The organism is Hymenobacter sp. B81, from assembly GCF_044628455.1.
In the GTDB taxonomy this organism is placed as follows: domain Bacteria; phylum Bacteroidota; class Bacteroidia; order Cytophagales; family Hymenobacteraceae; genus Solirubrum.
The window spans coordinates 907,805-1,135,349 of sequence record NZ_JBIYZW010000001.1 but is presented as its reverse complement, the minus strand read 5'-3'; the positions used below and the strand labels follow the sequence as shown (position 1 = coordinate 1,135,349).

The following is a 227,545-nucleotide window of genomic DNA, read 5'->3' as shown; positions in this document are numbered from 1 at the left end:
TGGTGGAAGAACGGCCGCGGGTAGCTGCCCCGAAAGATGTCGATGGCCAGCTGCAGGCGCCCGCCGAACTCCTGGTTGAGCAGCTCCATCAGGTGCAGCGACACCTGCTCGTGGTGCACGCCGTCGAAAATGGCGTGCTCGAGGGCGTGGGAGAGGGGGCCGTGGCCGATGTCGTGGAGCAGGATGGCAATCTGGGCCGCCTCGCCTTCCTGGGGCGAAATGCGCACGCCCTTATCCTTGAGCGTGCGCAAAGCCAGCGACATGAGGTGCATGGCACCCAGAGCGTGGTGAAAGCGGGTGTGCAGGGCACCGGGGTACACAAAATCCGTCAGGCCGAGCTGCTTGATGCGCCGCAGCCGCTGAAAGAAGCGGTGCTCGATCAGGTCGAAAATCAGCTCGGTGGGGACGCTCACAAACCCGTAGACCGGGTCGTTGAGGATTTTCTTTTTATTCATTCGGGGAGCTTAGGAGCTTTGGGGCTGGCGTATTCAAGGCGAACATGTTTGACAGAGACTACGCCTCGCTGGACTGCTTCTGCCGAAAGCGGGTAGTCATCAAGCTCGCTATCAATAATCAGGTGCATATGGTCTTTTTGACTCTTGATACTTTCCAGGTAGCTGATCAGCTCATCAATTCCTACTGCATCAACAACGATTTCGACTTGTTCAGGTGCCTGGCGGTAGGTGATGAATGAAAGCATTGGGCTTTTCGATTTGTGGGCACGTCATGTTGAGTCACTGAATATGACGTCTAGTAGAAATATGGGCTGAAAAGTAGCGCGAAACCTTGGTACGGAAACGAATGGGCTATGGACCGGACCCAAATGCCCGGTTCCGGGCCGGCTTCGGCGGGCACCGGGCGACTGTTGGGCCGGACCGGGTGCAACCCTGCACCAGCTTTTGGGGTTAGCTTTTGGCAACGCCTGCGCAGCGGCGTGTATCACAAAGCCGCCGCGAAGCGTTAGGTTGCACGCCGCAAACCGGCCGCTGCGCCGGGCCAGCCATTGCTGCAACGGGCCCTTGCCGGGGCCGCTCATGTCTCATCCGAAAACAAGCCAATGCAACGCTACAACATCCTCTGGGCCGACGACGAAATTGACCTCTTGAAGCCGCACATCCTCTTTCTCAAAGAGCGCGGCTACGACGTGACGGGCGTCAACTCCGGGGCCGATGCCGTGGAGGAAATCCAGGAGAAAATCTACGACCTAGTGTTTCTCGACGAGAACATGCCCGGCCTCACCGGCCTCGAAACCCTCACCGAAATCAAGGCCGTGCGTCCCACCGTGCCGGTCATCATGATTACCAAGAGCGAGGAAGAGCACATCATGGAGGAAGCCATCGGCTCCAAGATTGCCGACTACCTCATCAAGCCGGTGAACCCCAACCAGATTCTGCTCTCGGTCAAGAAGGTGCTCGACAACAAGCGCCTGGTGAGCGAGAAAACCAACAGCTCCTACCAGCGCGACTTCCGCCAGCTGGGCATGCAGCTCTCCGACCGCCTCACGCCCGCCGAGTGGGCCGACGTGTACAAGAAGCTGGTGTACTGGGAGCTGGAAATCAACGAAACCGAGGGCAAGAGCATGGCCGAGGTCTTCAACATGCAGAAGGACGAGGCCAACACCTACTTCGGGCGCTTCATCACCGAAAACTACGAGGACTGGCTCAACGACCCCGACGAGGACACTCCCCTTATGTCGCACCAGCTCTTCAAGGAGCGCGTGTTCCCCCTCATGAAGCAAACCGGCGAGCAGCCCGTGTACTTCCTGCTCATCGACAACCTGCGCTACGACCAGTGGAAGGTGCTCGAGCCCATCATTGCCGAGCTGTTCACCGTCGACCAGGAGGAAATGTACTACTCCATCCTGCCCACCACCACGGCCTACGCCCGCAACGCCATCTTCTCGGGCATGATGCCCGGCGAGATTCAAAAGAAGTACCCCAACCTGTGGGTGTGGGACGACGACGACGAGGGCAAGAACCTGAACGAGGCCGAGTTCATGGAAATCATGTTCCAGAAGGCCAACCAGAAGCAGAAGTTCAGCTACAACAAGGTCACCAACCTGCAGGCCGGCAAGGACTTGCTGGGTAAAATGCCCAACCTGCACAACAACCACAAGCTCAACGTCATCGTCTACAACTTCGTGGACATGCTCTCGCACGCGCGCACCGACATGGCCATGATCCGCGAGTTGGCCGCCGACGAGTCGGCCTACCGCTCCATCACCCGCTCGTGGTTTCTGCACTCGCCGCTGTATGAGATGCTCCAGCAGATTGCCGACAAGAAGGGCAAGCTCATCATCACCACCGACCACGGCACCATCCGCTGCAAGCGCCCCTACAAGATTGTGGGCGACCGGAACACCAACACCAACCTGCGCTACAAGCACGGCAAAAACCTGGGCTTCGACGACTCGCGCGACATCTACGTGGTGCGCAAGCCCGAGCGCGTGTTCCTGCCCCGCGAAAACGTCTCCACCGCCTACGTCTTCACCGTGGGCGACTACTTTTTCGCCTACCCCAACAATTACAACTACTACGTGAACTTCTACAAGGATACCTTCCAGCACGGCGGCATCTCCCTCGAAGAAGTCATCATTCCCTACATCACCCTCAGCCCCAAAGGCGCGTAACGAGCGGGGTTTTCGAGCTATGCAAAGCAGGCGGCGGGTTTCCAGCGGAAGCCCGCCGCTTGTGCGTTCTTTGGGGAATGAACCGCTACCTGCTACCGAGTCTATTGCTCCTGCTAAGTTGTCAATCCCAACATGCTGACACGGCGCAGCTGCCGGCGAAACAGGAGGTGTCTACAAATCCAGCGCCGCCCCCGCTGCCTCCTTCCTCCGTGTATGCCGTGCTGCCAAATTCCGCGCCTTTATCAGCCGCCGATGCCGAGGCTGTGGAGCGCTTGCTGCAAGTGTGTATAGCCGATTTCAACCGGATGCAGCGTGAAGAGCTGAACAACCGGGCGGTACCGATTCCCGCTTATGTGGATCAAAAGCAGTTCTTCATCGAGCTGCCCGAGTACAAGCGGCAATATTTTGCGTTCATCAATAGTCGGGGAGAAAAGGAGGTTCAGGTAAACTGCTTCTGTACAGAGGTGCCGAACTGGCGCAGGCAGCTTGTAGTCGTTAGCGACGGCGGCAACTGCTTTTTCCATGTGACCGTCAACCTCAGCAACAACACCTGGCACGACATGGCTGCCAATGGTAGCGCCTGAACCGACCCTCAAGTAGGTCAACCGTGCATCAAGGCACTCAACCGACTTCCAAGGAGGTCAACCGAGCGTCAAGGCACTCAACCGACTGTCAAGGCTCATGCACAACGCATCAAGGGCCGTGCGCGCCGCGTCAAGGCCCATGCGCGAAGCTTCAAGGCACGTGCGCGTCACGTCAAGGACCATGCGCGAAGCGTCAAGGGCCATGCGAACCGTTTCCCGGGCCGTACCCAACGCGTCGAGGACCGTGCGCGGCGTTTCCCGGCCTGTAACCGAGCTTTCCAGCCTGTAACCAACCTTCCCAGCCCGTACCTTTTTTTCAGCGGGCCGAAACCCAACCCCACCCAAAACCAAAGCGCCGCGTCGGAAGACGCGGCGCTTTGGTTTTGCGGCCCGAAGAACTCCAGGCGGGGTTAGCGGGCGTCGGCCAGCACGGCCACGGCTTCGCGCAGGGCCAGGTCCTTGCCCAGCGGCTTCACGAAGCGCTTGCCCCGCTGCACCAGCGTCGAGTCGGTGGTAGCGGCGGCCAGGGTAGGGGCCACTTCCAGGGCCGGGGCCAGCTGCTGGGCTTCCTTAAACCGCTCCGACACCGCCCGGGCCTGCTGCTGGTCGGCGCGGTAGGCGTCCAGGTTCAGCGACACCTGCGTGAGCTTCTGGCGCTTCACCAGCTCCTGCACCGACTCGCCGATGAGGCGGAAGCCCGCGTCGGTGGCCACGCGCCGGCGGCTGGCCTCGGCCAGCTGGCGCAGGCCCACCGGCGCCTGCCAGGTGCGGAAGGGGGCGGCCCCAATCTCGTCCCAGCCCAGCGGAAAGTCGGTTTGCTGCTCGCCGGTGCCCAGGGCGCTGTAGGCGTCGGGCAGCGTTACATCGGGCGTCACGCCCCGGAACTGGGTCGAGCCCCCGCCGATGCGGTAGTATTTCTGCAGGGTAATCTTGAGCGAGCCGAACGGCTTGAGGCTGTTGAACTGCGCCGGCAGCACCTCGTCGAGGTCGAACACGCGCTGCACCGTGCCCTTGCCGTAGGTGGTGTTGCCCATGATGATGCCGCGCTGGTGGTCCTGAATAGCGGCGGCCAGAATCTCGGAGGCCGAGGCGCTGTACTTGTTCACCAGCACCACCAGCGGCCCCTCGTACTGCACCCGCGTATCGGAGTCGTTGAGCACCTGGGCCGGGCGCTGGGCACTTTTCACCTGCACCATGGGCCCGCTGCTCACAAACAGGCCGGCCATGTCCACCGCGTCCTGCAGCGAGCCGCCGCCGTTGAAGCGCAGATCCAGCACCACGCCCTGCACGTTCTGCTGCTTGAGCTTGGCCAGCTCGGCCTTCACGTCCTCGGCCGAGCTGCGCCCGCCGTTGTTGTTGAAGTCGGCATAAAACGCGGGCAGGTGAATGTAGCCGTACTTCTTCCCGTCCTGCTGTACTGTGGCCGACTGCGCGTAGGTTTCTTCCAGCACCACCACGTCGCGGATGATGGGAATCACGCGCACCGTGCCGTCGGGCTTTTTCACCGTCAGGCGCACCTCGCTGCCCTTCTTGCCCCGAATCATCTGCACGATTTTGTCGAAGCGCATGCCGCCCACGGCCACCGGCTCGGCCGCGCCCTGGGCCACGCGCAGAATCTCGTCGCCGATTTTCAGCTCGCCTTGCCGGTACGAGGCCGAGCCCGGCACGATGTCGGTCACCACAATCTTGTTGTCCTGCTCGCCCAGCTGGGCCCCCGTGCCCTCGAAGCGGCCGGTCAGGGCAATGTCGAAGTTGTCCTTATCGCGCGGGGCGAAGTACTCGGTGTGCGGGTCGTACACGTTGGCCACGGTGTTGGCAAACTGCGCCAGCCGGTCTTGCGCATCGGTTTGCAGCAGGTTGGCGAAGGTGTCGTCGTAGTACTTCAGCACTTGCTTGCGGGCCTCCGCCTCCAGCTCACTCATCGGGCGCACCGGCTTCGACATGGTGGCCGGGGAAGGCTTCACCTTGGTCGAGGCCAGCGACTTGTCGGTGCCGTTTTGCTCGTCGAGCAGCTCTGAGAGGCGGGCCAGGGTCTGGTACTTCAGCAGCAGGCGCCACCGTTCGCGCTGCGCGGTCGGCGTGGCGGCGTAGTCGAGCTTCTCGGCATCAGTTTCAAAGGTTTCCTTGGCCGTGAAGTCGAAGGGCTTGGCCAGCAGCTCGCGGTACAAGAGCTGGGCTTCCTGCACCCGGGCGGTCATCAAAGCCGTGCTGCGCTGCAGAAACTCCTGGCTGCCGCGCTGAATCTCGTTGTCGATGTCGCGCTGGAAGGCCTGCAGCTCCTGCACGTCGGGCTGGCGCAGAAACTTCTTACCCGCGTCGAGGCGCTTGAGGTAGAGACCGAACACCCGGCGCGAAAACGCGTCGTCGAGCGCGGCCGGCTGGTAGTGCGCCCCGCTGAGGCCCTGCACAATGGTTTGCAGCAGGTAGGCGGCCTTACGGTCGGGATTGTCGGCCGGGCGCGGGGCCGTGGTTTCGGGCGCCAGGAAAAACAGGGCGGGCAGCAGGGCCGTGCAGGCCGCGGCGCCGAAGCGGAAAAGTGCCATGCGGAAAAGCGAAGTTGAGTGGAGCCGGAGCCCGGAAAAAACTGGTTGCTGCGAGCCGGGCCCTAGACGCTAAGACCCGCCCGCCCGGCGCTTTTCGTCCTCGGCCCCGCCACCGCGGCGCTTGGAGGGCGCCACTTTGTCGTTGCCGAAGCGGTAGCTGAACGCGAGCGTGGCCACGCGCGAGTCGTAGCGTTGGAAAAAGCGCTCCACGTAGGTGGCGTACGAGGACGTAGCGCGCACCGGGCTGGTGTAGAGAAGGTCGGTGAAGTTGAACTTGAGGTTGCCTTTGCGGTTCCAAAGACTTTTCTGCACGCCCACCGCTACCTGGCCCTGACGCTGCACGTCCAGAAACCCGTACACCTCGCGCGACTGGTACGAGCCGTTGAGCTCGGCGCTCCAGCCCTTGCCAATGGTGAAGGTGTGGTTGCTGCTCAGGTTGAAGGCGGCCCGGCCGCGGTTCAGCCCCGTGCCCGCCAGGTTGCCCACGAAGCGGCTGTAGTAGAACACCCCGTTGTTGTAGGCCGACCACCACTTGGCCAGCTCCAGCGGCGCGGTCAGCGTGAGGGCGTAGTAGTGCTGCTGGTCGAGGTTGGTGGTGGTGGAAATTACTTTCTGGTCGGCAGTGGGCTGCACCACCCCGATGAGTGGGTCACTGGTAAGGCCGTAGCTCAGGCCCAGGCTGTACTTCTGGCGCAGGGTGTGGGTCAGCTCGAAGTTGTAGCTGGTCTGCGGCTTCAGGAAGGGGTTGCCCTCGCCCGAGGTCGTCTTGTCGATGATGATGCTGAAGGGGTTGAGCTGCCCGTAGGAGGGCCGGTCGATGCGGCGGCTGAGCGAGAGACTGGTTTCGTGCTGCTCGGAAAACTTGCGCTTCACGGCCGCGCTCGGAAACAGCTGAAAGTAGTGGCGGTCGAAGTTCGGCTCGCGGCCCGGCTGCACCACGTCCTGCTTGCCCACGGCGTTGGTTTGCTCGCCGCGCAGACCGGCTTGCAGGGTGTAGCCCGGCTGGGTGAAGTTCAGGTTCACGTAGCCGGCGTTGATGTTTTCGTCGTAGCGGAAGCGGTTGGAGCGCGCGGGGTCGAAGGCGCCGTTGAGGAAAAACTTCAGGTCGTTGTCGGCCGTCACCAGGCTGGCTTTGGCGCCGGCCTCCAGGCGCAGGGCCTTGGTCAGCGGCTGCACGTAGTCAACCTTGGCCGACTGAATGGTCAGCTCGCCCAGCTGGTCGCTGGTGGCCAGCTCGCCCACCTGCTCGGCCCCGTTGAAGCGGGTGGCCAGGCGTTGGTCGCGGGTGGTGTGGTAGCGGGCGTAGTCCACGTCGGCGCTCAGCTCGCGCGGCCCCAGCGAATCCACGAACGTGTGGCGCAGGTTCAGGTTGCCGGTCACGTTGGGCACCACGGCGCGGCGGTAGTTGGTGGAGTTGTACAGCTCGGTGCTTCGCGTGAGCGGGTCGAATACCGTAGTTACGTTGGTGCCGTCCTGCTCCGAGCGGGCCGAGAGGCCACTGGCCACCGCGCCCAGGGTCGTGCGCTCGGCCAGGTTGTAGTCGAAGCCCGCCCGCCAGCTGTGCGAGCGGCCGTGGTTGGGGGCGCGGTTGTCCTGGTCGGTTACGCTCACCAGCTGCCGCTCGCCGCCCGCGGCCGCGCTGTAGAAGTCGCGGTGAATGGTGAGCTTGCCCACGCCCTCGCGGTTGCTGTAGTTGTACGAGCCGAACAGGTTGATTTTCTGGCGACGGTGGTTCAGGCTCAGGCCGTTGGTGAGCTTGTTGCCCGCGAAGCTGCGGCCGTAGCTGGCATTGTAGCTGCCGTTGGTGCCCAGCTTCTGGTCTTTGCGCAGGTTGATGGCGATGATACCGGCCCCGCCCTGGGCATCGTACTTGGCGGGCGGATTGGTGATGAGCTCGATGCTTTTGAGCTGCTCGGCGGGCAGGGCGCGCAGGTAGTCGGCCAGTTCGGTACCACTCATGGGCTGGCGCTTGCCGTCGATGAGCACCAGCAAACCCTGCCGGCCGCGCAACGCCAGGTTGTCGTTGGCATCTACCGTCACCCCGGGGGAGCGGCGCAGCACGTCGAGCGAGGTATTGCCGGCGGCCAGGGTCGAGCCTTCCACGTTCACGATGGTGCGATCGGCTTCGCGCTCAAACAATGGCTTCTGGCCCACCACCTGCACTTCCTTGAGGGTAGTAGCCGCACTGGCCGCCAATTGCAGAGCCGGCAGCTTCAGGTTTTCGCCAGCCAGCTCGAAGGGGCGCGACCAGCCGCGGCCAAATCCCACCTGCGAGGCCGACACCAGGTAGCGGCCCGCGGGCGTTTGCTCGAACAGAAAGCGGCCCTGCTCGTTGCTGAACTCGGTTTTGACCACCGCCGAGTCGGCGGCGCGGTGCAGCGTGACGGTGGCGTAGTCAACGGGCACATCGGCGGTGGTGCGCACGCTACCCTCGAGGGTGGCGTGGGTCTGGGCCAGTGCGGCCGAGGAGCCGGCCAGCCCGAGGGCCAGCAGCCAGCCGGTGCGGAATGGGGTAGAAGTTTTCATAGCGTCAGAAAGGCGGACGGGGGAGAAAGCGGAGCGGGGGCCGCGGCGGGACAATAGCCTGCCCGGCGCTTAGCGGGTAAGGGTAAGGGAAGATATACGAAATGTTTCGTATTTACAACTGACAGCTTTATTCACTTGGTCCGGGCTCCGGCGGCCGCGGCCGGGCGTGGGGGGAGCCGGGCGGGCTTGCGGCCTGGGGCGCAGTTGGCAGCAATGCGTTCGAGCAAACCTTGCAGCAGCGCTTGCTCGTCGTCGCTCAAACCCTGTAGCGCAAGTTGACGGTTGCTGAGCACGATGGGCTGCACGGCGGCCAGAATCTGGTAGCCGGCCTCGCTCACGCGCAGCTGGGTGCGGCGGCCGTCGTGGGGCAAGGGCTGGGCCGACACCAAGCCGCGCCGGGTGAGCATCGCCAGAATACGGGCCACCGAGGCCTGGTCCTTGAAGACCAGCTCGGCAATTTCCGCCTGCCGCAGATCCACGTTTTCCAGCAGCACGCGCAACACCAGCCACTGATCGATGGTGATGGGAATGCCGGCCCGGTCGATGTTGGCCTGGGCCAGGCGGCGGTAGCTGCGGATGGCCTTGTCGAGCGAGTAAAACAGGATGTTGGAGAGCATGGCAGTCGGAATTGGGGCAAAGACTATGACATGTCATGTAAGTTGCACGAGCCCGCTAATGGGCTGTGAGACACGCCGCAGCCCCGTGGGCACTGGGCCGACGGGGCTGGGCAACAGGTAAAGGGCAGGCTTAGTCGGCGCGGCGCTTTTCGTCTTCGGCCCCGCCGCTGCGGCGCTTGGCGGCGGCCACTTTGTCGTTGCCGAAGCGGTAGCTGAAGGACAGGGTCACGGCGCGGGTGTCCTGGGCCTGGTAGAATTTCTCGTGGTAGTTGTCGTAGATCGAGCGGGCATTTACCACGCCAGTGTAGAACAGGTCGGTGGCGTTGAGCTTCAGCGTGGCTTTCTTTTCCCAGAGGCTTTTCTGCACGCCCAGGGCCACCTGGCCGCGGGGGCGCAGGTCGAAGAAACCGTACTGCTCGCGCGACTGGTAGCGGGCGTTCAGCTCCACCGTCCAGCCCTGGCCGAAGGCGTAGGTGCCGTTGCTGCTCAGGCTGAAGGCGGCGCGGCCGTTGTTGAGGTAGGTGCCGGCCACGGTGCCGTAGAAGTGGCGGTAGTACACCACAACGTTGTTGTAGATATTCAGACCCTTGGCCAGCTCCAGCGGAGCCGTGAAGGTAAGGGCGTAGTACTGCAGGCTGCGCAGGTTCTGGGTGGTGGCCACCACGATGCGGCTGGTGTCCGACTCGGGCTGCACGGTGTTCACGATGGGGTCGGCGGTGTGGCTGTAGCTCAGGCCCAGGCTGTACTTCTGGCGGTAGGTGTGGGTCAGCTCCAGGTTGTAGCTGGTTTGGGCCAGCAGGTTGGGGTTGCCTTCCTGGTAGGTGGTGGCATCGGCGTAGCCCTTAAAGGGGTTCAGCTGGTTGTAGGAGGGCCGGTCGATGCGGCGGCTGAGCGAGAGGCTGGTTTCGTTGGTGGGCGAGAAGCTGTGCTTGGCCGAGGCGCTGGGAAACAGCTGGAAGTAGTTGCGGTCGAAGTCGGGCTTGCTGCCGGGCTGCACCACGGCCTGCTTGCCGTGGGCCACCGTCTGCTCGCCGCGCAGGCCAGCCTGCAGGCTCCACTTGGGCAGGGTCTGGCTCAGGCTCAGGTAGCCGGCGTAGATGTTCTCGTCGTAGCGGAAGCGGTTGGAGCGCTCGGAGTCGTAAAAGCGGCGCCCGTCGCGGGTCTGCTCAAACACCACGTCGTTGTCCGACTCCACGCGGCTGGCCTTGGCGCCGGCCTCGGCCCGCAGGGTTTTGCTGATGGGGTGCACGTAATCGGCCTTCACCGACTGGATGGTGAGCTGGCCGTTCTGGTCGCCGTCGAGGCGGAAGGGGGCGCGGTTGATGCCCAGGTAGCTGGTGCCCAGGCCCTGCAGGCGGCGCTGGTCGTAGCGGGCCACGTCCACGTCGGCGCTCAGCTCGCGGTTGCCGGCCTCGACGTTGGGGCGGGTGTGGCGCAGGTTCAGGTTGGCGCCGGCGTTGGGGCTCTTGGCGTTGAAGGTGCTCACCGTGGCAAACACGCTGTCGATGCCCTGGCTGGCGGGGTTGCGGAAGGTGGAGCGGTTGGTGCCGTCGAGGTCGAAGCCGGCGTGAATGCCGCTGACGACGGCGCCCAGCACGGTGTTCTGGCCCAGGTTGTAGTCGGCGCCCACTTTCCAGGTGTGAGAGTTGCCGTGGCTGAACTGGCGGTTTTCCAGCTCGGTGAGGCTCAGCAGCGTACGGCGCGCATCGCCGGGGCGGAAAAACTCCCGGTCGATGTCGAGACGCACGAAGGATTCCCGCTCGCCGTAGTTGTAGGTGCCGAACAGGTTGAGGTTTTTGCGGCGGTGGTTCAGGCTCAGGCCCGAGGTAAAGCGCCCGTAGCGGCCGCGGCCGTAGCTCAGGTTCACCGAGCCGTTGGTGCCCAGCTTCTGGTCTTTCTTGAGGTTGATGGCAATGATGCCCGCGCCCCCGGCCGCGTCGTACTTGGCGGGCGGGTTGGTGATGAGCTCGATGCTTTTGAGCTGCTCGGCGGGCAGGGCACGCAGGTAGTCGGCCAGCTCGGTGCCGCTCATGGGCACGCGGCGCCCGTCGATGAGCACCAGCAAACCCTGCTTGCCGCGCAGGGCGATGTTGTCGTTGCCGTCCACCGTCACGCCTGGCGAGCGGGTGAGCACGTCCAGCGAGGTATTGCCGGCGGCCAGGGTCGAGCCTTCCACGTTCACGATGGTGCGGTCGGCTTCGCGCTCGAACAGGGGGCGTGAGGCCGTTACCTTCACTTCCTGCAGGGTGGTGGCGGCGCTGGTGGGCAAGCTCAGGGCCGGCAGGGCCAGGCTTGCGCCGGCTACCTCGAAGGGCCGCGACCATTGCCGCACAAAGCCCAGCTGCGATGCCGACACCAGGTAGCGCCCGTTGGCGGCGGGCTCGAAGCGGAAGCCGCCCTGCTCGTCGCTGAACTCGGTTTTGACCACCGACGAGTCGGCGGCGCGGTGCAGCGTGACGGTGGCGTAGTCGATGGGGGCGCCGGCGGCCGAGCGGACCGCCCCGCTTACGCCCACCGGGCCCTGGGCCTGGGCGGCCAGGGTGGTGCCCAGGCCCAGCAGCAACAAGCTCAGGGGGCGGCAGACGGCGGGGTAAAAGCAAGTTTTCATAGCAGCGGAAAAAGAGGTTGGGAGAGAAGCAAGGGGGAGAAACTGGGGCGCCTGGGAGGTAGGGCGAGGCGAGTGACCGGTGGCGGGTGTCCGCTTTTGACTAGACTGGAGGTACATGACGCCTTACCTACCCAAGTGCAGTGCCAGTTTTGTAAATAATTGATTGTTAATAGTTAAAGGTGATTGGGCTTGATAATCACCAACTCAACCCTGTCCGGAACCGAACAGTATGTCCGAAAGCGGACCGGCCCCGGCGTCCGGAATCGAACCCCGGGGCGGCGCTTGCCCGAACTTGCCCGTACTTTGTCCTTACTTTCCCTGCTATGGCTGAATTGAATCCGCACGACGTGCGCGACGAATCCGGGCACCTCATCCGCGAGTTGCACGGCGTCACCCTGGCCCACATCCTCGACTACCTGGTGCAGCACTACGGCTGGCCGGAGCTCGACCGGCTCGTGCGCCTCAACTGCTTCGCCAACAACCCTACCATCAAGTCCAGCCTCAACTTCCTGCGGCGCATGCCCTGGGCGCGGGCTAAGGTGGAGGAGCTCTACGTGCAGACGCGCACCGACGAGGTGCTGCGCCAGCGCCGCCAGGCCGGCCGGTGAGCCGGGTAGGCCGAACAGCGGCTTTGATGCCCCGGCTGAAAACACCGCGGCCCGCCGATGCACAGTAGCATTGGCGGGCCGCGGGCAATAGATGAGCTGCGTACTTCCGGGCCGCGTCAGCCCGGGGCTAGGTTAGCGCAGGGCGTCGAGGGCGGCGCGCAGGCGGGGCAGGGCGGCTTCGATGGACTCCAAAGAAGCCCCGCCCACCGACATGCGGAACCAGGGCTCGGTATCGGCCGAGCCGAAGGCGCTGAAGGGCACCACGGCCAGGCGGGCTTCGCTGATGAGGTAGGAAGTCAGGTCCTTGGTGGTGGCCAGGCGCTGGCCGGCGGGCGTGGTTTTGCCCAGCACGTCAAGCTTGGCGGTGAGGTAGATAGCGCCCATCGGCACCACTGCGTCGACGGCGTAACCTTCCTGCTGCAGCTGCTTGAGACCGGTATAGAGGGCCACCAGGCTTTGCTGAATGTGCTGGCGGAACTGGTCCATGAACGCGTCCACGGCCGGCTGCTGGGGCAGGTAGTGAGCCACGGCTACCTGCTCGGCCTTGGGTGCCCAGGCCCCCACGTGGCCCAGAATGGCCTTCATCTTGTCGATAACGGCGCTGGGGCCGAAGGCGTAGCCCACGCGCACGCCCGTAGCCGCCAGGCACTTCGAGATGCCGTCGATGTACACCACGTACGGGCGCAGGGCGGGGCGCAGGTTCACCGGGTCGAAGTGCTGGGTGTCGCCGAAGGTCAGCAGCCAGTAAATCTGGTCGTAGAGGATGTAGAGCGGCTTTTCGTCGGGCCCGCGGCGCTGGTTTTCGGCCAGGACCAGGTCGCAGATGGCTTCCAGGTCGGCCTTGGCGAAGACGGTGCCGGTGGGATTGAGCGGCGAGCAGAGGGCCAGCAGCGTGGCGCCCGTCAGGTGCGGAGCCACGTCGGCGGCGGTGGGCATGAAGTTGTTTTCGGCCCGGGTGGCCACCATCACCGGCTCGGCGCCCGACAGGTGGCAGTAGTGGTTGTTGTTCCACGAGGGCACCGGAAACACCACCCGGTCGCCGGGGTCGACCAGGGCCCGGTAGGTGGCGTAGATGAGCGGGCGCGAGCCGCCGGCTACCAGCAGGTCGTTGGGGGAGTAGGTGAGCTGCAGGCGCTCCTGCAGAAACTGCGCGGCGGCCTGCCGCAGCTCGCCCATGCCGTTGGCGGGCGGGTAGTTGGTGTGCCCGGCCTCGTAGGCCCGGGTGATTTCGGCGCCCAGCTCGGCGGGAATCGGGAAGATAGCCGGGTCGAAGTCGCCGATGGTGAGGTTGCAGATTTGCTCCCCCTTGCGGATCATGTCGTTGACTTCGTTGCCGATTTTGATGATTTCGGAGCCGATCAGGCCGGCGGCCATGGTGGAAACTTGCATAGGCGTTGTGGTGGATTCGGCCGCCGGCACACCCCGGAGGCCGGGCGGCAAGTTACGCTTGCCTAAACTTGTGCGTCCAAACCCTTCTGCCATGATTGCCGCCGAAATCGACGTACCCGACCTGAGTGCCCTGCCCGCCGCCGCCGCCATGCTCCGCGCCGCCATCGGCCTGGAGGGCGCCACCATCGTGCTGCTGGAAGGCGAGATGGGCGCGGGCAAAACCACCCTCATCCGCGCCCTGTGCGCCGAGCTGGGCGTGACCGACGAAGTGAGCAGCCCCACCTTCGCCCTGGTCAACGAGTACCGCGATGGGCGCCGCCGCCCCGTGTACCACTTCGATTTCTACCGCATCGATTCGGTGGACGAGGCCCTGCGAATTGGTGCGCAGGAGTACTTCGATTCCGGCTATCTTTGCCTGATAGAGTGGCCGAGCCGCATCGCGCCGCTGCTACCCCCGCGCCGACTGCTCGTGACCCTGGAGGTGACGGGCCCGCAGGCGCGGCGAATTCAGTTGACAATGATCAACGAGCAATGAGCAATCAGCCCGTCCGGTACTGTTTCCGGCCCCGTTGCTCGGCGCGCAGGGCTCATGGTTGATTGATCATTGATTATTGCCCCCGAAGAAATGCCCGACCAGCTACCCCCCGGTTTTACTTCCCTCACGGCCCCGGCCCGCGCCTACGTGCCGCAGGAATCCATGCTGGCCGTGGAAACGCGGCGGCGCAAGCTGTTTATCGGGCTGCCGCGCGAAACCTCGCTGCAGGAAAACCGCCTGGGCCTCACGCCCGAGGCCGTGAAGCACCTGGTGAACGAGGGCCACGAAGTGGTGCTGGAAAGCGGGGCCGGGGAGCCCAGTAAGTACTCCGACCACGACTACTCCGAGGCCGGGGCCAGCATCGTGTACACGCCCAAGGAAGTGTACGAGGCCGACCTGGTGCTCAAGATTGCCCCGCCCACGGCCGAGGAAATGGAGCACCTGCGCGCCGGGCAGACGCTGATTTCGGCCCTGCAGTTTGGCTCCTTGTCGGTGGAGTACCTGATGGCCCTGCAGCGCAAGAAAATCAACGCCATCAGCTTCGAGCTCATCAAGGACCCCTCGGGCGCCAAGCCGGTGGTGCGGGCCATGAGCGAAATTGCCGGCTCGACGGTGATGCTGGTGGCGGCCGAGTACCTGGCCCGCTCCAACGAGGGCAAGGGCGTTATTCTGGGCGGCATCACGGGCGTGCCGCCCTCGCAGGTGGTTATTCTGGGCGCGGGCACCGTGGCCGAGTACGCCGCCCGCGCCGCCATCGGGCTGGGGGCCGAGGTAAAGGTGTTCGACAACCACCTCTACAAGCTGCGCCGCCTCAAGCAGAACCTCGGGGCCCAGCTTTACACCAGCACCCTCGACACGCACACCCTCAACCAGCAGATTCGCCGCGCCGACGTGGTTATCGGGGCGCTCAACGCCGAGGACGGGCGCATTCCCTTCCTGGTGTCAGAGGAGGCGGTGGCGTCGATGGCGCCGGGCTCGGTGATTATCGACGTGAGCATCGACCAGGGGGGCAGCTTCGAAACGAGCGACATCACCACCCACTCCAAGCCGGTGTTCCGCAAGTACGACGTGATTCACTACTGCGTGCCCAACATTGCCTCGCGGGTGCCGCGCACCGCCACCAATGCCCTGAGCAACATCTTCACGCCCATCCTGCAGGAAATCAGCCAGCACGGGGGCATCAACGAGGCCCTGTTTGCCGACGAGCACTTCCGCTCGGGCGTGTACCTCTACAAGGGCGCCCTGACCAACGCCGCCATTGCCAAGAAGTTTAACCTGCGCTACAAGGAGCTGGGGCTGATGATTGCCGTACGCAACTAGCAGCACGGATTCTGGCGTATTTCGGGGACGATTGCCCCGCCCGGTAGTGGTGCCTCGGCTTTGAGCCGGAGCACCACTTTCGTTTTGGGCAGGGTGAGCGGTATGCTAACGGAACGTCATGCTGAGCCCGGGCGAAGCATGACGGCCTTTTAGCTTCTGGTTGACTCCGGACGGGCGAAGGCGTATTCTTGGGTTTTGCTTTGACTCCGCCCCGGCCCTGGGCAGGAGCGGCGCGTACTTAACCGCCCGACCATGCCTTTCTCCCTCGACACCCTCACTTCCCGCACGGTGTTGCACTGCTCCGCCGCCGAGCAGGCCCAGGCCATGAACCGCTCGTTTGAGCAATACCTGGTGCCCATGCGCTTCGACGAGGCCAGCTTCCAGCGCCGCTTCCGGGGCGAAAACCTCGACGCCGAAGCCAGCCGCCTCTGGTACTGCCACGACGAGCTGGTGGGCGTGGTGTACATCGCCCGGCGGGGCTGGACCAGCCGCGTGGCGGCCATGGGCCTGGTGGTGGAGGCCCGCGGTCAGAGGCTGGGCCGACCTATGCTGCAAACGGCCATCGACGAGGCGCGGCGGCGCGGCGACCGGTTGCTGATCCTGGAAGTATTTGCCAGCAACGAGCCGGCCATTCGCCTCTACCAGCGGCTGGGCTTCCGCTCGACCCGCCGCCTGCTGGGCTTTCAGCGGCCCGCGGCGCCGGCAGCTCCCGCGGCTGATGAACTGACGCCGGCCGACCCGCTGGTGGTGGCCCGCACCGTGGGGCGCGAGGCCGACGAGGCCCAGCCCTGGATGCTGGCCGGCGAGACGCTGGCCGCCACCACTGCGCCCTTCGTGGAAGCCTGGACGCTGCAGGGCCAGGCATACGCGCTGCTGCGCCCCGATGCCGAGCGGGTGATGCTCATGAGCCTGGTGGTGCCGCGCACTGCGCGCCGGCAGGGCTGGGGCCGGCGCATGGTGCGCGCCCTCGAAGCCCGCTACGGCCAGCGCCTGCTGCTGGTGCACTCCCTGCCCGAGGGCAGCCCGGCCGTGGAGCTGATGCGCCACTGCGGCTGGCAGGTCTCGGCGCTGGACTTGTGGGAGATGGAGTGCCCGCTGTAGCTATCTTGAGCCGGTATTGCCTCGCGCCCAACACCGACGCTGCCCTGCCTATGCCTTGCTTTATTCGCCGCCCGCTAAACGGCCTGGTTGTGCTGGGCCTGACGGGGCTATGGGCCTGCGGCGGCCCCTCGGAAGCTCAGCTGGCGCAGATGGTGATAACCGAAGCCACGCTGAACACCTACAACGAGCGAGCAGCCAAGGAAAACGCTACCACGGTGCGCGCCATACAGGCCGAAGCGCAGCGCAACCGCTGGTATCGTAGCGACAGCGTGGTGTATGCCGAGTCGAAGAGTCTGCACACGCGTACCGACAGCCTGCGCAACTACCTGCACGACATCCGGCGCCGCCTGCTGCTGGCCACCGGTAACGAGTACGAATGGAAGAACCCGGACGAAGACGAGGCCGTGACGCAGTTGATGCTGCGCCAGCCAAACAGACCGAATCTGGCTGATTCGCTGCAGCAACAGCTCAAAAGCTACCACCAGTACCTACATCAGCAACTCTCGCCATCCACGGTTACGGTGGGAGCAGCCCCGGCTCAGGAGTTGCGGCTGCCCCGCGCGGTGCGCCTGCCGGTGGAGCCGCTTTCGTTCGGGGAGTTTTACTTCGCCGACGCGCCGGTGGCCGCCGCCGCCCTGCACCTGGCGCAGCTGGAGGCCCAGGTGCTGCAGCGCGAAACCGAGGCAATGGAGAACCTGCGCCGGAAGGTGGGCAGCCACCACCACCATGATTTTGTGCGCATAGGGGCGTACGCCATTCCGGAAAGCAACCAGGTGCCCGCCGGCGGCACCTACCGGGCCAGGCTGCTGCTGGTTAGCGCCCAAGGGAACATGCCGGGGCTGCGCATGACGGCCAACGGCCAACCGGTGCCGGTGCAATACCCATTGGAGCAAGGCCAGGTCAGCTTCCCGGTGCCCGCCTCGCAACCGCCCGGCCCGGCCGTGTGGGAAGGCACCATTAGCACCCGATACTACGGTCAGGATACCACCTTCCGCATTCGCGTGCCCTATACCGTAGTGCGGCCGTGAGCAAGTTGCTGACGCAGCGGCTTTACGCCTTCGGGGAAACAGCGGCCGTACTCGTGGCGTTGTGGTGGGCGCTGCTCATAGCCCCCGAATCCGGCAGCCGCTTCCGTTTCGTGGGCCTGGTTCCGGCCGGTGCCGATGGCTGGTCGTACAGCCTCTACCAGGAAAACGAGTTCGAGCCGGCCACCGGCGTGTATTGCGAGGTGTACTACCGCGGCCAGCGCCAGAGTGAGCTAGCGGCATTGTTTGGCTCCCACGATCAGGTAGAAGTCACCGACTTCCGGGCCGGCCAGTGTGGCCCCGTGCTCTACCTGCGCTACCTCACGGAGGATACCGCCATGCAGCTGCACGCCCTCTACGACACCCGCTGGCGCGCTGGCTATTACGATTCCCTGCGGGAGCAGGAATCGCACCGGCAGCAGGTGGAGCGGGAGCAGCAGTTGCGCCGCCGGGCTGTGGGCTGCTGGCCGTGAGTTGGGCGCTGGCTTTTTTCGCGGCCGAATGCTAGGTTAGCCGGTATATCCTCTGGCCCGGATTGGGCGGGATGTCACGCTATTCTTACCCCCAATCCTATGGCCCGAGTCAACGGCAACGCCCTCACGCAGGGCCTGAGCGGCAAAATCAGCAACCTGGTGTTTCGCCAGCTCGGGAAGGACACCGTTGTGTCGGCGGTGCGAAAGAACCGGGCCCGGGAGCTGGACTCACCCGAAAAGGAGGCCCATCACACCAAATTTGAGCAAGCCATTGCGTATGCCCGGAAGCAAATGAGTCAGCCCGGTGCCAAGGCCTTGTATGCTACGGGCATCGGTGGCACCCGCACCAACGCCTATCAGGTGGCCGTAGCGGATTTCATGCACGCTCCCCGGATTACGCATGTGGACTTGCGGGCGTACACAGGTCAGCCCGGCCAGCTGATTCGCATCTGGGTTACCGATGATTTTGCCGTCGAGGCCGTAGCGGTGCGCATTGAAGCGGCTGATGGCGCGCTGATAGAAGCAGGGCCGGCCCAGGCCCTGCCCGGTGGGCACGAGTGGGTTTTCCGCACGCAGTCGGCCTGCCGGGCGTTGGCCGGACTTACCGTAGCGGTAAGGGCCTCGGATAGACCCGGCAATCAAACCGAAGAGGTGTACGCGCTCTGAAGAGCACGGCATTGCTAGTCGCGGCTGGCACCCGCGGTGGGGTTTCGGTGCCAGCGCAGGGCAGCTTGTGTCCTGCTAGGGCCCAACCGGCCCACCTCTGAGGTGGAGGCGCCCTGCACCCACTTGCAATAATCCTACTACCGGTAAGCCAGTTAAATGCTGGCCGGAGTATGAAAAGTATAGGGACACCATAGGGACACTATAGCGACACCATAGGGAAAGGGTACCCGCGGTATATCGGCAGAATACAATCAGCAGCCAGGCAGCCCGGCAGAGGGTCGAGCCACATAAGGTACTTGAGGGCGGGTTTCAGTGGAAAAAGGCTGGCCTTCGGCCTGCCCGGCCGGGAGGGCCTAAAAAAGAGTGCCGCACCCAGGGGCGCGGCACCGGCAGGGGGCTCAGCACAACGGTTTAGCAGGGCGGGTCCGTGATACGAAGTAGCGTGAACTATGTAGTTGGCGCGCCGGAACGATGCTGCGAGAACGACCCCAAGGCGCGGGTTACGCGTATAGCGCGGCCTTCAATCCGCGTCCGCCAGAACAACGATAGCAGAATAACCTTGCGGCTCGGGGCACGCGAACTACATAGTTCGCGCTACATCGCGGGCCTTACTTACTCTCCGGCCAGCAGCAGCACTTTCCAGGCGTCGAGCAGGCGGCCTTCTTCCAGCAGGGTTTTGCCCAGCAGCATCAGGTGGTGGCGCTGCTCGGCGGGGCTTTCGCGGTACTTGTTGAGGGTGTAGGCGACCAGGGGCTCGTGGCGGACGGCCTCTACGTCTTCGGCGGTGGGCAGGGCGGCGGGCTCCAGGTTGGCCAGGCGGCCCAGGTTGTTGCCGGTCAGCACCTCGCTGTGGCGCAGGTGCTCGGGCAGCTGGTCGATGCCCATGCCCTTGTGGCGGTTGGGCTTGGGCACTTCAAACAAGCTTTCGGGCACCACGCGGGCGTACCAGTCGGCGCCGAGGCGGGCCACGGCGTCGAACTTGTGCGGGTCGACGCCGGGGCCGCTGGCGAGGAGGATGTCCTCGCGGAAGTGGGCCTGCACCACCCGGCACACCACCAGGTTGCCGCCGCCGTTGGAGTCGCCCACCGGAATGACCTGCTCGACCACGCACTCAAACGAGACGGGGCACTCGGCCACGCGGGGCGGGCGCACCTTGTCGGAGGCCAGCTCGGTGAGGCCGGCCTTGCGGAATTCGTTGACGCTGCGTTCGTACTCGGTAGAGGCCAGCGACATCTGCTCGACCAGCGGGTAGTCGCAGATGTTGATGACGCACTCGGGCACCTCGTCGCGCACGTTGTAGAGGGTGTGCTTCTGGGTGTTGTCGCGCACGCGGTTGGCGGGCGAGAAGATGAGCGTGGCGGGGTTGGAGCTGAACACGTTGAAAAACGAGAACGGGCTCAGGTTCACGTGGCCCTCGCGGTCGATGGTGCTGACGAAGGCAATGGGCCGCGGGGCTACGGCGCCGAGCATGAACTGGTGCCAGTCGGGGCCGGAGAGGGTGCCGGGGGTGATGGTGCGAAACGCGGCAGCGCTGGGGGAGGTGGGCATGTACGGGCAGGGGAATAGGCGCCCGAAGTTCCGGCTTTGCGGCGAATTAGTTGCGGGGCCTGCGCCGTAGCGCGGTGGTAGCGCGGTAGTAGCGCGAACTTTGTAGTTCGCGTGCCCCGCGCTACGTGCGGGCACTCCGTCAGCAGGGCCGCGGTAATTAGTCGTCGTACTGCCATTGCCGGGTGCGGCTGTTATAGGTGGCATTGACCATCCATTCCCAACGGTGGCTGGCAGGTAGTTGCGTCGGCAGCTGCGGGCAGTCAGTCAGCGCGCCATTGTCGGGTGTTGCTGTCGTACTCGGCAGTGACCCAGAGCCCGACGGAGTAGCTGAGCCAATAGGCATCAGTAGGCTCTTTATAGGGCTGGGTAAAGTCGGGTATCAAACGGTAGTTGTATTGGTCCCAGCCTGAGAGGCTTCGTGCTGTTGGGGGCACTATTGGCAAGTAGCGGGGCACTAACTGCGCAAGCGAATCGGGGTAGCGGCCGCGCTGCTTCTCGTACGCCTCCAGACTCTGGATGATTACCTCGGCCCGGCGGCGGGTGGCATCGTTTTGCCAGTCCCAGATGGGAATCATAAGCGGATAGCTCAGCACCCCGGCGGCCATCATGGCCCGGAGGATGCTCTTGGCGGTGGTCGGGAAAGACCTGAGAGAAAAGTGCCAACCCAGGTACACCCCACCTAAAACCAGCGCGCCGCCTAATGGAAATACCAGCAGCAGCGGCTCGCTGTATTCGGTGTGCAGCAGGAGCAGCAGCGCCAGCAGGGGCCAGAAGAACCAATGGAAAGTACGCTTCACGGGATACAGCGCGTTACTTGCGGCAAAATCAAGCGGTAATGATAAGTCGGAAGTCTGTTATTGGGTTGGGTCTGGTGGCGGGGTTGATGAGTAGTGCGCCCGCGGCCCAGGCCGCCCAGGCCGACACCCTGCGCCTGCGCCGCGACCTGCAGTACCTCACCACCACGCCCCAAGCCCGCAACCACCGCCACGTAGCGGTGCTCGACTCGGTAGCCTCCTACCTGGGGCGCGAACTGCGCCGGGCCGGGGGGCGGGTAGCCGAGCAGCCCTACCAGGCCGACGGGCAGACCTACCGCAACGTCATAGCCTCCTTCGGTCTCGAAACCGGCCCGCGCCTGGTCATCGGGGCGCACTACGACGTGTGCGACGAGCAACCGGGGGCCGACGACAACGGCACCGGCGTGGCGGCCCTGCTGGAGCTGGCGCGGCTGCTGGGCCGGCAGCAGAGCCTAAGGCAGCGCATCGAGCTGGTGGCCTACACCCTGGAAGAGCCACCTTACTTCCGCACCAAGTACATGGGCAGCTACGTGCACGCCAAAAGCCTGCACGACGCCCAGGCCCAGGTAACGGGCATGGTGGCGCTGGAAATGCTGGGCTACTACGACGACCGGAAGGGCAGTCAGCGCTACCCCTTCGGCCCGCTGAAGCTGCTCTACGGCTCGCGCGGCAACTACGTGACGGCCGTGCGCAAGCTGGGCGGGGGGCGCTTTGCCCGCCGCTTCAGCCGCCGCTACGACCAGGCCGCCGGGCTGCCGGTGAAGCGCTTCGTGGGCCCGGCCTGGCTGCCCGGCGTCGACTTTTCCGACCACCTCAACTACTGGCAGTTCGGCTACTCGGCCCTGATGCTCACCGACACGGCCTTCTACCGCAACCGCAACTACCACCACGCCACCGACTCGCTGGAGAAGTTGGATATGCGCCGCCTGGCCCTGGCCGTCGACGCCGTGCTGGCCGCGGTGCTGCGGGGGTAGCGGCAGCGCCGGAGGGGCTAGGCTGACTGCCTGATATCAGGTCTGGCTGAGCTGGTCGAACGGCCAGACAGGGCACGTTTGAACGTCATGCTTCGTCTGGCGTCCGCGCAGCCGAAGCATCTCGCGTGCTTTTCACCCGCTGGTGTTTACCCGCTACCCAGCCTGGTGTCCGTCCGCCGGTGCTGGCCGGGATACGGCCGGGGCGAAACCGACTCGGCTAGGTTTCGATTTGGGCAGGTAGGAGAGTACAGGCGGGTTTGGATTGGGCGGCGTGTACCTTGGGGCTACTCATTGCCCAACCAACGCCTCCGCCCTCCATGCCTTCCCCGCTCCCGCATCGCGCCCCGGCCACCGAAGCTCATCCCGGTGAAGCTGCCCCCGCCGCCGTGGCCCACGACAACAACGCCGTGGCGCCCGGCAGGATCTGGCAGGTCATCACCGCCTCCTCGGTGGGCACCGTCATCGAGTGGTACGACTTCTACATCTTCGGCTCGCTCACGCCCATCATCTCCACCTTGTTCTTTCCCGAAGACAACCCCGTGGCGGCGCTGCTGAGCACCCTGGCTTTGTTTGCCACCGGCTTCGTGGTGCGGCCCTTCGGGGCCATCGTGTTCGGCCGGCTGGGCGACCTGGTGGGGCGCAAGTACACCTTCCTGCTCACCCTGCTGCTGATGGGCGGCTCTACCTTCTGCATCGGCCTGGTGCCCACCTATGCCCAGATCGGGCTGGCCGCGCCGCTGATTTTGCTGGTGCTGCGGCTGGTGCAGGGGCTGGCTTTGGGCGGCGAGTACGGCGGGGCGGCAACCTACGTGGCCGAGCACGCCCCCGATAACCGCCGCGGCTACTACACCAGCTTTATCCAGACCACGGCCACGGTGGGCTTGTTCGTGAGCATCGCCGTGATTGTGGGCACCCGCATGGCGGTGGGCGAGGCGGCATTCGGCGACTGGGGCTGGCGCATTCCCTTCCTGGTGTCGTTCTTCCTCATCATCGCCTCCTACTACATCCGCCGGCGCCTGCACGAGTCGCCCTTGTTTGCCCAGATGAAGGCCCAGGGCAAAACCAGCGCCTCGCCGCTGCGCGACTCCTTCGTGCAGCCCGAAAACCGCCGACTGGTGCTGCTGGCCTTGTTCGGGGCTACCATGGGGCAGGGCGTGGTGTGGTACACCGGTCAGTTCTACGCCTACTTCTTTCTGCAGACGGTGCTCAGGATTGACCTGGTAGCGGCCAGCACCGTGCTCTGCGTGGCCCTGCTGCTGGGCACGCCCTTTTTCGTGTACTTCGGCCACTTGTCCGACCGCATCGGCCGTAAGCGCATCATCATGACGGGGCTGCTGTGCGCGGTGCTGTTCACCATACCGCTGTTCTATGGCCTGCACGCCTACGCCGGCCCCGTCACCCAGGTGACGCCCGCCACGGTGGATGCCGCCGGGCGCGCCGTGCCGGCGGTGCTGCGGGCCGCCGCGCCCAACCTGCCCATGCTTACCGTGCTGGTGTTCTGCCTGGTGCTGTTCGTGACGATGGTGTACGGCCCCATCGCGGCCTACCTGGTGGAGCTGTTTCCCACGAAAGTGCGCTACACCTCCCTGTCGTTGCCCTACCACGTGGGCAACGGCATCTTCGGCGGCCTGGTGCCGTTGATTGCCACCGCCCTAGTGGCCTGGGCCGCCGCCCAGCCCGGCGGCTTTCTGCGCGAGTACAGCATCTATTTCGGGCTGCTGTACCCGGTGGTAGTAGCCTTGGTTTGCCTGCTCATCGGCTCGGCCAAGATGAAGGATTTGCGCAACGTGCGGATCATGGATTGAACGGGGGCTACTGCGCTTTTCCCACCCACACCCGGCCGAGACGGATCAGGTAGAGCGGATTGCCGGCCGCATCCGCCACGGTGCGGTAGCGCACCCGCCGCAGAAACTGCGTTGCTTCGGCAGCATCATCGAACTCCCAATGACCCACGGGGACTTCGTGCTGGTAAGCCGTCCACCTCAGCTGCCCGGCTCCCGGCACTGCCTGGTACTCCGGCGGCAGGGGCGGGGCCGCGGGGTCGGGCAAGCCGAAAACGCCCGCGTAATACTCCCGACGACTGCCCACGCCGGCTACCACCTGCGACTCGCGGAAGACGGAATTCATCACCCAGACGGCTAAATAGTGGGGCTCGGCATAGTCTTGCAGTTGGCACTGCCACTGGGTATGGGTAGCCAGCAACGCCTTGAAAACCTCCTGACGGATGCGGGTGGGCGGGTTGCTGGCAAAGGACGAACCGTACCAGGGCGCGAGGCCCGGCCGGGCGTAATCGTACTGATCTTGGTGCAGTTGCCGCAGGGACCAAGGCACCGGTAGGTGGCTGCTCTGCGCGAAGCGCCGCAGCTGGCGGCGCCGGCCGCGAACTTTCTTCATGGGGGTGGAAGCAGGGGGCCGTTGCCTACCAACGGCCCCGGTTGCGACGATTCGGCCGCAAGATGCGAGGATTGTGCAGGTCCGCAGCCCCGACTTTTTTGTAAACTGCCCACCCTAACTCCATCCGACCCTTCATGGTAACCAACCACCCCCGCATCCGCACCTTCGACGACTACCAGGACGCCTACCGCCGCAGCGTGGAAGACCCCGACGCGTTCTGGGCCGAAGTGGCCGAACCCTTTACCTGGCGCCGCAAGTGGGACTCGGTGCGCGGCGGCGCGTTTTCGCCCGAGGGCCAGAGCACCTGGTTCGACGGCGCCCGGCTCAACATCACCGAGAACTGCCTGGACCGTCACCTAGCCAGGCGCGGCAACAAGCTGGCCCTCATCTGGGAGCCCAACGACCCCAAGACCCGCCACCTGCGCCTGACTTACCGCGAGCTGCACCAGGAGGTGTGCAAGTTTGCCAACGTGCTGCACAACCTGGGCGTGGAAAAGGGCGACCGGGTTTGCCTCTACCTGCCCATGATTCCTTCGCTGGCCATTGCCGTGCTGGCCTGCGCCCGCATCGGGGCCATTCACTCGGTCGTCTTCGCCGGCTTCTCGGCCACCGCCATTGCCGACCGCGTCAACGACGCCCAGGCCACGCTGGTGATTACCGCCGACGGGCTGAACCGCGGCCCCAAGCAGATTCCGGTGAAGCGCGTGGTCGACGAGGCCCTGGAGCACTGTACCACGGTGCGCAAGGTGCTGGTGGTGGAGCACCTGGGCTGGCCGGTGCACATGCACGAGGGCCGCGACGTGTGGTACCACGACGAAGCCCAGGACGTGGCCAAAACCTGCCCGGCCGAGGAAATGGCGGCCGAAGACCCGCTGTTCATCCTGTACACCTCGGGCAGCACCGGCAAGCCCAAGGGCGTGGTGCACAGCACCGCCGGCTACATGGTGTGGACCGACTACACCTTCCGCAACGTGTTTCAGGCCGAGGAAAACGACGTGTACTGGTGCACCGCCGACGTGGGCTGGGTCACGGGCCACTCGTACCTGCTCTACGGGCCGCTGCTGGCCGGGGCCACCTCGCTTATGTTCGAGGGCGTGCCCACTTACCCCGACGCCGGCCGCTTCTGGGAAGTTATCGACAAGCACTCGGTGAGCATCTTCTACACCGCGCCTACCGCCATCCGCAGCCTGATGGCCGCCCCGCTCGACAACGTGCTCAGCTACTCACTCGACTCGCTGCGGGTGCTAGGCTCGGTGGGGGAGCCCATCAACGAAGAAGCCTGGTACTGGTACTACCAGCACGTGGGCAAGGAGCGCTGCCCCGTGGTGGATACCTGGTGGCAGACCGAAACGGCGGGCATCATGCTCTCGGCTTTGGCGGGCATCACGCCCAGCAAGCCGGCCCACGCGGGGCTGCCGCTGCCGGGTGTGCAGCCGGTGCTGCTCACCCAGGAAGGCCAGGAAATCGAGGGCAACGAGCAGGAAGGTTACCTGGCCATTAAGGCCTCCTGGCCGGGCGTTATCCGCACCACCTGGGGTGACCATGAGCGCGCGCGTCAAACCTACTTTCAGCCCTATCCCGGCTACTACTTCACCGGCGACGGCGCCCGCCGCGACGCCGACGGCCTCTACCGCATCATCGGCCGCGTGGATGACGTCATCAACGTGTCGGGCCACCGCTTCGGCACGGCCGAAATCGAAAACGCCATCAACCAAAACCCCCACGTAGTAGAGTCGGCCGTGGTGGGCTTCCCGCACGACGTGAAGGGCCAGGGCATCTACGCCTACGTCATCTGCCAGGAGGGCGTGCCCGCCAAGGAAACCGACCGCGCCCACATCGAGGCCAGCGTGATTGAGACGGTGGTAGCCGAAATCGGCAAGATTGCCCGCCCCGACAAGATTCAGATCGTGTCGGGCCTGCCCAAGACGCGCTCGGGCAAGATCATGCGCCGCATTCTGCGCAAAGTAGCCGAGGGCGAAACCGGCAGTCTGGGCGACACCAGCACCCTGCTCGATCCGGCCGTAGTGGATGAAATCATCAGCGGCAAGAAGTAGTAGGGGCTGACGCTCACGTGTCTTGAACGTCATGCTGAGCCTCGGCTGTGCGGGGCATGACGTTGTAACGAAACCGAAAAGACCTCAGGAACCTGAATGCAAGAAGGCCCGGCGGTAGCAGTACCGCCGGGCCTTCTTGCATTCAGGCTTCAACGAAGCCTAGTAATCGTACTCGCTGCGGTAGTCGCCGCCGTCGCGCTTGCGCTTCTTCGACTTCTTGCCGCCGGAGCTGAGCAGGATGAGGGCGCCTGCGGCTACGGCGGCGACGGTGGACAGCTTCAGCACCAGGCTGGTGCGGTTGTGCTTCCACTCCACGGGGTAGCCCTTCTCGGCGTAGATGTTGGGAAACTTGCCGTGCACCAGGTCGCTGAGCACGCCTTCGACCACGTTCACGCGGTCGGCCAGAATCAGCGGCAGCCAGTGGGCGTACTCGTTTTCGCTGTAGTGGAACGCCGCCCGCCGGATCCAGCCGCTCAGGCCGCTAGGCGGCTCGGGCGTGCCAAACACGGCCGACACGTTGGGCCGCTCCACCGAGCGCAGCACTTCCACGTCCACCGGTTGCTTGGACTCGGGCCGGTGCTTGTAGTCGGGGTCTTGGGTGATGTTCATGCGGGCCCGCATGGGGTAGGTGGGGTCGTTCTTGGGGTCGGCGTCGATGCCCCAGCCCTTGATGTGGGCGGGGTCGATGGGCGTATTAATCACGTTCTTTTCCATGGTCGGGCGGCATTATTGGTTGGCGGTGGGAGGGAGCAGCACGGTTTTGATGCAGTTGTCCAGCTTGGCCGAGAACATGCGGTAGCCGTCGGCCACTTCTTCCAGGGGCAGGCGGTGGGTAATCATTCCCTTGGGGTTGAGCACGCCGTTCTGCACGTGCTCGATCAGACGCGGCAGCAGGCGCTTCACCGAGGCCTGGTTGGCCCGCACGGTGAGGCCCTTGTTGAGCACGTTGCCGATGGGTACCAGGTTATCGGTGGGGCCGTACACGCCCACGATGCTCACCACGCCGCCCTTCTTCACCGAGTTGATGGCCCAGTGCAGCGCGGTGGCCGAGCCGGCCTGCAGCAGCAGCTTGCGGCCGGTGATGGTTTGCATGGTGTTGCCGGCGGCTTCGGCCCCCACGGCGTCAATCACGCAGTCGGGCCCGAGCCAGTCGGTGATTTTCTTGAAGAATACCACCGGGTCGCCCATCTCATTGAAGTTGTAGGCCTCGCAGTAGGAGTAGTTGCGGGCAAACTCCAGGCGGTAGTCTTCCTGGTCCACAATCATGACGCGGCCGGCGCCGAACAGCCAGGCGCAGCGGGCGGCCATGATACCAATGGGACCGGCGCCGAACACCAGCACGGTGTCGCCCTTCTGAATGCCGGCCATTTCGGCGGCCTGGTAGCCGGTGGGCACCACGTCGGTGAGCAGCACGGCATCATCCAGGTCCATGCCCTCGGGAATGATAGTCGGGCCCACGTTGGCGTAGGGCACGCGGCAGTACTCGGCCTGCCCGCCGTTGAACCCGCCGGCGGTGTGCGAGTAGCCGTAGATGGCGCCCACGGCCGTAGCTTCGGTGTTCGACTCGTGGCAGTTGCCGAACATGCCCTGGCGGCAGAAGTGACACTCGCCGCAGGAGATGTTGAAGGGCACAATCACCCGGTCGCCTACCTTGACCTTGGTGACTTCGGCACCCACTTCCACCACCTCACCCACAAACTCGTGGCCGAAGGTGCTGCCCACGCGGGTATCGGGCACGTTGCCGTTGTAGAGGTGCAGGTCGGAACCGCAGATGCAGGTGCGCAGCACGCGCACGATGGCGTCCTGCGGGTGCTTGATTTCCGGCATGGGCTTCTGCACGGCACGGACCCTTTTCGGGCCCCGGTAATCCATGGCTAGCATAGGTATCTTGGTTTAGGGGGTGAGTGGGAAGCAGAGGGCCCGCCCCGGCCTGCTGCGGCCCCGGCGCGTAGCCGACGACCCGAGCAGCACCGTAACGGGATGCAACTAGTACTGACCTGTATTTTTAAGGTTGCAACAGCCCCGATACGGGCAGGGAAATAAGGGTTAATGCGGTTGCGACTCAGTATTTATACCTAGGATAGTGGCCCACGGTAGCGCAGCGCGGCCAGGGGTGAGTATAACGCAAACCGGCTCCCGGCGCAGAGGCCGGGAGCCGGAAAGGCAAAGCAGCTGACTGCCGAGTAGCTACGGGAGCCTGGCGCGCAGCAAAGGGCGCAGGCTGTCGGCCATGACGCGGGCGGCCAGGGCCTGACCGCGCGGGTTCCAGTGGGTATCGGTGGTGTAGTACAGCGCCTGAGTGGGCTGGGCCAGGGCCTGCCGGCGCAGGGGCGTCACCAGGTCGATGGTACGCACGCCGCGGCGGTGCAGGGCCGCGTATAGCCGCTCGGTAAAGCCCCCGCGGAAGGGCACCGCGGCCGGTAGCCGCTCCCGGTAGATGGTACTTTTGTCGGGGCCGGCGGCAAACACCAGCACCACGCCGCGCTGCCGCAGCGCCTGGCCGACCTGGGCAATGCGGTCGGCAATGGCTTCCAGGTCGGCGTCGGGTAGCGGGGTGGGGCGCAGGCCCTCCTCTTCGTTGGCCAGAAACTGCATGGGGGCCACGCCAGCGGGCAAATCGCGGCGGCCCAGCAGCACGGTGGTGTCGCGCCGGCCCAGGGTGCGCCAGGTCAGCTCGCTCATGGTGCGCTGCAGCGGCCGGCGCATGGGCGACGACTCGGTCAGGTACTTATCCAGGTTTTCGGGCCAGAGCACCGAGCCGCGCCAGTCCGCGTACAGCGCCTTGACGGGGTTGGCGGGCGGGCGCAGCTCACCCCGGCGCTGGTCAAACCAGCGAATAAACTCGTCGGTGTTGATGCCGCCCTCGGTACGCTCCCACACCACCACGCGGGCCGAGCGGAAGTCGGCGGCGGGCGCGTCGAGAAAGCGGGCCATGCTCAGGGTGCCGCGGCCGGCAATGGAGGCGTTGCCCACCGAGGCACCCAGGTAGCGGGCCAGGCTGTCGCCGATGACGGAAAAGGTAAAGAACGAGTCGCCGCAGAGCGCCACTTCATACGGGGGCTGGGAAGCGGTGCGCACGAAGCCCTCGGCGTCGGTGGCAATCCAGCGGCGGGTGGTGTCTTCGTGGGCCGCGTAGGGCGCCGAGAGCGAGGCCACGTTCAGGCGGTCGGCCATGATGGGCTGCAGCGGCACGTGCTGGCGGGGCAGGTTGGGGTGGGCGCCCAGAATGCGGGCCCCCTGCATGTGGCGCCAGCTTTTCAGGCCCGGGTTCTGCAGGCGGGCCACGCCGTCGCCCACCAGCAGGGCCAGCCAGCACAGGCCGGCCACGGTGGTCACGGCCCGGATGCCGCGGGCCGTGCCGCGGGGCGTCAGGGCATGATGGTCGGCGGGGTGGTAGGGCGGGCCAAAGAAGATGCGCGTGAGCCGGGTGCGAAGCGCAATAAGGTGCTGCTGCATGATCGGGAGTAGCTAGAAATAGAGCCGCTTAAAACTGGAAGTACAGGAAGGGGCTGTTCTGCTGCGTCATGATGAGCACCACGCTCACCACCAGCCCCAGGCCGTAGACCACCGCCGTGCGCCAGTTCAGGCGCACCGGCTGCTGCCACAGGTTGGGGTAGCTCATCGACACGATGGTGGCGAAGGTCAGGAAGGCCAGGCCCAGGGGCTGGGCCAGGTCGAGGGGCTGCACGGGCTGCCCGCCGTGGTAGCCCACCAGGTTGCCCAGCACGCGGAAGGCCGTGGGCAGGTCGGCGGCGCGGAAAAACACCCAGCCCACCAGCACCAGCAGGAAGGTGGCCAGGCGCTGGCCCCATACCGGCAGCTGCTTGAGCGGGTGCCGCTCGCCCAGGGCGCGCTCCAGGGCCTGCAGCACGCCGTGGTAGAGGCCCCACACCACAAACGTCCAGGCCGCGCCGTGCCAGAGGCCGCCGAGCAGCATCACCAGAATCAGGTTCAGGTAGGTGCGGTACTTGCCCTTGCGGTTGCCGCCCAGCGGCACGTAGAGGTAGTCGCGCAGCCACGAGGAGAGCGAGATGTGCCAGCGCCGCCAGAAGTCCTGCACGCTCACCGACTGGTAGGGCGAGTTGAAGTTCTGGATAATCTCAAACCCGATCATCAGCCCCAGGCCCACGGCCATGTCGGAGTAGGCCGAAAAGTCGAAGTAGATCTGCATGGTGTATGCCAGCGCCCCCAGCCAGGCGTCGCCCACGGTGGTGCCGGCCGGGGCATTGAACACGGCATCGGCCAGCGGGGCCACGTTGTCGGCGATGATGAGCTTCTTGAGCAGGCCCGTGACCAGGAACACGATGCCCACAGCAAACTTGCCCTCGGAATGGTCGCGCTGCTTGAGCTGCCGGTCCAGGTCGACGTAGCGCATGATGGGGCCGGCCACCAGGTGCGGAAACAGCGAGATAAAGCAGAAGAAGTCGACCAGGTTGTTGGCCGGCTTCACCTCGCGGCGGTAGATGTCGATGGTGTAGGACAGCGACTCGAAGGTGTAGAAGCTGATGCCCACCGGCAGAATCAGCCCGGTGATGATGGGCGCGTAGATGGGCAGGTCGAGCCAGGCGAAGGTACCGTTGAGGCTTTCGGCGAAGAAGTTGTAGTACTTGAAAAAGCCCAGCACCGAGAGGTTCACGATGATGGTCAGGGTCATCAGCAGCTTGCGCTTAGCCGGCGACTCGGTGCGGTACAGGTACTTGCCGATAACGTAGTCGGACGCCGTGGAGGCCATCATCAGCAGGCAGAAAACCGGGTTCCACCAGCCGTAGAACACGTAGCTCATGAGCGTGAGCCAGGCGTTGCGGGCCTTGATGGTTTTCAGCACGCCGTAGTAGACGATGAGCAGAATGGGCAGGTAAAAGAACAGAAAGATGTAGCTATTGAATAGCATAGCGGGCGGTCAGGCCAAAGGCGGTGGTGAACAAAAGGCGGGCGGGCCGGCATCCCGCCGGGGCGGGGTGCCGGCCCGCCGGCTGAAAAAGCGGATGAGGTTACTGGGCGGCGGGCAGCACCGTGCCGCGCACCTCGCCGAAGCCGATGCGCACCCCGTTTTTCTCGCAGTAGCCGCGCATGGTCACCGTGTCGCCGTCCTGCAGAAACTTGCGCTGCGAGCCGTCGGGCAAGGTCAGGGGCTTGGTGCCGCGCCAGTTCAGCTCCAGCATCGAGCCGTAGGAGTCGGGGCGCTGGCCGCTGATGGTGCCCGAGGCGTACAGGTCGCCCACTTCAATGGGGCAGCCGTTGGAGGCGTGGTGGGCCAGCTGCTGGGCCATGCTCCAGTACATGTACTTGAAGTTGGAGCGGCAGATGGTGGCTTCGGCGCCGCCCGGCGGGGTCAGGGTCACTTCCAGGTTCAGGTCGAGGTTGTGCTGGCCGGCCAGCTGCAGGTAGGGCAGGGGCTCGGGGTCCTGCGCGGGGCCGGCCACGCGGAAGGGCTCCAGCGCGTCCAGCGTCACCACCCAGGGTGAGATGCTGCTGCCGAAGTTCTTGGCCAGGAAGGGGCCCAGCGGCACGTACTCCCAGCTTTGCAGGTCGCGCGCGCTCCAGTCGTTAAACAAGGTCAGCCCGAAGATGTGCTCCTCGGCCTGCGCCACGGGCACGGTGTCGCCCAGCGCGGTGCCCTGGCCCACCACGAAGGCCACTTCCAGCTCGAAGTCGAGCTGCTGCGAGGGGCCGAAGGTGGGCACCGCCGCGTCGGGGGCCTTGCGCTGGCCGTTGGGCCGGCGAATGTCGGTGCCGCTGACCACGATGCTGCTGGTGCGGCCGTGGTAGCCGATGGGAATCCACTTCCAGTTGGGCAGCAGGGCATTGGCCGGGTCGCGGAACATGGTGCCCACGTTGGTGGCGTGCTCGATGCTGGAGTAGAAGTCGGTGTAGTTCTGGGGCTTTACGGGGCGCAGCATGCGCACCTCGCGCTGGCGCACGAGGCAGCTGCGCATGGCTTCCTCATTATCGCGCAGCTCGGGGTTGTCGTGGCGCAGCAGCTCCGACACGCGCTGGCGCACGGCCCGCCACACCGGGCGCCCCAGCGCGATAAAGCGGTTGAGGGAGCGGCGGCGGAACACCTTGGGCTCGGTGGGCAGGTCGAGGCCGCGGAAAAAGCCGAACTGGCTCACGGCGTACAGGTCGAGCACGTAGTCGCCAATGGCCACGCCCACGCGGGTGCCGCGCTCATCGGTTTCAAACACGCCGAAGGGCAGGTTCTGAATGGGAAAGTCGCTGCCGGGGGCAATGTCAATCCAGGAGCGCAGGGCGGGGTCGTTGAGGTTGGCCATAAGGGCAAAAGGGCGGATGATGGGCAAAGATAGAGGTGCCGCGCCAACGGCGGATACCGTGTAGCTGGACGGTCCCGCCCCCCCGCGCCCGGCATTCCCGGGGCCGCCAACCAGTCCCAAAGGGCTGGTCACGACTTTCTGAGTGCTCTGGGACAGTAGCTCGTAAGCCGCCCCGTGGCTCCCAACCGCGGAGCGGCGCCACGTCAATGGCCAACAACCTAGCAGGAATGTCCCGGAGGGCTGGTACAGTGCGCCGGAGTGCTTCCGTACTGTACCAGAGGCTTGGTACAGTGCGCCCCAATGCTCCGGGACAGTCCCAAAGCATTGAGACAGTGTGCACCAGTGCTCCGGGACAGTCCCAGAGCATTGAGACAGTGTGCACCAGTGCTCCGGGACAGTCCCAGAGCACTGGTACAGTGCGCAACAAGACTTTGGGACTGTCCCGGAGCACTGGTGCAGTGTGCAACAGCCCTTTGGGACAGTCTCAGGCCACAAAAAATCCCGAGCCCGGTGCCGCGAGCTTGAGAAAGCCTGGCAATGCCAGTACCTTACGCGGCCCCGCCGAGTGCCGGTTGTTGCTCGGGTTGCTGATGAGGCTTTAGTAGCATCCCGCCTACCGCTTTGGTGTGGTACCGCTATAGCAAGGGAATAGCGCCAACATAGGCTGAATTTGCGAATCAAATGATACTAATCGGATATTTTGACTGGGTGGTTATTGGGATTATCGTTTATTTAAATAAGAAATTTTGGAAGAAGAAAGCAGCCTCAACGATAAAGTTTACGCTTTTGGCTTCGTTGGTATTGTTGTTTGGATTGTTCCTGCCACTTATTTCTATGGTTGTAGAAATACACATCGTGAAAAATACTATTGGGATTATTGACAACTTTGAAGTATTGTACACCTTTTTTAGGTTTCCAACTTACTGGGTCTTAGGCGTTATTCAATTGATTATTATGTTGGTTCGATGGAAAAGAAATAAGGAAGCGTAATTGTCGTAGATTTTGTTTAATGATAATAATATAACCTCGCCCTCTTTCAGCTTTTGTAGCGCTTCTCGTTATGATGAATGACCAGCAGATCGAAGAATACCACAAAAAGGTAGACGACAACATCAACAAGTCCGGCTACCACATCACGTACGTATCGGGCGAGCCGGCTTTCTGCTACTCGACGGGTGTTTACCGGAGCTTTGGTATTCCGGAAATTTTCATTTCGGCGCTGCCTCCGAACTTGTCGGGCGAACTGGTAACAAACTATATCAACAAGTTCAAAGACGCCGACCAGGTGCCAGTCAACCAACTGCTCGACGACCTCTCGGACCGGTTTCCGGTGTATTTAATTGCTGTCGACCCGGCCGATCTGGAAGAATACGTGCTGTCGAGTCAACGATTCTACGGGAGCCAAAATTACACTTACGTGCAATTGATTTACCCCGACACGCAGGGCTATTTTCCCCACGAACAGGGGTACGAATATGACCAGGAAATACGCGGGAATTTTCCGGGTGTGTAAACGAATCTTTTGCTGCTGTCAGCGCCGATCATGAAAGCAATCCTGCAGGACCGGAGCTTCCAACTCTCCATCCTCCTGACCCTGGTTTTCCTCGGCACCGGAATTGCCTTCCTGTTGCTGGGCCTGGCCGATTATAGCTGGGTCTTGTTTATTCTTTTGCCCATAGCCCTGGGCGTGGCCATTGGGGCAATGCCCAACCGGAAATACATTCTGTGGGGCGCCCTTGGCACCACGGCACTCGTACTCGTGTGCCTGGTCATTCCCGGGCTGTCGGGGCTGCTGTGCATCGTCATGACTCTGCCGGTGGTGGTGCCGCTGATATTCCTGGGCTACGTCATCACGCACCTGGTCAGGCGCTACCGGCAGATCAGCGACACCAACCGGCTTTCCGTCTTGCTGCTGCCGCTGGGGGTATTTCTGGTGGCCGCCCCGGCCGAGCATTATCTGAAAAAGGAAAAACAGACCGTAATAGCCGTATCAACGGAGCAGGTTTTTAACTACTCCCCGAGCAGGTGTACGACGCCATTAAATCGGTTGATACCCTGGACGCCGCCAAGCCCTACCTGATGTACTTCGACCTGCCCATTCCCACCAAGTGCGTGTTGGAAAAAGAGACAGTAGGAGGCCTGCGAACCTGTTATTTCCATGCCGGCAAGTCAAGCACCCACGACTTCGGCAGCGGAACCATCGTAGAGCGAATCACCGCGCTGGAGCGCGGGAAAGTGCTGAAGATGGACGTGGTGGATTATCAGCTGGTGGGCCGCAACTGGCTGGGCTTCAAGGAAGCCATCTACTACTTCGATGCAGTAGGCCGCAACCGGTGCAAAATGACCCGGGTCACCACCTACACGTCGGTACTGACGCCCCGGTTTTACTGGGAGCCGCTGGAAAAGCTGGGCATCAGCCAGGAGCACGATTACGTGTTTGCCAACCTGGTAAAGGACTTGCGGCAGAAGCACGGCCGCTAGCAGAGAGTGAAAAAGTAAGATGGAAGCTATAACTACCTCCGTGTCGCTGCTTTTATTTGCCGGACTTGTGTTAAGCCCAGTTTTGATACTCCGAAGAGTAACAAGCTGCACAACCCAATACAGGCTTGTTACTTATCTGGCAGCAGGAGTGATGACAACGTTACTGATAACGGTGGTCTTTGCGTGGTGGTCAGATGCTTCGGACAGTATGCTGCTGGCTCACTACGGCTACGATAGCAACGGAATAAGCGAAAGTGAATTCTATAGAGGAGTCTCCCAGGACAATATGGCGCGGGTAAAGAGCCTCGAAAACCGGGCGGCGGGAATAGGATGGCCAGTCAAGGCTGCCCTTACTTACGTGTTGTATATGCCCTATTTGTTGGTGGTTTATGCAATTGCCGGCTTCGTTAAGAGTAGCAGAAAGAAAAGCTACTCGCGACGAGTAATATAAGCAAGCAGCGCTGACGAACCGGCAATGCCGAAGTTGAATGGATGGCATTAATTTCAAGTTTCTCAGCTCTGCATTGCCTCGCCCTCAATAGTGCCACTCATGGAATCGATCGACCAGACCGCGCCGCCGTTCTACCACGGCACCAAAGCCAGCCTGCAGCCCGGCGACCTGATTGCGCCGGGCTTCCAATCCAACTACGGCGCCCGGAAAAAAGCCGCCTACGTGTACCTGACTGCTACCCTGGATGCCGCCATCTGGGGCGCCGAGCTGGCCCTGGGCCCTGGTCCCGGCCGCATCTACCTGGTCGAGCCCACCGGCCCCATTGAAGACGACCCGAACCTGACTGATAAGAAGTTTCCGGGGAATCCTACCAGGTCCTACCGCACGCGGCACCCCTTGCGGGTAGTGGGCGAGGTGGCCGAGTGGCCGGGTCACGCCCCCGAGCAGCTGCGGGCCATGCAGGAGCACTTGGAGCGCCTCAAGCAGCAGGGCATTGAGGCTATTGAGGACTGAACGGTCGCTCTGATCAACGGCTGGAAAACCACCGCGCCTTGCTGCTGCCGGCTAAACCCACTGGGGGCGCGACGCAGCTTCCCCAAATCCAGGACCGAAAAACGAACCCTTACCGAACCGAAGCTGCGGCGACAGGGGGGCTGTTCAGCCAGCCCTGGGGTTAAGAGTAGTGCACCGGCGTCGCGGCCCGAGCCTCCCAGTCCGACGTGCTCGGCCGTGCCTGCTTGGTCTGCTGCGTACCCGCCGCTGCGCTTGCCCCGCCGTAACCTTTCGGCAAACCAAGCCCAACTCCGTGTTGCTGGCCGGGCGCAGGTGCGGCCTGACTCCAGGGCAAAGTGCTGAGCCGGCGCGCCCATCCCCGTGCCGCAATAGACGGGTCCACTCGCCCGCCACTGCCAGGCGCGTACTCAACGGCTCTATATCGTGTTCATATTTTACTGCCCGGATGCCTTTGGCTTGATGTTGACTATTAGGCTTTTATCCGCTGTTGCAACTTATATTTTTCATACCTGAGTTCGATAAATTTCAACCGGGAAAAGCGCCGGTTTTCTTTACTGAGCTACTCGTCCCGCGAGCAGGCCTCTACCTGGTTCACCCAGCCAACCAGCCTACCTGCAGGCCTTAACCGCCGGCTGCCGTTGACGAGGACAATACCTGCCGAATCAGCTGGAGCGGGTTTCTGCACCGGCCTCGTCATTACCGCGGGCACCGGATTCGGTGCCCACTTCAGGCCTGCAGCGGGTTGCCCAGGCGTTGAAACCGCCTGCGCAGTATGGCCCCGAGTAGCCTCGTTCCTGCTACGCGTTTCGATTGCCTGCACTTTTTCCCTTCCGCATGTTTTCATCTCTACTTCCTTCGGCCGCTTGGCGGCTACTCGGGCTGGGTGTCACCCTGCTGAGCCTGCACAGCCCCCTCTCGGCCCAGACCCGCGTGCTGTTTGTCGGCAACAGCTTCACGCACGGTCAGTTCACGCCCGCGCTGTACTACAACTCCGCCGCCATTACGGACGTCAATTTCGGCCTGCCCGCGGGGCACCCGCGGGCCCACGACCCTGGCATGCTGCCGGCATTCGGCGGCGTGCCGGGCATTTTCAAGAAGTTCACGACCCAGGCCGGGCTGAGCTATGACGTAACCATTGAAGCCGTCAGCGGCACCTCGCTGCAGTTCCACCACACCAATGCCTTGTCGGTGCTCACGCAGCCGGGCTGGGACCAGGTGGTCCTGCAGGAACAAAGCACGCGGCCGGTGCCCACGGCGCGCGGGGGCAACCCGGCCTTGTTCTACGACTATTCCTCCCGCCTCGAGCAGGCTATCCACGGCGCCAACCCGGCCGCCCGGGTCTACCTCTACGAAACCTGGGCCCGCCCTGACTTTACCTACCCGGCCGGCTCCCGCTACGCCGGTCTGCCCATCGACTCCATGGCCCAAGACCTGCACCGGGCCTACAGCCAGGCTTTCACCACGAACGGCCGCTACGCCGCCGTGGCCCACGTAGGCGACGCCTGGCTCCGGGCCATCACGACGGGAGTGGCCACGCGCAACCCCTACGCCCCCGACCCGAGCAAAATCAACCTGTGGGGCAGCGACCATATTCACGCCAGCAAATGGGGTAGCTACCTCAACGCCCTGGTGCTGTTTTACCAGCTGACCACGGTGGACCCGCGCACCCTCGGCGGCGGCGAATTGGCCGCCGCCGACCTGGGCATTACGCCGGCGCAGGCGGTGGCGCTGCAGCAAGTTGCCTACCAGCAGGTTGCGTCTCCCCATACGCCTACGGCCTTTACGCCCGGCAACGTAGCGGTGGTTCGGGTGGGCGACGGCTCGGCGCCGCTTACGACCGCCGCCACGCCCGAGTTTGTGGACGAGTACACACTCAATGGTGCCCTGGTGCAAACCCTTGCCTTGCCCACGGCCGACAACGGCACCGTCCGCGCTTTCACGAACAGCGGCACGGCGACGTCGGACGTGCTGACCCGCACGGCCGATGGGCGCTACCTGCTGCTGACCGGCTACCACGCCGTGCCCGGCACGACCGGTATCGTTACTTCCCCGGTGGCCACCAACAACCGCTTGGTGGCGCGCATCGCGGCCGATGGCAGCGTGGATACCAACACCCGCATCAGCGACGCCTTTTCCGGAACCAACGTCCGCGCGGCGGTGAGCACCGATGGCAACGCGTTTTACGTGTCCGGGGGCAACAGCGGCATCCGCTACGTGCCCTTTGGCAACCCGGGGCCGACCACGGCGCTGAGTGCCGGCCCGGTGGTGAACTTCCGCGTATTGGGCATTGCCGACGGCCAGCTCTACGCCACCTCAGCCACCAATGCCAACTATGGCCTGAACCAGATCGGTACCGGGTTGCCCACGGCGGCCGGCGCGGCCGTGGCGCTGCTGCCGGGCTTTCCCACGGCCAGCGGCCCGAGCGCCTACGGCTTCTACCTGGCCGATCTGAGCCCAGCCGTACCGGGCGTGGACGTGGCGTACATTGCCGACGACCGGGCCACGAGCGACGGCGGCATTCAGAAGTGGAGCCTGGTGGGCGGCAGCTGGACTCTCAACGGGACCATCGGCGGCTCCACGGCCGCCCTGTTGCGTGGTCTGACGGGTATGCGCACCGGCACGGCCGTGCAGCTAGTGGCCAGTGGCGGCGGAGGGCTCTACACCGTCGCCGACCAGGCCGGCTACAACGCTGCGCCCAGCACGGGTAGCCTGCCTGCGCCCTTCGTGACGCGGGCAGCCAACACCGCCTTCCGGGGCGTGGCCCTGACGCCGGTGGCCACGCCGCTGGCCACTACCGCGCCGGCCGAGGCCCCGCAAATAGCCGTGTTTCCGAATCCTGCCGCCAACCAGTTCACCGTGCACCTCGCTGGGACCAGCGGCACTGTGCGAGCCACCCTGTTCAACTTGCTGGGGCAGCCAGTGGCCGAGCGGCACGGCCGGGGCAATACCTTCACCTTCGAGCTGGGCGAGGTGGCCAACGGCGTGTATGTGCTGCGCGTGCAAACGGCAGCGGGCGTGAGCAGCCGCAGGGTAGAGGTGCGGCGGTAAGAGCCCGTGCGCGTTTAAAACAAGCCCTGGCCCTTGCCTGCCGACAGGACAAGGCCCAGGGCTTGTCGGCTTTCTTGGGGTGACGCAGTTGGCCACCACTATGCGCGCGCGGCTTCCTTTGAGAGCGAAACCCCCGCGGGGCTCGTCCACCACCCCCCGGCAAGGCAGCGAAGACAGGTAGTTTGTCCGGCCTGGTCTTTGGCAGCCAGGCTGATATCAAGACTTATAACTCAGCGCTGCTGTGGTCGTATCGTGGCCGTACGTGCCCGCTTGTTTTCAAAGGCAGAAGATGCGCCGTCCCGCAGATCGTTGCGCGGCTGAACCTGAGCGGGGCAAGCCGGTTATGGTTGCGATGTTCGGCGGCGGCTCCGACGGCCTTGGCTCCCCAAGCCGGCATGCCCGAACTCTTTCTTCTAAACCCAAATCAGGATGAAGTCTACCCTTGTTTTCGCGGCTGCGCTGACTGCGTTGGCGGTTCCGGCACTGGCCCAAACCGCTCCCCCGGTTGCCGCACCGCGCGTGGTCGCCGACCAGATTCCCACCAAGCAAGGCCCGCTCACGGTGCAGCCCATCACGCACGGCAGCGTGGTGCTGACGTGGAACGGCAAGACCATTTACGTGGACCCCTACGGCGGCGCCCCGGCCTATACCGGGCTGGCTACGCCCGACGTAGTTTTAATCACCGATATCCACGGCGACCATATGGACCCGAAAACCCTGGCGGGCCTCTCCCTGAGCAAGGCCGTGCTGGTGGTTCCCCAGGCGGTGGCCGAGCAGCTGCCGGCCGAATACAACAAACAGGTGCGCGTGCTGCGCAACGGCCAGCAGCTCGACACCCTGGGCCTGCGCGTGTCGGCCATACCCATGTACAACCTGCCCGAAGCACCCGACGCCATGCACCCCAAAGGCCGGGGCAACGGCTACGTGCTGACGATGGGCGGCAAAAACGTGTACCTGTCGGGCGACACCGAAGACATTGCCGAGATGCGCGCCCTGAAGAATATCGACGTGGCGTTTGTGTGCATGAATCTGCCCTACACCATGGACGTGCAGCAGGCCGCCCAAGGCGTACTGGCCTTCAAGCCCGGCATCGTTTATCCCTACCATTACCGGGGGCAAAACGGTCTGAGCGACGTGAACAGCTTCCGGAAAACAGTTAACGCGGTGAATAAGAGAATTGACGTGCGGCTGCGCAACTGGTATTCAGCGGCCCAGTAAGCTGGCTGATTAACGAAGAAGGCCCTGCCGAGTCAGCTGACTTGGCAGGGCGTTCTTGGCTTTTCAAGCGGCTCCCGAGGTTAGCGCTGGCGGCAGCGGCGGTTAAAGCCGCTTGCTGGAGCCAAAGCCGTTAATCGGTAGTCGAGAAGCATCTTCCCAGGACCTGCGCGGCTGCCTGAGACAGTCCGGAATGCCCGCAAGCGGCGGCCATTGCCCCGGCAGGAAGGAGCACTATTTGCGCGGGGCAATTTTCCACAGTTCGCCGCTGGCCTCATCCGTGACCACGTACAGCGCCCCGTCCAGGCCCTGGCGCACGTCGCGGATGCGTTGCTTGCGGTCGGAGAGCAGGCGCTCCTCGCCCGTCACGCGGCCGTTTTCAAGCTGCAGGCGCACCAGCTCCCGATCCTTGAGGGCGCCGACAAACAGATTGCCGCGCCAGGCCGGAAACGCGTCGCCGGAGTAAAACTGCGCGCCCGACGGCGCAATGACCGGGTCCCAGTAATATACGGGGTCCACGTAGCCGGTCTTGGTTGTCACGGCGTTGGGAACGGGTTCCCCCGAGTACTCCTCGCCGAAGGTCACCAGCGGCCAGCCGTAGTTTTTGCCCCCCTCGAGGCGGTTCAGCTCGTCGCCGCCCTGCGGGCCCATGTCCACCGACCAGAGCTGGCCCTGGGCGTCGAAAGCCAGTGATTGAACGTTGCGCTGGCCCACCGTCCAGATTTCCGGCAGCGCGCCGGCCTGCCGGGCGAAGGGGTTACCCGGGGCTGGCTGGCCGTCGGCGGTGAGGCGCAGGGTTTTGCCCATGTGGCTGTTCATCTGCTGGGCCTGGGGCCGGATTTCCAGGTCCGAACGTTCCCCCAGGCTCACGAACAGCAGCCCATCGGGCCCAAACGCGAGACGGGAGCCGTAGTGCTTGTCGCCGTCGTAGGCGGGTAGTGCCCGGAAAATCACCCGCACCTGGGTCAGGCTTCGCCGGTCGGCGGAAAGCACGCCTTTGGCCACGCTGGTGGCGTTGCCGGTGGTTCCCCGGGGCTCGGAAAACGACCAGTAGATCGTCTGATCCGCGGCGAAGTTCGGGCTCAGCGCCACGTCGAGCAGGCCCCCCTGGCCCTTGGCGTAGACCGCGGGCAACCCCTTGATGGGGGCGCCCAACTGGCCCGTGGCCGACACGACGCGCAACCTGCCCGGTTTTTCGGTAATCAGCAAGTCACCGTTGGGCAGCGGCTCCACGGCCCAGGGGTTCGAAAGCCCCTTGGCCAGCACCGTCACCGCGAAGGTGGTATCTGATTGAAGCTTAGCGGCCCGGGTTTGCTGGGGAAAGGTCGGTTGCTGCTCGGGCACGTTGGCGGGCCGGGTTTCGAGCGGGGCGCGGCCGTCAGGGGCAGTGGCCTGCACCGGGGTTTCCCCGTTGGTTTGGGCGCGCTGCTCCTGGCCGGAGCGGTTGCAGGCGGCACCGAGGCCAAGTAGCAGCAGGGCGGAGGCACTAAGTAGGCGGCGTTGGTTCATGGGATGGAATGTTGAAAGGTCGTGGCGGGCTGTTGCGTAGTACAGCCCCCGTTGGATACGCAACTGACCGGGTACTGTTCTTTTGCTCGGGAGCCCGACCTGATTTCGCCCAAAACTTGCCCGGGAAGCGCCTTGCTGGTGCGGGAAACAGTCGGGTGGTGCCCGAGTGGCTCGCAGAAAAACTATCCATGCTCTGGTAGCGCCGGGCCGCTTACCCGCCGCCGAACGCGGGCTATCCGGCCAGTCGTAGGGAACTGCCGCATGCTCAGGTTTTCGGCAGCGGCCCTATGTGTTGCCGCCACCAGGCCAGAAACCTTACGTCGGTGGGCCGGGCGGCCTGTGCTTTTTGCTGCAGAATGACCTCGGCGCGCAACAGCGGCAGCCCTTGGTGCCACTGGCAGCCGGCTGCGAAGTCCGGCCACGCCAGGTCGTCGTTTTCGTAGGCGCAATCGAGCACGGCCCCAGCCCGGCGGGCACGCAGGTAGTACCTGCCCACCAGGGCAGAGCCGTGCAGGGGCAGCGGCACCGGCTGCTCCCAGAGCGTGACGCGCCAGCCGGCGGCCTGCAGCAGCTGGGTCAGTTGGCTGAGCAAAACCGGATCGGGCGGCAGCTGCAAGTCGCAGTCGTGCACCAGCCGGCGCGGCACCCGCGGGTACCGCAATCGGAGCGCGAAGGTGCCCATCACTACCATCGGCAGGCCGGCAAGAGCGAGGGTTTGCAGGGTGCGCAGGTACCGCTGCTCCTAGGCGGCGGTCATGGCACGGGCACCGCCGTGGCCCGGCTGAGTACTTGGCTGTCGGGGTCCCAGTCGCCGGCCAGGGTGCCGTCCGAGTGCAAAATCAGCTTCTGCAGCACGCCGGTGGCGTTGGCCGCCTGCAGGGCGGGGTAGCTGCTGGTTTCAAAGATTACCTCGGTGCCCTGCCAGCGGTAATGCTCGTTGTAGTAATAGTAGCCGAAGGTGCTGCCCACGTACTGCCAGCCCGCCCGCGGCTGCTCCAGCGCGGGCACCACGGCCGCGAGCAAGGGTTCGATGGGCACCCGCTGCGCCTCAATCCAGGTGGTAAACACGTTCGGCAGGTAGCTGCCTTCCAGTCGGCTCAGCTCCCGAAACACCACCCGGCGCACGCCCAGCCCGGCCGCCCAGGCCAGGTAGCGCTCCACGTCGGGCAGGGTGGCAATGCCGGCGCGAGTGAGAATGCACGAATTCTTGACCACCACGTGCCGGTGCAGCCCGCGCACGGTGGCCGCGTAAACGGCGTTGTGACGGATGGCCTGGTTGCGGTTGAAGCGCATGATCTGCTGGTTCACGGCTTCGTCGTCGTGGCAGCGCGAGAGTTCCAGGCGGGTTAATCCGAAAGCCTGCAGGGCGGGAGCCAGGTCGGGACTGCGCACGAAGCCGCTGCCATTGGTGTAGAGCACCTTCTCGTCGAACACGCTGCCGGCCGCCTCCAGGGCGCCGAGGCAGGCCAGCAGCTCGCGCAGCCACTGCGGCTCGGCCGTGGCTTCCAGGCCCGAGAGACTCAGGCCCAGCGGGAACGTACGGAACGGTCGCAGCACCTCCCGCAGCCGGGCAAAGTAAGCCGGGTAGTCGTCGATGAGGCGCCGGGCCGTGAGCTGGTGCCCGTCGTAGCGCTGCAGCTCCTCGGAGCAGAAGGCGCAGTGGGCCGTGCAGCGCACCGCGTTGGCAAAGGGCGTGAAGGTGAGGCCCGGCCGCAGCCGCCAAAGCTGACCAAAGGCTTCCACGGCAACCGGCGCGGTGGGCTGATACAGGCGCCAGGCCTGGTGCCGGAAGTGCGTCAGCTCGGCAGAGGTGGCCGCTACGCGGAATTGGTTGCGCGGCGAAGTCATTCAGTAAGACTCTTAATAGCTGTTCGGGGGCTCGGCCGCTGGGCCGGCGCCCGGAACGCCATCGGCAAAGTAGTTGGATTCACTCAACGAGACGGCGCCGGTTGCGTTTGCCGCGCCAGCTCCTGGTACTGGTCTAGGCAACTCCCAGTTGCGCTTTGGCCCCGCTGATGTGGGCCGCATCCTGGGTTTCAACCGCGAAGAACCCGTAGGCCAGGGGAGCCGCGGCGGCCCGCTCAATGGTCTGGGCGAACAGCTGGTCCCAGGTGTGGCCACCCAGCCGGCGGTACTCGGCGATGAGTGCTTTCAGGCTGGCTTCGCCGAAAACGGTAACGTGGCCGGAAAAGTCCTGAGCAATATCACCCAAGTGGGCGGTCGACCAATCAATTATTCCGGAAACCGTGCCGTCGGGCGTGGTGAGCACGTGCCCTGCGTATAAATCACCGTGAATAAACCGGGTAAAGTCAGGCCAGAGCGCATCATTGTCGAGCCATTTGTTATACCGGATTTCTAGTGCGTGGCTGAGGCCTAACTCTGATTTTACGAGCTGGAGCCGGGCGGCAATTTCCGCCCGAAGCCCGACCGGCTCCACGATTTTTAAGTTGTTTTCACGGACTTCGGCCCGGGGCACGGCGTGCAGCTCCACCAGGGCCCGGGCCAGCGAGGGAACGTAGCGTGGACTGTGCTGGTCCATGTGCCAGCTCACGGCGTAGGTCTGCGCATCGAAAGTCAGCGCGGGCTGGTCGCGCAGCAGGGGGTAGGCTACCAGCTCGGAGGTGGCAATCTGCCAATCGGGCACCTGCACGGAAAGGTGCTTGCCGACCAGCTGCAGAATGCGCTGCTCCTGGAGAATCTGCTCGTCCAGCCCCGCGCGCCGGGGAATGCGCAGCACCCAGGGCCTGCCCTGCTGGTCGGTGGCGAAACCGACCCTGAAGTCGATGCCCATCTCGTTGAATTGCACCTCGCCGGCCAGCCGCAGGCCGTGGTTTTCGGCGAGCTGCCGCAGGTCGTTGAATCCCATGGTTCCGAGCGATTTGGTAACAGCCGCGGGGCGAAATGCCTCGCGCCCCGGGGCTACCGGTTAAACCAGCAGCCGCGGGGCGCGACGCAGCTTTCAAAAAACGAAAACCAAAAACGAAATCTACCGAACCTGGCCGGCGGGCTGCAGGGTGTTGGCAGCATTCACGGCCTCCACCGCCCGGATTTCGGGCACGGCGCGCTTCACCGACTCTTCCACGCCCGCCTTCAGGGTCATCGGCGACATGGGGCAGGTACCGCAGGCGCCCATCAGCTCCAGGCGCAGCACCAGGTCGTCGGTAATGTCGAGCACGCGCACATTGCCGCCGTCGGCTTCCAGGTAGGGGCGAATGTTATCGAGCGCCTGTTCGACGCGCGACAAGAGCGGATGATCGTTTAGGGTAGCTGCTGCCATACTCTCAAGACACTTGGACCGGCCACGAAGTTCGCACATTCGCGGCAACTCGGCCCGCTTACTTCACTTCGACTACCTGGGTGCGCGGGGCCACGGCGTTGCGGATGGATACCTGCCGGGCCACTTCCTCGGCCAGCTGGGCAAACAGCTCGGCCGTGGGCGTGCCCGGGTGCATAATGGCCGGAATGCCCGCGTCGCCGTTTTCGCGGATGCTCTGCACCAGCGGAATCTGGCCCAGCAAGGGCAGGTCGTGCTTCTCGGCCAGGGCACGGCCGCCGCCTTCCCCGAAGATGAAGTACTTGTTGTCGGGCAGCTCGGCGGGGGTAAACCAGGCCATGTTCTCCACCACGCCCAGCACCGGCACGTTGATCTGCGGCTGGCGGAACATCTGCAGGCCCTTCTGGGCGTCGGCCAGGGCCACTTTCTGCGGCGTGGTCACGATGACGGCCCCGGTTACGGGCACCGTTTGCACCAGCGTGAGGTGAATGTCGGAGGTGCCGGGGGGCAAATCGAGCAGCAGGTAGTCCAGCTCGCCCCAGTCGACTTCGGTAATGAACTGCTTGAGCGCCGACGAGGCCATGGGACCGCGCCACACAATCGCGCTTTCGGCCGGGGCCAGGAAGCCGATGCTCATGATTTTGATGCCGTACTGCTCGATGGGCTCGATCAGGTTGCGGCCGTCGGGGCCCTGAAACACGTGGGGACGCGATTCTTCCACGTTGAACATGGTGGGCATCGATGGGCCGCTGATGTCGGCATCGACCAGGCCCACTTTGGCACCGGTGCGGGCCAGGGCCACGGCCAGGTTGGCCGTGACGGTACTCTTGCCCACGCCGCCCTTGCCCGAGGCAATGGCAATGATGTTTTTGACGCCGGGCAGGATGTCGCGGTTCTGGCGCATGCTGGTCACCCGCGAGGTCATGTTCACCGTCACCTGGGCGTCTTTGTGCACCATGGTGGTGATGGCGCGCACGCAGGCGTTTCGGATCAGGTCTTTGAGGGGGCAGGCGGGCGTGGTCAGAATCACGGTGAACGAGACGTTCAGGCCGTCGATCTGCACGTCCTCAATCATGTTGAGCGTCACGAGGTCCTTGCCCAGATCGGGCTCTTCCACGTAGCTCAGCGCTTTCAGTACGTCTTCTTGGGTAATGCTCATAGCTGGGAAACCGGCCCGCCGCCTAGGCCGCCGGAGGGGCAAAGATAACCCGGAAACCGCCGCGAAAGTTGGCGCCGCCCAAACACCGGGGCCGGTGCTTGTTTGTACCTTCGTGGTCCTTTCCCGCTTTTTCCGCTGCCGTGGCCCTCATTCCCAAAGAAACCATCGACCAGGTCCTCCACTACGCCGACATCGTGGAGGTAGTGGGCGACTTCGTCACGCTCAAGAAAAAGGGCCAGAACCTGTGGGCCTGCTGCCCCTTCCACCACGAAAAGTCGCCCTCGTTCTCGGTGGCGCCGGCCAAGGGCATCTACAAGTGCTTCGGCTGCGGCAAGGCCGGCGACGTGGTGCGCTTCGTGATGGACATCGAGGGCGTGAGCTACCCCGAGTCGATTAAGTGGCTGGCCAAGAAGTACGGGGTCGAAATCAAGGAAGAAGAGCGCACGCCCGAGCAGCAGCTGGCTCAGAACGAGCGGGACTCGCAGTTCATCATCTCCGACTGGGCCAAAAACCGCTACCACCACCTGCTGCAGGAGTCGGAGGAAGGGGAGAGCATCGGCTGGGCCTACCTCAAGGAACGCGGCCTCAACCAGCAAACCATTCAGACCTTCGAGCTGGGCTACTCGCTGGATAAGTGGGACGACGTGCTCAACGAAGCCCAGAAAGCGGGCTTCGATTTGAAGTACCTGGAGAAAACCGGCCTGGTGATTCGGCGCGAGGAAGACGGCCGGCGCTACGACCGGTTCCGCGGCCGGGTGATGTTCCCGATTCACAACATCTCGGGCCGCGTGGTGGGCTTCGGGGCCCGCACCCTGCGCCGCGACGACAAGGCCGGGGCCAAGTACCTGAACTCGCCCGAGTCGGACATCTACCACAAGTCCGACGTGCTCTACGGCCTCTTTCAGGCCAAGCAGGCCATCCGGCAGGAGGAATTGTGTTACCTGGTGGAGGGCTACCTTGACGTCATCAGCCTCTACCAGGGCGGGGTCAAGAACGTGGTAGCCTCGTCGGGTACCTCGCTCACCGAGGGCCAGATTCGCCTCATTGCCCGCTACACCGACAACATCACGGTGCTCTACGACGGCGACGCGGCCGGCATCCGGGCGGCGCTGCGCGGCCTCGATTTGATTCTGGAAGGCGGCCTGAACGTGCGCGTGGTGCTGTTTCCCGACGGCGAAGACCCCGACAGCTACATCCGCAAGGTGGGCGACGCGCGCTTCCGCCGGTTCGTGGAGGAAAACAGCCAGGACTTCATCAGCTTCAAAACCCAGCTGGTGGCCCGCGAAGCCGCCCAGGACCCGGTAAAGAAGGCCGAGGCCATCCGGGAAGTGCTGCAGAGCATTGCCAAGGTGCCCGACCCGCTCAAGCGCCAGGTGTTTCTGCAGCAAACCAGCACCACCTTCCACATCGACGAGCAGGTGCTCATCGGCGAGTACAATAAGCTGGTGAAGCAGTCGGCACCCGGCCCCCGCGCCGCCGGCAGCCCCGCCACTGCCGACCGCCGCCCCGCGGGCAACCGCCCCAGCGCCGCCGACCGCCACGCGCCCTCGCAGACGGTTGTCACGCCCCAGGGCCTGAGCCAGCGCCCCGCCGACGGCTCCATGCCCGACGAGGCCTACGGCTTCGTGGAGGACGACGTGGCTGAGGACACCGATGTGCTGCCCGATGTGCAGATGAGCGTGGAGCGCGAAATCGTGCGGCTGGTGCTCAACTACCCCGCCCAGCAGCTGCACGAGGGCGTGACGGTGGCCGAGTACCTGCTGGGCCAGACCGACGAGACGCCCTTCCGCACGCCCATCTTCGCCGACTTGCTGCATCTGTGCCGCGAAACCCTGGCCGCCGGCAAGTTTCCCGACGCCCGCGAGCTGGTGCGCCACCCCCGGGCCGACATCCGCGCCGCCATCAGCGACCTGGTCACCGACCCCTGGGAGCTGAGCCCGAACTGGATTACGCACTCCATCTACGTGCCCCGCGAAATCGACTTGCTCCAGCAGGCCTGCGACAACGCCGTGCTGCGCTTGAACAAATGCAACGTGGAGCGCGAGCTGGCCGACTGCCTCGACGCCATGAACCAGCTCGACCCCGGCAACATCGACGAGTACCTGGCCCAGATGTCCATCTACAAGTCGCTCAAGCAGCTGGACATGCAGCTGGCCGGTTTGCTGGGCACGATTATCTCGCGGTAGCGGCGCATGCCCGGGTTCAAGGACGACATCCTGAAAGTGGCGCGGGGCCTCGGCATACCCACCGGGCAGTTCGATGCCGTGAGCATTCATGCGTGGCCGCCTATCATGAAGCGGATTGAAGCCAGTTTCATCATGAAAACCGACTCCAATACCAGGTTCAACTGGTGGTGGGAGTCCTTCAAGGGCAAGCGCGTCAGCATCTTCTTTGAAAACGGCAGAGCTTTCGAACAGCTAAGCCAGTTGATTGAAGCCGATGAAGTGGTGTGGTTTATCGGCTGTGATACGGCACGCGACCCAAGTAAATACTGGCTTTTTCAGGGCGCTGTAAAAGCTATTCAGCAAGTCATTGGCGAGTTTTACGCCTTTGAATATTATGTCGTTTCCAAAAAATACGACTGGCTGCTGTCTGTAACTGACCACGACGAGTTGATTGGGTTAGGCAGTATGACCGCGCGCATGGAAAGGCTGAACTGAATGGAACGGGTAGCTAGGCAGCTGGACGAGAGGAAGGTCAGTCAGGCTCAGCCTGACTGATAAGGCCTGGGTTACCTGCCGTTGGCCGGCCTGCTGGGCACGATTATCTCGCGGTAGAATGAAGCGTTGGTCAATGGCCCTCGGGGTTGAAGTTGATCCGCAGGCGCATGGTGTCGGGTTGAGCGGCGGGGGCAAACCTCAGGCTGCCCAGGGCGTGCTTGCCGGCCTGCTCCAGAGCTTGCAGCGTTTCGGGCGGGTAAGCACTTTCTGCCAAAGTCAGGCGCCGCTCAGCCAGAGTAATCGACTGCACCGACCCGTCGGCCGCAATAATGTAGCGGAAGAGCAGGGAGCCGGAAGGCGGACCGTTGCTGTTGGCCTTCATCAGCGCATCGGCGGGATAGGTTAAGCGCCGGAAAAGTTGACTGTACATGCGCCGGTATCCCAACGCCCATTGGGTAGAGTCTTTCGTCGTCCAGAACCGGGGTAGTATCACCGGCGCGCTTGGCGGGCGCGCCGGCACGTAGGGCGCCACGTTGCCCGACTGCAGCTTGAGCGGCTTGCCGGGCGCCGTGTGCAGGCTACCCGGGCGCGTTTGTGCCTGCGCAGGGCAGGAGGCCGCCCAACCCACGCTGCCCAGCAGCATACCAACGAGAACCTTCAGGCGCATGATAAAGCAGCTTAGCGAAGTGTGGCGGTAATTCGTCTGTCATCCTGAGCCTAGCGAAGGACCTTGTCACGTCAGAACAAGGCGTGCAGACGAGGTTAGGTCCTTTGCTGCGCTTAAGATGACAGGGCAACCTTCAGCCTGAATTGAATACAAAGGTTGAGAGCTGAACCAGCGCGCTGGCTGAAGATACACTGCTCCGGGCAGGCTGGTCCTACCCGTCCGATTTGCATCTTGCGCGGGTTCACCCACCCCCCGAACAGATGCACCTGCCCATCTTCTCCGATATCCTCGTCATCCTGCTATTGTCAGTGGGCGTTATCCTGCTGTTCAACCGCCTGAAGCTGCCCTCCATTATTGGCTTTCTGGTGACGGGCATGGTGGCCGGGCCGTTTGCCCTCGGGCTGGTGAAGGCCCAGGCCCAGGTCGACCAGCTGGCCGAACTGGGCGTGATGCTGCTCATGTTCACCATCGGCCTCGAATTCTCGCTCAAGAGCCTGGCACGCATCAAGCGGGCGGTGTTTCTGGGCGGGGCCCTGCAGGTGGGCCTCACCATCGGGGCGGTGTATCTGCTGGCCCGGGTGGGCGGCTTTGCCCCGGCTACGGCCGTGTTCTGGGGCTTTCTGTTTTCGCTCAGCTCCACGGCCATCGTGCTCAAGCTGCTGCAGGACCGCCTGGAAATGGAAGCCGTGCACGGGCAGGTAACCCTGGCCATCCTCATCTTCCAGGACCTTATCGTGGTGCCCATGATGCTGCTCACGCCCCTGCTCGCCGGCCAGGGCAGCGACAATCCCTGGCTCGACCTGGGACTGATGGCGGCCAAGATGGTGGGTTTGCTGGCGCTGGTGTTTGTGGGGGCGCGCTACCTCATGCCGCGGCTGCTGTTTGCCGTGGCCCGCACCCGCAGCCGCGAGCTGTTTCTGCTCACCATCATCGGCACTTGCCTGGGCGTGGCCTGGCTCACTTCCGAAGCCGGGCTGTCGATGGCCCTGGGCGCGTTCATGGCCGGGCTCATCATTGCCGAGTCGGAGTACAGCTACGAGGCAGTAAGCAACGTGCTGCCCTTCCGCGAGATTTTCGCCAGCTTTTTCTTCGTGTCCATCGGCATGCTGTTCGACGTGCGCTTTCTGCTGGCTCACCCCGTGCAGATTCTGCTGCTCACCGTGGGCGTGATGGCGCTCAAGCTGCTGCTCACGGTGGGGGCGGCGGCGGCCCTGCGCCTGCCGCTGCGCTCGGTGCTGCTGGTGGGTTTGGCCCTGTGCCAGGTGGGCGAGTTTGCCTTCATTCTTTCGCGGGTGGGCCTCGACGCGGGCGTGATTCAGCCGGCCGACTACCAGCTGTTCCTGGCCGTGTCGGTGCTCACGATGAGCCTCACGCCGGTGGTGCTGTTGTTTGCCGAGCCGCTGGTGTCGGCCGCGCTGCGCCTGCCGCTGCCGGCCGCCCTGCTGCGCCCCGCGGGCTCTGGGGTGGCTGCGGCCGCCGGCCTGGGCGAGCAGCCTGCTGCCGTGAGCGACCATCTGGTGGTGGTCGGCTACGGCCTGAACGGGCGCAACTTGGTGCACACGGCCAAGTTCGCCCACATTCCCTACGTCATCATCGAAACCAACCCCGTGACGGTGCGCCGCGAGCGGGAGCGGGGCGAGCCCATTCTCTACGGCGACGCCACCCAGGAGCACGTGCTCGAGCAGGCCCGCGTAACCCACGCCCGGGTGATGGTGGTGGCCATTTCCGACCCGGCCAGCAGCCGCCGCGTGGTGGTGGCCCTGCGCCGGCTCAACCCCCGCGCCTGCATCTTCGTGCGCACCCGCTACATCGCCGAAATCGAGGAGCTGCGCCGCCTGGGCGCCACCGAAGTCATTCCCGAGGAGCTGGAAACCTCCATCGAAATCTTCTCGCGGGTGCTGGCCAAATACCTGGTGCCCATGCACGAAATCGACCAGCTCATCCGCGAGCTGCGCGCCGACAGCTACCAGATGCTGCGCGGCCGCTCGCTCTCCTCATCCGACTGGTCGGCCATGCACCTGCATTTGTCCGATTCAGAGCTGGCCACTGTGCCGGTGGGGGCCGAGGCCGCCCTCACGGGCAAAACCTTGTCGGAGGCCGAGGTGCGGCAGCGGTTCGGGGTGAGCTTGCTGGCCATCCGGCGCGGGGGGCAGATGCTCGACCAGATCGACGCCGACACCGTCATTGAGCCCGGCGACACGCTCTACGTGTTCGGCAAGCAGGAACAGGTCAGCGGCTTTGCCCGCCACCTGGCCTGAGCCACAGCCCGGGTGGGGAAGCCTGCAAGTCGGGCTATATTTGTGGTTCGTTAGCTGCGCCCCCCGTGAATATCCTGCAAATCTGCCCGCGTGTCCCGTACCCTCCCCACGACGGCGGCGCCATTGCCATGTACGACGTGGCCGCCGGGCTGGTGCGCGCCGGCCACCGCGTAACGGTGCTGGCCGCCAACACGCCCAAGCACCGCCAGCCCGCCACGGCCCTCGACCACCTGGGGCCCAACTGCCGTCTGGTGACGGTGGAGGTCGACACCAGCCTCTCGCCCCTGAAAGCCCTGGGCAACCTGCTGCTGCGCTCGGCGCCCTACAACGTGGAGCGCTTCCTCTCGGCCGACTTTGCCGACCGGCTCGAAGCGCTGCTGCGCGAGCAGGCCTTCGACGCGGTGCAGATTGAGGGCACCTTCGTGGCCTGGTACGTGGACGTGGTGCGCCGCGTGGCCCCGCAGGTGCCGGTGGTGCTGCGGGCCCACAACGTGGAGCACGAAATCTGGGAGCAGCTGGCCCGCAACGAGCAGCAGCCCCTCAAGGCCACCTACCTGCGCCACCTGGCCCGCCGCCTGCGCCGCTTCGAGCAGCGCTACCTGCCGCGCTTCACGGCCGTGGCCGCCATCACCGAGCCCGACCGGCGGCGCCTGCTGCAGCTGGGCTGCCAGGAGCCGGTGGTGTTTATTCCGGCCGGCGTCGACCTCACGCGCTTTCAGCCCGACCCGGGCATCAAGGCCGCGCCGCATACCTTGTTTTTTCTTGGCTCGCTGAACTGGCGGCCCAACGTGGAAGGACTGGAGTGGTTTCTCGACAACGTGTGGCCCAAGGCCCGGCGGCGCTGGCCCAACCTGCAGCTGCACGTGGCCGGCAAGGACATGCCCGAGCACCTGGCCCGCCGCCACGAAGCCGGGGTGCACATGCGCGGCTTCGTCGACTCGGCCCCGCGCTTTATGCAGGAGCACGAGGTGATGATCGTGCCGCTGCTCTCGGGCGGGGGCATGCGCGTCAAAATCATCGAGGGCATGGCCATGGGCAAGTGCATCATCAGCACCAGCCTGGGCTCCGAGGGCATTGCCGTGCGCCACCTCGACGACATCATCGTGTGCGACGACGCCGGCGACTGGGTCGACTGCATCGGCCGCTACGTGCAGGGCGACTTCTGCCACGAGGGCGTGGGCCGCCAGGCCCGGCACACGGCCCAGACGCTCTACGACAACCAGCGCGTGGTCGAGCAATTCGTGGCCCTGTACCGGCAGGTGGGCGCCAAGGCGTAAGTTTGCGCCCCCATGAAGCTCCTGGTTCTGCTTTCCCGCTTTCCCTACCCGCTCGACAAGGGCGACAAGCTGCGCGCCTTTCACCAGCTGCGGCACCTGGCCCGGGAGCATACCGTGTGCTTGTTTGCCCTCACCGACGAGCCCGTGTCGGCCGAGGCCCGTGCCCAGGTGGCCCCGCTCTGCGCCGGCGGCCTGCACGTGCACCCGCTCAATAAGCCCGGTATCGGGCTGAACATGGGCCTGGGGCTGCTTAGGGGCTGGCCGTTTCAGGTGGGCTACTTCTACGACGCGGCCGCCGCCCGGCAGATCGAGGCCCTGGTCGGGAGCTTTGCGCCCGACGCGCTCTACTGCCAGCTGATTCGCATGGCCGAGTACGCCCGGCCCTTTGCCGCCCGCCTGCCGCTCACCATCGACTACATGGACGTGTTTTCGACCGGCATGGCGCGGCGCGCCGCCAAGGCCCCGCGCTGGCAGCGGCCGGTGTTCGAGCTGGAAGCCCACCGCCTGCGCCAGTACGAGGCCGCCTGCTTCGGGTGGTTTCGCCACCACACCATCATTTCCGACCAGGACCGCCAGCTCATCGACCACGAGGACCGGCAGCGCATTCAGGTGGTGGCCAACGGCATCGACACCGACTTTTTCCGCCCCGGCGCCGTGGCCGCCGACGAGCCCTACGATTTGGTCTTCTGCGGCAACATGGCCTACCACCCCAACGTGGAAGCGGCCGAGTGGCTGGCCCTGGAGATTCTGCCCGCCGTGCGCCGGCAGCACCCGCAGGCGCGGCTGCTGCTGGCCGGCACCACGCCCGCGGCCCGGGTGCTGGCGCTGCGCTCGGAGCAGGTGAGCGTGAGCGGCTGGATGCCCGACATTCGCACGGCCTACGCCTCGGCCCGGGTGTTTGTGGCGCCCATGCGCACCGGCACCGGCCTGCAAAACAAGCTGCTCGAGGCCATGGCCATGGGCCGCCCCTGCGTGACCACGCCGCTGGCCAACAACGCCCTGCACGCCACCCCCGGCCAGCACGTGCTCGTGGGCCAGAATACCGAGGAGCTGGCCCGCCACGTGAGTAGCCTGCTCGCCCAGCCCGCCGAAGCCGCCGGGTTGGGCGCCAGCGGCCGCGACTTCGTGCGGGAGCACTACAACTGGCAGGCCACCACCGAGCGGCTGGCTCGGCTGCTCAGTGCCTGAGGAAGGGGGTAGGGCAGAGCCGATAACTAGCCGATAACATAATGAGCGTGAATTATCTGGTTATCCTTTTCGGCCTTTTGCTGGTGGGCTGCCAACCTGAAGAGTCGCAAAAAAGCGGTACTGCTCAAGATAATAAACTGGGGCAAGCGCAGAAGCTAAAGCCCCTCGATTACATTAAAGCTAAATCCATAAAATCCTTGCCTGGATATGCAATGGATTCCATTGATCTGGGTATCCTAAACCGAATGGATTCTACGGACTATGTCAATTTATATTTCAAACAGGCTTCTTCTGATTCCTTACTACCCGAATTCGACGGTAATTCGTTTTTTTACTTCTTTGAGCAGTCAGAAACGAAAGAGTACTTCCTGTCAAGCATTATTCAGGATGATGATAACTGTTGTGTTTACTTGTATTACGTAACCTTTAATAAGCGCCTGAATAAAATAATTGATGCTAAATGCGTCGCAATGAGGGGGCATGACGGGCATTGGGGTGAAACTGCTCGGGGGAAGAAATATGCCGACGGAAGACTGGTCGTGACGGAGATTTCGCAGGAGCAAACAGACTATGAAATGCATTCTGACTTGCCGGCTACAGGTGGCTACAGAGTAACCAAGGATTCAATTGTGAGGCAATTCCAAATTCTGAAGAATGGGCAAATCGTGCAGTCGGTAATCGACAGCACGCAAACGATAATTGATTTTGATACCGACTAAGCCCGGCTTGCGACTGGCAGGCCGTCTTGAGGGTAAAGCCTGAGGTAGTTGATGTAAGCCAGCCAGCAGAAAACGCTTTCTGACTTGGCCGGCCCGGGTTGCCATGCGGTGTTGGACCAATGGCTGGCTCGTGGCCATTTCCGCCCGGGTTTTGCTAACTCGCGGCCTCAACTGCGAGCCATGAATCCACTCCGAGTTGCCATTGTGGGCTGCGGCCACATGGGCCTAGCCTTTGCCAAAGCGTTCCTGCACTACAACCTGGTTGAGCGTGCCCACCTGCTGCTCGTAGGCCGCGACGAGGCGCACTGCGCCCGCCTGCGGGCCGCGCACTCCGGCTGGCCGGCCGGTGCGCTGGGGCCGGCGGTGGCGGGCTACGACCTAGTACTGCTGGCCGTGAAGCCGCAGGACTTTGCGGCGGTGGCGCCCGGGTTGCGGGCGGTGCTGCAGCCCGCGCAGGTGGTGCTCTCCATCATGGCCGGCATTCCCATCGGCCGCCTGCAGCACGAGCTGGCGCACCGGCAGGTGCTGCGGGCCATGCCCAACACGCCGGCCCTGCTGGGCATGGGCATCACGGGCTTTTCGGCGGCCCCGGAGGTGGAGCGGCTGCGCCTGCACCAGGTCGAAAACCTGCTCAACGCCACCGGCCGCTCCTTGTTTCTGGAAGATGAAAGCCTGCTGGATGCCGTAACGGCCCTGAGCGGCAGCGGCCCGGCCTACTTCTACTACGTGGTGCAGGCCATGATTGCGGCCGGCCGGCAGCTGGGCTTTACCGACTCGGTGGCCTCGTTGCTGGTCAAGCAAACCATGCTGGGCGCCTACCACCTCATCAACAGCACCGACCAGAGCCTCGACGAGCTCATTGCCTCGGTGGCCTCCAAGGGTGGCACCACCGAAGCGGCTCTGCGCGAGTTCGAGGCCGGCCGGCTGGCCGACACCCTGGCCGCGGGCATCCGCGCCGCCCAGCGCCGCGCCACCGAGCTGGCCGGGCAGTAGGGGAGCCGGGGCCGAGGCAGCCTGCTGGCTACCTCGGCCGGGCTCCGGCGGGCTGGCCCGGCTGACCTGAGCAGTAACAATCAGCGAAAAAAAGAAGCCATTGTTACCGGAGTAGTAACAAACGATGTTATTTTTTGCTGATTGTTACTGCCCCGGTAACAATCAATTTTATTTTTCGGTCAATGTTACCGGCCGTGTTTCCGGCCGGCTCTTGTGTGCTCCAACCCGATATGCCCCGCCGTTCCGACCCTTCTTCGTCGCTGCCCGCCGTGGTGCGCGCCCACTTTGCCCTCACCCAGCAGGAGCTGGCCCGGTTCGTGGGCGTGGGCCGGGCCATGCTGGCGCGCGTGGAAGCAGGCCAGCGCCGGCTGCCCGAGGCTGCCGAGCACCGCCTCTGGGTGCTGGCCCGCCAGCTGCCCCCGCCGGATGGGCAGGGTCCCGCCGCGCCCGACTTCACCGCCGGGTCGGCTGCGCCTGCAGGGGCGGGATTAAGCGCTGCTGACGCCGAGCTGTTGCGCCGCCGCCGCCAGCGCCTGCGCTTTTACGTGGCCAAGCTGCGCTTCGAACTGGACCAGCGCGGCGCCGGGCAGCGGGGCCACGCCCGCCGCCGCTGGGCCCTGGCCGCGTTGCGCCCCCTGCTGGCCGCACCCGGGCAGCCCAGCGCCGATGGCCGCCTGCGCTGGCCCGGCGCCACCCCCGACGCGGCCCGCGACCTGCACTGGCTCGACGGGCTGACGCTGCGCACCACGGCCACGCCCGAGCCGCTGCGCCCCGCCGAGCGCGCCCTGCGCCGGGCCCGGCTGCGCGGCCTCGAAGCCGAGCTGGCCGAGCTGAATGAGCAGCTGGGCGAAACCGCAGCCACCGAATCCGGCCGGGCCGGCTAACTTTGCCCCGCCGCTGGCGGTTGTCAACGGAATGCCCTTCCCACCCAGCGGCTGGCCCTTCCGGCCGCGTATTCCCGCAAGCCCTGCATCTGCGCTATGCTTGATTCCATCGAAGACGCCATTGCCGACATCCGCGCCGGTAAAGTAGTAGTAGTGGTCGACGACGAAGACCGCGAAAACGAAGGTGACTTTATCTGCGCCGCCCGCTGCGCCACGCCCGAGGTCATCAACTTCATGGCCACCCACGGCCGCGGCCTGGTGTGTGCCCCCCTGCTCGAAGACCGCTGCGAGGAGCTGGGCCTAGAGCTGATGGTGGGCCGCAACACGGCCCTGCACGCCACGCCCTTCACCGTGTCGGTGGACCTGCTCAAGAACGGCGTTACCACCGGTATTTCGGCCTCCGACCGCTCCAAGACCATTCTGGCCCTGATCGACCCCGAAACCAAGCCCGAGGAGTTGGGCAAGCCCGGCCACATCTTCCCCCTCAAGGCCCGCAAGGAAGGCGTGCTGCGCCGCGCCGGCCACACCGAGGCGGCCGTGGACCTGGCTCGCCTGGCCGGCTTCGAGCCCGCCGGCGTGCTGGTGGAAATCCTCCGGGAAGACGGCGAAATGGCCCGCCTGCCCGAGCTGCGCGAGGTGGCTACCAAGTGGGGCCTCAAGCTGATTTCGGTGCAGGACCTGATCAAGTACCGCCTCGAAAAGGAAAGCCTTATCACCCGCGAAATTTCGGTGAAGATGCCCACCGAGTACGGCGACTTCGACCTGTACGCCTACACCCAAAGCTCCAACGGCGCCAAGCACCTGGCCCTGGTGAAGGGCGACATCCAGCCCGGCGAGCCGGTGCTGGTGCGGGTGCACTCCTCCTGCGTCACCGGCGACATCTTCGGCTCGTGCCGCTGCGACTGCGGCCCGCAGCTGCACCACGCCATGGAGCAGATCGAGCGCGAGGGCAAGGGCGTAGTGGTGTACATGAACCAGGAAGGCCGCGGCATCGGGCTGCTCAACAAGCTGCGCGCCTACAAGCTGCAGGAGCAGGGCCGTGATACGGTGGAAGCCAACCTGGAGCTGGGCTTCGGCATGGACGAGCGCGACTACGGCGTGGGCGCGCAGATTCTGCGCGATTTGGGCGTGACCAAGATGCGCCTGCTCACCAACAACCCCCGCAAGCGCACCGGCCTGATCGGCTACGGCCTCGAAATCGTGGATACAGTGGCCATCGAAGTGCTGCCCAACGCCCACAACGAGCGGTACCTGACCACCAAGCGCGACAAGCTGGGCCACACCATCCTCACCAAGGACCGCGGCCCACACCCGGCCCAGGCCGCCGCCGAAGCCTTGTCGGCCGAATAGGCTGCCGGCAGCGGGCGGCGGATTGAAAAATTCCTGTCATCCCCGAATCTGAACCCCGGCGTGGGGCGTTTCTGCGTATCTTATGGTACCATGAAAACGCCCCACGCCTGGTTTTCGCTGAGTTCGGTTTTGGTGCTGAGTCTGCTCGCGGCCCCCGCCGCCCGCGCCCAGCGCGCCCTGGTGCAGCAGTTTGCCGCCAGCACGGTGCTGCTCACCACCGGCGACACGCTCCACGGCCCGCTCACCCTGCATGCCGACCGCGACCTGCTGCTATTGACCATGCCCGACCAGACGGTGCGCACCGTGGCGGCCGTGGCCGTGCGGTTTTTTGCCGTGCAGGGTGAGCAAACCACCCGCAGCCAGCAGTACTATGACTACTACGATTTCTACGACGCCCGCCGGGGCTACTACGGCGGCAGCCCGCGCTGGCTGAACCCGCCGCCCCCGCGCCCCGAGCGCCCCGACACGGCCCTGGTGCGGGTGTTTCGCAGCCTGCGCTGGAACCGCGGCAACGACTACTCCGACTTCCGCATGCCGGCCTTCTTCGAGCAGCTCAGCCGCGGCCCGGTGCTGCTGCTGCGCCGCGAATCCCTGGTCGAGCGGCCCATCAACGCTCCCAGCTCGTACTACGCCGGGGGCTACGGCTATGGGCTACCGCGCGGCACCATGGGCTACTACACCGAGCTGCGGCCCGCGTTTTTCCTGGGCACGCCCGAGGGCGAGGTGGTGGAGCTGCGCAACCCCAAAAAGGATTTGCTGGCCTACTTCCAGCCCGAAGCCCGGCAGCTGGAGCAGTACGCCAAAGAGCACAAGCTCAACTTCTCCGACGCCCGCGAGCTGGCCTACCTCATCAACTACGCCAACTCCCTGCGCTACCCGGCGCCTTAGAAGTTCGTTTTTCGTTGTTGGTTTTTGGTTATTCGTTTTTCGTTGTCTGTCATCCTGAGGCGTAAGCCGAAGGACCTTATCACGCGTGAACGGTTCATGACCTCGTCATCCTGAGCCAAAGGCGAAGGACCTTACCACCGCTGAACGACGCCGTAACAACGACTCGTTTATGCGTGATAAGGTCCTTCGCCTTTGGCTCAGGATGACAGACGACTGAGCAACTACCCGCGCTGGCGGGCTTACTATAGGTCGCGGTAGCGCAGCAGTAGGTAGCTGAGGGCCCAGAACAGAGCGGCGTAGGCCAGGGCCAGGGGCAGGGCGTGGGCCACGGGCAGGTCGCCGCTGGCGCCCACCATGGTGGTCAGCATTTCCTGGCCGGGGGTGGGCGTGAGGGCGCCCAGCACCTTGGTGGGCATGTACTGGTCGAGCGCGTCGGGCAGCAGCAGGTAGCGCAGCAGCGGCTCGGCCACCCACACGTAGAGCAGAAACAGCAGGATGGCGGCCCCACTACGGCGCAGCAGCACGGCCAGCAGGGCGGCGAGGCCCAGGTAGGCCAGCGTCTGCACCGCGTAGAGGGCCACGGCGGGCAACTGGGCCACCATGCTGCCGGGCGCCGGGGCCGTGGCCCGCGTCAGCCCGAAGTACAGACCGGTGGCCAGCACCACCAGCACCCCGAACAAGGTCAGGCCCAGCGACACGGCGAACTTGCCACCCAGCAGCTCGCCCACCGAGCGGCCGTCGATGATCTGCTGGCGGAAGGTGCGGAACTGAAACTCGTCGGTGATGAGGATGATGAGCAGAATGCCCAGCAGCAGGGTAAAGTAGTGGGCCACGTAGGCCAGGCGCGGCCACAGCTCGGGAAAGGCGTACAGCTGGTTGCCCATCTGCTGGCCGTTGATGGTCACGGAGCTGCCCGCCGACACGAAGCCTACCAGCAGCACCACAAACAGAACGAGAATCACCCAGACCGTGCGGTAGGGCAGCAGCTTACGAAGCTCGGTAGCAAGCATATTGGTTGGGAGTTATTAATTAATAATTATGAATTATTAATTAAAGCGAGAAACTGGTCTTCGAGGCGGCGCTGGCGCATTTCGAGGTGGGCCAGCGCGAGGCCCTGGGCAAACAAGGCTTGGTTGAGCGAGGCGGGCGAATGGCCCAGGGCCAGCGCGCAGCTCACGCGCCCTTCGGCTTCGGGGCGCACGTCGTGCACAAAGCTCAGAATGCTGAGTGCGGCGCGCAGTACCTCGGTGGCAGTGCCGGGGGCCAGGCCCAGCACCACGCGGTCGGCGGTACTCAGAATGCCGGCTACCGGTCCCGAAGCGCGCAGCTGGCCCTGGTGCAGCACCGCCACGTGGGTGCAGACTTTCTCAATCTCGTCGAGCAGGTGGCTGGCCATGACGATGGTGCGGCCCTCGGCGCCCAGGCGACGTACCAGCTCGCGCACGTCGGCAATGCCCTGGGGGTCGAGGCCGTTGGTGGGTTCGTCGAGCACCAGCACTTCGGGCTGGCCCAGCAGGGCGGCACCGATGGCCAGGCGCTGCTTCATGCCCAGTGAAAAGCCACTGACGGGCTCCCGTTGCCGCTGCGCCAGGCCCACCGTTTCCAGGGCCGCGTCGATGCTGCGGGCGTCGGCCTGCTTCATGTCGGCGGCAATCTGCAGGTTCTGGCGGGCCGAGAGGTAGGGATAGAAGTTGGGCGTTTCGAGCAGAGCCCCCACCCGGCGGCGCGCGCGGGCCGAGGGCGGGGCGCCAAACCAGCGCACTGCGCCGCCGCTGGGCTGCAGCACGCCCAGAGCCAGGCCCAGCGTGGTGGTCTTGCCCGAGCCGTTGGGCCCCAGCAATCCGTACACGCTGCCCGCCGGAATGCTCAGCGTGAGCTCACGCAGGGCCGTGGTGCGGCCGTAGCGCTTGGAAAGGTTGTCGAAGTCGAGCACGGACATGGATTAATGTGCTGATGTGGATGAATGTGCTGAATGGGCCCGGCATCCGGTTACGTAACCCTTGGCGGCACGGCGGCACGGCTTTTCCGACCACGGCTTACTCCGCGCTCAGCGACAACTGCCCCAGCTCCTGCAGGCGCACCACGGGGTAGCGGCGGTAGCTGGGTTCCGAGTACTCGGAGCGGCGGAACACCCACTCCAGCTGGGCCGCGCCATCCTTGGCGAAGGCGGCGTCGGCTTTCTGGCGGGCTTCCAGCTCCTGGCGCAGGGCGGGCTGCTGGCGCAGCACCTCGGCGGCCAGGTCTTCGAACACGTAGGGCGAGTAGTGCTCCTTCTGCTGCAGGATGCTGTCGAAAAGGCCCCAGGCGAAAAACGAGTCGGGGCCCTGAGGCTCCAGAGTTTCCACTAGGTAGCGGGCGGCGGGCTGGTCGAGCACGGCCACGTAGTCGCCGGCGTGGAAAGTGAGCTGCTGGGACTGCGGGCGCAGCTTCACCTGGGAGTGCAGGTAGTGGCCCTCAAACGGGCGCGGGCTGGTCTGGAAATCCTCGATGTACTGGGCTTCCACGGTCAGCGTGGCGTCCTGGCGCAGGCGCTGCAGGCGCACCCCGTTCAGCTCCAGCCGCTCGATAACTTCCTGCCAGGCCTGGGGAATGAGGTAGGCCGCGGCCCGGCGCACTGTGAGCGTGGGCCGGTAGGTGTTGTAGTACTTCACCGGCCGGGTAAACGGGGCGTTGCGGTCGTAGTACTGCCGGGGCTGACCGCTGACCTCGCTGGGTCGGGTGCGGGCCTCGTAACCACGGAACTGCACCTCGTCCACTGCGTCCTTATAGAGCTGCCACTGCAGGGGAAACTCGGACTGGCTGAGCAGCTGCCGGTCGGCCTCGGCGCGGGCGGCTCCCAGCGCGTCGGCGTCGCGGTGCACGAAGCGGATGACCTCGTCGAGCAGGGCGTAGGTCGACTGCACCCGCGGCGGGTAGGCCTTAAGCATGTGGGTTTCGGGCATGAACCCGATGGTGTTGAACAACGCCGCGTAGCCGGTGGAGTAGCGCGGGGTTTCCAGAAAGCCCACCAGCCCGCTTTCGGGCGTGGGCCCGTCGAAGTCCACGTAGGGCACCATCGGCCACTGGCGCTTTTCCATGCCCTGGTAGAGGGCCGGCAGCAGGCGTTTTTGCAGATACTGGCTCAGGGCCGGGTGCAGCTTGTCTTTCTGCGTGGCAATGAGCGTCATGGTGTACTGGTAGTCGGCGCCGTTGCTGGTGTGGGTTTCCACGAACACCTCGGGCAGCCAGCGCTGAAACAGAGCGGCAAACGAGCGGGCGTTGCGCGAGTTCTGCTTGATATAGTCGCGGTTCAGGTCGTAGTTGCGGGCGTTGCCGCGGAAGCCGTACTCCAGCGGCCCGTTCTGGTTCACGCGGGTGGTGCGGTTGCGGTTGAGCATGCCGTCGACGTTGTACACGGGCACCACCACCAAGGTCACGTTTTCGAGCTGGCGGCGCAGCTCCTTTTTCTGCACGTAGTCGCGCACCAGCATCATCGAGGCGTCGATGCCCTCCGGCTCGCCGGGGTGAATACCGTTCTGGATAAACACCACCCGCCGGTTTTTGCGCCGCAGCGAGGCCGGGTCGGTGTCGCCGTCGAGCGACACCACCACTTCGTGCAAGGGCTGGCCGCTGTCGGTGGGCCCGGCTTCGCGCAGGCTGATTTCGGGGTAGGCCGCGTCGAGCTGCCGGTAGTAGGCCAGGCACTCGGCGTAGGTGGCGGTGGTGTTGCCGTCGCCGCGCTCAAAGGGCGTGCGCCAGTCGGGCTTGGCGGGGTCAATGGGGAGCAGGGCAGCGGCGAGCATAAGGGCAGCGAGCATGAAGGGAAATAGCCGTTTCGGACCGGCAATATGCTACCGAACGCCGGAAACCCACGCGGCCTGGCCCTTGAGCACTCATTCAGCAGCAAGCGAATAATAAAGCCCGTCAGGCTAAGCCCCGCGAAGCATGCCACGCGAAAGAATATCTGTACTGATGGGTGAGTTTTTCCCGATCCGCCGCGCTAGTACAAGCGGCGGCGGGGCGGAAACAGGGCCTGGTCGACGCTGTACTTGCCGGGGCCGATGAAGGCCAGGGCCAGAAACACAATGCCCGACTCTACGGCGTGGGAGTAACCGCCGAATCCTTCGCCCTGCGCGATGTGCGCTACGGCGGCCACAATCATGGTCAGCAGCAAAAACACGCAGGCCCCGCGAAACAGCAGGCCCAGGGCCAGCAGCTGCCCGCCCAGGGTTTCGGCCAGCGCGGCCAGAAAGCCCCACACCTTGGGCGCGAAGCTGATGCCCAGGTTTTCCATGGCCAGCCCCACGCCCAGCCATTTCTCCGGCCCGCCCATCAGCTTGGGGTAGCCGTGCAGCACAAACATGAGACCTAGCCCAATGCGCAGCAGCAGCAGGCCCAGGTCGACGGTGCGGTAGCGGTTTTCCAACAGGGGCATGGCGAAAACGGCGGGAAAGGAGGGTGTGAAACAAGGCGGCTGCGGCCAAAGTACACAACAAACCGCGGATTCGTGCGACTGAGCCGCGTCGGCTAGCGGAAAAGCAATATCCCCACGATGCGCGTGCCGGCCGGAATGTCGTCCTTGGAGAGCGGGCGGCCCACCGGGTCGGAAATGCCGCGGCCGTCGAGCACCCACGACATGTTCACGCTTTCCGACACGGCCACCAGGCCCGCGTCGGCGCGCTGCACGAACTGCACGCCGTAGGCGCGGCGGGCCTCGCCGTAGGTGCTGCCCACCCCGATGTTGCCGTTGCCGGTGCGGAAGCGCGGGTCGCGCACTTCCATGCGCCAGATGCGCAGCCCGGGGCGGCCAGCCAGGTCCTCGGCCAGCTCCAGTAGGGTGGGGGGCGCCGCGGGAAAGCGCGGGTGGCGCAGCTCGTAGGCCGGGTACTCGATGCCCTCCAGCTCGCGGGTGATGCGCTTGAGCTGAGCAGCCGGCACGACATCCCGTAACTGGGCCTCGCTCATGTTCAGGCGCACCAGATTGCGGCCCAGGCGGCCCTTGCTCAAGGTGAAAAAGTCGCGCTCGGCCGCGCTCAGGCCGGCGTGGGCGGGCTTGTCGGCCACCGAATCGGCCGGGGCCGCGGGCGCGGCGGGCGCCAGCGGGGGAGTAGCGGGGGCCGGGGCCGCGGTGGGCGCGGGAGCGGCCGGCTCCTGGGTTGGCTGCTGGCGGGGGTCGCAGGCGGGCAGCAGCAACAGCGTGAGCAGGGCGGCGGGGAGGGCGGGGCGCAGGAAGCGGAAAAGGCAGGAGCAGGGCAGCATGGCGCAAACCTACGCAGCCCGGGGCAGTAGGTTGGCCGGGGCCGCTGCGGATAAAACTGCGCCCGGGTCGATTAGAACCGCGCACTGGGCCGCTGTAAACCCGTGCTCCGGTCAATTAGAACCGCGCTCCGGAGCTGTAAAACCAAACTCCGGTGCTGTAAACCCGAAGTCCACAGCTGTTAAACCGTGCTCCGGTGCTGTAAATCCAAAGTCCGCAGCTGTTAAACCGTGCTCGGCAGATGTAACACCACGCTCCGGTCAATCAGAACCGCGCTCGGTAGCTGTAAAACCACGCTCGGCTCGATTAGGACCACGCTCTGGAGCTGTCCGAAGCGGTGCACAAAGCCCTTAGCCCGTCAGGTCGAGTAAATTTGAACGTCATGTCGAGCGCAGTCGAGACATCTCGCTCGGGTGGTAATCTTCTCGTTGAGCAAGTAGGTTACTATCAGCTATCAGCATGCGAGATGTCTCGACAAGCTCGACATGACAGTACTTAAACCGCTTCACCCTACCCAGGAGCTGGCAAACCACGCGTAAATGCCTCCTGGCGCATCGTTCAGGCGGGGCAAGGTCCTTCGGCTGCGCCGTACGCCAGATGAAGGCTGATGGGCTGGTTAGATGCTGCTGCGTCACTACGGCTGCCGGGTTACCGGAGTAGCCGTTACGGGCCTTCCCGCCGCTCCGCCGCGCAATGGCGGCGGGGCCGCTACCTTTGCCGCCGACCCCGTCAGCCACTTTTAGCTCCTCGTGCCGTGTCGAAACCCGCCGCCCCGCCCCTGATTCTGATTTCCAACGACGACAGCATCCACTCCGCCGGCATAGCCACCCTGGTGCGCGTGATGCAGCGCCTGGGCGAGGTGGTGGTGGTGGCGCCCAACGCCCCGCAGTCGGGCATGGGCCACGCCATCACGCTGGGTCACCCGCTGCGTCTCGACCGCAGCCTGCGCTTCGCGGGCGTGGAGGCCTACGAGTGCTCGGGCACGCCGGCCGACTGCGTGAAGGTGGCCAAAAACCACGTGCTCAAGGACCGCCGCCCCGATCTGGTGGTGTCGGGCGTCAACCACGGCTCCAACTCCTCGGTAAACGTGCTGTACTCGGGCACCATGTCGGCGGCCATCGAGGCGGCCATCGAGGGGCTGCCGGCCATCGGTTTTTCGCTCTGCGACTTCGCCGCCGACGCCGACTTCTCGCACGCCGAGCCCTGGATCGAGCACATTGCCCGCGAGGCCCTGGCCCACGGCATTCCGGCCGGCACGGCCCTGAACGTGAACATTCCCAAGCGCTCGGACGACCCCATCGTGGGCGCCCGCCTGTGCCGGCAGGCCCGCGCCAAGTGGCAGGAAGAGTTCGACCTGCGCCACGACCCCTACCAGCGCCCTTACTACTGGCTGCTGGGCAACTTCGTGAACGAGGACCACGGCGAAGACACCGACGAGTGGGCCCTGGCCCACAACTACATCAGCATCGTGCCCTGCCAGTTCGATCTGACCGCCTTCCACGGCCTGACCCAGATGAATGAAAGCTGGGAGCTGCAGCTGCCCGGCCGCCCGGCCCCGGCCCGGCCCGCCAAGGTCCACCCCGTGGAGCCCGAAAACTACGGCCCCGCCAACCCCAACGGCTAGCGCCCCGGCAGTGGGGGCGAGCGGGCTTTTTCCTGGCCGCCGTGCAGCCCTGGCGACCAATGACCGTCTTCCTTTCTCGTTCATCCGCTCACTTTTTGGCTATGCTGCTGCTGATTCGCTTCCTGCTTTTGAGCTTGGCCCTGCTCGCGGGGGCCTGCTCGGCTTCCAAGTCGGCCCCCGGCACGGGGCCGGCCACCACCGTGTACCTAGTGCGCCACGGCGAGAAGGATACCGCCGTCGACCCACGCAACCCGCCGCTCACGGCCGCCGGCGCGCAGCGCGCCCTGGCCCTGCGCGACTCCCTGCAGCGCCGCCCCATCGTGGCCGTGTATTCCACCGACACCCGCCGCACCCGCGAAACCGGCACGCCGCTGGCCACCGCCCGCAAGCTGGAAATTACTCCCTACGACTCTTCGCCCACGGGACAGGCCGCCCTGGCCGCCCGCATCCGCGAGCAGCACCGCGGCAAGTCGGTGCTGGTGGTGGGCCACTCCAATACCGTGCTCGAAACCATTGAAGCCCTGGGTGCCCCACGCCCCGTGCCCACCATCGGCGACGACGAGTTCGACTACCTCTTCGAGGTCACCATTCCCACCAACGGGGCACCCACCACGGCCCGGGCCCAGCGCTACGGCGCCGGCCGCTAGCTGCCGAGCCAGGCGCTGCCGCCCGCGAAATAGGCGCGGGCCTAACTGGCGCAATACCCGGGCGCCGCCTTACCTTGGCTCCCCTGCGCCGGCCGCTGCCGACCAGTCCTCCACCGCTGATTGTTTCTTTATGCGCTTTCTCTTTCGCCGGCTGCTGCTCGCGGGTGTGGGCGGCCTGCTGACGGCTTCCGCCGCCTCGGCCCAAACCCCGGCCGACTTCAAAACCGACTCCATCAACATCCGCCGCATCTACGACGAGGCCCTGCTGCGCGGGCAGAGCTACGAGCACCTGCGCTACCTCTGCACCCGCATCGGGGCCCGGCTCAGCGGCTCGCCCCAGGCCGAGCAGGCCGTGCAGTGGGGGAAGCAAACCATGGAAACGATGGGCTTCGACCGCGTGTACCTGCAGGAGGTAATGGTGCCGCATTGGGTGCGCGGCAAGGCCGAAAAAGCCGGCATCAAGTCGAAAAAGCTTAAGAACGTGCCCAAGATCAACCTCTGCGCCCTCGGCGGCTCGGTGGGCACCAGCGGCCGTCCGGTGCAGGCCGGCGTGGTGGAAGTGCGCAGCTGGGACGAGCTGGCCCGGCTCAGTGACGCGCAGGTGCGGGGCAAGTTCGTGTTCTTCAACCGTCCCTTCGACGACAAGCTCATCGAGCCCGGGGCGGCCTACGGCGGGGCCGTGGATCAGCGCGGGCGCGGCGCCATTGAGGCCGCCAAGCGCGGGGCCGTGGGCGCGTTGGTGCGCTCGATGACCAGCTCGCGCGACGACTTTCCGCACACCGGTGCCATGCGCTACGACGAGCAGGTGCCCAAAGTGCCCGCCGCGGCCCTGAGTACCAACGCGGCCGACTGGCTAAGCCAGGCCCTGAAAACCGACCCCGGGCTGGAGTTTTCGCTGGAAATGGACTGCCAGACCCTGCCCGAGGTGAAGTCCTACAACGTCATCGGTGAAATCAAGGGCTCCAAGCGGCCCGACGAAATCATCGTGGTGGGCGGCCACCTCGACTCCTGGGATTTGGGCCAGGGCGCCCACGACGACGGCACCGGCTGCGTGCAAAGCATGGAGGCGCTGCGCCTGCTGCTGGCCAGTGGCCTGCGCCCCGAGCGCACCGTGCGGGCCGTGCTGTTCATGAATGAGGAAAACGGCGTGCGCGGCGGGCAGAAGTACGCCGAGCTGGCCAAGGCCGCGGGCGAAAAGCACCTGGCTGCCATCGAGTCCGACGGCGGCGGCTTCACGCCCCGGGGCTTCGGCATCGAGGCCAAATCGGCTGCTACGGTGGCCCGCGTGCAGCAGTGGGCGCCGCTGCTGCGGCCCTATCACAGCGACAAAATCGGCCCCGGCCACGGCGGCACCGACATCGGCCCCCTGCGCGACCAGGCCACGGCCCTCATCGGCTACGACGGTGACTCGCAGCGCTACTTCGACTTGCACCACACGGCGGCCGACACCTTCGACAAGGTGCACCGCCGCGAGCTGGAGCTGGGCGGCGCCTCGATGGCGGCGCTGGTGTATTTGCTGAGCAAGTACGGGCTGTAGTAAACCGCCAGCCGAAATCGTTCAGGCGCCCGGCTGGAGTTATTCCGACCGGGCGCTTCCTTTGAGAAATATATCCGTTGAACTATGGGCACGAGTAAATCAGTCGTAGACTATTCCAACCTGTCGATGCAGGAACACCTGGATGCTTTTATGGGGGCATTTATCCGTAAGCGCTGCAAGCATAGATTCGTGGAGGCAGAATCCAACAAAGCAGCCAAACGGCGGCTGCGGGATGAAAAATTAGGCAGTAATCCAATGTTAGGAATGGATGGGTTGTGGCGGGAATTGGACGAGCGTTACTGCACCCAGTTACCCACCAGAGACCCGGGAAAAGAATTGGCCTTCATCAGGCAGGGCATAGCCAAATTCAACCTGCAGATGTGTTACGTGCTATCCGCTTATGAGCCATGGCATCAGCAGGCCATGACTGTAGAACAGGCGCTTTCTGATATTGTAGGCTCGACTAGCACCACCATTATTTCCTTCATCCCAGGCAAAGTGGCCTACTTTGAAGGACACTCCATTGGTGACCGGTGGCTGTGCATCCGGGAGGAAAATGCCGTAGATAACTGGCCATGAACCCCGCCGACCCCGAGCGCCTTCCGCCGTCGTTGTATTTGCTGGCCGTGCTGGCACCCGAGCCGGTGCGCGGGGCCGTGTGGGCACTCAAGCAGGAAGTGCACCAGCGCACCGGCAGCCGCAACGCCGTGCGCCTGCCCCCGCACATCACCCTGCTGCCCCCGTTTCGCCTGTTGCCCGCCGCGTTCGAGCCCCGGGCCCGGCCGTTGCTGGCCCGGTTCGCGGCCAGTCACCCGGCTTTCGAGGTGGGCCTGCGCGATTTTGCCTGGTTCGGGCAGCGCACCCTGTTCGTGCAGGTAACCGACTCGGCGCCGCTGCGGATCTTGCACGCCGCGCTCCAGGACTTGTGCCGCCGGCAGCTGCCCGAAGTGCCGCTGGAAAAGCGCCCCTTCACCCCGCACCTGACCCTGGCTACCCGCGACCTGCCGGGCCACCTGGTGCCCGCGCTACAGCGCGAGTTTGCCGGGCGTCGTTTCCAGGCTGCCTTCGAGGTTAGGCAGCTCACGCTCTTTCGCCACGACGGCCAGCGGTGGCAGGAAATCGAGCACTTTGCCCTGGGCGCTGGCGCTGCGGAGTGAGCTGGCGAAGCGCGGCCTACAGCACCCGCCGGATGCCCAGGAAGCGCCGTTCGTAGTCGGTGCCGTCGACCTGGCTGATTTTCACGCCCGGGTCGCGGCGCGACGAGGAGGAATGCACGAAGCGCAGCGGCTGGCCCGGCTCGGAGATGACGATGCCCGCGTGGCCGGGCGTGGTGCTGGTCTGGGCCGTGCCGGTAAAGATGATCAAATCACCCTTGCGGGCCTGGGGGCGCGGCACAGCCTCGCCCGTTTGGTACTGCAAGGCCGAGGAGTGGGGCACGGCCACGCCGAACTGCTGGTACACGTAGGTCAGGAAGCCCGAGCAGTCGAAGCCGCCCTCGGGCGTGGTGCCGGCGTAGCAGTAGGGCTTGCCAAGCTGGCGCAGGGCAAAGCGCACCACGCTGTCGGCGCGCGAAACGCCGGGGCCGGCAGCCGTGGCACGGTACACCACGGCCCGTACCCGGGGCAGGTCGCCGCTGGCGGGCACCGGGGCATCGGGGCGCAGCTGCTGCCAGGCCAATACGCCCAAGAGGGCAGTCGTCAGGAGTCCAAACATCAGCCAGACGTAACGCATAATCGTGCCAGGGGCGGAAGGGAATAGAAACTTTCCGCCCAGGTTTGCACCTTACTACGTCTGCCAAGCGCGCTTTGGCGGCTTTTCGGCCGTAATTTGCAGCGTGCCGGCTTGCTGCCCGGTGCGCTTCCTTATTCCGTTTTCCTTTTCCCTTGCCAATGCTTGAGGTTCCTTTTCGCCGCCTGGCGGCCCTTTCGGCCCTGACGCTGCTGGCCAGCGCCCCGGTGCTGGCCGCGCCCGGCCTGCGCTACGTGCTGGCCATGCCCGCCCCGCAAACCCACTACTTCGAGGTCGAAATGCAGCTCAGCGACTTCGGGGGCCGCAGCACCGACGTGAAAATGCCGGTGTGGGCGCCGGGCTCGTACCTGGTGCGCGAGTTTGCCAAGAACGTCGAAGCCGTGTCGGCCACCGCCGGCGGTAAAGCCCTTGGCGTCGAGAAAGTCAACAAGAACACCTGGCGCATCAGCCACGCGGGTCAGAAAAACTTCACGGTGCGCTACCGCGTGTACGCCAACGAGCTGAGCGTGCGCACCAGCTTCGTCGACGCCTCGCACGGCTACCTGAACGGCACCAGCGTGTTTATGTACCCCGAGGGCAAAAAGCAGCTGGGCAGCACCCTGGAAGTGCGCCCCGCCGCCGGCTGGAAAGAAGTTTCCACCAGCCTTAAGCCCGTGGGCAGCGGCCCGGCCTTCACCTTCCAGGCCAGCGACTACGACGAGCTGGCCGACTCGCCCATTGAAATCGGCAACCACCGGGTGCTCGAGTTCACGGCCAACAACACGCCGCACCGCATTGCCGTGTTTGGCCCGGCCAACTACAACCCCGAGCGCCTCACGGCCGACTTCAAGCGCATCTGCGAAACCTCGCTGCAGGTGGTGGGCCACAACCCGCTGGACCGCTACCTGTTCATCATTCACAACCTGGAGCGCGGCGGCGGCGGCCTGGAGCACCTGAACTCGACCACCCTGCAGGTGTCGCGCAACGCCTACGCCACCGAGGCCGGCTACCTGGGCTTGCTGGGCCTGGCCGCCCACGAGTACTTCCACCTCTGGAACGTGAAGCGCATCCGCCCCATCGCGCTCGGGCCCTTCGACTACGACCGCGAAAACTACACCAGCATGCTCTGGATGAGCGAGGGCGGCACCGAGTACTTCTCCAACCAGATCGTGCAGCGCGCCGGCTTCATCAAGCCCGAGAAATACCTCGACGACCTGGCCGCCGGCATCACCCGCGTCGAAAACCAGCCGGGCAACCGGGTGCAGTCGGCCGCCGAGGCCAGCTACGACGCCTGGATTAAGTACTACCGCCCCAACGAGAACTCCGTCAACTCGGGCATCAGCTACTACGACAAGGGCGAGGTCATCGGGGCGGTGCTCGATCTGATGATTGCCAACGCCACCGGCGGGCAGAAAAGCTACGACGACGTGCTGCGCCTGCTCTACCAGCAGTACTACCAGAAGCTGGGCCGCGGCTTCACCGACGCTGAGTTCCAGGACGCCGTGGCCAAGGTAGCCGGCCGCCGCTTCGACGAGTTTTTCCGCAACTCGGTGTACGGCACCACCCGCCTCGACTACGAAGGCGCTCTGGGCTACGCCGGTCTGAAGCTCACCAACACCCTCCAGCAGGCCGACGCCAGCCTGGGCGCCACGGTGTCGTTGACCTCGGGCAAGCCCGTGGTGAGCAGCGTGCTGCGCGACGGCAGCGCCTGGCAGGGTGGCCTGAACGTGGGCGACGAAATTCTGGCCCTTGACGGCCTGCGCACTACCGACGACGTGAACAAGCAATTGGCCGGCCGCCCCGCCGGCAGTACGGTGCGCCTGCTGGTGAACCGCGACGGGCAGGTGCGCGAGCTGAGCTTCCCGCTGCTGGCCGGCACGGCCGTGCGCTACCGCATCGAGCGCCTGGAAAACGCCACGCCGGCCCAACTGGCCGTGCGCCGCAAGTGGCTGCAGCTGAAAGACGGGGCCAGTCAGTCGCCCGCCAGCGACAAAGCCGCCGGGCAGTAAGCCTGCCGAAACTCCTTCAGCAAAGAAAATCCCGCCAGGCCAGGAGCCGGGCGGGGTTTTTCATGTGGGCAGTTGTTGGGTTGAGCGAATGGGTGACTGTCCCCTATTATCTAAAAGCTTCAAACTAGGGTACAGCCGTTGTACCCTAGTTTCTGAAAATGATTTGATAGGGTACAAGCCCGAAGGTTACTGCAGCAGCGGGGCACCCACGGCGCGGGCAAGGTTTACGCGGCCGTAGCCGAAGCTGCTGCTGCGGCTGCTGGCGTTTGACGAGGCCGCAATCAGCCGCTGCTTGATTTGCTCGCGGGTTTCGCCGGGGTAGCGGGCCCACACCACGGCGGCCATGCCGGCCATCGAAGCGGTGGATACCGACGAGCCGCCCACGGTGCTGGGGGCGTCGCCGCTCATGGCCAGCGAAAGGGGGCGCAGGTTGTTGCTGCTTTTCTGCATCACCACCGTAAACTCCACCTTGCTGCCCACGTGGCACTCGTCGCAGCGTGTGGTCAGGTTATCCTTCACGCCCGTCACGGCAATAGCTTCGCCCAGGCTGGCCGGGTAAATGACGCCCACCAGGCCCGCCGACCAGTCGAAGGAAGTGCCGGCGGCGCAGAAGATGAGCTTGCCGCGCTGGTAGGCGTAGCGAATGGCATCGGTCATCTGCGAGGAGCTGGTGAGCCGGCCCATGCTCATGGAAATGATGCGCACGTCGGCGCGGTTGGCGGCCAGGGTAAAGGCATCGGCCACGCCCTTGACTTCGCGGCTCTCGTCGAGAAACACGTCGGTGGCGGCGCGCACCGTTACCAGGTTGGCGTTGTAGGCAATGCCTACGGCTGCCCCGTCGGTGCCGCGCGGCGCGGCGGCGGCCCCGGCCATGCTGGTGCCGTGGCCGCAGCCGTCGTCGGGCGTTTCGGCGTCGCCGTAGGGAATGCCGAAGATGCTCTTGCGCGGCAAGGTCACCAGCCGCTCGATGGTGCGCCCGGTGCTCAGGCCCTGGTTGAAGGCGGCGCCCAGGTTTTCCTGCGCACCGGACGAGCCCGAGTCGATGATAAGCAGCTTGATGCCGCGCCCGGTGCTCTGCGCCCAGGCCGAGCGGATGCCGTGGTAGCCATCGGCCTGGTTCCACGAGGACTTGCTGCCGCCCGTCAGCACGGTGTAGTCGGCACCGGCCACCAGGTTGGGCGTGGCCGTGTTGGAGCCGCAGCCGCTGCTGCTGAGGGTGCGGTGGGCCACGGAGCCGGGGTGGTAGGGCTCGTAGCCCATGGGCTCGGCGTAGCGCACCAGCAACGAGCGGCGCAGCTGCTGCACGGTGCTTAGCTGGCGCACGCGTACGTTAAGCACGGGCAGCACCTGCTCAGTGAACACCTCCAGCTGCTCCAGCTTCAACTCGGGATTGGCCTTGCGCTCTTCGGCCAGAATCAGCTCGAGCACCTGCCGGCGGGCCTGCTGAAAGGCGGGGTCGGCGGCGGCGCGCGCGGGCAGGGGCTCGGCGGCGGTGCCGCAGCGGCTGCCGGCGGGCGCGTAACCCACGCTCAGCACCTGGTCCGACTGCTCCAGGGCGCTCCACACCATGTGGTCGGTGGCCTGGCGCCAGTCGTAGCTGCCGGTTTGGCGCAGCACCGCCCAGATTTTCTCGTCGAGCTGGCTTGTGCTCAGCGCGGGGCCGGTGGCGGCGGGCTCGGGCCGCACCAGCTCGTCGTCGGCGCGCTGACAGGCGCCCAGGGCCAGCAGCGCGGCCAGCCAGAAGGTAGATTTTTGCATACGGTGTTGGGGTTGTGGTTGAAAGGAAACGTGCGGTAAAACAAGCAGTATCCGGGGCAATAGCAAGGTAAATATTCGGCAAGCCGCCTAGTTGGGCCAAGGCCCAAAAACCGGCCAGCCCCGCCGGGTGGGCGGGGCTGGCGGGGCGGAAGCTTGGCAGCAACTGGGGCTAGATTGCGGCGCGTTCCAGCGCGGCCCGGTCCCAACCGGCCAGCTGGGCCGCGGCTTCGTAGCTGCTCTGCAGAAATTCGAGCAGCCGCGCATCGGGGTTGGCCGCCGAGCGCACGGCTTCGTAGGGCAGCAGAAACTCACCCATTTCGGTGCTGTAGTAGGCTTCGGCGGGCTGAATGCGGGCCTGAGCCAGCTCGGGTAAACCAGGGTAGGCGTAGCTGTAGAAGGCGGCTTCCTGGCCGTTGCCGCCGGGCCACCAGCCGGCCGAGCTCATCTCGGCGGAGTAAGACTCGCGCGTCACCCAATCGGCCAGGTTGGGCAGGCCGCCAGGATGGGGCGGGGCCGGCCGGCCCGAAAAGCGCGTAACGGCCAGGTCGAAGCTGCCCCAAAAGAAGTGAACCGGACTGCACTTGCCGGTAAAGCGGCTGCGAAACTCGTTCAGCACGTGGTCGGCCTGCAGCAGCACCTGCCAGAAACGCCCCACGGCGGCGGCGTCGTAGGCGCAGTGGTGCCGGTCTTCGGCAAAGGGCGTCGCGTCCTCCACTTCCACGGGCACCGGCCAGAGCCGGACATCAATGCCGGCCTCGCGCAGCAAGGACCGGTACTGCTGGTAGAAATCGGCTACCGAGCACGGCGTCAAGGCCAGCTGATGGGTGCCACCGGCGCTGGTGTGGAGGCGCAGCTGATGCTGCTGAAAGTCGAACACCACCTCGCAGCTGCCCGCGGCGTAGGGCATGGGGCCGGTCGAAAGCCCCCGGGGCGTGACGTAGAGCGGCACCTGCCACCAGTGGTTGAGCATGGGGCAGAGTGCCAGGCGGGTTTTGCCCACCACCTGCGTCCAGCGGTGCAGGGTCAGCCGGGTGTCGGTCCAGGAGTCGGCCGGCAGTGCCGGCCAGCGTTCAGCGGGCGTAGGAATGGGCATGACAGGGGCGGAAAGGGGCGCGGCACCGCCGGCCGGGTGGCGCCCCGCCGCGCCCGGGGCCGTCCCGGGGCAGCAAAAAGGGCTGACGGGTAAGATACCCATCAGCCCGCAACTTGCGTGCATTCCGGCGCTTAGTACACGCGCTTAAGGTCCACGCTGCGTACCGGGGTGATGACCAGCGGCACTTTCTCGATTTTCACCGAGGAGGTGTCGAGCCCGAAGTACTTGTCTTCGGAGGCAATGAACTGCTTGATGTAGAAGTAAGCCTGCATGACCACTTTTTCCACCATGGGCAGCTCGTTCTCTACCGAGAGGAACTTCTCCAGCACCACGAAGCGGAAGTCGCCCGTCACGTGCTGCTTGCTCAGCGACTCGTAGCGCGAGGTAATGTCCACCTCCTTGTTGCGCACCAAATCCTCGACCACCTTGCGAAAGTACAGGTTGATTTTCTGCTCGACGCGGAAGCCCAGGCGGAAGGTCACCCGGAAAGCGTCGTTGGAAGCCAGCTCGGTTACCTTGTACTCCATGGTGTAGGGCTCGTCGGTGGTGTCCACGTGCACAAACCAGTAGATGTCGGCCCGCTTGGGGCGCTTCTGGAAAATGCTGTAGATGATCTTCGACTCGATTTCGGTCTGCCGCTCGGCCGAGGACATGAACACCAGGTGGGTGGCGTATTTGGGCACGGTTTCGTCGTTGCTGAGCTCCTTGAGGGCGTCCATGTAGGGGTCGATGCGCACGAACTCGGTGAGGCGGCGCTTGATGTAGTAGGCCCGCAGCCACACGTACATCACCGCAATCAAGCACAGGCTGATGGCCACCGACACCCAGCCGCCGTGGGGAAACTTGATGAGGTTGGCCACCAGGAAGGAGCCCTCGATGAGGCCGTACACCAGCAGAAACAGCACCACCAGCGGGCGGGCAATGCGGCGCAGGCGCAGCCACTGGGCCAGCAGCATGGTGGTCATGAGCATGGTCACCGTAATGGCCAGGCCGTAGGCGGCTTCCATGTGCTCGGAGCGGCGGAAGTACAGCACCACGGCAATGCAGCCCAGCAGCAGCAGGCGGTTCATGCTCGGCACGTAGAGCTGGCCCTTCACGTCGGTGGGGTAGTTCAGGCGCACCTTGGGCCACATGTTCAGGCGGATGGCCTCAGCCACCAAGGTAAACGAGCCGGTGATGAGGGCCTGCGAGGCAATGACGGCCGCCACCGTGGCCACCCCGATGCCGATGAGCACAAACCACTCGGGCATCATGGCATAGAAGGGGTTGCGCCCCGCCAGCTGCTGGCCTTCCTGGGTGATCAGCCAGCCGCCCTGGCCGAAGTAGTTCAGCAGCAGGCAGGATTTGACGAACACCCAGCTGATGCGGATGTTGCCCTTGCCGCAGTGGCCCAGGTCGGAGTACAGGGCCTCGGCCCCGGTGGTACAGAGGAATACGGCGCCCAGCAGCCAGAAGCCGCCCGGGGTATTCACCAGCAGGTTGTAGGCGTAGTAGGGGTTGGCGGCGCGCAGAATTTCGGGGTGCTGCACGATGCCGTAGATGCCCAGCACGGCCAGCATCGAAAACCACAGAAACATGATGGGCCCGAAGGCCTTGCCCACAATCTGGGTGCCGAAGCTTTGGAGCAGAAACAGCCCGATGAGAATGGCAATGACGATGGGCACCGTATCCAGCCCCGGATACACCCGTTCCAGCCCTTCGATGGCCGATGACACGGAAATGGGCGGGGTGATGATGCCGTCGGCCAGCAGGGCCGCGCCGCCGATGATGACAATGGCCGACAGCCAGGCCCCGCGGCGGCGCACCAGGGCAAACAGCGAGAAGATGCCGCCCTCCCCGTTGTTGTCGGCGTTCAGGGTGAGCAGCACGTACTTGATGGTAGTCTGCAGGGTGAGCGTCCAGAGCACGCACGAGATGCCCCCGTACACCAGGTCGGTGGTAATCCGGCCCGGCACGATGGCCTTCATCACGTACAGCGGCGAGGTACCGATGTCGCCATAGATAATGCCCAGGGCAATGAGCAGCCCGGCCGTGGAAATAGCCGTGTGGCCGTGTTGGGCCGAGGTCGACTGGCCATCAGCCAGGTTTTTCGTGTCACTCATGGGTCGCGACAACAGGATAAGGAATGGGGCCCGGGAATTTGGGGCGCGCAAAGGTAGCAGCCGCCGGCCGAACGCGGTGGGCAGAGCGCCCGCGCCGGATTCAGTCAGGAGCGGAGGCTAAGCTGATGGGTAGTCGGCGGATTCCGCGTTGCCGGCGGCTTCGGCGCGGGCCCGAGCGGCTTCGGCCAGGACCAGGGCTTCGGCGGCGGCGCGCTGGTGGCGCTGGTGAATGCGCACGTTGGCCTCGGCCGCCAGCTTCTGCCACTGGCTTAGTTCGCCGGACAATGAGTAGTAGGCCGCCTCGCGTCCCAGGCGCGAGAGGCGCAGGCGGGTGGCCCCGCGGTTGCCCCAGGCCAGCAGCAGCGCCCCGATGGTCATGCCCAGCATGGCCGTGGGCGTACGAATCCAGTTCTGCAGGAAGGCCAGGGCAAAACCGCCGAGGGTCAGTGCGCCCAGCATGATCCACAGCAGCCAGCGCACCGCTTGCACCGACACGCGCTCCAGCTCCAGCAGCGAAAACGCGTTGCCTTCAATGGTGAGCTGCTCGTCGGTCAGCTCCACGCGGCCGTCGGGGCTGCGCAGGGGCGCCCGGGCCGGTGTTGCGTCAGGGGAAGGCGTAGACGGGATAGGGGGGTAGGTGGGCTCCATAGCGGCAGCAACCGGCAGCGCGGCCGTCGGTTCAGTTGCCGGTTCCGCGGGTGGGGCGGCGGGTAAGGAGGCGGTGGGCACGGGAGCCGACCAGCTCGCGCCGGCCGTGGCGCTGCGCACCCAGCGGGGAGCAGCCACCACGGCCTGCGCGGCCGGTGCCGTTCAGTTGTTTACTTTCAGCAGCTCCACGTCGAACACCAGGGCCGAGTCGGGGCCGATGTCGCGGCCGGCGCCGCGCTTGCCGTAGGCCAGGTCCGAGGGAATGTAGAGACGCCACTTCGAGCCCTCGGGCATCAGCTGCAGGGCTTCCGTCCACCCGGCAATAACTTGGTTAACGCCGAAGGTGGCCGGCTCACCGCGCTGGTAGCTGCTGTCGAATACTTTGCCGTCGATGAGCGTGCCGTGGTAGTGGGTGGTCACCGAGCTGCGGGGCGTGGGTTTGGGGCCGTTGCCTTCCTTCAGCACTTCGTACTGCAGGCCGCTGGGCAGGGTGTGCACGCCGGGCTTGCTCTTGTTCTCGGCCAGGAAGGCTTCGCCGGCGGCTTTGTTGTCGCTGCTGCCGCCTTGGGCATTTTCCTCTTGCGGGTTGGCAGCTTCCATCTGCTGCTGAAACTGCTGCATGGCCTGCTGCATTTGCTCGGGCGAGAGTTGGCTGGGCTGGCCACCGAGGGCCGCCTTAAGGCTGGCGCTCAGCACGTCGACGTCGAGGTCGAGGCCCTGCTGGGCGAAGTTGCGGGCCAGGTCGCGGCCGATGATGTAGCTGATTTGCTGCTTGAGCGATGTCAGTTCCATGAAGCGCAGTGTTGCGGGGTAAGTTGATTTCGCTGAAAGAAAACCGCCGGGCGCTCAGCGAAACCACGCGCCCGGTGTATCCGAAGCCTTACGCTTTCGGCGGGGCGAAGGTGCAGAAAAAATGCAGCCCGGCCTCAGCGCCCGGGCTTGAGCACCCGGTTCAGAAACGCCACGGTGTAGCGCAGGGTGGGCTCGAACCAGGGATTGAACAGCGGGAACGGGTGCGGGGCTTCGGGAAACTCCTGCACCTCGCTGTAGATGCCCAGGGCCGTAAGCCGCTGGCGCACATCGTCGCGGCCGGCGTGCATGCGCGCCACGCCGCTGTTGAGAAAGAGCATGGGCGGCGTCTGGGCCGAGATATAACTCAGGGCCGAGGCCTGCTGCCACAGAGCAGGGGCGGCATCCTTGCCCACGCCAAACCAGTGCGTCGCGGCCGAGGTGCTTTTGCGGTCGTCGCCCTCGCCCGATTCGGGGTGGATGAACGCCAGAATACCGTCGGCGTCGACGATGGCCTGCACGCGGGTGCTGCGGCTGCGGTAGCAGGAGCCGGCTTCAAAGCGCGGGTCGTCGGGAGTGGTGCCGACGAGGGCGGCCAGCTGCCCGCCGGCCGAAAACCCCCACACGGCCAGCCGGGTGGTGTCGATGGGCAGCTGCGCGGGGTTGGCACGCAGCCAGCGCAGGGCCGCTTTTAGGTCCTGCACGGCAGCCGGATAGGGCGCTTCAGTGGAAAGCCGGTATTCGGCCGTGACGGCCACGTAGCCTTGGGCGGCCAGCTGCTGGGCCAGCGGTACGTGCTGCGACCGGTCGCCGGAACGCCAGCCGCCGCCGTGGATGATGAGCACGGCCGGAAACTGCTGCCGGCGCCGGGCACGGGGATAGAACGCGTCGAGCTGCAGGGCGCGGCCGCCGGGCATAGTGCAGTAGGTGAGGCCCGCGGCCGTGCGCACGTTCCGGGGTACGGGCGGGCGGGCAATGCTGATGGCGGGGTGCTGCTTGCGGGCCTTGACGAAGGCACTGTGCACGGTGAAGGACGTGTCGCGCGGCAGCGGCTGCTGGGCCAGAGTGGGGCTGGCGAGGCCCAGCAAAGCCGGGAGCAGGCTCGTGCGGCAGGCCCGGGCGGATCGGGAGCGAATGAAGAAGGGGAGCGAAAACGGCACGGCGCGGGTGCAATCAGAGGAGGGAGTTGCCAGGGCTAAGCTACGCGCTGCGGTTGATTTGCCCCGCAAAAAAGCCGGCCCCGCAAAAGCGGAGCCGGCCGGGCAAACAAGTAAGTGCGCTGCCGCTTAGCAGCAGTAGTCGCTCAGGTCTTCGTCGAGGGATTCGAGGTGCAGGTTGAAGTGCAGCAGGCGGGCGGCCAGCAGACCCAGGGAGCCCAGCCCCCCAAGCACCAGCAGCGTAGAAACGGCAGTGGACTTTTTCATTGACTATGTTCTATGTGAGTGTAGTTCAGGTTCTTGGTGCAAAGATACGGCGCAAATGTTAATTCGTTGTTATGCATGCATCATTGTTTGATCACCTGCGCTGCGGGCACTGGCAGCCTTCGGGCTGAGGAAAATCAGCCGGTCGGCTGACGGTGGTCATCGGGCGCGGGGCGGGGGCAGAGGAGTTTTGCGGAGTAACTCAACCGTTTTTCCGGCCTGTCTCGCATGGATACCCTGCTCGTACTCACCAACCTTTCGCCGGCGGCCGAGTGTGCCCGCCGCTACGCCGCGCAACTGGCCGGGCCGCTGGGCGCCCGCGTGGTGCTGCTGCACGTATTTCAGGCGCCCGCCCTGGGGCCCGAGGCGGCGCTGCTGCCTGCCAGCACCATGCCCTACGACCGGGAGCAGGTGCAGTTCGCGCTCGAGCAGATTGCCGAGCAGATGCTGGTGCCGGCGGTGGCCGAGGTGGTCGACGGGGCATTTGGGCCGGCGCTGGTGGCGGCCGTGGCGCGCTTGCAGCCGCGGCTGCTGGTGCTGGGCCTCACATCCACCGAGGGCTACTTCGAGGCGCTGCTGGCCAACCGTATGCTGCCGCTGCTGCGCCAGGGTGCGGTGCCGGTGCTGCTGGTACCCACTGCCGAGGGACTGCGGGCACCGCGCCGGGTAGTAGTGGGCCTCGACGGCGAAGCATTTCGGGTGGGCAAAGCGGGCGCCGAGCTGTTTCAGGAGCTGCTTGCCACGTGGCAGGCGCGGCCAGTACTGGCCTGCACCACCACGCCGGGCAGCAGCCTGAGCCGCAAGGAAGTGCTGCGGGCCGTGCAGGGCAGCGGACTGCTGCGGCCCGATACAGAGCTAAGCTTTCAGCAGCCGCTGGCCCAGACGCCGGAAACGGGGCTGCTACAGGCCGCCACGGTGCACCAGGCCGATTTGCTGGTGCTGCTGGCGCGGCGCCGCAGCTACCTGGGGCAGCTGTTTCATCGCAGCGTGACGGCCCGGGTGCTGCGGCGCGCCACTCAGCCCGTGCTGCTGTTGCCCACGGCCGAGGCGGTAGCGGCGGAAGTGCCAGTGACTGAACCGGGGGGTGCTGTCTAGCGGAAAACCAGCCAGACAAGGCGCGAAGACGTTCGTTGCCAAGCGGGCAGCCGAGGCAGAAGAAAGGACCTGGGCACCGCTGAAAACCTAGGCCAGCCCGCTTCGAAGCTCGGAGCGGGCCGGGCTGCTTTGGGCCGACCGCTTGGCCCGCTACTCACCCCGGGCGCGGCGCTGAATGCGGGCCTCCCAGCGTTTGCGCTTGGGGGCAATGCTGCCGCGCAGGTACTTTTCCATCACCAGCACGGCGCAGGGGGCGGCGGCCGTGGCCCCGAAGCCGCCGTTTTCGAGGTACACCGCCACGGCTATCCGGGGATTGTCGGCCGGGGCAAAGCCGACGAAGGCGGCGTGGTCGTCGCCTTCGTCGTTTTCGACGGTGCCGGTTTTGCCGGCCACGGTGATGCCCACGTCGGCGAGACTGGAGGCGTCGGCGGTGCCGCCGCGCTGCATCACGGCTACCATGCCGGGCACGAGGGCGGCGAAGTGGGCGCTGTCGATGAGGGTGCGGTGCTTCTGGGTGAAGCGCGGCAGCGGGCCGCTGCTGCCCACGCGGCGCACCAGGTGCGGGGTGTAGTACCAGCCGCGGTTGGCAATGATGGCCGCCATATTGGCCATTTGCAGGCCGGTGAGGTTGATTTCACCCTGGCCGAGACTGAGCGAGTAGATGGAGCGGTAGGTCCAGCGGCGGGTACGGCGGGAGTGGTCGTAGAAGGCGGGAGTGGGCAGAAAGCCGGGGGCCTCGCGGGAGACGTCGGCGCCGAGGGCGGCATTGAGCCCAAACGACTGGGCGTAGCGGCGCCACTGAGCCAGGTTGGCGTGGCGGGCGGCCACGGTATCGGGGGCGAGCGAGTCGGGCACGCAGTCGATGAGGCTGCGCAGGGCCTGGTAGAAGTAGGGGTTGCAGCTGTACTTCAGGGCCTTGCTGAGGGTGGTGGCCGGGGGGTGGCGGTGCACGCAGTTGACCAGCGACTGGTCGCAGCGGAACGACGAGCGGGGGCTGATGGCGCCCAGCTGCAGGGCCACGGCGGCATTGACGAGCTTGAACACCGAGCCGGGCGGGTTGGCCAGCATGGCCGGCCGGTTGAGCAGGGGCATGTCTTCGTGCTCGAGCAACTCGGTGCGCACCCCGGCCTGGTCGGGGGCGGTGAGGGTGCTGGCCCCGTACACCGGGCCCGACACGTAGGCCAGGATTTCGCCGGTGCGCGGGTCGAGGGCCACCAGGTAGCCTTTGCGGTTGCCCAGCAGCTTTTCGGCGTAGGCTTGGAGCTTCACGTCGATGCTCAGCTGCACGTCCTGGCCCGGCTGAAAGAGCGTGTCTTTGGCCCAACTGCCGTGCTGGCGGCCCTGCGCATCGACCAGGGGATGGAGGTAGCCGCGGTGGCCGTTGAGCAGGCCGCTGTAGTAGGTTTCGACGCCGCCGTTGCGCAGGCGGTAGAAGCGGCCGCGCTGGTAGCGCTGGGCTTGGCGGTAAAAGCTCTGCGCCTCGGTGCCCAGGTAGCCCAGCACGGGGGCCGCGGCCTCGGTGGTGTACACGCGGCGGCGGCGCTGCACCAGGGCCAGCTGGGGCCAGGCGGCGCTGTCGGCCCGCCAGCGGGCTACTTCCCGGGCGCTGAGGCGCAGCTGCACCGGGGAGCCGGCCGAGGCCCGGCCGTAGGGCAGGGCCTCCCGGATGCGGCGGCGCACGGTGGTGGAGTCCCAGCCGAGCAGTTCGGCGAGCTTAAGCGTGTCGAGGGGGCCGCGGCGGGGCAATTTGAGCAGGTGCTGCGGGCGGGTGGCAATGAGCACCGAGTCGTGGCGGTCGAGCACGCGGCCGCGCTGGGGAACGTCGGGCAGGGCTACGCGGCGGGCGGTGTAGCGCACGCGCACGTCGCGGGTAGCGGGGGCGCCGGGGGGCTGGTCGGGGGACGAGCAGGCAGCCAGGGTTACCAGCAGCGCCAGTAACGTCATTGTCCACCTGTTTAAAGCCGTGCGCATGAGGACAAAGCTAGGCAATTGCCGGGCTTGGGGGTGAGCCTGGCGGCCGGCCCGGCTTAGGCGGCCGGAGCGGCGGGCTGGCGACTGGTGAGTTGGGCCAGCAGCCCCAGCGCCGGGCCGGGGGCCAGCACCAGAAACAGGTTTTGGGGCGGGACGTGGGCGGCCAGCCAGCTGGTGAGCTGAATGCTGCCAATGGTGAGGGCGAAGCCCAGGCAGTTGACGATGGTAAGGGCCGTGCCGCGGGACGTTTCGGGGGCGCTCTGGGCGACCAGGCTGGAAAACATGGGCGAATCGGCCACGACTACCAGGCTCCAGAACAGCAGGAAGCTTAGCAGCAGGGCGGGGGAAGAGGTGCGCAGCAGCAGGGGCGAGGCCAGGCAGCAGAGGCCCGACAAGGCCAGGGCAGCCAGGGCCAGGGTGCGGGCCGGCACCCGCCGCGAGAGCAGCCCGCTGCCCACGCAAGCCAGGCTGCCGGCCCCGATCAGCGCAAACGACCAGGGAGCTACGGGCAGGGCGGCGGCGGGGTAGGCCTGGTTGTGGGTGGCGAGCATCAGCGGGACGAAGGCCCAGAAGGTGTACAGCTCCCACATGTGGCCGAAGTAGCCGAAGGCGGCGGCCCGGAAGCGGGGCAGGCGGAAGCCGCTCAGGAAGGCGGCGGGCTGCAGGCGCGGCCCGGGGCGGCGGAAGGGGCCATCGGGTACCAGGGCCCAGAGGGCCAGGCCGCCCAGCGCGGCCAGGGCCGAGGTAGCCCCGGCCACGGCCTGCCACGGCAGCCGAGTGGGGAGGCTTTTGAGCAGGTGGGGGAAGGCAGTGCCCAGCACCAGGGCGCCCACCAGGAAGCCCAGCCATTTGCCCAGGCCCGCGGGGGCGTAGTCGGCGGCGATTTTCATGCCCACGGGGTAGATGCCGGCCAGGAAGAAGCCCGTGAGGAAGCGGCAGGCGAGCAGGGCGGGCGCGTCGGGGGCGGGCAGGTTGAGGGCCAGGTTGCAGGCGGCGGCGGCCAGGGCGCTGAGGCCGAACACCCGGGAGGGGGAAAAGCGGTCGGCGAGGGCGAGCAGGGCAAAGACCAGGGTGCCGGTGATGAAGCCCAGCTGCACGGCGCTGGTGAGGTGGGCCACGAAGGCCGGGGGCTGCCGCAGCTGGGCGGCCAGCTCGGGGGCAATGGCGTTGCCGGCAAACCACAGGGAGGTGCAGCAGAACTGGGCCAGCACAATGACCGGGAGGGGGCGGGGCATGGGAAGGGGAGCGAGGAGGCGCTGGGGCTCAGGAACTGACGGGAAGGGGCTGCACCGGCTGCGGGGTGGCCCCGCGCCGCGCGAGCCCGCGCGCCAGCCAGCGGCTGAGGGGGCGCTCGACCCCGATGTGGGTGGCCCAGGCAATCAGCAAGGCGAAGGCCAGGGCCCCGATCAGCAGCAGGCCGCGGGGTAGCTGGTGCTGAAAAGGGTTCAGGATGACGACGCCGGCCAGGCCGTGAAGCAGGTAGAGGGGGTAGGTGAGCTGGCCCAGCCCGTGCCAGCCCGGGTGGGCGGGCAGGCGCCACTGCCGCACCAGAATGAGGTAGAAGGCCAGGAAAAACAGGGCAATGACGGCGGCGGTGATAACGCCGTTGAGGGGGCATCGTGGTAGAACTGCTGGTTGAGCAGGCGCTCGGCCCGGTCGCTGCGCAGGGCTAGGGCGAAGGCGGCCAGCAGGGCCAGGCCGACTTGCCAGGCGGGGCGCTGGCGGGTTTGGAGCAGGTAGAACAGCATGCCGGCGATAAACCAGGCGCTGTGTTTGGGAATGAACAGGTAGCTAAACAGGTGGTTGGGGGGCAGCGGGCCCGCCACCAGGGTGTAGCTCAGCCAGCCCAGCATAATGGGCCAGAGCCAAGGCCAGAGCCGGCCGGCAATGATGAGGCCCACCAGAAAGCAGAACGTGAGCTCGTAGGTGAGCGACCAGTACACGCCGTTGAGGGAGGGGTAGCCCAGGAACTCGTGCAGCATGGTGAGGTTGAACACGAGCTGCCGCAGTGTGGCGGGGTTGGCCGGCAGGCTGCCGCTGAGGTAGAGGCCCGCGAAGGTGAGCAGGCAGCTGAGCCAGAACGCGGGATAGAGGCGGGTGATGCGGGCGGTGACGAACTGCCGCAGGGACTTGTGGCGGGCCGACTTGAGCACGACGTAGCCGCTGATCATGAAAAACAGATCGACGGCCAGGTAGCCGTAGCGAAACACGCCGCCCAGCAGCGGGAAGCTGGGGCCGAGGTGGGCAATGCGGGGCATGCTGTAGGTGAAGTGCGTGAGCACGACGACCAGGCTGGCCAGGAAGCGCAGCAGATCCAGCTCGGCGGAGCGGGGAGCGGCCGCGGTGGGCGGGGGCGAAGCCAGCGGGAGGGTAGTGGAGGTGCGGGGCACGGGCAAGCAGCGGGAGGGAATGGCAGGAGCGGGCGCCGCCGGCCGGGGCCGCGGGGAGCAGTGGAAGCTGGCCTGCTTTCGGCGGAGGCTGGCGGGGCGCAACGAAGCAAGGTAGTGCTTTGGGAGGGGATGGACCAGAGGCTGTAGGTACTGGGGCAGCCGAAGCTAGGGACGCGGGGGCGGCACCGGGTTGGGCGATTCCCGAAGGATGTTTTGCAGTAGCCGAATGGGGTTTCGCTCTGGTCGAATGGTGTTTTGCGACAGCCGAAGAGTGTTTTGCACGAGCGGAATGGTGTTTCGTTCTAGCCGAAGGGTGTTTTATGGCTGCCGAATGGTGTTTCGCGATAGTCGAAGGGTGTTTTGCAATAGTCAAATGGTGTTTCGTGATAGACTAATGGTGTTTTGCCATAGCGGAAGGGTGTTTTAGCTGGCTAGTCAGGGATTTATCCAGTTGATGCGTGTTTTATCCTATTGATAGAACCGGTGATGGGAGGGTAGAGAGAGAATAAACCGTGATGAGAAGAAAAAGGGAAAAAATTTAGCGCAGCGAAGGTTGGGGAGTTGGGAAAATTGCGGGGTGCTGGTATTTTGGAACTGACAAGCAGGGGCTTGTCGCGCTGGGCGGAGCGGTTCTGCTGGTTTAGTTTTTATCAGTGATGGATAAGTTCAAGGAAGACCAGCTGGCCATGTGCGAGCGGCTGGTGGGGTATTTGGGGGAGCACGAGGGGGCTATTGGGGTGAGTGCGGCGGCGGGCGAGCAGGCGGATGAGGTGCGCGACCTGTATGGGCAGCTGGAAGGCTCGCGCGAGGGAACGGCCAAGCGCACCGAGCCGCTGACCCAGGAGGCGCGGGAGGCGCGCAAGCTGCTGCTGGAGCTGCTGCCGGCGCTGCTGGGACCGATGACGCGGGTGGCCCAGCGCCTGGCCGACCATGACCTGCTGGCAGCGGTGACGCTGAGCAGCAAGCAGCTCAGGCGGCTGCGGCCGCTGGCCTTTATTGGGGTGGCCGAGGCGGTGCTGGGCAGCGCGGCCCGCGCCGACGTGGTGCCGGAGCTGACGCGGCAGGGCCTGACGGCGGCGGCGCTGCAACCGCTGCGCGCGGCGCTGACGACCTACAAGGCGGCGCAGCCGGCGCCGCGCAAGGCCATCAACGAGCGGGTGCTGGCCGGGGCCGAGCTGGAGGACCTGGTGGATGCGCTGATGGACGAGGTGCGGGCGCTGGACCAGGACATGAAGGCCTTTAAGCTGCTGAACCGGCCGCTGCACCGGGGGTATCTGCAGGTGCGCAAGATTCTGAACTCGGGCGGCAATACGGGCGGGGTGAAGCCGTAGGGTGGCCTGCCTGTGAATGGAACCGGCCCGCTTCCCAGGTTTGGGGGGCGGGCCGGTTATGGTTTTGGGGGTTAGTAACTTATGATAGTCTTTCCTTCATGGCGTTAACGACTTCATCAAAGTCGTTGTTCCACCTCATGAATAGTTTGTCATTCTGTAAGGTTAACTCTTGTATAATATTTTTAAATTCTTCGTCTGAGCCAACAACTAGAGGAAGCACTTTTACCTTACCTAGAGAGGCTTCAATATTTAAAGCAGCATTCATTTCCCGTTTAGGCCAGTTTTTTCGCAGGAAATTTGTACTAAGCACAACTAGTACAAATTTGGAATCCTTAAGTCCTGTATTGATCTTCTCAGTTATACTGTCTCCCCATTTAATATTAGATTTATCGAACCATACGTTAATGTTAGCTTGCTCAAGCTTTTTGACCAATGGCTCTACTACGGAAGGCTTATCCTCGCTTGCATGGCATATAAATACATCATATTTTTTCGTAATTTCAGCTTGGTTGATGAAGTTCATGTTGCTGGAAGTGTATGTGGGTTTGAAGGATGTTAAATTCTTACTATTAAAATGTCTTGGGTCAAAGCTTATACTCTCCACATTGCCTGTTGCTATTTTATATGAATCTACATGTAACGGATTGATTAGGTACACTTTTCCATAAGGAGACTGTAAACTTGGAAGTTCTAGTAAGCATGTCTCCATACCTTTTGCCCACTGCGTTCCTAAATCCTGCGTTACCCTTGTGTAAGGAACTTGTTCCCATCCCTGGGGCAATTCATCGATAGTCATTCTTTTAATTGAGGTTCCTGCAGGAATGTAGAGCGGAACTAATGCGTAATCTGATGGAGTGAAATTTCTTGGCTGGTTAGCCAGAGACTCCAGTATTGCAAGCTCTAAACTTGATGAGGTATAAAGAATTCTTGTTCCTAAATGATGCCATCTTCCAGTCGCATACAAGCCGCCAATGCCGCTCATGTCAGTAATATATTCCTTTTTTGCAATCCGCCATATAATCATATATTCAATACTTGAGTTTTGTTTGTATCAGGTTCGGTGAAGCAACTTATGCCTCAAGACCGTTCCGATTGTCATGTTGCAAGCTTGAGCTGGAGTGGTGAGGGGTGTTGCGGGTTGGTTATAGCTCATGCTGGGTTAAACGGTCTAGTAAGCTTTGTGCGTCGGCAAAATTGTATTTGTCAATACCATCACCCTGGAAAGTAATGCTCGTGCCTGACAACATCTTTGTGTGCAAGTATTCTGGAGCATTGCCAAACCCCACTGCAATTAAGGGCTTCTCATTATGGCTGAAAACGCTTTCATCCAGAACAGTATTGATTATAGCATCCATAAAGCTATATCCAATAACAATAACTAAATCTGCGGAGTCTAATTTTTCTTTGTAAATGGGCATTAAATCACAGACGAGTGGACCACTATATCTGAGTTTTTTGCTTTCCACTCCGCTCAGTATAAGCCCGCTGTTTTCGGCTACTATCTGAGAGCCACTTCCATCATTTATGTAGAAAGAATGATATTCGCCTGATTTGTGCTTTATAACTACGTGTTTATCGATGGCTTGACTGTTGATGACGTAGTAGTAGTCCCAGTAGTTTACAGAACCATGTAGTTTGTATATTCTATTGCTGCTTGAGTAGTTTGCTGCAAAATGATACATAATAGGGGATTCATCAGAATAAAACTTTCCTGCTTCAAACCCGTCGCTATAATCTATTTGGTTTGATTCAAACAAATTCTCAAGTAGTAAATCATGGTTTAAAGTGAAAAAATCAAAGTTGAAGCTAGTGTTGTTTTTGATAAACTGTATAAGATTTTGGTAATCGAAGTGCTTGTTGCTTTTTAATTTTTGTATTATATCATTTATTAAATAGTCAAAACATAATAAAGCGTGACCTATAGCTGTTACCCAGCTTCCACTCTCAGTTTCATCGTTCGAGTATTTTTCAATCTTATTAGTCCACCATCCCCAGTAAGGGTCATCTAATTTTCGTTTGCCAACTAGTCGTGTCTCGTAGAGTATAGTCTCAATATTTTCTTTAGAGTATATGCGGAAGTTATTTATAAAGTCATAAAGCTCTTCATAGTTCTTTATTGAGCTATCAATTTTGGAACGGTAGATACTTATTAAAACCTCTAACATCATGGCTCCTTCTTTCCAAGAAAAACTTTCGCCATTCCATTCTTTAGTATTATTGTACTCTTCGAAAGGGTTTTCGCCTAATGTATAGAATATCTTTTTTACAAGGTAGAAGCCGCTGGTATGTGCGTACATATATCTATTGTCATAGGCTATTAGCTTTTGGCTGACATCAAAAGCGCTAGGATAGCCTGCAGGTACAGAGAAGCCTGCTCCAAGTAAGAAACAAATGTTTGCCATAATCAAAAAACGGGTGCTACCTCTCGCAAGGTAGCACCCGTTTCTGTTGAGCCCAAGCGGCCGCAGCTTACATATTCCGCCGGTACTGGCCGCCTACTTCGAACAGGGCGTTGGTGACCTGGCCGAGGGAGCAGGACTTGACAGCGCTAATCGACGCGCCAGGGGGAGGCATGTGCAGCAGAGGCGTTTTGGGAGTGGATGGCTGCCAGCGAAGCGGTTTCAAAGCCGAGCTGCTGGAGAATACGGAGAATGAAAGGCGTTTTGCCGGCTACGTAACGGTTCATATCTCCGGCGCATTCGGCTGCCAGCTTTTCTTTGAGTTGTCCGTAGGCCTGGGCCTGCTCGGGATGGGCGCGGAGGTAATCCCGGAATCTGAGGTGGTTCAGCAAGCTCACGCTCCCTTGCAGGCACACGTACAGGTGATGATCGGGCCAGGCCTGGCCCGCGTGGTTGAACGGGGCGAAGGGGGAAGTGCGCTCGAAGGCTTCCCGGCCTCTGATGCCCTGGTCGCCTACGTGCCGATAGCCCAGGTCGGCTAAGCGGGGAATGACGGCTTTTAGCCGGGTTTCATCCGCCACAATCACGTCGATATCGATGATCGGTTTGGCTTTTAGCCCCGGCACGGAGGTGCTGCCCACGTGTTCAATTCCGACAACTAATCCTGAAACCTGACTGGCATACACCTCCTGTAACTGCTGAAAATGTATCGGCCAATGGTCGGAGTAAGGCGTTACCAGGATTGGTTTAGCGGGTTCCATGAGTTTCCGTGGCTGCTTGCGTGGGAATGTACTTGGCGTATTTGCTATGGGATGGGTACAGGTTACGCGGCACCAACTACGGGCCGGTGGTGCGGTACTGCGTTCAGCTTCTGCCAAGTAAAACGTTAGCTTTTAACCTTGTAGCTGATTGCCCAGCTAGCCCGGAATGCTGATACGTCCGATTGGTAGTGGTTTTGGTAGGCTTGGATGCGTGCCTCAAAGGCGTGCAGGAGCTTATTGCGTTGGGCAAATTCAAAGTCCTCGTTGGTAGTGAAGGTTACCTCAAACGTTGGCCAACCATAGGCGGCGCCAAACCTAAGAGCGGGCAATGCTATCGGCTTATTGCTGAATACATTCAGGAAGTCCTGGCGTTGTTTTCTGCTGATGCCGTTTGCCCGTAAAACGGTATAGGCTAGACAGAGTATTGCTACAAGGATTAGGAGTAAAAGAATTGTCATGAGTCGAGGCAACGAAATCAAACGTTCCTACTGGTAATTGATAAGCAAAAACGGGTGCTACCTCCCACAAGGTAGCACCCGTTTCTGTTGAGCCCAAGCAGCCGCAGCTTACATATTCCGCCGGTACTGGCCGCCTACTTCGAACAGGGCGTTGGTGACCTGGCCGAGGGAGCAGGACTTGACGGCTTCCATGAGGGCCTCGAACATGTTGCCGTTTTGCACGGCTACCTGCTGCAGGCGCTTGAGGGCTTCGGCCGTTTGCGCGGCGTTGCGGGCGTGCAGGCGCTGGAGCATGCTGATTTGGTACTGCTTCTCGTCTTCGGTGGCGCGAATGACCTCGGCGGGCTGCACCGTGGGCGAGCCTTTGGACGAGAGAAAGGTGTTGACGCCGATGATGGGCAGCTCGCCGGTGTGCTTCTGCATCTCGTAGTAGAGGCTTTCCTCCTGGATTTTGCCGCGCTGGTACATGGTTTCCATGGCGCCCAGCACGCCGCCGCGCTCGGTGATGCGGTCGAACTCGGCCATGACGGCTTCCTCCACCAGGTCGGTCAGTTCCTCGATGATGAAGGAGCCCTGCAGCGGGTTTTCATTCTTGGCCTGACCCAGCTCCCGGTTGATGATGAGCTGAATGGCCATGGCGCGGCGCACCGATTCCTCGGTGGGCGTGGTAATGGCCTCGTCGTAGGCGTTGGTGTGCAGGGAGTTGCAGTTGTCGTAGATGGCGTAGAGGGCCTGCAGCGTGGTGCGGATGTCGTTGAAGTCAATTTCCTGGGCGTGCAGCGAGCGGCCCGAGGTCTGGATGTGGTACTTCAACATCTGCGAGCGGGCGTTGGCCCCGTACTTCAGCTTCATGGCCTTGGCCCAGATGCGGCGCGCCACGCGGCCCAGCACGGCGTACTCGGGGTCCATGCCGTTGGAGAAGAAGAAGGAGAGATTGGGCGCGAAGTCGTTCACGTCCATGCCGCGGCTCACGTAGTACTCCACGAAGGTGAAGCCGTTGGAGAGGGTGAGGGCCAGCTGGGTGATGGGGTTGGCGCCGGCCTCGGCGATGTGGTAGCCCGAAATGGAGACGGAGTAGAAGTTCCGCACCTTGTTCGTAATGAAGTACTGCTGCACGTCGCCCATGAGGCGCAGCGAGAACTCCGTGCTGAAGATGCAGGTGTTCTGGGCCTGGTCTTCCTTCAGGATATCGGCCTGCACGGTGCCGCGCACCTGCGAGAGGGTGCGGGCCTTGATGGGGCCGTAGACCTCGGCGGGCAGCACCTGGTCGCCGGTGACGCCGAGCAGCAGCAGGCCCAGGCCGTCGTTGCCCTCGGGCAGCTCGCCCTGGTAGCGCGGGCGCTCCTGGCCCAGCTCGCGGTAAATGGCGTCGATTTTCTGGTTGACCTCGTCTTCCAGGCCGTGCTCCTTGATGTACAGCTCGCACTGCTGGTCGATGGCGGCGTTCATGAAGAACGCGGCGATGGTGGCGGCGGGGCCGTTGATGGTCATCGACACGGAGGTAACCGGGTCGGCGAGGTTGAAGCCGGAGTACAGCTTCTTGGCGTCGTCGAGGCAGCAGATGCTCACGCCCGAGTTGCCGATTTTGCCGTAGATGTCGGGGCGGAAATCGGGGTCTTCGCCGTAGAGCGTGACCGAGTCGAAGGCCGTGGAGAGGCGCTTGGCGGGCAGGCCGGCCGACACGTAGTGGAAGCGGCGGTTGGTGCGCTCGGGGCCGCCTTCACCGGCAAACATGCGGGTGGGGTCTTCGCCCTCGCGCTTGAAGGGGAACACGCCGGCGGTGTAGGGAAACTCGCCGGGCACGTTTTCCTGCAGCATCCAGGTGAGCAAGTCGCCCCAGGCGGTGTAGCGCGGGGTGGCCACTTTGGGCACCTGCAGGTGGCAGAGGGTTTCGGAGTGCGTCTGGATGCGGATTTCCTTGTCGCGCACCTTGAAGATGAACTCGGGGGCCTTGTAGGCGGCTACCTTTTGCGGCCAGGTCTCCAGGAGTTTCCAGTTCTGCCCATCGAGCCGGAGCTTGAGTTCCTCGAATGTGCCCTCCAGGCCGGCCACGAGTGCTCCTGGGTCGGGGAGGTTTGCGCTGCTCCCCCCGCCGGCGTGAGCTGCGCCGGATCCGAGGCTTCGAACGGCGAGAAGGCTTTGCTGGAGGCCGAAGAGCTGCTGAGCCACTTCAGCCTGTTTTTCCACCCATTGATCATATTGGCGAATCGTTTCGGTGATTTCGGACAGGTACCGCGTGCGGTGCGGCGGGATGATGTAGACTTTCTCGCTGACCTCGGCCGAGGTTTCGAGCTGGGAGGCGAAGGTGACGCCGGACTTGCGTTCTACGGTTTGCAGCACGGCGCGGTAGAGGCGGTTCATGCCCGGGTCGTTGAACTGCGAGGCGATGGTGCCGAACACGGGCAGCTGGTCGAGGGGCTGGTCCCAGAGCTGGTGGTTGCGCTGGTACTGCTTGCGCACGTCGCGCAGCGCGTCGAGGGCGCCGCGCTTGTCGAACTTGTTGAGGGCAATGACGTCGGCGAAATCGAGCATGTCGATTTTTTCCAGCTGGGTGGCGGCGCCGTACTCGGGCGTCATCACGTAGAGGCTGGCGTCGGAGTGCTCGATGATTTCGGTGTCGGACTGGCCGATGCCGGAGGTTTCGAGGATGATCAGGTCGAAGTCGGCGGCGCGCACCACGTCCACGGCGTCCTGCACGTACTTGCTCAGGGCCAGGTTGCTCTGGCGGGTGGCCAGGCTGCGCATGTACACGCGCGGGTTGTTGATGGCGTTCATCCGGATTCGGTCGCCGAGCAGGGCGCCGCCGGTTTTGCGCTTGCTCGGGTCGACCGAGATGATGGCAATGGTTTTGTCGGGGAAGTCGAGCAGGAAGCGGCGCACCAACTCGTCCACGAGGCTTGACTTGCCGGCGCCGCCGGTGCCGGTGATGCCCAGGATCGGAGCTTGTTTTTCGTTTTTCGTTTTTGGTTGTTCGTTGTTCGTCGCGTTTGCTGCCTCAGTAGCCGTTTGCTGACTGCCGCCATCGAACAACGAAGAACGATCTGCGAACAACGAAGCCTTCACCCGCTCGAACTCCTCGGGGAAGTTTTCGGCGGCGGAGATGAGGCGGCCCAGCGAGCGGGCGTCTTTTTGCTTGACGTGGGAGACTTCGCCGTTGAGGTGCTGGCCGGTGGGGAAGTCGGCCTGCTCGAGCAGGTCGTTGATCATGCCCTGCAGGCCCATGGCGCGGCCGTTGTCGGGCGAGTAGATGCGGGTGATGCCGTACTGGTGCAGGTCTTCGATTTCGGAGGGCAGGATGACGCCGCCGCCGCCGCCGAAGATTTTGATGTGACCCGCGCCGCGCTCCTGCAGCAGGTCGTACATGTACTTGAAAAACTCGTTGTGGCCGCCCTGGTAAGAGGTAATGGCAATGGCCTGGGCGTCTTCCTGGATGGCGCAGTCGACGATTTCCTGCACCGAGCGGTTGTGGCCGAGGTGAATGACTTCGGCTCCGCTGGCCTGGATGATGCGGCGCATGATGTTGATGGCCGCGTCGTGGCCGTCGAACAAGGCCGCGGCGGTAACGATGCGGACGTGGTTCTTGGGTTTGTAGGGAGCTACGGGAGCTGGGTGCATGGCAGCGTAGAGCAGGTGGGAAATAGGGCAGCGAAGGTACGAAAAACGGCCGGCGGGGCGGGGAAGCCGCAAACCGCGGGGTGGCAGGGTGAATTGGGTGGCCGGCAGCAAGATTCGCCCGTAGAGGCCGCGGAAGAAACGCGGAGGGCGCAGCGCTATTCAGTTACCTGGAATGTCACCTTGGTGCCATCGGGCAGGTTTCGGATTTGCTCGTTCAGCACTCCCGTCAGGTTTAGGTGGGCTTGCAGGTGGGTGGGCCGTAGGTTCTCGGGCGTGTACTCTCCGCCCAGTACCGGGAGCAGGATGAAGCTGTAGACTTCGTGGGGGCCGGGTGCCAAACCGGTTTGCTGGGCCTCATTTGCCAAATCCGGGAGTAGCCAATACGCCGCATTTTCCGGCTGCTGCAGAAGTGCCTGAAACTCGGCCACGTTGGCCGCCAGCCTGGTAAGGTCACCGGTTCCGGTATCAAGCCAGTAAACTGACTCGTTGGGATACTGCAGGAACAAGTCGCCGAAAACGGAAACAACCAGGATGGTAGCTTCTTGCTCTACCAGCCAGTGCCAAGCCTGCAGAAGTGCCGGGGCTTCGCGCTTGTCGATGGGATTGGTGATCAGCATGGCTGGACGGCAGGGTTTGGTAAAACGCCGGGAAGGTAGCCCGCTGAGGTCGCAGAAGAAACGCGCAGGACGCGTCTTCGGCGCTGGCCTCTGCGGGCTAAGGATTCCTGGGCAATTCGATCAATTTACCAACTGATTACCTACTGAATCCTTGCGCCTCTGTATTGCCGAGACTTAAGTCGAGCAGCCAGCGCGGTGGCTCGGCCTCTAGGGCCAGGGCGGCGAGGTTAAGCCAGGCGCCGGCGCGGTCGAGCACCACGGAGTCGGAAGTCACCACGAGGTCGGTGGTGTCGGCCAGCAGGGTATCGGGGTTCAGCACGACTTCGGCCGCCCAGGGCAGGCCCAGCTCGGGACCCAGCTCGCGCAGGCGGCCGGCGAGGCGGCCGCTGTTGGACACGGGCTGATCGAGCAGCCAGCGCACGGGGCCGGGGTTCAGGGGAAGCAGGGCGGTGGCCGCCAGGCGGATGGCACGGTCGGTTTCCTGCACGGCCCGGTAGGTGCCGTGGATGCTCGACAGGTCGCGCAGGGCCGAGTCGCGGCCGCGCAGCACCACGCCGCCGCTCAGGGCCGTTTCGAGGGTGATGAGCAGGTTGAAGCCGTCGATGGCCACGGGGCGGCCATTCAGGCCGGTGGCGGGTAGCTGGGTAGCCGTGCGGTGGGCAAGCTGCTCGTCGGTGCAGGCGGCGCGGCCCACGGCCCAGCGCTGGCGCTCCGTCAGGGCATACCGGTCGCCGACCAGTTTGAGGGTGCCGCCGGGCGGGTAGCCACGCGTCAGCAGCCAGGACATTTCCGCAACCGCGCGCCCAAGCACCGGCACCCATTGGGGGGCAAACAGCTCGGCATCGGCGGGGTGGGGGCCACGGTGGCGGGTATCGGCGGGGCGCATAGGCAGGCGAAGAACAGTAGCGGCAGGTTGGAAATGGGCAAGTGGCCTGAAAGCGTGGCCGGTCTTACTCCATCAGCAAATCGAAGTACAGGCTGGGCTGCATGGGGTGCAGCGTCCACAGAGCCTGGCTGTTTTCGCGCTCCACCATCGTGTGTCGGGGCTGGCGCTTGACGGGAATGGCGAAGTACTTTTTTTCGGGCTGGGTTTTCTCGCTCTGCAGCCACTGAATAGTGGCCACCACGGGCCGGGCGTCGAAGGTGAGCTGGTAGGGGCGCAAATCGACGCTGAGCCAGCCTTTCTGCCGGGGCCGGGCGGTGAGCTGAATGTCCTGGGAAAGCAGGGGCGGGCCGGGGCGGCCGTTGTCGAGGGCGTAGAGGTTGAGGCGGAAGCGCAGGTGCTCGTACTGGTTGTCGGCCAGGTACACGTGAAATTCCTCGAGCCGGGCCGGGCGGGCGGGGCTGAGCACGGTGCCCAACTCCCAGCCCCATTCGTCGTCGACGGTGGATTTGCCGCTGGAGCCGGCCAGCCAGCGCAGGTCGCCCTGGGACTGGCGGCGGCCCAGCACGGCCGGGCGTACGCGCCGGTGCGCGATGACGACGTTGGCAATGGCCTGCTCCTGGGGCGTGAGCCGGAACACCCGCTGCCCGGCCGCCAGCGCGGCGGGCAGCACTACTTCGCGGGCAAAGCCCACGCTGGTCACGATGAGGGTATCGGCCGAACCGGCGGGCAGGCGCAGCAGGTAGCGGCCTTGCTCGTCGGCCACGGTGCCCAGGCCGCGGCGCGGCACGCCCAGGGTGGCAAACGGCACGGGCTGGCCGGTGCGGGCGTTGAGCACCTGGCCTTCGAGGGGCGGGGCGGTTTGGGCCGGGACCAGCCGGGGAGCGGCGGCCAGCACCAGGCTGGCCAGCAGGCGGCTAAATACGGAGGGGCGAATAAGCAGCGGGTAGTAAGGGGTGTGGGTCCAGCCTACGGCAAAAATAGGAGTTGGGCTGGCCCGGTTGCCGGCCCGGCTACTCGTACTGCTGCACGGCCAGGTACATGCTCACGTTGGCGGCGTGCTTTTCCCAGGGGGCCTCGCTTTTCTGGCGAATGAGCGTGCGGTTGTACAACGAGGGCATGAGCACCGGGCCGCTGAGCACCTTGCTGTCGGGCCGGGCTTTTTCGCCCTGCAGCCACTGAATGCCGGCCGCCACGGTCTGGCCCTTGCTCAGGTGCAGGTTGTAGCGGCGCAGGTCGATGCTGGTCCAGCCGCGGCGCTGGTCGGGTACGGTAAACTGGATGTCGTCGGTGAGCAGCAGCCGGGCGGGGCGGCCCTCCTGCACGTCGTATAGCATGAAGCGCAGGCGCAGGGACTTGAACTCGTTCTGGCCGAAGTACACGTGAAAGCCGTCGACGTAGCTGTGGCGGCGCACCGGCACCATGGTGGCCAGCTCCCAGCCGCGGGCGTCGTCCACGTCGTCCTCGTCGGCGGTCGTCCACTGCAGCGGGCTCAGGGCCGAGCGGCAGCCCAGAAAGCCGGGCTTGAGCTGCGGGTGCCGCACCTGCACCTCGCGCAGGGCGTGGGTGAGCGGGGCCAGGCGCCAGCTGGCCCCGGGCGCCTGGCGCAGTTGGGCCACGGTGAGCCCGCGCGAGCGGAAGCCCACGCAGGAAATGAACACGGAGTCGGTAGCAGCCAGCCCGGCCGGGTCGGCAAAGGCGAAGCGGCCGGCCTCGTCGGCGGTGGAGCCAATGGCCTGGCCCCGCACGCCGATGGTGGCGAAGGGAATGGGCTGGTCGGTAGCCTGCATCAGCACCCGGCCGCTGAGCTGCTGGGCCGGGGCGAGTGACGACAGAAAAATGGGGCCGAGCAGCAACAGCAGCAGGGGCCGGAGGACGGAGGAGACGGGCATGGTCAGATGGAGTAGCTGACCAGTAGATGGTTCGCACCTCGCGCCCGTTGCAGGCATCCCCCGATTATGCGAGCCGCCTTAGCTGAACGAGAGGCCCGAGCCCAGCACCACGCGCAGCACCAGCAGCAGCAGCAGTGCCACACCGGCCAAACCCCAGGCCACCCGGGTTTTCTGGGGCGACTCGAGGGTAAACTCAAACAGCTCGTTGGCCGCGGCCAGGGTGAGCGGGGCCAGCAGCAGCAGCAGGGTGGCAAAGTGCAGCTGCTCGTTGTGGGTCAGTTCGGGCCACTTGAGCAGGCCAATCAGCGCCGAGCCGGCCAGCCAGGGCACGTACAGGGTGGAGACGAGCAGCAGCCGGCGGTTGGGAAACTTCATCAGGGAGATGGAGTCGTGGCTTTGCAGAAACAGCATGCCGGCGAAATAGCCCAGCGCGAGTTGAATGAGGCCGAACAGCCCGGCCAGCAGCGCCCCGGGAATAGGACCGGCCATGAACAGCCAGCCGGGCACAAACCAGAAGCCCGATTCGGTGAAGGTGTCGGCCACCAGGGCGCCGAAAAACAGGTTGCAGCCGTGCAGGGTCAGCCAAAACAGAAACTGCTTGAACAGCCCCCGCTGCCGCCGCGCCCGCCACCAGAACCACAGCCCGGCTCCGGCGCCCAGCAGCAGGCAGCTCAGCGGGCCGGCACTGTACACGGCCAGCACGGCCGTCTGCCACCACTCGCCGTCGGAAATGCGAAAGAACACCTTGCCCAGGCCCCAGGTACCCGGAATGCCCAGGCTTTTGGCCGTGAGCACCGTGGCCAGCTGGTAAACGGTGGTGGCCGTCAGGTAAGCCAGCACGTAGAGCAGAGTGGCGTTGAAACCGGCAATGAGAGCTTTCTGGCGCACGTTGGCTGGCGAGGAAGAGGTAAGCGTGGTATTGGTAGGGTTCATAGCTGCGGAATTCCCGCTAAAGTACGGCACCCGCTGCCAAGCGCCAAGTGCGGCCGCCCAAGCCGGGCGGTGGGGGGCGCGTAGCTTTTGCGGGCTGAAAGGCCTACCTTTGCAGCTACAGAACGCCTATTTCAGCCGAGTGAAGAACATCCGCAACTTCTGCATCATTGCCCACATCGACCACGGCAAAAGCACGCTGGCCGACCGCCTGCTGGAATTTACCAGCACCGTGGCCAAGCGCGATATGCAGGCCCAATTGCTCGACAACATGGATTTGGAGCGGGAGCGGGGCATCACCATCAAGAGCCACGCCATCCAGATGCAGTTTCCCTACAAGGGGGAAGTGTACACGCTCAACCTCATCGATACCCCCGGCCACGTCGACTTCAGCTACGAGGTGTCGCGCTCCATTGCTGCCTGCGAAGGCGCCCTGCTGATCGTGGACGCTTCGCAGGGCATCGAGGCCCAGACGATTTCCAACCTGTACCTGGCCATCGGCGCCGACCTGGAAATCATTCCCGTGCTCAACAAGATTGATTTGCCACACGCCATGCCCGAGGAAGTCTCCGACGAAATCGTGGACCTGATCGGCTGCAAGCACGAGGACATCATCCACGCCTCCGGCAAAATCGGACTGGGCATCGAAGACATCCTGAACGCCATCGTGGAGCGCGTGCCGGCCCCCTCGGGCGACCCGGAAGCTCCCCTGCAGGCGCTGATTTTTGACTCCGTCTTCAACTCCTACCGCGGCATCGAAGTGCTGTTCCGCATCAAGAACGGCACCATGCGCAAGGGCGACAAGCTGCGCTTCCTGGCCACGGGCAAAGAGTACGGCGCCGACGAAATCGGTATTCTGGGACTCAACCAGGAGCCCCGCCCCGAGATGTCGGCCGGCAACGTGGGCTACCTGATTTCGGGCATCAAGGAAGCCCGCGAGGTGAAGGTGGGCGACACCATCACCCACGTAGCCCGGCCCACCCAGGAGGCCATTGTGGGCTTCGAGGACGTGAAGCCGATGGTATTCGCCGGCATTTACCCGGTGGATACCACCGAGTACGAAGAGTTGCGCTCCTGCATGGAAAAACTGCAGCTCAACGACGCCTCGCTGGTGTGGGAGCCCGAAACCTCGGCGGCCCTGGGCTTCGGCTTCCGCTGCGGCTTTTTGGGCATGCTGCACATGGAAATCGTGCAGGAACGCCTGGAGCGCGAGTTCAACATGACGGTGATTACCACCGTGCCGAGCGTGCAGTTCAAGGTAACCACCAACCGCGAAGCCCTGCTGATGGTGTCGGCCCCGAGCGAGATGCCCGAGCCGAACCTGATCAAGTTCATCGAGGAGCCCTACATCAAGGCCCAGATCATCACGGCGGCCGAGTTTGTGGGGCCCATCATCACGCTGTGCATGGAAAAGCGCGGCATCATCAAGGGCCAGAGCTACCTCACGTCCGAGCGGGTGGAGCTGTCGTTTGAGCTGCCGCTGTCGGAAATCGTGTTCGACTTCTTCGACAAGCTCAAGACCATTTCGCGCGGCTACGCCTCGCTGGACTACGAGCTGATCGGCTTCCGCGAGTCGGACATGGTGAAGCTGGACGTGATGCTCAACGGCGAGAAGGTCGACGCGCTGTCGGCCATCGTGCACCGCTCCAAGAGCTACGACTGGGGCAAGCGCCTGTGCGAGAAACTCAAGGAGCTGCTGCCGCGGCAGATGTTTGAAATTGCCATTCAGGCCGCCATCGGGCAGAAAATCGTGGCCCGCGAAACGGTGAAGGCCCTGCGCAAAAACGTAATTGCCAAGTGCTACGGCGGCGACATCTCGCGCAAGCGCAAGCTGCTCGAAAAGCAGAAGGAAGGCAAGAAGCGGATGCGACAAGTCGGCTCCGTGGAAATTCCCCAGGAGGCCTTCCTGGCAGTGCTTAAAATTGATTAAAAACCAAGAACGCGGCCCCGAGCCGCGTTTTTTTTGCCCCAACCCTTTCACTTCATGCAATTCTTGCGAAAGCGCTGTGTGATAACCCCTCTAGAAGACCATGAACGACGCGCTGACCAAGAACTGCACGAACGAGGCCCAACTTGAGAAAATCCGCCGCGGCCAGGAGCTCAAATTCCGCTGGCGCGACGACTGGCCGGTGATGGAGCAGCAAATTCTGCAAGCCGGCCGCCAGGCCATTGCCCGCTACGAAGCAACCCGTAACCCCCAATAGGTAAACCGAGCATGACCACTGCCCCCGAAGCGCCCGCCACCTTCCGCCTCATCGACGGCAAGCAGACCGCCGAGGACATCAAGCAAGAAATTGCCGCCGAAGTCGCCAAGCTGCGCGCCGCCGGCCGCAAGGTGCCCCACCTGGCCGCCGTGCTGGTGGGCCACGACGGCGGCTCCGAAACCTACGTGCGCAACAAGGTGCTGGCCTGCCAGGCCGTGGGCTTCGGCTCCACGCTGCTGCGCTACGAAGACGACATCACCGAGGCCGAGCTGCTGGCCAAGGTGCAGGAGCTGAACCAAGACCCGGAAATCGACGGCTTCATCGTGCAGCTGCCCCTGCCCCGGCACATCGACTCCAACAAGGTCATTGAGGCCATCCGCCCCGAAAAGGACGTCGACGGCTTTCACCCCATGAACATCGGGCGCATGGTGGCCGGCCTGCCCGCGCTGCTGCCCGCCACGCCCTCGGGCATCGTGGAGCTGCTGCGCCGCTACCAGCTGGTAACCGACGGCAAGCACTGCGTGGTTATTGGCCGCTCCAACATCGTGGGTACGCCGGTTAGCATCCTGCTGGCCAAGAACTTGGAGCCGGGCAACTGCACCGTTACTTTATGCCACTCGCGCACCCAGGACCTGCCCGCCATTACCCGCACGGCCGACATTCTGGTGGCGGCCCTGGGCCGGCCGGGCTTCGTGACGGCCGACATGGTGAGCCCCGGTGCCGTGGTCATCGACGTGGGCACTACCCGCGTGCCGGATGCCAGCAAGAAGTCGGGGTGGGCGCTGCGCGGCGACGTAGCCTTCGATGAGGTGGCGCCGCTGTGCAGCTATATCACGCCGGTACCGGGCGGGGTGGGGCCCATGACTATTGCCATGTTGCTACAGAATACCCTGCGTGCGGCTACGGGTGAGGTGTACCCCCGCTAAAAAATCCAAATCAGCAGGCGGTTGAATTGCTAAAGCCGCCGGCTTGTTCTATTTTTAAAGTCCGACTGCCGGAAAGCGAAGGGCAGGCCGCCGGCCAACCTTTCGTCTTTCCGGCGGTTGGCTGTCTTCCGCGCTGCTTTATCGTTTTGACTTTCCCGCTTCCCCTGCTTTCCGACGCCTCGTCTGCTGTAGCTCCGGCCCTGCCGGTGATGGAGCAGTTTTATACTATTCAGGGCGAGGGCGCCAACGCCGGCCGCGCCGCCTATTTCATCCGCCTCGGCGGCTGCGACGTCGGCTGCCACTGGTGCGACGTGAAAGAGTCCTGGGACGCCGCGGCGCACCCGCAGCAAACCATCGAGCAGCTGGTAGCTCAGGCCACCGCCCACCCCGGGCGCAACGTGGTGGTGACCGGCGGCGAGCCGCTGATGCACGACCTCGGACCGTTGACCCGGGCCCTGAAGGCGGCGGGCTGCCAGACCTGGCTGGAAACCTCCGGGGCGCACCCGCTCTCGGGCGAGTGGGACTGGATCTGCTTGTCGCCCAAGAAATTCAAGGCCCCGTTGCCCGCCGTGCTGGCCCAGGCCCACGAGCTGAAGGTGGTGGTGTTCCACAAAAGCGACTTTGCCTGGGCCGAGGAGCACGCCGCGCTGGTGCCCGCCACCTGCCGGCTGTTTCTGCAGCCTGAGTGGAGCAAGGCTGCCGTCGTCACGCCCCCGCTCATCGAGTACGTCAAGCAGCACCCGCGCTGGCAGGTGTCGCTGCAGACGCACAAGTACCTCGACATTCCGTAGTTCAATTCCCGGAGCCTATGCGCCGCAATTTGCTGCCTGTGCTGGCCCTCGTGCTGGCCTGCCTGTGGCCTTCGTCGCCGGTGGCGGCCCAGGCCAAAGCCCCCGCCGCCGTTGCCGGCAACACCAAGGCCCGCAACCTCTGGGACAAAGCGCAGCAGCAGTACGCGGCCCGGCAGTTCGACAAAGCCATTGAGACGCTCACCAGCCTCAACCAGAAGTTTCCCTCTATCGGGGAGGCCTACCTGATGAAGGGCAAGCTGCACAAGTCGATGGGCGAGCTGCAGCCGGCTTTGGAGGCCTACCGGGTGGGCCTGCAGAAAGTGGCCGTGGAGCCTTCACGCCTGCCCGACTTCTTCGAGCTGGGCGAGCTGGCGCTGAGCTTTGGCGAGTACGAAACGGCCCGCGACGCCTACCAAAAGTTTGTGAAGGTGGCGCCCAAAAACCAGCGGTTCCTGCCCCGGGTGCAGCGCCAGCTGCTCAACTGTGAGTTTGCACTCAACGCCATTAAGAACCCCATCGGGGCCGAGCCTCAGCGCCTGGGTTTGCCGTTGAACACGTTTTACTTTCAGTACTTCCCGGTGCTCACGGCCGACAACCGCTTCCTGGTGTACACCGTGCGCAAGAAGGCCAGCGAGGATTCCGACGAGGACATCTACGTGAGCCGGGTGGGCAAAGACGGCAGCTACGGCGAGCCGGCGCTGATATCCTCGGCCATTAATTCGCAGTTTCAGGAAGGGGCCGCCACCATTTCCGGCGACGGCAAAACCCTGGTATTCACTTCCTGCAACCGCCCTGGCTCCCTGGGCAGCTGCGACTTGTACGTGTCGCGGCGCACCGGCAACGCCTGGAGCAAGCCGCTGAACCTGGGCGGGCGCGTCAACTCGGCCGCCTGGGACTCGCAGCCCTCGCTTTCGGCCGACGGCCGCACCCTGTACTTTACCTCCGACCGGCAGGGCGGGCGCGGGCAGGAAGATATTTACGTGACCACCCTGGAAGCCAGCGGGCAGTGGAGCCCGGCGCGCAACCTGGGGGCGCCCGTGAACACCCCCGGCAAGGATATGGCGCCCTTCATTCACGCCAGCGGCACCACGCTCTACTACGTCACCGACGGGCTGGTGGGCATGGGCGGCCTCGACGTGTACCGCTGCTCGCAGCAGGAAGGCAAATGGGACAAGCCGGTGAATTTGGGCTACCCGCTCAACACCCACGAAAACGAGGCCTCGCTGTTTATTTCCTCCGACAACCGCCGGGCGCTGTGTTCGCGCAGCCGGGCCGCCGAGGGCGTGGCCGACTCGCGCAACCGCCCTATCGAGCTGTTCGGCTTCGACGTGCCGGCCCAGATGCGGGCGGGCGAAACCACCACCTACGCCCAGGGTCGCGTGTTCGACGCCGTCACCAAAAAGCCTATCAAAGCCGACGTGCAGCTCTACGACCTGAAAACCGACGAGCTGACGCAGTTTGTGACCTCCGACGCCGAGAACGGCGAGTACACCCTGGTGCTCAACGAAGGCCGGCAGTACGGCATGTACGCGGCGGCCGACAAGTACCTGATGCGCAGCCTGAACTTTGACTACTCCAGCAAGCAGACCTTCGACCCGCTCACCCTCGACATCTACCTTGAGCCCGTGCGCGCCGGCCGCAGCATCGTGCTCAACAACCTGTTCTTCGATACCCGCGAGTTTGCCCTCAAGCCCAACTCCCGCACCGAGCTCAACCGCCTGATTCAGTTTATGGGTCAGTACCCCGACATCCAGGTGGAAGTATCGGGCCATACCGACGACGTGGGCAGCGACGACGACAACCTGGTGCTGTCGAAAAACCGGGCCCGCTCAGTGTACACCTACCTAGTGGAGCACGGCGTAAAGGCTGAGCGCCTGCGTTTCCGCGGCTATGGCGAGCAAAAGCCCGTAGTGCCCAACGATTCGGAGGCCAACCGCCAGCAAAACCGCCGCATCGAGCTGCGCATTCTGTAGCCGCCACCGCTTTTTCGGCCCCGAAACCGCCCCGATTGGTCTACCATAGACTGATCGGGGCAGTTTTTTGCACTTCAAGTAAAGCTTTAAGTAAGTTATCTTCGACTTTCTTGGAGAAGCAATACGGGCCTCGTTTATAGCTGATTATAGAAAGCAATAGAAAGTGATAAATTAGAATAATTATATGACTTCTTTGTTTATTTAAAATTTAGTGTATATTTGGCAGCATAACCGGCTGCTGTCATCCCGCTGGTTTTTCTACTAGCATGGTACCAGCCGCTTTGCCTTTCTGCCACTTTTCTCAACCCTTAACCTTTTCCATTCCACCATGAAGAAGCTCCTACTCCTGGCCGGCCTGGCCATCGGTCTGAACGCCACCGCCGGCTCGGGCCCCGACAACCCGGCTAGCCTCACGGCCCGCGCCAACGCCCTCACCCGCGTAATGGCGGAGAAAGCCCAGCTCGACGAAGGCCAGTTTCTGAAAGTGAAAAACCTGAACCTGCGCATGCTCACCGAGCTGGAGGACATCAACACCCGCTTCTCCGCCGACCCCGAAATCCGGGACGTGCGCCTGGCCGATGCTCAGACCAGCTACTACCGCGAACTGGCGCACCTGCTCCGGCCCTCGCAACTGGTGGCCTACACCCGCTCTCAAAGCAGCATGACGGCCCTGGGCATTCCCGCCCGCTAAGCCGCCCGCTGACTGCCGCTGCTACAACGCCAGCCCAATAGGGTTGGCGTTGTTGTTTTCAGCCAGGCGCTGCTAAGGAATCAAATTCGAGTTGATAAAGTAAAAATTAATATTATCATTGTTATAAAATATGGCCTGGGCACCAGTTATCTGACTGCGCCCGGCTAAGTGCGTTTTTCACTCCAACCCTTCATTCTTACCCGTATGAAAGCACTTTACTCCCTGATGTGCGGCCTGCTGTTGGCCGGCAGCCTCGTGGCTGGAGCCGTTACCGACGACCCCACCCTCGAAGTGCGGGCTACCGCGCAATCCAGACAGATGGCCCGGGCCGCCCAGCTCAGCGAGGGGCAGTACCTGAAGGTGCGCAGCCTGACGCTGGCGCTGCTGGTAGCCGAACAAACCGCGAAGGTGGCGTATCTGCGCGAGCCGGCGAGGCTGGACCAGCACCTGGCCGAGCTGCGGCACCAGTACGAGTGGGATTTGGCCGCCGTGCTGTGGCCCCGGCAACTGGCCGCCCTCAAGCAGACGCAAACCTCGGTTATTGCCGTCAGTGGCCGGTAGTGCTTACCAGTTTGCAATCCGGCCCCGGCTTCGTCACTGTTGTGACGCAGTCGGGGCCGGACGTTTATGAACGACAATGCCGGTGGCAGTAGCTACCCGGCCAACCCCTTGCGCTGGAGTTATCGGGCCAGGGGAAAGTAGGTTTGCACGAAGTCCTGGGCGAAGGCCCTAACCTGGTCGCGGACGGCGCGAAACTGCCGCAGGATTTCCGGCTCGCTGCCCGTGGCCTGGGCCGGATCGGGAAAGTTGCGGTGCAGCCGGCGCGCCGTGGATGGAAACACCGGGCATACTTCCTGGGCGTGGTCGCACACCGTAACCACGAAATCGAACGGCAGGTGCGCGTACTCGTCGATGTGGTTACTGGTGTGGTGGCTGATGTCAACGCCATCTTCGGCCATCACCCGCACGGCGCGCGGGTTCAGCCCGTGGGTTTCGACGCCTGCGGAGTATACCCGGGCGGCCGGGCCCAGCAACTGTTGCAGGTAGCCGTGCAGCAGTTGGCTGCGGCAGGAATTGCCGGTGCACAGCACCAGAATGTTGGGGGGAGCAGTCATCGAAAGACAGGATGGGTTCAGTGGGACTTGGGCGCTGGGGGAGACGCGGAGCGGTAGTAGCGCCGCCGAAACCAGAAAGCCACGTTTACCAGCGCCATGAGGGCGGGCACCTCGATGAGCGGGCCAATGACGCCGGCGAAGGCCTGGCCCGAGTGAAGGCCGAACACGCCGATGGCCACGGCAATGGCCAGCTCGAAGTTGTTGCCGGTGGCCGTGAAGGCAATAGCAGCATTTTCGGGGTAGTCGGCGCCCAGCCACCGGCCGGCCACCAGGCTCAGGATGAACATGATGCCGAAGTACAGCGCCAGCGGCAGGGCTACGCGCAGCACGTCGAGGGGAATGCGCACGATCAGCTCGCCCTTCAAACTGAACATGACGACGATGGTGAGCAGCAGCGCCAGCAGGGTAAGGGGACTGATGGCGGGCAGAAACGTTTGCTCGTACCAGGCCTCGCCCTTGAGGCGGCGCAAAATGATGCGCGAGAGGAACCCGGCCGCGAAGGGAATTCCCAGGTAAATCAGCACGCTCTGCGCGATATCGCCCAGGCCGATACGGACCGCGTAGCCTGGCAGCCCGAAGTAGGGCGGCAGCATGGTAATAAACAGCCAGGCCAGCAGCGGGTAAAAGAGCACCTGAAAAATAGAATTCAGCGCCACCAGCCCGGCCGCGTACTCGCGGCTGCCGTCGGCCAGATCGTTCCACACCAGCACCATGGCAATGCAGCGGGCAATACCAATCAGAATCAGGCCCACCATGTAGTCAGGTTGGTCGGGCAGCAGCCAGATGGCCAGGCCAAACATCAGCAGGGGGCCGACTACCCAGTTGAGGAGCAGCGAAAGGGCAATGATGCGCCCGTTGCGAAATACCCGCGGCAACTGCTCAAACCGAACCTTGGCCAGGGGCGGATACATCATCAGGATGAGCCCTAGCGCCAGCGGCACGTTCACCGTGCCCACCGAAAAGTAGTTGACCGCCTGCTCGATGCCGGGTACCAGATAACCCAGGGCAACGCCCAGGGCCATGGCCAGGAAAATCCACAAAGTCAGGCCACGATCGAGGCCGGCAAGCTTGCGGCGGGCAACGGCCGAGGGAAGCGGGGGAGGCTGGAGCATTAGAATTGGTTAACAGCGCACCTAGGGGGCGGCTACTGGCTCGGTGGTCGGCTGGGGCAGCAGCTCCAGGGTGCGGGCTACGTGCTCGGGGCGGGTGATGCCCTGGGCGTAGTAGGAGTTGGCGCCTGCGTCGTACTTGGCGAGGTAGGCTTGGCTGATGCGGGGACTGAGGTCAACTAAATCAGCGGGTACCTGGGCGCGCACGGGCAGCATGGCCTCGCCGCAGCGGATGGCGCCCTGGCTGTCCGCCAGAAAAGCGTGGTACCAGCCGCGTTCGGCCAAACCCCAGGAACGAACGAAAATCCGGTCGTCGACCACCACCATCCAGATGTCGAGGAAGGAGGCGCGGTGCCGGCCGGCGCGCAGGCCAATGAGGTTGTGGTGACGAATGTAGTCGAGGGCGGCAGCGGGAGTCATGGCAACAAAGAGTAAAGGGCGCAATCACGGGGTACCTACCACGGCGCTGCGGCGTTCCAGCAGCAGGGTGTCGCGCCAGCGGCCGTGCAGCTGCCCGATTCGCTCGCGGCGGCCCACCTCGCGGAAGCCGGCCTGGGCGTGCAGGCACCGGCTGGCCTCGTTCTCGGGGAAGATGCCGGCCTGCAGCGTCCAGATGCCGTGGGCTTCCGACTCGGCCACGAGCGCGGACAGCAGCTGCCGGCCCACGCCGCGGCCCCGGGCCGCGGCGGCCACGTACACGCTCAGCTCGGCCACGCCGCCGTACACGCAGCGGCTCGACACGGGCGAAAGGGCGGCCCAGCCCAGCACCTGTTCTTCTTCGTTGAGCAAAACCAGCCGGCTGTGGGGCAGGTGACTCTGGTCCCAGTCGGGCCAGGCGGGGGCTTGCGTAGTGAAGGTGGCCTGCCCGGTGGCAATGCCTTCCTCGTAAATAGCGCGCACCTGGGGCCAGTGCGCGGCGGTCAGGGCTACGAGCTTCATGGCGTAATGAAGGGTTAGCAGCAGCCGCCCCCGGGCGTGCAGGCACCGCCGGCCACCGCCAGTTGGGGCAGGGCAAATTGTTGGCTGGCCGGCACGCCGCAGGCATCCTGGGCCAGACAGGCCGTCTGCTTGGGCGTCAGCACAAAGTCGCTGCCGTCGAAAGCGAGGCCGAACTTACCAATCGTGCCCTGCTGGTATTCCACCTCGATGTCCAGGTCTTCGGCGCCGAGAATTTTCTCCGAGAGCTGGAGGATGCGCAGGAATTTCTGGGGGGCAAGGCGGTGGTCGTAGTCGCCGGCTTCCCAGAGCTGGAAGTTGGCCACCGTCTCGCGGCGTTCTACCCCGCCGCAGTCGATGAAGTGCTTGTTGACCAGGCCTACTTCCGTCACGTGGAAGTGGGGAGGCAGGTACTCGCCGGTCGGCAGGCGAAAATTCACGGCGTCGAGTCCGGCCAGGGACTGTTTCATTTCGGAGATTTTCATGATCAGTGCGGTTTTTCAGTGCGGTTTTTCAGTGCGGTTTTAGGAGGCTTCGGGAAAAAACGTTAGCAGCAAGTGGCGCCGGGCTGGCAGTCGGCGGGCGTGGTGGCCGCGGTGAAAAAGCTGGCGAACTGGGCAAAGACCGCACGCAGCAGCTCGGTGTTGAGGCAGTAGCAGACCGTGAGCCCGTCGATGTCGCCGCGAATCAGATCCAGGGCCTTGAGCTCCTGCAGGTGCTGCGACACGGTGGTGCGCGAGAGCGGCAGCTCGGCCGCGATGTCGCCCGAAATGCAGGTTTGCTTGGCGGCCAGCAGCTCGATGATGGCAATGCGGGCGGGGTGGCCCAGGGCCTTGGCCACGCGGGCCAGTTGCTGCTGCTGTTCGGTGAAGGCGGTGGTTTTGGCGTAGGTCATGGCGTGTATTGTTATATGTCGCAAACATACGACATAGCTGCATTCGTTGTTCTCGGCCGGCTGAAATTATTTTGGCGGGAGGTCTGAGCGGGGCCCGAAACAACCGAAGCCAGCTTCGGGGGAAGCTGGCTTCGGCAGAACGGGGGGGGCGGCGGGTTAGGCGCGCTCCGAAATCGGCACGTAGTTGCGCTCGGTTTCGCCCACGTAAATCTGGCGCGGACGGCCGATGGGCTCCTTGTTTTCGCGCAGCTCCTTCCACTGGGCAATCCAGCCGGGCAGGCGGCCCATGGCAAACATCACCGTGAACATGTCGGTCGGAATACCGATGGCGCGGTAGATGATGCCCGAGTAGAAGTCAACGTTCGGATACAGCTTACGCTCAACGAAGTATGGATCGGTGAGGGCAGCTTCTTCCAGCTTCTTGGCAATGTCCAGGATGGGGTCGTCGATGCCCAGAGCAGTCAGCACATCATCGGCGGCCTGCTTGATGATTTTGGCGCGCGGGTCGAAGTTCTTGTACACGCGGTGACCGAAGCCCATCAGGCGGAACGGGTCGTTCTTGTCCTTGGCTTTGGCCAGCCACTTGTCGGTGTTGCCGCCGTCGGCCTTGATTTCCTCCAGCATCTCAATCACCTCCTGGTTGGCGCCGCCGTGCAGCGGGCCCCACAGGGCGCAGATACCGGCCGAAACCGAGGAGTACAGCGAGGCGTTGGCCGAGCCCACCATGCGCACCGTCGAAGTGGAGCAGTTCTGCTCGTGGTCGGCGTGCAGGATCAGCAGCTTGTTGAGGGCGTTTACTACCACCGGGTTGATGTCGTAGTCTTCCGTGGGGAAGGCAAACATCATGTGCAGGAAGTTGGACACGTAGTCCAGCTTGTTTTTGGGGTAGTTGACGGGGTGCCCCACCGAGTTCTTATACGACCAGGCGGCAATCGTCGAAATCTTGGCGATGAGGCGCTTAATGTTCAGGTTCATTTCCTCTTCGCTCTGGTTGGGGTCGAGCGACTCGGGGTAGAAGGCCGTCAGGGCCGATACCAGCGAGGAGAGGATGCCCATGGGGTGGGCACTGGAGGGGAAGCCGTCGAAGATTTTGCGCATGTCCTCGTGAACGAGGGTGTGGCGCGCAATCTGGCTGTTGAAATCATTGATTTCCTGCTCGGTGGGGAGCTTGCCATAAATCAGCAGGTAGGCCACTTCCATGAAGTTGGAGTGCTCAGCCAGCTGCTCGATGGGGTAGCCGCGGTAGCGCAGGATGCCTTCTTCGCCGTCGAGGAAGGTGATGGCGCTTTTGGTGGCGCCGGTGTTTTTGTAGCCCGAATCGAGGGTAACGTAGCCCGACTGGTCGCGCAGCTTACCGATATCGAATGCTTTTTCTTGCTCTGAGCCGGCAACGACCGGCAAGGTGTACGACTTGCCGTCGAGGATGATTTCAGCGTTTTCTGCCATTACAAACAGATTAGTGGACAGGGTGGGGTACGTGGGGGCGAAGTACGCAATTAGCGGCTTGCCGAACAACCCAAAGGTACATCCGGCCGCCCGACCACCTACTACAAACCCGCGGGTGGTTTTGTTTACCCTTGCCAGCAAGCTACTTGCCGATGCAGAAGCGGGTGAAAATCGAGCTGAGCAAATCGTCGGAGCTGATGTCACCGGTGATTTCGCCCAGGGCGCGCAGGGCGCTGCGCAAATCGGCGGCCACCAGCTCGGTGCCGGCCCCGCCGGTCAGCCCCCGCTCCACGGCGCGCAGCGACTCCCCGGCTACTTCCAGGCTGCGGGCGTGGCGCAGGTTGGTAACGATGGTGGCCGAGCCCGCGTCGAGACCCTCGCGGCGCACCGTGGCCAGCAGCCGCTGGCGCAGCTCGGCCAGGCCGTCGTGGCGGGCGGCCGAGAGCAGGGCCAGCGTGGGAAACTGCTGCTGGAAGGTCGCCAGCGTTTCGGGCGCGGCTTCGTCGAGCTTGTTGCCCACCAGCAGCAGCTGGGCGCTGGCCGGCAGGGGCAGAGCGGCCAGGTCGGCGGCTACCTCGGCGGGCGCGGCGGTGGTCAGGTCAAACAGGTAGACCACCACCGCGGCCTGCTCCACGCGCTGGCGGGTGCGCTGCACGCCGATGGCCTCCACCTCGTCGGTGGTGTCGCGCAGGCCGGCCGTGTCCACGAAGCGGAACTTGATGCCCTCCAGGTTGACTTCGTCCTCGATAAAGTCGCGGGTAGTGCCGGGAATGGCCGACACGATAGCGCGCTCCTCGTTGAGCAGGGCGTTGAGCAGGGTGCTCTTGCCCGCATTGGGCCGGCCGGCAATGACGGTGGTCACCCCGTGCTTGATGACGTTGCCCAGCTCGAAGGAGCGCAGCAGGCGCTGCACCACCGTCTGCACGTGCGTGAGCAGGCGCAGCAAACCCGTGCGGTCGGCAAACTCCACGTCTTCCTCCCCGAAGTCCAGCTCCAGTTCCAGCAAGGCCGCAAAGTCGATCAGCTGCTGGCGCAGGTCCTTCAGCTCGCGGCTGAAGCCTCCGCGCATCTGGTTCAGGGCCACCCGGTGCTGCAGGGCCGAGTCGGCGGCAATGAGGTCGGCCACGGCCTCGGCCTGGGCCAGGTCGAAGGCCCCGCGCAGGAAAGCTCGCTTGGTGAACTCGCCCGGCTCAGCCAGGCGGGCGCCGCGGCGCACCAGCAAAGCCAGCAGCTCGCGCACGATGTAGTCGGAGCCGTGGGTGCTGATTTCCACCACGTCTTCGCGGGTGTAGGAGTGCGGACCCCGGAACAGGCTCACCACCACCTCGTCGAGCACCGCGCCCGCGTCGGTGCGCAGGGTGCCGTAGTGCAGGGTGTGGCCGGGCTGCTCGCTCAGTTTTTTACCGCGGAAAATGCCGTCGGTCAGGGCAATGGCCTCGGGACCGGAAAGGCGCACCACCGCAATGGCCCCCGCGCCGGGCGGCGTCGAGAGAGCCACGATGGTATCGGAAAAGACATTGATCATTTATCGGGTTTCATTTATCAATTAACATTTATCAGCCGGCGAGTAGTCGGCTGTTCCTCCGGTTTGGCGGCAGGCGTTGGGCTTTGCCGCAAGCCCGACCTGCCCACTTTGTTCTCGCCGGACAGGCTTTGGGCAAGGCCGTCGGGGCTGGGCGAGTGATAAATGTTAATTGATCAATGACTCACGCACAGGTTGCGGCTGACTTCGGCCGACACCGTGCGCTCGGGGCCGCCGGCGCCGATGCGGATGTGCATGGACTGGTCGTAGGCGTTGCAGTCGAGCACCGCCACGGGCGTACCCAGCTCCAGGCCCAGCTTGCTCAGGTGCTGCAGAAACACCGGCGCCGTGTTCTTCACTGCCACGATAACCGCGGTGTCGCCGGCGCTCAAATCGGCCAGCACCTGCAGCACCGGGCGGCTCATGCCCCCGTCCTCGGCCGGAATCGGGTCGCCGTGGGGGTCGAGGCGGGGAAAGCCCAGGAAGGCGTCGAGGCGCTGCACCAGCAGGGGCGACTGAATGTGCTCCATTTCCTCGGCCACGTCGTGCACCTCGTCCCAGGCAAAGCCCAGCTTCTGCACCAGAAACACTTCCCAGAGGCGGTGCTTGCGGATGGTGAGCAGGGCCAGCTGCTGCCCCGCGGACGTGAGCGACACGCCGCGGTAGCGCTGGTAATTGAGCAAACCCTTCTCGCCGAGGCGGCGCAGCATGTCGGTTACCGAGGCCGGGCGCGTTTGCAGCAACTCGGCAATGCGGTTGGTGCTGACTTCCGCTCCCGGCTCGGCTTCCGCGAGCTTGAAGATGGCTTTCAGGTAGTTCTCTTCGGTGTAACTCGGCAAAACGGGCGCAATTCGGAATGAAGAATGCTGAATCCTGAAGGGTGGTCAGGGCTTCCGCGGGCAAAGGTCCCAAAAAAAAGCGAGGCCGGCGCAGTGCACCGGCCTCGCCGAAATCAACCGGAATTAAGAATGATGAATTACTAATTCTTGATTCCGCGCTACTACCACTTAATCAGGGCCGAGGCCCAGGTGAAGCCCGAGCCGAAGGCCGCCAAACACACCAGGTCGCCCGGTTTCACGCGGCCTTCCTGCACGGCCTCGCTCAGGGCAATGGGCACCGAGGCGGCGGTGGTGTTGCCGTAGCGCTGGATGTTGCTGAACACCTTGTCTTCGCTCAGGCCCATTTTCTGCCCCACGTACTGGGTGATGCGCAGGTTGGCCTGGTGGGGCACCAGCAGGTCGATGTCGGTGGGCTGGTAGCCGTTCTGGTCGAGGGCCTCTTTGATAACCTCGGGAAAGCGCGTAACGGCGTGCTTGAATACCTGCTGGCCGTTCATGTAGGGGTACATGTCCTCGGGCTTATCGAGCACCACCTGCACGCGGTTGTCGCGGTTGGAGCCCGGTTCGCGGGTAATCAGCTCCTCGGCAAACTCGCCCTGGGCGTGCAGGTGGGTGCTCAGGATGCCGCGCTCGGGCGAGTCGCTGCGCTTGAGCACCACCGCGCCGGCGCCGTCGCCGAAAATCACCGATACGGCCCGGCCACGGGTGGTTTTGTCGAGGCCCGAGGAGTGAATTTCGGAGCCTACCACCAGCGCTGTTTCGTACATGCCGGTCTTGAGGAACTGGTCGGCCATGCTCAGGGCATAGATGAAGCCCGAGCACTGGTTGCGCACGTCGAAGGCCGGAATGGGCGCCTTGATGCCCAGCTCGCGCTGCAGCAGCACGCCCGAGCCGGGAAACAGGTAATCGGGCGAAAGCGTGGCGAAGACGATAAGCTGCACGTCGTCGGGCTGCAGTCCGGCCATTTCCAGGGCCTGGCGGGCGGCGTTGGCGCCCATGTTGGCCGTGGTGTCTTTGCCTTCCTCAAACCACCGCCGCTCCCGAATGCCGGTGCGCTCCTGAATCCAGGCGTCGGTGGTTTCCATCATGTGTTCGAGCTCGGCATTGGGCACCACCCGCGCCGGCACGTAGTGGCCGACGCCGGCAATGGCGGAAGTGTACAGTTGGGACATGGGGAGGATGGGGGTGATGCGGTTCTATCGGGGAAAAGGCGCCAAAGATAACAAGCCCGGCGTTCCGCTAACAACGCAGCCCGGGCGCCCGGCGTTGCCCCTTCAGCGCCGGGGAAAAGCCGCCGCCGCGGCCACGGCCGCCAGCAGCCGGGGCGCTTCGGAAATCCAGCGGGCCGCGGCTGCCGGACCCCGCGGGTAAAAATGCCGGCCGCTGAGCTGCGCCGCCAGCGCGGCCGGGTCGGGCAGGGGTTGGGTGAAGTCCACCGTCAGGCCCGCGTCGTGCTGCTGGACTTCGCGCTGCCAGAGCGGGTTGGGCGGTAACAGCACCGGCAGGCCGCAGGCCAGGTACTCGTATAGCTTGGTGGGCAGGCAGCGCCAAAAGCTGGGGTGGGCGCGGTAGGGCAGCAGCCCCAGGTGGTGGCGGCCGATTTCCGTCACAATGGCCGCGTGTGGCACCGGCTGGGCCCCGCCCACCAGCCGCAGCCAGGCCGCGTGCTCGGCGGCCAGGGCCTCGAGGCGGCGCAGCTCGGCCGGCTGCTGGCAGTAGCCGATAATGGTAAGCTGCAGCCCCGGCCAGGCCGGGCGCAGCTGCCGCGCCAGCTCAATGGCGTCGAACACGCCGTTGAGCTCGGATATGGTGCCTGAGTAGAGCAGGCCCAGGGGCTCGGCGGGCGTGGGCAGCGGGGCGGGCGGCACCCCGGGCAGGATTTCGCCGGGCGGCGGGGCGTACTTGTTTTCGAGGACGACGGTGCGGGCCGCAGGCAGATCGGGCAGCTCCTGGGCGTAGCTGCGCTCGGCCAGCAGCACGGCCGCGGCCCGGCCATACGCCAGCTTCTCCACCCACCGCACCGCCCCGGCCAGCAGCTGCCGGAGCGCGCCGCGGTACACCTGCTGGCTGCGGATGTTGAGCGCGTAGTTCTCGCGCACGTCGTAGAGGAAGGCCCGCTGCGGCCGGAGCCAGTGCCAGAGCAGGGTAAGCGGCAGCAGCTCGGGCGCGTGCACGATGACGACCTGGGGGCGCAGCTCGCGCAGCAGCTGCCAGTAGCGCCACTGGGCCGAGAGGCGGCTGAAGGCGAGGCGGTGGCCGCGAAACAACACGTGCTGCCGGATAGGCCCCGCCGCCGCCGCAGTGCTGCTGGCGCGGCCGGCCACGTGCACCGCGTAGCCGGCCTGCTGGAGGCTGCGACCGAATTTTTCGAACATGCGCGTATCGTCCACGGGCTTGAGTACCGAGGCCAGCAACACGCGCACCACTAAAGCCGCCGGGTTTTCCATACCAGCCCAAACCTACTACTTTCGCCCCGCTGCCCGCGCGGCGAGGCTTTTTCGGGCCGCCCGCCAACCATCCGGCCGCTTGCACGCTTTCCTTTTACCGCGCCCCCGGCGCCCTCTGCTTATGACCCACGACATTCACGCCCTGATTGAAGCCGCCTGGACCGACCGCGCCCGCCTGCAGGACGCCGCTACCCAGGAAGCCATCCGCTCCGTTATCGACCACCTCGACCGCGGGCAGCTGCGCGTGGCCGAGCCCACCGCCGAGGGCGAGGCCTGGCAGGTAAACGACTGGATCAAGAAGGCCGTCATCCTGTACTTCCCGCTGCAACAGATGCAGACCCTGGAAGTCGGCCCCTTCGAGTTTCACGACAAGATGAAGCTTAAAACCAACTATGCTCAGCAGCAGGTGCGGGTGGTACCGCCCGCCGTGGCCCGCTATGGCAGCTACCTGGCCCCCGGCGTCATCATGATGCCCTCGTACGTGAACATCGGCGCCTACGTGGGTGAGGGCACCATGGTCGATACCTGGGCCACGGTGGGCTCGTGCGCGCAGGTAGGCCGGCACGTGCACCTCTCGGGCGGCGTGGGGCTGGGTGGCGTGCTCGAGCCGGTGCAGGCCGCGCCGGTTATCGTCGAAGACGGGGCGTTCATCGGTTCGCGCTGCATTCTGGTGGAAGGCTGCCACGTGGGCAAGGAAGCCGTGCTCGGCGCGGGCGTGACCATCACCGGCAGCACCCGCATCATCGACGTGTCGGGCGCCGAGCCCAAGGAGTACCGCGGCTACGTGCCGCCGCGTTCGGTAGTCATTCCCGGCACTTTGCCCAAGCAGTTTCCGGCCGGCGAGTACCACGTGCCCTGCGCCCTCATCATCGGCCAGCGCAAGCCCTCGACTGACCTGAAAACCTCCCTCAACGACGCCTTGCGCGAGCACGACGTGGCGGTGTAAGCGTCACCCCAATGCTGACTTTTGAAGAGGCAAGGGCTATTGCCCAAGGCAAGATTGACGGCCTCAATGCGAATCCGAATAACGACCCTGACGTTGTAACTGATTGCGTACTTGTCGATGAGAAAACCATCAGTAAGCCATACGGCTGGGTTTTCTTTTACAACTCTAAATGTTTTCTGGAAACCGAAGATATCAGCGTTGCTATGGCAGGAAACGCCCCCTTTATCGTCAACAAATACGATGGGGCGGTTACGGTGACAGGCACTGCTTACCAAATCGGTTACTACCTAACCGAATACGAGAAGAAGAAAGGCTATCAGTCATAAGCTCCCAAAGACAAAGCACCTGACGAAATCCGTTCAGGTGCTTTGTCTTTGGGAGCTTACTTGCGTAGTTGCCGGTCGACTTCTTCCTTCCAGATGGCCACGAAGGGTTCCTCGTCGCCCACGCGGTAGGCGCAGCGCATCACATTGGTATTCGATTCGATGGCCACGTTGCCGTCGGGGTCGACGGCGATGATGCCCCGGTCGCCCTGTAGCTTGTCGGCGTACACCTCTACGGCGGCCTGGGCGGCCTTGGCGATGGAGAACTTCTTGTACTTGCGCAGGGCGTACACCTCGTGGGCCACGCCGGCCAGCATGATGATTTCCCCGTCGCCGGTGGTCGATACGGCGCAGACCTCGTTGTTGGCGTAGCCGCCGCCCCCGAAGATGCAGCTGTCGCCCACCCGGCCGCGCAGCTTGCCTTCGATGCCGCCGGTGGAGGTGGCCATGGCCAGGTTGCCGTACTGGTCGAGCGCCACGGCGCCCACGGTGTCGTGCTTGTTGGCGTGTTCCACCTGGGCTTCCTGCAGAATGTCGAGCCACTCCTGGTGCTGCTCGTCGGTTTTGAAATAGCTCGGGTCCTGCAGGGTGAGGCCCTGGGCCAGGGCAAACTCGTGGGCGCCCTCGGCCGTGAGAAACGAGTGCTTGCACTTCTCCATCACCATGCGGGCCAGGCGCACGGGGTTCTTGATGAGCTTGAGCCCGCTCACGGCCCCGCCGCGCAAGCTCAGCCCATCCATGATGGAGGCTTCGGTTTCCACTTCGCCGTTGAGGTTGAGCATGCCGCCGCGGCCGGCGTTGAACAGCTCGTGGTTTTCCAGGCTCTGCACGGCGGCTTCCACCGCGTCGAGGGCGCTGCCGCCGCGCAGCAGGATTTCGGAGCCGGCCAGCAACGCTTGGTGCAGGCCCTGCCGGAGCTTTTCCTCTTTTTCGGGCGGAATGGTGCTGGGGTCGGTGTTCACGGCCCCGCCGTGAATCACTAAAACGGGCTTGCCCATGTTCGGTACTAAATAAAGCAGGTGAACGGTGCGGGAAACGAGCAATGCGGCGCGTGCCTAGGTACGGCGGCCCGAAACCTGGGTTGGGGCCGCGGCCGGGGCGCTGGCCGAAGCGGCAGGGCCTCAAGCAAAAAGCCCGGCCGGGGCCGGGCTTTGAAGAGGTGGTTGGGGAACTTGACGCTCGGTTGAGTGCCTTGACAGTCGGTTGACCTCCTTAACGCTCGGTTGAGGTACTTGACGCTGTGCGTACGGCCCTTGACGCTTCGGGTATGGGCCTTGAAACGGTTTGCATGCTCCTTGACGCCATGCTCATGGGCCTTTATGCCATTCGCACGGCCCTTGATGCCGGCCGCATCAAGGCCCTTGCGGGCACCGCCCTTGACGCTGTCCGCAAGGGCCTTGATGCGGCGCGCCCGGCCCTTGGCGGGGGGGCTGCCGTGCGCCTACACGCCGGCCTTGAGCCTGTCGCCGAACACGGCCTTCACCTTGTCGACTTTGGGGCGCACCACGAACTGGCAGTAGGGCTGGCTGCCGTTCTGGTTGTAGTAGTCCTGGTGGTAGTTCTCGGCCACGTAGAAGGTGGGCAGGGCCGTGATTTCCGTCACGATGGGCTGGGGGAAGGCCCCGGCCGCGTTGAGCTTCTGCTTGTATTCCTCGGCCAGGCGCTTCTGCTCGGCGTTGTGGTAGTAGATGGCCGAGCGGTACTGGGTGCCCACGTCGTTGCCCTGACGGTTGAGGGTGGTCGGGTCGTGGGTTTTCCAGAATACCTCCAGCAGCTGCTCGAAGCTGATGACGGCCGGGTCGAAGGTGATTTGCACCACTTCGGCGTGGCCTGTCAGGCCCGAGCAGACTTCCTTGTAGGTGGGGTTGGCAATGCGCCCGCCGGTGTAGCCCGACACGACGTTCTCGACGCCGCGCAGGTTCTGAAAAACGGCCTCGACGCACCAGAAACAGCCAGCCCCGAAGGTTGCTAATTCCATGTTGGGTGGGGAAAAAGATGGGTGTGTTAGCCTTAAGCGAATTCGGCTCCGGAATGTTTCGGCCCGCCCCGGCGGAACCACCCGGCAAAGTCTGCCGGCAAATGTCCCTGCCGACGGGCCGGCCGCGGTCGGGCGCAGCAAAAAGCCCTTGCCGGGAGGGTCGGCAAGGGCTTGACTGAAGCTAGCGGGAGCGGAATTAGCGGCGGAACCGTTCGGCCACCACCAGCTCCTTGGAGCCGGCCGTGTGCTGGTAGAAGCCTTCGCCCGACTTCACGCCCAGGCGCCCAGCTATTACCATATTGACCAGCAGGGGGCAGGGGGCGTACTTGGGGTTGCCCAGGCCCTCGTTCAGCACCCGCAGAATGGCCAGGCACACGTCGAGGCCAATGAAGTCGGCCAATTGCAGCGGGCCCATGGGGTGAGCCATGCCCAGCTTCATGACCGTGTCGATTTCCTCGACGCCGGCCACGCCCTCGAACAGGGAGTAGATGGCCTCGTTGATCATGGGCATCAGAATGCGGTTGGCCACGAAGCCGGGGTAGTCGTTGACTTCGGTGGGAATCTTGCCCAGCTGGCGCGAGAGGTCCATCACCTGCGCGGTCACGGCGTCGGAGGTGGCGTAGCCGCGAATCACTTCCACCAGCTTCATCACCGGCACCGGGTTCATGAAGTGCATGCCAATGACCTGCTCGGGGCGCTTGGTGGCGGCGGCAATCTTGGTGATGCTGATGGAGCTGGTGTTCGAGGCCAGAATGCAGCCGGCGGGCGTCAGCTCGTCGAGCTGGCGGAACAAGTCCAGCTTCACCGCCACGTTTTCGGTGGCGGCTTCCACGACCAGGCCTGCCTCGCGCACGCCCTCGGCCAGCGAGGTTGAGGGGCGCAGGCGGCCCAGGGTGGCGGTTTTGTCGTCTTCGGAGAGGGCGCCCTTGGCTACCTGCCGGTCGAGGTTTTTGCCGATGGTGGCCAGGGCCTTGTCGAGGGCGGCCTGGTTGAGGTCAATCAGCGTGACCGGAAATCCATTCTGGGCAAACACGTGGGCAATGCCATTGCCCATGGTGCCCGAGCCAATTACGGCGACGTTCAGCATGCGAGGGGAGGTAGGGGAAAAGGAAACAGCGACGCGGCAAGGCGCTTGCCGCCGGGCAAAGCTACGCCAAAGCCCCAAGGTGCCCAACTACCCCCGCCAGCGGCCGCAGGGGCACTTTTAGCCGCTGAATTAGCTAAAACAAGACTTGCGGGCAAAAGTTTTAGCGCCGTGAGGTATAGGCGGATAGCTATATTTTTCACGGTTTTTTTACCCGCCGAATATCCTTTTGCACAACCCCGCGTACAAACCCGCAGAACGTCGCCACACGCCACCCTCAAACAGGATGGAAACGGGGCGCAACGTTCCAACCTCATCCACACCCTCACCTAACTCCTTCCGACTACCATGGGCAACCTGCTGTACCTCATTGCCGTCGTGCTCATCATCATCTGGCTCCTCGGCTTCCTGGGCTTCAATAGCTTCGGGATGGGCAACCTGATCCACATCCTGCTGGTCATTGCCATCATTGCCATCATTCTGCGCCTGATTCGCGGCGGCTCGGTATAGCCGGACCCGCACAGTTGCGTCTGAAAAAACACGAAACGGGCGGCCTTCCACCAGGGAGGGCCGCCCGTTTCGTGTAGAGGGCCTGCGCCGTGGCTACTTGCCGATGTCGAACAAGAAGCTGAAGCGGATAACCGGCTGGCCGTAGATGTTGGCCTCCAGCCCGTCGTTGAAGTTGTAGAGCAGGGCAATGTCGGCCGCGGCCCGGTCGCCCAACGACTGGCGGTAACCGGCTCCGAGCAGGGGCGTGCGCACGGTGGCGTTGGAGCGCAGTACGGCAATGGTGTTGGGGCCGGTGAGCACCTCGCGGATGATCTGGGCCCGCGTTACCTCGTACTCGGCGTGCAGGAAAAACTGGTCGATGACGATAACCTGCCCGAATACCTTCAGGCCAATGTTGTTGGCCGAAATATTCTGCCGGGCACCGGTGCCCGAGTTGCTGGCCGGCACGGTGTAGCCGGTGTAGGAGTACACCAGGCCCGGGCCCACGGCCACGCGCTTATTGAGGCGGTAGCCCAGGGCCGGCGCCCCGCCCAGGTTGTACTGCACCCCACCCACCGAGTTGCTGCTCAGACCCAGGCTCAGGTTGCCGTAGATGAAATACTTGCTGGGCGGCCGCTCGGCGCTCTGGGCCCCGGGCACCTGGCCGGTGGAGGGCAGGCGCTCGGCCGGCCGGCCGTCGTCGTCGATGCCGGTGCCGGTGCGGGGTGCCGGCGGCGTAGCGGGCCGACTGGGTTGCCCGGGCAGGGCCTGGGCCGGGCGGCCATCGTCGTCGATGCCGCCGCTGGGCGGGGCCGCGGGCGTAGTAGGCGCGGGCGTAACGGGCGCAGTGGTAGGAGCGGGCCGGGTGGGCTGGGGCGGGCGGGCCGGCGGACCGGGAGGAGCCGTGTTCAACTGCGGCTTCACGTAGGTCGAGTCGGTGCGCTGGGCCAGGGCGGCGGGGACGGCCAGCAGCAGGGCCGGGCCGGCCAGGGCCGCGAGCAGGAAACGCTTCATAGGAAAGGCGAAATCAGGAGCGGAAGAAGCCGCCGGCGGCGGTCAGGGCTAAGAAGCAAAAAGGCCGCGGAGCGTTGCATCCACGGCCTTTCTTTACGAGCAACGCTAGGCGCCCACCGTTTGGTACATGCGCTGGCGCTGGGCCTTGATGGTCTCGTCGGCCAGGTATTCCTCGTAGCTCATGCGCTTGTCGATGATGCCCTCGGGCGTGAGCTCGATGATGCGGTTGGCCACGGTGTCGATGAACTGCAAATCGTGCGAGGCGAAGAGCATGGTGCCCTGGAAGTCGCGCAGCGAGTTGTTCAGGGCCGTAATGCTTTCCAGGTCGAGGTGGTTCGTGGGGTCGTCGAGCACCAGCACGTTGCCGCTTTCCATCATCATCTTGGAAAGCATGCAGCGCACTTTCTCGCCCCCGCTCAGCACGTTCGACTTCTTCAGCGACTCTTCGCCCGAGAACAGCATGCGGCCCAGGAAGCCGCGGATAAACGACTCGTCCTTTTCGGCCGAGTACTGCCGCAGCCAGTCCACCAGGTTCAGGTCGGCGTTGAAGAAGCCGGTGTTTTCCTTCGGGAAGTAGGAGGGAGTGATGGTGGTGCCCCACTTGTACTCGCCCTGGGCGGCCGGCTTTTCGCCGAACAGAATGTCGAACAGCAGGGAAGCGGCGCGGTCGTCGCGGCCCACGATGGCCACCTTGTCTTTCTTGTCGAGCGAGAACGACACGTTGCGGAACACCACTTCGCCGTCGACCGAGGCCGCGAGGTTATCCACCGTCAGCAGCTGGTTGCCCGCTTCGCGCTCGGCCTTGAAGGCAATGTAGGGGTACTTGCGCGAGGAAGGCTTGATTTCTTCCAGGGTGAGCTTTTGCAGCAGCTTCTGTCGCGAGGTGGCCTGCTTGGACTTGGAGGCGTTGGCCGAAAAGCGGCGTACGAACTCTTCCAGTTCCTTGCGCTTGTCCTCGGTTTTCTTGTTCACCTCCTGGCGCTGGCGCAAAGCCAGCTGGCTCGACTCGTACCAGAACGAGTAGTTGCCGGGGTACATGGTGATTTTGGAGAAGTCCAGGTCGGCCATGTAGTTACACACCGCGTCGAGGAAGTGACGGTCGTGGCTGACCACGATAACGGTGTTCTGGAAGCCGTCGAGGAAGTTTTCCAGCCACAGCACGGTTTCGGCGTCGAGGCCGTTGGTCGGTTCGTCGAGCAGCAGCACGTCGGGGTTGCCGAACAGGGCCTGGGCCAGCAGCACCCGCACCTTGTCGGAAGTGCCCAGGTCGCCCATCAGCGTGTAGTGCTTGTCTTCGCCGATGCCCAGGCCCGAGAGCAGCTCGGCGGCTTCGTAGTCGGCATTCCAGCCTTCCATGTCGGCAAACTCGCCCTCGAGCTGCGCGGCCCGCTCGCCGTCGGCGTCCGTGAAGTCGGCCTTGGCGTAGAGCGCGTCCTTCTCGGCCATCACCTTCCACAGGCGCTGGTGGCCCATAATCACGGTTTGCAGCACCGGATACTGGTCGTAGGCAAACTGGTCCTGCTTGAGCACCGACAGGCGGGCGCCCGTGGGCATGTCAACCGAACCGGTATTGGGCTCGATTTCGCCCGAGAGAATCTTCAGGAAAGTGGACTTACCCGCCCCGTTGGCCCCAATCAGGCCGTACACGTTGCCGGGCATGAATTTGATGGTAACGTCTTCGAACAAGATGCGCTTGCCGTAGCGCAGGCTCACGTTGGTAGTGCTGATCATGCAGTAGCTGCCGGAAAAATCTATCTGAAAGGGAAGCCCTAAGGCTAAAAACCGCGCAAAGGTAGGCAAAAAGCCGCGCTGCTGCTGCGGATGCGGAGCCTTAACACCGCAGAGCGGCCAATAAATCCCGGAAGGGAGCAACACGTACTCAGGGGCTTATAAAACCGGCCCGGCCGGTTTTGCGCGCCGCGGCACAACCGCCCGCCCCCGATTGCAGTATAGTAGTGCACGTTGGGCAAGACAGCTGGTCGGCTGGCCGGTCCCGTTTTTGCCCGCTGGCTTTTCTCTTTAACTCCTTAAGCTCCTGCCTTATGGCTGACACCTTGCTTTCTCCCGAACGAAACGGAATTCGGTACGGCCTGCTGACGGCTGCCGGCATGATTGCCTACTTTCTGCTGGCCAGTCTCATTGGCTGGGCCACCCGCGTCGAGTACAGCTACCTGAACGTGGCTATCCTGGCCATCGGTATCTGCATGGCCATTGCCCACTACCGACGCGTACGCCACGACCGGATGCCCTACCTCCACGGCTTCGGCACCGGTATCATCACCGCCGCCGTGGCCGGCGTGGCCTTTGGCGTGTTTTTGATCCTGTACATGGTCGTCAACCCCAACTTCGTCGAGCAGCTGCGGGCCGAGGACTTCTTTGGTTTCGACATGTCGGTAACCATTGCTTTCCTGGCTGTGCTGCTGCAGGGCGTGATGTCGGGCGTTATCATCTCGCTCATTGCCATGCAGTACTTCAAAAGCCCCGACCACAAGCCCCTGGAACAGCTGGATTAGGTTCCCGAGGGTACGAACGTGAAGCAGACCGGTCCGGCGGAGATTTCCGCCGGACCGGTTTCTTGTTTTAAGGCAGCTATGCCGTTCGGTTTTCGCTTTCCCGGGGCCGGCAACCAGGGAAAATCAGCTGCAAAAGAAAAAACGAAATATGCTTGCATTTTTAACTATGCAAATATATTATTGTACTAAGTAAAGCTGCTTAGGCCGGCAAGCCGCTTAGTTCATCCTCCACCTAACCATCCACTCCAACATGAAAGCCTTGTTGATTACCGCCCTGTGCTGCAGTGTGAGCCTGGCGGCCAATGCGCAGCTGCGCGACCGGCTGGTCGAAACGCCCAGTCAGGAAGTCGGGCTGAACGCCGATGAGATGACGCGGCAGATGGCCAACCGCCTGCGGCTGAACGAAGCCCAGTTTATCCGCCTGAAGGCCGCTAACCAGATCAAGCTGGCCCGGCTCAACGAAATTCGCTGGCAGTACCAGCAGGACCCCACGGCCCGTGAAGCGCGACTGGCCGAACTCGAAGCTCAGTACGAGCAGGAGTGCCGCCGCATCCTGACGCCCACGCAAATCGGGGCGCTGCAGGACGAGCAAACGGCCAAGGACGTGCCGGCCTCAACCGAACCCGACCAGAACAGCCTGGGGTGACTGGCCACCCCCAGTGCAATGAGAAGCCCGGAGCCTTCAACTATGAAAGCTCCGGGCTTTTGCTTTGGGCTAAGGGCTCAGTTCCCGGGTTTGCGCTCGGGCGGGGCAGTAGTATAGAGCACTTCGGTTACGGTGCCCAAGGCGCCAATTCGCAGCACCAGCCGGCGGGCCGCGCTGCGGGGGCGGCCAGGCTCACACTGGCTTCCCGGCTCCACGTAATAGTAGAATACGCGCTGGGTCTGCTCCTGCAACTCCTCCTCGTCGGGGCGGCCCAGCAGCTCGTTTACCACGCCGTTGCGCAGGCCGTAGAGCTTGCCGCGGTGCTGGTCGAGAATGGACAGCTGGCGGGCCCGCTCGCCGCGGCAGCCGCGGGCGTCGCGGCGCCAGGCCGTGCCATCGAAACCCGGAATAATGCTGTCGGTGTTGCCGCAACCAGTCAGGGCAAGGCTTAGCAACCCGAATAATAACAAGTGACGTCGCATCGTTGGAACCAGTACCGGCCACCCGTAGTTAGGGGGCACGGCGCGGCAAAACTAGTACTTTTGTCGGTCGGTGTTCTTCTGCTAATTTGCGACGTCTCCTCTCCACCATGACGCCTGCCCGCTTTTTTACCGCCAGCCTGCTGGTGGTTCTGGCCCTGTGCGGCCAGCCGGCTGCCGCCGCGCCCCCGCAAGCCGCCCAGGCCCGTTACCTAGCTGCCTTCGAGCAGCATTTGGTGCGTACCTACGTGGGAGCCCGGCTGGCCGCCACCGGCCTCGACGCCACGGTGCTGCGCAAAGCCCTGATCGGCTACTACAACCTGCGCAGCAAAGGACTGGCCCACAAACCCATCCTTACCATTATCGACTTCGGGCGCTCCAGCCGGCTGAACCGCCTGTGGGTAATCGACCTGGACCGGCAGAAGCTGTTGTTTCATACGCTGGTGGCCCACGGCAAGAATACCGGTGCCGAATTCGCCCGCACTTTTTCCAACCGGGCCGGCTCGGAGCAGAGCAGCCTGGGTTTTTACCTGACCCAGCAAACCTACCAGGGCAAGCACGGCCTGTCGCTGAAGCTGCGGGGTATGGACGAGCACTACAACTCCAACGCCAATGCCCGCGCCGTAGTGGTGCACGGGGCGGAGTACGTGAGTCAGGATTTCGTGCGCCAGCACGGCCGGCTGGGGCGCAGCCAGGGCTGCCCGGCCTTGCCGACCGAGCAATCGGCGGCCATCATCAAAGCTATCAAGGGCGGCTCAGTCATCTACGCCGAAGCTCCGCCCAGCACCAGCTACCAGTCGGGCTGGCTGAACCTCGATGCGGCCCTGCCCGTCTTTGCCCGCAGCCAGGGCATCAGCCCCGTGGTGGGGCAGTAAGCTCAGCAACCCAGCAAAAACACCGCCGGTCGGTCCGTAAGGGCCGACCGGCGGTGTTTTTGCTGGGTTGCTAATTGGGCTGGTTAGGCCCGGTCGCCGGTGGCACGCACCAGGCTGATGCCCGCAAAAAAGAAAATCAGGCCCAGGCCCAGCGGCACCAGGGAATTGATTTGGCTCAGGCCCACCTTGCCCAGCAACCCGAGGGCGCCGTAGATGAGGGCCGCAATGCCAAGCAGCGTCAGCAGCGACCCGAAGGTGCGTTTCTGATTCATGGATCGGAGGAAGTGAAAGTCAGGGAGAAGCGGCCCTGGTGAGCCGCTGCGCCCCACGGCGGGGCACAGGCCCTGATACGCAGCAGGCGCGCATTTGGCTGCGCCGACCGGGCAAAACCCTGCCGGCCGCGGCGCGTTAGACGGGAAAAGCGCAGTTTAGCGCTGTTGTTCCTCCTTCCCCCGAACCACTTCACTTCCATGCGAGGCAGCCTCCGATACATCATAGCCCTGCTGATTGCGGGCTTCTCCCTACTCTCGTACTGGTGCAACCGCCAGGAAAATCCCGTGACCGGCGAAGTGCAGCACGTGGACATGACCACCGAAGAAGAAATTGCCCTGGGCCTGCAGGCCGCCCCGCAAATGGCCCAGCAGTACGGCGGCCTGCACCCCGATCAGCAGGCCCGCGCGGCCATCGACCGCATCGGGCAGGAATTGGTGCGCGCGTCTGGCGCGGCCAACTCGCCCTACAAGTTCAACTTTCACCTGCTGGCCGACGAAAACACCATCAATGCCTTTGCCCTGCCGGGTGGGCAGGTATTCATTACTGCCGGCCTGCTCAAAAACATGACCACCGAAGGGCAGGTAGCCGGCGTGCTGGCCCACGAAATCGGCCACGTCATCGGCCGCCACTCGGCCGAGCAGCTGGCCAAGACCAAGCTCACCCAGGGCCTGGCTGGGGCTGCCGGCATTGCTGCCTACGACCCCGAGCGGCCCGGCGCTTCCGTGGCCAACGCGGCCGTAGCCGCCGCCATTGCCAAGGTCGTGTCGCTACGCTTTGGGCGCGAAGACGAGCTGGAATCCGACCGCCTGGCCGTGAAGTACACCGCCGAAGCCGGCTACGACCCCCGCTCCATGATTCGGGTGATGCAGGTGCTGGAGTCGAAAGGCGGTGGAGGCGGTGGCCCCGAGTTTCTGAGCACCCACCCCAACCCTGGCAACCGCATTGGCGTGCTCGAGCAGGAAATTGCCGAGGCCTACCCCAGCGGCGTGCCGACGGGCCTAAAGCAATAAGCCAGGCGGGTTATCCTGTTTCCACCCCGGGCCGGTACGCGCGTACCGGCCCTTTTGGTGCCCTTTCTGTCTGCGAACCTAAAGCTGCCGCTATGTCTTCTTCCCTTGCTTTTCTGCGCCGCGTGCTGTTCGTGCTGAATCCCATTTCCGGGGACATCGACAAGGACGACCTGCACCCCCGTTTGCACCAGCTCTGCACCGAACGGGGCCACGAAGTCGAGTCGTTTGAAACCACCGGCGACGATGATGCCAGCCGCCTGCGCAATTTCCTGCAACAGCACTCCTTCGACGCCGTGTTGGCGGCCGGGGGTGATGGTACGGTAAACCTGGTGGCGCAGGTGCTTTCCGGGCTGAATGTGCCCATGGGCATCATTCCCCTGGGCTCGGGCAACGGCTTGTCCAAGGACCTGGGCATTGCGCAGGAGCCCGAGGCAGCGCTGGAAGTGCTTTGGAATCACCGCGAGTGGGTTATCGATACCCTGCAGGTCGGGGGGCACTTCACCGCGCACCTAGCCGATCTGGGCTTCAATGCCCTGGTGGTAGCCCGCTTCAGCGAGGGCGACACCCGCGGGCCCGGCGCCTACGTGCGCGTGGCGCTGCAGGAATACCTGAGCTACGAGCCGGCCCGCTACCGCATCGAAACCGACCAGGAAACCTGGGAGGGCGAGGCCTTCATGCTCACCATTGCCAACGCCCGCACCTTTGGCAGCAACGTGGTCATCAACCCCGACGCCCTGCTCGACGACGGGTGGTTCGAGCTCTGCCTGATCGAGCCTTTCCCCGGCTCGGCCGCCCTGGGCATGCTCTACCACCTCTACACCGACGGCTTCGAGCAATCGGACTACACGCGGCGGCTGCGCTGCCGCCGGGCCCGCATCGAGGTGCTAGGGGCAAGCGAAGTACTAGCCCAGCTCGACGGCGAGCCGCTGCACCTGCCGCTGCCGCTGGAAGTAACCATCAACCCAAGGAGTCTGCGGGTGCTGGTGCCGGCGGGGGCGGAGTAGGAGCGGGCTCCGCCGCTAGCAAGCAGCTGAATACCGGCTCGGCAGGAGTGCCGTCGTTGTCGGCGGGCTCCCAGGTGTGCAGCCACAGCTGGCCATCGGCGTAGTAGTCGAGACTGAAGAAGCCCTTGTGCTCGTGGGTAAAACCGGCGCGGCCGCCGGGCTGCACGTACGAGGTTTTGCTGCCGGCCCCGCTCACCAGGTAGTGCACGTCGTGGCGCAGGAAGTACTGCAGGTTGTGGTCGTGGCCGGCGGCATATACCACGCCGGGAAACTGGCGCAGCACCTGCAGCAGGCGGCGGCGCATGCGCCGGTAGGGCGGATACGACATGTCTTCGGCGGCGCCCAGCACCCGGCGGTAGGCCGGGAAGAGCGAACCTACGATGGGCAGGGGCAGGTAGGCGCGCTTGTGGGCCGCCGTGAGCGGAAACACGTGCTGCTTGACGGTGAACTTGCCGCCGTGCACGGCATTGGAGTACAGCGGGTGGTGCCCGGCCACCACCACGCGCTGGCCCTGGTGGCGGGCCAGCAGCTCGCGCAGCTCCAAGAAGGGCTGGCGGGCATCGGTGGCGGTGCAGCCGTGGGCCGGGCCCAGGGGCCGGGGCCCGCGTTGCACCCACCATTGGGTGTTGAGCACCAGCAGCACCAGGCCATCGGCCAGGGGCAGGGCCACCGGGCCGGGGCATCCGTTTACGGGCAGGTAGTGGGCCTGCGGCAATTGCTGGCGTACGTAGGCTTCTTGGGCGCGCAGGTACTCGTAGCCATCGGCGCGGCCCTTGTTCCAGTCGTGGTTGCCGCTGAGAAAAACTACCTGACCGGGAAAGTCGCGCAGCAGCTCCAGCTGAATGTCGAGGCGGATTTCGGCGTCGGCGCGGCGGGGATGGCCCAGGGGGGGCAGCCCCACGGGGTACACGTTGTCGCCCAGCAGCACTACCGTGCCCTGGGCCCCGGCCTCGCGCAGCCAGCGGCGCAGCAGGTTCAGCACCGGGTCGCGGCCGTCGGTAGCCACGGCGCCCAGGTCACCCACCAGGCAGATGCGGTGCTGCGGCGGGCTGGCGGGGGCCGACTGGCTGGGCCAGCCGCGCAGGGCCGGCGCCACGTAGGGCCGGCGGCGCTGGCGGCGCTCCAGCACCCAGCGGTAAAGCAGCCAGCCCGCCAGCGCGCCGCTCAGCAGCGTTACCAGCAGCAACAGAAAATCTATATCCACGTCCGAAACCGTTTGGCCGGTGTACGGCGGGCCCGGGGTGGGGTTAAGCCCCGCCGTGCCGAAGCAGGGTTACGCTGTCCACCTTCGTCAGCGGTTAGCCGGTTTCCGCAGGATGGCGGAACTTAGAAGGAAGGAGGAGTAAGGTGGCGGAAGTGCCCGTTCTGGCGCACGCGCTCTTTCAGCCGCTCGGTTTCGCGCAGCACGGGCAGCACCTGCTGCAGGTGCTCGTAGACCAGGGCCTGGCGGTCGGTTTCGGCGCGCAGCTCCAGCAGGCGGTATTCCTGTTCGGTACTCAAGCCCAGGTGGTGGGCCACGTCGAACACCCGGTAGTGCGGGGGCAAAGTCAGCAGCAGGGGGCGCAAACCCAGCACATCGTAGAGCTGGGCCACCAGTTCCACAATATGCCGGCGCAGCTCCGGGTCTTCGTGGGCGTCGTCGGGCAGCTCTTCCACGTAGCCGCCGGCGTAGAGCTTGCCTGGCACCTGGGGCAGCAGCTCGTGCAGGGTAAACAAGCCCACGCCCTGAGTGCGGATGTCGGACTCGCCCGTGTCGTAGAGCTTCTCGATTTTGACCAGCCGCATTTCGGTGCCGATGGGCTGCACCGTGCCGTTCAGAAAAGCCGGAATGCCGAAGGTAAGGCCTTCCTCGGCGCAGTCGTGCACGAGCTGGCGGTAGCGCGGCTCGAAGATGTGCAGGTTGAGCCGCTCGCCGGGAAACACCACCAGGTTGAGCGGAAACAGCGGCAGCAGGCGGGACATGGCAGGGGCAAATTGGGAGTGCAGGCAGGGAAAATACGGGAATTCAACCTTCGCTCCGCCCGCCGCTTGCTAATTTCGCCCAGGCGGGCAGCCCGGCCCGCCGCTGATTGCCTTCCATGAAAGACTTATCGGACCGGCTGCGCCTGGCGCGCCGCGTGGCCCTGCAGGCCGTGGCCGCGCTGTTTCTGATGTCGGTGGCCTGGGTGCTGGTATACCGTTGGGTGGCCCCGCCGGCCACCTGGCTGATGCTGGAACGCCGCAGTCACCGCCCCCAGGCCGACTACGGCGGCCTGCTGCCCGAAGACGCCTCCCGGCGCATCCGCTACCGCTTCTGCGCCATCGACGAGGTGTCGCCGCAGCTGCCGCTGGCGTTGCTGGCGGCCGAGGATCAGCGCTTCCTGCAGCACCACGGCTTCGACCTCGACGCCATTCAGCAGGCGGCCAAAAGCAACCTGGAAGGCGGCAAGCAGCTGCGTGGGGGTAGCACCATCTCGCAGCAGGTGGCCAAAAACGTGTTTCTCTGGCAGGGCCGCAGCTACGTGCGCAAGGCCGCCGAGGCCTATTTTACCGTGCTCATCGAGCTGCTGTGGAGCAAGCAGCGCATCTTGGAAGTGTACCTGAACGTGGCCGAAATGGGCGACTGCGTGTTCGGGGCCGAAGCAGCCTCGCAGAAGTACTTTGGCAAGCCCGCCCGCAAGCTCACCCAGGCGCAGGCGGCACTGCTGGCGGCCGTGCTGCCTAACCCGCTGAAGTTTCAGGCGGGCCACCCTGGCCCGGCGGCCCGCGCCAAGCAGCGCCGCGTGATGCGCAACATGCGCCGGCTGGGCGGCACCGCCTTCGTGCGCGACCTGATTCAGAACCCCTAAACCTTCCGCGCCATGCTCCGACGCTTTACCCTGCTGGCCGCCGGCGCGGCCGCCCTGCTCGCTGCCTGCACCGCCGAGCCGGCCGATACCGCCGCCGACTTGCCCGCCACTGTAGCCGCACCTGGTGTAGCCACTGCTCCCGACTCGGCCGCCGCCGCGGAAAGCATCCGCCGGGTGCTGGCCACGCAGACGGCCGCCTGGAACCGCGGCGACGTGAGCGGTTTCATGCAGGGCTACTGGCAGTCCGACTCCCTGCTGTTCATCGGCAAGAGCGGCCCCACTCGCGGCTGGCAACGCACCCTCGACAACTACCGCCGCAACTACCCCAGTCCCGAGGCCATGGGCCAACTCACGTTCTCGCGCCTGCGCATTAGCCCCGTGGGCGCCGACGCGGCGCACGTGGTGGGCCACTGGCACCTGGCCCGGCCGCAAAAAGGCGACCTGCAGGGCTGGTTTACCCTGCTCTTTCGCCGCCTCAATGGCCAGTGGGTCATCGTCGCCGACCATTCGAGCTAGGGTTCAGTTACCAGTTGTGAGTTGCCAGTTGCGGGTTGCTAGTTCATTCAGCAATTCAATAGCAAAAAGGCCCTATTCGTAACGAATAGGGCCTTTTTGCTTAACCTCTGAGAAGCACCAGAGTACACACTGGCAACTGGCAACTGGCAACTGGCAACTGGCAACTGGCAACTGGCAACTGGCAACTGGCAACTGGCAACTGGCAACTGGCAACTGGCAACTGGCAACTGGCAACTGGCAACTGGCAACTGGCAACTGGCAACTGGCAACTGGCAACTGGCAACTGGCAACTGGCAACTGGCAACTGGCAACTGGCAACTGGCAACTGGCAACTGGCAACTGGCAACTGGCAACTGGCAACTGGCAACTGGCAACTGGCAACTGGCAACTGGCAACTGGCAACTGGCAACTGGCAACTGGCAACTGGCAACTGGCAACTGGCAACTGGCAACTGGCAACTGGCAACTGGCAACTGGCAACTGGCAACTGGCAACTGGCAACTGGCAACTGGCAACTGGCAACTGGCAACTGGCAACTGGCAACTGGCAACTGGCAACTGGCAACTGGCAACTGGCAACTGGCAACTGGCAACTGGCAACTGGCAACTGGCAACTGGCAACTGGCAACTGGCAACTGGCAACTGGCAACTGGCAACTGGCAACTGGCAACTGGCAACTGGCAACTGGCAACTGGCAACTGGCAACTGGCAACTGGCAACTGGCAACTGGCAACTGGCAACTGGCAACTGGCAACTGGCAACTGGCAACTGGCAACTGGCAACTGGCAACTGGCAACTGGCAACTGGCAACTGGCAACTGGCAACTGGCAACTGGCAACTGGCAACTGGCAACTGGCAACTGGCAACTGGCAACTGGCAACTGGCAACTGGCAACTGGCAACTGGCAACTGGCAACTGGCAACTGGCAACTGGCAACTGGCAACTGGCAACTGGCAACTGGCAACTGGCAACTGGCAACTGGCAACTGGCAACTGGCAACTGGCAACTGGCAACTGGCAACTGGCAACTGGCAACTGGCAACTGGCAACTCACTTTCCTTCCTGCTCGGCTTCTTCGCCGGGGTCTTCGGGGGTGGTTTCGTCTTTTTGCTTGTCGGCTTCCACAGCCGGTACGGCTTCGGTGTACACGAGCCCGCTGCGCACAGCGTGCTCGGCGGCCTGCACGGTATCCTTCACCAAGAGCATCTCCACGTTGTGGCCGCGCAGCTCCTCCGATACCTGCGACACCAGGGTCGCCCGCTCGGCCAGGTTCACGTCGCGGATGTAGATGGCCAGCACGCGGCCGGGGTGACGGCGCACCACCTCCCGGTAGATGTTGGCGTCTTCCTGACCCGAGTCGCCAATGAGCACGAAGGGCAGCTGGGGGTAGGTGAGGAGCAGGTTGTCGATTTCCTTGAGCTTATGGCCGTGGTGGGCCGAGGCGTCGCCGGCCGACTTCATTTTCAGGCCCATGTCGCGCAGCAGCAGCGGGCCGGGCGGAATCTCATTCAGCGCCAGGAAGTCGTCGAGCAGGTCATACAGGTTCCAGGGCGAGGAAGAAACGTAGAAGAAGGGGTTGTTGCGCTTGCCGTTGCGCCCCAACTGCAGCTGGCGGTAGAATTCGGCCACCCCTTTGAAGGGCAGGCGCGAGCGGGCGTTGCGCAGCAGCACTGTGCGGGCCATGCGCAGCAAATCGGTGGCCGAGGTCTGGATAACCGTGTCGTCGAGGTCGGAGATGATGCCGTACTCGGCGTCGGCGGGGGGCACCAGTACGGGGGCGTGAATGGTGCGCTGGGCGGGCAGCGGGGCCGGCGCCTGGCGCAGCTCCACTTCCACGGGATGCCAGAGAAAGTCCACCGGCGGGTTAAGCTGCCGGGGCTCCAGGTTCAGGGTGAAGTAGCCTTCCTCGTCGGTTACCACCGGGTGCTCAGTGCCGTCGCCGGGGCGGATGACGAGCTGGGCGCCGGGAATTTCCTGCGAGTCGAAGCGCCGGTACATGTTCAGCAGGTTGTGCAGGCGCGAGTCGGTGGGGTCGGGCTCGGTGATGCCCTTGTCGGTGAGCACGCGCCCCTTCACGTAGAGGCGCTCGGGCGTGCCGTAGCTGCGAAACGACACCACCTGCACGGGGTGCAGCAGCCCCAGTCGGGTGCGGGCGCGGCGCAGCAGATCATCGGCGTTTTCGGCAAAGTCGTTGAGGCGGTCGAGTAGGGCCATAGCGGGTGGTTTGGGGCGAAGAAACGAATTCTGCTCAACGCAAGGCCGGGCCCGAGTGTTGGCTTACGCGCCGCTGCGCTGCGCGCCGAACGCGTACTTTGCTGCCACTGAATTCCTTGGTCGATACCCCTACGCCTGATGAGCCCCCTATTTGCCTATAACCTCGGCACAGCTTTGCTGCTGAGCGCCTGCGCCGTCAGCCAGCGCCCGCCCAATACCGCCTTTGCTACCGGCCCGCTGGAGCTGAGCCTGCAAGCCCAGGCCGACAGTGTTTACAACATCGTGTGGTTGCGGGCCACATTCCGCAACCCCGGCCCCGAGCCGGCCTGGCTGGCCCACTACGCCGATACCATTGAAGCCGCCTGCACCGTGGGCCAGGTATTGCAGCTGGCCGGCCGCACGCCCCAGGGCGACCTGCTCAGCGTTTGCCCGCGCTGCCGGGGCGAGGCCGCGCTTCAACCCGCCCGCATCGACCCCGGCCAGCAACGGACCATGCTGGTGCAGGTCGATCTGAACCGCGTGTTTCCCAGTCGCTTCGTCCAGGCAGTCCGCTCGCCCACGCAGCCCGACTGCTCCACCTACTTCAACCGAACCACGGGCCGCTACGAGCTGCTGCTGCGCTACCAGCCGCCCCAGGCATTGGGCACGGCTGCGGTCAGCAATACCGTGCGGATATGGCGCAAATAGCAAGGCCAGCCCCGAAAGAGGCTGGCCTTACACTGACCGAAACCTAGCGCCGGATTACAGGCTGGCTTTCAGGGTCTGCAGGTTGGAGTTGGCGGGGGTGCGGTTGCGGCAGTTCAGCTCGGTGGCCTTGGTTTCGATGGCCGTGATGCGCGAACCGGGGTCGGGGTGGGTGCTCAGGAACTCGGGCACGCCGGCGCCGCCCTGCTCCTGGGCCTTGATGAAGAAGCCGGCGGCCCCGTCGCAGGCGTAGTGGCCGGTGCCGTTGAGGTAGATAACCGAGTACTCGTCGGCTTCGCGCTCGAAGTCGCGGCCAAACTTCAGGGTGCCCAGGCCGGCGGCAATCTGAGCCAGCTGGTTGGGGTTTTCGCCCAGCACCACGCTCAAGAGCAGGTTGATGCCGTACTCGTTCTGGAGCTGGCGCGAGGTGTGGCGGCGGTCGGCGTGGGCCATTTCGTGGCCCAGGATGCCGGCCAGCTGGCTTTCGGTATCGAGGTACTTAATCAGGCCCGTAAACACGTAAATGTGGCCGCCGGGCGAGGCAAAAGCGTTCTGGACGTTGTCGTCCTTGATGATTTTTACGTCCCAGGCAAACTCGTTGCGGTACTGCACCTGGCCCGAGTTGAGCACGCGCTGCACCACGGCGTCGAGGGCCTGGTAGGCCTGCGGATTGGCGCTGCGGGTGAGCAGCTGGCCCTTCGCGGCGTAAGTCGAGTCGGTCTGGCGGGCTACCTGCTGGCCCAGGGCAATGTCGTCTTCCAGGCTGAAGAGCACCGGGTTGCCGTCTTTGTCGGTGCAGGAAGAAGTAGCGGCCCCCAGGCCCAGGGCCAGGGCGCCAAACAGGTATAGGCGGGTGAAAGTGCGTCGGAGCATGGGCGGTAAGGGCAAGAAAAAGAAAGGTGGTGAAGAGAAGGTGGCGGGTGGAAAGAAAAAACGGTGCCAATTCGGCCGCCGCTGGGCATACGGGCCGGGCCTGGGGGGTGTTGCGGCTGAAGCAGAGCCGGGTATTTTTTGCCCGGGTTGCCGGGCGCCGCCTGTCAAATGGGCGGCGCAGCGGGGGCAGGAGCGGGTGCCCGGGCCGCCGCGCCGGGCAGGCGCATGGCTGCCCGGGCGACGGCTGCGTACAAGCATAGCCGCGCCAAGGCTGGCGCCGCCCCGTTGCTTTTCCCTTCCCCATGCCCACCACCACTGCCCCGGTTCGTCCCAAAGTCAAGAAGAAACACCTGCCGCCCCTCGAGGCCGACGTGCACGAGCTCTACAAGGACCCTGCCCGCCAGGCCGAGCTGGCCGGTTTGCGCTACCTGGCCGACCCCCAGCGAGGCGGCATTCAGCGCAAGGCCGGGCGCAACGGCCACTTCGTGTTTGTCGATGCCAAGGGCGAGAAGATTAGCGACGAGAAAATCCTGGCCCGCATCCAGGGCTTCGTGATTCCGCCCGCCTGGTCCGACGTGTGGATTGCCGCCTCGCCCCAGGCCCACCTGCAGGTGACGGGCCGCGACCTGAAGGGCCGCAAGCAGTACATCTACCACCCGCTCTGGGACCAGGCCCGCTCGCTCACCAAGTTCAGCCGCCTGCGCGCCTTCGGCCAGAAGCTCCCCGAGCTGCGCCGCCGCCTGCAGCAGGACCTGCTGCGCCCCCAGCTCGACAAAGCCAAGGTGGTGGCCCTCGTGGTCACGCTCATGGACCAATCCTTCATCCGGGTGGGCAACAAGGAGTACGCCAGGAAAAACAAGAGCTACGGCCTCACCACCCTGCGCGACCGGCACGTGCAGGTGGAGGGCAGCGAGCTGCGCCTGAGCTTCGTGGGCAAGAAGGGCGTGGCCCACAATGTGACCCTGCGCGACCGGAAGCTGGCCCGGCTGGTGCAGAAGTGCAAGGAAATACCCGGCCAGCACCTGTTTCAGTACTACGATGCCCAGGGCCAGCGCCAGGAGCTGGAGTCGGGCGACGTGAACGAGTACCTGCGCGAGGCCGCCGGCATTGCCCTCTCAGCCAAGGATTTCCGCACCTGGGGCGGCACCGTCAAAATGGTGGAGTGCCTCGAAAGCATCCTGCACCAGGAGCCCGAGCTGCCCAAGGAGAAGGTGCTCAAGAAAGCCGTGAAAGACGTAGCCGCGGGCCTGGGCAACACGCCCACCGTGTGCAGCAAATACTACATTCACCCCCAGGTGGTGAAGCTGTTCAACTCCGACAAACTCATCGACTACCTGCGCCGCCACGACGCCGACCCCGCCGAAGACGACCTGCTCACGCCCACCGAACACCTGGTGCTGGAAATGCTCGATTCGGTGGATAAATAAACCACCCGCCAACCCGCCCGCCGGGCCAGGAAGGCTGCTCAAAGCCGCTCGCTTGGTACGCCGCGATACCCCAGCCGCCGCCCGAGGCCCCGAACGCGCAGTTCGCGGCCCTGGGCGGCGGTTCGGCGTTCCAACGGCTGGTCCCGCGGGCCGCGCCACCCCGGCTCAGGCTTCGGAATACCCATGCCAAGTGGCTCCGCTAGCTGCCGACGAGGCTACTGCAACCCTCGACCGGCAGCCGCTACTGGCCAGGTCCCGCAAGCATCTGCCGAAGTAGCACCGCCAGCTCCCCAAGCGGCATCGGTATTTCCCGATAAGGCAGCTATCCTCCCCGAAGCAGCACCGATAGCGCCCAAAGCCGCCGCACCACCAACCCAAGCGGCCCCAACCACGGCCGAAGCAGCATCTATACTAACCTAAGAAGGAAAAAATCCTATAGATGGAGCTTCGGGTCCTATAGATGGCTCTTCGGTCGGTATGGATGGAGCTTCGGTTGGTATAGATACCTCTTCGGTTGCTATCGACGGAGCTTCGGGTTCTATGGATAGAGCTTTGGTTGTTATGAATGGCTCTTCGGTTGCTATAGATGGAGCTTTGGTTGCTGAATCCGGGGCTTAGGGCCTAAACGAAGCGCCCCGGCGGTAGCAGGGGCTGCTATCCGCCGGGGCGTCGTACCCGGAGCGTTGGGAGGCAGGAGCGGAGCGGGGCTCAGCGGCCCGATCCGTCGCGGTCGAAGGCGTGGGACTCGACGCCGCGCGTGCGCCGGTCGCGGGTTTCGGGGCCGGGCTCGTAGGTGTTGTTGCGCACGGTGTCGTAGAAGCGGGTTTTCTTGCCCCAGCCCGCCACCCGCGACGAATCCTGCACGGTGTCGTCGTGGGGGCCGCCGTAGATGTCGATGCGCGGGGAGCGGCGCACCCGGCCGCGCAGCTCAAAGCGGTCCTTGTCGCCCAGGCCGTGCAGCAGCACGCGGCGGGTGTCGCGGGGGTGAAACGAGCGGCGGTAGAGCAGGCGGCTTTCGTCGGGCTTCTCGGCGTCTTCGGTCAGGGCATATACCGATACCACCGTAGCTGTGTCGCTCTGGCGGTCCACCACAAACCATTCTTCCTTATCGGTGCCGGGCACGGTTACCTCGCGGGCCAGCAGGCGGTAGAATTTCTCGGCCGCTTCGGGCAGGGCCTCGCGGCGGCGGCGCAGGGCGGCGGCCAGGCGCGGGCCTTCGATGCGGTAGACTTCGGGCGGCAGGCGGCGCAGGCCGCGCTCAATGGCTTCGTCGCTGAGGACCTGCTGCAGGCGGCGCGCTTCGGCCAGTACCTGGGGGCGGGTGAGCTCGTTGAGGGTGCGCTGGTCCAGAAAGCGGGCGTTGCGGGTGTAGCCCTCGATGCTTTGGTAGCGCGGGCCGAAGGTGCGGAACTTCTTCACGAAGCGGCTGCCCAGCCAGGGCAGCAGCCCGTCGTCGAAGCGAAAGAACACCTGGTCGCGGTCTTTGGGCAGGGCCACGTAGCGGGTGGGGTTGCTGCCGCGCAGCTCCCAGTTCCACTGGCCCTCGTGCCGGTCCCAGTCGCCCAGCCAGAGGTCGAGCAGGCGGGCGCGCAGCAGCTGGGGCTGGTCGACGCGGGCGCCGGGCGCGGCGTAGAGGTGCTCGAGCAGGTCGTCGCTTTCCACGGCCGCGTAGGTGCTGCCGTCGGGGCGGCGCAGCTTTTCGCCTTCCAGCTTGCTTTCGAGCATCACCAGCTTGCCCCGAAACCGCTCGGAGGCTTCACCCAGGCCGCTTTCGTCGGGGCGCACGTAGTACAGGCGGGGGCTGGTGTGGGCCACGTCGGCGGCCTCGGCCAGCGGCGGCACCACGAAGGCGGCGTAGGGGTTGCCGGCCGAGGTCACGTCGCGCACCCAGTTCAGCAGAAAGGTATTGCGCATCACCTTGGGCAGGGTTTTGTAGGGGTCCTTATCGAGGGTGCGCAGGGCAAACTCGCGGCCGTCGGCAGCCTTCACCGTCATGCTGGTGGTTTGGAAGCCGCCCCCGATTTTGCCGGGCTGCAGGCCGCCCGGCTCGGCCGTGGGCAGGCGCAGCACCGGGGCGCTGATGGGCGTGGCCCACACCCGGCGGTAGTGGGTGCCAAACAAGGCCCGGTGCAGCACGCCGCGCTGGTAGTGGCGGCCGGCGGTGGCGCGCACCGTGTCGGTTGCGGCCGGCAGGGGAGCGGCCTCCACGCGGGCATCGGGTTGAAAGAAGGTGCGGCGGGCGCAGCCCGGGGTGGCGAGCAGGGCCAGCAGCAGCCCCAGGCCGGGCAGGCAGCGCGTCATGCGGAGGGAGGAAAGGTTGGGCACGGATGAGCTTGTTGACTCCTTGAACGCAGGGCTGCGGCGAAAGGCTACCCGGCTTCCGACAAAACCGTGGACCCTTGCCGGGGGTATAACCCAGCGGGCCGGTGGCAGGCAAGCGCCCCGCCGGTCCTGCCGCACCCCGTAACCACCCTGCTTTGCTGTTGTTTCCTACTCCCACGAGCGTGCTGCTAGTCCTGCTAGGGCTGCTGGGCGCGCCCGCCGCCGCCGCGCCGCCCGCCCGTGCCCCCCTGGCCATCGGGCCCGACTCGGTGGTGCAGCAGGCCGCCGGGCCGCAGTACCGGCGCGGCTGGCTGCACCGGCTGTTCTGGGGCTTCCACTACCGCGACGAGTGGGCCACCCCCATCAGCGCCCCGGTGTTCAACCTGGCCACGGCCGTGCCGGGCGGCCTCACGCCCGTGCGCGAAGGCGGCTCCTTCCAGACCAAGAACCTGCGCCTGGTGGCCGCCAATGGCCAGCAGTTCGTGCTGCGCTCCGTCGACAAAGACCCCACGGCGGCCCTGCCCGAGCGCCTGCGCGGGGGGCTCATTGGCCGGCTGATGAAGGACCAGACCAGCGTGATTCACCCCTACGGCGCCTACATCGTGCCGCCGCTGGCGGCCGCGGCCGGCGTGTACCACACCAACCCCCGGCTGGTGTACCTGGGCGACGACCCCGGCCTGGGCGAGTACCGCGCTGCCTTTGCCAACCAGCTTTACTTGTTTGAAGAGCGGCCCGAGGGCGACCAGCGCATGGTGGAAAGCTTCGGCCGCTCGGCGCAGGTGGTCAGCTCGCGCGTGGTATTCGGCCGCTTGGTGCAGGACAGCCGCCACCGCGTGGATGCCCGCCAGTATTTGCGCAGCCGCCTGTTCGACATGTGGCTGGGCGACTGGAGCCGGCGCGAGGACCAGTGGCGCTGGGCCCGGTTTGCCGCCCCCGACTCGTCGGTGGTGTACCGGGCCATTCCCCGCGACCGGGACCACGCCTTTTTCAAGTTCGACGACGGCGTGCTCACCCGGCTCATCAGCTTCGTGAAAACCAACTACCAGACCTTCACCCGCGAGATTCGCCTGCACGACGTGGAGGGCCTCAACCGCGCCGCCCGGCCCATGGACAAGTCCCTGCTGGTGTACTTGAGCGAGCAGGACTTTCGCCAGGTGGCCGACTCGCTGCGCCGGCGCCTGAGCGACGACGTGATTGGCCAGGCCGTGGGCTTGTGGCCGCCGCCGATTTACGCGCTGTCGGGCGAGGAATTCCGGCAGAAGCTCATCAGCCGGCGCGAGCAGCTGCCGCGGGTGGCCGAGGAGTTTTACCGCCAGCTGGCCCGCGACGTGGAAATTCCCGGCACCGATGGGCCCGAGCACTTCGTGGTGGAGGCCGTGGGCGACTGGAAAGTGCGGGTGCGGGTCCTGGCTTTGGGTAAAGGCGGAGCAGCGCGCCTGGTGGGCGAGCGGGTGTTCGACGCCCGCCAGACCGGCTCGATCAAGCTGTTTGGCCTGGGCGGCAACGACCGGTTCGACCTCATCGGCAGCCCCGACCGCCGCATCCGCATCGACCTTTACGACGGCCAGGGCCAGGATTTGATTCACCAGCCCGACTCGGCTGGTAGCGGCTTCCGGGCCCGCGTGCGGGTCTTCGACTCGGGCGACGGCAATGTGCTGAAGGTCGACAAGCAGGCCGTGGAAGTGGAAAGCTACCAGCCCCGCGCCAACGAGTACGACGCCGCCGGCTGGCTGCTGCGCCACCGGCTGTATTGAGGTGGTGCGCGAAACCTTTGCTTTGCGCGGCCGCTTAGTTGCCGTGCACGTGGTCGATGCGGAACATGCCCGCGGCGTAGTTGTCGGCCAGCTTCATGGCGTCGGCCCCGCCGGCCACGAAGTAGGTTTGAGCAAGGCGGATGGGGTGGGGGCCATCGAATAGCCTGAGCACGTCGGCCTTAATGTGCACCTCCGGAGCGTTGTCGGCCCGGATGCGCAGGGCCGCGCCCCCGGGCAGGGTCAGGCGCACCGTGCGCAGGGTGTTGAAGGGGTGGCGGAAGCCGGCCACGTCGTAGCCCAGCGCCTGCCCGGGCGCCTGCGGCGACGAGCCCACGAGGCGAAAGAACACGTAGCCCTGGTTCCAGTCCCAGAACATGTTGTGCGAAGGGTCGAGGGCGCCGGTCTGGGCCCCGGCGGTGTTACGCAGGCTGTCGACGCCAATCAGAAACGAAATGGCCGTGTACTCGCCCGCGGGAACGCCCTGCACCGTGGCGTGCTGCGCGGTGGCCTGGCCGTGCGCAATCAGGCGGTAGCTGTTGGGCTCGACCCAGGTGCTGCCGTCGGCCCGCGTCAGGTGCAGGTTGCTCACGTAGTAGCGCAGGTCCGACACGCGAAAGGTTTCGCCCTGCCCGGTGGTGTACTCGCCGGTGTTGAGCACCAGCGGGCTGCCGCCGGCCACATGGTCGAAGTGCAGATTGAACCGGCCGGGCGCCGGCTCGGGCTCCGGCGCCGAGCCCTCATCGTGGCAGGCCGAAACCAGGGCGCTGCTGGCTAGCAGTAGCAACGAGCGAAAAAGCAGCGGGCGAATCATGGGCGCAGCAGCAACAGGTGAGGGGGCAGCGGCGGCCCCATCGGAGCCGCCGCTGCCCCCTCACTCGGAGCCCACCCCCGCGAGGTTGCCCGGGCGGTGAAATGGTGAAGTAGTGAACTGGTGAGTTTGCCGTTCAAATGGCGCGCCGCCGTGCTACTGGCGCACGCAGGGGCCGCCGGAATGGCAACTCACCATCTCACCACATCACGCAAACACCTTCACCTTGTCCTTGTGCTTGGTGCGCAGGTATTGACGGATGATCTGCTGCACGTCCTTGTTGTCGACCTGCGACTTGATGACGTCCTTGAAGGCGTCGAAGCGGCGGGCGGTGAAGGTTTCGTCGAGGTAGCCGAAGCCCAGGTAGCGGCCGTGCTCCACCACCACCACCGACCGCTCGCCCGCCCGGCGCCCGGCGCCGATGATGACGAAGGTCTGGTGCTCGTAGGTAATGCTTTCCACGGCCTCATCCACGCGCTTGTTGTACTCCTCGGCCGGCTCCTGGCCCACGCAGGCACCTTTGCAGCGGTGCACCTGGTAGTCGAAGCACGAGCCCGGGGTTTTGTACAGGTCGCAGAGCTTCTGGCAGAGGTGGAAGCGCGCTACTTTGTGGTAGAGAAATCCTTTGGCCTTGAACTGGTTGGCCAGGGCGATGATGGGAACTTCCTGGTTGTTGGCGTCGGCGCGGCCGTAGTAGAGGCGCTTGTAGCCGTTTTCATCCACGCGCAGGTAGATGCCGGCCGGGAAAATGGAGCGGCGCTGCTGGCGGTTGTAGGCCGGCTTGAGGCGCTTGATTTCGGCCGACTCATGCAGCAACGCCACCAGTTCCGAGCCCGTCAGCTCCCAGGTGATGTCGGAAATCGAGTTCTTAAACTCCAGCGACTTGCGCGACTTGTAGTCGATGGCGAAGTGCTGCTGAATGCGCTTGTAGATGTTGATGCTCTTGCCCACGTAGATCACCTCACCCTGCGCGTCGTGGAAGTAGTAGACGCCGGCTTCCTGGGGCAGCGAGGCCACCAGCTCGGGGGTGATGTTGGGCGGCAGCAGCGCGGTTTTGATGGCCTGCTGCACGGCGGCTACCCGACGCGCCGATGGCTGCTTGGCGGCGCGGTTGCCGGAGGGCGCAGCGGCATCCACGGCCGCGAGCTTGGCCGCGGGCGCGGCGGCTTCGTAGCCCGGTGCCTCCACCTGCTGGCTGATCTTGAGCAGGCGGTCGAACAGAATGGCCGTGGCCTCGGCGTCGCCGGCGGCGCGGTGGCGGTTCTGGAGCGGAATGCCGATGTTCTGGCACAGCTTGCCGAGCGAGTAGCTGGGCTGGCCCGGCAGCAGCGAGCGGCTCAGGCGCACGGTGCACAGGGTTTTGCGCGAGTAGGTATAGCCCAGGTCGGCAAACTCCTTTTTCAGAAACGAGTAGTCGAAGCGCACGTTGTGGGCCACAAACACGCAGCCCTCGGTCATCTGCACCACCTTTTTGGCCACCTCGTGGAAGTGCGGCGCCTCGCGCACCATCTCGTCGGTAATGCCGGTGAGCTGCTGGATGTAGAAGGGAATGGGCCGACCGGGGTTGAGTAGGGTGGCAAACGAGTCGACCACCTGCTCGCCATCGTGAATGAAGATGGCAATTTCGGTGATGCGGTCCTGCGTGGGCTGGCCCCCGGTGGTTTCAAGGTCGATGATGGCGTACAAGCGAGCGGCTGCTAAGGCGTCTGGTATCGGGGCCTAACAAAGTTAGCCGCCTTTTGGCTCCCTGCCGAGTTGATTCGCTGAAAGGCTTCGGGGGGAATAGCGAAGCGGCCCGCGGCTGGATGCTCACTGTCAGGCTTCATCTGGCGTCCGGCGCAGCCGAAGGGCCTACCCCCGCGGGAACGGCTCGTCGGCAGGCCAATACGCGACGGCAGCAGACCTTTACGGCTGCCGAGCGCGGTTCTGACTGACCCGAGCGTGGCTTTACAGCACCGGAGTAGGGTTTTACAGCAGCCGAGCACGGTTTGACAGCACCGGAGCTTGGTTTTACAGCTCCGGAGTTCGGGTTTACAGCACCGGAGTTTGGTTTTACAACTCCGGAGCGCGGTTCTAATTGACCGGCGCAGGGGTTTACAGCTGCCCGGGTACGGTTCTGATCAGCGCCGGGGGAGGAGTAAGTCCACCGCCGGCCATAAAAAAAGACGGCCCGCCTTTCGACGGACCGCCCCTTCTCTCAACAGCCAGGTTAACCCTAGCGGTTGGAGGCTTTCCACTGCGTCACCTGGTTTTTGGCGGCCAGGATTTCGCCGTGTTGCTTTTGAATGACCGAGGAGGCCTGGGCCGGCAGAGCCGTGCTTTTCAGGGCCGTTTCGTAGGCCTGCAGCGCCACGCTGTCGCCGGTTTCGCACTCGCCCAGAATGGCCGAGTCGTTCTGGCCGGTCACGGCCGATTTTAGGTTGATCCAGCCGCGGTGCACGGCAGCGGCGGCATCGGTGAGGGCGCCTTCAATGGTGCCTTCCTGGCTGGGCGCTTGCACGCCCAGGGAGCGGGCCTGTTGCTCGAGCTCGGCGGCAAACTGGGCGCGCTGCTGGCTCAGGCGGCTCAGCTCCGATTTCAGCTGGGGATTGGTGACGCCTTCGGCCGCTTCCTGGTAGCCCTTGGCGCCGGTCTTGTTGATTTCGACCAGGTCGTTGAAAGCGCGGGCGGTGTCGGGAGTTATAGCAGACATGGTAGTTCGGGTTTGGTGTGGATGAGCGGCAAAGCCGCAAAAGCGGCGACTGGAAAGCGCGGCTTTCGGGGGCTTATACTCGCCTCGCCGGGTCGGGGTTACACCGCGGGCTTAGCTGGAGCTGCGCAGCCTGCGCCAGGTACGCTTCAGCCAGTTGGGGTTGGGGTCGGTCAGATCCTGCTGGTTGTCGTCGCCCGAGGCCACGTCGCCCAGCAAAAAGCCGAAGGGCTCCAGGGGCTTGTAGGCGTCCATTATCACCTTGAGCACGGCCACCAGCGGAATGCTCAGAATCATGCCCGGCGTGCCCCACAGCTCCCCGCCCAGAATCAGGGCAATGATGGCGGCCATGGGGTTGATGCTGACCTTGGAGCCGGTAATCATGGGCGTAATGAAATTGCCCTCCAGGAACTGCACGAACACGAACACGCCCACTACCAGCAGCGCCTGCACCATCGAGCCGGTTTCCACCAGGGTAATGAGGGCCGGCAGCGCGGCGCCCACCAGAATGCCGATGTAGGGAATCACGGCCAGTATCGAGGCAAATACGGCGAAGAAGATGGCAAACTTGACGCCCAGCACCAGCAGCCCGATGGCGTTGAGCACGGCCACAATGACGATAACGGTGAGCAAACCCGTGATGTAGGCCTGCACCACGGTCTGCACGTTGTCCATGGTGGCCAGCGCCTCCTTGCGGTGGTCGGGCGACACGAAGCGGAACAGGAACTGGCGCAGATGGTCGCGGTAGTAGAGAAAGCAGAAAATATAAATGGGCACCAAGGCTAGTACACTTAGCACGTCGGTGGTGGTGTTGATGGTGGTGCCGAGGTAGCCGCCGGCCTTGTTCTTGATCGAGCTCAGCGACTGGTCGATGAGCTGCTGCTTGCTCACGGGCTTCATGTTGAATTTCTGGCTCAGCCACTGCTGCACTTGGTCGAAGTACTCGATGAGCCGGGTTTGCAGCTTGGGGATTTCGGCCTGAAACTGCATAATCTGCGAGCCGAACAAGTACACCAGTCCGGCCAGCAGCGCCACCATCAGCAGCAAACACAGGATAATAGCCAGCACCCGCGGCATACCCCACCGCTCGAAGCGCCGGCACAGCGGCAGCAACAGCAAGGCCAGCAGGCCCGAAAACAGAATGGGCAGCAGCACGTCGTCGAGCAGGCGCAGGGAGTACACCAGCAGCACCAAGCCCAGCAGCACCAGGGTGTAGTACACGGCCGGGGGGAGCTTGATTTCGGGCGCGCTGGATGGAGGGCGCGGCACGTTGAAGTTGTTCTGGGGAGGAAGCATTTGCTAAAAGTATTGGGAGGGAGAAGAGGCGAAGAACCTTGGAATGCTGTCGGAATTTTCGGATTTTTGACTGAACCTAAGCCCGGCGGCGGTAGTTGGGTCAGCAGCGGTTTGCCAACAGCAATAGCCTGGCGGCCGGCTGCCGCAAAGGTGGGAAACCCCGGCTTTGTGCGTTATTTTACCGCAAAAAAGATTGAAGGATTTCAGGAATGGCTGATCAGCACCCCGCGTTACCCAACGGCCCCGAAGTTGACCTCGGCAAACCCGACCACGGCTACAACGAAGATTCCATCCGCTCGTTGGACTGGCGCGAACACATTCGCCTGCGCCCGGGCATGTACATCGGCAAGCTGGGCGACGGATCGTCGCCCGACGACGGCATCTACATTCTTGTCAAGGAGGTTATCGACAACTCCATCGACGAGCACATGATGGGCTACGGCCGCACCATCGAGGTCAAGATTACCGACCAGCGCGTGACCGTGCGCGACTACGGCCGCGGCATTCCGCTGGGCAAGGTTGTGGACGTGGTCAGCAAGATCAACACCGGCGGCAAGTACGACTCCAAGGTGTTTCAAAAGTCGGTGGGTTTGAACGGCGTGGGCACCAAGGCGGTGAACGCGCTGAGCACCAATTTCGTGGTGCAGAGCGTGCGCGACGGGCTCATGAAGTCGGCCGAGTTTCAGGCCGGGCAGCTGGTGAGCGACCCGAAGCCGGTGAAGACCTCGCAGCGCAACGGCACGCTGATGGCCTTCGAGCCCGACAACGCCATCTTCCGCAACTACCGCTTCATTCCGGAGTTTCTGGAAAGCCAGATGTGGAACTACGCCTACCTGAACGCGGGGCTCACCATCAACTTCAACGGGCAGAAATACCACTCGGAAAACGGCCTGCGCGACCTACTCGAGCGCAAAACCGACCCCGATGCCATTCGTTACCCGGTGATTCACCTCAAGGGCAACGACATTGAAATGGCCCTGACCCACGGCAACGACTACGGCGAGGAATACTACTCGTTCGTGAACGGGCAGTACACCACCCAGGGGGGGACCCACCTGGCTGCCTACCGCGAAGGCATCGTCAAAACCCTGCGCGAGTTCTACAAGAAGGAGTACGACGCCACCGACATCCGCGCCAGCATCGTGGGGGCCATTGCCATCCGGGTGCAGGAGCCGGTGTTTGAGTCGCAAACCAAAACCAAGCTGGGCTCCATCGTGATGGAGCCCGACGGGGCCACGGTGCGCAACTTCGTGGTCGACTTCGTGAAGGAGCACCTCGACAACTTCCTGCACAAGAACCCCGCCACGGCCGAGGCCCTCAAGCGCCGCATCGAGCAGAGCGAGCGGGAGCGGAAAGACATGGCAGGCGTCAAGAAGCTGGCCAACCAGCGCGCCAAGAAAGCCAGCCTACACAACCGCAAGCTGCGCGACTGCCGCTTCCACTTCGGCGAAAACCGCGACGCGACCAAGGAAGACCTCACCACGCTCTTCATCACCGAGGGCGACTCGGCCTCGGGCTCCATCACCAAGAGCCGCAACGTAGAGACGGAGGCGGTGTTCTCGCTGCGCGGCAAGCCGTTGAACTGCTTCGGGCTCAAGAAGAAAATCGTGTACGAGAACGAGGAGCTGAACCTGCTCCAGCACGCGCTCAACATCGAGGAGGGGCTGGAAGGGCTGCGCTACAACCGCGTGGTCATTGCCACCGACGCCGACGTGGACGGCATGCACATTCGCCTCCTGCTGCTGACCTTCTTCCTGCAGTTCTTCCCCGATCTGGTGCGCAACGGTCACGTTTACATTCTGGAAACCCCGCTGTTTCGGGTGCGGAACAAGAAGACCACCATTTACTGCTACGACGAGCGGGAAAAGCAGGCGGCCATCCGCAAGCTGGGCCGCAACCCCGAAATCACCCGCTTCAAGGGCCTGGGCGAAATCTCGCCCGACGAGTTCGGCAAGTTCATCGGCGACAACATCCGCCTCGAGCCGGTGATTCTGCAGTCGGACCGCTCCATCCAGAAGCTGCTGACTTACTACATGGGCAAGAACACGCCCGACCGCCAGAACTTCATCATCGACCACCTGCGCATCGAGAAGGACCTGGTGACCTCCGACACGCTGCCGGTGGAAACCGTGGCCGAAGAAGACCTGGCCTTCGGTTAGGCCGGCTCCACGCTTGCTCGTTGACAAGCCCCGTTGGACTGCGCGTCCGGCGGGGCTTTTTGCGGGCCGCTGCGGCGGAAACGTGCGCGCCGTTTCGCCCGGCTGGGCAGAATGATTACCTTGCCCGCACTAAGTACAAATACCTACCTGATGAATTTAGAAGTACCCCTGATTTCGGATTCGACCTTCGCGAAGTGGACCCTGGCCTGGGCCGAACAGCAGGAACGCGACAAGCCCTTTTCGTTTTTCCGCCGCGACCAAGCCCTGCAGGTGGCCGTCATGCTCGACCACGCCAGCGCCAGCCTGCTGCTCTCCACGCTGGGGGCCAGCACCGTCAAGATCCGCTTCGGCCTGCGCCGCGACGAGCACGGCCACGAGCACTTCGAACTGCTCTTGTTCGGCGTCGATGCCTACGGCCAGCGCCTGACGCCCTACTACAACCCTAACCAGGCCGAGTACGCGGCCGGAGCCAACACTGCACCCCCGCAGGGCAACCTGCCCGCCGAGCTGGCCCGCCAGTGGATGCAGCACTGGGCCGAAAAGGGGCAGGCCGACGAGCTGGACGCCGCGGTGTTTACCACGCCCTACGGCTTTCTGCAGGGCTACAACTACCCCGTGCACGAGTTCATGGAAGCCCTGCAGCCCTTCGCCGACGCGCCCAACGTGCGCATCGCCTTCGGCCTGCACCGCTATCTGGGCTTGCCCACCGCCCCCGACGACGCCCAGGGCCGCGTGGTGTACACCTTCGGGCTGCTGTTCAACGCCGTGGCCGCCGGCCAGCGGGTAACGGACTTCGAGGAGTCGTACTTCGACTTGACCGCGCCCTGCCCGCGCACCTGCTAGCCGGCGGCGCCGCTCATGCCTTACACTGCCGAGCAGCTCATCATTCTGGCCGCCATGCTGCCCGTGCTGGTGGCCAGCGGGGCGGCGGCCTACCGGTTTCGCACGCTGCCGCCCGCGGGGCGCTGGCTGGCCGCGTTGGTGTGGTTTGCCCTGGCCGTGGAAATCGTGTCGCGGGTGTGCTGGGTGCTGCGGATCAACAACCTGTTTCTGTGGCCCATTTACATGAGCGGCGAGCTGGCCTTGCTGCTGGGCGTCTTCAGCTTCGAGTGGCCCCGGCTGCGCCGCGCCGCCGGGGTGCTGGCCGCTTTGTTTGTGGCCGGGGTGCTGGCCGAGCAGCTCTGGCGGCGGGGGCAGCCCCTGGTCATCAACAACCTGGCCCGCTCCGTCGAGAGCGTACTGCTGATGGCCGTGGCCCTGGGCTACCTGGTGCGCAGCCTGCGCGAGCCCGCCGCGGCCGGGGAGCTGTGGCGGCGGCCGCTGCTGTGGGTGTCATTGGGGCTGCTGGTGTTCTTCGCGGCCAATTTCTTTATCTATTTGTTTATCAACTACGCCCTTAACTATTCCCAAACCCTCAATAACTACATCTGGACGACGCACGCGGGGCTGAACCTGCTGCTGTACGCCGCCTATACCTACGCCCTATGGATAAGCCCGCCGAAATAACCTTTGCTTGGCTGCTGTTTGGCGGCGTGGGCGTGATGCTGCTGCTGGCCACCGCCACCGTGCTCATTCTGGTGCTGTTTCAGCGCCGCGCCCAGGGCCAGCAGCTGCGCCTGCAGCAGCTCACCCTCGAGCACCAGCAGCAGATGCTGCAGGCCGTGGTGGCCTCGCAGGAAAGCGAGCGGGCCCGCATCACCCGCGACCTGCACGACGAAATCGGCGCCTCGCTCTCGGTGGCCAAGCTCTTCGTGGGCCAGATCGGCTACGAGGCCGCCTCGCCCGACGTGGCCAAGCTGGCCGGGCAGGCCACCGACATCCTGGCCGAAACCGTGCGCAACATCCGCGAAATCGTGCACAACCTCTCGCCGGCCACCCTGCACCAGCTGGGTTTGCGCCGCACCCTCAGCACCCAGCTCGACCGCCTCGCCGCCACCGGCCTGCGGGTAGAGGCCCACGTCGACCCCGCGGTGGACGCGCTCAGCGAGGCCCACCAGCTGGCCCTCTACCGCATTGTGCAGGAGGCTCTGGGCAACGCCCTCAAGCACGCCCAGGCCCGGCAGCTCAGCCTGCGCCTAGAGCGCCAGCCCGGGGCCCTGCTGCTGGAGGTACACGACGACGGCCGCGGCTTCAACTCTGCCCGGCCCGCCGCCGCGCCCGGCCTAGGCCTGGGCGGGATGCAGGCCCGCGCCCAGCTGCTGGGCGGCCGCCTGCAAGTGCATTCGGCCCCCGGCGCGGGCACCCGCGTGCAGCTGCACTTGCCTTTGTAACCCACCCGCTTCCATTTCCCATCCCGCCCCGCCGCCATGTCTTCCATCAAGCTTGCCATTTGCGACGACCACCGCCTGTTTCGCCAGGGCCTGCGCCACATTCTCAGCCGCGAGCCGCGCTTCGAGGTGGTGGTGGAAGCGGCCTCGGGGGGCGAGTTGCTCGACGCGCTGACCCAGGCCTGCGCCCCGCAGCCCCAAGTGGTGCTGCTCGATCTGCACCTGCCCGACCAGGACGGCCGCGCCGTGAGCCGGGCCCTTCTGGCGGGCTTTCCGGGGATGCGCATCATCATCCTGTCGATGAACTACGCCCCCGAGCTGATTCTGGAGCTGATGCGCCTGGGCGTGCATGCCTACCTGCCCAAGGACATCGACCAGAAGCTGCTGGGCGAGGCCATCGAGCAGGTGCACACCCACGGCTACTACATCGACGCGACCACCGCCCAGGTGATGCGCCAGGGGTTGCAGGAGCCCGCCCGCCCGCGCGCCCAGCGCCTGAAGGTGCCCGGCCTGGCCCAGCCCTTGGAGCTGACCGAGCGCGAGCAGGAAGTGCTGACCCTGATTTGCCAGGGCCTCAGCTCGCAGCAGATTGCCGACCGGCTGTTCATCAGCTTCCGCACCGTGGAGGGCCACCGCAAAAACCTGCTCGACAAAACCGGCATGGCCAACGCCGTGAGCCTGGCCTTGTTTGCCGTGCGCCACCAGCTGGTCGATTTGCCCGGCGCGCCCTGAGACCCGCCGGCCGCTCCGCCCTAACCGACAACTACCGCGAACGGTAGGAACGATAGCGCAAGCATTTTTTCAGGCACCAAACGGTCCCGTAAGCGACTAGGGGGCATTGGCGGCGCGGCAGCCGCTGGGGGCAAGGAAGCCGGCTGGCCCGCGGCCTCCGGCTGCGGGTAAGCGGGCGAAGGGCGGTGGCGCTTTTCGCCCTAGCCGCCGCGTTTGCGTACCTTGCACACTGCCGCTCTGCTGAGCGGGCCGGTGGGCACCCGCTGCAGGCTCTCTTCGGGAGGCTCGCCGGGGCGCCGCCACCTCTCCATCACCCGCCGCCTGTATGACTGCCGCCGCTGCCGCCCTGCCCCAACTGCCCAAAGCCCCCACGGGCATCGACGGGCTCGACGAAATCACCGCGGGCGGCTTGCCCCGGGGGCGCCCCACGCTGGTGTGCGGCAGCGCGGGCTGCGGCAAAACCCTCATGGGGGTGGAGTTTTTGGTGCGCGGCATTGTGCAGTACGGCGAGCCGGGCGTGCTGATGGCCTTCGAGGAAACCGCCGACGAGTTGACGGCCAACGTGACGTCGCTGGGCTTCGACCTGCGGGCCTTGCAGGCCGAGGGCATGCTCAAAATCGACCACGTGCACGTGGACCGCTCCGAGATTGAGGAAACCGGCGAGTACGACCTCGAAGGGCTGTTCATCCGGCTGGGCTATGCCATCGATTCCATCGGGGCCAAGCGCGTGGTGCTCGACACCATCGAGGCCCTGTTCTCGGGCTTTCCCAACCAGGGCGTGCTGCGCTCCGAGATTCGGCGCCTGTTCCGCTGGCTCAAAGACAAGGGCGTGACCACCATCATCACGGCCGAGCGTGGGGAAGGCTCGCTCACCCGCCAGGGCCTGGAGGAGTACGTGTCGGACTGCGTCATCCTGCTCGACAACCGGGTGATTGACCAGATTACCACCCGCCGCCTGCGCATTGTGAAGTACCGCGGCAGCACCCACGGCACCAACGAGTACCCCTACCTGATCAGCGAAGACGGCATTTCGGTGCTGCCCGTGACCTCGCTGCGCCTGGCCCACGAGGTGTCGGACGAGATTGTGAGCACCGGCATTGCCGGCCTCGACGAGATGTTTGGGCGGCGGGGCTTCTTCCGCGGCAGCAGCGTGCTCATTACCGGTACGGCCGGCACGGCCAAAACCACGCTGGCGGCCGGCTTTGCCCACGCCGTGTGCCAGCAGGGCCAGCGCTGTTTGTACTTTGCCTTCGAGGAGTCGCCCCAGCAGCTGGTGCGCAACATGCGCTCGGTGGGCATCGACCTGCAGCCCCATCTCGGCCAGAATCTGCTGCGCATTGAGGCCTCGCGGCCCACGCTCAACGGCCTGGAAAAGCACCTGGTCACGCTGCACAAGCTCATTGGCGAGTTCCGCCCCGACGCTGTGGTCATCGACCCCATCAGCAACCTCATTACGGTGGGCAACATTGCCGAAGTGCGCAGCATGCTCACCCGCCTCATCGACTACCTGAAGGTGCACGGCATCACGGCGGTGTTCACGTCCCTCATCAGCGGGCGCAACGTGCAGCAGGAAATGACCGAGGAGGGCGTCTCGTCGCTGGTAGACACCTGGCTGAGCGTGCGCGACCTGGAAGGCGTGGGCGAGCGGAACCGGGGCATCAGCATTCTTAAGTCGCGCGGCATGGCCCACTCCAACCAGGTGCGCGAGTTCGTGGTTACCGAGCACGGCATCCAGCTGCTCGACGTGGTCATTGGGCCCGCGGGCATCGTGACCGGGGCCAGCCGCCTCTCGCAGCAGCTGCAGGAGCAGGCCCAGGCCCTGGCCGTGCAGCAGGAGGCCGAGCGCAAGGACCGCGAGCTGGCCCGCAAGCGCCGGGTGCTGGAGGCCACCATCGGCAACCTGCGCACCGAGTTCGAGTCGGTGGAGGAGGAGCTGCGCCAGATCAACCACGAAGAGCAGCAGCGGCTGCTCGCCCTCAGCCAGGGCCGCGAGCAGATTGCGCGGCAATTCCCCGCGGAGCAGGCCGGCCCCGCGCCCGAGGCTCCGCAGAATCCCTAACCCGCTCCCATGCACCCCGCCGCAAGCAACCCCCTCATCGATATGAACAAGGAAACCTGGGAGCTGCGCCTGTACGTAGCCGGGCAAACGCTCAAATCGGTTACCGCGCTGGCCAACCTGAAGAAGTACTGCGAAGAGCACCTGCAGGGCCGCTACAAAATCGAGGTCATCGACCTGCTGTTGCACCCGCAGCTGGCCGAGGGCGACCAGATTCTGGCCATTCCCACCCTGGTGCGCAAGGTGCCCCAGCCCATCCGCAAGATCATCGGCGACTTGTCGAACCAGGAACGGGTGCTGGTGGGCCTCGACATCCGCACTGTGGAGGGCCGCTAGCCCGCGCTGCATGGAAGCCGAGCAAGCCCCCGAGCCAGAAGGACCCGAATACGTGCTGCACCTGTTCATTACGGGGGCCACGCCCAACTCCACGCGGGCGGTGCGCAACCTCAAGGACATTTGCGAAGCGCACCTGAAGGGCCGCTACGAGCTGCTCATCATTGACATTTACCAGCAGCCCGAGCTGGCCCAGCAGGAGCAGATCGTGGCCGCGCCCACCCTGGTCAAGAAACGCCCCGGCCTGAAGCGCTGGCTGGTGGGCGACCTGTCGGACCGCGACCGGGTGCTGAAAGTACTGGGGCTGCCGCCGCTGCCCGCCGCCGAATAGCCATGAGCAAGCCGCCTGTGCCGAGTGCCGCCGACCTGGCCCGCGAAAACGAGGAGCTGCGCTTCCAGCTGCAGGAAGCCGAGGAGCTGATTACCGCCATCCGGACCGGCGCCGTGGACGCGCTGGCCGTGCAGGGCCCCGACGGGCCGCGCATCTTCACTCTGGAGGGCGCCGACCAGAGCTACCGCACCCTCATCGAGCAAATGAACGAGGGCGCGGTGCTGCTCAGCCACGACGCCACCATTCTCTACGCCAACGCCTACCTGGCAAACTGGCTGGCCCAGCCCCTGGAGGCCCTTATCGGCAGCTCGTTTGCCGCGCTGGTGGCGCCCGAGGGGCAGGAGCGGTGGGCGGGGCTGTTTGCCGCCGGCTGGCGCGGCTCGGCCAAGGGCGAACTGCCGCTGCACACCCGCGCGGCCCCGGCCCGGCCCCTGGCCCTGTCGATGACGCCGCTGGAGTTCAACGGCACGGCCGTGCTGGCCGTCATTCTCACCGACCAGGCCGCTCAGCGCGAGATTCAGGTGATTCAGGCGCGCATCTCGGCCCAGGACGCGCTCATCGAGCACAAAGACGCCCAGCTGCTGCGCCAGCAGGCCGAGCGCCAGGCCGTGGAGCACGCCGCGGCCGAGGCCCGGCGCCTGCTGGAGGGCCTGCCCCACATTGCCTGGACGGCCAACCCCGCCGGCCACAACACCTACCTCAACCGCCGCTGGTTCGACTACATCGGCGAGGCGCCCACGCCCGAGTTCAGCCCTGAGCGCATCTACCAGCTTGTTCACCCCGACGACGTAGAGCCGGCCATGCGACGCTGGGAGCAGATCCTGGCTAGTGGGGAGCCCCTGGAGGTGGAGTGCCGCATTCGCAACGCCGCCGGCCACTACCGCTGGATGCTGGGGCGCGCCCTGCCCTCGCGCAACGAACAGGGCGACATTGTGGAGTGGATTGGCACTTACACCGACATTCACGAGCACAAGCTAGCCCAGCAGCGCATTGCCCAGGCTCAGCAGCAGCTGCAGGAAAACAACGCCCGGCTGCTGCGCGCCAACGTGGACCTGGACAACTTCATCTATACCGCCTCCCACGATCTGAAGGCGCCCATCAACAACATCGAGGGGCTGCTGCACGCTCTGCAGGGTGAGCTGCCCCCGGCCATTGGCCAGCACGAGCCGGTAGAGCCCTTGCTGCTGATGATGCAGGACTCCATTGACCGCTTCAAGCGCACCATCGAGCACCTGACCGAGGTTACCAAGCTGCAGAAGGAGTACGCGGCCCCGGCGGTGGTCATCGACCTGGCCGCCCTCATCGACGACGTAGCCCGCGACCTGGATCCGCTGGTGCGGGCCGTAGACGGGGAGCTGACGGTAGACGTGGAGGACCATCCGCACCTGCTGTTTGCCGAGAAAAATCTGCGCAGCATCGTTTACAACCTGCTCAGCAACGCCTTTAAGTACCACGTACCCGGCCGCCCGCCCCGGGTGCGCATCAGCTGCCACGGCGAAGGCCGCCACATCCGCCTCACGGTGCAGGATAACGGCCTGGGTTTGAACCTGGCCGGCAGCCAGAAGCTGTTTTCCATGTTTCAGCGCTTTCACGACCACGTCGAAGGCTCGGGCATCGGGCTCTACATGGTGAAGAAAATCCTGGAAAACGCGGGCGGCAGCATCGAGGTGCACAGCGAAGTGGGCGTCGGCTCCGTTTTTTCCGCACTGTTTCCGCGCTGATTACGTAGGGGGCAACACCACCCGGGCGGCCCGTGCTCCGGGAGGCATTGCCGCTCTGTTTTCCTGCGCCTGATGAACAAACTTGCCTGCATCCTGCTGGTAGACGACGACCCGACGACCAACTACCTGCACCAGCTGCTGCTGCGCCGCCTCGACGTGGCCGACCAGCTGCTGGTGGCCCTCAACGGGCAGGAAGCCCTCGACGTGTTGCAGACCCAGGCCCCCACGGCCAGCGCCGAGAATCCGGTGCTGGTGCTGCTCGACGTGAAAATGCCCGTGCTGGACGGGTTTGGGTTTCTGGAAGCCTACGCGCAGCTGCCACCGGAGCGGCAGCAGGCCGTGGTGGTAATGCTCACCACCTCGCTGCACCCGCAGGACATGGCCCGGATGCGGCAGTCACTTATTGCGGGCTTCTTCAACAAGCCCCTGACCCGCGACAAGGTAGGCGACATCCTGCTGCGCTACTTCGACCGGCAGCTGCCGGCGACTGATCCGGTGGGCTGACCAGCGGCTGCACTGGCCGAATGGGAGGGAGGCCGCAGCCCCGGAAAAACCGGGTATCGGAAATAGGTATGCTAAATTATTGAGTTGGCGGGGCTGGGAATTTGCTAATATAATTGGGAACTTTATGCGCGCGCCGAGCCTTGAAAAGTGTTGCGCTCTGCGCAGCTTACGGTACTTTTGATGGCAACACGCATTTCTTACCCTGACCAACCCGCCCGCACTGTGGTCAACTCTGAACTTCCCGCCCCCGACGACACCCCGCGCCCTGAGCAGCCGGAGCTGTTCGGCGTAGGCGACACCGTAGACTTTGGCGACACCGCCGCCGCGGCCCCCCACGACCCCAACCAACCCATGTCTGACGAAGCCGAAGCCGGCTTCGACCCGGAAGCCGACGACGAGCTGCTGGCCGGCGACGCCGGGGAGGATGACTTGGCCGAGGCTGCGGCTGTCCTGCCCGAAGAAGCCGACTTCACGCCCGGCGAAACCATTCACGACATCAGCTCCATAGGTGGCATGTACCAGAACTGGTTTCTGGACTACGCCTCCTACGTGATTCTGGAGCGGGCCGTGCCCGCCATCGAAGACGGCCTCAAGCCCGTGCAGCGCCGCATCATGCACGCCATGAAGGAAATGGACGACGGCCGCTTCAACAAGGTGGCCAACGTCATCGGGCAGACCATGCAGTACCACCCGCATGGCGACGCCAGCATCGGCGACGCCATCGTGAACCTGGGCCAGAAGGACCTGCTCATCGAAACCCAGGGCAACTGGGGCGACGTGCGTACCGGCGACGGGGCAGCCGCGCCCCGCTACATCGAGGCGCGCCTGTCGAAGTTTGCCCTCGACGTGGTGTTCAACCCCGACACCACCGAGTGGCAGGCCAGCTACGACGGCCGCAAGCGCGAACCGGTGACCCTGCCGGTGAAGTTTCCGCTGCTGCTGGCGCAGGGCATCGAGGGCATTGCCGTGGGCCTGAGCACGAAGATCATGCCCCACAACTTCCGCGAGCTGTGCAAGGCCTCCATCGACGTGCTCAAGGGCCGCGACATTGTGCTCTACCCGGATTTTCCGGCCGGCGGCCTCTGCGACGTGACCAACTACAACGGCGGGCTGCGCGGCTCCAAGCTGCGCCTGCGCGCCACCATCGAGAAGGTTGACAAAACCCTGCTGGTGATTCGCGACGTGCCCTACGGCACCACCACCACCGGCGTGATGGAAAGCATCGTGAAGGCCTCGGAGGCCAACAAGATCAAGATCAAGAAGGTGGTCGACAACACCGCCGCCGTGGTCGAAATCCAGGTGCATCTGCCCGCCGGCGTGTCGCCCGACCTGACGATGGATGCGCTCTACGCCTTCACCGACTGCGAAATCTCGCTCTCGCCCAACACCTGCGTCATCATCGACGAGAAGCCGCGCTTCGTGGCCGTGGAGGACATGCTGCGGCTGAGCACCCAGAAAACCCTGCGCCTGCTGGAGCGCGAGCTGGAAATCCGCCAGCAGGAGCTGCAGGAAAAATGGCACTCAGCCTCGCTGGAAAAGATTTTCATCGAGAACCGCATCTACCGCAAAATCGAGGAGTGCGAAACCTGGGCCGAGATTCTGGAAACCATCGACGCGGGGCTGAAAAAGTACGTGCGCATCGACGGGGAGAAGGAGCGGGCCAACGACACGCGCATCGTGCTGCGCCGCGCCATCACGGAGGACGATTTGACGCGCCTGACCGAAATCCGCATCAAGCGCATCTCGAAGTTCGACGGCTTCAAGGCCGACGAGTACATTCAGAAGCTGGAAACCGAGCTGGCCGAAGTGGCCGACAACCTGGCCAACCTCACGCGCTACGCCATTCGCTACTTTGAGGGCCTGCTGAAAAAGTACGGCGACGGCCGCGAGCGGAAAACCGAGTTGCGCACCTTCGACGTGGTGACGGCCCAGAAAGTGGCCGTGGCCAACCAGAAGCTCTACGTGAACCGCCAGGACGGCTTTGTGGGCCACGGCCTGAAGAAAGACGAGTTCGTGTGCGACTGCTCCGACCTGGACGACATCATTGCCATTCGCCGCGACGGCTCCTTCGTGGTGACCAAGATTGCGGAGAAGACCTTCGTGGGCAAGGACATCCTGCACGTGGGCGTCTACAACAAAAACGACGACCGGCTGGTGTACAACATGGTGTACCAGGACGGCCCCTCGGGCATCAGCTACGCCAAGCGCTTCCTCGTGACGGGCATCACCCGCGACAAGAGCTACGATTTGACCAAGGGCGGCAAGAACTCCAAGGTGCTGTACTTGACGGCCAACCCCAACTCCGAGTCGGAAATCGTAGCGGTGCAGCTCTCCGACAAGGCCCCGGCCCGCGTCAAGCAGTTCGACTTTGACTTTGCCGAGCTGGCCATCAAGGGCAAGGGCTCGATGGGCAACATCGTAACCAAGCAGCCGGTCAAGAAGATTACGTTCAAGGAGCGGGGCGACTCTACCCTGGGCGGGCGCGAGGTGTTCTTCGACGAAGTGGTGGGCCGCCTCAACAACGCCGGCCACGGCCGTTTCCTGGGCACCTTCGATACCGACAACACCATTCTGGTGGTGTACAAGGATGGCTCGTACGAGCTCACGCCGCCCGACCCGGCCATTCACTTCGACGTGCGCAACATCGTGCTGCTGCGCAAGTTCGACCCCGATACCGTCATCAACGCGGTGTACGTGGAGGGCGAGTCGAAAACCCACTACGTGAAGCGCTTCCGGGTGGAAACCAGCACCGTGGCCAAGCGCTTTCTATTCTTGCCCGAAACCAAGGGAACCCACCTGGTATGCGCCACCTGCGGTGTGGTGCCCGAGATTGAGGTAAAGGTGCAGAAGGAGAAAAAGGGCGACAAGCTCGCCGAGCGCATTCACCTGCACGAGTTCATCGACGTGAAGGGCTGGAAGGCCATGGGCAACAAACTCAACTACTTCAAGGTGCTGAGCGTGGCCCTGCTCACCGACGAAGGCCCCGAGCCCGAGCGCAAGGCCTCGACCCGGAAAAAAGGCCCGGCTACCATTCCCAAAGCCGCCGTATCAGGCCACGAGCCGCTGCCCGAGCACGAAGGTCCGGTGGACATTTCGCCCGAGGAAGTGGCCCAGGCCCAGGCCCTGCTGCAGCACAAGGCCAAGTCGCAGATGACCTTGTTTTAGGCTAATTATTCCGTCCGGGCGGCCCGGCGGCGTTGCGTGCTTCGCGGCATGTGCAACGCTGCCGGGCCGCCAGGCGTTTGTATAGGCACCCCAGGTTTGCGTATCTTTTTTGCGCCTTGCCTTAGTTGCCATGTTTTACTCGATTCGTCTTGCGCTGTGCGGCCGCCGCGGCCTTCCCCTGCTGGGGCTGGCCCTGCTGCTGGCCATAAGCGGCCGGGCCGACGACGGAACCAAGCCGGCCGACAAAGCCGCCGAAGTATCGCGCCTCATGGCCGAGGCCCGGGCCCTGCAGAAGCAGTACCGCGAGTCGGCCGCCCTGGCCCGCTACGAGCAGGTGCTGGGTCAGCACCCGCGCTACTACGAAGCCCTGTGGCGGGCCGCGGTGCTCAGTGCCAACATTGGCTCGCGCTACACCGATGAAAGCCGCCGCGGCGCCTACTTCACCTCGGCCCGCCAGTACGCCGACCGAGCTTATGCCGTGAACCCCCAGGGAGGGGAGGCGAACTACGCCGTAGCGTTTACCCTGGCCCAGCGGGCTATTCTACTCAACGCAACCCAGCGTCTGGAAATCTACAAGCAGATGAAGCCCTACGCCTGGCGGGCCGTGGAGTACAGCCCCCGTCTGGCCGATGCCTGGCAGATGCTGGGCCGCTGGCACTACCGTGTGGCACACTTAAACCTGGTGGAGCGGGCCTACTTCCGGGTATTTCTGGGCGGGCGCCCCACCGGGGCGTCCAACACCCAGGCCATGGCCGCGCTGCGTAAAGCCCGGGAGCTGGATCCGCGCCGCATCCAGTTCTGCTACGACCTGGCGCGGGTGTACGAAAACCAGGGACTGCGCCAGGAAGCTATTGCGGTGCTCGAGCAGGCCGCGGCTTTGCCCACCGTCACCAGCGAAGACCTGGAAAACAGCCGCAAGTGCGCCAAGCTGCTGCACCAGCTGAACCGGGGCCAGAACAGCGACGTGGCAGCCCGGTAATCAGGCCAGAAAAGCGTATTTTAATTGGGAGAAATACAGTACCTTAAGCCGGGTAGCCCCGGAGTGCACAGCCGGCTGCAGGCGCTATGTGGCGGTATTTACGTTTAGTGGCTGGGTTGAGTGCCTGGACCGGATCAGTCTGGGCGCAGCCGCTGCCCGTAGCGGCGCCGGAAGTCGCCCAGCAGTTACAGCACCAACTGGCGGCCCTCGATAGCAGTGCCGTGGCGCCCGGGCTCCTGGCCGACATGCGGCAACTCTACACGGCCGCCGGCTACGCTCCGCTGTGGACTACAGCCGCCGGCTGGCAGCCGCTGGCAGTTGAAGGTCTGCGGCTGCTGGCGAGGGCACCCGAGTTTGGCCTGCTGCCCGCCGACTATGGCTGCTCCAGCCTCAGCCAACTGACTGATTCGCTGGCAATGCCCGCCCCGCCTGTCCGGCAGTTGGCCCGACGCCTCCGGGCCGACCTGGCTTTGAGCCGGGGGCTGCTGCTGTTTAGCCGGCATTTGCGGCACGGCCGGGTGGAGAGCCGCCCGCTACCGGCCTTCAGCGCGGCCGGCCGCTTCGATGCTGCCGCAGGGCTGGAGCAAGCCCACCGCCGGGAACGACTCGACGTGCTGCTGGCCCAGCAGCCGACCAACCGCTCGTACGTGCGCCTGCTGTGGGCCTGGCAGAAAATGCTGCGCGCCGATACGGCTGCCGCCCGGCGGTGGGCGCCGTTGGTGGCCATCAACCTGGAGCGGTTGCGCTGGGAGCCGGCGGCCGATTCGGTGTATGCCGTGGTGAACGTACCCGATTATAGCCTGCAGATTGTGCGCGGACCGCGGGTGGTGCGCCGGTTTCGGGTAATTGTGGGCGAGGCCCTCACGCCCACCCCGGAGGTGTACAGCGCCATCCGGTTCTTCGAAACCTCGCCCGAGTGGCGGGTGCCGCGCTCCATTGCCACCGGTGAAATCCTGCCTCAGCTGCGGCGTAACCCGGCATACCTGGCCCGCAACAACTTTTTGCTCTACGATGCCAAGGGCAGCCTGGTAAATCCGAAGGGAGTAAACTGGAAAAGCGTTACGGTTGAATCGTTTCCGTATTCCATCCGGCAGGTGGCCTGCTGCGACAACGCCCTGGGCAACATCGTATTTCGCTTCCCCAACCCCCACGACATCTTCCTGCACGATACGCCCACCCGCGCGCTGTTCAACAAATCGGGCCGGGCCCTCAGCCACGGCTGCATCCGCTTGGAGAAACCGCTGCAGCTGGCCGTGTTCCTGTTGCGCCGTGACCTGGCCGACCAGCCCAAACGGGCCCAGCGCAACGTGGAGCGCATGTGGGACAGTGTGTACGGCGGCTACCGCCAGTACTTTCCGCTGCGCTACCCCATGCCCATCTTCATCCGCTACCTCACCTGCGAGGCCGACGGGCCCGAGCTGCGCCGTCTGCCCGACGTATACGGCCGCGACGAGGCCCTGCGCGCCGCTTTCTTCGGGCGGGCGCTGGTCGCCCAGGAGGTGAGCGTGGGCCACTAGCGGCGCGGAAAGCAGCCGCGCCGTACCTTTGGCTGACCCAAGCCAGTTTCGCCGCGTGCCTCGTTTTCGTCCTTTTGTTTTGCTGCTGTGCGGCGCTGCGTTCGGCCTGACCGGCTGCGGCGAGACGGGGCCGGTGCGCACCTCGGAAGTGATGGTAAACCTGGGTGCCGTGCGCAGCGGGCCCGAACTGCAGGCCGCCGAACTCAACGGCGCCATTGCCCGGCAGCCCCGCAACGCCGGCCTCTACGCCCGGCGCGCGGCCTTCGACCTGCAGGCTGGTCAAACGGCCCGGGCCCTGCGCGACATCAACCAGGCCATTGAGCTCGATGATGCCCCAGGTGAATACTACCTGATAAAAGCCCGCACGCTGCGCGCCCAGGGCCAGCTGCAGGCGGCTTTGGCGGCGGCGGCGCAGGCCCAGCAGCGCGGCTACAACCCACCCGAGCTGCACCTGCTGCTGGCAGAAACCAACCTGGCCGCCCGCCGCCACCGCACCGCGCTCGACTACCTCGACCGGGTGCTGCGGGAAGACGCCGATCATGCGGCGGCGCTGTTCTACAAGGGGCTGGTGTACGCCGCCCTGCGCGACACGGCCCAGGCGCTGGACTTTCTGCGCGCCAGCGTGGCCCGGGGGGGGCAGCAGCCCGAAGCTTTGCACCAGCTGGCCTACCTGCTGAACGCCAACCGTCAGCCCGCAGCCGCCGCGCCCTACGTGGCCCGGGGGCTGGCCCTGAGCCCGCGCTACGCCGCGCTCTGGTACGACCGCGGCCGCGTATTCGATCTGAGTGGCCAGCCCGACAGCGCCGTGCGTAACTACGTCCGGGCTGCCCGGCTCGACTCGACGCTGTACCGTGCCGACTACCGCGTGGGCTTGTACTACTACCGCAACCGCCAGTATGGCCGGGTTGTCGGGCCGCTGACCCGGGCCCGGCGGCGCAGCCAGTACCTGCCCGAAGTAGGGCAGATGCTGGCCGACAGCTACGAGCAGATCGGCCAATTGCTGCCTGCCTGGGTGGCCTACCGCCAGTTGGTGCGCCAGTTCCCCGGCAACCGCCACTATACCTACAAGGTCTGGAAGGTGGGCCAGCGCCTGCCGGGGTCGCAGCTCGATTCGCTGAAGCTGGTGTACGGCGCCCCGCCGCTGCCGCGCCGGGCCCCCACGGCCGCCCGGCCCAGCTTCGAGCCGCTGGAAGTGCGCCCACCCGCATTGGTAACCCCAACCAACAGCCAGTAGGGGCATTTTACCACTGGCTGCGGTTTCCCCGCCCGAAGCTGCTAACTTGCGGGCTACTGCTTTTTTTGCACGTTTTTGTATGATTAACATCACGCTCCCCGACGGCTCCGTGCGTCAGTTCGAAGCAGGTGTGAGCGGCTACGACGTAGCCGCCAGCATCAGCGAAGGCCTGGCCCGCAATGCCTTGGCCGTGCGCGTCAACGGCGAAGTCCGCGACCTGTACCGCCCCATTCAAGACTCCACCAACCTGGAGATTCTCACTTGGAACGACGAGGCGGGAAAAAATACATTCTGGCATTCCTCGGCTCACCTGCTGGCCGAAGCCCTGGAGGCGCTTTACCCCGGCGTGAAGTTCGGCATCGGCCCGCCCATCGAAAATGGCTTCTACTACGACGTGGACCTGGGGGAAGGTCGTAGCATCTCGCCCGATGATTTTGCCAGGATCGAACAGAAGATGCTGGAGCTGGCCAAGAACAAAAGCCGCTACGAGCGCCGCGAGGTGTCGAAAGCCGACGCCGTGGCCTACTTCACCGAGAAGGGCGACCCGTACAAGCTGGATTTGCTCGAAGGCTTGGAGGACGGCAGCATCACGTTCTACTCGCAGGGCAACTTCGTGGACCTCTGCCGCGGCCCGCACCTGCCCGATACGGGTACCATCAAGGCCGCCAAAGTGCTGAACGTAGCCGGGGCCTACTGGCGCGGCGACGAGAAGAACAAGCAGCTCACGCGCATCTATGCCATTACCTTCCCCAAAGACAAGGAGCTGAAGGAGTACCTGCACAAGCTGGAGGAAGCCCGCAAGCGCGACCACCGCAAGCTGGGCAAGGAGCTGGAGCTATTTGCGTTTTCGGAGCGGGTAGGAGCGGGGCTGCCCCTGTGGCTGCCCAAGGGCACGGCCCTGCGCGAGCGACTCGAGCAGTTCATGCGCCGCGCCCAAGTGAAGGCTGGCTACCTGCCGGTCGTCACGCCGCACATCGGCGCCAAGGAGCTGTACGTAACCTCGGGCCACTACGAGAAGTACGGAGCCGACTCGTTCCAGCCCATCAAAACGCCGAACCCGGGCGAGGAGTTCTTCCTCAAGCCCATGAACTGCCCGCACCACTGCGAGATTTACAAAACCAAGCCGCGCTCCTACCGCGACCTGCCGCTGCGCTTGGCCGAGTTCGGCACGGTGTACCGCTACGAGCAGTCGGGCGAGCTGCACGGGCTGACCCGCGTGCGCGGCTTTACCCAGGATGACGCCCATATTTTCTGCCGCCAGGATCAAGTGAAGGAAGAGTTCATCAAGGTCATTGACTTGGTACTCTTTGTGTTCCAGGCCCTGGGCTTCGGGGACTACACCGCTCAGATTTCGCTGCGCGACCCGGAAAACAAGCAGAAATACATCGGCACCGACGAGAACTGGGCGGCCGCCGAGTCGGCCATTCAGGAAGCGGCCGTGGAGCGCGGCCTGCGCACCGTAACGGAACTGGGCGAGGCAGCCTTCTACGGCCCCAAGCTCGACTTCATGGTGCGCGACGCGCTGGGCCGCAAGTGGCAGCTCGGTACCATTCAGGTCGATTACAACCTGCCCGAGCGCTTCGAGCTGGAGTACGTGGCCCCCGACAACTCGCGCCAGCGCCCGGTGATGATTCACCGCGCCCCCTTCGGCTCGCTGGAACGCTTCGTGGCCGTGCTCATCGAGCACTGCGCCGGCAACTTCCCGCTGTGGCTGGCGCCCGAGCAGTTCATCATCCTGCCGATTTCGGAAAAGTACCACGACTACGCCCGGCAGGTGCAGGACCAACTGCAGCAGGCCGATCTGCGCGGCACCACGGATGAGCGCGACGAGCGCATCGGCCGTAAAATCCGCGACGCCGAGATGCAGAAAATTCCCTACCTCCTGGTGGTGGGCGAGAAGGAGGCCGAAAACGGCATCGTCTCGGTGCGCCGCCACGGCGAGGGCGACCTGGGTTCCATGCCCATCGACGCCTTCATCCGCAACTTCCAGGAGCAGGTAGAGGAAGTGATGAGCGGCCGGGCCGTAGTAGCGCACTAAGCCTTGGCGGCGGGCTGAACTAATCCCTCGGGCCCGCCGTTAAAACCCTTCCAGCCCGCCGGAAACCGTGTTTTCGGCGGGCTGAATTTTGCGGTTCGGGAAAATTGCCGGATATTCGCCCGCTGAAATAGTTGGCGCGTCTGATTGTCAGGTGCTTTCGGCTGTTTGCCCAACCAAGTTTCACCCTAAACATTTCGTCTTATCAGAACCCCCAATCGCCGCCTCCCTCCGCGTCAGGTAGAGGAGCCGTTCAAAATCAACCATAAAATCACGGCCCGCGAAGTCCGCCTGGTAGGCGACAATGTGGAGCAGGGCATTTATCCGACGGATCAGGCCCGTCGCATGGCCGAGCAGCAAGGCCTTGATCTGGTGGAGATTTCGCCGACGGCCGTGCCGCCGGTGTGCCGCGTTATCGACTACTCGAAATTTAAGTACGAGCAGAAGAAGCGCACGCGCGAGATGAAGGCCAAGCAGACGAAGGTTATCGTGAAGGAGATTCGCTTCGGCCCCAACACCGACGACCACGACTACGCGTTCAAACTCAAGCACGCGCAGGAGTTTCTCAAGGAAGGCGCCAAGATCAAGGCCTACGTGCACTTCGTGGGCCGCAGCATCGTCTTCAAGGAGCGCGGCGAAATTCTGCTGCTCAAGTTTGCCCAGGCCCTCGAGGATCTGGCCAAGGTAGAGCAGCTGCCCAAGCTCGAAGGCAAGCGCATGTTCCTGTACCTGGCGCCCAAGGTGGCTCCCTCGGTAGCCAAGCCCAAGCCCGCCGCCCCCAAGGAAGGCGAGGCCAAGCCCAAAGCGCCCAAGGCCGAGAAGCAGGAATCGAAAAACGAAGCCGCTGAATAGCCTCCGCCGCTGCCTCGGTAGCGTTAGCACAACTTTTCAGGCGTGCCGGCCCTAGGCAGCCGGCCGCCGTTGTTGTTTCATTTCTTACACCCTTTCAAAATGCCGAAAGTAAAAACCAAGTCCGGCGCCAAGAAGCGTTTCAAGCTGACGGGCACGGGCAAAGTAAAGCGCAAGCACGCCTTCAAGTCGCACATTCTGACCAAGAAGAGCACCAAGCGGAAGCGCCACCTCACGCACGCTACCCTGGTAAGCTCGGCCGACATGCCGCGCGTAAAGGACATGCTGCACATCTAAATTGCCGACGGGCCGGCGGTTTTTCCCTCGGCTACTCGACAGTTTACATCACCCATTTTTCACCCGGCGTCCGGTCAAAACCAACCAAGCCGCTCCTGCCGGAGTCGGCACCGGCCGCCAAAAACTCGAGTAGGTTATGCCAAGAAGCGTCAATAACGTGGCCTCGCGCCACCGTCGCAAAAAGGTAATGCGTCTGGCCAAAGGGTACTTTGGTCGCCGCAAGAATGTCTGGACCGTTGCCAAAAACGCGGTTGAGAAAGGTCTGCTGTATGCCTACCGCGACCGTAAGGTTAAGAAGCGGGAGTTCCGCGCCCTCTGGATTCAGCGTATCAACGCCGGTGCCCGTCAGTACGGCCTGTCGTACTCGCAGTTCATGGGTGGCCTGAAGAAGGCTGGCATCGACCTGAACCGCAAGGTGCTGGCTGACCTAGCCTTGAACCACCCCGAAGCCTTCAAAGGCATCATCGAGAAAGTGAAGGCCTAAGCTTCTTCCTTCCCGAAAACTGAACCGCCCGGCTGCTGCACAGTAGCCGGGCGGTTTTCGTTTGCATGAATGCGAGGGGCGGCCGGCAACGCGGCGCAGCGGGTAGTCAGGCCGTCTGGTGAGCAACTTTGGCCGCATGCAGCCACTGCCGGGCCGCGTCGATGTCCTGAAACAGGTGCATCTCGAACCGGTCGTCCACGCGGCGCAGCATTTCCTCCACCGAGGCCCGGCCGAACGTACCCGGCGACACTACGTGGGCAAAGCGGCGCAACCCCAGGGCCAGCGCCTGGGGCATCCACTGCTGCTCGATCCAGTCGTTGGCCTGATTCCAGGAGCCTACTACTAGGCGGTTGTCGTTGAGCAGGTAGTGGCAGCCGGTGGCGCGCATTACCTCCAGCACCTCGGCGGCGCCGCGAATCACCGTGTCGGAGGGCAACACGCCCTGCCAGTTGTTGTAAATCCAGCCGCTGGCTTCATCGTACTCGATGGTGAGGTAAATCTTGTCGAAGGACGTGCGCAACTCGCGTTTCATGCCGGGGCGGGTCGGCATTTCCGGGCCGATTGCGGAAGATAGAAGGTTTCGGGGAATGATCTGGCTTGAACCGGGAAGGGCTGGCAATAAAAAAACCGCCACAGCCTGGGGCTGTGGCGGTTGGAACCAGTAGCGGGGACGAGAGTTGAACTCGTGGCCTCAGGGTTATGAATCCTGTGCTCTAACCAACTGAGCTACCCCGCCGGGTTTTTGGTGGCGCAAAGGTAAGACGAAGATTTAACGCCGCGCAAGCCTTGCTGGAAAAAAAACCCGTGTATCTTGCCGCTAACCGCCAAACGGGCCCGGGCCCCGGGCGGTAGCTTCTGACTTTTTTTCGCTTGCGTATGCCTCTTTCCGCTACCCGTTCCAAGCACCGATTCGTGCACGAGTACCTCATTAACGCTTCCCCCAAAATTCTTTACCCCTACCTGGCCTCGGCTTCGGGGCTGCGCCAGTGGTTTTGCCAGGACGTGCTCACGGTCGACCACCACACCTTCAACTTCGTGTGGGACAACCAGCCGCACTTTGCTGAGCTGACCTCACAGCGCACCAACCGCTCGGCGCGCTTCGTGTTTCTCGACGCCAACCGCCGCCACCTGCCCGACGCCAACTACCTCGACTTCACCATCGAGTCGTCGGAGCTGACCCAGGAGTACTTCCTGCGCGTGGTCGACTATTCGGAGGAAACCGACGACATCGAGCTGCGCGAAATGTGGGACAGCATGGTACTGAAGCTGCGTGAGCTGGTGGGCGGCTAACGCACCAATCCGGCCGCGCCTTCGTTTAGCCCCGAGCCGGGCCCGTCGCCTGTTCGCGGCGGGCCCGGCTTTTTTGCCGGGCCGCGGCGCCGCGCTGCCGGCTTGGCTTACCTTTGCGGCCGTTTAAGGCTCCCCGGCGCTACTGCGTTAAATGAAGAAATTAGATAAGCTGATCTTGCGGGCCTTTGCCGGGCCCTTCCTGCTCACGTTTGCGGTGACGGAATTCGTGTTCCTGACCCAGACGATGATGAAGTACCTCGACGACCTGGTGGGCAAGGACCTGGGCACGGGCGTGGTGGTGCAGCTGCTGATTTTCTTCAGCGTGCTCATCGTGCCCATCTCGTTGCCGCTGGCCGTGCTCTTGTCCTCGCTCATGACCTACGGCAACCTGGGCGAGCACCACGAGCTGACGGCCATCAAGACCTCGGGCATCTCGCTCACGCGCATTCTGCGGCCCATCATGGTGTTTAGCTTGTTGCTGGCCGGCTTTGCGTTCTGGTTCAACAATACCATCGTGCCCAAGGCCAACCTGAAAGCTTTCAGTTTGCTCTGGGACGTGCGCCAGCAGAAGCTGGCCCTCGACATCCGCGAGGGCGTGTTCTACAACGGCATTCCCGGCTACACCATCAAGGTGGACCGGAAGCTGGGCGAAAACGGCGAGCGGCTGCACGGGGTAATGATTTACGACCACAGCGGTACCAGCGGCAACGCGGCCATGGTGGTGGCCGACTCGGGCCGCATGTACACGCGCTTCGGGGGCCAGTACCTGGGCCTGGAGCTCTACAGCGGCCGCAAGTACGTGGAGCAGCCCAACGCCCGCGACCGGGCCGGGGCGGGCTTCGTGCAGCAGCAGTTCCAGAAAACCAACATCACCTTCTCGCTGGCTTCCTTCAGCCTCGACCGCACCAAGGAAGAGCTGTTCTCGGAAAACAAGATGATGAAGACCCTGCCGCAGCTCCACGCCTACGTCGACTCGGTACAGCGGCTGCTGGCCAAAGACCGCGTGGCCATGACGCCGCAGCTCAACCCGTACTTTACCTACCTGCGCTTCGATACCACCGGGCAGGCCAAGGACGCGCGCCTGGCCAGCTGGCAGGTGCCGGCCGAGCGCCTGGCGCCCATTACGCCGGTGGTGGTGCAGTCGGCCGGCAACCGCGTGCGCAACCTGCTGGCGTTCGTCAACAGCTACGGGGAGAAGCTGCGCACCCAGGCCCGCGACGCGGGCAACTACCGCATCGAGGTCTACAAGAAGTACACCCAGTCGGCGGCCATTCTGGTGATGTTTCTCATTGGCGCGCCGCTGGGCTCCATCATCAAGAAGGGTGGACTGGGCGTGCCGGTGCTGGTATCAGTGCTGTTCTTCATCATCTTCTACATCTTCTCCATCCTGGGGGAGAAGTACGGCCGCGAGGCCGTGATGCCGGTAGGAGTGGGCATGTGGATGTCGAACGTGGTGCTGCTGCCGGCCGGGCTGTTTTTCCTTTACCAGGCCCGCCGCGACTCCAGCCTGTTCGAGGTGGACTTCTGGCAGCGCCTCTCGCACAAGCTGCCCCGCGGGCTCACGCGCCGCAAGCCCGCGGCGGGGTAACGGCCCAGGCAGCAAAAGCCCGCTGGGATGCGGCATTTTCGCCGAAAAGCGTTTACCTTTGCGGCCACGGCGTGCTGCGTAGTACGCTTACTCTCTTTTTTTCATTTTAATCCAAGACGGGGCTACTGTCCCTATCTGCCGATGAAACTCTCTACCGAAGCCAAACAGGCTATCTTCGAACAGCACGGCGTTGCCAAAGCCAAAACCGACACGGGTTCGGCTGAATCGCAAATCGCGCTGTTCACCCACCGCATCAACCACCTCACCGAGCACCTGAAGATCAATAAGAAAGACTTCTCGACTCGCCTGGGCCTGTTGAAGCTCGTCGGTAAGCGTCGCCGTCTGCTGAACTACCTGCAGAACCGCGAAATCAACCGCTACCGCGCCATCATCAAGGAGCTGGGCATCCGTAAGTAAGCCCACTCCACGCTAGTAGGGAGCCCGCCGGCCGGGTTCCCTACTTTTTTTGCGCTGCCCGGTACCGCCAAGGCCGGGCGCGTTGTTTTGATGGTAGTGAGTAGTAGGTAGTCAGTAGCCGGCCCCGGGCCGGCGGCATGCTGCTACCGGCTACCCGATACCGACTACCATCCCGCTGCCCCAAGCTGACAATCATCCTCCAAGCTACCCCCCAAGGAATGCCTCCTTACAACGCTGTCACCAAAACCCTCGCCCTGCCCGATGGCCGGCAGATTTCCATCGAAACCGGCAAGCTCGCCAAGTTCGCCGACGGCGCCGTCGTGGTGCGCCTGGGCGACGCGATGCTGCTCGCCACGGTGGTGTCGCAGCCCAGCCAGCGCGAGGGCGTGGACTTCCTGCCGCTGTCGGTCGATTACCAGGAAAAGTTCGGCTCGGCCGGCAAGATTCCCGGCTCGTTCCAGCGCCGCGAAAGCCGCCTGTCGGACTACGAAATCCTGATCTGCCGCCTCGTCGACCGCATTCTGCGCCCGATGTTCCCCAAGGACTATCACTACGAGGTGCAGGTGATGATTTCGCTGATTTCGGCCGATAAGGAAGTGCAGCCCGATGCCCTGGCCGCCCTGGCCGCCTCGGCCGCCATTTCGATTTCGGACATTCCGTTTGCCGGCCCGATTTCGGAAGTTCGCGTGGCCCGCATCGACGGCCAGTTCCAGATCAACCCCAAAACCGCCGACATTGCCCGCGCCGACATCGACCTGATCGTGGGCGCTACCGCCGACTCGGTGGCCATGGTGGAAGGCGAAATGAACGAGGTGAGCGAACAGGAGATGGTCGACGCCATCCAGTTTGCCCACGAAGCCATCAAGCAGCAGGTGCAGCTGCAGCTCGACCTCGCCGCCGAGGTGGAGAAAAGCAAGGTGAAGCGCGAGTACCCCAAGTACGACGAGAACGAGGAGCTCAAGCAGCGCATCCACGAGGCCATTTACCAGGGCGCCTACGACGTGGCCAAGAGCGGCAACACCAGCAAGGCCGGCCGCAAGGAAGGCTTCTCGGCGGTGAAAAAGCAGTTCCTGGACCAGCTGCTGCTCGAGCAGCCCGAGCTGGACATGAAGATGTTCTCGCGCTACTACTCCTCGGCCGAGAAGAAAGCTATCCGCGACATGATGATCAAGGAGCGTACCCGCCTCGATGGTCGTCAGCTTACCGAAATCCGCCCCATCTGGAGCGAGGTGAACTACCTGCCCGGCGCCCACGGCTCGGCGTTGTTCACCCGCGGCGAAACCCAGTCGCTGACCACCGTAACCCTGGGCACCAAGCTCGACGAGCAGATCGTGGACCAGGCCATGGTGAAAGGCTACAACAAGTTTTTGCTGCACTACAACTTCCCGGCCTTCTCGACCGGCGAAGTGAAGCCCAACCGCGGCCCCGGCCGCCGCGAAATCGGCCACGGCAACCTGGCCATGCGCTCCTTGCGCAAGGTGCTGCCCGCCGAAGACGAAAACCCCTACACCATCCGCATCGTGTCGGACATCCTGGAGTCGAACGGCTCCTCGTCGATGGCCACCGTGTGCGCCGGTTCGATGGCTTTGATGGACTCGGGCATTCCGGTGCGCGCCGCCGTCTCGGGCATTGCCATGGGCTTGGTGCAGGACAAGGAAACCGGGGAGTACGCCGTGCTCAGCGACATTCTAGGCGACGAGGACCACCTCGGCGACATGGACTTCAAGGTGACCGGCACTGAGAAGGGCATCGTGGCCTGCCAGATGGACATCAAAATCCAGGGCCTGAGCAACGAAATCCTGACCAACGCCCTGCTGCAGGCCCGCGAAGGCCGCCTGCACATCCTGCGCGAAATGGCCAAGACCATCAGCGCCCCGGCCGCCGAGCTGAAGCCCCACACCCCGCGCTCGACGAAAGTACTGGTCGACAAGGAGTACATCGGCGCCATCATCGGCCCCGGTGGCAAAGTGGTGCAGCAGATCCAGAAGGACACCAACGCCACCATCACCATCGAGGAGAAGGACGAGAAGGGCCACGTGTACATCTACGCCTCCAACGCCGACGACATGGCCGCCGCGGTATCGCGCATCCGCGGCATTGCCGCCACGCCCGAGCCCGGTGAAACCTACACCGGCACGGTGCGCTCGATTCAGGCCTACGGCGCCTTCGTCGAGTTCATGCCCGGCAAGGACGGCCTGCTGCACATCTCCGAAGTAAGCTACGACCGCCTGCCCACGCTGGAAGGCGTGCTCACGGTGGGCCAGGAAGTGCAGGTGCAGCTGGTGGAAGTAGACAAGAAGACCGGCAAGTTCCGCCTGTCGATGAAGAGCCTGCTGCCCAAGCCCGAGGGCTACGTGGAGCCGGCCGAACGCCCCGACCGCGGCCCGCGCCCCGAGCGCGGCGACCGGCCCGACCGCGGCCCGCGCCCGGACCGGGGTCCGCGCCCCGACCGCGGCCCGCGTCCCGAGCGCCCGGAGCGTTCGGACTACACCGCCGGCGACTCCCAGAACCAGTAAGTTGCGCGCGCCGAACTTTCGGTCAGGAGCGGGCGTTAGCCCCTTCTGACCGGACGTACGGCCGGTTTCGCCTCCGAAATTCAACCTGCACCTTTCTACCCGCTTCCGCGCCCGTCACAATGAGACAGTTAAAAATCAGCAAGCAGATTACCAACCGCGAAAGCCAGTCGCTGGACAAATACCTCCAGGAGATTGGCAAGGTGGATCTGCTCACCCCCGACGAGGAGGTAACGCTGGCCCAGCGCATCAAGGAAGGCGACCAGCAGGCGCTGGAAAAGCTCACCAAGGCCAACCTCCGCTTCGTGGTGTCGGTGGCCAAGCAATACCAGAACCAAGGCTTGTCGCTGGGCGACTTGATCAACGAGGGCAACCTCGGCCTGATCAAAGCCGCCAAGCGCTTTGACGAAACCCGGGGTTTCAAATTCATTTCCTACGCCGTATGGTGGATTCGCCAGTCCATCCTGCAGGCCCTGGCCGAGCAGTCGCGCATCGTGCGCCTGCCCCTGAACCGCGTCGGCTCGCTGAACAAGATCAGCAAGTCGTTCTCGGAGCTGGAGCAGAAGTTTGAGCGCGAGCCCTCGCCCGAAGAAATTGCCGAAGTCCTGGAGCTGACCACCTCGGAAGTGGTTGACACGCTCAAGATTTCGGGCCGCCACGTATCGGTGGACGCGCCGTTTGTGCAGGGGGAGGAAAACCGCCTGCTCGACGTGCTCGAAAACGAGGACGAGGAAACGCCCGACAGCGGCCTGATGACCGACTCGCTGCGCAAGGAAGTGCAGCGCGCCCTCTCCACGCTCACCAAGCGTGAGGCCGACGTCATCACCCTGTACTTTGGCCTCAACGGCGAGCATTCCCTGACCCTCGAGGAAATCGGGGAGAAGTTCAACCTCACCCGCGAGCGGGTGCGCCAGATCAAGGAAAAAGCCATTCGCCGCCTGCGCCACACCTCGCGCAGCAAGGCCCTGAAGCCCTACCTCGGCTAAGCTCCGACCTTTACTTTGCCTGCCCGAAAACCCCGGCCCCACGGTCGGGGTTTTTGTTTGACCAAATGGCAGGCCGCGGCCCGCCGGGGCTGCCACTTTAGGTCCTTTTGGGCTGTCTGGCGTTGGTCGTACGACATTTGCTGGTGCTAGCCCGGCGGGCCTTACCTTTGCCGCTCCCTACGGAATTCGCTTTTTCAACTTATGGAGAATACTGCCGCAGAACACGTCAAGTGTCTGATCATTGGCTCGGGCCCGGCCGGCTACACCGCCGCCATCTACGCCGCTCGCGCCAACATGCAACCCGTCATGTACCAGGGCCTGCAGCCCGGCGGGCAGCTCACCATCACCAACGACGTGGAGAACTTCCCCGGCTACCCCGACGGCGTGATGGGCCCCCAGATGATGGAAGACCTCAAAGCCCAGGCCGCCCGCTTCGGCACTGACATCCGCTACGGCCTGGCCACGGCGGTGGACTTCTCGGGCCACCCGCACCGCGTCACCATCGACGAGCAAACCACCCTCACGGCCGACGCCGTCATCATTGCCACCGGGGCCTCGGCCAAGTGGCTGGGCATCGAGTCGGAGGCCCGCCTGAACGGTTCGGGCGTGTCGGCCTGCGCCGTGTGCGACGGGTTCTTCTACCGGGGCAAGGACGTGGCCATCGTGGGCGCCGGCGACACGGCCGCCGAGGAAGCCACCTACCTGTCGAACCTCTGCAACAAGGTGTACATGCTGGTGCGCAAAGGGGAGATGCGCGCCTCCAAGATCATGCAGAAGCGCGTGCTCGACAACCCCAAGATCGAGGTGCTGTTCAACACCCAGACCGACGAAATCCTGGGCCAGCACGCGGTGGAAGGCGTGCGCGTGAAAAACATCGTGACCCACGAAACCCGCGAGCTGGCCATCGAGGGCTTCTTCGTGGCCATCGGCCACGAGCCCAACTCGCACATCTTCCGCGAGTACCTGCACCACGACGAGCAGGGCTACCTGAAGACCTTGCCCGGCACCAGCAAAACCAACGTCGACGGCGTATTTGCCTGCGGCGACGTGCAGGACTACGTGTACCGCCAGGCCGTGACGGCCGCCGGCACCGGCTGCATGGCCGCCCTCGACGCCGAGCGCTACCTGGCTGCGCTGGGCGTGCACTAAGTCGCCGCTCCGCCAGGCCATCCGGGCCGAACGAGCAGTTCGGCCCCGCCCCAGCCGCTGGTTCCCCCGGGAGCCGGCGGCTGGGGTGCTTATGGGCCTTCGCCGAGCCTGAAACGAGCAGGGGCGGGGCGGTACTTTTCCAATACCCGCCCGGCGCGCCCGCTCCGATGTCCGGCCCGGAAGGGTGGGACGTTCCTTGCCGGTCCGCGAGGTAAGCAGTCAGGGGAAGCACGGTATTGGCTTACTCGGTGTTCGCAACCGGCTTACTCGGTCCGAGTAAGCCAATAGGGCGAAAAGACACCAAATAGCCGCGCCGGGCGTTGGGCAGGCGGGTCGGCGCCCGGCGCGCCGGCTCGTTTGCGGAATGCTTCCGTACTTTGCACTTTCCTGAGTGCGACGCCGCCACGCGCCGCACCCGGGACCCTTCGGTTCCACCCACCCGTTTCCCTTGACTTATTCGTTTAAATTCTGGCTCCTGACGCTGCTCGCGCTGCTGCTCTGGCTGGCTCCCGAAACGAGCCAGGCCCAGCGCCGCCGCCCGGCCTCGCCCAAGGCCAAAGCTGGTACGCCCAAAGACTTTTTTCGCATCAAGGCGCCCAAGATTCGCTACGTGCGGCCCGATACCACGGTGCTCATCGAAACCGAAGAGCTGCCCGACGAAAACTCCGAAGCCGCCAAGTCGGTGTTTAAGCCCGCCCGCCCGCTGAGCATCGTGAGCGAAGACACCACTACCCTCAACGAAGGCGAGCAGAGCATCGTGGAGATGTCAGAGGAGGTGCTCATCGACTCGTCGTGGATCAAGGTGGCCGGCTACTATGCCATTTGGGACACGCGCTCGGTAAACCCCTACCGCATGGACGGCCGCCGGCTGCGCGACACGCTCAACCTGCGCCTGACCGACCCGCCCCGCCAACGCTTCGCCCGCATGCCCATGACGGAAACCCCGCTGACCTCGGACTTCGGCTTTCGCGGCTACCGCTGGCACTACGGCGTCGACATCGACCTGAACACCGGCGACTCGGTGAAGGCCGCCTTCGACGGGGTGGTGCGCGTGGCCAACTGGGACGGCGGCGGCTATGGCTACTATCTGGTGGTGCGCCACTACAACGGCCTGGAAACCCTCTACGGCCATTTGAGCAAGCAGCTGGTGAAGCCCGGCACCTTCGTAAAGGCCGGGCAGCTCATCGGCAAGGGCGGCAGCACCGGCCGCAGCACCGGCTCGCACCTGCACTACGAGGTGCGCTACGAGGGCAACCCCATCGACCCCGAGCAGGTGTACGACTTTCCCGACCACCAGCTGCGCGGCGAGAACCTGCAGATTACGGCCGCGCTCTTCAACTACGCCGGGCAGGCCGCCCGCCTGAAAGCCGCCGCCCGCGCCCGCGCCGCCCAGCACAAGCCCTCGGCTGCCCGCCGCGTGGTGTCGCACCGCATCCGCTCGGGCGACACGCTCTCGGAAATTGCCGACAAGTACGGCGTCTCGCAGGCCCAAATCCGCCGCCTCAACGGCATCAGCGGCAGCACCGTGCTGCGCCCCGGCCGCACCCTGCGGATTAAGTAATCAGTTGCCAGTTGGGAGTTGCCAGTTGTCAGGTCGTTCTGACGGCCGGGCCTGGCAACTGACAACTGGCAACTCCCAACTCACAACCAACTATGAAGCTAGACATCCTCGCGCTGGCCGCGCACCCCGACGACGCGGAAATGTCGTGCGTGGGGGCCATGCTGGCCGCGGCCGCCCTGGGCAAGAAAATCGGCATTGTGGACCTCACCCGCGGCGAGCTGGGCACTCGCGGCACGCCCGCTACCCGTGCCCAGGAGGCCGCGGCCGCCTCGCAGATTCTGGGACTGCACGCGCGCGAAAACCTGGGTTTGCCCGACGGCTTCTTCCAGAACGTGCGCGAGCATCAGCTGCCCATCATTGCCGCCATCCGCCGCTACCAGCCCGAGGTGGTATTCTGCAACGCCATCCACGACCGGCACCCCGACCACGGCCGCGGTGCCCAGCTGCAGTCCGACGCCTGCTTCCTGGCCGGCCTGAAGATGATTGAAACGTTGGGTGACGACGGGCAGCCCCAGGCCGCCTGGCGCCCCAAGCACGTGTACCACTACATCCAGGACCGGCAGATCAAGCCCGACTTCGTGGTCGACATCTCGGCCCACTGGGAAACCAAGCGCGCCTCCATTGCCGCCTTTAAGTCGCAGTTCAACGTGGTGGCCGAAGGCGAGGAGCAGACCTACATTTCAGGAGCCGTATTCTGGCAGTTCCTCGAAGCCCGCGCCCGCGAGATGGGCCACATCATCGGCGCCGAGTTCGGCGAAGGCTTCACCGTGGAGCGGCCCATTGGGGTGCAGGACGTGACGACGCTGCTGTAGGGGACAAGCCTGCGGGCTACCCGGCTGGAAAGCGAATTAACTCAACCCTGCAAATCACAAGGCCCGACTGCAATCAGCCGGGCCTTGTGGTGTAACGAGTGCGGATGCTCCACTCGGGCGCTGGCGTTCATGGGGAATTCAGCTATTGTTGGGGTAGCATTGCCAGTGACGTATCATGACCGGGAGAATCCTAAAGTCAGTCTTTGCCTGCTTGCTGCTGCACGGTGCTTGCCTGCCTTTGTCGGCGCAGGGCCTCGGCAAGAAGGGGCGCATTTTCGCAATTCCCTACGCCGTGCACTCCCGGTATCCGATTCGGCTGTGGGTGTTTCTAACAATAGACTACCGCGATACTTTTCACCGCCGCAGCTACCGCGTCAACGAAGCTATTGCGTCAATCAAGACCGAGGTGAGCGAGGGCCGGCTAAGCAGGGCAACTACCAACGCGGCTGATCTGGATGTGCGGGCATTGCTGGTGACGGAAGCGGATACGCTGTGCATCGGCAAGACTAAATTTTCCCTGAACGGCGCGGCGTACGCGTTGGATAGCGGCTCGGTAAGGGTGCTTAAAAAGTGTTTCCCGCTGATCCGCAGAAGCAAGTACTTCCCGGTCAGTTTCCTTCTTCGACGAACCCATTGAGTGTGCTACCCATGCTGCTACCGCCGTTCGATTACATGTTTTACCGCCTGGCCCGGTTCTTCTTCCGCAAGGATGGCAGCAGCGCATCACGCGCCATTGTCACGGTGTCGCTGGTTCAGAGCTTCTGCCTGAATTTCCTGTTAAGGGTAATTATTGGCGTAACGGATAGCGACTTTATCAGTGAAACGCCTTTCCGAAAGTTTACCAACCTGGCACTGTTTCTCTCCTTCGTTGTGCTGGCCCTGAACTACGTGCGCTACCATTCCCGGTATTCGGCCTTGTCGGATAGATGGCGGAATGCCGAAACTCCGGTGCAGAAACGGGTCAGGGGCACGCTGGTCGTAGCTGCCATCATCTTCTCCTTCCTAATCCAGTTTGTCATCATCAGCTAAGCCAGCTGGTATGGTTAAGATGTCGATCTGCATCCTGTAGCGGGTTGCTGAACGGCGTGCCGAGTAGGGAGAGACGCATACTTGCGTCTCCTCGTTGAACGATTGACGCTTATGCGGCGCGGACGAGGAGACGCAACTATGCGTCTCTACACCGTTCCGGAACCCACTGTAACCGAACGAGCCCGACCAACTTGGCCGGGCTCGTTCGGTTAGCAATACAGAGCAGTCTTAGCGCCCATGCAGCCGGTTCTTCTGCCAGTTCGAGGTTTGCACCGCCGGGCCGCTGGCCGCGGCGCCATTGCCCGCGGCACCGGAGCTTTTCTGCTCGGTGAGCAGCTTGGCGGCCAGTACGGCGGCCAGCTGCTCCAGCTCCGCGTTCGGGGCGTTGTTGGCCAGCACGCTGGGCTGGAAGTGGTCCTTCACGAAGTTGGTATCGAAGTCGCCCGACACGAAGGCCGGGTGGGTGAGGACGTAGGTACCGAAGGGCAGGGTGGTTTCGATGCCGGTAATCTGGTATTCGGCAATGGCGCGCAGCATCCGCTCGATGGCCTCGGTGCGGTCTTTCCCGAAGGCCACCAGCTTGGCAATCATCGGGTCGTAGTAAATCGGGATGTCCATGCCCTGCTCGAAGCCGTCGTCGACGCGCACGCCCGGGCCCTGGGGGCGCACGTAGGTGGTGAGCTGGCCGATGTCGGGCAGGAAGTTGTTTTGCGGATCTTCGGCGTACACGCGCACCTCGATGGCATGGCCGGTGATGCTCAGGTCGTCCTGGCGGAAGCTCAGCGGCTCGCCCTGGGCTACTTTGATCTGCTCCTTCACCAGGTCCAGCCCGGTGATGCACTCCGTGACGGGGTGCTCCACCTGCAGGCGGGTGTTCATCTCCAGGAAGTAGAAGTTGCGCTGGTCGTCGAGCAGAAACTCCACGGTGCCGGCGCCGGTGTAGTTGCAGGCGCGGGCCACGTCCACGGCGCAGCGGCCCATTTCGGCGCGCAGCTCAGGCGTGAGCACCGACGAGGGCGCTTCCTCAATCACTTTCTGGTGGCGGCGCTGAATGGAGCATTCGCGCTCGAACAAATGCACGATGTTGCCGTGCTCGTCGCCCAGCACCTGGATTTCGATGTGGCGCGGCCCTGTCACGAACTTCTCGATGAACACCGCGCCGTCGCCAAAAGCCGAGGTGGCTTCCGATACGGCCATCTTCATCTGTTCCTCAAACTCGTCTTCGTGGTGCACCAGGCGCATGCCCTTGCCGCCGCCGCCGGCCGAGGCCTTGATGAGAATGGGAAAGCCCACGGCGCGGGCAATGCGCTTGGCTTCCTCCACGTCGCTGATGGCCTCGTCGGTGCCGGGCACCAGTGGAATGTTGTAGGCTTTCACGGCCTGCTTAGCCGAAAGCTTGTCGCCCATGATGTTCATGGCTTCGGGCGAGGGACCCACGAAGGTGATGCCGGCTGCCTTGACCATACGGGCAAACTCCGCGTTTTCGGAGAGGAAGCCGTAGCCGGGGTGAATGGCGTCGACGCCTAGCTCTTTACATACTTCGATGATTCGCTCGCCGCGCAGATAGCTTTGGCTGGACTGGGGGCCGCCCACGCACACGGCCTCGTCGGCGTAGCGCACGTGCAGGGCGTTGCGGTCGGCCTCGGAGTAGATGGCCACGGTCTTGAGGCCCATTTCACGGGCCGAGCGCAGCACGCGCAGGGCAATTTCGCCGCGGTTGGCGACGAGCAGCTTGGTAATTTTCTTCATGCCAGGCAGGGCAGGGGGAAGGAGCAAGATTGGAAGGCCGAAGGTAATAGGTAATGGGTAACAGGTGATGAGGTAACAGGTGATGGGGAATCGGCGCGGGGAGACGCGCGGGGCGGTGTTGCAGTCATACTAAGCGGAAGTGAGCCTGCCCGGCAGCGGTTACTCAGCTACTCCAATAGGTGTCGCCCGCGGGAAGGGAGGTTTCTTTCCTTATTACCTGTCACCTCATCACCTGTCACCTGTTACCTCATCACCACTATGCGGCATGCCGAGCACCGGGGAATATAACTGCGCCCGGCTGAGCGGCATTTCGTAACTTGCGCCGCGTTCGGCCCGCGCCCGATCTGGGGCGGCACCGGCGTTTTTTTGCCCCACCCCTAAGCATTCCCGCGTGGATATTTTTGAGAGAATTGCGGCCAACCGCGGCCCGCTCGGCAGCCACTCGCACTACGCTCACGGCTACTTTACCTTCCCCAAGCTGGAAGGCGAAATTCAACCCCGCATGCAGTTCCGCGGCAAGGAAGTCCTGACCTGGAGCCTCAACAACTACCTGGGGCTGGCCAACCACCCCGAGGTACGCAAGGCCGACGCCGAAGCCGCCGCCCAGTTCGGCATGGCCATGCCCATGGGAGCCCGCATCATGAGCGGTAACTCCACCTACCACGAAAAGCTGGAAGCCGACCTGGCCGAGTTCATTCAGAAGCCCGACGTGCTGCTGCTCAACTTCGGCTACCAGGGTGTCGTGTCCATTATCGACGCGCTGGTCTCGCGCCACGACGTGATTGTGTACGATGCCGAGTCGCACGCCTGCATCATCGACGGCGTGCGCCTGCACCAGGGCAAGCGCTTCGTGTACCCGCACAACGACATGGCCGGCCTTGAGAAGCAGCTCGAGCGCGCCAAGCGCCTGACCGACGAGACGGGCGGCGGCATTCTGGTCATCACCGAGGGTGTGTTCGGCATGTCGGGTAACCTGGGCAAGCTGCGCGAAGTGGTGGCCCTGAAAGAGAAGTTCGAGTTCCGCCTCTTCGTCGACGACGCGCACGGCTTCGGCACGATGGGCGAAACCGGCGCCGGCACGGGCGAATTCCTGGGCGTGCAGGACGGCATCGACATTTATTTTTCGACGTTCGCCAAGTCCATGGCCAGCATCGGCGCCTTCGTGGGCGGGCCCGAGTCGGTAATTGAATATTTGCGCTACAACATGCGCAGCCAGATTTTCGCCAAATCGCTGCCCATGCCCCTCACGGTGGGCGCCATTCGCCGTTTGGAGCTGCTGCGCACCCAGCCCGAATTGAAAGAAAACCTGTGGACAGTGGTGCGCGCCCTGCAAACGGGCCTGCGCGAGAAAGGCTTCAACATCGGCACCACCGAGTCGCCGGTTACGCCGGTGCTGCTCAACGGCCAGATTCCCGACGCCACGCAGCTAACCTTCGATTTGCGTGAGAATTACGGCATTTTCTGCTCCATCGTAGTCTACCCCGTGGTGCCCAAGGACGTGATTATGCTGCGCCTGATTCCGACCGCGGCCCACTCCCTGGCCGACGTGGAGCAGACCATTGCCGCCTTCGAGGCCGTAGCCGCCAAGCTCGACAAGGGCCTGTACTCCAAACAGCCCGCCACGGCCTAAATCCGCTGGTTTGCTAACGAACCGAAACCACCCGCGGCCCTGGGGCCGCGGGTGGTTTATTTTTGCACTCAGGCAAGAGAAACCGCCGAGGGCGAAAAATCGAAAACGCGGTTTTTGAAGGGTGAAATAGCCCCGTACGCGCTGCATTGGCGCTTTAAAAAAAAAGTAAAAAATTAGCTTGTATTTGAAATGCCCGTATATTAGACCCGGTCAAATTCTTGTTCCACACCACCAACCCCTTTCCTTTTCTCATGGCTAATAACTTTGGCTCCCTGCGTGACCTCGTAATGTCCCTGGAAGGCGACTTCGAGAAATTCTACGACAAGAACAACTCGGCTGCCGGCACGCGTGTGCGCAAAGGCATGCAAGAGTTGAAGAACATGGCTCAGGCCATTCGTTCGGAAGTTCAGAACACCAAGAACAGCGCCGCTGGCGCTGGTGCGGCCACCGCGGCCAAGCCCGCCGCTGCCAAGAAAGCTGCTCCGGCTGCTGGCGCTGCCAAGAAAGCTGCTCCGGCCAAAAAGAAATAATCACGGATTATTTCGGATTCAACGGATTGCCCGGATTTCGGAGACGATTCAGTCCCGGCGTCCCGACTGCTTAGCCTTCGGCAACGGTAGTTACGTGGTCCGTTAGTGAAGCAAGAAAAAGGCCCTGCCAGTTCTGGCAGGGCCTTTTTCTTGGGCGTTACGCAGACTTTGGCGCTACGCTCCCGGAAGGGCCTTAGACGCCGGAAAGACAGGAGAAGCAAAGCGGATCGGCTACCAAACCCAGGCAATCTGCTGAATCCGCCCTAATCCGTGATTTTGAGCAGGTAGTAGTTCTTCTTGCCTTTCTGGGCCACTACGTAGCGGTTCAGCAGCAGCGGTACCTCGGTGGCAGGCTGGGCGGGCGCATCGGCGCGCTGGCGGTTGAGGCTCACGCCCCCGGCCAGCAGCTGCTCGCGGGCCTTGCCCTTGGACGGGAAGATCTGGAAGCCCGAAGCCTCGCTCACCAGGTCGAGCACGGTGAGGGACGCGAGCTGGGTGCGCGGTACCGCGAGCTGGGGCACGCCGGCAAACACGTCGAGCAGGGTGGCCTCGTCGAGCGAGGCCAGCTCGCCGCCGCCGAACAGCACCTGCGAGGCGGCCAGGGCGGCTTCGTAGGCCGCCGCGCCGTGCACGCGGGTGGTCACGTCCTGGGCCAGGGCCTTCTGCAGGATGCGCTGGTGCGGGGCCTGGGCGTGCTCGGCTTCCAGGGCTTCGATTTCCTGCTGGCTGAGCAGGGTGAACACCCGGATCAGGCGCGGCACGTCGGCGTCGGCGGCGTTGAGGAAGAACTGGAAAAACTGGTAGGGCGAGGTCATCGCGGCGTCAAGCCACACGGTGCCGGTTTCGCTTTTGCCGTACTTGGTGCCGTCGGCCTTGGTGATGAGCTGGCCGGTGAGGGCATAGGCCTTGTCCTCGCCGCCCGACATGCGCCGGATCAGCTCGGTGCCGGTGGTGATGTTGCCCCACTGGTCACTGGCGCCCATCTGCAGCGTCACGCCCAGGGTTTTGTAGAGGTGCTGGAAGTCGTAGCCCTGCAGCAGCTGGTACGTGAATTCGGTGTAGCTCAGGCCCTCGGCGCCGCTTTCCTCGGGGTTGAGGCGGCGCTTCACCGAGTCCTTGGCCATCATGTAGTTTACCGTCAGGTGCTTGCCCACCTCGCGCAGAAACTGCAGAAAGCCGATTTCCTTGAACCAGTCGTAGTTGTTGACCACCAGCGCGCCGGTGGGCGAGTCGTCGAAGGCAAGGAACTTCTCCAGCTGGGCCCGGATGCCGGCCTGGTTGCGGCGCAGGGTTTCCTCGTCGAGCAGGTTGCGCTCGGCCGACTTGCCGCTGGGGTCACCAATCATGCCGGTGGCGCCGCCCACCAGGGCCACGGGGCGGTGGCCGGCGCGCTGCAGGTGCACCAGCAGCATGATGGTGGCCAGGTTGCCGATGTGCAGCGACTCGGCCGTGGGGTCGAAGCCGATGTAGCCGGTGATGGGGGCGTTCTGGCGCAGGTGCTCGTCGGTGCCGGGCATCATGTCGTGAAACATGCCGCGCCAGCGCAGTTCTTCAATCAGGTCCATTCAGTTGCGAGTTGTCAGTTGCGGGTTGTCAGTATGCGGATGATGCAAAACCGACAAACCGGGGCGTAAAGGTAAGGGCGGGGCGGTACCTTTGCGCAGCCTCCGCCACCCGCCAAACCCCAGGCAGTCCGGACAAGAACAGTCAACTGGCAACTTGCAACTCGCAACTGATAACTGACCCATGCCCACGCTCACGGCCGACCAGATCATGCAGCAGCTGCAGAAACGGCAGCTGGCCCCGGTATACTTCCTGCAAGGGGAGGAGCCCTACTACATCGACCTGGTGTCGGACTTCATCGAGCAAAACGTGCTTAGCGAGGCCGACAAAGGCTTCAACCAAGTGGTGCTCTACGGCAAGGACACCGACATTCCCTCGGTGCTGGGCCAGGCCCGGCGCTTCCCCATGATGGCCGAGCGCACCGTGGTCATCGTGAAGGAGACCCAGAACCTGCCCGGCCTCGACACCGACAGCGGGGCCACCCAGCTGGAGGCCTACCTGAAAAACCCGCTGCCCAGCACCGTGCTGGTGCTGGCCTACAAGCACAAAACCCTCGACGGGCGCAAGAAGCTGGGCAAGCTCGTGGCCGAGCACGCCGTGCTGCTGACCTCCGACAAGCTGCGCGACTACCAGGTGCCCCAGTGGCTACAGGCTACCATGAAGCAGCGCCAGCGCCCCATCCACGACGACGCGGTGCAGCTGCTGAGCGAGTACATCGGCGCTGACCTGGGCCGGTTGCTGGGCGAGATTCAAAAGATCGAGCTGAACCTGAAGCCGGGGGAGCCCATCGACGCGGCCACGGTGCAGCGGCTGGTGGGCATCAGCAAGGACTACAACATCTTCGAGCTGCAGAAGGCCCTCATCACCCGCGACGTGCTCAAGGCCAACCGCATCGTGCAGCACTTTGCAGCCAACCCCAAGGACAACCCGCTCATTCCGAACCTGACGCTGCTGTTCAACTTCTTTCTGCGCCTGCTGCAGCTGCACACCCTGCCCAACCCCACGGCCGCCGACTGGAAACGGCTGGGCGTGGCCAATCCCTACGCTCAGAAGGAGTACCAGCAGGCCCAGCGCGTGTTCAACTACCAGCGCACCCGCGACGTCATCCGCCTCCTGCGCCGCGCCGATCTGCAGAGCAAAGGCGTGGACAGCGGCTCGATGGCCGACGGCGAGATTCTGCAGGAGCTGGTGTTCATGATTCTGCACCCGCAGGTGCCCGTGGCGGCGGTGCTGAACAACTAAACCTTGACCGACGTGCGCGCTTTCATTCATCAGGATTCGCAGGGCTACTGGTCGAGCCCCAACAGCTTCGTAGCCCTCGACGGGTTCCGGCAGATGGGCTGGGAAATCGTGCCGTTTCAGCAAAGCGCGCAGCTGGCAGCGGTGGAGCTGCCCGGGCAGGAGCCCACCGGCGTGGTGGTGGGGCCGGTTGGTTCGGTGCAGGCTGCCCTAAGTCGGCTGGGAGTAGCCGTGCCCGCCGAACAAAGTTATCCTGCTGCGCTGGGGCCTTTCCTGGGCCGCCGCATCTGGCAGTCGAGCGTCGACGTCGTGGCGGCTTCGCCCCAGCTGTGGCCGGTGTTCATCAAGCCTGTGCACGAGCTCAAGAAGTTTACCGGCGTGCTAGTGCGGCCCCCGCGACCTGGTGGGCTGCGGCGAGCAGGGACGGGATACGGCCGTGTGGTGCGCCTCGCCGGTGCTCTTCGTGGCCGAGTGGCGCTGCTTCGTGCGCTACGGCCAGATACTGGACCTGCGCCTGTACCGCGGCGACTGGAGCAAAGCCCCTAACCGGCAAACCATAGAGCAGGCCGTGGCTGCGTATGCCGAGGCGCCTACCGGGTACGCGCTGGATTTTGGCCTTACCGATGCGGGGGCTACCGTGGTAGTAGAAGCCAACGAAGGCTATTCCATCGGCGCCTACGGCCTGGCGCCGGTGCTGTATGCCAAGCTGCTGTCGGCCCGCTGGGCCCAGCTGACGGGCACGGAGGACTACTGCAACTTTTGAGGCTATTCTCGTCTGTCGCCCTTCATTTAGCGTCCGGGTGATGTAGAGACGCATAGTTGCGTCTCGTCGGCCGCGCCGTTCGAACCGTGTCGTGTAACGGGGGCTGTGCAACGCGCCGTCATTCAACGACGAGACGCAACTATGCGTCTCTACCTCGGCCTCTACCTAATTGATATGATAGACGTAGCCCACTTGCATCCCCTCATCGTACCGCGGGAATACATTGAAAGCGGAAGCTGGGACTTACCGCACGTAGCGCTGCCCAATCAGGCGTTTATCCTGACCTGGGTGAGTTACGGCGAGGTGATGGTTTATCTGGACCGAGCGGAATTTGATGAATTGGAAAGCTCCGGCCACCCGTGGCAGCGTCAGGCCCTCGAAAACGTCCGGCAGACAAAATACTTTCAGCGTTATCATCAGCACGACGCCGACGGAAAGCTTGCGTGGGTAGCTTTTGTGAACGATGATGATACCATCAGTTCCAGCAAGGTGCTCCTGGCCCATGAACTAAGCCAGTTGTTTCCGGAAGGGTATCACCTGGCTATACCGGACCGAGCCTGCGGTGTCGTCGTTTCCAACGCCTGTTCGGATGATGCCCTGCGGGAAGTGGTGCGGATGATCGAGCAGATGCACGACGGGGCGAATACGCCCATGTCGCCGCAACTGTATCCTGCCACGGACTTTCAGCTGCCTACAAAGTGGACTATCCCTGACCCAGGCGCGGATATTTCAGCGGCTATTGTAGACCAGTTCAGGCAGAGCGGGCTTTAGCTCTGTAGGAATGGGTTTGAGGTATCCCAGACTTATTCAGTTGCAGCTTAGTGAGCCAGGTTTGCGCCTACGTAAGCGAGCAGCAGCGAAGTAGGAAGTAGGCAGGGAAATGGGCTGGCACCTGTATCGGATTTTGGCAATATTGGGTGTGCGGGGCCGCGACTAGGTAATCTGCCGCGCCGGCCGCCGAACAATACCGATCCGCTATGAAGCTGCTTTACCTGCTCTTGCTGCTGCCCGGGCCCGCGGCCGCGCAGCCCGCCCGCCCCGCCGAAACCGCCGCCTGGCAAGCCCGGGCCGCGGCCGTGACCATCATCCGCGACGAGTGGGGCGTGCCGCACATCTACGGCAAGACCGACGCCGACGTGGCCTTCGGCATGCTCTACGCCCAGTGCGAGGACAACTACTGGCAGGTAGAGGAAAGCATGGTCAAGAAGCTGGGGCGCCTGGCCGAGCTGTACGGCGAAAAGGAGCTGGGCAACGACGCCGGCATGGCCCTGCGCCAGACCGCCGAGCAGGCCCGGCAATCGTACCGGCGGGGCCCGGCCCGGCTGCGGCAGCTGTGCGACGCCGCGGCTGCGGGCATGAACTACTACCTGCACACTCACCCCACGGTGCCGCGCCGCCTGCTCACCCGCTACGAGCCCTGGCACCTGCTGCTGTTTCCCGGCTTCGACGGCACCAGCCACGGCGTCACGGCCGCGGAGCGGCGGCGGGTGGGGCTGGGGGGCAGCGGCAGCGGGGGCGAGGGCTGGGAAGACCAGCAGGAGAGCGGCTCCAACGCCATGGCCCTGGCCCCGGCCAAATCGGCCTCCGGCCACAGCCTGCTGCTGATCAACCCCCACGTCGGGTTTTTCGGGGACAACCAGCGCTACGAGGCGCACCTGGTCAGCGAGGAGGGGCTGGACGCGTCGGGGTTTGCCATGCTGGGCCAGTTCGTTATCTGGTCGGGCTTCACGGCCACCACCGCCTGGGCCCACACCAACACCGCCGCCGATGTCGACGACGTGTACCTGGAAACCTTCGACCACCCCACCGACTCCACGCTGTACCGCTACGGCCAGGGCTTCCGGCCGGCCACGCTGTGGACCGATACCCTGCGCTACCGCACGGCGACGGGAATGCAGCAGAAAACCTTTCGCTTCCGGCGCACCCACCACGGCCCGCTGATGGCCCGCCGCGGCGCGGCCTGGCTGGCCACCCGCCCCGCCACCCAGGATTTTGGCCTCTACCTCTGGCAGGCCTGGCAGATGAGCAAAGCTCCCACGCTGGCGCGGTTCAAGGCCGCGCTGCGCCACCGTCAGCTGCTCACCAACACCATGTACGCCGACGCCCGCGGCAACATTGCCTACTGGCACGGCAACGCCGTGCCCCGGCGCAACCCGCGCTTCGACTGGATGAACCCTGTGGACGGCCGCGACCCCGAAACGGAGTGGCGCGGCCGCCACCCGCTGCGTGAGCTGGTGCACGTGGTGAACCCGGCCAGCGGCTGGCTGCAAAACTGCAATTCGACGCCCTACCAGGCCGCCGGCCCCGCCAGCCCCGACCCGGCGCGCTACCCGGCCTACATGGCCTACGACCCCCACTCGTTTCGGGCCGTGGAAGCCGTGCGCCAGCTCTCGGCCGCCGGCCCGCTCACCCCGGAGGGCCTGTGGCGGGTGGCCTACAGCGGCCACCTGCCCCTATACGCCGCCTGGCTGCCGCGGGTGCTGGCGGCCTACCAGCAAGAAGCCGACCGGCAGCCGGCCCTGCGCGCCGAGCTTGCTGCGGTGGCCGACACGCTCCGGGCCTGGGACTATCACGCCTCCGCCCGCAGCCGGGCCACCACGCTGGCCCACGCCTGGGGCCGGCAGTACACCAGTTTCCTGAACAAGCGGTTTGCGCCCAGCGTGCCGTACTACGCCCCGGCCATTGTACCCTACCTGCACGGCCCGCAGCTGCCCGTGTCCGACAGCGTGGCCGTGGCCCTGCTGCGCGCCGGCGTGGCCGACCTCACCCAGCGCCTCGGCACGCCCTGGGTGGCCTGGGGCGACCTCAACCGCCTGCAGCGCATTCACAGCAGCGGCAACCAGGAAAAATTCGCCGACGACAAGCCCAGCCTGCCCGTGGGCGCCTTTGTCGGCTCGGCGGGCTCCCTGTTTGCCTTCAGCACGCGCCCCGAAAGCGGGCAGAAACGCCAGTACGGGGTGGGGGGCAACACCTACGTGGCCGTGGTGGAGCTGGGCCCGCGGGTGAAGGCCCGCTCGGTAGTCAACTTCGGGCAAAGCGCCGACCCGGCCTCCCCGCACTACTTCGACCAGGCCCCCCTCTACGCCGGCTACGGCCACAAAGAAGCATGGTACTACCGGGAAGACGTGCTGGCCCACGCCAAGCGCAGCTACCACCCGGGCGAGTAGGCCCGCCCCGCAAGGGGGGCAGCACGCACCGCCGGTTAGGCCTACCCTGCGCCGACAAACGACAAACGCCCTCCCGGCCGGGAGGGCGTTTGTCGTAGTGGCTGCGGAAAAAAGCAAAGAGTCGGCTTAGCCGGGCAGCGTGGCGCGGTGGGCGGCAATGCCGGCCAGCACCTGCTGCAGCAGGGCTGCCTGGGCCGCAATCTGTGCCGCATCGACGCTGAGCTTGAACCGGGCGCTGCCGGTTTGGTCGCGGTTGTCGCGCACGATTTTCTTGCGCTGCGCCTGCAGCAGCAGGACCACGTCTTCGGCATCTTCTTTCTGCTGAGTTGAGAGGCCGGGTTGGGCGGCGTGGTGCTGAGCGGCGGCAATTTCGGCGTCTTTTTTCGCCAGGGCCGCCTGGCCGGCCTCCTGGCTGAGGTCGGCCCGCTTGTCGGCCAGGTCGTAGCCCTGGTCGCGGTGCTGCAGGGTTTCCAGTTCGAAAGTAGCGTGGGCGGTGGCGGCGTCGCAGTCGGCCCAGTTGGTCAGGACGGAGTAATCGGGATTCATGGTTGGAAAGGGGGGAATAAACGTGAAAAGAACAGCACACTACTGCGTCGAATATATAGCAGCATCCATGATAATTCCAAGACTCTATTGTGGTATTTCGGTGGCTAATGCAGCAGCCTCGGCCTGCAGCCCGGCAGCCTGCGCGCGCAGGCGGCGGTAGCGCGTGGCCTCCTCGGCCGACAGGGGCCGGGCGCGGCGCCGCAGCCAGCTCCGCAGCCAAAGGGCATGGGCTTCGGCGCAGCTGGGGTCGAGGGGGTCGGCGGCCTGGGCCAGGGCATCGGCCAGCGCCTGCCCGGCCGGGGTATTGGGTGGGGCGGCGCCGGGCTCGGGCGGCAGCAGCTGGGGGAGGGCGGCGGCCCAGCGGGCGGCTACGCGGGCGCGGGCCGCCAATTGTTCGGCCTCACGCAGCAGCCGGGCGGCCCGGTGCAGGCACTCGCGGCGGCGCAAGTCCAGGGCGGCCGCGTCGGGCGGGGGCGTGGCTGGCGGCAGGGGAGTATCGGGGGCGGGCGCGGCGGCCACCACCTCGGGTGGCGGCAAGTGCCGCAGCAGCGGCCCCAGCGCCACCATCACGGGATGGGATAGAGTGCGGCGCTGGGATTCTAAGTCGCGCACCAAGGGGGCGCTGATGCCCAGGTAGAGCGCGAGTTGGGCCTGGGTAAGGCCGAACCAGCTGCGGATGCGGGCCAACAAGGCCGTAGAGGTGATAGGGCGAGACATCAGGCGGAAAAAGTTTGCGCTGTTTTCTGTGAACTTATCACAAAACAGCGCAGCGTAAACGACTAAGCTTGCGCTGTTTTGGAAATTTTGCAGAAAAACAGCGCAAACCCGCTGCCTGGTCAATCCACTAAAGCAACAAGCCGCCCCGGGGACTGGGGCGGCTTGAGGAGCAAGGAAGGGAAAAGCTACCGGTAGCGAGCAAATGCTTTATGCAGTAGGGCATAAAGCTGTAGGGCATAAAGCTGATTTACAAACTGAAGCTGGTAACCCCTACTTCAGCCACTAAACACACTGTTAGCGGTTCGTTGTTCTTTCAGCGTTACGGATTAATTTAAATATCATAAAGTTGTCGTCATCAGCACGGTGCCTTGTAAAATGTAATTTATCCAAAAGTCGGGTGGAGCTTTGGTTTTCGGCGTGAGTATATGCTTCTATGGCATTTAGTCCTATATGTTGAATTCCAAAGTCAATTACTTCTGCAGCGGCTTCTTGCATTATTGCCTTTCCCTGAAAGTCAGGTAATAATTCATACCCGATTTCTGCCTTTGAATTGTCGTCGGAAAAGTTAAATAAACAGATTGTGCCAATTAGTTTGTCGGCGCCGTTCAATGCAATTGCCCAATAAAGTGCATCGTTCTTTTGGATGCTTTCATTAATAGCAAGGATGAAGTTTTTTGCGTCATCAAGTGATTTGCTTGGCTTCCGACCAAGATATTTGTTTACGTCGTCGTTTGAACGTAAAGCAAATATTTCTTTGTCATCACTGTCTACCAGTTGCCTCAATGTCAGCCTTTCGGTTTTCAAAACTGGAAACGGCGTAAAATTTTTGTCTGTCATTTTTTACTGAATAAAATTGTTCCGTTTTGTCAGACTTTACAATGACCGCCAACATCTGATTACCGCTACGCCAACTGTCTTCAGTAGCGGTTATCATGCCCGCGGTAGACTGATTAACCCCTGCTGTAGCCGGCGCAAGGTTAGCGGCAGGTGTTGCGGCGGCAGATGCCAAGGTAAGCACTGGTGGCGGAGCAAGCCGCCGGCATCAATCCCGGGGCTAGCCTTTCCACTGGCTTGCGTCTAGCGCCGCGTAACGCGTGCCCAACTTATGGTGGAGGCGGTTCGCTAAACTGGGGCACGACGTCGGGTTACGTTCAATGGCTCGGTAAAGCAAAAAAGCAGGGCGGGCAGCGCACCCATCCTCCTTTTTTGCTTTACCGAGCGCCAGGCCCGCTTGGCTGGGTTTCTTACTGCACCACCAGGCGCTTGGCCAGGGTGGTGGTGCCGGCCTGTAGGCGCAGGGTGTAGACACCCGGAGCAAGGCCGGCCGTTTCCACCGTGAACGGAGCGCCCATAGCCGCGGCTTGGCGGCGCACAGGCTGGCCCAGAGCGTTGCACAGCTCGGCCTGCACCTGACCGGCCCCGGCGGGCAGCAGTACGGTGACGGCGCCGCGGGTCGGGTTGGGGTAGAGCTGCACCGTTGCCGCGGCCAGCGCGGGCAGCGTGGGCGTGACGTTCGCGGGCGTCAGCAGGCGTACGCAGTGGTTATACATGTCGGAGATGAAAATCTTGCCGCTGATACCGAGGGCCACCCCGCCCGGGTTGGCGAGCTGGCCGCTGGTGGCTGGCCCCCCATCGCCGCCGAAGACGTTTATGCCGTTGCCGGCCACCGTCGTGATGATGCCCGTCGCCGCATTCACCCGGCGGATGCGGTGGTTGCCCTGGTCAGCAATGAAAATGTTGCCGCTGCCATCGATGGCCATGCCATCAGGGTAATTAAGCCGGGCGCTGGTGGCCGGTCCCCCGTCGCCGCTGAAACCGCCCGGCCCCGGCCCCGCCGGACCCGAGCCGGCCACCGTTGTGATGATGCCCGTAGCCGCACTCACTTTCCGGATGCGGTGGTTTCTGTTGTCGCCGATGTACAGGTTGCCGCTGCCATCAACGGCCACCTCAACCGGGTTATCAAACCGGGCACTGGTGGCCGGCCCCCCGTCGCCGCCATAGCCGTCCGTACCGTTGCCGGCCACCGTCGTGATGATGCCCGTGGCCGCACTCACTTTGCGGATGCGGTAGTTATTGCTGTCAACGATGTACAGGTTGCCGCTGGCATCGACGGCCACGCCTTCCGGTGCATCGAGCTGGGCGCTGGTGGCCGGCCCCCCGTCGCCACTGAAGCCAGATATAAACGTGCCGTTACCGGCTACCGTCGTTATCACACCGGTGGCCGCACTCACTTTGCGGATGCAGTTGTTACCAAAGTCGGCGATGTACAGGTTGCCACTGCCATCGACGGCTATGCCCTCCGGGCGCGAGATTCTGGCGCTGGCACCCGGCCCCCCGTCACCGCTGAAGCCAAACGTGCCGTTACCGGCCACCGTCGTTATTACCCCGGTGGCCGCATTCACTTTGCGGACGCGGTAGTTATTGTTGTCGGCAATGAAGACGTTGCCATTGCCGTCGACGGCCACGCCGGTGAGATAATTAAGCCGGGCGCTGGTGGCCGGCCCCCCGTCGCCGCTAAAGCCCGACCGTCCCCCCGTACCGGCAAACGTCGATATCGTGTAGGTATAGTCGGGTATCACCGTCACCGTGAAGCTCCGTCCGTTGCTGGTGCCGTCGGGCGTGGTCACGGTTACGTTGCCCGTGGTAGCGCCGAAGGGCACGGTGGCCCTCAGGCTGGTGCTGGACGTGAACGTGACGCTGGTGGCCGCCGTGCCGTTGAAGCGGACGGTGCTGCCGCTGGTGAAGCCCGTGCCCGTCAGCGTCACGCTCGTGCCCACCGGCCCGCTGCTGGGGTTCAGGCCCGTGAGCGTGGGCACTACCGGGAGCGTTACGGTGAAGCTCCGCCCGTTGCTGGTGCCGCCGGGGGTGGTCACGGTCACGTTGCCCGTGGTGGCGCCAGTCGGCACGGTGGCCCTCAGGCTGGTGGCCGACGTGAACGTGACGCTGGTGGCCGCCGTGCCGTTGAAGCGGACGGTGCTGCCGCTGGTGAAGCCCGTGCCCGTCAGCGTCACGCTGGTGCCCACCGGCCCGCTGCTGGGGCTCAGGCTCGTGAGCGTGGGCACTACTACCGGCGTCAGCTGGCGGATGCGGTTGTTTCCAGTATCGGTGATGAAAAGGTTGCCGCTGCTGTGGACGGCCACCCCGCGAGGGTCGTTGAACTGGGCGCTGGTGGCCGGTCCCCCGTCGCCGCCAAAGCCCGCCGTACCGGTGCCGGCCACCGTCGTGATGATGCCCGTGGCCGCGCTTACCCGGCGGATGCGGTTGTTGTTTCGGTCGGCGATGAAAAGGTTGCCGCTGCCATCGACGGCCACCCCATAAGAGCTGCCGAGCCGGGCGCTGGTGGCCGGCCCCCCGTCGCCGCTGAAGCCCCCGGTGCCCCCCGTGCCGGCCACGGTCGTTATCACCCCCGTGGCCGCGCTCACCTTGCGAATGCAGCGGTTCCCGCCGTCAGCGATGAAGAGGTTGCCGCTGCCATCAACGGCCACCCCCTGAGGTAAGTTGAGCCGGGCGCTGGTGGCTGCCATCCCGTCGCCGCTGAAGCCCGCCGAACCGTTGCCGGCCACCGTCGTGATGATGCCCGTGGCCCCGCTCACCTTGCGGATGCGGTGGTTAATGGCGTCGGTGATGAAGAGGTTGCCGCTGCCGTCAACGGCCATACCAAAAGGGGCATTGAACTGGGCGCTGGTGGCCGGTCCCCCGTCACCGCTGAAGCCCGACGTGCCGTTGCCGGCCACCGTGGTTATCACGCCCGTGGCCGCGCTTACCCGGCGGATGCGGTTGTTAATTCGGTCGACAATAAAGAGGTTGCCGCTGCCATCGACGGCTACGCCGGTAGGGAAATTGAGCTGGGCGCTGGTGGCCGGCCCCCCGTCGCCGCTAAAACCTACCGAGCCCGTGCCGGCCACGGTCGTTACCACGCCCGTGGCCGCACTTACCCGGCGGATGCGGTTGTTAATTCGGTCGACAATAAAGAGGTTGCCGCTGCCATCGACGGCTACGCCGGTAGGGAAATTGAGCTGGGCGCTGGTGGCCGGCCCCCCGTCGCCGCTAAAACCTACCGAGCCCGTGCCGGCCACGGTCGTTACCACGCCCGTGGCCGCATTCACTTTGCGGACGCGCTGGTTCGTAGCGTCGGCGATGAAGACATTGCCGCTGCCATCGACAGCTACATTTTGCGGGCCATTGAGTTGGGCGCTGGTGGCCGCTGCCCCATCGCCGCTAAAGCCCGCCGTGCCGTTGCCGGCCCGCGTCGTGATACTGTAGGTTTGCGCGGCGGCGGGGACCAGGGTGAGCAGCACGAGGGCCAGCGCCGCCAGCCCCGCCCACAGGTACCCGGCCAGCCGCCGGGCCGTCTGACCGGCGAAAGCACCCGGCCCGTAAACCGTCCGGTTGATGCCACCATCTGTAGAAAGCAGCAGGCCCTGAGGCCCGCGGCGCAAGTTGCCGGCACCGGGCCGCCAAGAATGAGTAAGGGTGTGCATTCAGAAGAAAGAAAAAGAAGGCAAAAAGCGGATTAAACCAGGATCAGGCAAAGCCAGAAAAGCAAAATTACCGCTCGGAACAGGCAGGGCAATACCCGCTTTGGGGTATTTTCTCCCGGTGGGCGGGGCCAGCACCACCTCGGGCGGCGGCAGCTGGTGCAGCAGCGGCCCCAGCGCCACGCTGACGGGGGCGCTGGGGCCGCTTTCAATGGCTTGCAGCAGGGATTGACTGACGCCCAGGTAGAGGGCTAAATCGGCTTGGGAGAGGCCCAGCCAGCTGCGGACGCGGGCCAGCAAGGCCGTGGAAGCAATCTGGCGAGGCATCAGCCGGAAAAAGGTTGCGCTGTTTTCTGTGAACTTATCACAAAACAGCGCAGCGTAAACGACTAAGCTTGCGCTGTTTTGGAAATTTTGCAGAAAAACAGCGCAAGCTGCTGACTGCTCGGCCTACTAAAGCAGCAAGCCGCTCCGTGTAGCTGGAGCGGCTTGAGAGGCAGAGGAATGGCGAAGCTCGGGGTAGGGGAAACTGGTATTGGCAGTAGGGTTGCTTATTAATGCCACTCTACTACTTCAATCATATTCCTCTTTAGTACTAGTTTGGGTCGGTATCCGCCTTCTATATAGCTTTCTGGGGAGCACAGCGTGTCATTCGTTCGATAAACACAAAGTGAGTATGTTCCTTCTCCGTTTTGCGGGCATTTCAGTTTAACGGATGCCTTATTGGTAATTTCAGGCTTTAGCAGACTGTCTTTGCTGCTCTCCGCCTGCAACACTATTTTTTCAATATTTTGGTTTGCTTCCAGGTTGAGTGTAACAACAATGATTTCATGAGGTTGATAGCCCGGTATACTTTCATCAGTATCAGAAGAACACGAAAACAGGGACATTGCGATACTGACTAGTAAGAAGTTTAAAGCCGTCAATTTTCTATACATAGAGGGTTGTCAAATCATTACGTACAACGGCCTCGTATAAACGACGCCGAAGGCAGTCGGCCGAGGTGACGTTTATACTTTGTTGGGGGAAGTTTGTTTACTTGGTTATTATTGGGTCAAGCTTCTGGCTTTCTATAAATTTTATTAGTTTTTCAGATGTTATATTTTCTGTGAAAGTTTCAAGGTATTCGGGCCGATACACGTTTATCTTTAATTTTTCACCGTTCACGCCAACCCAATTGTTCAAATCTTTCATGCATTCATTTTCCTCTACAAATATCCTGTGTGAGTCCTTGTAAATGAATCCAGCTCTTTTATTAGAGTCGATTATAATATCTCCATTTTCCGCTTGATAATATATTTCTTGTAAACCTCCGTACCTGTCCTCAATTTCCATCGTTTGGAAGCCTATCCAGAAGAGAACAGCTAATCCACCTATTGCAAAAACAGAAATCCATATTATTACTTTTGCTCGACTTTTCATTTATTAAATTTTGCCCAACATCTGATTGCCGTAACCGCAGCTGCCTTCAGTAGCGGTTATCATACCAACGGTGGATTGATAACCGCTACTACGGCCGTTGCAAGGGTAGCGGCAAGCGTTGCGTCGGCTGGCGCTAAAGTAAGCATGGGCGACGAAGCAAACCGCGGGCAGCGTTGTTCCGCAGCGGATTGCCGCCCGATGTAGAAACGCATACTTGCGTCTCCCCGTTGAACGACGACGGGCGAATGGCGCAAACGATTGAGACGCGATGGGGCGCGTCTCTACGCCGTTGAACGACAACACCTATCCGGCGCGGAAGATTGAGACGCAACTATGCGTCTCTACAGCCGCCGCGACATGGGTTCGGAAACCGCAATAGCACAGGGGTTACGCGGCGCTACACGCGCATCGGCAGGGGAGTGGCTAACCCTTATCAGCCAGCCCAATCTGCCCCAGCCACCCGGCGTATCATTTTCGGGTAAACTGCCGTTTGGGCTCTGGGGCCAGAAACCCCGCAACCCGCGGGCATTTTTCCCTACTTTTGAACACCACCGGGCCGCCGGGGCCCTTCCTTCCCGCAACGCTCCGCCAATGAAGTTTCTTCCCCGCCTGGCGCTGGCGGCCTCGCTCAGCGCCGCGACGCCGCTGGCCCTGCAGGCCCAGCATACCCAGAAATTTACCCACGAGGAACGCCCGTTCTTCGAAGGTCTCGAACTCTTCGACCGCGGCCAGTACGGCGCGGCCCAGGCCGCCTTTCAGCAGTACCTGGAAACCACCCAGCGCCGCACCGGCGAGCTGCGCGACCGGACCGTCGACGCCGAGTACTACTACGCCGTCAGCGGCCTCTACCTGTTTCACCCCGACGCCGAAAGCCGCATCCTGGCCTTTGCCGAAAACAACCCGGCCCACCCGCGGGCGGCCTCGGCCTTCTTCGAGCTGGGCAAAACCTACTTCGACAAAAAGGACTACAAGCGCGCCGCCGAGTACCTGCAGCGCGTGGCCCCCGACAACCTGGGCAACGAGCAGCGGGCCGAGTCGGAGTTCAAGCTCGCTTACAGCTACTTTGCCCAGAAGGACTTCGAGAAGGCCAAGCTGATTTTCGACCGCAACAAGCAGGGCGACCATCAGTACCGCTACGCCAGCAGCTACTACGCCGGCTACCTGGCCTTCAAGGCCGGTAGCTACGCCGCCGCCCGCCAGGACTTGAGCGTGGCCGAGCAGAACGACGCCTACCGCCCCGTGGTGCCGGCCATCATGAGCCAGATCTTTTACAAGGAGGGCAACCTCGACGGGCTCGTCGACTACGGCACCAAGGCCCTGGCCCAGACCCCGCCGCCCCAGGGCGCCGACGAGATTCAGCTGCTGGTGGGCGACGCCTTCTACCAGAAGCAGGACTTTGCCCGCGCCGCCGAGTACTTCGACAAGTACGCCGCCGGCCGCAAGAAAATCGAGCCGGTGGTGCTCTACAAGATCGGCTACGCCAACTTCAAGCAGGGCGACTTCAAGGGCGCCATCAACTCGCTGAAAGGCGTGGCCGCCCAGCGCGACTCCCTGGGCCAGAACGCGGCCTACCACCTCGGGCTGAGCTACATCCAGAACAACTCCAAGCAGCTCGCGCTAAACTCGTTTGACGCGGCCCGCAAGCTCTCCTTCGACAAGCAGGTGGCCGAAAACGCCCAGCTCAAGTACGCGCAGGTGAGCTACGAGCTGGGCAACACCCCCGACGCCATCGACGCGCTGGAGGAGTTTGGCAAGAAGTACCCGCGCTCGAAAAACCGCGCCGTGGCCGACGATTTGCTCTCCGACGCCTACCTGGGCAGCTCCGACTACGCCCGCGCCCTGCGCTACCTCGAAGGCCTCGACGAGCGCACGCCCAAGCTCAACGCCACCTACCAGCGCGTGGCCTACTACCAGGCCGCCACGCTCTACAACAGCGGCCGCTACGGCGAGGCGCTGCCTTTGGTGGAGAAGTCGCTGCGCCAGCCCCAGGACGACGCCATTCGGGCCGCGGCCCAGGTATTGCAGGGCGAAATTTACTCGGTGGGTTTGCAGTACGAGCCGGCCATCCGGGCCTACAACGCGGCCCTGACCACCACCCGCTCGGGCGCGGCCGCCCAAACCGACTTCGACCAGAAAGCCCGCTACGGCCTGGGCTACGCCTACTACAACAACAAGCAGTACGACAAGGCCCGGCCCTACTTCCAGGCCTTCCTGGGCGACCAGGCCGCCAAGCCCGCCCAGGACCCGAACTACTACGACGTGACCCTGCGCCTGGCCGACACTTACTACGTGGCCAAAAACTACGGACAGGCCATTGAGCTCTACGACAAGGTGATTCAGGCCAACGCCGCCGACAAGGACTTTGCCTACTACCAAAAAAGCCTGGCCCTGAGCATGATGGGGCGCAAGGACGACGCGGCCAAAACCCTGCAGACGCTGATTCGCACCTCGCCCAACTCGCGCTACGCCGACGACGCGGTGTACCAGCAGGCCCAGCTCGACTTCGAGGGCGGCTCGTTTCAGCCCGCCGTGGAGGGCTTCTCGCGCCTGATTCAGAACCGGCCCAACTCCCCGCTGATTCCCCAGGCCCTGCTCAAGCGCGGCATTGCCTACCAGAACCTGCAACAGCACGAGAAGGCCGTGACCGACTTCAAGCAGGTGCTCAGCCAGTTTCCGCGCACCAAGTCGGCTTCCAACGCCATTCTGAGTTTGCAGGAAAGCCTCTCGGCCCTGGGCCGCACCGAGGATTTCGACCAGGAGCTGGCCACCTACAAGCAGGTCAACCCCAACGACAAGGCCGTGGAAAGCGTGGAGTTTGAGGCCGCCAAGTCCCTGTACACCGCCGAGAAGTACGCCCAGGCCATTCCGCGCCTCGAAGCCTACCTCAAGCAATACAGCCAGAACGTGCTGGCCTCCGACGCGCGCTTCTTCCTGGCCGACTCCTACCTGAAAACCGGCAAGAAAGCCGAGGCCCTGCCGCGCCTGAAAGCCGTGGTGGAGGAAGGCAAGAGCGAGTACGTGAACCGCGCCGTGGGCCGGGTGGCCGAGCTGGAGTTTGAAAACAAGAACTACGCGGAGGCCGCCAAGTACTACCTGCGCCTGCGCGAAAGCACCAGCAACCGCCGCGAGCGGGCCACCGCCGGCCTGGGCCTGGTGCGCAGCTACTACGAGGCCGCCGACTACGCCGGTGCCAAGCGCGTGGCCGCCGAAATCGGGGCCGAGGGCAGCGCCACGCCGGCCATCTTGAGCGCCGCACAGCTCTACATCGGCAAGGCCAGCTACAAGGCCGGCGAGCTGGACGCGGCCGTGACCGAGCTGACCGCAGCCGCCAAGAACACCGACGTGAGCGGGGCCGAGGCCCAGTACACCCTGGCCGAGGTGCTGTTTCAGCAGAAAAAGTACGAGCCGGCCCTCGACGCGGCCTTCCGCCTCAACTCCGACTTCAACCAGTACGATTTGTGGCTGGGCCGCGCCTTCCTACTGATTTCGGACGTGTACCTGGCCCAGGGCGAAACCTTCCAGGCCCGCGCCACGCTCAGCTCCATCATCGACAACAAATTCCCGGTGGCGGAAATCATGGAAGCGGCCAAGCAGAAGCTGGCGGCCCTCGACGCGGGCGCCCCGGCGGGCGGCGCCAAGCCAGCCACCCCGGCCACGGGCACCGGCAAGCCCGGCGCCGCCAAGCCGGCCGGCACCAAGGCGCCCGCCACCACCGGCAAGCGCACCGCCCCCCGCAATTCCCTGCAGCCGCAGCAGGACTCGACCAACACCGCCGCGCCGGCTTCGGCCGGCGACGAGTCGGGCGACGAATAAGCGGCCCGCAGCAGTTCCCTTTTCGAATCCCCGGAACCGGGTGCCGCAGCCGGCCCCGAATCCTCAGCCCTCAGTCCCTGAATGAGCATTTCCTCTAATCGGCGCGTTGCCCTGGCGGCCCTGCTGGCCACGGCCGCCGTTCCGGCCCTGGCGCAGCCCACGCGCCCGCGCGGCGGCAAAATTGAAGAGGCCGAAATCGAAATCGTGAAGGAGCGCGAAAACCAGCTGCCCGAGGCGGCGCGCAACTTCGACAAGATCGAGCTGGCCGCCCCGCCCAAGACCGACCGGCAGATCCGCTACACCTTTCCCGACTTCCGCCTGCCCAGCCAGAACCTGAACCCCTCGGTGCGGGTGCTCACCATCAAGCAGGAGGAGCTGGCCCCGCTGCAGGGCAACTACGCCCGCCTGGGCGTGGGCAACTACGCCTCCCTGCTGGGGCAGGCCCACCTGCACACCACCCGCAACGCCGACTACGCCTACGGCCTCGATCTGAACCACCTCTCCTCGGCCCGCGGGCCGGTCGACGGCAAGAACTCGTCGGTGGCCCAGAGCAAGCTGCAGCTGATGGGCGAGCGGTACAACGGCCCGATGACTCTGGGTGCCCGCGTGAACCTGGGCCGCGACCGGGCCAACTTCTACGGCTACAACCCCAAGCTGGAGCCCAAGCCCGCGCCCGATAGCATCAAGCAGGTGTTTTACCGCGTCGATGCCCAGGCCTACCTGCGCAACCGCGACCGGGACGCGGCCCTGCAGTACGACGTGGCCGCCGGCTACCGCTACTGGAAAGACCACTTCGAGGCCCGCGAGTCGGACGTGTACGCCACGCTGCGCACGGCCTACTACGTGACCGAGAAAGGCCGCGTGCGCCTCGACGGCGACCTGTCGTTTATTTCCCAGAAGGACTCGGCGTTTTCCTTGAGCCGGCCGTTTGCCCAGGCCACGGCGGCCTACGAGCAGAAAATCGGCACCCGCCTCGACGTGTCGGTGGGCGGCACCGTGGGCTACACCGGCGACACCATCAACGACGCCCGCCAGGCCAGCTTCTACCCGGCCGTGCGCGTGGGGTACACCGTGGTCGAAGACAAGTTCGTGCTCTTCGGCGGCCTCGGCGGCGGCCTGCAGCGCGTGTCGCTCTACGACCTGACCCAGGAAAACGCCTGGCTGGGCCCGCAGGCCCGCGTGGCCGACACCCGCCGCGGCCCCACCGTATTCTTCGGCTTCAACGCCGCCCCGGTGCGCAACCTGCAGGCCTCGGTGAAGGTCACGCTCAGCAACGACCGGAACCTGTACTTCTACAACCTCTCGCGCCGCGACACCACCCGCTACGAGCTGCTCTACGACCCCAAGGCCACCCAGCTGGTGCAGGTGCACGGCGAGCTGGTGTACAACGCGGCCGAAAAGCTGCGCGTGGGCACCAAGGTCGACTACAACGGCTACAACGTGAAAACCCTGGCCGAGCCCTTTCACCGGCCCAACTTCCAGGGCGTGTTCTTTGCCTCCTACAACATGTACGATAAGCTGCTGCTGGGTGGCGAGTTGTACGGGCTCAGCTCAAGCTACGGTTCGGTGCGCTACCCCGTGGGCGTGGTTACCCCGCAGTTCCGCGAGCAGCTCAAGGCCACCGACGCCGTGGTGGACCTGAACCTGCGGGCCGATTACCGCTTTTCGGAAAACTTGTCGTTCTTTGTTTTGGGCAACAATCTGCTGGGGCGGAAGTATGAACGATTCCTGAACTATCCGGTGAAGGGCATCAACGTACTGGCCGGCGTCGGCTACCAGTTTTAACTTCCTGAGTGATACGTAACAAGTGACCGGTAACAAGTGGTGCGTAAGCCGCCGAAAGCCTGGGCAACCCAAGTTGCCCCTGCCGAAGCCCGACTACCCACCACCTGTTGCCGGTCACTTGTCCCGTGTTACCTGTCACCGAAAATCAATGCAGCTATCCGACCACCTGCAGCGCCTGCTGCGCGACCATGACTGCGTCATCATCCCGGATTTTGGGGGGCTGATTGCCGACTACGAGCCGGCCCGCCTGCACCCGGTGCGGCATACCCTGGCGCCGCCGGCCAAGCGCGTGGCCTTCAACCAGTCGCTGACCCGCAACGACGGCCTGCTTGTGGACGCGCTGAGCCGCAGCCAGGGCCTCACGGCCGGGCAGGCCCGCCAGCAGGTGCGCGACGCGGTGGCCCACCTGCAGCAGGAGCTCGACAGCCAGCAGCGCACCGAGCTGCCCGGCATCGGCATTTTCCGGCGGGTGGCCGGCCGCGGCCTCGACTTCGAGTTCACCGGCGCGGCCAACCTGCTGCCCGCCAGCTACGGCCTGCCCGAGCTGACCTCGCGCCCGGTGCGCGCCACCGATGCCCTGCTGGCCCGGGAGCGGAGCCGCGAGCTGCCCGTACCGCAGCTGGGCGGCGCCCGCCGCAGCCGCAGCCTGCGCCGCGTGTTCTACGCCGTGGCCGCCACCATGCTGATTTCGGCCCAGTACCAGTTTCTGGTGATGACCGACTACGTGCCGCAGGAGTGGCGCCTGAGCGTGTTCGATAAGTCGGCGCCGGCGCCCAAGCGCACCCAGGCAGCCAACCTGGCCGGGGGCGACTTTGCCGAGCCCTTTCGCCCCGACGGCACCCCCGAGGAGCAGCCTGCAATAGCCAAGCCCGCCGAGCTGCCGACCGAAGCCGTGGCCGAGGCCACCAGAAAAGCCGTGACGGCCGCACCCGCGGCCAACGCGCCCGCCCCTGCAACCTTCGTCAAGCCCGCTTCGTCAGTAGCGGCAACGCCGGCCGCCACGCGCACGGCCACCACCATTTCGGGCGTCACCAATCGTTTCTACGTGGTTACCGGCGCCTTCCAGTCGTGGAAAACCGTGGAGCAGGCCCGCCAGAACCTGGCCCGCAAGGGCAAGGCTGCGGTGGTGCTGCTGCCGCGCCGGGGCAGCCGCTTAGTAAAAGGCACCCGCCATTTCCGTCTCGCCGTAGCCGATTTCGCCACCCCGGCTCAGGCGCAGCAGAGCCTGCCCGCTCTGCGCAAGCAATACGGCTCCGACATTTTGGTCTACAACTATTAGCATGATTGCACCCTTTCTGCTGCAGATAACCACCGCTGCCGCCGACTCCGCCACCAACCCCGAGGCCGCCGCTGCCGCGGCGCCCGCCGCCCAGCCCGATTCGCTTTCCGTCATCGACCTGGTCCTGCAAGGGGGCTGGATCATGATTCCGATTCTGCTGCTCTCGCTGCTCTCCATCTACATCATCATCGAGCGCTACATCACCATCCGCAAGGCCGCCGCGCTGCCCGAGGGCTTCATGGGCCAGATCCGGAACCTGATGGTGAAGGGCGACCTGCAGGGCGCCAAGATGGTGTGCGCCCAGACGGCCTCGCCGCTGGCCCGCATGATTGAGAAGGGCATCCGCCGCATCGGCATTCCCCTCAAAGACATCGAAACGTCGGTGGAGAACGTGGGCAAAGTGGAAATTGCCCGCCTCGAAAAGAACATCAGCGTGCTGGGCATCGTGGCTGGCATCGCGCCCATGCTGGGTTTCGTGGGTACCATCATCGGCGTAATCAAGATCTTCTACGCCATCAGCACCACCGGCGACTTCGGCATTGCCCAGATTTCGGGTGGTCTGTACACCAAGATGGTAACCTCGGCCGCCGGCCTGATCGTGGGCATCATCGCCCACATGGGCTACCACGGCCTGACCCTGATGGTGGAGCGCCTGGTGTTCCGCATGGAAAACTCGGCCATCGAGTTCATGGATATTCTTCAGGACAACTAATCAGGTGCCGGTTGCGAATTGTCCGTTCGTTTTAGAACTGCCTGACAACTCGCAACCGGCAACTGGCAACTGACAATGGACCTTAGCCGCCGTCGTAAGCTTTCCTCGCACGTCGAGACCAGCTCGATGAACGACATCATGTTCTTCCTGATGTTGTTCTTTTTGATCGTGTCGACCATGGTCAACCCCAACGTGATTAAGCTGCTGCTGCCCAACGCCCGCTCGGGCAAGGCCGTCATGAAGCAGACCATCAACGTCTCGGTCACGGCCGATGGCTCGTACTTCCTCGACCGCCAGCCCCTGGCCCCCGGCGGGCTGGAAGAAGCCCTGCGCCAGCGCATTCAGGGCTCCGAGGAAACCACCGTGGTGCTGCGCGTCGACAAGTCGCTGAACGTGCAGAAGCTGGTGGACATCCTGGAAATCGGCAACCGCCTTAAAATCAAGATGGTCATGGCCACCGCCGCTGAGCAGGCCTCGGGCCAGGGCTAGGCGATTTTTCCAGCTGGCCCCGAACTTGCCCCGATGCGCTGAACCCCAGTCGCACCGGGGCGCGTTGTTTAAGCTGGTAGTTGGAAACAGGTACCAGGTAGTAGGATTTGTGCCGGCCTGCACCGCAGGCTTTCCCGGCCAGCTACTACCTCCAACTACCCAATACCAACTACCTAATACCACCTACTAAATTTCCCTTCTCATGGCCGTTGAATTTCGCGAAGAGCACCGCCGCGAGGCCCTCATCGGCACGCTCGTGGTGCACGGGCTGCTGGCCCTGGCGTTTCTGCTGATTGTCTTTAAAAACCCGCCCGACGACATCGTGCTCAACAGCGGGGGCGGGGTGGAGCTGAACTACGGCCTCGACGACGCCGGCTCGGGCGACATCCAGACCACGGCTCCGGCCAACGACTCGCCCAACCGCGAAGACTCGCGCCCGCCCGCCCAGCAGCCCGACCCCGAGCCCCAGCCCGCCGTGCGCACGCCGCCGGTGGCCGAGCAGCCCGCCGAGGAGCGCATCATCACCAGCGAAGCCGAGGAAAACGACGTGAAGATTCCGCCGGTGGAAAAGCCCGCCGAGCGCCCCGTGGAGAAGCCGCGCGAGGAGCCCAAGCCCGAGCCCGAGAAGCCCAAGGTTGACCGCCGGGCCGTGTTTACGCCCCGCGGGGCGGCGGCCAATGCCGGCGGCAACGGCGCCAGCGGCAGCAGCAACTCGCCCTCGGGCAACAACAACGGCGACAAGCCCGGCACCGTGGGCGACCAGGGCAGCCCCGAAGGCACCCTCGACGGGCGGGCCCTGTATGGCTCGCCCGGCAGCGGCGGCGGCTCGGGCGGCGGCGACGGCATGGGCGACGGGTTCGGCAACAGCGGCTGGGCCTTCGAGAATACCCCGCGCGTGGAGGCCCTCGACAACGAAGGCGGCTACGTGCGCCTGAAAATCAAGATCGACGAGGACGGCGAAATCGTGGCCGTGACCAAGGTCACCAGCAACATGTCGGCCCGGCAGGTGCAGGCCTGCATCGACGCGGTAAGCAACAAGGCCACTTTTCGCCGCGTGAAGGGCGGCACGGGCGGGGCCACGGGCTTCTACACCTACCGCTTCCGCGTGGAGTAAGCCCCGCTTCGCTTCAGCTATTTGGCGCCGCCGGTCGGATTTCTCCGGCCGGCGGCGTTTTTTTGCACCCGCATCAGCCCGCCGCCATGACTTACCAGGAAACCCTTGACTTTCTCTACGGCCAGCTGCCGATGTTTCAGCGGGTGGGCGCGGCCGGCTTCAAGGACGGGCTGGTGGGCGTGCAGCAGCTGGTGGCGGCCATGGGAAACCCCGAGCGGGGACTAAGGGCCGTGCACGTGGCGGGCACCAACGGCAAGGGCAGCAGCTCGCACCTGCTGGCCGCCGTGCTGCAGGCCGCTGGCTACCGCACCGGCCTCTACACCTCGCCGCACCTGCGCGAGTTCACCGAGCGCATCCGCCTCAACGGCCAGGAGCTGACGCCCGAGTACCTGGTGCAGTGGGTGGCCCGTTGGCGCGAACTGTTTGAGCAGGTGCGGCCATCCTTCTTCGAGATGTGCGTGGCCCTGGCCTACGACTATTTTGCCGCCGAGCAAGTAGACGTGGCCGTGGTGGAGGTGGGCCTGGGCGGCCGCCTCGACTCCACCAACATCATCACTCCGCTGGTGTCGCTCATCACCAACATCAGCTACGACCACCAGGCCATTCTGGGCGACACGCTGACCTTGATTGCCGCCGAAAAAGCCGGCATCATCAAGCCCGGCGTGCCGGCCGTCATCAGCCAGCGGCAGCCGGAGGTAGCGGCGGTGTTCGAGGAAACGGCCGCTCGGGTAGGGGCACCGCTGCGCTTTGCCGCCGACCACTACCGCGCCGAGCTGCTGCGCGACGCGCCCGCGGCGGCCAGCCAGCACCTGCGCCTGTGGCGCAACGGTCAGCTCTGGCTCGACGAGGTGGAGCTGGGCCTGGTAGGCGATTACCAGCGGCTGAACCTGCCCGGGGTGCTGGCGGTGGTGGAAGAGCTGCGCCGCCAGGGCCTGGTCATCAGCGACGAGCACCTGCGCACGGGCCTGCGCGCGGTGCAGCAGCTCACCGGGCTGCGCGGGCGCTGGCAGATCATCGGCCGCCGCCCGCTGGTGGTGTGCGACACGGGCCACAACGAGGCGGGCATCCGGCTGGTGCTGGCCCAGCTGGCGCGGGTACCGCACCGGCAGCTGCATATGGTGCTGGGCGTGGTCAACGACAAGAACCCGGGCCCGGTGCTGGGTTTGCTGCCGCCCCAGGCCACCTACTACTTTTGCCAGGCCAACATTCCGCGGGCCCTGCCGGCCGAAGAGCTGGCCGCGCAGGCTTTGGCCGCTGGTCTGCAAGGCATGGCCTACTCCAGCGTAGCCGAGGCCCTGGTCGCCGCCCGCGCCGCCGCCGGGCCGGAGGACGTGGTGTTCGTGGGCGGCAGCACCTTCGTGGTGGCCGAAGTGCCCGACCTGTACGACCACGACGCGGAGCAGGTGTAGCCGGCCTGGCAAGACAACCAGAACCATTCGCGCTACACGGCGCATACCGGTTGATTGGCATTGGCCCATCAGCCCATTTCCCCACATCAGCACAATTTCCCTATATGGGTCGAATCAAGCTCAAGCGCTTCGCCGAAAATGCCCAGCGGGCCGACATTGTAGAGCCCGGCAAGGACACCTTCGGGGCCCTGCGCGGCCGCTGGCAGGCCGATTTTTTCAAGAATGACCACCCCATCACCCTGGAAATCGGCTGCGGCAAGGGCGAATACACCGTGGGCATGGCCGAGCGCTACCCCGAACGCAACTTCCTGGGCCTCGACATCAAAGGGGAGCGGATGTACCGCGGCAGCCGGCTGGCCGAGGAAAAGGGCCTCACCAACGTGGGCTTTCTGCGCATGCAGGCCGAAAAGCTGCTCGAGCACTTCGGCCCCGGCGAGCTGGACGAAATCTGGATAACCTTCCCCGACCCGCGCCCGCGCCTGGGCGACACCAAGCGCCGCCTCACGGCCCCGCGCTTCCAGGAGCTGTACCGCCAGATTCTGCGCCCCGGCGGCCTGGTGCACCTCAAAACCGACTCCGAGCTGCTGTTCGACTACACCCTGGAGCTGCTGCAGGAGCGGCAGGCCCCGAACCTGGTCTTCACCAAGGACCTGTACCAAACCACCGGCCTGCTGCCCCACGCCTACGACATCCAGACCACCTACGAGCGGAAATACCGCGCCCTGGGCGTACCCATCAAGTACCTGCACTTCTCGTTTTGAGGTGGTATAAGGTGATGAGGCCACCGGGAGCGGGGCAGCTGGGCTGCCGGATGCCGCGGCCGCTCGCGCGCCTCTGCTAGAAGGGCACACGCTTCTGCTAGACACCCACACGGAACAACTAGACACCCATACCGAACTGCTAGAAGCCCGCACAAGTCAACTAGAAGGCCATGCGCAACAGCTAGAAAATCGCGCCCGCCGGTTCGGGCGTACGTTTTACCTGTCACCTGTCACCCGAAGCCTGACACCCCATAAAACCCATGAAGCCTCCCATCGATACCCTGACACTGTTTCCGGTACTGGATGAGCTGCTGCTGCGCTTCCTGCGCGGTCTGAGCCCCGAGGAATGGGAACGGCCCACCCTGGCCCCGCGCTGGCGGGTGATGGACGTGGCCCTGCACCTGCTCGACGGTAACCTGCGCACGTTGTCCATGCTGCGCGACGGGCACTTCGGCGTGGCTCCCGCGGGCGACGTGTCGACCCACGCCGGGCTGGTGGCTTTTCTCAACGAGCTGAACGCGGACTGGATTCGGGCGACGCGGCGGCTGAGCCCGGCCGTGGTGCTGGGCCTGCTGGAGCAGAGTGGCCGCGAGTACTGCGCCTTTCTGCACACCCTCGACCCCGGGGCGCCGGCGGCGTTTGCCGTGGCCTGGGCCGGCGAGGCCGAGTCGCCGAACTGGTTTCACGTGGCGCGGGAGTACACCGAGAAGTGGCACCACCAGCAGCAGATTCGCCAGGCCGTGGGCCGCGGCGAAGCGGCGCTGCTGGCCCCCGAGCTGTACCAGCCCTACCTGGAAACCTCCCTGCGCGCCCTGCCGCACCACTACCGCGCGGTAGCCGCGCCCGAGGGCACGGTGCTGCAGCTGGTAATAACCGGGCCGGGCGCCGGTCAGTGGTTTTTGCACCGGGGCGCCCCGGGCTGGGAACTAGGGCCGGCGGTAGCCGCGCCGGCGGCCCGCATCGAGCTGGATGGCACCGTGGCCTGGCGGTTGTTTGCCCGCGAGCTGGACGCCGAAACGGCCCGGCACAGCCTGCGCTGCACCGGGCCGCAGGAGCTTACGGCGCCGTTTTATTCGCTGACGGCCGTAATGGCCTGAGCCGGCTACTCCTCGTCTTCGAGCAGCTCGAAAATGGCTTCCAGCTCGGTAAAGTCGCGCACGCCGGGGCGGATTTCGTCGCCGCCCTCGAGCACCAGCCCGGCCGGGTGCACGCGCTCGATGAGGCTGCGCAGCGAGTCCGGGGCGAAACTGGGGGCCAGCCAGATGGGGTAGGCGCGGGCCTGCTCGCTGAGGTGGGCCAGCTGAAAGTCGGTGAGGGGCTGGGCGGGCGGCTCGGGAAAGACCAGGCCCGCGAAGTGCGCCAGGGAGCGGAATCGGTTGTCCACGTCCTCGGGCAGCATGTCGGGAATCCAGGCAACCAGCGACAGGGCCGGCAAGGCCAGCTCGGCCATTTCCTCGGACCGGCGCATGCGGTGCAGCAGCACCGAGTGGAGGCCGCAGCGGCTGGCCAGGGCGTTGATTTGCTCGGCGGGCAGCTCGCCGAACTCGCCGATGAGGTGCACGCCGGCAATCCAGCTGCTGAGCTCCTGCACCAGCTCGGGCGTGACGGCGCCGGGCAAACCGGGGTCGAGGCGGAAGGTGAGGTATTCGGCACCCATGCCGGCGCAGTAGCGCGCGTCCGAGAGGTTGTTGATGCCGCGAACGATGACGGGAAGAAGCAGGGCCAAGGGAAACGGGGTAACAGGTGATAGGTGACCCGTGGTGGGTAACACGTAACAGGTGACAGGTAACACGTCACAGGTGACAGGGCGCAACAAACAACCTGTCACGTGTCACCTGTTTCGTGTCACGCTGAGCCAAAGGTAGGAAACCCAACCCGGCCGAAGCGTGTTACCTTTGCCGCTTCGGCCGGGAACTTTGACCTCCCGGGCGCCATCCTATGACTCCAGAAACCACCCCGACGCCGTCCAAAGGGCGCGTCCTCGTCGCCATGAGCGGCGGCATCGATTCCTCCGTTGCGGCCGTGCTGCTGCACGAAGCCGGCTACGAAGTGGTCGGCATGACCATGAAAACCTGGGACTACGCCTCGGCCGGCGGCTCGAAGAAGGAAACCGGCTGCTGCTCGCTCGACTCGATCAACGACGCCCGCCAGGTGGCCGTGCAGCTGGGCTTCCCGCACTACATCATCGACATTCGCCAGGAGTTCGGCGGCCACGTCATCGACGACTTCGTGGACGGCTACCTGGCCGGGCGCACGCCCAATCCCTGCGTGCTCTGCAACACCCACATCAAGTGGGATGCGCTGCTGCGCCGCGCCGACCAGCTCGGCTGCCAGTTCATTGCCACCGGCCACTACGCCCAAGTGCGCCACGAAAACGGCCGCTGCGTCATCAGCAAGGGCCTCGACGAAAGCAAAGACCAGTCGTACGCCCTCTGGGGCGTGTCGCAGGAAAGCCTGGCCCGCACGATTTTCCCGCTGGGCGAGCTGCGCAAGTCGGAAATCCGCGAGCAGGCCCGCCAGCGCGGCTTCACCGAGCTGCTCAACAAGCCCGAGAGCTACGAAATCTGCTTTATTCCCGACAACGACTACCGCGGCTTCCTGAAGCGGCGCGTGGAAGGCTTGGAGGAGCGCGTGGCCGGTGGCCGCTTCGTGCTTACTGATGGTACCGAGGTGGGGCGCCACGAGGGCTACCCGTTCTACACCATCGGGCAGCGCAAGGGCCTGGGCGTAACCCTGGGCTACCCGGCCTACGTGGTGGAAATCCGCCCCGAAACCAACGAAGTCGTGCTGGGCAACCTCGACGAGCTGGCCCGCACTGCCACCGTGGTGGGCCGCGTCAACCACGGCAAGTTCGCTTCGTTGGCAGGCCGTGGGCTGGTGCCGGCCACCACCAAGGTGCGCTACAACCACGCGGGCGCGCCCTCGTTTTTGGAGGAAAAAGACGGAAAAGTGTACGTTTATTTCCCCGAGCCTGTGCACGCCATTGCCCCCGGCCAGGCGGCCGTGTTCTACGACGGGCAGGACGTGCTGGGCGGCGGCTGGATCGAGCGCAGCCCGGCTGAGCTGAACGTGCCCCGGCCGCTGCCCGTACTGCCGGTTTCCTGAGCCTACTTTCTTCTGCCCGCATGATGTCGCTTTCTGCTTTTCTCCCCCGGCGCCGCGCGGCGGCCGCCCTGGCGGCGGGCCTGCTGCTGGCTGTGGGCGGCTGCCGCACCGAAACGGTGAAGCCCGAGCCCGGCGAGGCCGGCTACTACCCGCTGGCCGTGGGCGCCTACTGGGTATACGAGGTGGAAGTGGCGCGCTGGGCCAACAACGTGCCCACCGTCACCCGCTCGCAGCGCCGCGAGCGGGTAGTGGAAAGCTACCAGGACGCCACCGGGCAACTCACCTACCGCCTGGTTCGCTCGCAGCGCCCCACCGCCGCCGATGCCTGGCAGGACGACAGCGTGCTGACTGTGACGGTGCTGCCCACCGGCGTGGCCGTGTCGCGCAACAACCGCCGCATCCTGGAGCTGGTGTACCCGGTGAAAGAGGGCGCCGAGTGGAACAAGAACGCCTACAACGACCGCGACACCATCGTGGCCAAAAACCGCTACTACCGCGCCGTGGGCCAGCCGGCCACCGTCGCTGGCCAGACCTACCCGCGCACCGTCACTACCGTCGACCCCAGCCCCGACACGCTGTTTTACCGGCGCAGCCAGCGGCAGATCTTTGCCCAGGGCGTGGGCCCGATTTACCGCGAAAAGCGGGTGCTTAACTACTGCCAGGGCATTGAGGTGCCGGCCTGCGCCGTGGGCACCAACTACGTCATCGTGGGGGAGGAGCTGCGCGAGCGACTGATCGAGAAAGGCCAATAACTAACCGAGCCTCGTGCTTTGCGCCGGGAAGTCCTGCTGGGAGCTTCCCGGCGTTTTGCTTGGAGCAAAGGAAAGAAATTCTTCTGCAGGCCGGGTGGTTGAATTGGAGCGGGGCGGGGTGTTTGCTCCCGCAGCCAAAACCGTATCTTGTCGATGCCAACCCTTTATCCTGCTGCCGAGCCCATGCGCCCGTTTTTCCTCGGAGTCCTGCTGACTACTTTGCTGCCCGCCGCTGAAGCCGCGCCCACGCCCCCGCCGCCCGAAAGCACCGTGCGCCGCCACCTGGTATACTTCCGCGACAAGGTCGGCACGCCTTTCAGCGTGGCGCAGCCGCAGGCTTTCCTCTCGGCGCGGGCCGTGCAGCGGCGCACGCGCCAGGGCATTGCCGTGCTCCCGCGCGACTTGCCGGTGTCGCCGGGCTACGTGGCGCAGGTGAAGGCCACCGCGGGCGTGCAGTACCGCTACAGCTCACGTTGGTTCAACGCCGCCGTGGTCGAGTGCGACTCGGCGGCGCTGGCCCGGCTGCAAACCCTGCCCTTCGTGCTGTCGGCCCAAACGCTGAACCGCGCCCCGGCCCGCCCGCCCGGGCGGGCGCAGCCCGGCCCCGCCACCCGCCCGGCCGCCGCCGAGGCCCGGCGCAGCACCCGCGACCCCAGCTACGGTGAGGCGTTCTGGCAGGCCGATATGATCGGGGCCGTGGCCCTGCACCAGGCCGGTTTCCGCGGCGAGGGCATGCACATTGCCGTTTTCGACGCGGGCTTTCCCGGGGTCGACCAGGCCGCGCCCTTTGCCTCGCTGCGCAACGAGGGCCGGCTGCTGAGCACCTTCGACTTCGTGGACCAGGACCGCGGGGTGTTCGAGAAAAACAGCCACGGCACCTTTACGCTCTCCTGCATGGCCGGCAACCTCAGCGGCACCTACATCGGTACCGCGCCCAAGGCCAGCTACCACCTGCTGCTGACCGAGGACGTGGGCTCGGAGCACCCCGTGGAGGAAGCCAACTGGCTTATCGCCGCCGAGTACGCCGACTCGGCCGGGGTCGACATCATCAGCTCCTCGCTGGGCTATACGACCTTCGACTTTCCCTCGCCCAGCCACACCTACGCCGAAATGAACGGGCGCACGGCCCTGGCCAGCCGCGCCGCCACCGTGGCCGCCCGGGTGGGCATTCTGGTGCTCAACTCCGCCGGCAACGATGGCGGCAACTCCTGGCGCTACATCGGCGCACCGGCCGACGCCGACTCGGTGCTGGCCGTGGGCGCCGTCGATTCCCTGGGCGTGCGCGCCGGCTTCAGCTCGGTGGGGCCCACCGCCGACGGGCGCATCAAGCCCAACCTCGCGGCCCAGGGCTTGCTGGCGTCCTACGTGACGACCACCGGCAGCGTGAGCCGCGGCAACGGCACTTCCTACGCCTGCCCGGTGCTGGCCGGCATGGCGGCCGCGTTCTGGCAGGCCCGGCCCACGCTCACGGCTCAGCAGGTGATTCAGCTGCTGCAGCGCAGCGGCTCCCTGGCCAACAGCCCCAACAACCAGCTCGGCTACGGCATTCCCGACGCGGTGCGGGCCCAGGCCCTGGTGCTGGCCGGCCCCGCCGAGGAAGCCGTGGGCGCCCTGCACATCTTTCCCAACCCTGCCGGGCGGGAGCTGTTTTTGAGCTTGCCGCCGGAATTGAACAATCAGGTGCTACGCGTAACGATTTACGACGGGCGCGGCGCGCGCGTGGCCGAGCAGACCCTGGCCGCCAGCGCGGCGCGGCAGGTGGCGCTGCACCCCGGGCCGCTGCGCGCCGGCCTGTACGTGTGCACCGTGGAGCCCGGCGGCGGCGGCAAGGCCCGCACGCTGCGCTTCGTGCAGCAGTAAGTGGTTTTTTAGGTTGAATTCCGGGCAGCGGGCAATGCCCGGGCGCCGGGTTCGTTCAGCCAGGCAGCCGGCGCCCGTCGGCCGCATTTATCCTTTTTGCGTTCTGAATTATGTTGCAGTTGATGATTTCCAAGCGCCTGGGGCGGCGGCAGTTTCACTTTACCGTGCAGGGCAGCTCCTTTCACGAGGTAGTGGCCGAGTACGACCGGCTGAGCTTTCCCGACGTGCCTGCCTGCGGTATCTGCGGCTCCGACAACCTGGACCTGACCTCGCGCGTGGCCCAGGACAAGTTCAAGTACACCTCGGTGAAGTGCCTGGATTGCCGCGCCGACGTGACCTTCGGCAAGCTGCAGCGCGACGACCAGACCGTATTTCTGCGCCGCAAGGACAGCGGCGAGCTGGACTGGCAGCCCTGGCGCAAGTCGGAGTAGGCGCGCGCCCGGGGCCGGAGGCGGCCAACCGGGCCGGTCACCGCCTGTCCTATGGTATCGTGCCACCTCACTGCCCGTTGCTACCTTTGCCGGCATGAACTCCACCCGCCGTATTGCCCCCTTGCTGGCCCCGTCGATGCTGGCCGCTGATTTCGCCAACCTGCAAGCCGAGGCTGAGCGCCTGGCCGGCAGCGCCGCCGACTGGCTGCACTGCGACATCATGGACGGCCGCTTCGTGCCCAACATCTCGTTCGGGCTGCCGGTGCTCGAGGCCATCAAGCGCCACGCCGCCCAGCCGCTCGACGTGCATTTGATGATCGAAGAGCCGCAGCACTACCTGGAGGCCTTCCGCGACGCGGGCGCGGCCAACATCACGGTGCACTACGAGGCCTGCACCCACCTGCACCGCGTCATTCAGCAAATCAAGAAGCTGGGCTGCCGCGCCGGCGTGGCCCTGAACCCGCACACGCCCGCCTGGGTGCTGCAGGACATTGCCGCCGACCTCGACCTGGTGTGCGTGATGTCAGTCAACCCCGGCTTCGGCGGGCAGGCCTTTATTCCGAACACCCTGCGCAAGGTGGCCGAGCTGAAGGAGCTGCTGGTAGATGCCGGCTCCGATGCCCTCATCGAAGTAGACGGCGGCGTGAACCAGGACAACGCCCTACCGCTGGTGGAAGCCGGCGCCGACGTGCTGGTGGCCGGCAACTTCGTGTTTAAGTCACCCGACCCCGTGGCCACCCTGGCCGATTTGCGGGCCATCCTTTCCGCCGCTACCGCCGAGCACTAATGCCCGTTTTCCGTTCCGCGCTGCTGCCCACGCTGGTGCTGCGCTCCTTGTTGTGCGTGCCGATTGGAGTGGGCGCTGCTTCGGCAGCCTGGGCCCAGCAGCCCGCCGCGCCGGTGCGGGCCGAGCTGCGCGGCACCGTGCGCGACGCCGCCGGCCGAGCCCTGGAGCAGGTGTCGGTGGCGCTGGAAGGCCAGCCCGGCGGCACCAGCACCGATGAAGACGGCCGCTTCCGGCTGCGCCTGCCGCGCCTGGAGCCGGGCCAGCCGGCCGTGCTGGTGGTGCGCCGCCTGGGCTACGCCACCCAGCGCCGCCCACTGTCGGCCGCCCAGCTCGCGGGCGGGGCCGAGCTGAGCTTTAGCCTGCAAACCGACGCGCGCAGCCTCAGCGACGTGACCGTGCGTGGCCAGCGCCAGGACGATACCCGCGAGCAGGTCAGCATCACCCAGCTCGACCCGCGCGCGGCCAAGGAAATTCCCTCGACTTTCGGCGACTTCAACGCCATCCTGAAAACCCTGCCCGGGGTGCAGTCGACCAACGAGCTGACCAGTACCTACTCGGTGCGCGGCGGCAACTACGACGAGAACCTGGTGTACGTGAACGGCATCGAGGTGTACCGGCCGTTTCTGGTGACGGCGGCCCAGCAGGAGGGCCTGAGCTTCGTCAACCCCGACCTGGTGCAGAGCGTGCAGTTTGCCTCGGGCGGCTGGCAGCCCCGCTACGGCGACCGGCTGGCCTCGGTGCTGACGGTGGACTACAAGCAGCCCCGGCGGCGGGCGTATTCGGCCACGGCCAGTTTGGTGGGCGGCGCGGCGCACTTCGAAGACGTGTCCAAGTCGGGCCGCCTGAGCTACCTGGCCGGGGTGCGCTACAAGAATGCTCAATACGTGTTGCGCTCCTTGCGCCAGAACCAGGGCGCCTACGACCCCACTTACCTCGATGGCCAGGCCTACGTAACGGCCGCCCTGGGGCCCGAGCAGGACCAGCAGCGCACCACGCTGGGGCTGCTGGCCACCATTGCCCACAACAACTACCGCTTCGCGCCGGTGTCGGGGCAGGCTACCTTCAGCTCGGGCCTGAACCAGTTCACGCGGCTGTTCATCGGCTACGAGGGCCGCGAGCAGATGCAGTATGACACTTACCAGGGCGGGCTGAACCTGACGCACCACTTCTCACCGCGGCTCAGCGGCGAGGTTATCGTGAGCGGGCTGCTCTCGCGCGAGCTGGAGCTGCGCGACATTGAGGCCGCCTACCGCTTTGCCGACATCAACCGCGACCCCAACTCCCCCGACTTCAACCAGGCCGTGCGCGAGCGGAACGTGGGCTCGCGCTTCGACCACTCGCGCAACAAGCTGCTGGCCCGCATCGGCAACGTGGAAGCCCGCGGCAGCTACGCGGCCGGTTCGCGCCACACGCTGCGCTGGGGCCTGAAAGCCGGTGTCGAAAGCATTGCCGATAAGCTCAACGAGTATGCCTTCGTCGACTCGGCCGACTTCGTGCCCGAGCGCCGCCGGACCCGCCTGGTTACCGACCTGGATCTGGCCTCGCAGCGCTACCAGGGCTACGCCCAGCACACCTGGCGCCCCGATTCGCTTCGCTCGCTCACCTACGGCGTGCGCCTGCACTACTGGTCGGTGAACGGGCAGCTGGTGGCCAGTCCGCGGGTGCAGTACGCGGCTACCTCGCGCCGCAAGCCCAGCCTTTCGTACAAAGCCGCAGCGGGGCTTTACTACCAGCCGCCGTTCTACCGCGAGCTGCGCGACCAGCAGGGGCGCCTCAACCGGGAGCTGCGCGCCCAACGCTCCCTGCACCTGATTACCGGCACCGAATACCGCTTCAAGCAGTGGGGGCGGCCGTTTCAGTTCACCGGCGAGCTGTACTTCAAGTACCTCACCGACGTGGTGCCCTACGACGTGGACAACGTGCGCCTGCGCTACTTTGCCCGCAACCTGGCTACGGCCTACGCCGCCGGCCTCGATGCGCGCGTGAGTGGGGAGTTCGTACCCGGCGCCGAGTCCTGGTTTAGCCTGGGCGTACTCACCACACGCGAAAATCTGGAGGGCGACTCCATCACCGTGTTCAGCAACGGGCAGGCCGTGGGCAAAAAGGAGCAGGGCTACATCCGCCGGCCCACCGACCAGCGCCTGAACCTGGGCATTTACTTCCAGGACCATTTGCCCGACAACCCCTCGGTGCGGGGCTACGTGAACTTTGTGTTCGGCACCGGCCTGCCCTTCAGCCCGCCGGGGGTGCCCGAGCAGCGCGGCACCACCAAGCTCACCCGCAGCTACAAGCGCGTGGACCTGGGCGTGAGCAAGGTGCTCAACGAGCGCAGCCGCTCCGAGCAGCGCAAGTTCTACCAGTACGAAAGCTTGTGGCTGGGCCTGGAAGTGCTCAACGTGCTGGCGGCCAACAACGTGGCCGGCTACAGCTACGTGCAGGACTTGAACGGGCTAACCTACGCCGTGCCCAACTACCTCTCGCAGCGTGTCATCAACCTGCGCCTGATTGCCAGGTTTTAGGGTAGGGCGGGATTGCGAGGGTAACATCCCGAAGCGCCCCCGTTGCCTTTGCGGCAGAGGGGGCGCTTTGCTGGTTCATTCGCGGTGCACGTCGCGGAAGCGTAGCATGTCGAGCAGGCGCTGTTCCTTGGCGCTGTCGAAGCCGCAGGTGGCGCGGAACTCGCGCGGGTTGCGGTAGGTGCCAAAGAGCATGTCCCACCACACGATGTCGCCGTAGTTGTACTGGTGCTGCTCGTATTCGTGGTGAATGCGGTGCATTTCGGGCCGTTGGAAGATATAGCCCACCCATTGCGGCGTACGCACGTTGGTATGGTAGAAAAACTCGCCCAAGGCGGTGCACAGGGTATATACTCCCGCCGCCGCGGGACTCAGGCCCAGTAGCGTAAACACCAACAGGCTGCCAATGATGGAGTTGACGACCATCTCCACGGGGTGCTTGTAGAACGACGTGATGACCTCCAGCCGCTGCGGACTGTGGTGAATCTGGTGGAAGTGCCGCCAGAGGAAATCTACGCGGTGGCGCCAACGGTGCCACCAATAAAAGATGAACGTGGCCGCGCAGTACGCCAACAGGCCAGCGGCCACCGCTCCCAGGTGCTGCGACACGTGCAACACTGAGTAGCTCGACAGCCACTTTTCCCAGCTCAGGCCGGCCAACAGCACCACCAACAGCTGCACCGCGTTGAGTAGCAGAACCCGCGCGGGCCAGGTGGGTACCACGGGCAGGCGCCAGCCGGGACGCAGGCGTTCAAGTCCAAAACAGCCGAGGAAGGCGAGGAAGATCAGAGTCAGCATGACAAGAAAGGTTGGGGTTGGTTAAACGGCTCAAAAGTGCCGCCCAACCCCCGGGCCTCGCTTGACAATTGTCAATTTCGGAAAGGAAGCCCCCGACGGGCACGGATGCGACTGATGGTTTCGGGCGTTAGGCCCAGGTAAGAAGCAATGAATTTGAGCGGTACGCGCTGCAGCACGTCGGGAAATTCCCGCAGCAGCTGCTCGTAGCGGGCCTGCCCTTTTTGCAGCCGCAGCTGCTGGGCACGCTGCTCACTGAGCACGTAGTAGCGTTCGGTGAGTATGCGCCCCACCACGTTGAACTCCACGAAGTCGTGGTACAGGGCCTGTAGTTGGGCGTGACTGATGGACCACAGCACGCTGTCCTCCAGTAGCTGAATGTAGTCGGCGGCCGGCGTGCGGGTCAGGAAGCTCACGATGGCAATCAGAAAGTCGCCCTCGCGCATAAACCAGGCGTTGACTTCGTGGCCGTCTTTGAGGTAGTAGCCCCGCGCCAGCCCGGTTTTCAGGAAATAAATGCGGGAAGCTACCTGTCCGGGTACCAGCAGGTGATGCTGCGCGGGCAGGTGCTCCGGCTGCATCTGGTTGCTGATGGCCTTTTGGCAAGCCGTCGACAAAGGGTAGATAGCTGCCAGCTGGCTTAGCAGAGCCTCCATGGAAAGATGTGGGTGCGAAAACGCGGGAGCAAATCCGGATAGGTAAGAAGGGGCGGCAAAATACGCCACACAACAGGCGCGGCAGGCGCCTGTTGTGCTTTTGTGCTGCAGTTCAGTACGCCTTGGCCTGCCACTGGGTGAGCACGGCGCGCATGCTTGGCAGCTGGTTTTTAAACGACTCGTCGTCCTTGTCGCCCAGCTTGATGGCGCGGCGGGCAAAGGCCACGGCGGTGGTGTAATCCTGGTTCTGGGCCAGCAGCTTGGCCTTGAGCCAGTTGTTGACGTAGCTGTCGTTGAGGGCAATGGCCTGATCGATGTAGCGCAGGGCCAGCTCGGCTTCCAGCTGATTCTGGATCAGGTATTCGGCGGCCTGCGCCAGCAGCTGGGCGTTGCCGGGCTTGCTGCCGACGGCCTGCTTGATGGCGCGCACGACCTGCGTGTGCACGTCGGTGCGCAGGTTCACGCTGATGGTGCGCTCTTCCCAGGCCAGGTTGAGGCGGGCGGCGCCGGGGCGCACGTCCGAAAACCAGTAGCGCAGCGTTTCGGTCATGGGCGCCGACTCGGGCAGCACGGCCACGCGCAACAGGTCATTTTTTGGGTCGTAGCCCTCGGCGCCCCAGTGCGTGGTCACCTTATTGAGAATCAGCTGCCACTCGTGGTCGGCGGCGGGCAGCACGAACAGGGAGTACTTGCCCGCGGGCACCAACTGGCCGGCCAGGCGCACGGTGTCGGAAAAGGTGATGAGCGTGTTTTCGTTGGCCCCGGCCCGCCACACTTGGTCGTAGGGCACCAGGTTGCCCCACACCTTGCGGCCCTTCACGTTGGGCGCGTGGTAATCGACGGTGACCTGCGTCAGGCCGATGGTTTGGCTGACGCTGGCTTTGGGACTGGCCTGGGGCTGGGGAAAATCCTGGGCCGCGGCGCCGGACCATGCCAGCAGCAGGCCGGCGACGAAAGCAAACAAACGGGGCATAAGCAGAGGCGAACGTAAGAGGACCAACAACGCAACCTGCGCGGAAAGTGCCAAGATACGACAGCCGGCAGCCCGCCCGGTTTAATCCCACATCATCATGTGAGGGCTTTTGTCGGGTTTCGTTTGGCAAAGTCGGTTCTGGGTGTACCTTTGCCGCCACAACAACCCCTGACCATGCCCACGGCCGCCTCGTTGCGCTTTACCTGGATGCCGGTTGCTTCGCAAGGAGCCGCCGCGCACGGGCATGCCGGTCATCATCACCACCATTCCTCCTAGGGAGAGGAATAATTACGTATAGGCGTTCGGCTACGGTCCGAACCTGCGTCGCCCCCGCTGGTTACTTGCTTACACCGCCGCTCCGGCCGCGGTTGCGCCAGCACCCTGATGATGATTCAACGATTTCCGGCGTCCCGCGGGGCCGGTTTCGTTTCCTTGGTTGTTTTCCCTTTTCCATGATTCGTCTGGCCATCCAGAAGTCCGGTCGCCTGAGCGAGGACTCCCTCTCGCTGATTCGCGAATGCGGCATTAGCTTTCTGAGCAGCACCTTCAAGCTCAAATCCGAAGCCACCAATTTCCCCCTCGAAATCCTGTTTTTGCGCGACGACGACATTCCCGGCTACGTGCAGGATGGCGTGGCCGACCTGGGCATTGTGGGCCAGAACGTGCTGGTGGAAGCCGGCCTGCCTGGGCTGGAAGTCGAGGCCCTGGGCTTCAGCAAGTGCCGCCTCTCGCTGGCCGTGCCCCGCGGGGCCGCCTACGCCTCGGTCGCCGATTTGCAGGGCAAGAACATTGCTACCTCGTACCCGCAGCTGCTGGGTAGCTACCTGGCCGGCCAGGGCGTGCAGGCCCAGCTGCACACCATCAGCGGCTCGGTGGAAATTGCCCCGAGCATCGGCCTGGCCGATGCCATCTGCGACATCGTCTCGTCGGGCTCGACCTTGCTGGGCAACGGCCTGCGCGAGGTGGAAACCGTGTTCCGCTCCGAGGCCGTGCTCATTGCCAACCAGCAGCTCTCGGCCGACAAGCAGAACCTGCTCGACCAGCTGCGCTTCCGCATGCAGGCCGTGCGCCGCGCCCGCCGCAACAAGTACATCCTGCTGAACGCCCCGCTCACGGCCCTCGACGCGGTGAAGGCCCTGCTGCCGGGCATCAAGTCGCCCACCGTCACGCCGCTGGCCGAAGCCGGCTGGGTGTCGGTGCAGTCGGTGGTCAACGAGGACGACTTCTGGCACATCACCGACCGGCTCAAGGCCGTCGGCGCCGAAGGCATCCTGGTGCTGCCCATCGAGAAGATGATTTCCTGATTTTTAATGTGCTGCGCTTCGCGCCGATGTGGAGAATGTGCGGAATGTGTCGATGTGGGAATGGGTTAATGTCATTCGGCCGATTGGCCCCTGAGCTTAGCCACGCAACTGGATCTGTGCCCACCTCAGCACATTAGCGCGAAGCGCCCCACATTCCCCACATCGGCGTGAAGCGCAGCACATTCCCCCACATTCCCTAACTCATGCAAGTCATTCAATACCCGGGCGCGGCCGAGTGGCCGGCGCTGCAGCAGCGCCCCGCCCAGGCCGACAACCCGCAGGTAGAAGCGCGGGTGCGCCAGATTTTCGACGACGTGCGCCAGCGCGGCGACCAGGCCCTGCGCGACTACGCCGCCGAGCTGGACGGCGCCGCCCTGGACAACCTGCGCGTGACGCCCCAGGAGCTGGCCGCCGCCGCCGCGCAGGTGCCGGCCGAGCTGCAGGCCGCCATCCGGCAGGCCCGCCAGAACATCGAGCAGTTTCACGCCGCCCAGCGCGAAAGCGAGCTGCGCCTCGAAACCATGCCCGGCGTGGAGTGCTGGCGCCGCGCCGTGCCGGTGCAGCGCGTGGGCCTCTACATTCCCGGCGGCTCGGCTCCGCTGTTCAGCACCCTGCTCATGCTGGGCGTGCCCGCCCGGCTGGCCGGCTGCCCCGAAATCGTGCTGTGCACGCCGCCCGCGCGGGATGGCTCGGTCAACCCGGTGATTCTGTTCACGGCCGAGCTGCTGGGCATTCCCACCGTCGTGAAGGCCGGTGGAGCCCAGGCCGTGGCCGCCCTAGCTGGCGGCACCGCGAGCGTGCCCGCCGTCGACAAGATCTTCGGGCCCGGCAACCGCTACGTGACAGCCGCTAAGCAACTGGCCGCCCTGCGCGGGGTGGCCATCGACCTGCCCGCGGGACCCTCGGAAGTGCTCGTCATGGCCGACGAAACCGCCAACCCCGCCTTCGTGGCCGCCGACCTGCTCAGCCAGGCCGAGCACGGTCCCGACTCGCAGGTGGTGCTGCTGACCAACTCGGTGGCAGTGCTCGACGCGGTAGTGGCGGAGGTGGAGCGGCAGGTAGCTGAGCTGCCGCGGGCCGAGGTGGCCCGGCTGGCCCTGCGCGAAAGCCGGGCCCTGCTGCTGCGCACCCCCGAGGAAATGCTGCTCTTCGCGAACCAGTACGCGCCCGAGCACCTGATTCTGGCCATGGCCCGCGCCGAAGAGCTGGCCGTGGGCGTAACCAGCGCCGGCTCGGTATTTCTGGGTCACCTCACGCCCGAAGCCGCCGGCGACTACGCCTCGGGCACCAACCACACGCTACCGACCAACGGTTACGCCCGCAGCTACAGCGGCGTCTCGCTCGACTCGTTCGTGAAGAAAATCACCTTCCAGCGCATCAGCGCCGAGGGCCTGCGCGGACTCGGGCCCGTGGTCGAAACCCTGGCCGAAGCCGAGGGCCTGCGCGCCCACGCCCGCGCCGTGACTTTGCGCCTGCAGGCAATTGGCAATTACTAATGAGCAATGAACCATGAGCAGGCCGGGTCTACGACTCCTGCCATTGCCCATTGTTCATTGATAACTGATCATTGAAAGGAATGAACCTCGAAAATCTCATTCGGCCCAACATCCGGGCCATGCAGCCTTACTCCTCGGCCCGCGACGAATTTCAGGGCCAGGCGCAGGTAATGCTCGACGCCAACGAAAACAGCCTGGGCAGCGCCGGCCCCGCGGTGTTCAACCGCTACCCCGACCCGCAGCAGCGGGCCGTGAAGCAGGCGCTGGCGCCGCTGAAGGGCGTGCAGCCCGACCAGACTTTTCTGGGCAACGGCTCCGACGAAGCCATCGACCTGCTGGTGCGCCTGACCTGCACGCCGGGCCAGGACCGGATCCTGGTGCTGCCGCCGACCTACGGCATGTACGAGGTGGCGGCCAACCTCAATGACGTGGGCGTCGAGCGGCTGCCGCTCACGGCCGACTTCCAGCTCAGCGCCGAAACCGTGGCAGGCATCGTGGCCTCCGAGGCGAAGCTGGTGTTCGTGTGCTCGCCCAACAACCCCACCGGCAACCTGCTGCACGCCGCGGCCATCGAGCAGGTGCTGCGCGGTTTTCGCGGCCTGGTGGTGGTCGACGAGGCCTACGCCGATTTCGCCGCCGCGCCCAGCTGGCTCAGTCGCCTCGACGAATTTCCCAACCTGGTGGTGCTGCAGACTTTCTCCAAGGCCTGGGGGCTGGCGGGGCTGCGCCTGGGAATGGCCTTCGGCTCGTCGGCGCTCATCGGCTACCTCAACAAAATCAAGCCGCCCTACAACGTATCGGAAGCTACCCAGCAACACGCCCTGGCGGGCCTGCGGGCCGAGGCGGAGTTTGCCGCTCTGCGCGAGCAGCTGCTGGCCGGCCGCCGCTATCTGGAAGAGCAGCTACCCGCGCTGGCCATCGTCGAGCGGGTGTTTCCCTCCGACGCCAACTTTCTGCTGGTGCGCTTCCGCACCGACGCCACCTCGGTGTACGAGCTGCTGCTGAGCCGGGGCATCGTGGTGCGCAACCGCACCACGATGCCGGGCTGCGCGGGCTGCCTGCGCCTGACGGTGGGCACACCCGGCGAGAATGAACAACTGCTTACGGCCCTGCGCCAGCTTTCGTAAACCAAGCAACCGATTCGCGACCCTGCGCGCACCGACCCTCACGTCATGAAGAAAGTACTGTTTATCGACCGCGACGGCACCATCCTGGTCGAGCCCCAGCCCAGCCAGCAAATCGACAGCCTCGACAAGTTTCAGTTTGTCCCCGGAGCCATCAGCGCCCTGGCCCGCCTGGTCCGCGAGCTGGACTACGAGCTGGTGCTGGTCAGCAACCAGGACGGGCTGGGCACGGCGTCGTTTCCCGAGGACACCTTCTGGCCCAGCCACAACCTGATGCTCGACATTCTGCGCGGGGAAGGAGTGGAGTTTGCCGCCAGCCACATCGACCGCAGCTTCCCGGCCGACAACCTACCCACGCGCAAGCCCGGCACGGCCATGCTCACCCCGTATCTGGGGGGCGACTACGACCTGCCCAACTCCTTTGTAATAGGCGACCGGCTCACCGACGTGGAGCTGGCTCAGAACCTGGGCTGCCAGGCCATTCTGATCGGGGAGCTGCGCGACGAGCGGGCCGCGCTGAGTACCACCCGCTGGACGGAGGTGGTGGAGCTGCTTGCGAGCCGGCAGCTGCCCGTCCGCACGGCCGTGGTACAACGCAACACCAACGAAACCCGGATTCGCGTGGAACTCAACCTTGACGGCCGCGGGCAGCACAGCATAAAAACCGGCCTGGGTTTTTTTGACCATATGCTCGATCAGCTGGCCAAGCACAGCGGGGTAGATATGCAAATTGAAGTGCAGGGCGACCTGCACATCGACGAGCACCACACCATTGAAGACACGGCCCTGGCCCTGGGCGAGGCGCTGGCGCAGGCCCTGGGCGACAAACGCGGCGTGGCCCGCTACGGCTTTCTGCTGCCCATGGATGAAGCCCTGGCCCAGGCGGCCATCGACTTCTCGGGACGGCCCTGGCTGGTGTGGAACGCCGAGTTCCGGCGGGAGAAAATCGGGGACATGCCGACGGAAATGTTTTACCATTTCTTTAAAAGCTTTTCCGATGCCTCCCGCTGCAACCTGAATATTCAGTGCACCGGCGACAACGAGCACCACAAAATCGAGTCCATCTTCAAGGCCGTAGCTAAGGCCATAAAAATGGCCCTGGTGCGCGACGGAAAGCAGATGGAAATTCCCAGCACCAAGGGCGTTCTGTAAGCTGGGCGCCTTATCCATATGGTTTAATATATGGATAAGGCGCCGGTTGAATCACTTGCCCGGAGTACGCAGGGTGGTTATTTGCAAATGAGTAAAAATGTTGCTCCAGAAAACAGCGCGCATATGGATATAGCAGTAGTGGATTACAAGGGCGGCAACGTGCAGTCGGTGCTGTTTGCCCTCGAACGCCTGGGCGTGCAGGCCACGCTCACGGCCGATGCCGAGTGCATCCGCCGGGCCGATAAAGTGTTGTTTCCCGGCGAGGGGGAAGCCGCTTCGGCCATGCGGGAGCTGCGGGCCCAGGGCCTCGACCGGCTGCTGCCCACGCTCAGCCAGCCTTTCCTGGGCATCTGCCTGGGCATGCAGCTGCTGGGCCGCCACAGCGAAGAAGGCGACACCGAGCTGCTGGGTATTCTGCCCTTCGAGGTAAAACGTTTTGTACCTGATCCAGAGCACAAAGTGCCGCACATGGGCTGGAACAACCTGCAGCGGCTTCGCTCGCCCTTGCTGGCGGGCCTCAGTGAGCAGGACCACGTGTACTTTGTGCACAGCTACTACGCGCCGGTGGGGGAGTACACCATTGCCGAAGCCGCCCACCCAGTCCCGTTCAGCGCGGCCGTGCAGCACCGCAACTTCTACGCCGTGCAGTTCCACGCCGAAAAAAGCGGGCCGGTCGGCACCCGCATCCTCGAAAACTTTCTCTCGTTTTAGGCATGGAAATCATTCCGGCTATTGACCTGATCGGCGGCCAGTGCGTGCGCCTGACCGAAGGCGACTTCGCCCGGCAAACCACCTACTCGGCCGACCCGCTGGCCGTGGCCCAGCGCTTCGAGCAGCATGGCCTGCGCCGTCTGCATCTGGTGGACCTCGACGGGGCCCGCGCCGGGCAGCCCGTCAACCTGGCGGTGCTCGAGCGCCTGGCCCGGCACACCAGCCTGACAATCGACTTTGGCGGTGGCCTGCAGCAGGAGCAGGCGGTGCGCCAGGCCTTCGACGCCGGCGCGGCCCAGGTTACGGCCGGCAGCATTGCGGTGCGCGAACCCGAAACCGTGGGCCACTGGCTGCGCGTCTTCGGGGCCGAGCGCATTATCGTGGGGGCTGATTTTCGCGACCGGCAGATTGCCATCAATGCCTGGACCGAGCAGTCGGAGCGCAGCGTGGCCGAGTTCATCGGGGCCTACCTGCTGGCCGGGGCCCGCACCTTTGTGTGTACCGACGTGAGCAAGGACGGCAAGCTGCAGGGGCCGGCCCTGGATACCTATAAGGAGTTGCGCGCCCAACTGCCGGCCGCGCAGCTGATTGCCAGTGGGGGCGTGACAACCCTGGCCGACGTGGAAGCGCTGGCCGCGGCCGGGCTGCACGGGGCCATCATCGGCAAGGCGCTCTACGAGGGTACGATTGCGCTGGCTGACCTAACCCGGCTACTGGCTTAGGCCGGCATTTCTTTAATGGTTAATCTTCTTACCCGTCTTCTGTGCTGACCAAACGCATCATTCCCTGCCTCGACGTAAAGGACGGGCGCACCGTGAAGGGCATTCGCTTCGAGGGCCTGCGCGATGCCGGCGACCCCGTGGCCCTGGCTGCCCAGTACGCCCGTCAGGGTGCCGACGAGCTGGTGTTCCTCGATATTACCGCCACCAACCAGAAGCGGCAGACCCTGGTCGCGCTGGTGCGGGCCGTGGCCCGCGAGCTGGATATTCCCTTCACCGTGGGCGGCGGCATCGGTGCCGTGGCCGACGTGGAAGCCCTGCTGCTGAACGGGGCCGACAAGGTGAGCATCAACTCCGCCGCCCTGCAGCGTCCGGAACTGATCGACGAGCTGGCGCGGCGTTTCGGGTCGCAGTGCCTGGTGGTGGCCGTCGATGCCCGTTTCAGCGCTGAGGCGGGCTGGCAGGTGTACACCCGCGCCGGAACCCAGGCGGCAGGGCGGCCGGCCCTGGACTGGTGCCGCGAGGCGGCCGAGCGGGGCGCCGGGGAATTGCTGCTTACCTCGATGAGCCACGATGGAACTAAAGAAGGGTTTGCGCTGGAGCTGACGGCAGCAGTGTGCCGGAGCGTATCGGTACCCGTCATTGCCTCGGGCGGGGCGGGGCGGATGGAGCACTTCACCGACGTGTTTCAGCAGGCTCACGCCGATGCCGGACTGGCCGCGAGTATTTTCCACTTCGGCGAAATCGGCATCCCGGCCCTGAAGCAACACCTGCACCAAGCCGGGGTAGTAGTTCGGTTGTAACACAGTGTACATTAAGTGGTTGTGAATAATGTAATTTAGTTTACTATTCATATACGTATTTAGGTAATGAAGTTTACTAAAACTCTGATTGAAACCATGAAACTCGATTTTGACAAAATGGGTGGCCTGCTGCCGGCCGTGGTGCAGGATGCGGACACGGGGCAGGTGCTGATGCTGGGCTACGTGAGCGAGGAGGCCTTGCGCCGAACCGAGCAGGAGGGACGCGTGACTTTCTATTCGCGCTCCAAAAACCGGCTCTGGACCAAGGGCGAATCCAGCGGCCACTACCTGCAGGTAGTCAGCCTGCATCCCGACTGCGACCAGGATGCGCTGCTGATCCGGGCGCGGCCCGACGGGCCGACCTGTCACCGCGGCACGACCAGCTGTTTTGAACAGACCGGGCAAGTGGCCGAGCCTGCGGCTCCGGTGGGCTTCCTGGCCGAGCTGGAACGGCTGGTGCAACGCCGGCGCGACTTCCCCGGGGAGGAACCCGATTCGTACACCGCGGGGCTGTTTCGCAAGGGCACCGCCAAAATTGCCCAGAAGGTAGGCGAGGAAGCCGTGGAAACGGTCATCGACGCCGTGGCCGGAAACCGGGCCGGGTTGCCGGGCGAAGCGGCCGATCTGCTGTTTCACCTGCTGGTGCTGCTCAGCGACGCGGGCCTGGACCTGGCCGACGTGGTGCAGGTGCTACGCCAGCGGCACCGCACCATTGCCGCGGGCCAGCGGCGGGAGCCCGGCGGCCCCGCGTAAGTCGGATATGGGGAGGGGGCTGTATGGGCCAGTCCTTCCGGTCAGGACCCGTTGCAGGCCCGCAACGCAGCCCCGGCGCGGCGCGTACCACCGGCAGCGTCGCTTCCGACGATTCCCGCGTATTTTGGCCCTTATGCCCGCAGCTACCCCCGCTTACCTGGCCACCCAGTCGCTGACCGTGCTGGTGCCCGTGTACAACGAAGAAGAAAGCCTGCCGCAGTTTGTGGCGGAGATGAACAAGTACCTGGCCGTGGCCCCGGTGGCTACCACGGTGTTGTTCGTCAACGACGGCTCGACCGATGGCTCCCTGGGTTTCATGCGCGAGGTATGCCGCCACGATGCGCGCTACGCCTTCATCTCCCTGGCCCGCAACGAGGGCTTGTCGACGGCTCTTAAAGCGGGCATCGACCACTGCCGCAGCACGCTGGTAGCTTACATCGACGCCGACATTCAGACTTCGCCGCTGGATTTGCTGCTGTTCTTTGAGTTTCTGCCCGAGTACGACATGATCAGCGGCATTCGGGCCAGGCGCCGGGACAGCGTGCTCAAGAAGCTTTCCTCGAAGGTAGCCAACGGCTTCCGCCGCGCCCTCATCAACGACGGCATTGTGGACACGGGCTGCCCGCTCAAGCTGCTCAAGCTGGAGTACGCGCGGCGGCTGCCGCTGTTCCACGGCATGCACCGCTTCCTGGGGGCGCTGGTGCAGCTGCAGGGAGGCAAGGTGAAGCAGCTGCCGGTGCAGCATTTCCCGCGCTTTGCCGGTACGGCCAAGTACAACCTCTGGAACCGGGCCTGGAAGCCCTTGGTCGATACCTTCGGCTTCCGCTGGATTCGTTCGCGCTGGAAAAACTACGAAATCGGGGAGCAGCACCATCCCGGCCTGGCCCATGAGTAGCCTGCTGAGCAGCGCCCTGAACAGCCCGGTGGCGCACATCATCACCTTGCTTATCGGGCTCACGGCGCAGCTGCTGTTTTCCAGCCGCATCGTGGTGCAGTGGGTGCAGAGCGAGCGGGCCCGGCGCGTGCTGGTGCCCACCCTGTTCTGGCAGATCAGCCTGGTGTCGTCGTGGCTGATGATTGTCTACGCCCTGCTGCGCCACGACCCGGTTATCCTGGGCGCGCAGCTCATCAGCTACGCCATCTACATCCGCAATCTGCAGCTGCTGGGCCAGTGGCAGCAGCTGCCGGGCTGGTTTCGGGGCGGGGCCTACGGGTTTCCGCTGCTGGTGCTGGCCAGCTTTGTGCTCAGCCGCCACGAGCTCTTCAGTTTGCGCGCCATGCTGGCCGGGCGCATTCCCGGGGGCTGGCTGGTGCTTGGGGCGGTGGGGCAGGCCGTATTCCTGTTGCGCTTCGTGTACCAGTGGCTGTAC

The 227,545-nt window shown here is 64.4% G+C and carries 205 protein-coding genes, 1 tRNA gene and 3 pseudogenes (2 of these 209 cut by a window edge); 117 read left to right on the top strand and 92 right to left on the bottom strand.

Features of this window, described 5'->3' with window-relative positions:
- Both ACE191_RS05095 and ACE191_RS05090 read right to left on the bottom strand, forming a co-directional pair.
- Positions 1–455 carry the 5' end (the start) of an HD domain-containing protein gene (locus ACE191_RS05095; RefSeq protein WP_400191103.1) on the bottom strand. It extends 778 nt beyond the left edge of the window, so only the first 455 of its 1,233 coding nucleotides appear in the window; its start codon is at positions 453–455; the stop codon falls past the left edge of the window.
- Entirely contained in the window at positions 452–700 is a 249-nt protein-coding gene (locus ACE191_RS05090; RefSeq protein ID WP_400191102.1) for a hypothetical protein, read from the bottom strand. Before ACE191_RS05090 ends, ACE191_RS05095 begins: the two co-directional genes overlap by 4 nt.
- A 357-nt stretch (positions 701–1,057) precedes the next feature.
- Between ACE191_RS05090 and ACE191_RS05085 the strand changes: the two genes are divergently transcribed.
- Positions 1,058–2,629, top strand: coding sequence for a PglZ domain-containing protein (locus tag ACE191_RS05085; protein WP_400191101.1), 1,572 nt, complete (start codon positions 1,058–1,060; stop codon positions 2,627–2,629).
- A 209-nt stretch (positions 2,630–2,838) separates the two neighbouring features.
- On the top strand, positions 2,839–3,213 hold the full coding sequence (locus ACE191_RS05080) for a hypothetical protein (RefSeq protein ID WP_400191100.1): 375 nt from the start codon (positions 2,839–2,841) through the stop codon (positions 3,211–3,213).
- A gap of 410 nt (positions 3,214–3,623) precedes the next feature.
- On the opposite strand, the gene ACE191_RS05075 is transcribed toward ACE191_RS05080, so the two are convergent.
- From ACE191_RS05075 to ACE191_RS05060, 4 genes are all read right to left on the bottom strand, one after another.
- A complete protein-coding gene (locus tag ACE191_RS05075; RefSeq protein WP_400191099.1) occupies positions 3,624–5,756 on the bottom strand; it encodes a carboxy terminal-processing peptidase in 2,133 nt (710 codons plus the stop codon).
- Between the two features lie 69 nt (positions 5,757–5,825).
- Positions 5,826–8,282, bottom strand: coding sequence for an outer membrane beta-barrel protein (locus ACE191_RS05070; RefSeq protein ID WP_400191098.1), 2,457 nt, complete (start codon positions 8,280–8,282; stop codon positions 5,826–5,828).
- A 131-nt stretch (positions 8,283–8,413) separates the two neighbouring features.
- Positions 8,414–8,899 carry a MarR family winged helix-turn-helix transcriptional regulator gene (locus ACE191_RS05065; RefSeq protein ID WP_400191097.1) on the bottom strand — a complete coding sequence of 162 codons (486 nt, stop codon included), beginning with the start codon at positions 8,897–8,899 and terminating at the stop codon, positions 8,414–8,416.
- A gap of 130 nt (positions 8,900–9,029) precedes the next feature.
- Complete coding sequence (locus ACE191_RS05060; protein ID WP_400191096.1) at positions 9,030–11,507, bottom strand: TonB-dependent receptor; 2,478 nt, start codon at positions 11,505–11,507, stop codon at positions 9,030–9,032.
- Positions 11,508–11,830: 323 nt separating this feature from the next.
- Here ACE191_RS05060 and ACE191_RS05055 point away from each other — a divergent pair, with 323 nt between their 5' ends.
- A complete protein-coding gene (locus tag ACE191_RS05055) occupies positions 11,831–12,115 on the top strand; it encodes a VF530 family DNA-binding protein (RefSeq protein ID WP_400191095.1) in 285 nt (94 codons plus the stop codon).
- Positions 12,116–12,247: 132 nt separating this feature from the next.
- Here ACE191_RS05055 and ACE191_RS05050 read toward each other — a convergent pair whose 3' ends face one another.
- Positions 12,248–13,504: a pyridoxal phosphate-dependent aminotransferase gene (locus ACE191_RS05050; RefSeq protein WP_400191094.1), complete on the bottom strand. Its 1,257-nt coding sequence runs from the start codon at positions 13,502–13,504 to the stop codon at positions 12,248–12,250.
- 91 nt (positions 13,505–13,595) lie between these two features.
- Between ACE191_RS05050 and tsaE the strand changes: the two genes are divergently transcribed.
- The 6 genes from tsaE to ACE191_RS05020 all read left to right on the top strand — a co-directional run bounded on the left by tsaE (position 13,596) and on the right by ACE191_RS05020 (position 18,624).
- Positions 13,596–14,039, top strand: a complete 444-nt coding sequence (tsaE, locus tag ACE191_RS05045) for a tRNA (adenosine(37)-N6)-threonylcarbamoyltransferase complex ATPase subunit type 1 TsaE (RefSeq protein WP_400191093.1) — start codon at positions 13,596–13,598, stop codon at positions 14,037–14,039.
- Between the two features lie 90 nt (positions 14,040–14,129).
- Positions 14,130–15,359, top strand: a complete 1,230-nt coding sequence (locus tag ACE191_RS05040; RefSeq protein ID WP_400191092.1) for an alanine dehydrogenase — start codon at positions 14,130–14,132, stop codon at positions 15,357–15,359.
- A 252-nt stretch (positions 15,360–15,611) separates the two neighbouring features.
- On the top strand, positions 15,612–16,460 hold the full coding sequence (locus ACE191_RS05035; RefSeq protein WP_400191091.1) for a GNAT family N-acetyltransferase: 849 nt from the start codon (positions 15,612–15,614) through the stop codon (positions 16,458–16,460).
- 50 nt (positions 16,461–16,510) lie between these two features.
- On the top strand, positions 16,511–17,488 hold the full coding sequence (locus ACE191_RS05030; protein WP_400191090.1) for a hypothetical protein: 978 nt from the start codon (positions 16,511–16,513) through the stop codon (positions 17,486–17,488).
- On the top strand, positions 17,485–17,958 hold the full coding sequence (locus ACE191_RS05025; protein WP_400191089.1) for a hypothetical protein: 474 nt from the start codon (positions 17,485–17,487) through the stop codon (positions 17,956–17,958). Before ACE191_RS05030 ends, ACE191_RS05025 begins: the two co-directional genes overlap by 4 nt.
- A 99-nt stretch (positions 17,959–18,057) precedes the next feature.
- Positions 18,058–18,624, top strand: a complete 567-nt coding sequence (locus tag ACE191_RS05020) for a hypothetical protein (protein WP_400191088.1) — start codon at positions 18,058–18,060, stop codon at positions 18,622–18,624.
- A 612-nt stretch (positions 18,625–19,236) separates the two neighbouring features.
- Here ACE191_RS05020 and ACE191_RS05015 read toward each other — a convergent pair.
- Positions 19,237–20,172, bottom strand: a complete 936-nt coding sequence (locus tag ACE191_RS05015) for a flavin reductase family protein (RefSeq protein ID WP_400191087.1) — start codon at positions 20,170–20,172, stop codon at positions 19,237–19,239.
- A gap of 260 nt (positions 20,173–20,432) precedes the next feature.
- Positions 20,433–20,969, bottom strand: a complete 537-nt coding sequence (locus ACE191_RS05010) for a hypothetical protein (protein ID WP_400191086.1) — start codon at positions 20,967–20,969, stop codon at positions 20,433–20,435.
- An 86-nt stretch (positions 20,970–21,055) separates the two neighbouring features.
- On the opposite strand from ACE191_RS05010, the gene ACE191_RS05005 reads away from it, so the two are divergent.
- Positions 21,056–21,940, top strand: coding sequence for a M28 family peptidase (locus ACE191_RS05005; RefSeq protein ID WP_400191085.1), 885 nt, complete (start codon positions 21,056–21,058; stop codon positions 21,938–21,940).
- 317 nt (positions 21,941–22,257) lie between these two features.
- On the top strand, positions 22,258–23,745 hold the full coding sequence (locus ACE191_RS05000; protein ID WP_400191084.1) for an MFS transporter: 1,488 nt from the start codon (positions 22,258–22,260) through the stop codon (positions 23,743–23,745).
- A gap of 7 nt (positions 23,746–23,752) precedes the next feature.
- On the opposite strand, the gene ACE191_RS04995 is transcribed toward ACE191_RS05000, so the two are convergent.
- A complete protein-coding gene (locus ACE191_RS04995; RefSeq protein ID WP_400191083.1) occupies positions 23,753–24,334 on the bottom strand; it encodes a hypothetical protein in 582 nt (193 codons plus the stop codon).
- Positions 24,335–24,468: 134 nt separating this feature from the next.
- Here ACE191_RS04995 and acs point away from each other — a divergent pair, with 134 nt between their 5' ends.
- Positions 24,469–26,388, top strand: coding sequence for an acetate--CoA ligase (gene acs, locus ACE191_RS04990; protein ID WP_400191082.1), 1,920 nt, complete (start codon positions 24,469–24,471; stop codon positions 26,386–26,388).
- A 159-nt stretch (positions 26,389–26,547) separates the two neighbouring features.
- Here acs and ACE191_RS04985 read toward each other — a convergent pair whose 3' ends face one another.
- The 5 genes from ACE191_RS04985 to fahA all read right to left on the bottom strand — a co-directional run bounded on the left by ACE191_RS04985 (position 26,548) and on the right by fahA (position 32,660).
- The gene (locus ACE191_RS04985) at positions 26,548–27,102 is read right to left on the bottom strand and encodes a hypothetical protein (RefSeq protein ID WP_400191081.1); all 555 of its coding nucleotides are present in this window, start codon (positions 27,100–27,102) and stop codon (positions 26,548–26,550) included.
- Between the two features lie 12 nt (positions 27,103–27,114).
- Positions 27,115–28,269, bottom strand: a complete 1,155-nt coding sequence (locus ACE191_RS04980; RefSeq protein WP_400191080.1) for a zinc-dependent alcohol dehydrogenase — start codon at positions 28,267–28,269, stop codon at positions 27,115–27,117.
- Positions 28,270–28,575: 306 nt separating this feature from the next.
- Positions 28,576–29,844 (bottom strand): hypothetical protein, encoded by a 1,269-nt coding sequence (locus ACE191_RS04975; RefSeq protein ID WP_400191079.1) that lies wholly within the window; start codon positions 29,842–29,844, stop codon positions 28,576–28,578.
- A gap of 28 nt (positions 29,845–29,872) precedes the next feature.
- Positions 29,873–31,279: an MBOAT family O-acyltransferase gene (locus tag ACE191_RS04970; protein WP_400191078.1), complete on the bottom strand. Its 1,407-nt coding sequence runs from the start codon at positions 31,277–31,279 to the stop codon at positions 29,873–29,875.
- 100 nt (positions 31,280–31,379) lie between these two features.
- Positions 31,380–32,660 (bottom strand): fumarylacetoacetase, encoded by a 1,281-nt coding sequence (fahA, locus tag ACE191_RS04965; protein WP_400191077.1) that lies wholly within the window; start codon positions 32,658–32,660, stop codon positions 31,380–31,382.
- 1,060 nt (positions 32,661–33,720) lie between these two features.
- Here fahA and ACE191_RS04960 point away from each other — a divergent pair.
- From ACE191_RS04960 to ACE191_RS04930, 7 genes are all read left to right on the top strand, one after another.
- Entirely contained in the window at positions 33,721–34,173 is a 453-nt protein-coding gene (locus ACE191_RS04960) for a DUF4262 domain-containing protein (protein ID WP_400191076.1), read from the top strand.
- 30 nt (positions 34,174–34,203) lie between these two features.
- Entirely contained in the window at positions 34,204–34,740 is a 537-nt protein-coding gene (locus ACE191_RS04955) for a hypothetical protein (RefSeq protein WP_400191075.1), read from the top strand.
- Positions 34,686–35,141, top strand: coding sequence for a hypothetical protein (locus ACE191_RS04950; protein WP_400191074.1), 456 nt, complete (start codon positions 34,686–34,688; stop codon positions 35,139–35,141). The genes ACE191_RS04955 and ACE191_RS04950 overlap by 55 nt, the downstream gene beginning before the upstream one ends.
- Before the next feature lie 40 nt (positions 35,142–35,181).
- Positions 35,182–35,592: a hypothetical protein gene (locus ACE191_RS04945; RefSeq protein WP_400191073.1), complete on the top strand. Its 411-nt coding sequence runs from the start codon at positions 35,182–35,184 to the stop codon at positions 35,590–35,592.
- Between the two features lie 99 nt (positions 35,593–35,691).
- On the top strand, positions 35,692–36,105 hold the full coding sequence (arr, locus tag ACE191_RS04940; protein ID WP_400191072.1) for an NAD(+)--rifampin ADP-ribosyltransferase: 414 nt from the start codon (positions 35,692–35,694) through the stop codon (positions 36,103–36,105).
- An 834-nt stretch (positions 36,106–36,939) separates the two neighbouring features.
- Positions 36,940–39,153, top strand: coding sequence for a T9SS type A sorting domain-containing protein (locus ACE191_RS04935; RefSeq protein WP_400191071.1), 2,214 nt, complete (start codon positions 36,940–36,942; stop codon positions 39,151–39,153).
- A gap of 429 nt (positions 39,154–39,582) precedes the next feature.
- A complete protein-coding gene (locus ACE191_RS04930) occupies positions 39,583–40,371 on the top strand; it encodes an MBL fold metallo-hydrolase (protein WP_400191070.1) in 789 nt (262 codons plus the stop codon).
- Positions 40,372–40,602: 231 nt separating this feature from the next.
- Here ACE191_RS04930 and ACE191_RS04925 read toward each other — a convergent pair whose 3' ends face one another.
- The 6 genes from ACE191_RS04925 to ACE191_RS04900 form a co-directional block, all read right to left on the bottom strand.
- Positions 40,603–41,877: a PQQ-dependent sugar dehydrogenase gene (locus ACE191_RS04925; protein WP_400191069.1), complete on the bottom strand. Its 1,275-nt coding sequence runs from the start codon at positions 41,875–41,877 to the stop codon at positions 40,603–40,605.
- 265 nt (positions 41,878–42,142) lie between these two features.
- Entirely contained in the window at positions 42,143–42,559 is a 417-nt protein-coding gene (locus ACE191_RS04920) for a hypothetical protein (RefSeq protein WP_400191068.1), read from the bottom strand.
- A 71-nt stretch (positions 42,560–42,630) separates the two neighbouring features.
- Complete coding sequence (locus tag ACE191_RS04915; protein WP_400191067.1) at positions 42,631–43,725, bottom strand: hypothetical protein; 1,095 nt, start codon at positions 43,723–43,725, stop codon at positions 42,631–42,633.
- 133 nt (positions 43,726–43,858) lie between these two features.
- The gene (gene mph, locus ACE191_RS04910) at positions 43,859–44,743 is read right to left on the bottom strand and encodes an Mph(E)/Mph(G) family macrolide 2'-phosphotransferase (protein ID WP_400191066.1); all 885 of its coding nucleotides are present in this window, start codon (positions 44,741–44,743) and stop codon (positions 43,859–43,861) included.
- Positions 44,744–44,863: 120 nt separating this feature from the next.
- The gene (locus tag ACE191_RS04905; protein ID WP_400191065.1) at positions 44,864–45,154 is read right to left on the bottom strand and encodes a NifU family protein; all 291 of its coding nucleotides are present in this window, start codon (positions 45,152–45,154) and stop codon (positions 44,864–44,866) included.
- A gap of 58 nt (positions 45,155–45,212) precedes the next feature.
- The gene (locus ACE191_RS04900; RefSeq protein ID WP_400191064.1) at positions 45,213–46,310 is read right to left on the bottom strand and encodes an Mrp/NBP35 family ATP-binding protein; all 1,098 of its coding nucleotides are present in this window, start codon (positions 46,308–46,310) and stop codon (positions 45,213–45,215) included.
- 140 nt (positions 46,311–46,450) lie between these two features.
- Between ACE191_RS04900 and dnaG the strand changes: the two genes are divergently transcribed.
- Positions 46,451–48,496 (top strand): DNA primase, encoded by a 2,046-nt coding sequence (gene dnaG / locus ACE191_RS04895; RefSeq protein WP_400191063.1) that lies wholly within the window; start codon positions 46,451–46,453, stop codon positions 48,494–48,496.
- A 6-nt stretch (positions 48,497–48,502) separates the two neighbouring features.
- A complete protein-coding gene (locus tag ACE191_RS04890; protein WP_400191062.1) occupies positions 48,503–48,970 on the top strand; it encodes a DUF6756 family protein in 468 nt (155 codons plus the stop codon).
- 130 nt (positions 48,971–49,100) lie between these two features.
- Here the strand turns inward: ACE191_RS04890 and ACE191_RS04885 are convergent, their stop codons facing one another.
- Positions 49,101–49,637, bottom strand: a complete 537-nt coding sequence (locus tag ACE191_RS04885) for a hypothetical protein (RefSeq protein ID WP_400191061.1) — start codon at positions 49,635–49,637, stop codon at positions 49,101–49,103.
- Positions 49,638–49,897: 260 nt separating this feature from the next.
- On the opposite strand from ACE191_RS04885, the gene ACE191_RS04880 reads away from it, so the two are divergent.
- The 8 genes from ACE191_RS04880 (at position 49,898) to ACE191_RS04845 (ending at position 59,194) form a co-directional block, all read left to right on the top strand.
- Positions 49,898–51,895, top strand: coding sequence for a cation:proton antiporter (locus ACE191_RS04880; RefSeq protein ID WP_400191060.1), 1,998 nt, complete (start codon positions 49,898–49,900; stop codon positions 51,893–51,895).
- A gap of 65 nt (positions 51,896–51,960) precedes the next feature.
- Complete coding sequence (locus ACE191_RS04875) at positions 51,961–53,172, top strand: glycosyltransferase family 4 protein (protein ID WP_400191059.1); 1,212 nt, start codon at positions 51,961–51,963, stop codon at positions 53,170–53,172.
- A 12-nt stretch (positions 53,173–53,184) separates the two neighbouring features.
- Positions 53,185–54,360, top strand: coding sequence for a glycosyltransferase (locus ACE191_RS04870; RefSeq protein WP_400191058.1), 1,176 nt, complete (start codon positions 53,185–53,187; stop codon positions 54,358–54,360).
- A gap of 41 nt (positions 54,361–54,401) precedes the next feature.
- Positions 54,402–55,079 (top strand): hypothetical protein, encoded by a 678-nt coding sequence (locus tag ACE191_RS04865; RefSeq protein WP_400191057.1) that lies wholly within the window; start codon positions 54,402–54,404, stop codon positions 55,077–55,079.
- A gap of 180 nt (positions 55,080–55,259) precedes the next feature.
- On the top strand, positions 55,260–56,072 hold the full coding sequence (gene proC, locus ACE191_RS04860) for a pyrroline-5-carboxylate reductase (RefSeq protein ID WP_400191056.1): 813 nt from the start codon (positions 55,260–55,262) through the stop codon (positions 56,070–56,072).
- Positions 56,073–56,302: 230 nt separating this feature from the next.
- Positions 56,303–56,956, top strand: a complete 654-nt coding sequence (locus ACE191_RS04855; protein WP_400191055.1) for a helix-turn-helix domain-containing protein — start codon at positions 56,303–56,305, stop codon at positions 56,954–56,956.
- Positions 56,957–57,052: 96 nt separating this feature from the next.
- Complete coding sequence (locus ACE191_RS04850; RefSeq protein WP_400191054.1) at positions 57,053–58,306, top strand: bifunctional 3,4-dihydroxy-2-butanone-4-phosphate synthase/GTP cyclohydrolase II; 1,254 nt, start codon at positions 57,053–57,055, stop codon at positions 58,304–58,306.
- 90 nt (positions 58,307–58,396) lie between these two features.
- Positions 58,397–59,194 carry a hypothetical protein gene (locus tag ACE191_RS04845; protein WP_400191053.1) on the top strand — a complete coding sequence of 266 codons (798 nt, stop codon included), beginning with the start codon at positions 58,397–58,399 and terminating at the stop codon, positions 59,192–59,194.
- A 242-nt stretch (positions 59,195–59,436) separates the two neighbouring features.
- Here ACE191_RS04845 and ACE191_RS04840 read toward each other — a convergent pair whose 3' ends face one another.
- The 5 genes from ACE191_RS04840 to ACE191_RS04820 all read right to left on the bottom strand — a co-directional run bounded on the left by ACE191_RS04840 (position 59,437) and on the right by ACE191_RS04820 (position 64,432).
- Positions 59,437–60,204: an ABC transporter permease gene (locus ACE191_RS04840; RefSeq protein ID WP_400191052.1), complete on the bottom strand. Its 768-nt coding sequence runs from the start codon at positions 60,202–60,204 to the stop codon at positions 59,437–59,439.
- Between the two features lie 26 nt (positions 60,205–60,230).
- Complete coding sequence (locus ACE191_RS04835) at positions 60,231–61,133, bottom strand: ABC transporter ATP-binding protein (protein ID WP_400191051.1); 903 nt, start codon at positions 61,131–61,133, stop codon at positions 60,231–60,233.
- A 97-nt stretch (positions 61,134–61,230) separates the two neighbouring features.
- Complete coding sequence (locus tag ACE191_RS04830; protein ID WP_400191050.1) at positions 61,231–62,991, bottom strand: M14 family metallopeptidase; 1,761 nt, start codon at positions 62,989–62,991, stop codon at positions 61,231–61,233.
- A gap of 182 nt (positions 62,992–63,173) precedes the next feature.
- Complete coding sequence (locus ACE191_RS04825) at positions 63,174–63,608, bottom strand: DoxX family protein (protein ID WP_400191049.1); 435 nt, start codon at positions 63,606–63,608, stop codon at positions 63,174–63,176.
- Positions 63,609–63,700: 92 nt separating this feature from the next.
- The gene (locus tag ACE191_RS04820) at positions 63,701–64,432 is read right to left on the bottom strand and encodes a hypothetical protein (protein WP_400191048.1); all 732 of its coding nucleotides are present in this window, start codon (positions 64,430–64,432) and stop codon (positions 63,701–63,703) included.
- Positions 64,433–65,184: 752 nt separating this feature from the next.
- Here ACE191_RS04820 and surE point away from each other — a divergent pair.
- The 5 genes from surE to ACE191_RS04795 all read left to right on the top strand — a co-directional run bounded on the left by surE (position 65,185) and on the right by ACE191_RS04795 (position 69,395).
- On the top strand, positions 65,185–66,054 hold the full coding sequence (surE, locus tag ACE191_RS04815) for a 5'/3'-nucleotidase SurE (RefSeq protein ID WP_400191047.1): 870 nt from the start codon (positions 65,185–65,187) through the stop codon (positions 66,052–66,054).
- Positions 66,055–66,155: 101 nt separating this feature from the next.
- A complete protein-coding gene (locus ACE191_RS04810; RefSeq protein WP_400191046.1) occupies positions 66,156–66,701 on the top strand; it encodes a SixA phosphatase family protein in 546 nt (181 codons plus the stop codon).
- A gap of 130 nt (positions 66,702–66,831) precedes the next feature.
- Positions 66,832–68,238, top strand: coding sequence for a M20/M25/M40 family metallo-hydrolase (locus ACE191_RS04805; protein WP_400191045.1), 1,407 nt, complete (start codon positions 66,832–66,834; stop codon positions 68,236–68,238).
- Between the two features lie 126 nt (positions 68,239–68,364).
- Entirely contained in the window at positions 68,365–68,817 is a 453-nt protein-coding gene (locus ACE191_RS04800) for a hypothetical protein (RefSeq protein WP_400191044.1), read from the top strand.
- Positions 68,814–69,395, top strand: a complete 582-nt coding sequence (locus tag ACE191_RS04795; protein ID WP_400191043.1) for a 2'-5' RNA ligase family protein — start codon at positions 68,814–68,816, stop codon at positions 69,393–69,395. The genes ACE191_RS04800 and ACE191_RS04795 overlap by 4 nt, the downstream gene beginning before the upstream one ends.
- 16 nt (positions 69,396–69,411) lie before the next feature.
- Here the strand turns inward: ACE191_RS04795 and ACE191_RS04790 are convergent, their stop codons facing one another.
- A complete protein-coding gene (locus ACE191_RS04790; protein WP_400191042.1) occupies positions 69,412–69,969 on the bottom strand; it encodes a C40 family peptidase in 558 nt (185 codons plus the stop codon).
- A 158-nt stretch (positions 69,970–70,127) separates the two neighbouring features.
- Here ACE191_RS04790 and ACE191_RS04785 point away from each other — a divergent pair, with 158 nt between their 5' ends.
- Positions 70,128–71,975 (top strand): M61 family metallopeptidase, encoded by a 1,848-nt coding sequence (locus tag ACE191_RS04785; protein ID WP_400191041.1) that lies wholly within the window; start codon positions 70,128–70,130, stop codon positions 71,973–71,975.
- 186 nt (positions 71,976–72,161) lie between these two features.
- On the opposite strand, the gene ACE191_RS04780 is transcribed toward ACE191_RS04785, so the two are convergent.
- From ACE191_RS04780 to ACE191_RS04750, 7 genes are all read right to left on the bottom strand, one after another.
- A complete protein-coding gene (locus ACE191_RS04780) occupies positions 72,162–73,733 on the bottom strand; it encodes a S8 family peptidase (RefSeq protein WP_400191040.1) in 1,572 nt (523 codons plus the stop codon).
- A 169-nt stretch (positions 73,734–73,902) separates the two neighbouring features.
- Positions 73,903–74,826, bottom strand: coding sequence for a DUF5996 family protein (locus ACE191_RS04775; protein WP_400191039.1), 924 nt, complete (start codon positions 74,824–74,826; stop codon positions 73,903–73,905).
- A 131-nt stretch (positions 74,827–74,957) separates the two neighbouring features.
- The gene (locus ACE191_RS04770) at positions 74,958–76,928 is read right to left on the bottom strand and encodes a KUP/HAK/KT family potassium transporter (RefSeq protein ID WP_400191038.1); all 1,971 of its coding nucleotides are present in this window, start codon (positions 76,926–76,928) and stop codon (positions 74,958–74,960) included.
- 117 nt (positions 76,929–77,045) lie between these two features.
- Positions 77,046–77,576: a hypothetical protein gene (locus ACE191_RS04765; protein ID WP_400191037.1), complete on the bottom strand. Its 531-nt coding sequence runs from the start codon at positions 77,574–77,576 to the stop codon at positions 77,046–77,048.
- A gap of 162 nt (positions 77,577–77,738) precedes the next feature.
- Positions 77,739–78,368, bottom strand: a complete 630-nt coding sequence (locus ACE191_RS04760; RefSeq protein WP_400191036.1) for an FKBP-type peptidyl-prolyl cis-trans isomerase — start codon at positions 78,366–78,368, stop codon at positions 77,739–77,741.
- A gap of 134 nt (positions 78,369–78,502) precedes the next feature.
- Positions 78,503–79,525, bottom strand: a complete 1,023-nt coding sequence (locus ACE191_RS04755) for an alpha/beta hydrolase fold domain-containing protein (protein WP_400191035.1) — start codon at positions 79,523–79,525, stop codon at positions 78,503–78,505.
- Positions 79,526–79,651: 126 nt separating this feature from the next.
- On the bottom strand, positions 79,652–79,789 hold the full coding sequence (locus ACE191_RS04750; protein WP_400191034.1) for a hypothetical protein: 138 nt from the start codon (positions 79,787–79,789) through the stop codon (positions 79,652–79,654).
- 225 nt (positions 79,790–80,014) lie between these two features.
- On the opposite strand from ACE191_RS04750, the gene ACE191_RS04745 reads away from it, so the two are divergent.
- Positions 80,015–80,881 (top strand): universal stress protein, encoded by an 867-nt coding sequence (locus ACE191_RS04745; protein WP_400191033.1) that lies wholly within the window; start codon positions 80,015–80,017, stop codon positions 80,879–80,881.
- Positions 80,882–81,031: 150 nt separating this feature from the next.
- Here the strand turns inward: ACE191_RS04745 and ACE191_RS04740 are convergent, their stop codons facing one another.
- The 4 genes from ACE191_RS04740 to ACE191_RS04725 all read right to left on the bottom strand — a co-directional run bounded on the left by ACE191_RS04740 (position 81,032) and on the right by ACE191_RS04725 (position 85,242).
- On the bottom strand, positions 81,032–82,825 hold the full coding sequence (locus ACE191_RS04740) for a peptidoglycan D,D-transpeptidase FtsI family protein (RefSeq protein WP_400191032.1): 1,794 nt from the start codon (positions 82,823–82,825) through the stop codon (positions 81,032–81,034).
- An 83-nt stretch (positions 82,826–82,908) separates the two neighbouring features.
- Positions 82,909–84,087, bottom strand: coding sequence for an MFS transporter (locus tag ACE191_RS04735; RefSeq protein ID WP_400191031.1), 1,179 nt, complete (start codon positions 84,085–84,087; stop codon positions 82,909–82,911).
- 28 nt (positions 84,088–84,115) lie between these two features.
- A complete protein-coding gene (locus ACE191_RS04730) occupies positions 84,116–84,400 on the bottom strand; it encodes a hypothetical protein (protein WP_400191030.1) in 285 nt (94 codons plus the stop codon).
- Complete coding sequence (locus tag ACE191_RS04725) at positions 84,298–85,242, bottom strand: acyltransferase family protein (protein ID WP_400191029.1); 945 nt, start codon at positions 85,240–85,242, stop codon at positions 84,298–84,300. The genes ACE191_RS04730 and ACE191_RS04725 overlap by 103 nt, the downstream gene beginning before the upstream one ends.
- 656 nt (positions 85,243–85,898) lie before the next feature.
- Here ACE191_RS04725 and ACE191_RS04720 point away from each other — a divergent pair.
- Positions 85,899–86,573: a hypothetical protein gene (locus ACE191_RS04720; protein WP_400191028.1), complete on the top strand. Its 675-nt coding sequence runs from the start codon at positions 85,899–85,901 to the stop codon at positions 86,571–86,573.
- Between the two features lie 79 nt (positions 86,574–86,652).
- On the opposite strand, the gene ACE191_RS04715 is transcribed toward ACE191_RS04720, so the two are convergent.
- The 10 genes from ACE191_RS04715 to ACE191_RS04670 all read right to left on the bottom strand — a co-directional run bounded on the left by ACE191_RS04715 (position 86,653) and on the right by ACE191_RS04670 (position 98,131).
- Positions 86,653–87,597, bottom strand: coding sequence for a TIR domain-containing protein (locus ACE191_RS04715; RefSeq protein WP_400191027.1), 945 nt, complete (start codon positions 87,595–87,597; stop codon positions 86,653–86,655).
- Positions 87,598–87,715: 118 nt separating this feature from the next.
- Entirely contained in the window at positions 87,716–88,975 is a 1,260-nt protein-coding gene (locus ACE191_RS04710; protein WP_400191026.1) for an SIR2 family protein, read from the bottom strand.
- Between the two features lie 146 nt (positions 88,976–89,121).
- On the bottom strand, positions 89,122–89,733 hold the full coding sequence (locus ACE191_RS04705; RefSeq protein ID WP_400191025.1) for a GrpB family protein: 612 nt from the start codon (positions 89,731–89,733) through the stop codon (positions 89,122–89,124).
- Positions 89,734–89,858: 125 nt separating this feature from the next.
- Positions 89,859–90,191 (bottom strand): hypothetical protein, encoded by a 333-nt coding sequence (locus ACE191_RS04700; RefSeq protein WP_400191024.1) that lies wholly within the window; start codon positions 90,189–90,191, stop codon positions 89,859–89,861.
- A gap of 108 nt (positions 90,192–90,299) precedes the next feature.
- Positions 90,300–93,806, bottom strand: coding sequence for a methylmalonyl-CoA mutase family protein (locus tag ACE191_RS04695; protein ID WP_400191023.1), 3,507 nt, complete (start codon positions 93,804–93,806; stop codon positions 90,300–90,302).
- Between the two features lie 155 nt (positions 93,807–93,961).
- Positions 93,962–94,423, bottom strand: coding sequence for a T6SS immunity protein Tdi1 domain-containing protein (locus ACE191_RS04690; protein ID WP_400191022.1), 462 nt, complete (start codon positions 94,421–94,423; stop codon positions 93,962–93,964).
- A gap of 136 nt (positions 94,424–94,559) precedes the next feature.
- The gene (locus ACE191_RS04685) at positions 94,560–95,309 is read right to left on the bottom strand and encodes a DUF434 domain-containing protein (protein ID WP_400191021.1); all 750 of its coding nucleotides are present in this window, start codon (positions 95,307–95,309) and stop codon (positions 94,560–94,562) included.
- Between the two features lie 64 nt (positions 95,310–95,373).
- Positions 95,374–96,204, bottom strand: a complete 831-nt coding sequence (locus ACE191_RS04680; protein WP_400191020.1) for a carboxypeptidase-like regulatory domain-containing protein — start codon at positions 96,202–96,204, stop codon at positions 95,374–95,376.
- Positions 96,205–96,319: 115 nt separating this feature from the next.
- Entirely contained in the window at positions 96,320–97,198 is an 879-nt protein-coding gene (locus ACE191_RS04675) for a carboxypeptidase-like regulatory domain-containing protein (protein ID WP_400191019.1), read from the bottom strand.
- A gap of 78 nt (positions 97,199–97,276) precedes the next feature.
- Entirely contained in the window at positions 97,277–98,131 is an 855-nt protein-coding gene (locus tag ACE191_RS04670) for a hypothetical protein (RefSeq protein ID WP_400191018.1), read from the bottom strand.
- Between the two features lie 139 nt (positions 98,132–98,270).
- Between ACE191_RS04670 and lepA the strand changes: the two genes are divergently transcribed.
- From lepA to ACE191_RS04635, 7 genes are all read left to right on the top strand, one after another.
- On the top strand, positions 98,271–100,058 hold the full coding sequence (gene lepA / locus ACE191_RS04665; RefSeq protein WP_400191017.1) for a translation elongation factor 4: 1,788 nt from the start codon (positions 98,271–98,273) through the stop codon (positions 100,056–100,058).
- Positions 100,059–100,158: 100 nt separating this feature from the next.
- A complete protein-coding gene (locus ACE191_RS04660) occupies positions 100,159–100,332 on the top strand; it encodes a hypothetical protein (RefSeq protein WP_400191016.1) in 174 nt (57 codons plus the stop codon).
- 11 nt (positions 100,333–100,343) lie between these two features.
- The gene (locus ACE191_RS04655) at positions 100,344–101,258 is read left to right on the top strand and encodes a bifunctional 5,10-methylenetetrahydrofolate dehydrogenase/5,10-methenyltetrahydrofolate cyclohydrolase (protein ID WP_400191015.1); all 915 of its coding nucleotides are present in this window, start codon (positions 100,344–100,346) and stop codon (positions 101,256–101,258) included.
- A gap of 209 nt (positions 101,259–101,467) precedes the next feature.
- Complete coding sequence (locus ACE191_RS04650; RefSeq protein ID WP_400192297.1) at positions 101,468–102,049, top strand: 7-carboxy-7-deazaguanine synthase QueE; 582 nt, start codon at positions 101,468–101,470, stop codon at positions 102,047–102,049.
- Between the two features lie 17 nt (positions 102,050–102,066).
- The gene (locus tag ACE191_RS04645) at positions 102,067–104,022 is read left to right on the top strand and encodes an OmpA family protein (RefSeq protein WP_400191014.1); all 1,956 of its coding nucleotides are present in this window, start codon (positions 102,067–102,069) and stop codon (positions 104,020–104,022) included.
- 328 nt (positions 104,023–104,350) lie between these two features.
- Positions 104,351–104,713, top strand: a complete 363-nt coding sequence (locus ACE191_RS04640; RefSeq protein ID WP_400191013.1) for a hypothetical protein — start codon at positions 104,351–104,353, stop codon at positions 104,711–104,713.
- Positions 104,714–104,917: 204 nt separating this feature from the next.
- A complete protein-coding gene (locus ACE191_RS04635; protein ID WP_400191012.1) occupies positions 104,918–105,274 on the top strand; it encodes a hypothetical protein in 357 nt (118 codons plus the stop codon).
- 119 nt (positions 105,275–105,393) lie between these two features.
- Here ACE191_RS04635 and ACE191_RS04630 read toward each other — a convergent pair whose 3' ends face one another.
- The 11 genes from ACE191_RS04630 to ACE191_RS04580 all read right to left on the bottom strand — a co-directional run bounded on the left by ACE191_RS04630 (position 105,394) and on the right by ACE191_RS04580 (position 115,022).
- Entirely contained in the window at positions 105,394–105,828 is a 435-nt protein-coding gene (locus tag ACE191_RS04630; RefSeq protein WP_400191011.1) for an arsenate reductase ArsC, read from the bottom strand.
- Between the two features lie 17 nt (positions 105,829–105,845).
- On the bottom strand, positions 105,846–106,940 hold the full coding sequence (gene arsB, locus ACE191_RS04625; protein WP_400191010.1) for an ACR3 family arsenite efflux transporter: 1,095 nt from the start codon (positions 106,938–106,940) through the stop codon (positions 105,846–105,848).
- 21 nt (positions 106,941–106,961) lie between these two features.
- The gene (locus tag ACE191_RS04620; protein WP_400191009.1) at positions 106,962–107,357 is read right to left on the bottom strand and encodes a DUF2255 family protein; all 396 of its coding nucleotides are present in this window, start codon (positions 107,355–107,357) and stop codon (positions 106,962–106,964) included.
- 24 nt (positions 107,358–107,381) lie between these two features.
- Complete coding sequence (locus tag ACE191_RS04615; RefSeq protein ID WP_400191008.1) at positions 107,382–107,876, bottom strand: GNAT family N-acetyltransferase; 495 nt, start codon at positions 107,874–107,876, stop codon at positions 107,382–107,384.
- A 14-nt stretch (positions 107,877–107,890) separates the two neighbouring features.
- Positions 107,891–108,358 (bottom strand): DUF6428 family protein, encoded by a 468-nt coding sequence (locus ACE191_RS04610; protein WP_400191007.1) that lies wholly within the window; start codon positions 108,356–108,358, stop codon positions 107,891–107,893.
- Positions 108,359–108,420: 62 nt separating this feature from the next.
- Entirely contained in the window at positions 108,421–108,768 is a 348-nt protein-coding gene (locus tag ACE191_RS04605; protein ID WP_400191006.1) for an ArsR/SmtB family transcription factor, read from the bottom strand.
- 156 nt (positions 108,769–108,924) lie between these two features.
- The gene (locus tag ACE191_RS04600; protein ID WP_400191005.1) at positions 108,925–110,214 is read right to left on the bottom strand and encodes a citrate synthase; all 1,290 of its coding nucleotides are present in this window, start codon (positions 110,212–110,214) and stop codon (positions 108,925–108,927) included.
- Between the two features lie 142 nt (positions 110,215–110,356).
- Complete coding sequence (mnmE, locus tag ACE191_RS04595) at positions 110,357–111,739, bottom strand: tRNA uridine-5-carboxymethylaminomethyl(34) synthesis GTPase MnmE (RefSeq protein ID WP_400191004.1); 1,383 nt, start codon at positions 111,737–111,739, stop codon at positions 110,357–110,359.
- Between the two features lie 173 nt (positions 111,740–111,912).
- Positions 111,913–112,575, bottom strand: coding sequence for a metal-dependent transcriptional regulator (locus ACE191_RS04590; RefSeq protein ID WP_400191003.1), 663 nt, complete (start codon positions 112,573–112,575; stop codon positions 111,913–111,915).
- 161 nt (positions 112,576–112,736) lie between these two features.
- A complete protein-coding gene (locus ACE191_RS04585; RefSeq protein ID WP_400191002.1) occupies positions 112,737–113,747 on the bottom strand; it encodes a 3-oxoacyl-ACP synthase III family protein in 1,011 nt (336 codons plus the stop codon).
- Positions 113,748–113,849: 102 nt separating this feature from the next.
- Positions 113,850–115,022, bottom strand: coding sequence for a glycosyltransferase (locus ACE191_RS04580; protein ID WP_400191001.1), 1,173 nt, complete (start codon positions 115,020–115,022; stop codon positions 113,850–113,852).
- Positions 115,023–115,143: 121 nt separating this feature from the next.
- On the opposite strand from ACE191_RS04580, the gene ACE191_RS04575 reads away from it, so the two are divergent.
- Both ACE191_RS04575 and ACE191_RS04570 read left to right on the top strand, forming a co-directional pair.
- Positions 115,144–115,968, top strand: coding sequence for a 2,3,4,5-tetrahydropyridine-2,6-dicarboxylate N-succinyltransferase (locus ACE191_RS04575; protein WP_400191000.1), 825 nt, complete (start codon positions 115,144–115,146; stop codon positions 115,966–115,968).
- 11 nt (positions 115,969–115,979) lie between these two features.
- Entirely contained in the window at positions 115,980–116,294 is a 315-nt protein-coding gene (locus tag ACE191_RS04570) for a YrhB domain-containing protein (protein ID WP_400190999.1), read from the top strand.
- 56 nt (positions 116,295–116,350) lie between these two features.
- Here the strand turns inward: ACE191_RS04570 and ACE191_RS04565 are convergent, their stop codons facing one another.
- The 3 genes from ACE191_RS04565 to ACE191_RS04555 form a co-directional block, all read right to left on the bottom strand.
- Positions 116,351–117,289, bottom strand: a complete 939-nt coding sequence (locus ACE191_RS04565; RefSeq protein WP_400190998.1) for an isoaspartyl peptidase/L-asparaginase family protein — start codon at positions 117,287–117,289, stop codon at positions 116,351–116,353.
- A 443-nt stretch (positions 117,290–117,732) separates the two neighbouring features.
- On the bottom strand, positions 117,733–118,269 hold the full coding sequence (gene msrA, locus ACE191_RS04560) for a peptide-methionine (S)-S-oxide reductase MsrA (RefSeq protein ID WP_400190997.1): 537 nt from the start codon (positions 118,267–118,269) through the stop codon (positions 117,733–117,735).
- A gap of 196 nt (positions 118,270–118,465) precedes the next feature.
- Positions 118,466–119,356, bottom strand: a complete 891-nt coding sequence (locus ACE191_RS04555) for a 3-hydroxyacyl-CoA dehydrogenase family protein (RefSeq protein ID WP_400190996.1) — start codon at positions 119,354–119,356, stop codon at positions 118,466–118,468.
- Positions 119,357–119,701: 345 nt separating this feature from the next.
- On the opposite strand from ACE191_RS04555, the gene ACE191_RS04550 reads away from it, so the two are divergent.
- Positions 119,702–119,863, top strand: coding sequence for a lmo0937 family membrane protein (locus ACE191_RS04550; RefSeq protein WP_400190995.1), 162 nt, complete (start codon positions 119,702–119,704; stop codon positions 119,861–119,863).
- A 93-nt stretch (positions 119,864–119,956) separates the two neighbouring features.
- Here ACE191_RS04550 and ACE191_RS04545 read toward each other — a convergent pair whose 3' ends face one another.
- Together ACE191_RS04545 and ACE191_RS04540 are read right to left on the bottom strand one after the other, a co-directional pair.
- Entirely contained in the window at positions 119,957–120,856 is a 900-nt protein-coding gene (locus tag ACE191_RS04545; protein ID WP_400190994.1) for a hypothetical protein, read from the bottom strand.
- A 105-nt stretch (positions 120,857–120,961) separates the two neighbouring features.
- Positions 120,962–122,587 (bottom strand): ABC-F family ATP-binding cassette domain-containing protein, encoded by a 1,626-nt coding sequence (locus tag ACE191_RS04540; RefSeq protein WP_400190993.1) that lies wholly within the window; start codon positions 122,585–122,587, stop codon positions 120,962–120,964.
- A 311-nt stretch (positions 122,588–122,898) separates the two neighbouring features.
- On the opposite strand from ACE191_RS04540, the gene ACE191_RS04535 reads away from it, so the two are divergent.
- Together ACE191_RS04535 and ACE191_RS04530 are read left to right on the top strand one after the other, a co-directional pair.
- Complete coding sequence (locus ACE191_RS04535) at positions 122,899–123,369, top strand: DUF4199 domain-containing protein (RefSeq protein ID WP_400190992.1); 471 nt, start codon at positions 122,899–122,901, stop codon at positions 123,367–123,369.
- 250 nt (positions 123,370–123,619) lie between these two features.
- On the top strand, positions 123,620–124,015 hold the full coding sequence (locus tag ACE191_RS04530; RefSeq protein WP_400190991.1) for a hypothetical protein: 396 nt from the start codon (positions 123,620–123,622) through the stop codon (positions 124,013–124,015).
- Between the two features lie 77 nt (positions 124,016–124,092).
- Here the strand turns inward: ACE191_RS04530 and ACE191_RS04525 are convergent, their stop codons facing one another.
- The gene (locus ACE191_RS04525; protein WP_400190990.1) at positions 124,093–124,497 is read right to left on the bottom strand and encodes a hypothetical protein; all 405 of its coding nucleotides are present in this window, start codon (positions 124,495–124,497) and stop codon (positions 124,093–124,095) included.
- A 107-nt stretch (positions 124,498–124,604) separates the two neighbouring features.
- Here ACE191_RS04525 and ACE191_RS04520 point away from each other — a divergent pair, with 107 nt between their 5' ends.
- Positions 124,605–125,369: a murein L,D-transpeptidase catalytic domain family protein gene (locus tag ACE191_RS04520; RefSeq protein ID WP_400190989.1), complete on the top strand. Its 765-nt coding sequence runs from the start codon at positions 124,605–124,607 to the stop codon at positions 125,367–125,369.
- An 83-nt stretch (positions 125,370–125,452) separates the two neighbouring features.
- On the opposite strand, the gene ACE191_RS04515 is transcribed toward ACE191_RS04520, so the two are convergent.
- Positions 125,453–125,641 (bottom strand): hypothetical protein, encoded by a 189-nt coding sequence (locus ACE191_RS04515; protein ID WP_400190988.1) that lies wholly within the window; start codon positions 125,639–125,641, stop codon positions 125,453–125,455.
- A gap of 198 nt (positions 125,642–125,839) precedes the next feature.
- Between ACE191_RS04515 and ACE191_RS04510 the strand changes: the two genes are divergently transcribed.
- On the top strand, positions 125,840–126,652 hold the full coding sequence (locus ACE191_RS04510; protein ID WP_400190987.1) for a M48 family metalloprotease: 813 nt from the start codon (positions 125,840–125,842) through the stop codon (positions 126,650–126,652).
- Positions 126,653–126,744: 92 nt separating this feature from the next.
- Positions 126,745–127,656, top strand: a complete 912-nt coding sequence (locus ACE191_RS04505; protein ID WP_400190986.1) for a diacylglycerol/lipid kinase family protein — start codon at positions 126,745–126,747, stop codon at positions 127,654–127,656.
- Here ACE191_RS04505 and ACE191_RS04500 read toward each other — a convergent pair.
- On the bottom strand, positions 127,610–128,860 hold the full coding sequence (locus ACE191_RS04500) for a metallophosphoesterase (protein WP_400190985.1): 1,251 nt from the start codon (positions 128,858–128,860) through the stop codon (positions 127,610–127,612). The genes ACE191_RS04505 and ACE191_RS04500 overlap by 47 nt on opposite strands.
- Positions 128,861–128,982: 122 nt before the next feature.
- Entirely contained in the window at positions 128,983–129,618 is a 636-nt protein-coding gene (locus ACE191_RS04495) for an LON peptidase substrate-binding domain-containing protein (RefSeq protein WP_400190984.1), read from the bottom strand.
- 116 nt (positions 129,619–129,734) lie between these two features.
- On the opposite strand from ACE191_RS04495, the gene mtgA reads away from it, so the two are divergent.
- Together mtgA and ACE191_RS04485 are read left to right on the top strand one after the other, a co-directional pair.
- A complete protein-coding gene (gene mtgA / locus ACE191_RS04490) occupies positions 129,735–130,484 on the top strand; it encodes a monofunctional biosynthetic peptidoglycan transglycosylase (protein ID WP_400190983.1) in 750 nt (249 codons plus the stop codon).
- Between the two features lie 12 nt (positions 130,485–130,496).
- Complete coding sequence (locus ACE191_RS04485) at positions 130,497–131,000, top strand: YybH family protein (RefSeq protein WP_400190982.1); 504 nt, start codon at positions 130,497–130,499, stop codon at positions 130,998–131,000.
- A gap of 100 nt (positions 131,001–131,100) precedes the next feature.
- Here ACE191_RS04485 and ACE191_RS04480 read toward each other — a convergent pair whose 3' ends face one another.
- Both ACE191_RS04480 and ACE191_RS04475 read right to left on the bottom strand, forming a co-directional pair.
- Positions 131,101–132,039, bottom strand: coding sequence for a hypothetical protein (locus ACE191_RS04480; protein ID WP_400190981.1), 939 nt, complete (start codon positions 132,037–132,039; stop codon positions 131,101–131,103).
- Positions 132,040–132,047: 8 nt separating this feature from the next.
- Positions 132,048–133,211 carry an App1 family protein gene (locus tag ACE191_RS04475; RefSeq protein ID WP_400190980.1) on the bottom strand — a complete coding sequence of 388 codons (1,164 nt, stop codon included), beginning with the start codon at positions 133,209–133,211 and terminating at the stop codon, positions 132,048–132,050.
- Positions 133,212–133,349: 138 nt separating this feature from the next.
- Between ACE191_RS04475 and ACE191_RS04470 the strand changes: the two genes are divergently transcribed.
- Complete coding sequence (locus ACE191_RS04470; protein ID WP_400190979.1) at positions 133,350–133,898, top strand: hypothetical protein; 549 nt, start codon at positions 133,350–133,352, stop codon at positions 133,896–133,898.
- A gap of 54 nt (positions 133,899–133,952) precedes the next feature.
- On the opposite strand, the gene ACE191_RS04465 is transcribed toward ACE191_RS04470, so the two are convergent.
- On the bottom strand, positions 133,953–134,768 hold the full coding sequence (locus ACE191_RS04465; RefSeq protein WP_400190978.1) for a M48 family metalloprotease: 816 nt from the start codon (positions 134,766–134,768) through the stop codon (positions 133,953–133,955).
- Between the two features lie 302 nt (positions 134,769–135,070).
- On the opposite strand from ACE191_RS04465, the gene ACE191_RS04460 reads away from it, so the two are divergent.
- Entirely contained in the window at positions 135,071–136,195 is a 1,125-nt protein-coding gene (locus ACE191_RS04460; RefSeq protein WP_400190977.1) for a DNA topoisomerase IB, read from the top strand.
- Positions 136,196–136,903: 708 nt separating this feature from the next.
- On the opposite strand, the gene ACE191_RS04455 is transcribed toward ACE191_RS04460, so the two are convergent.
- Positions 136,904–138,496 (bottom strand): hypothetical protein, encoded by a 1,593-nt coding sequence (locus tag ACE191_RS04455; protein ID WP_400190976.1) that lies wholly within the window; start codon positions 138,494–138,496, stop codon positions 136,904–136,906.
- A gap of 203 nt (positions 138,497–138,699) precedes the next feature.
- Here ACE191_RS04455 and ACE191_RS04450 point away from each other — a divergent pair, with 203 nt between their 5' ends.
- A complete protein-coding gene (locus tag ACE191_RS04450) occupies positions 138,700–140,271 on the top strand; it encodes a hypothetical protein (RefSeq protein WP_400190975.1) in 1,572 nt (523 codons plus the stop codon).
- A gap of 34 nt (positions 140,272–140,305) precedes the next feature.
- On the opposite strand, the gene ACE191_RS04445 is transcribed toward ACE191_RS04450, so the two are convergent.
- The 4 genes from ACE191_RS04445 to ACE191_RS04430 all read right to left on the bottom strand — a co-directional run bounded on the left by ACE191_RS04445 (position 140,306) and on the right by ACE191_RS04430 (position 145,064).
- The gene (locus ACE191_RS04445) at positions 140,306–141,082 is read right to left on the bottom strand and encodes an MbnP family protein (RefSeq protein ID WP_400190974.1); all 777 of its coding nucleotides are present in this window, start codon (positions 141,080–141,082) and stop codon (positions 140,306–140,308) included.
- A 204-nt stretch (positions 141,083–141,286) separates the two neighbouring features.
- Positions 141,287–142,765, bottom strand: a complete 1,479-nt coding sequence (locus tag ACE191_RS04440; protein ID WP_400190973.1) for an exonuclease domain-containing protein — start codon at positions 142,763–142,765, stop codon at positions 141,287–141,289.
- Positions 142,766–143,294: 529 nt separating this feature from the next.
- Positions 143,295–143,771 carry a PA2169 family four-helix-bundle protein gene (locus tag ACE191_RS04435; RefSeq protein ID WP_400190972.1) on the bottom strand — a complete coding sequence of 159 codons (477 nt, stop codon included), beginning with the start codon at positions 143,769–143,771 and terminating at the stop codon, positions 143,295–143,297.
- Between the two features lie 111 nt (positions 143,772–143,882).
- Positions 143,883–145,064, bottom strand: coding sequence for an AI-2E family transporter (locus ACE191_RS04430; protein ID WP_400190971.1), 1,182 nt, complete (start codon positions 145,062–145,064; stop codon positions 143,883–143,885).
- A 209-nt stretch (positions 145,065–145,273) separates the two neighbouring features.
- Between ACE191_RS04430 and ACE191_RS04425 the strand changes: the two genes are divergently transcribed.
- The 18 genes and pseudogenes from ACE191_RS04425 to rplT all read left to right on the top strand — a co-directional run bounded on the left by ACE191_RS04425 (position 145,274) and on the right by rplT (position 165,727).
- Positions 145,274–147,223 (top strand): DNA topoisomerase IV subunit B, encoded by a 1,950-nt coding sequence (locus ACE191_RS04425; protein ID WP_400190970.1) that lies wholly within the window; start codon positions 145,274–145,276, stop codon positions 147,221–147,223.
- Between the two features lie 150 nt (positions 147,224–147,373).
- Positions 147,374–148,066: a hypothetical protein gene (locus tag ACE191_RS04420; protein WP_400190969.1), complete on the top strand. Its 693-nt coding sequence runs from the start codon at positions 147,374–147,376 to the stop codon at positions 148,064–148,066.
- Positions 148,067–148,081: 15 nt separating this feature from the next.
- A complete protein-coding gene (locus ACE191_RS04415) occupies positions 148,082–148,729 on the top strand; it encodes a hypothetical protein (RefSeq protein ID WP_400190968.1) in 648 nt (215 codons plus the stop codon).
- Positions 148,708–149,493, top strand: coding sequence for a sensor histidine kinase (locus tag ACE191_RS04410; protein ID WP_400190967.1), 786 nt, complete (start codon positions 148,708–148,710; stop codon positions 149,491–149,493). The genes ACE191_RS04415 and ACE191_RS04410 overlap by 22 nt, the downstream gene beginning before the upstream one ends.
- A gap of 36 nt (positions 149,494–149,529) precedes the next feature.
- Positions 149,530–150,222 carry a response regulator gene (locus ACE191_RS04405; RefSeq protein WP_400190966.1) on the top strand — a complete coding sequence of 231 codons (693 nt, stop codon included), beginning with the start codon at positions 149,530–149,532 and terminating at the stop codon, positions 150,220–150,222.
- A gap of 325 nt (positions 150,223–150,547) precedes the next feature.
- Positions 150,548–152,281: a circadian clock protein KaiC gene (kaiC, locus tag ACE191_RS04400; RefSeq protein WP_400190965.1), complete on the top strand. Its 1,734-nt coding sequence runs from the start codon at positions 150,548–150,550 to the stop codon at positions 152,279–152,281.
- 9 nt (positions 152,282–152,290) lie between these two features.
- Positions 152,291–152,614, top strand: coding sequence for a circadian clock KaiB family protein (locus ACE191_RS04395; protein ID WP_400190964.1), 324 nt, complete (start codon positions 152,291–152,293; stop codon positions 152,612–152,614).
- Positions 152,615–152,624: 10 nt separating this feature from the next.
- Positions 152,625–152,942 carry a circadian clock KaiB family protein gene (locus tag ACE191_RS04390; RefSeq protein ID WP_400190963.1) on the top strand — a complete coding sequence of 106 codons (318 nt, stop codon included), beginning with the start codon at positions 152,625–152,627 and terminating at the stop codon, positions 152,940–152,942.
- Positions 152,943–152,944: 2 nt separating this feature from the next.
- Positions 152,945–154,663, top strand: coding sequence for an ATP-binding protein (locus tag ACE191_RS04385; RefSeq protein WP_400190962.1), 1,719 nt, complete (start codon positions 152,945–152,947; stop codon positions 154,661–154,663).
- A 72-nt stretch (positions 154,664–154,735) separates the two neighbouring features.
- Positions 154,736–155,167 (top strand): response regulator, encoded by a 432-nt coding sequence (locus ACE191_RS04380; RefSeq protein ID WP_400190961.1) that lies wholly within the window; start codon positions 154,736–154,738, stop codon positions 155,165–155,167.
- A gap of 351 nt (positions 155,168–155,518) precedes the next feature.
- The gene (locus ACE191_RS04375; RefSeq protein WP_400192296.1) at positions 155,519–158,332 is read left to right on the top strand and encodes a DNA gyrase/topoisomerase IV subunit A; all 2,814 of its coding nucleotides are present in this window, start codon (positions 155,519–155,521) and stop codon (positions 158,330–158,332) included.
- 130 nt (positions 158,333–158,462) lie between these two features.
- Entirely contained in the window at positions 158,463–159,311 is an 849-nt protein-coding gene (locus ACE191_RS04370) for a hypothetical protein (protein ID WP_400190960.1), read from the top strand.
- A gap of 221 nt (positions 159,312–159,532) precedes the next feature.
- Positions 159,533–160,828 (top strand): L,D-transpeptidase family protein, encoded by a 1,296-nt coding sequence (locus tag ACE191_RS04365; RefSeq protein WP_400190959.1) that lies wholly within the window; start codon positions 159,533–159,535, stop codon positions 160,826–160,828.
- A 55-nt stretch (positions 160,829–160,883) separates the two neighbouring features.
- A complete protein-coding gene (locus ACE191_RS04360; protein ID WP_400190958.1) occupies positions 160,884–162,062 on the top strand; it encodes a tetratricopeptide repeat protein in 1,179 nt (392 codons plus the stop codon).
- A gap of 79 nt (positions 162,063–162,141) precedes the next feature.
- A complete protein-coding gene (gene thrS, locus ACE191_RS04355; protein WP_400190957.1) occupies positions 162,142–164,100 on the top strand; it encodes a threonine--tRNA ligase in 1,959 nt (652 codons plus the stop codon).
- A 201-nt stretch (positions 164,101–164,301) separates the two neighbouring features.
- Positions 164,302–164,844: pseudogene (gene infC, locus ACE191_RS04350) on the top strand (translation initiation factor IF-3); the annotation flags it as partial.
- 204 nt (positions 164,845–165,048) lie between these two features.
- Entirely contained in the window at positions 165,049–165,243 is a 195-nt protein-coding gene (gene rpmI, locus ACE191_RS04345) for a 50S ribosomal protein L35 (RefSeq protein WP_151077516.1), read from the top strand.
- 136 nt (positions 165,244–165,379) lie between these two features.
- Positions 165,380–165,727, top strand: coding sequence for a 50S ribosomal protein L20 (gene rplT, locus ACE191_RS04340; protein ID WP_400190956.1), 348 nt, complete (start codon positions 165,380–165,382; stop codon positions 165,725–165,727).
- Between the two features lie 106 nt (positions 165,728–165,833).
- Here the strand turns inward: rplT and ACE191_RS04335 are convergent, their stop codons facing one another.
- Together ACE191_RS04335 and ACE191_RS04330 are read right to left on the bottom strand one after the other, a co-directional pair.
- The gene (locus tag ACE191_RS04335; protein ID WP_400190955.1) at positions 165,834–166,259 is read right to left on the bottom strand and encodes a hypothetical protein; all 426 of its coding nucleotides are present in this window, start codon (positions 166,257–166,259) and stop codon (positions 165,834–165,836) included.
- A gap of 130 nt (positions 166,260–166,389) precedes the next feature.
- A tRNA-Met gene (locus ACE191_RS04330) sits at positions 166,390–166,463 on the bottom strand.
- 140 nt (positions 166,464–166,603) lie between these two features.
- On the opposite strand from ACE191_RS04330, the gene ACE191_RS04325 reads away from it, so the two are divergent.
- The 10 genes from ACE191_RS04325 (at position 166,604) to ACE191_RS04280 (ending at position 177,072) form a co-directional block, all read left to right on the top strand.
- Positions 166,604–167,017 (top strand): START-like domain-containing protein, encoded by a 414-nt coding sequence (locus ACE191_RS04325; protein ID WP_400190954.1) that lies wholly within the window; start codon positions 166,604–166,606, stop codon positions 167,015–167,017.
- A gap of 151 nt (positions 167,018–167,168) precedes the next feature.
- Complete coding sequence (locus ACE191_RS04320) at positions 167,169–168,605, top strand: LptF/LptG family permease (RefSeq protein ID WP_400190953.1); 1,437 nt, start codon at positions 167,169–167,171, stop codon at positions 168,603–168,605.
- Positions 168,606–168,746: 141 nt separating this feature from the next.
- On the top strand, positions 168,747–169,022 hold the full coding sequence (gene rpsO / locus ACE191_RS04315) for a 30S ribosomal protein S15 (RefSeq protein WP_400190952.1): 276 nt from the start codon (positions 168,747–168,749) through the stop codon (positions 169,020–169,022).
- Between the two features lie 218 nt (positions 169,023–169,240).
- Positions 169,241–171,538, top strand: coding sequence for a polyribonucleotide nucleotidyltransferase (locus ACE191_RS04310; RefSeq protein ID WP_400190951.1), 2,298 nt, complete (start codon positions 169,241–169,243; stop codon positions 171,536–171,538).
- Positions 171,539–171,657: 119 nt separating this feature from the next.
- On the top strand, positions 171,658–172,521 hold the full coding sequence (locus tag ACE191_RS04305) for an RNA polymerase sigma factor RpoD/SigA (protein ID WP_059071387.1): 864 nt from the start codon (positions 171,658–171,660) through the stop codon (positions 172,519–172,521).
- Between the two features lie 201 nt (positions 172,522–172,722).
- On the top strand, positions 172,723–173,670 hold the full coding sequence (gene trxB, locus ACE191_RS04300; protein WP_400190950.1) for a thioredoxin-disulfide reductase: 948 nt from the start codon (positions 172,723–172,725) through the stop codon (positions 173,668–173,670).
- A 448-nt stretch (positions 173,671–174,118) separates the two neighbouring features.
- Positions 174,119–175,231 (top strand): peptidoglycan DD-metalloendopeptidase family protein, encoded by a 1,113-nt coding sequence (locus tag ACE191_RS04295; RefSeq protein WP_400190949.1) that lies wholly within the window; start codon positions 174,119–174,121, stop codon positions 175,229–175,231.
- 92 nt (positions 175,232–175,323) lie between these two features.
- Entirely contained in the window at positions 175,324–176,043 is a 720-nt protein-coding gene (bshB1, locus tag ACE191_RS04290; protein ID WP_400190948.1) for a bacillithiol biosynthesis deacetylase BshB1, read from the top strand.
- A gap of 211 nt (positions 176,044–176,254) precedes the next feature.
- Positions 176,255–176,680 carry a hypothetical protein gene (locus tag ACE191_RS04285; protein WP_400190947.1) on the top strand — a complete coding sequence of 142 codons (426 nt, stop codon included), beginning with the start codon at positions 176,255–176,257 and terminating at the stop codon, positions 176,678–176,680.
- Positions 176,681–176,715: 35 nt separating this feature from the next.
- Complete coding sequence (locus ACE191_RS04280; protein ID WP_400190946.1) at positions 176,716–177,072, top strand: hypothetical protein; 357 nt, start codon at positions 176,716–176,718, stop codon at positions 177,070–177,072.
- A 228-nt stretch (positions 177,073–177,300) separates the two neighbouring features.
- Here the strand turns inward: ACE191_RS04280 and accC are convergent, their stop codons facing one another.
- Positions 177,301–178,821 carry an acetyl-CoA carboxylase biotin carboxylase subunit gene (gene accC, locus ACE191_RS04275; RefSeq protein WP_400190945.1) on the bottom strand — a complete coding sequence of 507 codons (1,521 nt, stop codon included), beginning with the start codon at positions 178,819–178,821 and terminating at the stop codon, positions 177,301–177,303.
- A gap of 391 nt (positions 178,822–179,212) precedes the next feature.
- Between accC and ACE191_RS04270 the strand changes: the two genes are divergently transcribed.
- A complete protein-coding gene (locus ACE191_RS04270; RefSeq protein WP_400190944.1) occupies positions 179,213–180,451 on the top strand; it encodes an aminotransferase class I/II-fold pyridoxal phosphate-dependent enzyme in 1,239 nt (412 codons plus the stop codon).
- Between the two features lie 251 nt (positions 180,452–180,702).
- Positions 180,703–180,876 (top strand): annotated as a pseudogene (locus ACE191_RS04265) (histone H1); the annotation flags it as partial.
- A gap of 368 nt (positions 180,877–181,244) precedes the next feature.
- Here the strand turns inward: ACE191_RS04265 and tyrS are convergent.
- The gene (gene tyrS, locus ACE191_RS04260) at positions 181,245–182,546 is read right to left on the bottom strand and encodes a tyrosine--tRNA ligase (protein WP_400190943.1); all 1,302 of its coding nucleotides are present in this window, start codon (positions 182,544–182,546) and stop codon (positions 181,245–181,247) included.
- 181 nt (positions 182,547–182,727) lie between these two features.
- Here tyrS and holA point away from each other — a divergent pair, with 181 nt between their 5' ends.
- The 5 genes and pseudogenes from holA to ACE191_RS04235 all read left to right on the top strand — a co-directional run bounded on the left by holA (position 182,728) and on the right by ACE191_RS04235 (position 187,713).
- Positions 182,728–183,786 (top strand): DNA polymerase III subunit delta, encoded by a 1,059-nt coding sequence (gene holA, locus ACE191_RS04255; protein ID WP_400190942.1) that lies wholly within the window; start codon positions 182,728–182,730, stop codon positions 183,784–183,786.
- A gap of 93 nt (positions 183,787–183,879) precedes the next feature.
- Positions 183,880–184,161 (top strand): annotated as a pseudogene (locus ACE191_RS04250) (hypothetical protein); the annotation flags it as partial.
- Between the two features lie 25 nt (positions 184,162–184,186).
- Positions 184,187–184,546: an ATP-grasp domain-containing protein gene (locus ACE191_RS04245; RefSeq protein ID WP_400190941.1), complete on the top strand. Its 360-nt coding sequence runs from the start codon at positions 184,187–184,189 to the stop codon at positions 184,544–184,546.
- A 141-nt stretch (positions 184,547–184,687) separates the two neighbouring features.
- Positions 184,688–185,317 (top strand): hypothetical protein, encoded by a 630-nt coding sequence (locus ACE191_RS04240; RefSeq protein WP_400190940.1) that lies wholly within the window; start codon positions 184,688–184,690, stop codon positions 185,315–185,317.
- A 206-nt stretch (positions 185,318–185,523) separates the two neighbouring features.
- On the top strand, positions 185,524–187,713 hold the full coding sequence (locus ACE191_RS04235) for a penicillin acylase family protein (RefSeq protein ID WP_400190939.1): 2,190 nt from the start codon (positions 185,524–185,526) through the stop codon (positions 187,711–187,713).
- A gap of 126 nt (positions 187,714–187,839) precedes the next feature.
- Here ACE191_RS04235 and ACE191_RS04230 read toward each other — a convergent pair whose 3' ends face one another.
- The 7 genes from ACE191_RS04230 to ACE191_RS04200 all read right to left on the bottom strand — a co-directional run bounded on the left by ACE191_RS04230 (position 187,840) and on the right by ACE191_RS04200 (position 194,876).
- Positions 187,840–188,259, bottom strand: coding sequence for a hypothetical protein (locus tag ACE191_RS04230; protein WP_400190938.1), 420 nt, complete (start codon positions 188,257–188,259; stop codon positions 187,840–187,842).
- Positions 188,260–188,343: 84 nt separating this feature from the next.
- On the bottom strand, positions 188,344–188,976 hold the full coding sequence (locus ACE191_RS04225) for a helix-turn-helix domain-containing protein (protein ID WP_400190937.1): 633 nt from the start codon (positions 188,974–188,976) through the stop codon (positions 188,344–188,346).
- 294 nt (positions 188,977–189,270) lie between these two features.
- On the bottom strand, positions 189,271–189,813 hold the full coding sequence (locus tag ACE191_RS04220) for a GNAT family N-acetyltransferase (protein ID WP_400190936.1): 543 nt from the start codon (positions 189,811–189,813) through the stop codon (positions 189,271–189,273).
- Positions 189,814–190,220: 407 nt separating this feature from the next.
- Entirely contained in the window at positions 190,221–193,457 is a 3,237-nt protein-coding gene (locus ACE191_RS04215; RefSeq protein ID WP_400190935.1) for an IPT/TIG domain-containing protein, read from the bottom strand.
- Positions 193,458–193,781, bottom strand: coding sequence for a helix-turn-helix domain-containing protein (locus ACE191_RS04210; RefSeq protein WP_400190934.1), 324 nt, complete (start codon positions 193,779–193,781; stop codon positions 193,458–193,460).
- A 227-nt stretch (positions 193,782–194,008) separates the two neighbouring features.
- On the bottom strand, positions 194,009–194,344 hold the full coding sequence (locus ACE191_RS04205; RefSeq protein ID WP_400190933.1) for a hypothetical protein: 336 nt from the start codon (positions 194,342–194,344) through the stop codon (positions 194,009–194,011).
- Positions 194,345–194,489: 145 nt separating this feature from the next.
- Complete coding sequence (locus ACE191_RS04200; RefSeq protein ID WP_400190932.1) at positions 194,490–194,876, bottom strand: hypothetical protein; 387 nt, start codon at positions 194,874–194,876, stop codon at positions 194,490–194,492.
- A gap of 591 nt (positions 194,877–195,467) precedes the next feature.
- Here ACE191_RS04200 and ACE191_RS04195 point away from each other — a divergent pair.
- The 9 genes from ACE191_RS04195 (at position 195,468) to ACE191_RS04155 (ending at position 207,335) form a co-directional block, all read left to right on the top strand.
- Positions 195,468–198,689, top strand: a complete 3,222-nt coding sequence (locus tag ACE191_RS04195; RefSeq protein WP_400190931.1) for a tetratricopeptide repeat protein — start codon at positions 195,468–195,470, stop codon at positions 198,687–198,689.
- Between the two features lie 81 nt (positions 198,690–198,770).
- Positions 198,771–200,474, top strand: coding sequence for a hypothetical protein (locus ACE191_RS04190; protein ID WP_400190930.1), 1,704 nt, complete (start codon positions 198,771–198,773; stop codon positions 200,472–200,474).
- A gap of 148 nt (positions 200,475–200,622) precedes the next feature.
- Positions 200,623–201,753, top strand: a complete 1,131-nt coding sequence (locus ACE191_RS04185; RefSeq protein ID WP_400190929.1) for an SPOR domain-containing protein — start codon at positions 200,623–200,625, stop codon at positions 201,751–201,753.
- 1 nt (position 201,754) lies between these two features.
- Entirely contained in the window at positions 201,755–202,465 is a 711-nt protein-coding gene (locus tag ACE191_RS04180; RefSeq protein ID WP_400190928.1) for a MotA/TolQ/ExbB proton channel family protein, read from the top strand.
- A 75-nt stretch (positions 202,466–202,540) separates the two neighbouring features.
- A complete protein-coding gene (locus ACE191_RS04175) occupies positions 202,541–202,954 on the top strand; it encodes an ExbD/TolR family protein (protein ID WP_400190927.1) in 414 nt (137 codons plus the stop codon).
- Between the two features lie 202 nt (positions 202,955–203,156).
- Complete coding sequence (locus ACE191_RS04170) at positions 203,157–204,068, top strand: hypothetical protein (protein WP_400190926.1); 912 nt, start codon at positions 203,157–203,159, stop codon at positions 204,066–204,068.
- Positions 204,069–204,154: 86 nt separating this feature from the next.
- Positions 204,155–205,477: a bifunctional folylpolyglutamate synthase/dihydrofolate synthase gene (locus ACE191_RS04165; protein WP_400190925.1), complete on the top strand. Its 1,323-nt coding sequence runs from the start codon at positions 204,155–204,157 to the stop codon at positions 205,475–205,477.
- 104 nt (positions 205,478–205,581) lie between these two features.
- Positions 205,582–206,238, top strand: a complete 657-nt coding sequence (gene trmB, locus ACE191_RS04160; protein WP_400190924.1) for a tRNA (guanosine(46)-N7)-methyltransferase TrmB — start codon at positions 205,582–205,584, stop codon at positions 206,236–206,238.
- Between the two features lie 260 nt (positions 206,239–206,498).
- On the top strand, positions 206,499–207,335 hold the full coding sequence (locus ACE191_RS04155) for a maleylpyruvate isomerase N-terminal domain-containing protein (RefSeq protein WP_400190923.1): 837 nt from the start codon (positions 206,499–206,501) through the stop codon (positions 207,333–207,335).
- A gap of 5 nt (positions 207,336–207,340) precedes the next feature.
- On the opposite strand, the gene ACE191_RS04150 is transcribed toward ACE191_RS04155, so the two are convergent.
- Entirely contained in the window at positions 207,341–207,964 is a 624-nt protein-coding gene (locus tag ACE191_RS04150; RefSeq protein ID WP_400190922.1) for a hypothetical protein, read from the bottom strand.
- A 212-nt stretch (positions 207,965–208,176) separates the two neighbouring features.
- On the opposite strand from ACE191_RS04150, the gene mnmA reads away from it, so the two are divergent.
- From mnmA to ACE191_RS04120, 6 genes are all read left to right on the top strand, one after another.
- Positions 208,177–209,343 carry a tRNA 2-thiouridine(34) synthase MnmA gene (gene mnmA, locus ACE191_RS04145; protein WP_400190921.1) on the top strand — a complete coding sequence of 389 codons (1,167 nt, stop codon included), beginning with the start codon at positions 208,177–208,179 and terminating at the stop codon, positions 209,341–209,343.
- A 20-nt stretch (positions 209,344–209,363) separates the two neighbouring features.
- Positions 209,364–210,095 (top strand): hypothetical protein, encoded by a 732-nt coding sequence (locus ACE191_RS04140; protein ID WP_400190920.1) that lies wholly within the window; start codon positions 209,364–209,366, stop codon positions 210,093–210,095.
- A 153-nt stretch (positions 210,096–210,248) separates the two neighbouring features.
- The gene (locus ACE191_RS04135; protein ID WP_400190919.1) at positions 210,249–211,955 is read left to right on the top strand and encodes a S8 family serine peptidase; all 1,707 of its coding nucleotides are present in this window, start codon (positions 210,249–210,251) and stop codon (positions 211,953–211,955) included.
- A 110-nt stretch (positions 211,956–212,065) separates the two neighbouring features.
- The gene (locus ACE191_RS04130) at positions 212,066–212,386 is read left to right on the top strand and encodes a hypothetical protein (protein WP_400190918.1); all 321 of its coding nucleotides are present in this window, start codon (positions 212,066–212,068) and stop codon (positions 212,384–212,386) included.
- A gap of 94 nt (positions 212,387–212,480) precedes the next feature.
- A complete protein-coding gene (gene rpe / locus ACE191_RS04125; RefSeq protein ID WP_400190917.1) occupies positions 212,481–213,173 on the top strand; it encodes a ribulose-phosphate 3-epimerase in 693 nt (230 codons plus the stop codon).
- Entirely contained in the window at positions 213,173–215,692 is a 2,520-nt protein-coding gene (locus ACE191_RS04120) for a carboxypeptidase regulatory-like domain-containing protein (RefSeq protein WP_400190916.1), read from the top strand. Before rpe ends, ACE191_RS04120 begins: the two co-directional genes overlap by 1 nt.
- Before the next feature lie 75 nt (positions 215,693–215,767).
- Here the strand turns inward: ACE191_RS04120 and ACE191_RS04115 are convergent, their stop codons facing one another.
- The 3 genes from ACE191_RS04115 to ACE191_RS04105 all read right to left on the bottom strand — a co-directional run bounded on the left by ACE191_RS04115 (position 215,768) and on the right by ACE191_RS04105 (position 218,113).
- The gene (locus ACE191_RS04115; protein WP_400190915.1) at positions 215,768–216,487 is read right to left on the bottom strand and encodes a sterol desaturase family protein; all 720 of its coding nucleotides are present in this window, start codon (positions 216,485–216,487) and stop codon (positions 215,768–215,770) included.
- 71 nt (positions 216,488–216,558) lie between these two features.
- The gene (locus ACE191_RS04110) at positions 216,559–217,140 is read right to left on the bottom strand and encodes a Crp/Fnr family transcriptional regulator (RefSeq protein ID WP_400190914.1); all 582 of its coding nucleotides are present in this window, start codon (positions 217,138–217,140) and stop codon (positions 216,559–216,561) included.
- Positions 217,141–217,252: 112 nt separating this feature from the next.
- Positions 217,253–218,113, bottom strand: coding sequence for a DUF2911 domain-containing protein (locus ACE191_RS04105; RefSeq protein WP_400190913.1), 861 nt, complete (start codon positions 218,111–218,113; stop codon positions 217,253–217,255).
- Positions 218,114–218,565: 452 nt separating this feature from the next.
- On the opposite strand from ACE191_RS04105, the gene hisG reads away from it, so the two are divergent.
- The 10 genes from hisG to ACE191_RS04055 all read left to right on the top strand — a co-directional run.
- A complete protein-coding gene (hisG, locus tag ACE191_RS04100; protein ID WP_400190912.1) occupies positions 218,566–219,417 on the top strand; it encodes an ATP phosphoribosyltransferase in 852 nt (283 codons plus the stop codon).
- Positions 219,418–219,620: 203 nt separating this feature from the next.
- A complete protein-coding gene (gene hisD, locus ACE191_RS04095) occupies positions 219,621–220,913 on the top strand; it encodes a histidinol dehydrogenase (RefSeq protein ID WP_400190911.1) in 1,293 nt (430 codons plus the stop codon).
- 80 nt (positions 220,914–220,993) lie between these two features.
- Positions 220,994–222,040: a histidinol-phosphate transaminase gene (gene hisC, locus ACE191_RS04090; protein ID WP_400190910.1), complete on the top strand. Its 1,047-nt coding sequence runs from the start codon at positions 220,994–220,996 to the stop codon at positions 222,038–222,040.
- Between the two features lie 45 nt (positions 222,041–222,085).
- Entirely contained in the window at positions 222,086–223,189 is a 1,104-nt protein-coding gene (gene hisB, locus ACE191_RS04085; RefSeq protein ID WP_400190909.1) for a bifunctional histidinol-phosphatase/imidazoleglycerol-phosphate dehydratase HisB, read from the top strand.
- 123 nt (positions 223,190–223,312) lie between these two features.
- Entirely contained in the window at positions 223,313–223,900 is a 588-nt protein-coding gene (gene hisH, locus ACE191_RS04080) for an imidazole glycerol phosphate synthase subunit HisH (protein WP_400190908.1), read from the top strand.
- A 2-nt stretch (positions 223,901–223,902) separates the two neighbouring features.
- Positions 223,903–224,622, top strand: a complete 720-nt coding sequence (hisA, locus tag ACE191_RS04075) for a 1-(5-phosphoribosyl)-5-[(5-phosphoribosylamino)methylideneamino]imidazole-4-carboxamide isomerase (RefSeq protein ID WP_400190907.1) — start codon at positions 223,903–223,905, stop codon at positions 224,620–224,622.
- Between the two features lie 41 nt (positions 224,623–224,663).
- Positions 224,664–225,422, top strand: a complete 759-nt coding sequence (gene hisF, locus ACE191_RS04070) for an imidazole glycerol phosphate synthase subunit HisF (RefSeq protein ID WP_400190906.1) — start codon at positions 224,664–224,666, stop codon at positions 225,420–225,422.
- A gap of 96 nt (positions 225,423–225,518) precedes the next feature.
- On the top strand, positions 225,519–226,175 hold the full coding sequence (hisIE, locus tag ACE191_RS04065) for a bifunctional phosphoribosyl-AMP cyclohydrolase/phosphoribosyl-ATP diphosphatase HisIE (protein ID WP_400190905.1): 657 nt from the start codon (positions 225,519–225,521) through the stop codon (positions 226,173–226,175).
- Between the two features lie 133 nt (positions 226,176–226,308).
- Positions 226,309–227,070: a glycosyltransferase gene (locus ACE191_RS04060; RefSeq protein WP_400190904.1), complete on the top strand. Its 762-nt coding sequence runs from the start codon at positions 226,309–226,311 to the stop codon at positions 227,068–227,070.
- Positions 227,063–227,545 carry the 5' portion of a lipid-A-disaccharide synthase N-terminal domain-containing protein gene (locus ACE191_RS04055; protein WP_400190903.1) on the top strand. It continues 252 nt past the right edge of the window, so only the first 483 of its 735 coding nucleotides appear in the window; the start codon lies at positions 227,063–227,065; the stop codon falls past the right edge of the window. The genes ACE191_RS04060 and ACE191_RS04055 overlap by 8 nt, the downstream gene beginning before the upstream one ends.

Bases quoted from the DNA above. Each gene is read 5' to 3' on its own strand.
- ACE191_RS05090 (WP_400191102.1), bottom strand. From the start codon at position 700: ATGCTTTCATTCATCACCTACCGCCAGGCACCTGAACAAGTCGAAATC.
- ACE191_RS05085 (WP_400191101.1), top strand. From the start codon at position 1,058: ATGCAACGCTACAACATCCTCTGGGCCGACGACGAAATTGACCTCTTG.
- ACE191_RS05075 (WP_400191099.1), bottom strand. From the start codon at position 5,756: ATGGCACTTTTCCGCTTCGGCGCCGCGGCCTGCACGGCCCTGCTGCCC.
- ACE191_RS05070 (WP_400191098.1), bottom strand. From the start codon at position 8,282: ATGAAAACTTCTACCCCATTCCGCACCGGCTGGCTGCTGGCCCTCGGG.
- ACE191_RS05065 (WP_400191097.1), bottom strand. From the start codon at position 8,899: ATGCTCTCCAACATCCTGTTTTACTCGCTCGACAAGGCCATCCGCAGC.
- ACE191_RS05060 (WP_400191096.1), bottom strand. From the start codon at position 11,507: ATGAAAACTTGCTTTTACCCCGCCGTCTGCCGCCCCCTGAGCTTGTTG.
- ACE191_RS05055 (WP_400191095.1), top strand. From the start codon at position 11,831: ATGGCTGAATTGAATCCGCACGACGTGCGCGACGAATCCGGGCACCTC.
- ACE191_RS05050 (WP_400191094.1), bottom strand. From the start codon at position 13,504: ATGCAAGTTTCCACCATGGCCGCCGGCCTGATCGGCTCCGAAATCATC.
- tsaE (WP_400191093.1), top strand. From the start codon at position 13,596: ATGATTGCCGCCGAAATCGACGTACCCGACCTGAGTGCCCTGCCCGCC.
- ACE191_RS05040 (WP_400191092.1), top strand. From the start codon at position 14,130: ATGCCCGACCAGCTACCCCCCGGTTTTACTTCCCTCACGGCCCCGGCC.
- ACE191_RS05035 (WP_400191091.1), top strand. From the start codon at position 15,612: ATGCCTTTCTCCCTCGACACCCTCACTTCCCGCACGGTGTTGCACTGC.
- ACE191_RS05030 (WP_400191090.1), top strand. From the start codon at position 16,511: ATGCCTTGCTTTATTCGCCGCCCGCTAAACGGCCTGGTTGTGCTGGGC.
- ACE191_RS05020 (WP_400191088.1), top strand. From the start codon at position 18,058: ATGGCCCGAGTCAACGGCAACGCCCTCACGCAGGGCCTGAGCGGCAAA.
- ACE191_RS05015 (WP_400191087.1), bottom strand. From the start codon at position 20,172: ATGCCCACCTCCCCCAGCGCTGCCGCGTTTCGCACCATCACCCCCGGC.
- ACE191_RS05005 (WP_400191085.1), top strand. From the start codon at position 21,056: ATGAGTAGTGCGCCCGCGGCCCAGGCCGCCCAGGCCGACACCCTGCGC.
- ACE191_RS05000 (WP_400191084.1), top strand. From the start codon at position 22,258: ATGCCTTCCCCGCTCCCGCATCGCGCCCCGGCCACCGAAGCTCATCCC.
- ACE191_RS04995 (WP_400191083.1), bottom strand. From the start codon at position 24,334: ATGAAGAAAGTTCGCGGCCGGCGCCGCCAGCTGCGGCGCTTCGCGCAG.
- acs (WP_400191082.1), top strand. From the start codon at position 24,469: ATGGTAACCAACCACCCCCGCATCCGCACCTTCGACGACTACCAGGAC.
- ACE191_RS04985 (WP_400191081.1), bottom strand. From the start codon at position 27,102: ATGGAAAAGAACGTGATTAATACGCCCATCGACCCCGCCCACATCAAG.
- ACE191_RS04980 (WP_400191080.1), bottom strand. From the start codon at position 28,269: ATGCTAGCCATGGATTACCGGGGCCCGAAAAGGGTCCGTGCCGTGCAG.
- ACE191_RS04975 (WP_400191079.1), bottom strand. From the start codon at position 29,844: ATGCAGCAGCACCTTATTGCGCTTCGCACCCGGCTCACGCGCATCTTC.
- ACE191_RS04970 (WP_400191078.1), bottom strand. From the start codon at position 31,279: ATGCTATTCAATAGCTACATCTTTCTGTTCTTTTACCTGCCCATTCTG.
- fahA (WP_400191077.1), bottom strand. From the start codon at position 32,660: ATGGCCAACCTCAACGACCCCGCCCTGCGCTCCTGGATTGACATTGCC.
- ACE191_RS04960 (WP_400191076.1), top strand. From the start codon at position 33,721: ATGATGAATGACCAGCAGATCGAAGAATACCACAAAAAGGTAGACGAC.
- ACE191_RS04955 (WP_400191075.1), top strand. From the start codon at position 34,204: ATGAAAGCAATCCTGCAGGACCGGAGCTTCCAACTCTCCATCCTCCTG.
- arr (WP_400191072.1), top strand. From the start codon at position 35,692: ATGGAATCGATCGACCAGACCGCGCCGCCGTTCTACCACGGCACCAAA.
- ACE191_RS04935 (WP_400191071.1), top strand. From the start codon at position 36,940: ATGTTTTCATCTCTACTTCCTTCGGCCGCTTGGCGGCTACTCGGGCTG.
- ACE191_RS04930 (WP_400191070.1), top strand. From the start codon at position 39,583: ATGAAGTCTACCCTTGTTTTCGCGGCTGCGCTGACTGCGTTGGCGGTT.
- ACE191_RS04925 (WP_400191069.1), bottom strand. From the start codon at position 41,877: ATGAACCAACGCCGCCTACTTAGTGCCTCCGCCCTGCTGCTACTTGGC.
- ACE191_RS04920 (WP_400191068.1), bottom strand. From the start codon at position 42,559: ATGGGCACCTTCGCGCTCCGATTGCGGTACCCGCGGGTGCCGCGCCGG.
- ACE191_RS04915 (WP_400191067.1), bottom strand. From the start codon at position 43,725: ATGACTTCGCCGCGCAACCAATTCCGCGTAGCGGCCACCTCTGCCGAG.
- mph (WP_400191066.1), bottom strand. From the start codon at position 44,743: ATGGGATTCAACGACCTGCGGCAGCTCGCCGAAAACCACGGCCTGCGG.
- ACE191_RS04905 (WP_400191065.1), bottom strand. From the start codon at position 45,154: ATGGCAGCAGCTACCCTAAACGATCATCCGCTCTTGTCGCGCGTCGAA.
- ACE191_RS04900 (WP_400191064.1), bottom strand. From the start codon at position 46,310: ATGAGCATTACCCAAGAAGACGTACTGAAAGCGCTGAGCTACGTGGAA.
- ACE191_RS04890 (WP_400191062.1), top strand. From the start codon at position 48,503: ATGCCCGGGTTCAAGGACGACATCCTGAAAGTGGCGCGGGGCCTCGGC.
- ACE191_RS04885 (WP_400191061.1), bottom strand. From the start codon at position 49,637: ATGCGCCTGAAGGTTCTCGTTGGTATGCTGCTGGGCAGCGTGGGTTGG.
- ACE191_RS04880 (WP_400191060.1), top strand. From the start codon at position 49,898: ATGCACCTGCCCATCTTCTCCGATATCCTCGTCATCCTGCTATTGTCA.
- ACE191_RS04870 (WP_400191058.1), top strand. From the start codon at position 53,185: ATGAAGCTCCTGGTTCTGCTTTCCCGCTTTCCCTACCCGCTCGACAAG.
- ACE191_RS04865 (WP_400191057.1), top strand. From the start codon at position 54,402: ATGAGCGTGAATTATCTGGTTATCCTTTTCGGCCTTTTGCTGGTGGGC.
- proC (WP_400191056.1), top strand. From the start codon at position 55,260: ATGAATCCACTCCGAGTTGCCATTGTGGGCTGCGGCCACATGGGCCTA.
- ACE191_RS04855 (WP_400191055.1), top strand. From the start codon at position 56,303: ATGCCCCGCCGTTCCGACCCTTCTTCGTCGCTGCCCGCCGTGGTGCGC.
- ACE191_RS04850 (WP_400191054.1), top strand. From the start codon at position 57,053: ATGCTTGATTCCATCGAAGACGCCATTGCCGACATCCGCGCCGGTAAA.
- ACE191_RS04845 (WP_400191053.1), top strand. From the start codon at position 58,397: ATGAAAACGCCCCACGCCTGGTTTTCGCTGAGTTCGGTTTTGGTGCTG.
- ACE191_RS04840 (WP_400191052.1), bottom strand. From the start codon at position 60,204: ATGCTTGCTACCGAGCTTCGTAAGCTGCTGCCCTACCGCACGGTCTGG.
- ACE191_RS04835 (WP_400191051.1), bottom strand. From the start codon at position 61,133: ATGTCCGTGCTCGACTTCGACAACCTTTCCAAGCGCTACGGCCGCACC.
- ACE191_RS04830 (WP_400191050.1), bottom strand. From the start codon at position 62,991: ATGCTCGCTGCCCTTATGCTCGCCGCTGCCCTGCTCCCCATTGACCCC.
- ACE191_RS04825 (WP_400191049.1), bottom strand. From the start codon at position 63,608: ATGCCCCTGTTGGAAAACCGCTACCGCACCGTCGACCTGGGCCTGCTG.
- ACE191_RS04820 (WP_400191048.1), bottom strand. From the start codon at position 64,432: ATGCTGCCCTGCTCCTGCCTTTTCCGCTTCCTGCGCCCCGCCCTCCCC.
- ACE191_RS04810 (WP_400191046.1), top strand. From the start codon at position 66,156: ATGCTGCTGCTGATTCGCTTCCTGCTTTTGAGCTTGGCCCTGCTCGCG.
- ACE191_RS04805 (WP_400191045.1), top strand. From the start codon at position 66,832: ATGCGCTTTCTCTTTCGCCGGCTGCTGCTCGCGGGTGTGGGCGGCCTG.
- ACE191_RS04800 (WP_400191044.1), top strand. From the start codon at position 68,365: ATGCAGGAACACCTGGATGCTTTTATGGGGGCATTTATCCGTAAGCGC.
- ACE191_RS04795 (WP_400191043.1), top strand. From the start codon at position 68,814: ATGAACCCCGCCGACCCCGAGCGCCTTCCGCCGTCGTTGTATTTGCTG.
- ACE191_RS04790 (WP_400191042.1), bottom strand. From the start codon at position 69,969: ATGCGTTACGTCTGGCTGATGTTTGGACTCCTGACGACTGCCCTCTTG.
- ACE191_RS04785 (WP_400191041.1), top strand. From the start codon at position 70,128: ATGCTTGAGGTTCCTTTTCGCCGCCTGGCGGCCCTTTCGGCCCTGACG.
- ACE191_RS04780 (WP_400191040.1), bottom strand. From the start codon at position 73,733: ATGCAAAAATCTACCTTCTGGCTGGCCGCGCTGCTGGCCCTGGGCGCC.
- ACE191_RS04775 (WP_400191039.1), bottom strand. From the start codon at position 74,826: ATGCCCATTCCTACGCCCGCTGAACGCTGGCCGGCACTGCCGGCCGAC.
- ACE191_RS04770 (WP_400191038.1), bottom strand. From the start codon at position 76,928: ATGAGTGACACGAAAAACCTGGCTGATGGCCAGTCGACCTCGGCCCAA.
- ACE191_RS04765 (WP_400191037.1), bottom strand. From the start codon at position 77,576: ATGGAGCCCACCTACCCCCCTATCCCGTCTACGCCTTCCCCTGACGCA.
- ACE191_RS04760 (WP_400191036.1), bottom strand. From the start codon at position 78,368: ATGGAACTGACATCGCTCAAGCAGCAAATCAGCTACATCATCGGCCGC.
- ACE191_RS04750 (WP_400191034.1), bottom strand. From the start codon at position 79,789: ATGAAAAAGTCCACTGCCGTTTCTACGCTGCTGGTGCTTGGGGGGCTG.
- ACE191_RS04745 (WP_400191033.1), top strand. From the start codon at position 80,015: ATGGATACCCTGCTCGTACTCACCAACCTTTCGCCGGCGGCCGAGTGT.
- ACE191_RS04740 (WP_400191032.1), bottom strand. From the start codon at position 82,825: ATGACGTTACTGGCGCTGCTGGTAACCCTGGCTGCCTGCTCGTCCCCC.
- ACE191_RS04735 (WP_400191031.1), bottom strand. From the start codon at position 84,087: ATGCCCCGCCCCCTCCCGGTCATTGTGCTGGCCCAGTTCTGCTGCACC.
- ACE191_RS04720 (WP_400191028.1), top strand. From the start codon at position 85,899: ATGGATAAGTTCAAGGAAGACCAGCTGGCCATGTGCGAGCGGCTGGTG.
- ACE191_RS04715 (WP_400191027.1), bottom strand. From the start codon at position 87,597: ATGATTATATGGCGGATTGCAAAAAAGGAATATATTACTGACATGAGC.
- ACE191_RS04710 (WP_400191026.1), bottom strand. From the start codon at position 88,975: ATGGCAAACATTTGTTTCTTACTTGGAGCAGGCTTCTCTGTACCTGCA.
- ACE191_RS04705 (WP_400191025.1), bottom strand. From the start codon at position 89,733: ATGGAACCCGCTAAACCAATCCTGGTAACGCCTTACTCCGACCATTGG.
- ACE191_RS04700 (WP_400191024.1), bottom strand. From the start codon at position 90,191: ATGACAATTCTTTTACTCCTAATCCTTGTAGCAATACTCTGTCTAGCC.
- ACE191_RS04695 (WP_400191023.1), bottom strand. From the start codon at position 93,806: ATGCACCCAGCTCCCGTAGCTCCCTACAAACCCAAGAACCACGTCCGC.
- ACE191_RS04690 (WP_400191022.1), bottom strand. From the start codon at position 94,423: ATGCTGATCACCAATCCCATCGACAAGCGCGAAGCCCCGGCACTTCTG.
- ACE191_RS04685 (WP_400191021.1), bottom strand. From the start codon at position 95,309: ATGCGCCCCGCCGATACCCGCCACCGTGGCCCCCACCCCGCCGATGCC.
- ACE191_RS04675 (WP_400191019.1), bottom strand. From the start codon at position 97,198: ATGCCCGTCTCCTCCGTCCTCCGGCCCCTGCTGCTGTTGCTGCTCGGC.
- ACE191_RS04670 (WP_400191018.1), bottom strand. From the start codon at position 98,131: ATGAACCCTACCAATACCACGCTTACCTCTTCCTCGCCAGCCAACGTG.
- ACE191_RS04660 (WP_400191016.1), top strand. From the start codon at position 100,159: ATGAACGACGCGCTGACCAAGAACTGCACGAACGAGGCCCAACTTGAG.
- ACE191_RS04655 (WP_400191015.1), top strand. From the start codon at position 100,344: ATGACCACTGCCCCCGAAGCGCCCGCCACCTTCCGCCTCATCGACGGC.
- ACE191_RS04650 (WP_400192297.1), top strand. From the start codon at position 101,468: ATGGAGCAGTTTTATACTATTCAGGGCGAGGGCGCCAACGCCGGCCGC.
- ACE191_RS04645 (WP_400191014.1), top strand. From the start codon at position 102,067: ATGCGCCGCAATTTGCTGCCTGTGCTGGCCCTCGTGCTGGCCTGCCTG.
- ACE191_RS04640 (WP_400191013.1), top strand. From the start codon at position 104,351: ATGAAGAAGCTCCTACTCCTGGCCGGCCTGGCCATCGGTCTGAACGCC.
- ACE191_RS04635 (WP_400191012.1), top strand. From the start codon at position 104,918: ATGAAAGCACTTTACTCCCTGATGTGCGGCCTGCTGTTGGCCGGCAGC.
- ACE191_RS04630 (WP_400191011.1), bottom strand. From the start codon at position 105,828: ATGACTGCTCCCCCCAACATTCTGGTGCTGTGCACCGGCAATTCCTGC.
- arsB (WP_400191010.1), bottom strand. From the start codon at position 106,940: ATGCTCCAGCCTCCCCCGCTTCCCTCGGCCGTTGCCCGCCGCAAGCTT.
- ACE191_RS04620 (WP_400191009.1), bottom strand. From the start codon at position 107,357: ATGACTCCCGCTGCCGCCCTCGACTACATTCGTCACCACAACCTCATT.
- ACE191_RS04615 (WP_400191008.1), bottom strand. From the start codon at position 107,876: ATGAAGCTCGTAGCCCTGACCGCCGCGCACTGGCCCCAGGTGCGCGCT.
- ACE191_RS04610 (WP_400191007.1), bottom strand. From the start codon at position 108,358: ATGAAAATCTCCGAAATGAAACAGTCCCTGGCCGGACTCGACGCCGTG.
- ACE191_RS04605 (WP_400191006.1), bottom strand. From the start codon at position 108,768: ATGACCTACGCCAAAACCACCGCCTTCACCGAACAGCAGCAGCAACTG.
- ACE191_RS04600 (WP_400191005.1), bottom strand. From the start codon at position 110,214: ATGGCAGAAAACGCTGAAATCATCCTCGACGGCAAGTCGTACACCTTG.
- mnmE (WP_400191004.1), bottom strand. From the start codon at position 111,739: ATGATCAATGTCTTTTCCGATACCATCGTGGCTCTCTCGACGCCGCCC.
- ACE191_RS04585 (WP_400191002.1), bottom strand. From the start codon at position 113,747: ATGTCCCAACTGTACACTTCCGCCATTGCCGGCGTCGGCCACTACGTG.
- ACE191_RS04580 (WP_400191001.1), bottom strand. From the start codon at position 115,022: ATGGAAAACCCGGCGGCTTTAGTGGTGCGCGTGTTGCTGGCCTCGGTA.
- ACE191_RS04575 (WP_400191000.1), top strand. From the start codon at position 115,144: ATGACCCACGACATTCACGCCCTGATTGAAGCCGCCTGGACCGACCGC.
- ACE191_RS04570 (WP_400190999.1), top strand. From the start codon at position 115,980: ATGCTGACTTTTGAAGAGGCAAGGGCTATTGCCCAAGGCAAGATTGAC.
- ACE191_RS04565 (WP_400190998.1), bottom strand. From the start codon at position 117,289: ATGGGCAAGCCCGTTTTAGTGATTCACGGCGGGGCCGTGAACACCGAC.
- msrA (WP_400190997.1), bottom strand. From the start codon at position 118,269: ATGGAATTAGCAACCTTCGGGGCTGGCTGTTTCTGGTGCGTCGAGGCC.
- ACE191_RS04555 (WP_400190996.1), bottom strand. From the start codon at position 119,356: ATGCTGAACGTCGCCGTAATTGGCTCGGGCACCATGGGCAATGGCATT.
- ACE191_RS04550 (WP_400190995.1), top strand. From the start codon at position 119,702: ATGGGCAACCTGCTGTACCTCATTGCCGTCGTGCTCATCATCATCTGG.
- ACE191_RS04545 (WP_400190994.1), bottom strand. From the start codon at position 120,856: ATGAAGCGTTTCCTGCTCGCGGCCCTGGCCGGCCCGGCCCTGCTGCTG.
- ACE191_RS04540 (WP_400190993.1), bottom strand. From the start codon at position 122,587: ATGATCAGCACTACCAACGTGAGCCTGCGCTACGGCAAGCGCATCTTG.
- ACE191_RS04535 (WP_400190992.1), top strand. From the start codon at position 122,899: ATGGCTGACACCTTGCTTTCTCCCGAACGAAACGGAATTCGGTACGGC.
- ACE191_RS04530 (WP_400190991.1), top strand. From the start codon at position 123,620: ATGAAAGCCTTGTTGATTACCGCCCTGTGCTGCAGTGTGAGCCTGGCG.
- ACE191_RS04525 (WP_400190990.1), bottom strand. From the start codon at position 124,497: ATGCGACGTCACTTGTTATTATTCGGGTTGCTAAGCCTTGCCCTGACT.
- ACE191_RS04520 (WP_400190989.1), top strand. From the start codon at position 124,605: ATGACGCCTGCCCGCTTTTTTACCGCCAGCCTGCTGGTGGTTCTGGCC.
- ACE191_RS04515 (WP_400190988.1), bottom strand. From the start codon at position 125,641: ATGAATCAGAAACGCACCTTCGGGTCGCTGCTGACGCTGCTTGGCATT.
- ACE191_RS04510 (WP_400190987.1), top strand. From the start codon at position 125,840: ATGCGAGGCAGCCTCCGATACATCATAGCCCTGCTGATTGCGGGCTTC.
- ACE191_RS04505 (WP_400190986.1), top strand. From the start codon at position 126,745: ATGTCTTCTTCCCTTGCTTTTCTGCGCCGCGTGCTGTTCGTGCTGAAT.
- ACE191_RS04495 (WP_400190984.1), bottom strand. From the start codon at position 129,618: ATGTCCCGCCTGCTGCCGCTGTTTCCGCTCAACCTGGTGGTGTTTCCC.
- mtgA (WP_400190983.1), top strand. From the start codon at position 129,735: ATGAAAGACTTATCGGACCGGCTGCGCCTGGCGCGCCGCGTGGCCCTG.
- ACE191_RS04485 (WP_400190982.1), top strand. From the start codon at position 130,497: ATGCTCCGACGCTTTACCCTGCTGGCCGCCGGCGCGGCCGCCCTGCTC.
- ACE191_RS04475 (WP_400190980.1), bottom strand. From the start codon at position 133,211: ATGGCCCTACTCGACCGCCTCAACGACTTTGCCGAAAACGCCGATGAT.
- ACE191_RS04470 (WP_400190979.1), top strand. From the start codon at position 133,350: ATGAGCCCCCTATTTGCCTATAACCTCGGCACAGCTTTGCTGCTGAGC.
- ACE191_RS04465 (WP_400190978.1), bottom strand. From the start codon at position 134,768: ATGCTCCGACGCACTTTCACCCGCCTATACCTGTTTGGCGCCCTGGCC.
- ACE191_RS04460 (WP_400190977.1), top strand. From the start codon at position 135,071: ATGCCCACCACCACTGCCCCGGTTCGTCCCAAAGTCAAGAAGAAACAC.
- ACE191_RS04455 (WP_400190976.1), bottom strand. From the start codon at position 138,496: ATGACGCGCTGCCTGCCCGGCCTGGGGCTGCTGCTGGCCCTGCTCGCC.
- ACE191_RS04445 (WP_400190974.1), bottom strand. From the start codon at position 141,082: ATGATTCGCCCGCTGCTTTTTCGCTCGTTGCTACTGCTAGCCAGCAGC.
- ACE191_RS04435 (WP_400190972.1), bottom strand. From the start codon at position 143,771: ATGTCTGCTATAACTCCCGACACCGCCCGCGCTTTCAACGACCTGGTC.
- ACE191_RS04430 (WP_400190971.1), bottom strand. From the start codon at position 145,064: ATGCTTCCTCCCCAGAACAACTTCAACGTGCCGCGCCCTCCATCCAGC.
- ACE191_RS04425 (WP_400190970.1), top strand. From the start codon at position 145,274: ATGGCTGATCAGCACCCCGCGTTACCCAACGGCCCCGAAGTTGACCTC.
- ACE191_RS04420 (WP_400190969.1), top strand. From the start codon at position 147,374: ATGAATTTAGAAGTACCCCTGATTTCGGATTCGACCTTCGCGAAGTGG.
- ACE191_RS04415 (WP_400190968.1), top strand. From the start codon at position 148,082: ATGCCTTACACTGCCGAGCAGCTCATCATTCTGGCCGCCATGCTGCCC.
- ACE191_RS04410 (WP_400190967.1), top strand. From the start codon at position 148,708: ATGGATAAGCCCGCCGAAATAACCTTTGCTTGGCTGCTGTTTGGCGGC.
- ACE191_RS04405 (WP_400190966.1), top strand. From the start codon at position 149,530: ATGTCTTCCATCAAGCTTGCCATTTGCGACGACCACCGCCTGTTTCGC.
- kaiC (WP_400190965.1), top strand. From the start codon at position 150,548: ATGACTGCCGCCGCTGCCGCCCTGCCCCAACTGCCCAAAGCCCCCACG.
- ACE191_RS04395 (WP_400190964.1), top strand. From the start codon at position 152,291: ATGCACCCCGCCGCAAGCAACCCCCTCATCGATATGAACAAGGAAACC.
- ACE191_RS04390 (WP_400190963.1), top strand. From the start codon at position 152,625: ATGGAAGCCGAGCAAGCCCCCGAGCCAGAAGGACCCGAATACGTGCTG.
- ACE191_RS04385 (WP_400190962.1), top strand. From the start codon at position 152,945: ATGAGCAAGCCGCCTGTGCCGAGTGCCGCCGACCTGGCCCGCGAAAAC.
- ACE191_RS04380 (WP_400190961.1), top strand. From the start codon at position 154,736: ATGAACAAACTTGCCTGCATCCTGCTGGTAGACGACGACCCGACGACC.
- ACE191_RS04375 (WP_400192296.1), top strand. From the start codon at position 155,519: ATGTCTGACGAAGCCGAAGCCGGCTTCGACCCGGAAGCCGACGACGAG.
- ACE191_RS04370 (WP_400190960.1), top strand. From the start codon at position 158,463: ATGTTTTACTCGATTCGTCTTGCGCTGTGCGGCCGCCGCGGCCTTCCC.
- thrS (WP_400190957.1), top strand. From the start codon at position 162,142: ATGATTAACATCACGCTCCCCGACGGCTCCGTGCGTCAGTTCGAAGCA.
- rpmI (WP_151077516.1), top strand. From the start codon at position 165,049: ATGCCGAAAGTAAAAACCAAGTCCGGCGCCAAGAAGCGTTTCAAGCTG.
- rplT (WP_400190956.1), top strand. From the start codon at position 165,380: ATGCCAAGAAGCGTCAATAACGTGGCCTCGCGCCACCGTCGCAAAAAG.
- ACE191_RS04335 (WP_400190955.1), bottom strand. From the start codon at position 166,259: ATGAAACGCGAGTTGCGCACGTCCTTCGACAAGATTTACCTCACCATC.
- ACE191_RS04325 (WP_400190954.1), top strand. From the start codon at position 166,604: ATGCCTCTTTCCGCTACCCGTTCCAAGCACCGATTCGTGCACGAGTAC.
- ACE191_RS04320 (WP_400190953.1), top strand. From the start codon at position 167,169: ATGAAGAAATTAGATAAGCTGATCTTGCGGGCCTTTGCCGGGCCCTTC.
- rpsO (WP_400190952.1), top strand. From the start codon at position 168,747: ATGAAACTCTCTACCGAAGCCAAACAGGCTATCTTCGAACAGCACGGC.
- ACE191_RS04310 (WP_400190951.1), top strand. From the start codon at position 169,241: ATGCCTCCTTACAACGCTGTCACCAAAACCCTCGCCCTGCCCGATGGC.
- ACE191_RS04305 (WP_059071387.1), top strand. From the start codon at position 171,658: ATGAGACAGTTAAAAATCAGCAAGCAGATTACCAACCGCGAAAGCCAG.
- trxB (WP_400190950.1), top strand. From the start codon at position 172,723: ATGGAGAATACTGCCGCAGAACACGTCAAGTGTCTGATCATTGGCTCG.
- bshB1 (WP_400190948.1), top strand. From the start codon at position 175,324: ATGAAGCTAGACATCCTCGCGCTGGCCGCGCACCCCGACGACGCGGAA.
- ACE191_RS04280 (WP_400190946.1), top strand. From the start codon at position 176,716: ATGTTTTACCGCCTGGCCCGGTTCTTCTTCCGCAAGGATGGCAGCAGC.
- accC (WP_400190945.1), bottom strand. From the start codon at position 178,821: ATGAAGAAAATTACCAAGCTGCTCGTCGCCAACCGCGGCGAAATTGCC.
- tyrS (WP_400190943.1), bottom strand. From the start codon at position 182,546: ATGGACCTGATTGAAGAACTGCGCTGGCGCGGCATGTTTCACGACATG.
- holA (WP_400190942.1), top strand. From the start codon at position 182,728: ATGCCCACGCTCACGGCCGACCAGATCATGCAGCAGCTGCAGAAACGG.
- ACE191_RS04240 (WP_400190940.1), top strand. From the start codon at position 184,688: ATGCGTCTCTACCTCGGCCTCTACCTAATTGATATGATAGACGTAGCC.
- ACE191_RS04235 (WP_400190939.1), top strand. From the start codon at position 185,524: ATGAAGCTGCTTTACCTGCTCTTGCTGCTGCCCGGGCCCGCGGCCGCG.
- ACE191_RS04230 (WP_400190938.1), bottom strand. From the start codon at position 188,259: ATGAATCCCGATTACTCCGTCCTGACCAACTGGGCCGACTGCGACGCC.
- ACE191_RS04225 (WP_400190937.1), bottom strand. From the start codon at position 188,976: ATGTCTCGCCCTATCACCTCTACGGCCTTGTTGGCCCGCATCCGCAGC.
- ACE191_RS04220 (WP_400190936.1), bottom strand. From the start codon at position 189,813: ATGACAGACAAAAATTTTACGCCGTTTCCAGTTTTGAAAACCGAAAGG.
- ACE191_RS04215 (WP_400190935.1), bottom strand. From the start codon at position 193,457: ATGCACACCCTTACTCATTCTTGGCGGCCCGGTGCCGGCAACTTGCGC.
- ACE191_RS04210 (WP_400190934.1), bottom strand. From the start codon at position 193,781: ATGCCTCGCCAGATTGCTTCCACGGCCTTGCTGGCCCGCGTCCGCAGC.
- ACE191_RS04205 (WP_400190933.1), bottom strand. From the start codon at position 194,344: ATGTCCCTGTTTTCGTGTTCTTCTGATACTGATGAAAGTATACCGGGC.
- ACE191_RS04200 (WP_400190932.1), bottom strand. From the start codon at position 194,876: ATGAAAAGTCGAGCAAAAGTAATAATATGGATTTCTGTTTTTGCAATA.
- ACE191_RS04195 (WP_400190931.1), top strand. From the start codon at position 195,468: ATGAAGTTTCTTCCCCGCCTGGCGCTGGCGGCCTCGCTCAGCGCCGCG.
- ACE191_RS04190 (WP_400190930.1), top strand. From the start codon at position 198,771: ATGAGCATTTCCTCTAATCGGCGCGTTGCCCTGGCGGCCCTGCTGGCC.
- ACE191_RS04185 (WP_400190929.1), top strand. From the start codon at position 200,623: ATGCAGCTATCCGACCACCTGCAGCGCCTGCTGCGCGACCATGACTGC.
- ACE191_RS04180 (WP_400190928.1), top strand. From the start codon at position 201,755: ATGATTGCACCCTTTCTGCTGCAGATAACCACCGCTGCCGCCGACTCC.
- ACE191_RS04175 (WP_400190927.1), top strand. From the start codon at position 202,541: ATGGACCTTAGCCGCCGTCGTAAGCTTTCCTCGCACGTCGAGACCAGC.
- ACE191_RS04170 (WP_400190926.1), top strand. From the start codon at position 203,157: ATGGCCGTTGAATTTCGCGAAGAGCACCGCCGCGAGGCCCTCATCGGC.
- ACE191_RS04165 (WP_400190925.1), top strand. From the start codon at position 204,155: ATGACTTACCAGGAAACCCTTGACTTTCTCTACGGCCAGCTGCCGATG.
- trmB (WP_400190924.1), top strand. From the start codon at position 205,582: ATGGGTCGAATCAAGCTCAAGCGCTTCGCCGAAAATGCCCAGCGGGCC.
- ACE191_RS04155 (WP_400190923.1), top strand. From the start codon at position 206,499: ATGAAGCCTCCCATCGATACCCTGACACTGTTTCCGGTACTGGATGAG.
- mnmA (WP_400190921.1), top strand. From the start codon at position 208,177: ATGACTCCAGAAACCACCCCGACGCCGTCCAAAGGGCGCGTCCTCGTC.
- ACE191_RS04140 (WP_400190920.1), top strand. From the start codon at position 209,364: ATGATGTCGCTTTCTGCTTTTCTCCCCCGGCGCCGCGCGGCGGCCGCC.
- ACE191_RS04135 (WP_400190919.1), top strand. From the start codon at position 210,249: ATGCCAACCCTTTATCCTGCTGCCGAGCCCATGCGCCCGTTTTTCCTC.
- ACE191_RS04130 (WP_400190918.1), top strand. From the start codon at position 212,066: ATGTTGCAGTTGATGATTTCCAAGCGCCTGGGGCGGCGGCAGTTTCAC.
- rpe (WP_400190917.1), top strand. From the start codon at position 212,481: ATGAACTCCACCCGCCGTATTGCCCCCTTGCTGGCCCCGTCGATGCTG.
- ACE191_RS04120 (WP_400190916.1), top strand. From the start codon at position 213,173: ATGCCCGTTTTCCGTTCCGCGCTGCTGCCCACGCTGGTGCTGCGCTCC.
- ACE191_RS04115 (WP_400190915.1), bottom strand. From the start codon at position 216,487: ATGCTGACTCTGATCTTCCTCGCCTTCCTCGGCTGTTTTGGACTTGAA.
- ACE191_RS04110 (WP_400190914.1), bottom strand. From the start codon at position 217,140: ATGGAGGCTCTGCTAAGCCAGCTGGCAGCTATCTACCCTTTGTCGACG.
- ACE191_RS04105 (WP_400190913.1), bottom strand. From the start codon at position 218,113: ATGCCCCGTTTGTTTGCTTTCGTCGCCGGCCTGCTGCTGGCATGGTCC.
- hisG (WP_400190912.1), top strand. From the start codon at position 218,566: ATGATTCGTCTGGCCATCCAGAAGTCCGGTCGCCTGAGCGAGGACTCC.
- hisD (WP_400190911.1), top strand. From the start codon at position 219,621: ATGCAAGTCATTCAATACCCGGGCGCGGCCGAGTGGCCGGCGCTGCAG.
- hisC (WP_400190910.1), top strand. From the start codon at position 220,994: ATGAACCTCGAAAATCTCATTCGGCCCAACATCCGGGCCATGCAGCCT.
- hisB (WP_400190909.1), top strand. From the start codon at position 222,086: ATGAAGAAAGTACTGTTTATCGACCGCGACGGCACCATCCTGGTCGAG.
- hisH (WP_400190908.1), top strand. From the start codon at position 223,313: ATGGATATAGCAGTAGTGGATTACAAGGGCGGCAACGTGCAGTCGGTG.
- hisA (WP_400190907.1), top strand. From the start codon at position 223,903: ATGGAAATCATTCCGGCTATTGACCTGATCGGCGGCCAGTGCGTGCGC.
- hisIE (WP_400190905.1), top strand. From the start codon at position 225,519: ATGAAACTCGATTTTGACAAAATGGGTGGCCTGCTGCCGGCCGTGGTG.
- ACE191_RS04060 (WP_400190904.1), top strand. From the start codon at position 226,309: ATGCCCGCAGCTACCCCCGCTTACCTGGCCACCCAGTCGCTGACCGTG.